Source organism: Streptomyces tsukubensis, assembly GCF_003932715.1.
Lineage (GTDB): Bacteria > Actinomycetota > Actinomycetes > Streptomycetales > Streptomycetaceae > Streptomyces > Streptomyces tsukubensis.
Window position 1 is genome coordinate 4659010 of sequence record NZ_CP020700.1, and the last position, 230686, is coordinate 4889695.

The following is a 230686-nucleotide window of genomic DNA, read 5'->3' on the forward strand; positions in this document are numbered from 1 at the left end:
ACGCCTGAGCTGACGGTTGTTGACGATGCGTCAACAGCCGCCGGAATCCCCGTACTCAGGGATGCGGTCAATCTTGTCATGGAGGCCGCGCGCTCCGGCAGGCGGGTCGTGCGAGCGGTGAGCGGCGATCCCGGTCTCGACGCCGACGCCGGTCACGAGATGCTGGCCTGCGCCGCGGAGGGCATTCCCTTCGAGGTGGTGCCCGGTATCGCGGCGGCGGTGGGCGTGCCCGCCTATGCCGGGGTGCCGCTGCGGGACGCGCAGGGCGCGGACGTCCGCTTCGTCGACGCCCGGACCGCGAGTGAGCGCTGCTGGTCGGAGGTGGGTGCGAGCGACGGTACGGTCGTGGTCTCCACCACGCTCGACGCGGTCGCCGCGGCGGCGGGTGAGCTGGTCGCGGCGGGCCGCAAGCCGGACACCCCGCTGACCGTCACGGTCGCCGGGACCACGACCCGGCAGCGGACCTGGACCGCGACGCTCGGCACGATCGCGCAGGTCTTCAAGCAGGGCAAGGTGCTGCCGTCTCCGGAGGGGCACCGCCCGGTGATAGCGGTGGTCGGTGAGCGCAGCGCGCCCGCGCAGCGCGATCAGCTCGCGTGGTTCGAGTCCAAGCCGCTGTTCGGCTGGAAGGTGCTCGTGCCGCGGACGAAGGAGCAGGCGGCTTCGCTGTCGGACCAGTTGCGTTCGTACGGTGCGGTGCCGCACGAGGTGCCGACGATCGCGGTCGAGCCGCCGCGTACCCCGCAGCAGATGGAGCGGGCGGTCAAGGGCCTGGTCACGGGCCGGTACGAGTGGATCGCCTTCACCTCGGTGAACGCGGTCAAGGCGGTCCGGGAGAAGTTCGAGGAGTACGGGCTCGACGCCCGCGCCTTCGCCGGGATCAAGGTCGCGGCGGTCGGTGAGCAGACCGCGAAGGCGCTGATCGACTTCGGCGTCAAGCCGGATCTGGTGCCGAGCGGCGAGCAGTCGGCCGCGGGGCTGCTGGAGGACTGGCCGCCGTACGACCCGGTCTTCGACCCGATCGACCGGGTGTTCCTGCCGCGTGCGGACATCGCGACCGAGACGCTGGTCGCGGGCCTGATCGAACTGGGCTGGGAGGTCGACGACGTCACGGCCTACCGGACGGTGCGGGCCTCGCCGCCGCCGGCGGAGACCCGCGAGGCGATCAAGGGCGGCGGTTTCGACGCGGTGCTGTTCACCTCGTCGTCGACCGTACGGAATCTGGTCGGGATCGCCGGGAAGCCGCACAACGTGACGGTGATCGCGTGTATCGGCCCGGCGACGGCGAAGACCGCGGAGGAGCACGGGCTGCGGGTGGACGTGCTGTCGCCGGAGCCTTCGGTGCACCGGCTGGCGGAGGCGCTGGCGGAGTTCGGCGCGGGGCGCCGGGCGGCCGCGGTCGAGGCGGGCGAGCATGTGACCCGGCCGAGTGAGCGGCGCCCGGGCGGCCGCAGGCGGCGGACGACGACCTGAGTGTGCGTACGGTGGGCCCGGTGGGGGCGGTCAGCCCCCCACCGGGCCTTTTCCGTGGTACGGGTTGAGGGTCGCGGGCGACCGGGGCCGGTGAAGCTCGGCTTCCGGTGTTCCGGGCCGGTGGTTACGGGTTCACCTCGACGGGCATGGGCGGGCCCGAGAACACGATCTTGGGATAGCCCTTGGCCTGGGCCGCGGCGCTGATCGCGTTGGCGATCTCCAGCGGGGTCAGCGTCGAGATGGGGGTGGTTGCGGTGTTGTCGAGCGTGAAGGTCAGGATCACGTACCCGTCGTTGCCGCCGGGGTAGTCGGCGGCTCCGCGGAAGGTGGTTCCCTCGGGGAAAACGGCCATGGTGGCCTCCGGTGTCCGAAGCGAGCGGTAAGAGCCGTACCCGGAAGCGGAACCGACTCGGTGTCAGCGGGTTCGGGGACGTAGCGACAGAGAAGCACGGACCCGAGCAGGGCTCCATCAAATCCGTTGCCGGAGGCAAAGGTCGGGTGGCAGCCTCCGGCCATGACGACCGACGCACCCGCCCCCGCCTCCGCCCGCGCCGCTCTGCTCGCGGGGCAGCTCGACATGGTCTGGGCCCTCTTCGAGTACCACCTTCCGGGTCTGGACTTCGACGACCACCTCTGGGAGCCCGCGCCCGGGGCGTGGAACGTGCGGCCCGACGGCGCGGGCCGCTGGGTGCCCGACTGGCAGGTGCCGGAGCCCGATCCCGTACCGACGACGTCCATCGGCTGGCTGTCGTGGCATATCGGCTACTGGTGGACGGTCACCCTCCGGCACTGCTTCGGGGACGGGGCCCCGGCCCGGGAGGAGATCTTCTGGCCCGGAGGCGCGGGTGCGACCGCCGACTGGCTGCGCGGTCTGAAGGACGAGTGGCGGGCCGAACTGCTGCGCCTCACCGACGAGGACCTGGACTCCACCGGGCGGACCGCCGGGCTGCCGCTCTTCGGGGACACCGTCCTCACGCTGGCCGAGACTGCTTCCTGGGTCAACTTCGAGCTGGCGAAGAACGTGTCCGAGATCGGGCTCACCGTGCGGCTGCGGAGGGCGTCCGCATAGGCCGGGGCACTGGTTTCGGCGCCGCAGGGGACGGGGCGTAGCGTGGGTGGTATGAGTACGTACGGTTCCTTTCCCGGTTCCCGGCCGAGGCGGCTGCGGACCAACCCCGTCCTGCGGCGCATGGTCGCCGAGACCCGGCTGCACCCCTCGGATCTGATCCTGCCGGCCTTCGTCCGCGAGGGGATCTCCGAGCCGGTGCCGATTTCCGCGATGCCGGGGGTCGTCCAGCACACCCGGGACACGCTGCGGAAGGCCGCCGTGGAGGCGTGCGCCGCCGGGGTCTCCGGGATCATGCTCTTCGGGGTGCCGGAGGATGCGAAGAAGGACGGCGCCGGGACGGCCGGGACCGATCCGGACGGCATCCTCCAGGTGGCGATCCGGGATGTGAAGGCCGAGGTCGGCGACGAGTTGGTGATCATGTCGGACCTCTGTCTCGACGAGTACACCGACCACGGGCACTGCGGTGTGCTGGACGCCGACGGCCGGGTGGACAACGACGCCACGCTGGAGCGGTACGCGGAGATGGCGCAGGTCCAGGCGGACGCGGGCGTCCATGTCGTCGGCCCGAGCGGGATGATGGACGGCCAGGTCGGTGTCGTCAGGGACGCGCTCGACACGATCGGCAAGGAGGACGTGTCGATCCTGGCGTACACGGTGAAGTACTCCTCGGCCTTCTACGGGCCCTTCCGGGAGGCCGTCGGCTCGTCGCTGCACGGGGACCGCAAGACGTACCAGCAGGATCCGGCGAACGTCCGGGAGTCGCTGCGCGAGCTGGCCCTCGACCTGGAGGAGGGCGCGGACATGGTGATGGTCAAGCCGGCCGGTCCGTACCTCGACGTGCTGGCGAAGATCGCGGACGCGGTGGACGTGCCGGTGGCCGCGTACCAGATCAGCGGGGAGTACGCGATGGTCGAGGCGGCCGCCGAGAAGGGGTGGATCGACCGGGACAAGGCGATCCTGGAGACGCTGACGGGTATCCGCAGGGCCGGGGCGAAGATGATCCTCACCTACTGGGCGACGGAGGTCGCGCGCGGGCTCTGACGGTCCGCTCCGCGGGGGCGGGGGCGCAACTTCCCTCGCCCCTTCGGCCGGGGACGCCGGGGCGCGGCCGGGCGGCGCATGCACGCCCGCCCCTTCGGCGGGGGAGCGTACACCGTGCGACGGGATTTCCGCACCGGCTCTTGACGTGCCCTCCGCGCCGCCCCGAGTCTGTGGCTCCCCGAACCGCTCCCAGAGCCGGAGGTTCCCATGACGGGCGGCGCCCCGACGGACGGTGTGCCCTGGTTCGACGTCAGGGATCCGGACTTCTCCATCACCTCCGCCGCGGTGCACGCGGCCCGCGAGAAGTCCTGGTACGCCCGGACCGACTACGGACTGGCGGTCCTGCGCCACGCGGAGACCGAGGAACTGCTCCAGCACCCCCTGCTCCGTCAGGGCAGCGTGTCGTGGCTCGCCCGCAACGGGGTGACCGAAGGGCCCCTGGCCGACTGGTGGGCGAGCTGGGTCCTCCACCAGGAGGGGGAGAAGCACCTCAGACTGCGGCGGCTGATGAACCCCGCCTTCACCGCCCGCTCGGCCGCGGCCCTGCTGCCCCGTTTCCGGGCCCTCGCCGGGGAGTTGACGGACGCCTTCGCGGACCGCGGCCACTGCGAGTTCGTCTCGGAGTTCGCGGAGCCCTACGCGGCCCGGGTGATCGCCGTACTCCTCGGTCTCCCGGAGCCGGAGTGGCCGGTCGTCGCCCGCGAGTCCGCGGTGCTGGGTCTCGCCCTGGGGGTGAACGTCCGCCGGGACCTCGACCGCATCGAGCGCGCGCTCGCCGCGCTGTACGCCTACGCCGACGAGCTGATCGCGGACCGGCGGCGCCGGGAGGGCGACGACTTCGTCTCCCGGCTGGTCCGGGCGAGCCGGGACAGCGACCGGCTCAGCGGCGCCGAACTCCGCGACGGTCTGGTGCTGCTGATCTTCGGCGGCTTCGACACCACCCGTAACCAACTCGGTCTGGCCCTGGAGACCTTCGCCCGCCATCCCGGCCAGTGGCGGCTCCTCGGGGAGCGGCCGGAACTGGGCGCCCGGGCGGTCGAGGAGGTCATGCGCGTCGATCCCACGGTGCGCTGGATCACCCGGGAGGCGCTGGAGGACTTCACCTTCCGGGGTCTGGACATCCCCGCCGGAACGACCGTCCAGATATGGAGCGAATCCGCCGGTACCGACCCCCGTGTCCACGGCGCGTACTCCTTCGACATCACCGCCGAGCGGGAACCGCACTTCGGTTTCGGCGGCGGAGTCCACCACTGCCTCGGCCACTTCGTCGCACGCGCCGATATGACCGAGGCGCTGCCGGTGCTCGCCCGGCGGCTGCGGGACCTCCGGATCGGTGAGGGCGCCGTCCGGCTGCCCGACTCCGGCAACACCGGCCCCGTACGCCTCCCGCTCCTCTTCACCCCCGCCCCCTGACCGGGGCGGGCCCCTCTCCCTGTCGCGCTACTCCTGTGAGGTCCCCTTGACCGTCCGCCCGCCGAGCAGCACCGCGCTCGACCGCCACCGCGAACAGAACACCGACCAGGAGGCCGTGGGCGCCTTACGGAAGCGGATCACCGAGGCCGGAGTGGAGTACATCTACTACCAGTCGGTGACCCTCAGCGGACGGGTGGTGGGCAAGGTCGTGCCCGCGGTCCATCTGCTCCGCAATCTGGAGAAGGGCGTCCAGCTCCACCGCTCCGTCGCCGCCGATATCCAGGCCGACCGGAACGGCACCCTCCTCGGCGGCGGCCCGCGGGCGGCGGAGTTCACCGCCCTGCCCGATCTCGACACCTTCGCCGTACTGCCCTGGGACACCGGTGTCGCCCGGTTCTTCTGCCGCACCTACGAGCCGGAGCACCAGCCGGAGTGCGGCGGGGAGCCCTTCGCCGCCGATGTGCGCGGCCGTCTCATCCGGCGCCACCGGGAGTTCACCGAGCGGACCGGACTCGTCCTCCGCTCCGGCTGCGAGCCCGAAGTCACCTGGACCGGGCCCGGTCTGGAGGTGTCCCACCGCCCGGACGGCTGCCCGGCCTACCAGGTCGATCTGCTGGAGCGCAGCAGGCCGATCTACCAGAAGGTGATGACCTACGGCCGGGCGATGGGCCTCGACATGATCGAAGGCGACTACGAGGACCCCGGACAGCTCGAACTGAACTGGATGTACGACCGGGCGGAACTGACCGCCGACCGGCTCATCACCTTCCGCCAGATCTGCCGCCAGGTCGCCCGCGAACTCGGTGTCACGGTCAGCTTCATGCCCAAACCCGCCACCGGCGTGATGGGCAACGGCTGCCACCACAACCTCAGCCTCTGGCGCGGCGACGACAACGTCCTGGCCGAACCCGGCCGCCGTGAACTGCATCTCTCCGAAACGGGACGGCACGCCCTCGGCGGCATCCTGGCCCATGCCGCGGGCTCCATGGCCGTCATGGGGTCCACCGTCAACTCGTACAAGCGGTACTGGGACGTGGGCCTCTTCGCCCCCGGGCAGATCGACTGGGGGATGGACGACAAGACCTGCACCGTACGCCTGTCCGCCAACGGCCGCCTGGAGCTGAAGCTCCCGGACGCCATGGTCAACCCGTATCTCTCCCATGCCGTGCTGCTCGCCGTCGTCTCCGACGGTCTGGAGAACCGGATCGACCCCGGACCGCCCCAGGGAGCCGGCGGCGAGGCCGGAGACCGGTTCCCCGCGCTGCCCGCGACCCTGGGCGAGGCGCTGGCCGCCTTCGCCGGGGACGCCGTGGTCAGGGGCGGGCTCGGTGCGGAGACCGCCGATCTCTACCTCGCGCTGAAGGGCGACGAGTGGGCCCGGTTCTGCGCTGCCGTCACCGACTGGGAGCACATGATGTACGCGGAGGGCACCCCCTGACCGGACCGAGGGCCGCCCCCCGTGACCGCTACCGCGTGATAACTGCGTACGCTGTACCCTCAACCTTTTGGAATCTGCGTACGGTGTACCTGGTCCGTGCGCGGTCGAGGTGACGGAGGTACGGATGACGATCCTGGTGACCGGTGCGACCGGAAACGTCGGACGTCTGGTGGCGCGCGAACTGGCCGGTCGCGGGGTGCCGGTACGGGCCCTGACCCGCGATCCGGCCAAGGCCTCGGCAGCTCCGGCGGGCTTTCCCGCGGGTGTCGAGTGGGCCGTGGGCGACCTGGCCCGGCCCGAGGGCCTGGCGGAGGCGCTGGCGGGGGTCGACCGGCTGCTGCTCTTCCCGTACCCCGATACCGCGGACGAGGTCGTCGCCCTGGCGAAGGCGGCCGGGGTGCGGCGGATCGTGGTGCTGTCGTCGGCGGCGGTGACCTCGGGCTACGACACCACGTTCCATCTGCCGGTGGAGCAGGCGGTCGAGGCGTCGGGCCTGGAGTGGACGTTCATCAGGCCCGGCGAGTTCGCCGTCAACAAGCTGGAGCTGTGGGGCCCTTCGATCCGGTCGGAGCGGACCGTCTACGACACCGACCCCGACTGGGTGGGCTCCCCGGTCCACGAGGCGGACATCGGCGACGCGATCGCCACCGCCCTGCTGGACGACGGCCATGCGGGCCGCGCGTACACCTTCAACGGCCCGGAGAGTCTGACCGTACGGGAGCAGGTCGCCGTCCTCGCCCGGGAACTGGGCGAGGAGGTCCGCGTCCAGGAGGTCACCCCGTTGGAGCTGCGGGAACGCTATCTGGCGCAGGGCGGTTTCGCGGCGGCATCGGCGGACTTCATGCTCGGCTTCGAGACGTACGACGGCGAGGTCGTGGAGGAGGCGGAGGAGTTCGACCTCTCCGAGGCGCTGGTGGAGGCCTCGGCGGAGATCGTCACGGGCCGGCCGGCCAGGACCTTCGCGGAGTGGGTACGGGAGCACGCGGAGGCGTTCAGGTAGAGGTGGAGCGCTCTCCGGTGGGGGTGCGGCGGGGTGCCCGTGCGCCACGGGCACCCCGTTGGCCCTACTTGGCGTACGGGACGTTGAGTGAGGGGTAGGTGAGGGCGGCGAATCCGGCGACCCGGAAGATTTCGTTGCCGGTGGCGGTGAGCCAGTTCATGAAGACGTCGTCCCTGGAGGGGCCGTTGGCGTACACGGCCGCGTCGCCGCCCGTCTGGAGCGCGTACCACTGATCCACGATCAGACAGTCCACTCCCCAGGTGCTCGGGTCGGCGGCGTTGCTGCCGGGGTCCCGGTTCACGACGGTGATGGCGTGTCCACGGGCGGTGACGCCGTTGGGGGTCATGCCGAACCACTCCACGGGCGTGTTCTTGGGCAGGGGCGTGTTCCTGCCCACCAGCATGGCGATGGTGGCGCAGGTGAAGCCTTCGCAGTACGAGTAGAAGGCGGCGCCCTTGGCTCTGTTCGCGCCCCATTCGAGATAGCCCGCGGTCACGTCCTCCAGCGTGTTCTGGTTGGGCTGGTACCGGGCGCCGACCCCGGTCGGCGGTGATGCCAGCCTGCGGAAGTCGGCCAGACCGAACTGGACCTTGGCCTCTTCCACGGCCAAGGAGCCGCTGCCGGTGGGCCGGCCTATGCCGGACGCGTTGATCTCCGGCCAGGCGTTGGCGACGAACACGCCCTGGGCCGCGGTGTTGGGGAAGTTCAGGGGGCCGAAGCCCTGGTTCGGGGCGAGGGCGGAACGGGAGATGCGCTGGTTGATCTGGTCGTTCAACGGCATCCGGAGGGTCTCCGATTCGTCGTACGCCCGCCCGGCCCGCCCGGACGGCGCGAAGTCCAACCCACTTTCGTCGACTCCGCACCGGTTCGGGCCCGGTTACCGGATGATCCGCCGCAACTCCGTCCCGGGGCGGCAGGGCCCGGGACGGACTGCGCGCACAGGATCCGTTTCCGGTGCTCCCGTCCGGTACGTGAAACGGCCCGGGCGCCCCGGAACGGCATCGGGCGCGGGGTGCGCCGCCGCACACCCCGCGCCCGTACGGTCAGCGGATCAGCAGTAGAGGTTGCTGCCGGTGGGCACGCCGAGGAGCTGGGTGAAGCGGGTGTAGTTGTTCACCCGGCTCTGCACCTGCGCAGGGTTGCCGCCGTTGCACTCCAGCGAGCCGTTGATGGACCGGATCGTCTGGCCGAACCCGGCGCCGTTCACCATCGCGGCGTGACCGGTCATCGTGCCCGGGCCGGACTGGGTGTTCCAGTACCAGAGGGCGGTCTTCCAGGCGACGGCCGCGTCGGTCTGGACGAGCGACGGGTTCTGGAGGAGGTTGATGCCGAGCGCGTCACCGGCGGCCTTGTAGTTGAAGTTCCAGCTCAGCTGGATGGGCCCGCGGCCGTAGTACGCGGCCTGACCGGCGGGGCAGCCGTAGGGCTGGTTGCGGTCGCAGTAGTGCGGGTAGTTCGCGGTGTTCTGCTCCACGATGTAGTAGAGCCCGCCGGTCTCGTGGCTGATGTTGGCGAGGAAGGCCGCGGCCTCCTGCTTCTTGAGCGTGTCACTGCCGGTGTTGGCGAAGGCCGGGTAGGCGCTGAGCGCGGCCGTCAGACCGGAGTAGGTGTAGAAGGGGTTCCGGTTCGGGAACATCTGGTTGAACTGGGCCTCGGTGACGACGAAGGGCCCGGGCTCACCGGGGTTCTCGTTGCCGGGGCTACAGGTGTGCGGGTTCCAGAACCAGGTGCTGACGGTCGGGTCGTAGCCGGGGTTCGCGTGCTCCGCGATGTAGTAGTTGCCGTCCCGGTACTTCACGATGGCGCCGACGTTGTAGTAGGTGCCCTGCTGCCAGTTGGGGGCGGTGGTACACGCGTCGGCAGCGGCTGTTGTCTTCGCCTTGGGGGTCGCGGCGGCCGCACTGTTCGGTACGAGTCCGATGGTGACCAGGCCCGCGGTGGCGGTGACGGCGACGACGAGCGCCTTGAGGCGGTCGCGGGTGCGTTGGGCAAGCACGAGTAGTCCTCCTCCGTGCTTCAACGGCCGGGCACGGAACGGAGCGTGGGGGCTCGTGGGGGTTCCGGTTCGGCCGTGGTGTGGGGGTAGTTTCCCCCTCACTGAACCGCTCGGGGCGGGCCCGCGTCAAGGTATAGACCAATCGAATGTCCCGCGGGGGAAGGTCAGTTGGACGCGTCCCGGGCGGTGGCGACGAAGGCTCTCCAGGTGGCGGGGGTGACGGTGAGAACGGGGCCGTCGGTGACCTTGGAGTCGCGGATGTGGATGGCGGAGGGCTCAGTGGCCACTTCGACGCAGACCTCGCCCGGCTCTTCGGTGCTGTAGCTGGACTTGAACCACTTGAGTGCCGCGCTCATTGCTCTCCCAGTAGACGATCCAACAGGTGTTTGGTTTCAACCAGGTTGAGGGCCTGCGTCCGCAGCATCGCATACTTCTGGGACAGGATGCTGATCTGATCCGGGCTGCGGAGGATCTGGCTCCGACCGTGCCCGTCGGCGTAGGCGAGCTGCTGATGTTCGGGGGTTTCGACTAAGACGAATGGGCCGCTGTGGCCCGCGTGTCCAGTAGTGCCGAGTGGCATGACCTGAATGCTGATACCCGGCAGGTCCGCGCAGGCCCGAATGTGACGCAGTGTCTCCGCGTGGACGCTGCTGCCCCCGAGCCTCTCCATGAGCACGACTTCGGTGAAGATGAAACTGATCGTGGTCGGGTTGTCCCGATGCAGGATGTCCTGGCGGCTGATGCGCCGGGCCACCAGCCTTTCGACCTCGTCTGTGGAGTAGGCGGGGACGCGACACAGGTAGACCGCACGGGCGTACTCGGGCGTCTGTAGCAGCCCTGGCAGTACTTGGTTCTCGTAGAACGAGAGGGCTAGCGCTTCCCTCTCCATGTCCAGATACTGTTCGGCGTGTGCCGGGATCATGTCGATCTCCGGCATGTTCTGCACTGCGACGACCAGCGCGCCTTTGGTGCCAAGAAGCTCGTCCAGTCTCTCGGCGTAGTCGAGCTTCAACGCCCGGCGACCCTGTTCGATCGACGCCACTGTCTCCAGGCTGATGCCGAGGTGCTCGGCGAGCTGCTCCTGCGTCAGGTGGGCGGCCTTGCGGAACAACGCCACTTGTTTGCCGACGAGCATGAGCGCGGACGCATTTCTCCGCTGCTGTTTCCTTGTGTACATACCTCATCAACTCCCCTACCCATGAGGGGAGTCACGCCCTGCGTACCCGTACAAATGAAATGTACGGGTGGACCCACTGCATTCCGGGGTCCACCGGCCGCCACGATCCCGCCATGAACGTGCTCTTCCCGCCCCCCTCCTTCCCCGTCCTCCGCGAGCGCTTCTACCCCCGCGCCCGCCAGACGGTCCCCGCCGCCCGGGAGTTCGTCCGCAGTGTCGTACGGGACTGGGTGCCGGCCGCCCGGCTCGACGACGTCCTTGTCTGTGTCAGCGAGCTGACCACCAATGCCGTACGGCACGGCGTACCGCCCGGCCGGGGCTACCGGATCCGGATCTGCCGCTTCCCGGACGGACTGCTGCGGATCGAAGTCCACGACAGCGGTGACGGCTTTGCGCTCCCTCCCGTCCCGGCGCCCGCCGGGGACGCCGACGAGGAGTCCGGGCGGGGGCTGCTGATCGTGGATGCCCTCGCGGACAAGTGGGGCGTCGGTGAGCGGCTGCCGGGGAAGGTCGTGTGGTGCGAGTTCGCCGCGGGTGTCAGCGGCGCGGGGTGAGCAGGTCGGGCAGGCGGGTGAGGCCGTCCGCGCCGTAGCCCTCCTCGACCGCGCGGTTGATCAGACGCTCCAGCGGCTGGAAGAACTCCGTCGGGATGCCCTCGTCGGAGAGGGTGTTCAGCAGGTTGGGCAGGGCGGCCTGGTTCACGGCGAGGCTTGAGACGTCGGTGAGGTGCTCGCCGGTGTCCAGGGCCTCCGCTTCGTCGGTGATGAACAGCGCCATGGCGTTGAGCCACTCCCGCAGGGGGTCCGCGAGGTCTTTCGCGGGGATGCCGGCCGCCTTGGCCAGGGCGAAGGCGTGCATGGTGCCGATGCCCATGCCGTACATGCCGATGAGGAGGGCGAAGTCGTACAGGGCGGCCCGCCCCGCGTCCTCACCGACGTAGCGTGCGCCGCCCAGCGCGCCGAAGGTGCCCTCGTACTCCTCGAACGCCTTCGGGTCGCCGCTGTAGAAGACGTACGCGTCCGGCCCGGCGATCATCTGCGGGCTCGCCATGATCCCGCCGTCCAGGTAGCGCGCACCGTGCCCGGCGGCCCAGGCGGCCAGTTCACGGCCCTGGGCGGGGGTCCCGTTGGTGAGGTTGGCGATCGTAAGGCCGCGGAGGCTCCCGGCAACGGGCTCCAGGATGCCGCGGACGTTGTCGTTGGTGGTCAGGCAGAGAACGAGGAGTTCGCTCGCGCCCACCGCCCCGGCGACGTCCGCGGCGGGCTCCGCGCCCTGGGCCACCAGCGGACCGGTCTTTGCGGCGGTGCGGTTCCAGACGGTCACCGGATGCCCGGCCTTCAGAAAGGCGGCGGCGAGGGCCGAGCCCATCATGCCGAGACCCAGGACGGAGACGGCGGGCTTGGCGACAGACATAAGGGTGCTCCCTGGGAAAGTGAGGTGGAGGGGGTTCCTGATCGGAGGACTCCATTCTCGAATTCCGGAAGGGCCTTCACAAGTACCGACTAATTAGTGGGCTACTTACCGAAAGGTGAGTAACGGGCCGCGGGAGCACCAGCCGAGAGGTCCGTTCAGTCCCGGGCGCCCTCCCCTTGGTCGGGGCCTGCGGTTACCGTCCGGGTGGACCCGTCGGCATCGGAGGACTGCACCGGGAGCCGTACCGCGATGAGATCACCGACGCCCGCGACCTCGTTCAGCGCGTCGGCCAGTGCCAGCATCACCCGCCGTACCGCTTCGATCTCCTTGCGCAGCTCGGCGGCCCGGTCCCAGCGGCGTTCGTGCGAGACGGGGTCGACGTGCTCGGAGCGGAGGTTCTCATGCGCCGCGAGGAGGGGGTGCCACTTGCTGAGCAGCGGGCGTACGCAGAGATTGAGCACGGTGACCGCGAGCGCCCCGAACGTCACCTGGCCCGCCGGGACCCGGGGTGCGACCGCCGGACCGTAACGGCGCAGGATGTCCCGTGTCGTACCGAAGACGGTGTACAGGGACGACAGCGCCTCCCGCAGCAGGCCTTCGTCCTCCTTGAGTTCGACGACGGAGATCCGGGTGGCCAGCTCGACGTACAGCTCCCAGGCCGCGTCGCGTTCGGCCTCATCCGGCTCCCAGACCCCTGATATCTCGCCCACCAGCGGGATCGCCAGCTTCACGCTGATCTGACGGGGTACGAAGGCGCTGCTCCGGCCCCCTCCGGTCCGCCTCTGCCTCTGACGCATATCCACAACCTTCCCTGCGGCCGAACATGGCATGTCACTCTATGAGTTGGTGCGAGTCGCACAAGTGCAGTCCATGCCGGGGGGATGGATGAAGAGGGACGGCTTCATTTCGTACAGCCACAAAAGGGACATCGAGCTGGCGCAGGCGTTACAGCGCGGGCTCCACCAGTTGGCCCGGCCGTGGACGAGACGGCCCGTCCTCAGTGTCTTCCGGGACACGACCAGCCTGTCCGCCAACCACGATCTGTGGTCGTCGATCCTCAAAGAGCTGGAGCAGACCCGGTACTTCATCTATCTGGCCTCACCGGAGGCCGCCCAGTCACGCTGGGTCCGCAAGGAGATCCAGTTCTGGCTGGACAACCGCCCACTGGACCGCTTCCTGATCGCGGTCAGCTCGGGGAAGGTGGTGTGGGACCAAGAGGCCGGGGACTTCGACTGGGAGCGGACGGACGCTCTGCCCGATCTGCTGCGGGGGCAGTTCACGACCGAACCCCTGTGGGTGGACCTGACCCGGATCCGGGAAGGCAGCAAATACTCCCTGCGGCAGGCGGAGTTCCGGGATGCGGTCGGGACCCTGGCCGCGCCGCTGCACGGAGTCGGCAAGGACGCGCTCGACAGCGAGGACATCCGGCAGCACCGTCTCTCGGCCCGACTGCGGCGTGGCGCGATCTCGGGTCTGGTGGTGCTGCTGGTCACGGCGCTGGCGGCGGGCGGTCTCGCGTTACAGCAGCGGAACGAGGCGCTGAACCGGGCGCGGACCTCGGCGTCACAGGCGCTGGCGGCGCGGGCGCTGGAGACGCTGGACGCGGATCCGCGGAAGGCGGCGCAGTTCGCGCTGTACGCGGAGAAGGTCAAGCCGACGGCTGATTCGGCGCAGGCACTGGCGGCGACCGTGGCGGCCAACAGCCATGTGGAGCGCCATCTGAAGCCCGGCTCCGACAAGGTGAGTGCATTCATCGGCTCGCGGTCCCGGCCGCCGGCCCAGGTCGCGATCAGCCGAGACGGCGGAATACTCGCCTACTACGCAGCCTCCGGCTCCGACCGGGTGCATATCTACGACATCCGGGCCGGACGGCAGCTGAAGACCCTCCCGGCGCGTTACAACGGGGCGGTCGGGGGGAGACTCGAACTCAGCTCGGACGGCGCCGTGCTGGCCGTGGAAGGAGTGCAACACCTGGTCGAAGTGTGGGATGTGCGGAAGGCCCGGCTGCTGCGTTCCAGAACGATGGGTAACCCGGAGGATCTCAGCAACGTCGAGACGAATCTGCGGGCGATGGCCCTCTCCTCGGACGGCCGTCGGCTCGCCACTGCGCAGGCCACTTCGGGTACGCGTGAACTCCACATCAGCATTCTGGACACAGTGACAGGGCAGGTCGTCCACGAGGATTCGACGGGTTCCGAGGGAGTGCACATCGGTCTTGCCTTTGTGAAGGACAGCCACCGGTTGCTTGCGCTCGACGCGCTGGAGGGTTCGACCCGCGTCCACGACCCGTTGCGCGGCACCTGGAGCACCGCCAGGAAACTGGACGGATACCCTGCGAAGCCCAGGGACGTCGATACGGAAGTGTCCTCCGGAGCCGAACAGGCCGCGCTCGTGTTCCCGGACGGGAGAACGCAGCTCTGGGACCTCGTCACCGGCAGACGGATCGCCTCTCTGGCGACGGACGGGCCCGACATCATGACCCTCCCGGATCCTGAAGTCCGTCTTCTCGCCGGGGCTCGGGGCGGAACGGTGACGATGTACGACCGGAAGCTGGGACAGGACCGGGTGCTCGGGGCCTTCAGCTTCCCGGTCCAGAATCTGGCGGTCTCCGGAGACGGCCGGTGGGTGGCTGCCGGGTCGGACGACGGCGCGATCTCCCTCTTCTCCACGGACGCCCGGCGTGCCGGTGCGGTGCTTCCGAACACGGACGGGCTGAAGGCCGGGGCACTGTCGTCGGACGGTCGGGTCGCCCTCCGCATCCTGCGCCGGCAGCCGGTGGATGTATGGACGGTCGGCAAGGGCGAAGGAGGGCTGAAGCGGGTCGTCCGGCTGCCGACGGTGTTCAACGACGAACGCCCGGACATCGGCGTGACGGTGACGTCCGACGGAGCCCGGCTGGCCTCACTGGAACGCGGAGAACTGCGGATGTGGGACACCCGCACGGGTCGGATGATCGGTGATCCCGTTGTGTACAGGCCCATGCTGGGGTCTCGCTTCGGCAGTCAGCTCTTCTTCCTGGCCGATGACGTCCATCTGGTGGGTGTCTGGGAGGAGGGCGTGCTGATCGTCGACTCGCGGACCGGAAAGGTCCGGCAGCAGTTGTACCGGAAAGCCGACGCCACCCAGTTGGTGGTCAGCGGCGACCGGGAGCACCTGGTGCTGCTGGACACATCGGCGGACGAGGTCTCGGTGTGGCGGTCGGCCGGTGAGGCGCGGCTGGAGAAGGTACGCACGGTGGGCGTCGACGGCGAGGCGGATGACGTGTCGTTGAGCCACAGTGGCAAGAAGGCCGCAGTGCTTGCCGGGGACGGCAGGATCTCCTTCATCGACACCCCCTCGGGGCGGATCACCGACGGTGCCGTGCTGTCGCAGTCCGGACGCGGATCGGTGGTCTTGAGCCGGGACGGCAGGATCGCCGCCCGGGCTTTCAGCTCCCGCGACGATGTGGGAGTGCGCTTCTGGGACACGGGCGGCGGAGATGCGCTGGGGACCTGGCCACTGAGGCTTGGCGCCACCGGGGCGGAGAAGGGACCACGGGCGGACCCGCTCCTCGGTGAAGAGGACGTGCAGATCGCCCCGTCCCCCGACGGAGGCTTCCTCACCCTGGGGATCGACGGCTCCCTGGTCCGGCGGACCCTGGACCCCGATGTCTGGCGCCGGGACCTGTGCTCTCTGGCCCCGGATCCGCTGCCGAAGGCCGAGTACGAACGGTATCTCGGTGATCTCTCGGTGGGCCGCCCCTGCCCGGCCTGAGGCGGTCCTCCCCGGCCGGCGGCATGGTCCCGTACCGGCTGGCGGGGGAACCCCGTCCGGCGCACCCTGGGAGGTGGACAAGGGTGGAGGTGGTCCGTCATGCGCGCACAGACGCTTGTCGGGTGGCATGTCGAGATGGAGTTCCGGGAAGACGGCGACCGGACGAAGGCCGCCGCGATGGTCCGGCTGTCCGACGGGACCGAGATCAGAGGGCACGGGAACGCCCAGCGGCATCCCACGGACGCGGAGCAGCTGCGGGTCGGGGAAGAGATCGCCGGGGCGCGGGCGCTGATGGAGATCGCGTCGCAGCTGTTGCAGAAGGCGCACCACGAGATCGACGAGGCGTCGGGGCGGACCTCGCATCCGCTGAACTGATCCGACCCGGCGTTGATCGTTTGTTTATCAGACATCGTTGTCGCGCTGTCACTCTCGGCGCATGCGACAACACAGACACAGACGTATACAGGGTGGGCTGCTGAGCGCGGCGCTGCTGGCCGGAGCCCTGGCGGCGGTACCCGCGCAGGCCGCGACCGCGCCGGATCCCGGGGCGGTGCGGGCTGCCTCCGTACCGACCGGGCAGGCCGTCCTGCTGCAGAACATCAGGAACGGTGCCCAGTTGGGGATCACGGCCACCGGGGGCGGCAATATCGCCGAGGCGCGGGCCCCTCAGGGGGACAACCACAACCAGGCGTGGGTACTGGAGCGGACGCCGGGTGGGACGTATCTGCTGCGCAACAGCGAGCTGCGGAACTTCTGCCTGGTCCGGGATCCGGAGCCACTGGCCGGGCTCTGCGACGAGCCCGGTGCCCCGTGGGACGTCCAGCGGATCGGTGACGGCGAGTACTGGATCAAGGAGCCGGGGGCCGACCGGTATCTGACCAGTTCGACGGAGATCAGCAAGAGTGAGAAGCAGGCCGATCTGAGGATGGGGACGGACGGGGACGACCGGGGGACCTGGTTCATGACCCCCGTCGACTGGCCCCGGCAGCCCATGCCGCCGCAGGACCGGCGGACGCTGGAGCACATGACGTATCTGACCGCCCACAACGCGATGATCAACAAGGAGGACGGGTACAGCACCGTCGCGCCCAATCAGCCGCATTCGATGGAACGTCAGCTCGCCGACGGAGTCAGGGCGCTGATGCCCGACGTCAACGCCCAGGTGGTCAACGGGGCCATTTGGCTCTGTCACGGCGGGAGCTGCGGCGGCGTTCCGAACCCGAACAACAACCTGGCGACGATGCTGGGGACGCTGAAGACCTTCCTCGACGCCAACCCCTCCGAGATCGTCTCCGTCTTCATCGAGGATCAGTCGAGCCTGAGCAACGAGGACTATGAGCGGTACGGGCTGAATCTCGTGCCGGGCGTGAAAGACCTGCTGTTCGTGCCCGACGACTCGGTGGTGCCCGACGGGCTGAAACAGGGCTGGGACGTCCATCGCAACGGCTGGCCGCTGCTCAAGGACATGATCGCCAAGAACAAGCGGCTGCTGATCTTCTCGGGGAACACGGGCCGGCAGTCCATCGGCTTCATGGCGGACCAGCGCTGGCGGGTCGAGAACCACTGGTCCATGGGCCTCGGTCTGGGCAACTCCGACTGGGCCTGTTTTTCGCGCTGGGGAAACAAGCCGCTCGGAGCCCGGCCCTCCGGGAAGTTCCGGCCGCTGTTCTTCATGAACCACTTCCGCGATGTGCCGATGGCGCCGACGTACACGACGGACAACGAGAAGATGAGGCAGCGGGCCGAGAACGTGTGCACCACGGCCGCCCGCCGCAAGCCGAACTTCGTCGCCGTCGACCAGTACAAGAGCGGCGATCTGTTCCCGCAGATCGCGCACATGAACACGTACTGGTACCAGGCGCAGGCCGCCCCCGGCTCCGGCGGCGGACAGCAGCCCGATCCGGGGACGCCCGCCGGTGACCCCTTTGACAACGGTGTCGACCGGCGCGGTCCCAAGCCCGCCGAGGGTGTTCCCCATCCGTCCTGCCGTCCCGAGGGGATGATCCCGACCGCCGGGGCGTCCGCCCGCTACTGCGACGTGTACGACAAGGAGGGGCGGGAGTGGCTCGGCGGCGCCGGGCACGACCGGCGGATCGTCGGCTACTTCAACGCCACCCGCAACGGCACCGACGGCCGCCCCCGCTATCTGGTGAAGAACATCCCCTGGAGCCGGGTCACCCATATCAACTACGCCTTCGCCCGGATCGAAGGGAACCGGATATCCGTCGGTGACGAGGGCGCGGCGAACAATCCTGCGACCCGGATGACGTGGCCCGGTGTGACCGGCGCGGAGATGGACCCGGGGCTGCCGTACCAGGGCCACTTCAACCAACTGGCCAAGTACAAGAAGCGGCATCCGCAGGTCAAGGCGCTGCTCGCGGTCGGCGGCTGGGCCGATACCAAGGGCTTCTACGCGATGGCCACCAACGCCGACGGTTCGGTGAACCAGGCCGGGATCGACGCCTTCGCGGACTCCGCCGTGGACTTCCTCGGCCGCTACGGGGCCGCGTTCGACGGTATCGACATCGACTACGAGTACCCGACGGCCATGCCCGACAGCGGGAACCCCGACGACTGGGGTGTTGCCAACCCCCGCCGCAAGGGACTCCAGGCCGGCTACAACGCGCTGATGAAGACCCTGCGGGAGAAGCTCGACCGGGCCGGTGAGTCCCGGGGCCGCTACTACCTGCTGACCTCCGCGGCCTCCGCGTCCGGGCATCTGGTGCGCGGCTACGACGCCGGACAGGCCCTCGGCTACCAGGACTACGTCAATGTCATGACGTACGACCTGCACGGCTCCTGGAACCAGTACGTCGGCCCGCAGGCGCCGCTCTACGACGACGGGCGCGACGGTGAACTCGCCGCGGCCGGGGTCTACGACTCCGTCGGCAAACCCGAGTACGGCAAGACCGGCTACTTCAACGTCGACTGGGCGTACCACTACTACCGGGGCGCCCTCCAGCCCGGCCGGATCAACCTCGGGATCCCGTACTACACGCGCGGCTGGCGCGATGTCCAGGGCGGCACCGACGGACTGTGGGGCACCGCCCCGCTGCCCGACCAGAGCGGCTGTCAGCCCGGCACCGGCACCCGCGGATTCTGCGGCAACGGAGCCGTCGGCATCGACAACCTCTGGCACGACACCAGCCGCGGACGGGAGGTCGCCGCGGGCTCCAACCCGCTCTGGCACGTCCGCAACCTCCAGAACGGCCGCGCCGGGGACTACCTGAGGGCCTACGGCCTCGACCCGGACGCCCCGCCGAACCGTCTCACCGGCAGCTACCAGCGCAAATACAGCAACGCGCTGGAGTCGATGTGGCTGTGGAACGCCGAGAAGAAGGTCTTCCTGACCGCCGAGGACGAGCAGAGCATCGACGCCAAGATCCGCTATGTGAAGGACAAGGGCATCGGCGGCGTCATGATGTGGGAACTCGCCGGTGACCTGGGCCGCGGCCCGGACGGCAGCTACGGCATGGGCCATGAGCTGACCAACCGGATCGACGACTCCCTGCGCGGCGCGGGCGGCTACGTCAAGGAGCGGACCGACGGCACCGTCCCGCCCGACCAGGTCGTCGACGTCGGCGTCGAGTTCGCGGACTTCCCGACCGCCGAGGCCGACCTCTGGCCCCAGCAGCCCAAACTGCGGATCACCAACCGCAGTACGAGGCCGCTGCCGTCCGGCACCGAAATCGCCTTCGACATCCCCACCAGCGCCCCGGCGCTGCTGAAGGACGACAACTGGCAGGAGCTGAAGGACGTGCTCAAGCCCGGTCACACCGGGCCCAACGCGGGCGGTCTGAAGGGCACCTTCCACCGGGTGACGCTGAAACTCGGCTACTGCGAGAGCGTTCCGGCGGGCGCCACCCGCGATATCGGCCTCAAGTACTTCCTGCCGGTGACCGGGCCCGCGAACATCACCCTGCGGTTCGGGGACGGGGTGTACGGCTCCACCCAGGACCGCCGCCGGGGCGCCACGACCACCCAACCCCCGGCGGGCAGCGGCAGCGGACCCGCCTGCCAGGCGGAGCCCTGGAGCGCCGACCGTACCTACAACCCCGCCTGGGCGCCGTTCGCGCTCTGGCGCACCGGCGACGGCTACAAAATCCAGGACGTCAACAGCTCGCTGGTCCTGGACCATCCGGGCAGCTGGACCACCACCCATCTCGTCGACTCCCAGGACGGCAACCGGAACCAGATCTGGAAGATCACCCCGGACGGCTCCACCGGCCGCTTCCGGATCACCTCCGACAGCGGTGGCCGGGACCAGTGCCTGGGCGCGGAGAACCGGCTCGCCGAACTGTCGGTGAAGAACTGCGACGGCAGCGCGGCACAGTCGTGGAGCTTCACCGACGACAAGGGCGCCCCGGTCGCGGGCATCCCGGCCGACGGAAAGGCACACGGGCTGCTCGCCGCACGAGGCCATGCCGCCGAACCGCGCAACAGCGGCACCACGGTCCGTACGAAGATGGTCGCGGGCGATCCGACGGGTGTGACCCGGACGGTCGTCTCGTACGGCGGCCACTGGTGGAAGGCCAAGTTCTGGACGAAGGGGAATGCGCCGAACGCGGCGGACGCCCGTAATCCGTGGACCAGGCTGGGGCCGGTGGGCTAGACAACCGGGCTATGAGAAGGGGGCGTCACCGCGGTGTGCGGTGACGCCCCTCTCGGCTGGAGGTGTCAGAGACGCTCGGGGGTACGGATCCCCAGCAGCGCCATGCCCTGCTGCAGCGTGCGGCCCGTCAGCTCCACCAGGAAGAGACGGTTCTCGACCAGCTCCGGGGCGTTCTCCGAGCTGAGGACCTGGCACTTGTCGTAGAACGTCGTGAGGTGGGACGCGAGCTGGTAGAGGTACGCGGCCAGCTTGTGCGGCTCGTACGTACCGGCGACCTCCGCGACCACCTCACCGAACAGGTCGACATGGAGCGCGAGGGCCCGCTCGGCCGGATGCAGCTCCAGCTCCGGGTGGGCGGCCGGCTTCGCGTCGCCCGCCTTGCGGAGGATGGACCGGATCCGGGCGTACGCGTACTGGAGGTAGACCGACGTGTCGCCGTTGAGCGACACCATCTGGTCCAGGTCGAACTTGTAGTCCCGGACCGCGGACGTCGACAGGTCGGCGTACTTGATGGCGCCGATGCCGACGTACCGGCCGTTCTCGACGATCTCCTCCTCGCCCAGGCCGACCTTCTCCGCCTTCTCCCGCACCACGGCCGTGGCCCGGTCGACGGCCTCGTCGAGCAGGTCGACCAGTTTGACCGTCTTGCCCTCACGGGTCTTGAACGGCTTGCCGTCGGCGCCCAGGACCGTACCGAAGGCGAGCTGGACGGCTCGGACCTCGTCCGTCAGCCAGCCGGCCCGGCGCGCCGTCTCGAAGACCATCTTGAAGTGCATCGACTGGCGGACGTCGACCACGTAGATCAGATTCCGGGCGCCCAGCTTGCCGACCCGGTCGCGGATCGCGGACAGATCGGTCGCCGCATAGCCGAAGCCGCCGTTGGACTTCTGGACGATCAGCGGGGTCGGCTCGCCGTCCGGGCCCTTGATGTCGTCGAAGAAGACACAGAGCGCGCCGTCGGAGCGGACCGCGACCCCGGACTCCTCCAGCAGCCGGCAGGTCTCGGCGAGCATGTCGTTGTAGCCGGACTCACCGACGATGTCCTCGTCCGCGATCTCCATGTCCAGCTTCTCGAAGACCGAGTTGAAGTAGATCTTCGACTCGTCGACGAACCGCTGCCACATGGCGAGCGTCGCCGGGTCACCGGACTGGAGGGCGACCACCCGGTCCCGGGAGCGGGCCTTGAACTCCTCGTCGGAGTCGAAGTGCGCCCGGGCCGCCTTGTAGAGGCGGTCGAGGGAGGACATGGCCTCCTCGCCGGAGACCTCGGAGCCCTCCCGGTGGTCCAGCTCGTGCGGGTGCTCCTCCAGATACTGGATGAGCATGCCGAACTGGGTGCCCCAGTCGCCGATGTGGTGGCGGCTGATCACCTTCTCGCCGGTGAACTCCAGGATGTTCACCATCGCGGCGCCGATGACGGCGGAGCGGAGGTGGCCGACGTGCATCTCCTTGGCGACGTTCGGCTGGGCCCAGTCGATCACGGTCGTGCCCGGGTCGGCCGTGAGCGCGACGCCGAGCCGGTCGTCGGCGGCGCGGGCCGCCAGCGTCCCGATGATCGCCGCGTCCGAGACCGTGATGTTCAGGAAGCCGGGGCCGGAGACCTCGACCTCCCGCAGCACCTCGTCACTCTCCGTACCCAGGGCGTCGACGACCTTGGCCGCCAGCTCCCGCGGATTGCCCTTGAGCTGCTTGGCGAGCGCCAGGATCCCGTTGGCCTGGAAATCGGCCCGGTCGCTTCGTCGCAGCAGCGGGTCGGCGGAACCGGCCTCCGGCAGGGCTGCCGAGAGGGCGTTCGCCAGACGCTGCTGCACGTTCGACGCGAGGGAAGGGACCGAGGCCATGAGCTTCCGTTTCTGGTGCTGGGGATCTGTGGCGTTCTGTGGTGCGGGGCCGCGTACGGAGACGGACCCCGGCAGCCCAGTGTCCCACGCGGCGGAGATCGTCCTCCCCCGGATAAACGGGGCGACGGGCGGTGGCTTCCGTCTGGGAGAATGGGTGGACCCGGTGTGGAGGCCGAGACGGGCGCCGCCGGGAAAGCCGACGTGGAAGAAGGGCGTAAGGACGTGCCGACCGTGGCTCAGAGCACTACCGAGACCGACTGGGTCTCCCGTTTCGCAGACGAGGTCATCGCGGATTCGGAGCGGCGTGCCCCGGGCAAACGAATCGTCGTCGCGTCCGGGATCTCCCCCTCCGGCCCGGTCCACCTGGGCAATCTGCGCGAGGTCATGACCCCGCACCTGGTCGCCGACGAGATCCGGCGCCGCGGGCACGAGGTCCGCCATCTGATCTCCTGGGACGACTACGACCGCTTCCGCAAGGTCCCCGCCGGGGTCGAGGGTGTCGACGAGTCCTGGGGCGAGCACATCGGCCGCCCGCTGACCTCGGTGCCCGCGCCCGAGGGATCGCCGTACCCGAACTGGGCCGAGCACTTCAAGGCCGCGCTGATCACCTCGCTGGACGAGCTGGGCGTGGTCTACGAGGGCATCAGCCAGACCGAGATGTACACCTCGGGCGCGTACCGCGAGCAGGTCCTGCTGGCGATGCGGCACCGGGCCGATATCGACGCGATCCTCGGCCGCTACCGCACCAAGAAGGGCGCGGGCGGCGCGAAGAAGTCGCAGAAGCCCGTCGACGAGGCCGAGCTGGATGCGGCGGAGGGCTCCGGCGCTGCGGCCGAGGACGACGGTACGGGTTCGGCCGGCTACTTCCCGTACAAGCCGTACTGCGGAAGCTGCAACCGTGACCTGACGGTCGTCACCGCCTACGACGACGACACCACCGAGCTGACGTACAACTGCACCGCCTGCGGTTTCACCGAGACGGTCCGGCTGTCCGAGTTCGACCGCGGCAAGCTGGTGTGGAAGGTCGACTGGCCGATGCGCTGGGCGTACGAGGGCGTGGTCTTCGAGCCGTCCGGCGTCGACCACAGCTCCCCGGGCTCCTCCTTCCAGGTGGGCGAGTTCATCTGCCCGCTGTTCGGCTGGGAGCGGCCGATCGGCCCGATGTACGCCTTCGTCGGCATCAGCGGCATGGCGAAGATGTCGTCCTCCAAGGGCGGGGTCCCCACCCCGGCGGACGCCCTGAAGATCATGGAGGCGCCGCTGCTGCGCTGGCTGTACGCGCGCCGCCGCCCCAACCAGTCGTTCAAGATCGCCTTCGACCAGGAGATCCAGCGGCTGTACGACGAATGGGACAAGCTCGCGGCCAAGGTCGCGGACGGCTCGGTGCTGCCCGCCGACGCGGCGGCGTACAGCCGGGCGGTACGCACCGCGGAGGGCGAGCTGCCGGCGACGCCGCGCCCGATGCCGTACCGCACCCTGGCGTCCGTCGTCGACATCACCGGCGGCCACGACGAGCAGACCATCCGCATCCTCAGCGAACTGGACCCGGCGAACCCGGTCGGCTCCCTGGACGAGGTGCGGCCGCGGCTCGACCGCGCCGAGAACTGGATCACGACCCAGGTCCCGGCGGACGCCCGTACCGTCGTCCGCGACACCCCGGACGCCGAACTGCTGTCCTCCCTGGACGCCGACGCCCGCCGCTCGCTGGAGCTGCTGGTGGAGGGGCTGGAGTCGCACTGGTCCCTGGAGGGGCTGACGACGCTGGTGTACGGCGTCCCGAAGGTGATGGCGGGCCTGGCGCCGGACGCCAAGCCGACGCCGGAGCTGAAGGTCGCGCAGCGGGAGTTCTTCGCGCTGCTGTACCGGCTGCTGGTGACGCGCGAGACGGGTCCGCGCCTGCCGACGCTGCTGCTGGCGGTGGGGGCGGAGCGGGTGCGGAAGCTGGTGACGGGGTAGTCGCTCGCGTTCCGAGCGGGACGGTGAGGGCCCGGGAGCGCTGCTCCCGGGCCCTCCGCCGTGTGGTGCGGGGGCGGCTATCCGAGGCGCTTCATCCGGTGCCAGCCGGCACCGATGACGGTCGCCGGACCGCCGCCGGTGGGCGTGCTCGCGTAGTAGCGGAGACCGCCGTCGGGGGTGGTGGCCCAGATATCCGGGACTCCGTTGTCGTCGACATCGGGGGTGCCCAGCATCATGGGGATGTTGGCGGCGGTCCAGCTGGTGCCGTACGTGGCGTCAGCCCCGTTCAGCGAGTTCGCGGCGCTCGACAGCGAACCGAGGTCGGTGCCGCCGCCAGAGGTCGGCTTGCCGTGCCGGATCATCAGCATCCCGTTGGTACTGGCGGCGAAGGACCGGTACACCAGGTCCGCGGCGCCGTCGCTGTTGAAGTCACCGACGTTGACGATGTCGCGTTCGGTCCAGTTCTCGGCGAAGCGGAACGCGGTGGTGAACGCGGATCCGGTGTAGCCGCCGAAGACCCAAAGGGCGTCGCCCGCAGTGACGAACAGCTCGGGACGCCGGTCGCCGCTGATATCGCCGACGGCGAGGATCTGGGTGAAGGCCGAAGGCGCGGGCACCGTGGCGTCCACGGTGATGTGGGCCTCGGTGCGCTTGGCGATGTCGACGCTGCCGTAGCCGTCGCCGCGGTAGATGTAGAGCTTGCCGTCGGGCATCCGGGCGACCAGGTCCTGGATGCCGTCGGCACCGGTGAAGTCGCCGTTGTGGCTGATCAGGGCCGGGTTGTTCCCGGTCGAATCCACCCAGTGGTAGCCGTAGTCCGCTTTGCCGTCCTCGTTCTCGTCCGTGTCGATCGGCTTGCCGTCGTCATGGGCCGCGGACATCGACGCGTCCATCTCGCCGCTCCGCTCGGAGGGGAAGAGACGCAGATCGCCGTGGCCGTCGATGGCGTACAGATCGGGGATCTTGTCGCCGGTGACATCGCCCGGGGAATCCGCCTTCTCGCCCGGTGTGACGTAGTGAAGATATTTGGACGCCGTCAGCGACATATTGCCCGCGGTGTCGGCAGCCTTTACATAGAGGACGTTCGGACCGGCGTTCGGCGGTTTGAGCATAATTCCGGCCGCGCCCTGGGCGACGGTGGCGCTGCGCTCGGCGACATAGGCCTCGCGGTTGAACGACCAGTAGAACTTGTCCGTCCCGGCGCCGCCGGTCGCGGCGGGCTTGATGACGAACTTGCCCGCGATACCGAACCGGATACTGCTCCATTTTCCGCCGGTCCCGTCGTCCTCCGGGAATTCGGTGGATTCGACGTCGGGGGAGCTGGGCGCGGCATCGTCGTAGACGAAACCGCAGGTGACGGTCCCGGGTGGGGCATAGGTGGAGGAGATGCCCGTGGCATCGACGGCTTTGACATGCCAGAAATAGGTTCTGCCGTTGACGAATCGGGACTTGTCGACGGGGATATCGGCCCGTCCCAGAGAAGTGGTCGTCCGGGCGGTGTCGACGATTTTGTTGGCGCTGTTGCCGGACATCCAGAGCTGGAAGTGGAGGGACCGGAGGTCGCCGTCGGGGTCGGAACTGGCCGCGGCGAAGGTCAGATTGCCCTTGCCGTAGGTGGTGTAGGGGCTGGTGGTGTCGCACGCCTTGTTGTTGACCGTGAGACCGGTGGGCTCCCTGGGCGGCCGGGTGTACTCCATTGTGAGCTGGGGTGCCGAAGCGCCCTCGGCGGCGAACTTCTTCCAGGAGCTGGCGGAGCCTTCGTTCCCCGCGCGCATGCCGATGACCAGCTTTGTCTCACCTGCGTTGGCTGCGACGCTCTGGGCGATCGCCCGGCCGTCGTAGGTGACATAGGCGTCCGGGCAGGAGGAGTTCCAGCCGTGGGCGAAGCTCTTGGAGCCGATCACCGATCTCGTGGCCGGCTGGTCGTTCCACGTGGTGGCGGGTGAGATGTCGTTGGTGTGGAGCAGTTCCATCTCGGTCGGGGTGCACGACCAGGAGTACGTCTCGCGGAAGCGGAACGAGGCGCTGGAGATGCTGGCGCCCTTGATGCTGCTCTTCCAGGTCAGCCGGTAGAAGGTGCGGGACAGGCCGCGGGTGGTGGACTCCCAGCCGACCCGGCCTTCGGTGGTGCCGGAGTTGAAGTTGGCGCCGTCCCAGAAGCTGGTGGACGGGTGCGTCTCGTACGCGGTGGTCCAGGCGGCGGACTTGCCGTACAGCGGTGGGTCGATGAAGACCGGGTAGACGGTGTCCTTGCCGGTCAGCAGCTTCCGGTCCGGAATGACGGAGAGGACGGCGGAGGTGGTGCCGCCGCCGGTGAGGGAGGCGTCGGCGGGGGCCCGCTTCCCGCCGATCTGCGGGCCGGCCAGTCCGGGCAGGGCCGCAGACTCCTTCGCTCCGGAGTCCTGAGGGGTCTCGCCCTGGGTGACGGCCGGTTTGCCGCCGGAGTCCCACATGAACGGGGTGGGCGAGCCGCCGACTTCCTTGCCGCTGGGGTCCTTCACGGAGAGGACGTCGATGCTGTTGTCGAGGGAGAACGTCAGCTCGGGCGAGGTCAGGCGGTACGAGATGGCGGCGAGGGCCGGATCGGCGGCGGCCTTGGCGTGGTGGACGATCAGGACGTGGGTGAAGCCGGTGTCCCGGGCGGTGAGCATCAGGTCGACACCGTCGAGTACGCCGCGGTAGAGCGCGCTCGCGCCGTTGATCTCGGGCTCGGGCAGCGGGCCCGGCCAGCCGACGGTCAGTTCGCGGTTCTCGGCGGTGAAGGTGACCAGGTCCGTGTAGTCGGTGGCCGGGGTGGCCGACGTCGGTGCGAGGGGAGTGCGGGCGTAGCTGCGGCTGCTCCGCCCGCCCTTCTTCTTCATGGTCTTGCCGCTGTGGAAGGTGACCGGGTTGACCGTGGCCTTCGGGCGCCAGCCGTCGTCGGCCTTCTTCAGGGTGGTGTCGATGGGCAGCCACTCGCCGTCGACCTGTGCCCGGACCGGCGCTGCCTGGGTGGTGAGCCGGAACTTCCCGTTCGGCAGGGCGTGCACGGTCGAGGTGGTGTCGCGCAGGGCGAGGACTTCGACCGGTTTTCCGGTACGGATCGCCTTCTCCCGCGCCGCCTTCTCGTCCAGCGGCTGCCCGCCCGCGCGGGCCTTGTCGGCCTTCTGTGCGGGCGAGCGTTCGGCTGGTGTCTTCCGCTCGCCGTCGGGCATCAGCAGCGTGACGCCGAGTGCCATGGCCAGTGCGGTCGCCACCCCTGCCGTCGTACGCCGGGGCAATCTCCGGATGAGTCGTGACCGTTCCACGGTGCTGGAATCCCTCCCCTGAACGGCGGTCGCCGGCCCGGACACGGCCGTCCGGGCGGCGAATGCCGTGACGATCCCTCGGAATCACCCCACCCGGGCAGGGACGGCGCAATACGGCCCCAGCCGGGAAAGAACGCCAGCCAGCATGACCCATGGGCTACCCGGTGTGTACGCCCGGTAATTATCACGCGGTAATGCACTTACTCGATCTTCATTCGCCTTGGGGAATCTTCGAGCGGCTTTGGAAGTTCTCCTTCCGGAACGTCGCTCGTTCCGGAATGCGGAGGAAATCGCTCTCGGCAGGCTTTTCGGCGGGATGTTCGTTGTGGTTTCTGTCGATACGCCTGACGCGTCCGAGGTTCGCTGCTTTGATCCCGCCCCTTCTTTAAGGCCTGAATTCGACCCCCTTCCCCCTTCGGGATCACAACACACCTCAATTCCTATGAGTGTTGTCACATGCCGTGTGCATCGGGTGATTGACGTGTGACGAATTGCTGGTCGAGGATGCGCCGGATGCCGACATGTCAGGGGCGGGTCAGCTCTCTTCGTGCTGCCCGGAAACCTGATTCCGGACCGTATGGGGGAGGGCGGCGGACACCGTGGGGAAATCGCTGTCGTGGAGTGGCCGGGGGAGACTGCCGGACACCAGAGCTGAGAGGAACCGCCGTCTGCGCCTGAGAGTGGGCGTGGTCGCGGTGGTGTCCATGGCCCTCACCGTGGGCCTGGTACCGGGTGCAAGTGCGCTTCCACCACCGGTCGACCGGTCCGGGGTGGTCCTGCCCGACATCCCGAAGCCGCCTCCGGTGCCGGGGGTGGACGGCGGGAATCTGGAACGGCTGACGACTGCGGAGATCCCGACGGAGCCGGAGTTCGAGCCGAAGAAGACGGCGGCTCCGGCGGCGGTCCCGCCGGCGGCGCGGACGCTGACCGCGCTGACGCCGGGGCAGACGGTGCAGATCGGCACCACCCCGCTGGAGGTGGGTGCGCCCGCGGGTGCGACGCCGGCCGAATCGGCCGCGTTGGAGGGGAACTGGCAGGTCGCACTTGCCGACCCGGCGCAGACCGAGGCACGGAACATCGAGGGCTTCGCCTTCACCGTGACCCCGCCCGCCTCGGCGACCGGCAATGCGGTGGTGGCGCTGGACTACACCGAGTTCTCCGAGCTGTACGGGGCGAACTGGGCCGACCGGCTGAACATCCTCCAGTTCCCCGGCTGCTTCCTCACGACTCCCGAGGTGGAGGCGTGTTCGGAGCCGGTCGAGGTCGACACGCGGAACGTGGTGAAGCCGAAGACCGGTGACGCGGCCGGTGACAACGTCATGGACGGCGAGCGGCAGATCGAAGCCACGGTCAACGTCGCCAGCCTGACCGACCCGGTGACTCCGCCGGTCCCGGTGGCCCGTGCCATGAGCGTAAAGGCCGCCGCGGCGCCGATGAGCGCCATGACCGCCGCCTCCGCAGGATCCTCGGTGCTGGTGGCGACGTCCGCAGGCAGTGGTGCAAAGGGCGACTTCTCCGCGACCCCGATCCCGAGCGCGGGCTCCTGGTCCGCGGGCAACGGCGCCGGAGCGTTCACGTACAACTACGACATGCAGGCCCCGTCGGTGCCGGCCGGCCCCTCGCCCACACTCGGATTCGGGTACAACTCACAGGCTGTGGACGGGGCGACCTCGTCGACGAACAACCAGCCCTCGTGGGTCGGTGACGGCTGGGACTACAACCCGGGCTCCATCACCCGGACCTACAAGTCCTGCCGCGACGACCGGACCGGCGGGAACAACGCCAACCGCAAGACGTCCGATATGTGCTGGGGCTCCTACAACGCCGTGCTGACCCTGGGCGGGTCCACGACGGAGCTGGTCCTGGACGACACCCACAAGGCCACTCCGTACTCGGACAAGTGGGTGACGGCCAACGGCGACGGGTCCAAGGTCGAACTGCTCACACGGCCTCTCCCGGACGGCATCGTGGAGAAGGCGAAGGAGCTCCGCGCCGCGAGCCCGGAGTACTGGAGGGTCACCACCCGCGACGGGACCGAGTACTACTTCGGCAAGCACAAGCTCCCCGGCTGGACCACCGGCAAGGAGACGACCAACTCCGTCCTCACCGTGCCGGTCTCCGGCAATCAGCCCGACGAGCCCTGCTACAAGGCGTCGTACGCCGAATCCTTCTGCTCCCAGGCCTGGCGCTGGAACCTCGACTACGTCGTCGACACCCGCGGCAACGCCATGTCGCTGTGGTGGAAGAAGGAGGTCAACCACTACGCCCAGAACTTCAAGTTCAAGAAGCCGGTCGACTACGACCGCGGCGGCTATCTGAGCCGTATCGACTACGGCCAGCGCGATAACGCGATCTACACCAGCGACCCCATCGCCCGTGTCGGCTTCGCCGTCGAGGAGCGGTGCTACGCGGAAGACGGCGTCAAGTGCACGGACGAGAACTTCGCCTCAGGCGACTGGGCGAAGAACCGGATCTGGTACGACACCCCGGCCGACCTGTACTGCTCCGGAGCCACCGGCAAGGAGTGCTACGTCCCGGTACCCAGCTTCTGGTCCCGTAAGCGCCTGGCGGCGGTCACGACGTACGCCCAGAGGGTGCAGAACTCGACCGGTCTGCACAAGGTCGACAACTGGAAGCTCGTCCAGTCGCTGCCGCACGAGAAGACCGATGAGGGCACGGCCCTCTGGCTGAACTCGGTGACCCGCACCGGGTACGGAGTGGGAGATTCCGAGGGCGTCCAGCTCAACCCCGTCACCTTCGTCGCCAACACCCAGTCCATGCCCAACCGGGTGAAGCAGGTCATCGACCCGGGGCCGCCGGAGAAGAAGGACAACAACCCGGTCTTCGACCGGCTCCGCATCGCACGGGTGGTCAACGAGTACGGCGGCGAGACCGTCGTCACCTACAAGCCCCCCACCGGTGCCTGCCAGAGCGGTAAGGACTTCCCCGCACCGCACACGAACACCGGACTCTGTTTCCCGGCGTACTGGCATCCGGACCCGGACAAGGCCGACGAGACCATCAGCTGGTTCAACAAGTACGTCATCTCCAAGGTCGAGGAGCTGCCCGGCGTCAAGGGCATCGAGCCGACGTCGACGACCTTCGAGTACGACGAGCTGAACGCCGCCGACCGCAAGGGGGCGGCCTGGGCGCTGAACCAGGGCGAGTTCTCGAAGAAGAAGACCCGGACGTACGACCATTGGCGCGGCTACGAGATCGTGCGCACGATCAGCGGCGCGGACTCCGCGCATCCGTACACCGGCACCGAGCGGTCGATGTCGGAGACCCGCTACTTCCGGGGCATGGACGGCGACAAACTGCCCGACGGCGGTAGCCGGAACGTCCTGGTCAAGGACAGCCGCGGCTTCGACATCGCTCCCGACCTCCTGCCCTACCAGGGCCGAGTGGCGGAAACGCTGACGTACACCAAGGTCGGCGGAGTGGTGCTCAACCGCGATGTCGACTACCCGTGGCACAAGGTGCTGGCCACTCGGGTGCGCGGCGACGGCATCCCGGCCCTCAAGGCCTACCGGGTCATGGAGAGCTACAGCATCAGCGTTTCGCTGGCGTCCGGCACCCGGGTGGACAGCAATCCGCATACCGACGACGACGACCGCACCTGGCGGACCGTGCGGACCTCCACCCAGTACGACGGGGTGTACGACCTCCCGGTCAGAATCGAGTCCCAGGGCGATACCGGCCGGACCGGTGACGAGACGTGCTCGTGGATGGAGTACGTGCACAATCCGGGCAAACATCTGATCGGCCTGTCTTCGCAGTCACTGACCACGGCAGGACTCTGCCCGGCCGCCGGTGTCGAGCCTCCTGCCTCGTCGTGGATCTCGGGCTCGCGTCTCACCTACGACGGAGTGGCGCACGGAGCCCAGCCCGTCAAGGGTCTCCCCACCACGACCTGGACGGTGCGGAAGGACGGCGGGGCCTGGGACGAGGACTCCAAAGTCAGCTATGACACCATGGGCCGGCCCATCAGTGCGACGGACGCCGCGGGGAGCGTTACCACCAGCGAGTACCTCCCGGCCACAGGCCAGGTCTACTCGGTCAAGACGAAGAACGCCGAGCAGCACACCTCCACGAGTCTGCTCGAACCCGGTCGGGGCACCGCGCTGAAGGTGACCGACCCCAACGGGCGGACCACCACCTTCGAGTACGACGGCCTCGGTCGGACCGTCGCGGCGTGGGGGCCGACACACGCCGCGAACGAACCGGCCGCGAAGTTCACCTACTACGCCAAGCCCGGCGACCCGGTCTCCGTACGGTCCGAGGTCCGCAAGGAAGACGCCGGATACGTCAGTTCCTACGTCTTCTACGACGGGCTCGGCCGCGAGCGGCAGAAACAGGAACCGGCCGTCGGCAAGGGCCGACTGGTCACGGACATCTTCTACGGGCCGAGCGGCACGATCAGCCGCACCAACAACGCCTACTACACCGGCGGCGACCCGCAGCCGGTGATGTACGAGCCGACCGACGCCTCCGACACCAAGATTCCCAACGCGACTCTCTACAAGTACGACGGTCTGGGGCGGGTGCTTCAGGAGACGCCGTACGAGGCAGGAGCGGAGAGGCCGGAGAAGGCGAGCCGCTCGGAGTACGGCTACGACTACTCGGTGGCCGTCGAGCCCAGCGGGGCCGCGTCCCAGCGGACGTACAGCGACGCCCTCGGCCGTACCGTGCGGGTGGACACCTTCACGGACCCGGCACGGACCGCGTTCCGTTCCACCGCGTTCGCCTACGACGCGCGTGGCGATATGACAACGGCGAAGGACCCCAAGGGGAACACCTGGTCCTGGACGTACGACGCGCGGGGCCGGATGGTGTCGTCGACCGACCCGGACACCGGCACCAGCACTACCGCGTACGACAACGCCAACCGGCCCGTGCTGTCCACGGACGCCCGGGGCGTGAAGGTCTGGTCGAAGTACGACGCGCTCGGCCGGCCCCTTGAGCAGCGGCTGGAGAACGCCACCGGCGCCCTGCTGGAGACCAGCACCTACGACACGGTCGCAGGCGCGGTCGGACTTCCGGCCAGCACCACCCGCTACACCGACAACCTGCCCTACACCAGCGAGATCACCGGCTACACCCCCGACTATCAGCCGACGGGGTCGAAACTGACCCTGCCGCCGTCCATCGCGTCCACGCACGGCTTGAAGCCCAGCTACTCCTACACCTTCGGTTACACCAAGGGCGGACAGCTCAGGGAGACCGGACTGCCGGAGGCCGGTGCCCTGGCCGCGGAGAAGATCATCACCCGTTTCAACAAGGACGGGCTTCCCACCTCCACCTCCGGCAAGGACTGGTACACCAGCGACGCCGAGTACAGCGTCTACGGCCAGGTGGTGCGCACGGTCAGCGGTGAGCATCCGAACCGGGTGTGGTCCAGCAATGTCTTCAACGAGAGCACCGGCGCGCTGGAGCAGAGCATCGTCGACCGGGAGTCGACGAGTGACACCTCGACCGTCCTCGGGAACCGGGTCAACGCCCGTTCGTACGAGTACGACCCCGCGGGCAACATCACGTCGATCGCGGACCGCTGGAACTCCGTCGTCGACCGGCAGTGCTTCACCTACGACACCATCGGCCAGCTCACCCAGGCCTGGACGGCGCCCAGCACCTGCCAGGCGCCCGGGAAGCAGGGGGCCGCACCCGAGTACCCGGACGGGACGAAGAACGTCACCGCCGCGAACGCGGGCTACTGGCAGTCGTACACCTACGACGAGCTGGGCCAGCGGACCAAGCTGGTCAAACACGACCCGGCCGGTGATGCCACCAAGAACGCCACGACCACGTATGCGTACGGGAAGACGGACGGCAGCCAGCCGCACACCCTGACCGGGACCTCCACCGTCTTCAAGAACGAGACCGGGGCGCAGATCACCAAGCCCTCGGTGCGCACCTACGACCAGTCCGGCAACATGACCGCCCGTACCGACGGCGGCGTCGGCCAGACGCTGACCTGGACCTGGGACGGAAAGCCCGAGAAGGTCACCGGATTCGGTGAGGGCTCCGGTGCCTGGGTCACCCGCGACAAAGCGTGCCTCGACCTCTCCGGCGGCCTGACCCTGGCCGGAACGCCGATCCAGCGGTTCACCTGCAACGGCACCAAGGCACAGAAGTTCCGCATCGACGCGACCGTGGCGGATCCGACCGTGGGCGCGCTGAAGGTCCTGGGCAAGTGTGTGGTGCCGGGAGCCGGCGGAACCGCCGCGGTGATCGCGGACTGCAACGGCACGGCCGCCCAGCAGTGGACGACGGTCGCGGCGGGGGAGAAGCTCAAGCACGTCGCCACCGGCACCTGCCTGACCGCACCCAATACGGCGAACGGCACTGATCTGGTGCTGGGCGCCTGCGACGACACCGAGACGGCCGTACCGACCCAGTCGTGGAAGCCGGCCGACGCGACCAGCTACATCTACGGTCCCGGCGGCGAACGACTGATGGCGATCACCGCGGGCGAGACCACGCTCTATCTCGGCGACACTACCGTTGCCACCAGCGGCGGCAAGCTCTCCTACACCGAGCGCTACTACGCCCAGCCCGGCGCACCGACCGTGATGCGCCACGCCCAGAGCAACGGCGCCAGTGAACTCTCCGCGCAGATCGCGGACCACAACGGCACACCGCACGCCAATGTGGCACTGGCGGCGGGGAACGCGGTCACCTTCGCCAAGAAGGACCCCTTCGGAGTCGACCGGACGGAGAGCCCCAACTGGAAGTCCCACAGGGGCTATCTGGGCGGTGACGACGACGCGTCGACGGGCCTGGTCCACCTGGGCGCCCGAGAGTACGAACCGGCGACGGGCCGCTTCATCTCGGCGGATCCGCTCCTGGACCTCGGCGACCCCATCCAGATCAACGCCTACACGTACAGCGAGAACAACCCGGTCACGTTCGCGGACCCGTCGGGGCTGAAGTCCGCGGATGTCGGCAGTGGCAGTAGCAGCACCTATGACGGCGACTCCGTCGGAGGGCCCTCCAAGGAGGAGCTGTACTGGGCCAACGACCAGATGAACCGGTCCCTGTCGAGTGTCGTCTGGGACGTCCTCTGGGATTTCCTCAAGGAACTCAGCAATGTCGGTGCCATCGTCTCCTGCTTCACTCGGGGAGATCTGTGGTCCTGCGGCAGCCTGTTGCTCGACGCCCTGCCGCTGATGAGGGCCCTGAAGATAGCCAAGAGTCTCTGGAAAGCAGTGAGCAGGCTGTTCGACGCGATCTCTGCTTTCAAGAAGGCCCAGGACAAGGCCCGCAAGGTCATCGAAGCGGCCCGCAAGGCCCAAGAGGCGGCACGGAAGGCGGCGGCGGCGAAGAAAGCCGCGGCTAAGAAGGCTGCTCAACTCGCGAAGAAGAAGGCCGAACAGGCAAAGCTGAGAGCGGAGAAAAAGGCGGCCCAGAAGGTCGGCAACCTGGTCCAGAAGGCGAGGAAGGCTGCGGCGAAGAAGTCCGAGAAGCCACTGAACCGGGCACGGAACGCAGCCAAAGAGGACACGCCCAGCAAGACCCGGGGCTCGGATTCCGGCCCTGGGTGCCGGACCACCGACAACAGCTTCACTCCGGGCACCCAGGTCCTGATGGCGGACGGTACGACCAAGCCGATCGAAGAGGTCAAGAACGGCGACAAGGTCGTCGCCACCGACCCGGAGACCGGTGAGACCGCGATCGAGACGGTCACCGCCGAAATCAAGGGCGAGGGCACCAAGAAGCTCGTCGAGGTGGTGATCGACACGGACGGCCGGAAGGGCACGGCCACGGCGACGGTCACGGCAACGGACGGACACCCGTTCTGGGTGCCGGAGTTGCAGGAGTGGATCGACGCCACGGACCTGGAGGCGGGCAACTGGCTGCGTACCGCGGTCGGCACGCTGGTCCAGATCACGGCGGTGGAGCGCCGGACCGAACAGGCTGTGGTTCATAACCTCACAGTCAGCGATCTGCACACCTACTATGCATTCGCAGGCAAAGCGTCCGTACTTGTACATAACTGCGGACCAAGTGCTACTCAGACCCGGACGTACGTTCCGGGGCGGCCCGGTACAGACGACGCCGTACAAGACCCCCTTCCTGCGAGCGCATTGTTGACCACTGGAGGCAATCTCCAGGACGGAAATTACACCTATGTGGTGATGCCAGGTGGTTCAGTGAGGGCGTTTCACGAAAAAATCTACGACGATGAGATTTGGGCGGGGCATACGAGTCTCGCTGGCGGAAAGCCTGTGGCGATGGCCGGTACATTTGATGTGCTGGACGGAGTAATGGTCAGGCTCGATAACTTCTCCGGCCACTACAGGCCGAATGGATCCGGGATGGAATCGATTGCACGAGACGCTCTGAACAGAAACGGCTTCGATGCGAGCGGAGCGGAGTGGGATCCCTTTAAATTCGGCTGACCTTTGCGCTCGTTCGCCGTACTTGCTCAAGCAAGGCGAGTGGGGCGGACGAGTGGCCGTTTCAGTTAGTGGGTATGTTCCGTCTTTAGGCTGCGGGCTGCGTCAATCAGTTTCTGGAATTTCTCATCAGTCAGTGAACTCGCGATTGCAATCAGTTCGCCAATTTCTGCCGATTTGCGATATGGTTCCGGGTGGCGCTCGGCCGGTCTGACTGCAAGGCCAGCCATGATAAGTAGATCGGTTTCGTCGATCTGCAGTACTGGTGCGATGTCTTTGACCAGTTCCGGTGATGGCAGAACGCGCCCGTGGAGCAATTGCAGGATGGTTGATTCGGCCCGCGCCGATGCTCGGCTGACAACTCGGGGTGACAGTCCACGGTTGTCCATCAGGCCCTGAAGGATATCTGCGAACCGTTGAGTCATCTGCACAGGCTACTGAGCCGGTCGAGCGTCTGCCAGGGCCTCGCGTTGCTCCACCCTTCGGCCTACCGCCCTCTCCACCCCACGCACGACGCGCCCCGCCCCCTCCCGCGCGACGCTGGAGTCATGAAGAACGTCGTGCTGGAGATCGTCGGGTGGTTTGTCCTGGTGCAGGGGGTCCTGGGGGCAGGCGGGCTGCTCTTCGGGGACGGGCCCTGGGGGGTTGTCCATCAGTACTGGGATCTGTCCGTCGCCGCGTACCTCGTGCTGCTGGCCGTGGGCATCGCGCTCGTCGCCGTCGTCGAGAAAGGCAAGGCCGCCCGGCGCAAGGGCTGAGCCCAGGAGCCCCCGGGCCCGGCTCAGGCGATGTGTTCCGCCTCCAGGTCCGCCTCCATGCGCTGGCGGAACGCGGGCATCGCCTGGCGGAGCAGGGCCGTGCTGCGCGGGTGCGTGATGCCGTGGACGTCCGCGAGGTGTATGGCCAGGACCTCGGCCTTCGGGTAGTCGGCCTGCTCGTGCGCGTAGGCGACAAAGACCGGGTACGCCGCCTCGTAGAACGCCTCGACGTCAGCGGTGTCCTCCTGGGACTCCGCCTCCGGCACGGGCGGGAGTTCCGATTCGTCGCGCTGCTCCGGGTCGCCCAGGATCCGGGTGCGGCCGCCGGGGCCCGCCGGGATGCGGATCGGCTCGGCCCCCTGCTGCTGCGGTACGGGGGGCTGGCCCTGGTAGGCGGGGTCGTAGCCGCCCTCGTAGTGCTCGTGGCGCGGGCTCTGCCGGAACCAGGGGCTGTTGGGGCCGTCGCCCTCCTCCGAGTACTCCTGGTACTCCTGGTAGCGCAGATACTCCTCGTACCGCTGGCGCTCGTACTCCTGGTACTCGCGGTACGCCGCCTCCGCCGCGTCGTCGGCCTCGGCCGCATAGCCGGGGCCCTCGGGCTCCTCCGCGGGCTCGGCATGCCCCGCCGGCTCCCCGCCCTCCCGCTCGCCGTCACGCGGCCGGGTGTGCCGTTCCTGGGGAGGGGCCGTCTTCTCCAGCACCACCGCCGGAGCGGCAGGGGCCGCCGGAAGTTCCGGCTGCTGGGGCGCGGGCGGCAGCAGCACCGGGTCCACCCCGGCCGCGGCCAGCCCCGCCGCCGCGGTGTCCGCCAGCGGTACGCCGTACTTCGCCAGCCGCAGCGGCATCAGCGACTCCACCGGCGCCTTGCGCCGCCAGTTCCGCCCGTACCGCGCCTGGAGCCGCGCCTGATAGATGAGACGTTCCTGCTCCAGCTTGATGACCTGCTCGTACGATCTCAGCTCCCACAGCTTCATCCGCCGCCACAGCTTGAACGTCGGCACCGGGGAGAGCAGCCAGCGGGTCAGCCGGACGCCTTCCATATGCTTGTCGGCGGTGATGTCGGCGATCCGGCCGATCGCGTGCCGGGCCGCCTCCACCGTCACCACGAACAGCACCGGGATCACGGCATGCATGCCGACACCGAGCGGATCCGGCCATGAGGCCGCACCGTTGAAGGCGATCGTCGCGACCGTCAGCAGCCACGCCGTCTGCCGCAGCAGCGGGAACGGGATCCGCATCCAGGTCAGCAGCAGGTCAAGGGCGAGCAGGACACAGATGCCCGCGTCGATTCCAATCGGGAAGACGAGGGCGAAATCACCGAAGCCCTTGCGTTCGGCGAGGTCGCGCACCGCCGCGTACGAACCGGCGAAACCGATCGCGGCGATGACCACCGCACCGGCCACGACCAGCCCGATGAGTATGCGGTGTGTGCGTGTCAGCTGCATCGCGGCCACCCGCGGTCTCCTTCCCGTGTGCCCATGACCCTTGGCCGGATCGGGTACTGGACAAGTGTTCCCGTTCGGGCCAGGGCACAGCGTGGCACATGACGGCGGAGCCCGCGTCCCTCGGGGGGAGACGCGGGCTCCGAAGCGCCCTGCGGGCGCGACGATATGGGTGCCGGTGCACGCTTCCGCGTGCCGCGGGAGGGTCAGTTGCCGCCGGTGGTCGCCTTCTTCGTCGCCCCGTCCGACGGCTTCGACGTCGACGCGGGCGGCCCGCCCGCCTTGTTCGCCGTGCCGACCGAGGCCACGGCCTCCTTCGCGGCCTTGGTGGCGTCCGCCGAGACCTCGCTGACCGACGGCGACTTGGCGCCCGCCATACCCGCGCCGTTGTAGGTGAGCGTCACGACGACATTGTCGATACGGGAGACGATCGTCGTGTACGAGAAGTCGGCGTCGACCTTGCGCAGGGTGTACGTCACGGCCGTGGCCTCGGTGCCGATTCCCGCCGCGGGCGCCGACTTCAGCGATTTGGCGTCCGCGACGGTCTTCGCCTTGGTGACTTCCTTGGCGTAGTTCTCCTTGGCGCGCTGCTCGCCGGTGGTCTTGAGCGCCTCCTCGGAGTCGTACCGCAGGAAGGAGACGTCCAGCCAGCGGTACTGCGTGCCCTTGAGGCCGTTGTCGTCGCTGCCCTTCCAGTGGCAGTTGGCCCGGGCCAGCAGATCGGCGGAGCGGCCCGCGGTGCCGGCCTTGGGGGAGGCGCCGGGCACCAGCTCCTTCACCGACTTCGAGGGCACGGCGCTGCAGGCGTTGGGCAGCTTCGCGAACTTCGCCTGGGCGACCGTCTCCGGCTTGCCCGGGTCCGCGCCGCTGCCGGAGCCGTCGCCCTCGCCCTCGGGGGCGGCCGACGCCGCATCCGACGCCTTGGCCTTGTCGGTCTCCTTCTTGCCGCCGTCGCCACCGCCGTCGCCGGAGTCCGACGAGCAGCCGGCGACGGCGAGCAGCAGCGGGAGGGCCGCGCAGGCGAGTATGCGGGTCAGTCGCGGAGCTGATCGGTGCATGGTTCCTTCAAGTCGTTGGTCGTACGGTCCGGCCCCGGCTCGGCTGCCGCCGGGCTCGGGCTTCCGGCTCTTCCTGCGTCGTCGGGCTTCCTGCGTCGTCCTGTGTCCGGCTGTGTCCGGTCTCCTGCCAGGCCACCGTACGCGGATCGGGGACCGGCGTGGGATGCCTGTGGACAACCGGGGTCCTGGCCGTAACGGGGCGGCGGAGCCGTCAGCTGCCGAACTTCCTGACCAGGCTCCGGGCCACACTCTGCGCCTTGTCCTGGAGTTCCTTGCCGTCCGGCGGCTCGGCAGCGACGCCGGACTGCTCCACGTAGACGACCGTGACGATGACGTTGGATGTGCGGAACACCACGCTCACGGTCCGGCGCTGGGCGGTGGAACCGGCCCCCGGGGTGCTGGTGACATCGTCGAGGAACGCGGCGTCGCCGAGTTCGTCCAGGACCCGGCGGCCGGGCGGCTCCTCGGCCTCCTGCTCGCCGCCGGTGCCGGTGCCGGTGCTCGCCGACGCCGATGTGGAGGCGGATGCGGAGGAGGTGGCCGAGGGCGGGCTCGCGGTCTGCGGTCCCGTACCGCTCGGGGCACCCGTACCCGTACCCGTGCCTTCCGATGTGCCCGGTTCCGCCAGCGGCACCCCCGCCGCGAGCTGCTTCCCCTCGAACACCTTCTGTGCCCGGTCGTCGTCGCTGACCGCCGACGCGTAGGACACGACCCGCTCGAAGTCGAGGCTGAAGGTCCGGGAGGAGTCGGGCGCCTTGGCCTCCCAGGAGCAGCCGACCCTGCGGTCGGTGTCGTAGGTGCTCATGGGTGTGCCCCGGAGGGCCTTGGCCTGCTGCTCCTCCGGCAGCTCGGTCAGCCCCGGCAGCAGGTCCTTGAGCGTGGAGCGCCCGACGGAACCGCACGGTTCGAGGAGGTTGCGGTACTTGCCGGGGGGCGCCGAAGCCGCCGTACCGGTGCCGGCCTTGGAGTTCACGGGGCCCGTGGTGCCCGTGCCCTCACCGGTGCAGCCGGTGGCGAGCGCCGCGAGGGCCGTGAGTCCGCCGACGGCCGCCGCCGTGCGGCCGGTGATGCCTGAGATGCCGGTGGTGCCGGTGGCATACGCCCTGCGTCGCACGGTCCCGGGCTCCCTTCGTACAGGAAAAACTGTTGCCGCCGAACAGCGGCCGGTGGACACAATGTCTATCGCACACGCGGTCGTGACGCCGCTCCGCTGGTTCTGCGCGGGCGTCGGCGCCGATTCCGCGTTTCACTGATCTTGAGGATATTCCGGGGGACGGGGAGAAGGGGGACACCCATGTCGTACACAGAGGTTCCGGGGGAGCAGGTTCCCATCCGGATGTGGACGGATCCGGCGGGCGTCGAGGACGTCGCCATGGCACAGCTCCGCAATGTCGCCACGCTGCCGTGGATCAAGGGGCTCGCGGTGATGCCGGACGTGCATTACGGCAAGGGCGCCACGGTCGGATCCGTGATCGCGATGAAGGACGCGGTCTGCCCGGCGGCGGTCGGCGTCGACATCGGCTGCGGAATGTCCGCGGTGAAGTCGTCCCTGACGGCGAACGACCTGCCCGGTGATCTCTCCGGGCTGCGGTCGCGCATCGAGCAGGCGATCCCCGTCGGCCGCGGGATGCACGGCGAGCCGGTGGACACGGGGCGGGTGTACGGATTCGGCGACACCGCCTCTCCGGAGGGCTGGAGCGATTTCTGGGACCGCTTCGACACCGTCGCCGACGCGGTGAAGTTCCGCCGCGGCCGGGCGCTCCAGCAGATGGGCACGCTCGGCTCGGGCAACCACTTCGTCGAGGTGTGCCTGGACGAGGACGGCGCGGTCTGGCTGATGCTGCACTCCGGCTCCCGCAATATCGGCAAGGAGCTGGCCGACCACCACATCGGCATCGCCCGCGGACTCGACCACAACCAGGGCCTGGTCGACGCCGATCTGGCGGTGTTCCTCGCCGAGACCCCGGAGATGGGCGCGTACCGGAACGACCTGTTCTGGGCGCAGGAGTACGCCAAGTACAACCGCGCGATCATGATGGGCCTGCTCCAGGAGGTCGTCCGCGGCCAGTTCCGGAAGGCGAAGGTCACCTTCGGCGAGGTCATCTCCTGCCACCACAACTACGTGGCGGAGGAGCGGTACGACGGAATGGACCTGCTGGTCACCCGGAAGGGCGCGATCCGCGCGGGCTCCGGCGACTACGGGATCATCCCCGGCTCCATGGGCACCGGCTCGTACATCGTGCGCGGTCTGGGCAATGAGAAGTCCTTCAACTCCGCTTCCCACGGCGCCGGCCGCCGGATGAGCCGCAACCAGGCGAAGAAGCGTTTCTCGACCCGGGATCTGGAGGACCAGACCCGGGGTGTGGAGTGTCGCAAGGACAGCGGTGTGGTCGACGAGATCCCCAGCGCGTACAAGCCCATCGAACAGGTCATCCAGGCCCAGACGGACCTGGTGGAGGTCGTGGCGAAGCTGAAGCAGGTCGTCTGCGTGAAGGGCTGAGGGGAGGCTGAGGGGGCGGGGCGGGGACCCGGCCCCTCAGCCGGTGCGCGGGTCACGCCTCCCGGTGGACCTTGGTGTTGGAGGCCTGGGCGCGGGGGCGGACGACCAGCAGGTCGATATTGACGTGGGAGGGGCGGGTGACCGTCCACACCACCGTGGCCGCGACGTCCTCGGCGGTCAGGGGGGACGCCACACCCTCGTAGACCCGGGCCGCCTTCTCCGTGTCGCCGCGGAAACGGGTCGTCGCGAACTCGTCCGTCTTCACCATGCCCGGCGCGATCTCGACGACCCGGACGGGGGTGCCGACGATCTCCAGCCGGAGCGTTTCGGCGATGACGTGCTCCGCGTGCTTGGCCGCGACATAGCCGCCGCCGCCCTCGTAGGCGCCGTGGGCCGCGGTGGAGGTGAGGACGACGACCGTGCCGTCGCCGCTCGCCGTGAGCGCGGGCAGCAGTGCCTGGGTGACGTTCAGTGTGCCCAGGACGTTGACCTCGTACATCCACCGCCAGTCGGCGGGGTCGCCGCTGGCCACGGGGTCCGCGCCGAGCGCCCCGCCCGCGTTGTTGACCAGCACGTCGCAGCGGTCGAGCCCGGCCGCGAAGGCGTCGACGGCGGCCCGGTCGGTGATGTCGAGCGGGTGGGCGGTGGCCAGGTGCCCGGCGGCGGTCAGCTCCGCCGCCAGCTCCGCGATCCGGTCCGCCCGGCGGGCCACGAGCACGGTGCGGAAGCCTTCGGCGGCGAGTCCGCGCGCGGTGGCGGCGCCGATGCCGCTGCTGGCTCCGGTGACCACGGCGACGGGCGCGCTCCGGTGTCCGGCGCCGGCCTGCGCTGCGGTTCTGGCGGGGGTCGTCGCGGGGGTCGTCTCTTCGGTGGTCACGGTGGCCTCCTCGGGCGGGCGACGGCCGTACGGGGGTACGGATGCGCGGGGGATGCGGGGATAAGGGGATAGAGGGGTACGGGGGGTACGGGGGAGCAGCGGGGGTACGGGGCGGGAGCGCCCGACTCGCACGGGCGCGGGCTCCCACGGGCGCCGGGCCCGGGCGGGCGCCGGGCCCGCGCGTCAGCCGTTGCCGCGCGGGGCGTACATGATCACCGCCATACCCGCCAGGCAGATCAGCGCGCCGGTCACGTCCCAGCGGTCGGGGCGGTAGCCATCGGCGACCATGCCCCAGGCGATCGAACCGGCGACGAAGACACCGCCGTACGCGGCCAGGATCCGGCCGAACTCGCCGTCCGGCTGGAGCGTGGCGACCAGGCCGTACGCGCCGAGCGCGATCACGCCCGCCCCGATCCAGATCCACCCGCGGTGCTCCCTGACGCCCTGCCAGACGAGCCACGCGCCACCGATCTCGAACAGGGCGGCCACGGCGAAGAGCAGGACGGAGCGGGCGACAAGCATGCGCACAGCCTGCCACGGGGGTCCGGGACGGGACGCGCCGAGGCCACGGCTAAAGCGGATATTCCCTGCCGAAAGGTATTTTTATCGGCATGGATGTGATGTCGAACGCCCGGCGGGCCGGGTCCCCGCCCCGGACGCCCTTCCGGTTCCGGTTCCCCTTCCGGCCGCGGTCAGGATCGCCGTCGCCGTCGCCGGCGCCGTCGTGGTCACGGTCGCAGCTCCGGCTGCCGCTCGCCGCAGCCACGGCACTGCTGCCACTGCTCCCGCTGCTGTCCGGCGCCGGTACCGCCGCCGCGGCCGCCACCGGCCCTGAGCCCGCAGAGACCGTCTCGGCCACACCCGTCGCCGACGTGGCCCACCACGGCTATGTCACGCTCACCGACGCCGGGCGGCTCGAAGTCACCGTGGAATCCCGCAGCCACGGGCCCGCGAGCCTGGCCGACGCCACGCTGAAGCTGTCCTTCTCCACCCCGCTCGCCCGCTCCCAGGCGCTGCCGGGGACCTGCGTCCGGAGCTCGGACCGGGTCGTGCTCTGCTCCACCGGTGCCCTCCGGGTCGGCGGTACGGTCCGCCGCACCGCGCTCGACCTGCGGACCTCCGGCACCCCCGACGAGGTGACGGTCAAGGTCGCCACTCACTGGAACGGCGGCGCGCACGACCGCGACCCCCGGAACAACCTCCACGAGATCCTCGCCCCTGCCACCGGCGACGCCTACGCGTTCTGAACCGGGCTGCACGAGTCTTCACGCAGATACCCACCCCGAATTGGGTACGCGTACTCACGCCCGCGGCCCGGCTCCTCCCGATGCTGGAACCATCAACCGACCTCGGGGGAGACCGATGAACGCCCAGAAGCTCTACCGCCTCGCCATCGCCAACGCCGCCTCCGCCGCCTATCTCGTGATCGTCGGCGGATCCGTCGTCGTCGCCACCGCGACCACGCTCTCCGTCTCGGACCCCGGAATGATCTGGGTGTGGCCCGCCCTGCTCACGGCCCCCACCAGCCTGCTCCTGATCCCGTCGGTCGGCTCCCTCGTACCGGACGGGAGCCTGCTCTTCTGGCCCGCCTACCTCGGCCTGGTCGCGGTCGGGGCCCTGGTCCAGTCCACCGCGCTGGGTGCCCTCTGGCACGGACTGCGCCGCGGCGCCCGCAGGCTGACGGCCTCCGCCTGACCCGGCCCGGCACCCCGGCCGGCCCGGGGTCCCGCCCCCGAGCGGACCCCGGCCCGGCACCGACCCCCGGCACCGACCCCCGGCACCGACCCCCGGCACCGACCCCCGGGCCCGGCCTACCGCGCCGCCCGCGGGCCGAACTCCGCCAGCGCGTCGTCGACGATGCGGACCAGCCGGGCGTGGTGGGCGCCCCGCCAGTAGACGCGGGAGCAGTCCGCGCACTGCGCGAAGACGTCGTACGTCCGCCGCGTGCCCTGCTCCAGTTGCTCCCGCACCGTCTCCTTGTCCGCCTCCACCAGTCGGCCGTTGCACGCCGTGCAGCGGGTCCAGGGCGCCAGCTCCGGGGCGAACCGCCCCAGCACATCGCGCACCTGCTCCTCCGGGCGGTCGCTGTAGACGTACGCCCCCGCCCAGATCTCCCGCCGCCGCAGCAGCCCCCGGTCCCGGGAGAGCAGGACCCGCCGCTCCCGTGCCGAGAGCGCCGCCAGCGCCGGATCTCCGATGTCCTCGCTTTCGTACGCCGCGTCCACGCCCAGCAGCCGCAGCCGCCGCGCCAGCGTGCCCAGATGGACGTCGAGCAGGAACCGCAGCGGTGCGCCCGGCACCTGCTGCGGCCGCTCATGGCCGAGGACCTCGACGCGTTCGCCCGCGCTCGGGATGTGCGAGACGGCGACCGTCCGGCCGTCGACCACGAGCCGTCCGGCCTCGGTGAGCGGAACGCCCAGCGACTCGATGACGTGCCCGAGGGTGGAGGAGCCGTCGGTCACCAGCTCCGCGGCCCCTTCCCGATGGGCCGACGGGACGAAGAGCCGCAGCTCGGGGGCGACACTGACGTGGATACGCGGTCCGTTCACCCGGTCAGCATGTCACCGGCGGCCGCACCGGGGCATCCGGATTCTCCGACCGCCCGGGCCCCGGCCCCGCCGCCTTCCGCACTCCGCGACGGCCCGCCTCACACCCCCGGCGGCCCGTCCTCCGGGCGCAGGTCCAGCCGCCATTCGTTGGATCTGACCGGATTGCCCGGCGGATACTCGAACCCGACTTCGCCCCGCAGCTCGAATCCCACCTTCCGGCAGACCGCGTTCGACGCGGCGTTCGTCACCTTCGGATACGCGAGCAGATAGCGGAACCGGCCCTCGGCCCGCGCGACCCCGGCCACCAGCCGCGTCGCCGCCGACGCCAGCCCGCGGCCCTGGAACGGCGTCAGGACCCCCCACCCGGCCTCGTAGGCCGCCTGGCCGTCCGAGGTCGCCGTCTGCTCCCAGAACCCGACCGTCCCCACCCGCTCGCCCGTCGCGGCCAGCACGATCGCGTACATCCGGCCCTTGCCCGAGGGGTTCGCGGACAGCGCCACATATCTGCGGTGCCGGGCCAGCACCTTCTCCTCGGTCTCCGGACCGCCCAGCTCCGTCATCAACTCCGGTGCGTTCGCCGCCCGGAGCAGCGCGAGATCCGACTCCGACCAGGGTTCGATCCGGACTGCCGCTCCTGTGGTCTCCATGACAGCCAGGCTAGAACGAGGGTCTGACAACGACCCCGACCTGCCCTTCCGCCCGGATCTGCCCGCTCACCCCGACCTGCCCTTTCACCTCCGCGCCCCCTTCCGCAGCACCTCGACGACGCTGCCGAAGCTGTCCTGCCCGTGCCCCTTCGCGTTCGCCTCCAGCATCAGCGTCTTCAGCAGCTCCGGCAGCCGGTTGTCCACACCCCGCGCCTCCGCCGCGTGCAACTGGTGCTCGACCACCGCGATCTGGACGTCGACGGTCGCGTCGTCACCCGGATACACGCCCTCGTCGACCTGGGCCGCGTACCGCCGGATGAAGTTGTTCACCGTCCCCAGCCAGCGGATCGCGACCTCGGTGAAGTCCACCGCCCGGGTCCCCTCGGCCCCGACCACCGCCGTGCCGTGCAGCCAGCCGGCCATCGTGGCCCACATCAGCCCCAGCAGATTCACGTCGTAGAGGGCCGCCAGACCGGGCTCGGTGCCGAGATGGAGCGGCTCGCCGAGGACGTCCAAGGCGGCGTGGTGCGCGTCGAAGACGGCCCGGTCGCCGCTGTACAGGAACATCACCTCGCGCGTGCCGACGCCCGGCGGGGTCGTCATGATCGCGCCGTCCAGATAGTCCACCCCGTGCCGGGCGGCCCACTCGGCGGCCTCCCCGGCCTGTTCGGGGGTTCCGGTCGTCAGATTGACCAGCGCCCGGCCCTTCAGCGCGTCGGGCTCCGGGTCGAGGATCCCGTACAACGCCGGATAGTCGAGGACGACCGAGAGCACCAGCGGGCTCGCGGCGACGGCCTCCGCCACCGACCCGGCGAGCACGGCACCCTGCTCGACCAGCGGCGCGGCCTTCCCGGGCGTCCGGTTCCAGACGGTCACCGGATGGCCCGCGGCCAGCAGCGCCCCGGCGATCGCGGCCCCCATCTGACCGAGGCCGAGGACGGTGACCGGCGGTCGTCCGCCGGGTCCGCCGGGCCCGGCGACTCCGTCGGCGGAAGTGGTGTTCGTGGTGGCAGACATGCCCGTATCCCTCTCTTAAAAGGGACTTGACCTGCGTATTCGGGCCAAGTCCTGATCGACTGAAGCCACTTTCGCGCGCTGGTGCCACCGCCGACAGTGGCAGTAGTGACGACTGTCACCAAAATCGTGCCACTCGCTCCGGGCGCCCGGCCGGGGGTATCGCCTAGCCTTCGAGAACATGAGTGCCGGAACCGTTGCCGTCGTCGTCCCCGAGGAGTTCGGCGTTCCTTCGTGGGAGCTGTACGAGCTGAGCATCCCGTGCACGGTCTTCGGGAAACCGCAGCCCGACCTCGCCGACCCCTGGTACGAATTCCGGCTCTGCGGCACCGGCGGGACCGACCCGGACGCGAACGGCCCCGCCGCCTTCCGGATCCGTACGGCCTACGGACTCGACGGCCTCGTCGGCGCGGACACCGTCATCGTCCCGTCCGTCCCCGACGCCTGCATGGACGGGGAGCAGCCCGTATCGCCCGCCCTGGTCGAGGCGCTGCGTGCGGCGCACGAGTCCGGGGCGCGGATGGTCTCCCTCTGCAACGGCGCGTTCGCGCTGGCCGCCGCCGGCCTGCTCGACGGGCGGCGCGCCACCTGCCACTGGCTGCACACCGCGCAGCTGGCCCGGCGCCACCCGAAGGTGACGGTCGACGATTCGGTGCTGTACGTGGACGACGGCGACGTCCTCACCAGCGCGGGCCTCGCCGCGGGCCTGGACCTCTGTCTGCATCTGGTCCGCCGCGACCTCGGCGCCCGGATCGCCAATCAGCTCGCCCGTCGGATGGTGGTCCCGGCCCATCGCCCCGGCGGCCAGGCGCAGTTCGTCGACCTGCCGCTGCCGCCGGAGGACGACGAGGGTCTGGCGCCGGTCCTCGCCTGGGTACGGGAGAACCTCGACCGCCCGCTGACGGTGGCGGACCTGGCGCGGCGCGCCGCCATGAGCCCCCGCACCTTCTACCGCCGCCTCCAGGCGGCCACGGGCACGACCCCGCTCCAGTGGCTGCTGGCCCAGCGGATCGGCCGGGCGCGGGTGCTGCTGGAGTCGACCGACCTGCCGGTGGAGAAGATCGGTGAACTGAGCGGACTGGGCACCGCGAACAACCTCCGCCACCACTTCCTGCGCCATGTCGGCATCACCCCGGGCGACTACCGCCGCGCCTTCCCGCGCACCCCGTCCCCCGCCTTCGTCCCGGCGTCCGCCCCGCCCGCGGCGCCGTAACGACACCGCGGTACGGACCTCGGGCGCGCGCCGGCCGGCTGCCCCCGGTCGATAAGTCGGACCGCGGTTCACCCGATAGGGGGAACCTGGCGGGCCTGTCCGGAGACCGGTCGTTTCGGGACAACACCGGATCAGTGGCCACCCATCGGCCCACGCTGCATGCGTAGTGGATGGCGATATGCCCGTTCGGGGCGCCACCGGCATACCGCATCAGGCACCCCTCCGCACCCTTCTTGTTAAAGTGACAGAAACTGAAGTACCGTGCAGCTTATGCAAGTTGAACCATGGTCACCCCCTCCAGTGCTGCTGACGGTCGATCTGGTGATCCTGACGCTGCGCAGGGGGCGAATGTGCATTCTGCTCGTGGAGCGCGGCGAAGATCCTTTTCAGGGCAGGCTCGCGCTGCCCGGTGGATTCCTCAATCACGCCGGAGAGGAGATCCTGGACGCCGCCCACCGCGAGTTGAGTGAGGAAACCGCTCTGACTGCCGGATGGGTACACCTTGAACAGCTGGCCACCTATGGCGACGCGGGTCGCGATCCGCGGGGGCGCGTCGTTTCCGTGGCCCACTTGGCGATCGCCCCGCGACTCCCCGAACCGGTCGCGGGAACGGATGCCGCGGATGCCGCCTGGGTTCCCGCGGAAGCCGTTCTCTCCGGCGAGGCGGAACTGGCCTTCGATCATCTGCGGATAGTGAGGGACGGAATCGAACGCGCGCGCACCAAGCTGGAATTCTCGGCTCTGGCCACGGCGTTCTGCGGAGAACTCTTCACCATAGTCGAATTGCAGCAGGTGTACGAGGCGGTCTGGGGCACCGAGCTCGACACCCGTAACTTCTACCGGAAAGTCCAGGCGGTCAAGGGATTCATCGTTCCGGCCGGATCGGAACGCAGGTCCACGGGCGGACGGCCCGCACGGCTGTACCGGGCAGGGCCGCAGACGGCCCTTTTTCCACCGCTGATCCGGCCTGTGCCGCCCACGGCGGAAGAGAACACGAGAGAGGAAGGGGATTAGATGTCGAACGACCTGGTGGTGATTCTCACCGCCCTCAATCTCGAATACCAGGCCGTGCGCCGGAAACTGGCCGGTCCGCAGGTGCACCGCCATGAGCGCGGCACGCGGTTCGAGGTGGGAACCGTGCAGGGCACTTCATGTCGTGTGGCGCTCGGTCTGACGAACAAGGGGAATCACTCCGCTGCGGTGATTGCCGAGCGCGCCGTACAGGAGTTCTCGCCGGTCGCCGTGTTGTTCGTCGGAGTCGCCGGTGCCCTGTGGGAGACCGCGAGGCTGGGCGACGTGGTGATGGCGACACACGTCTACGCCTACCACGGCGCGACCAGCGAGGACGACGGACTCAAATCCCGCCCCCGGGTCTGGGAGACGGCACACGGCATCAGCCAGATCGGCTCGCATCTGGCGCGCGTCAACGACTGGGCCGACGAAACGCCCGGTACCGGGCCCGTGCCGGAGGTGCGATTCGGCGCGATCGCCGCGGGCGAGATCGTGCAGAACTCGAAGATCTCGGCCGAGGCGCGGTGGATCCGGCAGAACTACAACGACGCCCTCGCCATCGAGATGGAAGCCGCCGGTGTGGCGCAAGCCGGTCATCTCAACGGGGCACCGGTGGGCATCATCCGGGGAATCAGCGACCGGGCCGACGGTACGAAGAACAGCGCGGACGACCGTAACTGGCAACCACGAGCCGCGGCCAACGCAGCGGCATTCGCCACCCGGCTGGCCGTGGAACTGGCCGGAGAACAGGAGCAGATCGCGATGGAACGGGCAGACAGGGCTCATCAGGCCGACGGCTTCAAGGACCATGTCAGCAACACCGCTCACAACAGCACGGTGGGCATCATGGCCGGCTCGGTCAAGGGAAGCAGCGTCCATATGGGCACGCACCCGAAGGTGACCGGTCCGGTGGACCTGGTCGCGGAGCTGGGCGTTTTCCGTGAGGACCTGAAGCGTCACCACGCCGGGGGAATGCTCGACGACGACACCTACCGGGAGTCCCTGGCCGAGCTGGATTTCGCGCGCCGGACGGCAAGGGAGAACAGCTCGGCATCGCCCAAGGCGGCGATGATGGCACTCAAGAGGTTACGCGGTCTGATCGCGGATTCTCCGGAACTGACGGCCAAGCTCGCGCCCCTGGTCGCCGCGGCGGGTGAGCTGTCATGAACGACGGCACCCACGGCCGTTACCACTCGGCCGCATTCGATTCCACCGTCGGAATCCAGGCCGAGGCCGTCCACAATTCCAACGTCTACTTCGTCCATCCGGATGCCTCACCGCAGGAGAAGTACCGGATCGGTGTGCGGTCCCTGGAGAACGGCATCCCCAGCCGCGCTCGCGAAATGATCGGTAAAGCGATCGAAGGCGACTACGACAGTGCGGAGGTCAGCTTCCACTGGGTGCTTGCCATGCTCAGCGGACGCGCTTATCACGACCTCAACACCGAAGAGCGTCAGCAACTGCACAGGGCTTTCGGACGCGTACCGGGCTACGCCGAGGGCGAGTGGAAAGACGCCCTGCGTGTCGCCTTCGAACTGCTGGAGATGCACAGCGTCGCAGAAGACGAAGCAGGGCGCGTACTGGACCGGCTGGCAGCCCTGTCACCCCGCCAGCACGATGCGCTCCTCCACCACCTCGACCTGGTACTGACCGGAGGACTGAAAGAGAGCCTGTGGGCCGGCTACCGCGATCGGGCCGAGGCGGACCGCTTCGGCAACAACCGGTCGCAACGGGTCTGGGCCTACTTCGAACCCGAGCCCATCGGCCCACGGGCTCTGATGCCCCGTCCGAGCACGGGCGCCCCCGCCCGGGCAAGGATCCGGGTCCGTACCGGCGTCTTCGCCGTCGCCACCGCGTTTCTCTCCGTCTCGGCACTGGTAGCGGATCCTGCCGCAGCCGCCGTCGAGTTACTGGTGCTCCTCGTCGCGGGTCCGACCGCGATTCACTTCGGCGGCCGATGGCACTACCAGGAACGTCGGCTGAGGGCCCGGCGCCAGAAGTTCCCGGTCCTGCCCGCGGGCCATCCCGCCGCTGCCGGGGACGGGTTCACCAACCGGGTCCGCCAGTCGTTCGACTCCTACTTCAGTAACCACGTGCCTCATGGAGTGGCCCCGCAGGAATGGTTCGGTCTCACCACTCACATCCGCAACGGTCTCGTAGCCGAGATCGCGCTCCTCTACCGCGAGAGCCGGATCGGCGTGGAACGGGTCAACTGGCTGATCCGCCATCTCGCCGAGGACGCCCGTGACCGTTACCAAAGGGGCACTCTGTTCGACGACCCCCTCCAGAATCGGACATCGGCCATGGTGAAGGCGGTGTCCGTGGTCGCGCTGGCCGCGCTCGGCATCGCGACGCTGTTCCTGCTCGACACCGTGACTTCAGGGGCCGGTGCCCTGCCCGCCCTGCTGGCCGCGGTCGCCGCCGTCTGGTCCGGGCACACGGCCAGCGCCTCGTGGCTGGAGGCCCGGAGCGAAGAGAACCGGCTGGCCGAGGAGACCCGGGAGTACGAGGAGCGGCTGGGCGCACGCCAAGCCGCCTACCAGAACTGGAAGTCGTTCCTGGACGCCACCCGGCCGAACGAACTGGAAATGGAGACCTGGCTCACCTGCGACAAGACGCTGTTCGTCGACGAAGCACTCCGCCACTACCAGCTCGGCTGGCGCGATCTGATCACCCACACCCTTCTGATGACTCCCGTACGCCCCTACAAGCGGGGACGGGTGAAGGGCGGCCCCTGGCGGTACTCGCGCTACAGCCTGCGGCTCTTCCTGGTCACCCAGGACGGCGTTCGTGAGGTCAGCGCGGAGTTCGAGATCTCCGAAGACAAGTGGGGAAACGGTCAGCGCAGCAACTACCGGTTCGATGCGCTGTCCTCCGTACAGGTCGCGGAGAACCCTCAAGTCGGCTACGACCTGGAGCTCATCCTCACCAACGGGCCCGCCAGGAACATCCGTGTCAAGGACGCCGACACCCATCAACTGGCCTCGGACGAGGACGCCGAGCAGATCGCCGAGATCAACCTCAGCTCGGCCGGCTTCACCCACACCTTCCGGCTGCTGGAAGGGCTCGCGGCGGACGGAAAGGGCTGGATCGAACGGAACAACCCCCGAAACCTGCCGTCCTTCCATGCCGCCGGCTGAATCCTCCGGTCGTTCGGGGCGGGCAGGGCCCGCCCTGTCCGCCCACGCATCAGCCGATCCGGGATCCGCGTCGAAGGAGGGCGATGGCCGACACCGAAGACATCACCGAGAGCAGACTGCTGCTGGCCGAGTACGAACGCATCAAGGAGGAGCAGAAGACCCGGATCGGGTTCCGTGACAACCTGCTCTACTTCACGCTCGCCGCATCCGTCGCGGTCCTGGCGATCACCGCCCGCAGCGGACAGGCCCAACTGCTGCTCGCCGTCCCCGCGATCTGCCTGGTCCTGGGCTGGACCTATCTGGTCAACGACGAGAAGATCTCGGCGGTCGGCTGCTATATCCGCGACCAGCTGGGACCGCGGCTGGCCGGGCTCAGCGGCGCCCACGGCACGGTGTTCGGCTGGGAGCTCTACCACCGCGACGATACGAGCCGCACGACGCGCAAACGCATACAGACCGCGGTGGATCTGTTCACGTACCTGGCCCTGCCCATGATCTGCGTGACCGCGTTCTGGTGCTCTTCCGCCGCCCGTCCCGCGCTCGTGGCCGTCTCCCTCGCGCAGACACTCACCCTGGCGGTACTGGGCTGGCAGTTCCTGCACTACGCGAGACGGTAGTACGGCTCCGCCGCCCCGCTCGACGTTCCCTGACGGGGCCGGGTTCCAGGCGCTCCCGGCACCACCCTCCGGCCGGTTCCGTGCCAGGCGGTGGCGGGCGGTGGCGGGCGGGGTTCTCGGCCGAGGGCCCCGCCCGCTACCGCCGAAACCCCGGCTCAGGGCCAGACGAGACAGTACGGCTGGTGCCCCGCCTCGTGCAGCCGGTGCGAGAAGTCCTGCCACTCGTGGAGCAGTTGGTAGACGTTGAACGCGTCCCGCGGGCCGCCGCGGTCGGGGACCGTGGACCAGATGAACGCCGCCGCGCCCACGGACTCCTCGCCGACGCCGCGCAGCGGGTCGACGACGGTCATGGGCAGCTTGACGACCGCGTAGTCGGGGTGGAGGACCACCAGCTCCAGCGGGGGGACCCGGTGCAGGGGCATGCCTTCTATGCCCGTCAGGACCATCGCGGCTATCGTCTCGGGTTTGATCTTGGAGAAGAGGCCGCCCATACCCAGCTCGTCGCCGCCGAGCTCCTCGGGGCGCATCGAGATCGGGACTCTCGCGGCCGTTGCGCCGTCGGGTGCGCCGAAGTACTTGTACGTCACTCCCACCCGGGCGCTCCTGCCTGACATGGCGCCCGCGTCGAAGGCGTTCGCACGTGCGTTCGCATCTGCGTGCGCGTCCGCGTGGGGGCCAGCGTGGGGGTCGCCCGCGCCACCGCGCCGGTGTCTTCCCCGTCCGGTGGGCTCAGGGCCCCGGTCGCCGGTCCCCTCGCCCAGTCCGCCACCGCGATACATATCTCCACCCGACCACTCGCCGGCCCCGCCGTGCAACCCGATCATCGTGACAGTTGCCTCCCCCGCGGGCTAACGGTGAAACACCTGTCCGCGAAGAACGGCAGGGGCCTCTGACACCATGGATTCCATGAGTCTTCCCTGTGTGGCCCCAGTTTCGCAGATGCGAGGAGGCTGACGCCGTTTCGTAATACGAGGAGTACGCCCTCCTCACTCAACCGTGGCCGAGATCAACCGTCCGACGGGTCTTCGGCCGCCCCCACCCTCGAATCGCAGATCAGGACAGAGTGGCCAAAGTGTCGTATCCATACGAAGCCCCAGTCTCCCAGGCGCTGTTCGACCGCGCCTCCGCCGTCACGCCCGGCGGCGTCAACTCTCCCGTGCGCGCCTTCCGTGCCGTGGGCGGTACGCCCCGGTTCATGGTGTCCGGCTCCGGCCCGTATCTGACCGACGCGGACGGCCGCGAGTACGTCGACCTCGTCTGTTCCTGGGGACCGATGATTCTCGGCCACTCCCGGCCCGAGGTCATCGCCGCCGTCCAGGAGGCGGTCGCCCGGGGTACCTCCTTCGGTACGCCCGGTGAGGGCGAGGTCGCCCTCGCCGAGGAGATCGTGGCCCGGATCGCCCCCGTCGAGCAGGTGCGGCTGGTCTCCTCCGGCACCGAGGCGACGATGTCCGCGATCCGGCTGGCCCGCGGTTTCACCGGCCGCGCCAAGGTGGTCAAGTTCGCGGGCTGCTACCACGGCCATGTGGACGCGCTGCTGGCCGCCGCCGGTTCCGGCGTGGCCACCTTCGGCCTCCCCGACACCCCGGGCGTCACCGGCGCCCAGGCGGGCGAGACCGTCGTCCTGCCCTACAACGACCTCGAAGCGGTCCGCGCGGCCTTCGCCGCCCACCCCGGCGAGATCGCCTGTGTGATCACCGAGGCGTCCCCGGGCAATATGGGCGTGGTCCCGCCGCTGCCCGGCTTCAACCAGGGGCTGAAGGACCTCTGCCGGGAGAACGGCGCGCTGTTCATCTCCGACGAGGTGATGACCGGCTTCCGTACCAGCAGGGCCGGCTGGTACGGCGTCGACGGCGTCGAACCGGACCTGATGACCTTCGGCAAGGTCATGGGCGGCGGCTTCCCGGCCGCGGCCTTCGGCGGCCGGGCCGATGTGATGGGCCACCTCGCCCCCGCCGGGCCCGTCTACCAGGCCGGCACCCTCTCCGGGAACCCGGTCGCCACCGCCGCCGGGCTCGCCCAGCTCAGGCTGCTCGACGAGGCGGCGTACGAGACGGTGGACGCGGTCTCCGCCGAGATCCGGACGCTGGTGAGCGACGCGCTGACCAAGGCGGGCGTGGTCCACCGGCTCCAGACCGCGAGCAACATGTTCTCGGTCTTCTTCACCGCCGACGAGGTCAACAACTACGACGACGCCAAGCGGCAGGAAGCCTTCCGCTTCAACGCCTTCTTCCACTCCATGCTCGCGAACGGCGTCTATCTGCCGCCGTCCGCCTTCGAGTCGTGGTTCGTCTCCACCGCGCACGACTCCCGGGCCGTCGAGCGGATCGCCGCCGCCCTGCCCGCCGCCGCACGCGCCGCGGCGGAGGCCACGGCATGAGCGCGGAGGTCACGGCCGGGGCGCAGGGAGCCGCGGACGGACAGCAGGACGGCAAGCCCGTCCGTACCGTCGTCCACGTCCTGAGGCACGGCGAGGTGCACAACCCCGACGGCGTGCTCTACGGCCGCCGCCCCGGCTACCACCTCTCCGAACTGGGCCGGCAGATGGCGGACAAGGTCGCCGAGTCCCTCGCGGGCCGCGATATCACCCATATCGTCTCCTCCCCGCTGGAGCGCGCCCGGGAGACCGCCGACCCGGTCGCCAAGACCCACGGCCTGGACATCGCCGTCGACGACCGGCTGATCGAGGCGGGCAACGTCTTCGAGGGCAAGACCTTCGGCGTCGGGGACGGCGCCCTGCGCAAGCCGGGCAACTGGCGGCACCTCACCAACCCCTTCCGCCCGTCCTGGGGCGAGCCGTACATCGAACAGGTCGTCCGGATGATGGGGGCCCTGGACACCGCCCGCGACGCGGCCCGGGGCCACGAGGCCGTCTGCGTCAGCCACCAGCTGCCGATCTGGATCGTCCGCAGCTTCGTGGAGCACCGCAGGCTCTGGCACGATCCGCGCCGCCGCCAGTGCACGCTCGCCTCGCTGACCTCGTTCACGTACGAAGGAGACAAAATCGTCTCCGTCGCCTATACGGAACCGGCGCTCGACCTGGTCCCGCCGCATCTGCGGGCCGGGGCGAAGCCCGTCAAGGGCAAGTCGAAGGCCTTCGGAGCCTGACGCATCCCGGCGGGCGGCGGCCCACCCCTCGGGTGGGCCGCCCCGCCCGGGGTGCCGCCCTGTCCGGAGCCCCGCCCTGGGTGCCGCCTGTCCGGATCGCCCTGTCCGGATCGCCCTGTCCGGATCGTCGTGCCCGGATCGTCGTGCCCGGATCGTCGTGCCCGGATCGTCGTGAGCCGCCCGGCGACGGAAATCCGGGGAAAAGGGTTCCCGATCAACCCCGACTGTTGATCCTCCGTCGAAGAATCGGGCCGAAAGTCCCGGGGCCGGAAGTGCGGAACGACCCGTACCTCCGGCCCCGCCGCATTTCCGGTCGCAATTCAGGAACCGGTCCACCGCTTCCGTCCTCTCCTTTCATGTTCGTGGAGAACACGGACGGACCGGAACAGGCGGGGATGATCGACATGCGTGACAACAACCGTGCGCCCATGAGTCGCAGGGGACTTCTGGGAGCGGGGATCACCGTCGCCGCCGCGGGCGGACTCGCGGGCTGCGGAATCCTCACCGGCGAAAACGGCGGAAGCGGCGGCACCGGCGAAGGGAAGAGCACAGGCGGAGCCTCCGCCGAGAGCGGTCGCCCGGCACCCGCTGATTCACCCTCCACCCGCCCCGCGAGGCCGATAGGCGACGGCTCCACCGCCGATACCGGCCCCCAGCCCAACCAGCCCCCGCCGCCGGTCAAACTGCTGCCGGGACAGGCCCCGCCGCAATTCGTGGTGTTCTCCTGGGACGGCGCGGGAGACGTCGGCGACGGACAGTTCCCCCGCTTTCTCAAGATCGCCGAAGAGTACGACGCGAAGATGACCTTCTTCCTCTCCGGCATATACCTCCTGCCGGAATCGAAGAAGGATCTCTACCGGCCGCCGAACAACGCCGTCGGCGCCTCCGACATCGGCTATCTCACCGACGCCCATATCAAGGACACCCTGAAGCTGCTGCGGCAGGCGTGGCTCGACGGCCATGAGATAGGCACCCACTTCAACGGCCATTTCTGCGGCGACGGCTCCCGCTCCGTGGCCCGCTGGACGCCCGCCGACTGGGAGAACGAGATCTCCCAGGCCATGGACTTCGTCACCAAGTGGCGCACCCACACCGGCTGGACCGATATCGCCCCGCTCCCCTTCGACTACCGCAAGGAACTCGTCGGCGGCCGCACCCCCTGTCTGCTGGGACAGGACAAGCTCCTGCCGACCGCGAAGAAGCTCGGCTGGCGGTACGACGCCAGCTCGCCCGGCGGCCGCCAGGTCTGGCCCGTCAAGCGCAAGGGCCTGTGGGACCTCCCGCTCCAGTCGCTGCCCTTCCCCGGCCGCGGCTTCGAGGTGCTCTCCATGGACTACAACTTCATGGTCAACCAGTCGGGCTTCTCCTCCAACGGCGTCACCGCCAAACGGCCGGGCTGGCGCAAGCAGGCCACCGGCGCCTATCTGAAGGGCTTCGAACGCGCCTACTACGGCAACCGCGCCCCCCTCTTCATCGGCAACCACTTCGAGCAGTGGAACGGCGGCATCTACATGGACGCCGTCGAGGGCGCCGTCAAGGGCATGGCCGGACGGAAGGACGTCCGCCTGGTCTCGTTCCGCCAGTTCTGCGACTGGCTGGACGTCCAGGACCCCGCCGTCCTCGCCAAGCTCCGCACCCTCGACGTCGGCCGGAAGCCCGAAGGCGGCTGGAACACTTTCCTTAAGGCCGCCTGACAAAGGGCGCTCTGTCCCCAATGGGGTGCTTGCGGGCATGGAGGGGGGCCGGAAAGATCGCCAAATCCCCCATGCGAAACTTTTCACATGAGCCATCGCCGTGCATATCGCGCTGCCCTGACAGCCGCCCTGGTCGCGGCCGGGGCGCTCACCCTGTCCGCCTGCACCGGCGGCGGCACCTCCGGCGGCGGAGGGCAGACCAACTTCGTCACCAACACCGGCGGCATCTCCACCGTCGCCAAGGCGGACCGCAAGCCGATCGGCGAGATCGCCGGGGAGACCCTCGAAGGCAAGCCGCTCGACGTCGCCGACCTCAAGGGCAAGATCGTCGTCCTCAATGTCTGGGGCTCCTGGTGCCCGCCCTGCCGGGCCGAGGCACCCGCCCTGGCCAAGGCCGCGACCGACACCAAGGCGGACGGCGTCGAATTCGTCGGGATCAACACCCGCGACCTCAACAAGAGCCCGGCCCTCGCGTTCGAGGAGGACTACAAGGTCCCCTACCCCAGCCTGTACGACCCCAAGGGCAAGCTGATCGCCACCGGCTTCCCCACGGGGACGCTCATGCCGAACGCCATCCCCTCCACGGTCGTCCTGGACCGGGACGGGAAGGTCGCGGCGCGCGTCCTCAAGGCGATCTCCGAGAAGGAGATCCGCTCCATGATCGACCCCCTGATCGCGGAGAAGTGACCCCGTGACGTACGTGGAGCCGGCGGTCGTCCTCGCGTCGACCGACATCAACACCACCGTGCTCGGCGGCACCCTGCTGCTCGCCGTGCCGCTCGCGGTCCTCGGCGGGCTGGTCTCGTTCTTCTCCCCGTGCGTCCTTCCGCTGGTCCCGGGCTACCTCTCGTACGTCACCGGGACCAGCGGCACCGATCTCGCCGACGCCCGCCGCGGCCGGATGCTCCTCGGCGCCTCCCTCTTCGTCCTCGGCTTCTCCGCCGTCTTCGTCTCGGGCGGCGCCCTCTTCGGCTACTTCGGCGCGACGCTCTTCGAACACCAGGAGACCCTCACCCGGGTCCTCGGTGTGGTGATGGTGCTGATGGGCGCCTTCTACCTGGGCGCGATGCCCTGGCTGACCCGTCGCGAATTCCGCTTCCACACCCGCCCGGCCACCGGTCTGGCGGGCGCCCCGATACTGGGCGCGCTGTTCGGCGTCGGCTGGACCCCCTGTATCGGCCCCACACTCTCGGCGGCCATGACACTCGCCGCCGAGCAGGGCAGCGCGGGCCGCGGCGCCGCGCTCACCTTCGCCTACTGCCTCGGCCTCGGGCTCCCCTTCATCCTCACGGCCCTCGCGTTCCGCAAGGCGCTCGGCGCGTTCGCCTGGGTGAAACAGCACTACGTCTGGGTCATGCGGATCGGCGGCATCATGATGATCGCGACCGGTGTGCTCATGCTGACCGGAGTCTGGGACCTCATGATGCAGCAGGTGCAGGTCTGGACGAGCGACTTCACGGTAGGGATCTGACCTCCATGAGCAACACGGACACCCAGGGCCGCGACCGGGCGGCGCAGCCGCCCGACGAGGACTCCCGGGAGGCGGCGGCCGGAGCCCAGCTCTCCACCGCGCCCCGCGAGGAACTGCTCGCGACCCTCAGCAGCGGCCCGTCCCTCGGTGTCATCGGCTGGGCCCGCTGGTTCTGGCGCCAGCTCACCTCCATGCGGGTCGCGCTGATCCTGCTCTTCCTGCTCTCCCTCGCCGCGATCCCGGGCTCCCTGATCCCGCAGCGGATGGTCGACGACCTCAAGGTGCAGACCTGGAAGGAGAACAACGAGTTCTGGGCCCCGGTCTTCGAGAAGCTCCAGCTCTTCGACGTCTACAGCTCGGTCTGGTTCTCCGCGATCTACATCCTGCTGTTCGTCTCCCTGATCGGCTGCATCGTGCCGCGGTCGTGGCAGTTCGTCGGCCAGCTCCGCGGCCGCCCCCCGGCCGCGCCCGGCCGGCTGACCCGGATGCCCGCGTACACGACATGGCGTACGGACGCCGAGCCCGAGCAGGTCCGCGAGGCCGCCCTCGCCCTCCTCAAGAAGCGCCGCTTCCGGGCCCGGATCGCGGGCGACGCGGTCGCCGCCGAGAAGGGCTATCTGCGCGAGGCGGGGAACCTGGTCTTCCACGTCGCCCTGATCGTGATGCTGCTGGCCTTCGCCGCCGGACAGCTGTTCAAGTCCGAGGGCGGAAAGCTGATCGTCGAGGGCGACGGCTTCGCGAACACGCTCACGCAGTACGACGACTTCCGCTCCGGCGCCCTGTACGACGCGGACAACCTCGACCGGTTCTGGTTCGACCTCAAGAGCTTCACCGCCACCTACGAGAAGAGCGGCCCGCAGAAGGGCACCGCCCGCACCTTCGAGGCGGCCATCCGCTGGGGCAAGCCCGGCGGCAAGGAGCAGGACGCGGTCATCGAGGTCAACAAGCCGCTGACCATCGACGGATCCAAGATCCACCTCCTCTCGCACGGCTACGCGCCCGTGATCACCGTCCGCGACGGCCGGGGCAAGGTCGTCCTCGACAAGGCCGCCGTCCCGCTGCTCCCGGTGGACGGCAACATCACCTCCAGCGGCGCCATCAAGGTGATGGACGGCTACCGCGACAAGAACGGCAAGAAGGACCAGCTCGGCTTCAAGGCGTGGTTCGTGCCGACCTTCGGCAGCAAGGAGGAGCACGGCGGCGGGACCTCGGCCGGCAACCCGATGTTCTCCACCTTCCCCGCCCTCGACTTCCCCGTCCTCGCGGTCAACGCCTACCGCGGCAGCCTGGGCGTGGACTCCGGTCTGCCGCAGAACGTCTACCAGCTCGACACGCGCAAGCTCGTCCAGTTCAAGGACGAGAAGGGCGAGATCCTCAAGGCCCTGCTGATGCCCGGCGAGTCGATGAAGCTCCCGGACGGCGCCGGTTCGATCACGTACGAGAGCACCGTCGAGTGGGCCAGCTTCCAGATCTCCGAGCGCCCCGGCAACGGCTGGGCGCTGGCGGGCGGTATCGCCGCGATCGCCGGTCTGGCCGCTTCCCTCTTCGTCCAGCGCCGCCGGGTGTGGGTGCGGGCGGTGACCGGCCGGGACGGGGTGACCGTCGTCGAGATGGCGGGCCTCGGCCGCAGCGAGTCGGCGAAGCTCCCGGAGGAGCTGGGCGATCTGGCGGCGCAGCTGCACGGACAGGCCCCGTCGGCGCCGGACCCGGAGCCCGGGGAGAATGACGCGGAGCCTTCGCCTCCCGCGAAGACCACCGACACCGGCAGCGGCGGCAGCGAAGTCTCCACCTCCACCGACCCTCACGATCCCGCAGTAACTTCCGAAGGGGCTGAGAAGTGAATCTCGCCGCCGCGACGAACGAGACCTTCGCCGAGTACAGCAACACGCTGATCTACTCCGCGATGGCCGTGTACACCCTCGCCTTCCTCGCGCACATCGCCGAGTGGATCTTCGGCAGCCGCAGCAAGGTCGGCCGTACCGCCGCCGCACTGACCGCGAACCGGCCCGCCGCCGCAGGGGCCGCGGCCCCCGCGGTCCAGGTCCGCGGCAAGGACGGCAGCACCGCCGTCCTGGACAAGCCGAAGGTCGTGACCCGCTCCGCCACGGGCAGCCGGGACGTCCCGGACGGCCCCGGCGCCGCGGGCGGTACGGAGAAGGGCGATCTGTACGGCCGGATCGCGATCTCCCTGACGGTCCTCGCCTGGGCCCTCCAGACCGCGGGCGTCGTCGCCCGTGCGATCTCGGTGCAGCGGGTGCCCTGGGGCAACATGTACGAGTTCTCCATCACCTTCGGCGCCGTCGCGGTCGGCACCTATCTCGCGTTCCTCGCGGCGAAGAAGAACGTCCGCTGGATGGGCCTTCTGCTCACCGGCACGATCCTGGCCGACCTCGGCCTGGCGACGACGGTCTTCTACACCGAGAGCGACCAGCTCGTCCCGGCCCTCGACTCGTACTGGCTGGTCATCCACGTCTCCACGGCCATCTTCTGCGGCGCGGTGTTCTACCTCGGCGCGGCGGGCTCGGTGGTCTACCTCTTCCGCGATTCGTACGAGGCGAAGCTGGCCCGCGGCGAGAAGCCGGGCGCCTTCGCCACCTCGGTACTGGACCGTATGCCGTCCGCGGCGACGCTCGACAAGTTCGCGTACCGGGTCAACGCGGCCGTCTTCCCGCTCTGGACCTTCACGATCATCGCGGGCGCGATCTGGGCGGGCGACGCCTGGGGCCGCTACTGGGGCTGGGACCCCAAGGAGGTCTGGTCCTTCATCACCTGGGTCGCGTACGCCTGCTACCTCCACGCGCGCGCCACGGCGGGCTGGAAGGGCCGCAAGGCCGCGGTGCTGGGCCTGATCGCCTTCGCCTGCTGGCTGTGGAACTACTACGGCGTCAATATGTTCGTGCAGGGACTGCACTCGTACGCGTAGACCCCCGCCGCCTTCCGGAAGCCCGTGCCGCGTTCACCGCGGCGCGGGCTTTCCGCGTCTCGTACGCACCCGTCCCGTACGCGCTCCCGATCTGGACGTTCCGTGAACCTGTCGTGACTATCGGTGAGAGAGTGCAACGAGGCACGTGTGCGCGGGAGGTGTCCGTCATGGCGGACGGAACGAACGGGTCGAACGAGCCCGAGGACCACCAGGAGTTCGAAGACGACGAACAGGACGCGGGCCCCTGCGGCCGGGAGCCCGAGGCGTCGGACAGCCTCAAGGTCTTCGGCGCGATCCTCAAAGCCTTCCGCAAGAGAGCGGGACTGTCCCAGACGGAGTTCGCCCCGATGGTGCGGTACTCGGTCCAGATGGTCGCCTCCATCGAACAGGGCCGCCGCTTCCCGCCGGCGGACTATGTCGAGCAGTCGGAGGAGATCCTGGACGCCTTCGGGGCGCTGGATGCCGGGGCGAAGCATCTGACGCGGCGGCGGGGGCTGGCGCAGTGGTTCCGTCAGTGGGCCGTGCTGGAGGAGGAGGCGATCAGCCTCTACACGTACGAGAACAGGCTGATCCCGGGCCTGCTCCAGAGTGAGCCCTACGCCCTGACGCTCTTCCGGAACCAGCTGCCGCCGCTCGGGGACGACAAGATCGAAGAACAGTGGGCGGCCCGAGCGGAACGCCAGCGACTACTGACCGACCGCCCCAACACCGCGTTCAGCTTCATCGTCGAAGAACAGGTCCTGCTGCGGGGTACGGGTGGCCCCGAGGTCACCCGGGGCCAGCTCGACCGTCTGCTGGAGGTCGCCCGGTACCGCAATGTGGAGCTGCAGATCATGCCGCTGGTACGGGAGAACCACGCCGGGCTGGACGGCCCGATCCGACTGCTGGAGACCCCGCAGAACCAGTGGTTCGCGTACTGCGAGGGACAGGAGAGCGGCCAATTCATTTCTGAATCGAAGGTCGTCAGCATGCTTCAGATGCGCTATGCCAGGATGCGCTCACAGGCCCTTAGTCTGGAAGACTCCGTTGGTCTGTTGAAGCGGATGCGAGGAGCGCTATGAGCACCGAAGAACTGGTCTGGTTCAAGAGCAGCTACAGCGGCGGATCAGGGGACGACTGCGTCGAGGTCGCCACCTGCCCCGGCACGGTCCACGTCCGCGACTCCAAGATCCAGGACGGCCCCCAGCTGTCCCTCCGCCCGACCGCCTGGAACGCCTTCCTCACCTACGCCGCCCGGCACTGACGACGTTGGCCGGTCCGCCCCCTGGACAACCCGGGGGGTGGAGCGGCCAATGGTGGTGGTGCACCACCTCGGGGAGGAGAACGGATGGAGCAGGCGAAGTCGCAGCTCGTTGCTCAGGCGGCAGAGATACAGGAGATCGACGTCGCGGACCTGGTCGACCCGTCCGCGATCGTGCAGTCCGAGGACGTCGAGCAGGAGGAGTGCTACACCTTCTGAGGCCGCGGCCGGGTGCCCTCATGGGCGCCCGGCCCAGAAGGAGTGACCGTGGTCGTCCATGTCTTCACCGGCCCCACCCTGCACCCCGGCGATCCCGCTCTCGCCGACTCCGGGTTCGTCCCACGACCGCCTATCGGGCACGGCGACCTCCTACACCCCGGGATCACGCCCGCTGACACGGTTCTGATCATCGACGGCGTCTTTCACCACGCTCCCGCCGTGCGGCACAAGGAGATCATCTGGACGCTGTCCCGAGGGGTTCGCGTCCTGGGCGCGGCGAGCATCGGGGCTCTGCGCGCCGCTGAACTGGCCGACTGCGGCATGGTCGGCGTGGGGGAGATCTACACCGCCTACGCCACCGGCCACCTCGTAGGAGACGACGAGGTGGCCGTCGCACAGGCCGCTGCTCCGGATCTGTCCGCGTACACCTGGCCCCTGGTCAACGTTCGGAAGGCGCTCCGCCTCGCGGTGAGTGAAGGCGTCATCGACCCGGAGGCGTCGGATCTGATACTCGCCGAGCTGAGAAAGGTCTTCTACGCCCACCGTTCCCTCCGCGTTCTGTTATCCGCCGGCCGGAGCTGCGGTGCACCGGCCTTCGGCTGGTGGCTGAAGGACCGGCTCCACGACGACCCCTACTTCGGCGATGTGAAACGTGCCGATGCCGTTCTGGCCCTGGAAACGGCTCTGACTCTCGACCGTGCGCCAAGTGCCGCACCCCCGACCGGTCTGGTCTGGAACACCCGGTGCTTTCGTCGGTGGCACAACGAGTTCACTGCGACACAGGTGGACGGCTTCGTCCTGAAGATCCGGCACCGAGTCGCCTACCAGCAGATCTTCGACCCCGGCTTCAAGAGCCTGTGGCACCGCTTTCTCCGCCGGGCGGAAGCTCATGAGCTTGCGCCCGCCCTGGCCTGCGTGGCAGTCCGCCCCGATCTCGACCTGGCGGACCGGGCAACGGTGGACCTGCTCCTGCGCCATGAGACCCGGGCCGACCGGACTGCCATCGTGCGATGCCTGAGGTCGAACGAGGAGAGGACCCGTACCCATCCCGGATTCTTCCCCGAAGCCATCAGGGGCGAGACTGCTCGCACTGTTCTGTCCGCCGTCTGGTCGGTCCCCGGGGAGTCACTCGAAGGCGAGTCCTGGGAGCGCGGATTCCAGGGCGAGCGGGAAGCCGTCGATGCCGTGAAGCCGTTTGTTCTGGGACTTCTCAGGAACAAAGAGCAGGTATGAGCCAGGTCTTCCCTCACGGAACCGTGCGGGCGCGGCCGCCGGAAGAGACCTGGCGGGCCCTCGAACCGGAATTACCCCTGCTTGGAATTACCCGGGTTGCCAGACTCACCGGCCTCGACCATCTGGGAATCCCCGTGTGGACGGCCATCCGGCCGAACTCCCACACGCTGGTCACCTCGCAAGGCAAAGGGGCGGACGACACTCTGGCCCGGATCTCCGCCGTCATGGAGGGAGCGGAACTGTGGCTCGTCGAACAGCCGCTTCCCGTTGCCGCGCGCGTCTCCCACCACCGTCTCCGTCCGCCCTACCCGATGTCCGCCCTGCCGGTGAAGACTCGCCATGAGGGGCTGCCGCAGCTTCCGCTCGACTGGACCGAAGGAAGAGGGCTGATCTCCGGGGCGAAGATTCCGGTGCCGGCCGATCTGGCCCGCCGCCGGGCCGAACACACTCCCGGGACATTCGACGTCTTCCACGTCACCAGTAATGGTCTGGCTACCGGAAACACCCGGGACGAGGCACTTCTCCACGCGCTCTACGAGCTGATCGAACGGGACACCCTGCACCGCGACCACCTCGGTGGCGGCGCGATGCGCGAACTGGTCGATCCCGCCACAGTCACGGACGCCTACTGCTCCGGTCTCATCGCACGCTTTCTGGACGCCGCCATGTTCCTGGAGATCGCGCTGGTGCGGAATGCGTACGGAATCCCGGTCTGTGCCGCCTATATCTGGGCGGAGGACTATCCCGTGGTCTTCGCCGGGTCGGGCTGCCACAGGGACCCGGGCATCGCGCTCTCCCGGGCCCTGACGGAAGCCGCTCAGTCCCGGCTCACATGCATCGCGGGCACCCGGGACGATCTGGGGTCGCACGAGAACGCCTTCGCCTCGGCACCATCGCGTCCCGATCCGGTAGGACCGTACAGCGGTGACTGGACACCGTTGACCGAGGCATGCGACGCGACGTTCGGGGAGTTCGCCACCGAGGTCGCTGCCGTCTCCGAGCGGGTGGCCGCGGTCACGGGCTACGAGCCGATTGCCGTCGACCTGCCCTGGCGGTCCTCCTTCGCCGGGGTGAAAGTCGTCGGCCCCGGACTGGAGATGCGGATGACACGGTCCGTTCCCCGCCCCGGCGTACGCCGTGGCTGACGACCGCGTCCCATACGGCGGGCCCTGCGGGGCCGCCGAGGCATACGACGCGTTCCACCGTGGCCGGGCGTCCACACCACTGGTTGCCCGGCTCTACGCCCTGGCTATGGGCGACGACCACCCCGCGGAAGTCCAGGCTTCCAGCTCCTGTGACTGGCCCCTCCTCGGGCTTCTGGTGGCCCGGCTCCGCCTCCGGCCCGGACAACGGCTCGTCGATCTGGGATGCGGCACCGGAGGCGTCGGTCTGTGGCTGGCCCGGGCCCACTCCGTACACCTGACCGGGATCGACATCTCGCCGGTGGCGATCGGACTGGCCGCAGCGCGCCGACCGTACTTCCTGCCCCCTGGTCGTGCCGACTTCCGTGTGGCAACCATGGAGCGGACCGGGCTGCCGGACGGCTGCGCGGACGGGATCGTCTGCATCGACACCCTCGGCAAGGCCCACAGCCCGATGCGGGCGCTGCTGGAGACCCGGCGGCTGCTGAAGCCCGGAGGCCGGATGGCGGTGACCACCGCGAGACGCCACTCGGCTCCTTCGCCCTGGGCCGAGCGGGCGGCCGCCGTGGGACTGGAACTCGTCGCAGAGGACGCCCGGCCCGACGAACCCGCCATGTGGCGTCGGCTCTACCGGCTCTGGACGGACCACGAGGAGGAACTCCGGCGGGATGTCGGCGACGCCCGGACGGACAGCATGATCCGCGAAGCCCGCAGAACGCTGCCGACCCTCGATGCCCGCCGCGCATTCCTCATCACCTTGAGGAGGGGGTCGGATCCCTCCGGGGAGCCGTACGCTACGGCCTGACAGCGCGATCCGCCCGCTGGGAAAGGACGTTCGTGGTGCCCACTCGTGTCGCCGTCTTCGGAGCTGGTTCCTGGGGCACGGCCTTTGCCGTGATCCTGGCCGACGCAGGGTGCGACGTCACACTCTGGGGGCGTCGGCCCGGACTCGTACAGGCGATCAATACGACCCACCGCAATCCCGACTATCTGCCGGACGCCGAGCTTCCGTACAGCATCAGGGCGACCACCGACGCGGCGGAGGCCGCGGACGGCGCCGGGATCGCGGTCCTCGCCGTTTCGGCCCAGCATCTTCGGAAGAGCCTGACGGCCTGGGCGCCGGTGCTCGCAGCTGACACGGTTCTGGTCTCCTTGATGAAGGGGGTCGAACTGGGCACCGACATGCTGATGAGCGATGTGATCGCAGACGTCACCCGCGCGGGGCCCGAGCGGATCGCGGTGGTGTCCGGGCCCAATCTGGCGGGAGAGATCGTGCGGCGTCAGCCCGCCGCGAGCGTGGTCGCCTGTGCCGATACGACGGTTGCCGAGCGGATCCAGCATGCCTGTCACACCCCGTACTTCCGCCCCTACACCAACACCGATGTCGTCGGCTGTGAACTCGGTGGTGCGGTGAAGAACGTGATCGCCCTCGCCGTGGGCATCGCGGACGGCATGGGGCTGGGAGACAACACCAAGGCCGCTCTGATGACTCGGGGGCTCGCCGAGACCGGCAGGCTGGGCGTGGCGATGGGTGCCAATCCCCAGACGCTCGCCGGGCTCGCGGGGATGGGGGATCTCATCGCGACCTGCTCGTCACCGCTGTCGCGCAATCACACGTTCGGTGCCAACCTCGGGAAGGGACTCACCGTCGCCGAGGCGGCGGCCGCGATGAAGCAGACGGCCGAGGGCGTGACGTCCTGCCGCTCGGTCCTCGACCTCGCCGAACGCCACGGGGTGGAGATGCCGATCGCCGAGACCGTCGTCCGGGTCATCCACGAAGGGGTCTCGCCGCAGGGGGCCGTCAAGGAGCTGATGTCGCGTTCGGCCAAGCCCGAGCTGCGCTGACGTCCCTACTTCTCGTCGTCCTTGGAGTCCTTGGGGTCCCTGGAGTCCTTCGGGTCCTTGGGGTTGTCCTTCCTGCCCTCGTCGTCCAGGGACTTCAGGAAGTCGGGGTTGTCGTCCGGGGCGACCCAGCCGCCGCCGCGGCGGCCGCCCGGGGAGAAGGCGCCACCGCCACCGCCGTAGGCGGCCGTACGGCGCGGGCGGCCCGCGACGAACCAGGCGATCGGGCCGAGGAGGACCTCGCCGAAGAGGAGGACGATGATCACCCAGGCGATCTTGGGGAGGTTGCGGACCTCCTTCTCCGGGGTGTTCAGCACGTCGATGAAGGCGTAGATCCACAGCGCCAGGACCAGCAGGAACGGCAGATACCGGAGCATGGGCGGACGGTCCTTCGGCGAGTGGCGGCGGGGCGCGGGCGGGCCCCGGTGACGTGGCCAGGGTAGCCGGTACCGGATACTGGGGCCCATGGCATATGAGGATCTTCGTTCCCTGCTCAGGGCCCTGGAGCGCGAGGGAGACCTCAAGCGCATCAAGGTCGAGGTCGACCCGCATCTGGAGGTCGGCGAGATCGTCGACCGGGTCAACAAGGCGGGCGGGCCCGCCCTGCTCTTCGAGAACGTGCGCGGTGCGTCGATGCCGCTGGCGATGAACGTCTTCGGGACGGACCGCCGGCTGCTGAAGGCGCTGGGGCTGAAGTCGTACTCCGAGATCTCCGACAAGATCGGCGGGCTGCTGAAGCCGGAGCTGCCGCACGGTTTCATCGGGGTGCGCGAGGCCTTTGGGAAGCTCGGTTCGATGATCCACGTACCGCCGAAGAAGGTGAAGGACGCGCCGGTGCACGAGGTCGTCCTCCAGGGCGACGACGTCGACCTCGACCTGCTGCCCGCGCTGTTCACCTGGCCCGAGGACGGCGGATCCTTCTTCAACCTGGGGCTCACGCACACCAAGGACCCGGAGACCGGGGTGCGGAACCTCGGGCTCTACCGACTCCAGCGGCACGACCGCCGGACCATCGGTATGCACTGGCAGATCCACAAGGACAGCGCCAACCACTACCAGGTCGCGGCCCGGCGGGGGGAGAAGCTGCCGGTCGCCATCGCCTTCGGCTGCCCGCCCGCCGTCACGTACGCCTCCACGGCGCCGCTGCCCGGCGATATCGACGAGTACCTCTTCGCCGGGTTCGTCCAGGGCAAGCGCATCGAGATGGTCGACTGCAAGACCGTGCCGCTCCAGGTGCCGGCACAAGCCGAAGTGGTCATCGAGGGCTGGCTGGAACCGGGGGAGATGCTCCCCGAGGGGCCGTTCGGCGACCACACCGGTTTCTACACTCCGCAGGAGCCGTTCCCCGCGCTGAAGATCGACTGCATCACCATGCGGAAGCGCCCGCTGATCCAGTCGATCGTGGTGGGGCGTCCGCCGACGGAGGACGGTCCGCTGGGCCGGGCCACCGAGCGGTTCTTCCTGCCGCTGCTGAAGATCATCGTCCCGGACATCGTCGACTACCACCTGCCCGAGGCCGGCGGCTTCCACAACTGCGCGATCGTGTCGATCGACAAGCGATACCCCAAGCACGCGCAGAAGGTCATGTCCGCGATCTGGGGCGCGCACATGATGTCCCTGACCAAGCTGATCATCGTGGTGGACAAGGACTGCGACGTCCACGACCTCCACGAAGTGGCCTGGCGGGCCTTCGGGAACACGGACTACGCCCGTGACCTGACCGTGGTGGAGGGCCCGGTCGACCATCTCGACCACGCCTCGTACCAGCAGTTCTGGGGCGGCAAGGCGGGCATCGACGCCACCGCGAAGTGGCCCGAGGAGGGCTACACCCGCGGCTGGCCGAACATGGTCGAGTCGGACCCCGACACCGCGGCGCTGGTGGACCGGCGCTGGAAGGAGTACGGCCTGTGACGGCGGCCGATCCCGCCGTCGGCGCCGGGGCGGGGGCCGCGGGCCCGGCGGGCGGCGGCAAGGTCAAGGCCTTCCTCAGGCTCGTGATGATCGAACACTCGGTCTTCGCGCTGCCCTTCGCCTATATCGCGTCCCTGACCGCGATGTACCAGGTGGACCGGAGCGTCCACTGGGTCGAACTGCTCGTGGTCACCGTGGCGATGGTCGGCATGCGGACCTTCGCCATGGCCTGCAACCGGATCATCGACCGCGAGATCGACGCCCGCAATCCGCGCACCGCGGGCCGGGAACTCGTCACGGGCGCGGTCAGCGTCCGGTCCGCCTGGACGGGCGCGCTGATCGCGCTGGCCGTCTTCCTCGCCGCGGCCGCCGTGCTGAACCCGCTCTGTCTGATGCTGGCCCCGCTCGCCGTCGTACCGATGGTCGTCTATCCGTACGGCAAGCGGTTCACCGACTTCCCGCACGCCATCCTCGCCGTGGCCCAGGCCATCGGGCCGATCGGCGCCTGGCTGGCGGTGACCGGCTCCTGGTCCTGGGACGCGGTGATCCTCGGGCTGGCGGTCGGCATCTGGATCGGCGGCTTCGACCTGATCTTCGCCACCCAGGACGTCACCGCGGACCGCGCGGAGGGCGTCCGCTCGGTCCCGGCCCGCTTCGGCGTCCCGGCCGCCCTCCACGGCGCCCGCCTCTGCCATCTGGTGACCATGGCCCTGCTGGTCTGGTACGCCCTGGCGACGGACGCGGGGGCGTTCTTCTGGGTGGGCCTGGCGATCGTGGCGGCGGCCTTCGTCTACGAGCACACGATCGTCCGCCCGCACGACCTGTCGCGGCTGAACCGGGCGTTCTTCACCGTCAATGGGTTCATCGGAATGACGCTTTTCGTGTGCGCCCTGGCGGATCTGGTGGTGCGCGGTCTGACGGTCTGATGAGCTTCCGGTCGGGCGTCGTGGCAGGACGTGGGAGGTCGCGGTGACGACATCGGAGGACGGCCGGTTGCGCTCGCAGCTCAGCCGGATGGAAGGCATGTTCCCCGGTTATCGGACCGAGATCGTCGAGGGCAACATCCTGCTGACTCCCCTGCGGCCGTTCCATCACGAGACGATCATGCGGGTCTGGGCGCAGCTGGAACGGCAGCTCGGGCCGGAGTGGGCCGCCATGAGCGATGTCGCCGTACCCTTCACCGACGAGAACGAGTTCTGTCCCGACCTCGCCGTCATCCCCGCCGAGGAACATCGGCGGAACCTGTCCTGGTACCCGGCCGACCTGGTGGAACTCGCCGTCGAAGTCGTCTCCCCGAGTAGTGTCCGCAACGACTACGAGGTCAAGGACCGCCGGTACGCCGCCCGCGGTGTTCCCCACTACCTGATCTTCGACCCGATGAGGGGCGAGGTCGGGATCCGCTGGAACCCGGGGCCCGAGGGATATCTCGGGCGGGACACCATCCCGTACGGGCAGCAGATCACCGTCGAGACCGGTATCGGAAAGCTCGTCCTCGACACCGCCGCGCTGCCCGTCGACCCCGGCGAGTAGCCCCCCGCCCGGCCGAAGCGTACGGGTACGTCCTGACACATCGGCTATGACGGGCGCCGGATAGGCTCCCCGTGTGGAGCCAGCACAAGTGCCAGCACGAGAAGAGCCGGGGGACGGCGGCCGGCGGCCGTGGGTCGTCGGGGTGTCGGGTGCGTCCGGGACGCCGTTCGCCGCCGCCGTGCTGCGGGGGCTGATCGACGCCGGTGAGGCCGTCGATCTGGTGGTGTCGCGCGCGTCGCGGCTCACCCTGCTCGACGAGACCGGGATCGCCTTCCGGGACGCCCACTGGCAGGACGATCTGCGGGAGTGGCTGGCCCGCGGCGCGGACGGGAAGCCGCGGACCTTTCCCGCGGCCGACCTCGCCGGTGTGCGCTACTGGAGCGCGGGCGATCTCGCGGCCGGGCCGTCCTCCGGGTCGTACCCCGTCAAGGGGATGCTGATCGTGCCCGCGTCCACGGCCGCCGTCGCCGGGGTGGCGCTCGGGCTCTCCAAGGACCTGCTCCAGCGGGTCGCGAGCGTGACGCTCAAGGAGCGCAGGCCGCTGGTGGTGGCCGTACGGGAGACGCCGCTCAACGGGCAGACCCTGCGGCACCTTGTCACCCTCGACGAGGCAGGGGCGGTCGTCCTGCCCGCATCGCCCGCCTTCTACGCCGGGGCGACCCATATCCAGGACCTGGTGGACTTCGTCGCCGGACGGGCCCTGGACGCGGTGGGCGTGCCGCACACGCTCTACCGGCGCTGGGCGGGCGAACTCGGGTCCGCCGCCCGCGCGGACCGGCCGGGGCCGCCCGCCTGAGCGCCCCGGTGTCGGCGCGGATCCGTACGCGGACCCGGGCACCCGGAGCGGCAGACCCGGACATCTTCAGGGATCGCAGGGGCAGCCCCCTGCGTGCCTTAGTTTCATTCTGATACTCGCTGGATTGCTGAATATATGGAAGGCACCAGGTTTATGGACGCGGTCGACAGGCAGCTCATCCAGGCCCTACGCGAGAACGGCAGGGCCTCCTACGCCGAGCTGGGACGGCTCGTGGGTCTCTCCGGGCCCAGCGTCACCGACCGGATCAACCGGTTGGAGGCGGCGGGTGTCATCACCGGCTACCGCGCCACGGTGGACGCCGCCTCCCTCGGCCTCGGCGTCACCGCGCTGATCGGCATCTCCCTCTCCGACGCCGCCGACCACGAGGACGTCGCCCGCAGGCTGCGCGACCTCGACGAGATCGAAGACTGCTGGTTCATCGCGGGCGACGACTCCTACATGCTGAAGGTCCGCGCCTCCGACGTCGACGGGCTGGAGAAGACCATCCGCCGGCTCAGCGGCACCCGGGGTGTCTCCCGCACCAGGACGACCATCGTCCTCTCCACCAAATGGGAGAACCGGGTCGGGGACCTGCCCGCCCGGGAGTGACCCCGCAGCAGGCCGCGGGACCGGCGCGGCGGGGGCACTCCCGCCGCCCGGGCGCGGGCCAAGTACCGTGGACGGGGCCCGATGGACGAGGCTCGACGGAAGAGAAAGTGGGAGGCGGGCGCATGGACGCTGGGCTCAAGCGCGAGCTGGAGGAGAAGGTCCTGGCCGGTGAGCGGCTGACCCGTGAGGACGGGATCGCGCTCTACGAATCGGACGACCTCGCCTGGCTCGGGGGCCTCGCGCACGAGGTCCGTACCCGCAAGAACGGTGACGTCGTCCACTTCAACGTCAACCGCCACCTCAATATGACGAACGTGTGCACCGCGTCCTGCGCGTACTGCTCGTTCCAGCGCAAGCCGGGCGAGAAGGACGCGTACACGATGCGCATCGAGGAAGCCGTCCGCCTCGCCAAGGCGATGGAGAACGAGAACCTCACCGAGCTGCACATCGTCAACGGGCTCCACCCCAACCTCCCCTGGCGCTACTACCCGCGCTCGCTGTCCGCGCTGAAGGAAGCGCTGCCGAACGTCTCCCTGAAGGCGTTCACCGCCACCGAGATCCACCACTTCGAGACCATCTCGGGGCTCTCCGCCTCCGAGATCCTCGACGAGCTGATCGAAGCCGGGCTGGAATCCCTCACCGGCGGCGGCGCGGAGATCTTCGACTGGGAGGTCCGGCAGCACATCGTCGACCACAAGACCCACTGGGAGGACTGGTCGCGCATCCACCGCCTGGCGCACAGCAAGGGTCTGAAGACCCCGTGCACCATGCTGTACGGACATATCGAAGAGCCCCGCCACCGCGTCGACCACGTGCTGCGGCTGCGCGAGCTCCAGGACGAGACCGGCGGCTTCCAGGTCTTCATCCCCCTCCGCTACCAGCACGACTTCGTCGATATGAAGGACGGCAAGGTCCGCAACCGCCTCCAGGCGCGGACCACGATGGCCACCGGCGCCGAGGCGCTGAAGACCTTCGCCGTCTCCCGGCTGCTCTTCGACAATGTGCCGCATGTGAAGGTGTTCTGGGTCATGCACGGAGTGCAGACCGCGCAGCTCGCGCTCCAGCACGGCGCCGACGACATGGACGGCTCGGTCGTCGAGTACAAGATCACCCATGACGCCGACAACTACGGCACGCCGAACAAGCTGACCCGTGACGATCTGCTGGAGCTGATCCGGGACGCCGGCTTCCGGCCGGTCGAGCGGAACACGCGGTACGAGGTCATCCGCGAGTACCCGGGTCCGGAGGCGGACCGCCGCGAGTCGCCGCAGCCGATGCGGGTCTGAAGGACGGCCCGCCGGTGACCCTCACCTACACCCTCGACCCGGTGGTCGACCGGGCGCTCCGCGACGGGGTGCTCGCGCTCTGGGCCGATGTCAGCAACGCGGGCGGCGCGGTCGGCTTCGTACCGCCCGTGACCGAGGACGACATACGGCCCGAGCTGGTACGCCACTTCGCCGGTATGGCGGAGGGGCGGATCCGGCTGCTCGTCGGGCGCGACGGCGACGGGCGGATCGCGGCCACCGCCTTCTTCGCCTTCAACGGCCACCGGCTGATGACGCACTGGGCATGGCTGTACACGGTCATGGTGCACCCCCGGCTCCAGGGGCGGGGCGTCGGCCGGGAGCTGATGGCGGCAGCGGAGGAAGCGGCGCGCGGTTTCGACGGTATCGACGCGATCCGGCTCGGCTGCCGGGGCGGGCTCGGTCTCGAAGACTTCTACGCCTCCTGCGGCTACAAGGAGGTCGGACGGGTCCCGGGCGCGATCCGGGTCGCGGACGGCGACGACCGCGACGACATCACGATGCTGCTGCCGCTGCGCTGAGCCCCGGGAGCCCGAGCGGGTCCGGAAGGCCTCGCAAGCCCACGCGGGTCCGGCGCGGACGGCCGCTCGGGCCGCTGTCCTGATCGAAATCGGTGCGTGCTTCACTGGGAGAGCACGTCCACACATGTCGCGTACGTGAACATCGCGTATGCGCGGAAGCAGGGAGAAGGGCACCGTGTCTGCGTCTGCCAAGTCCAGCGCCGCGATCAAGTACACCGGCCTCCGTCTCGCCGTCTTCGCGGGATGTTTCGTGCTCGTGGCCGTTCTGGTCCAGTTCGGGATCCTGCCCAAGGGGCTCGGCGACGCCAACTTCGTCTGGGTGGTGCTGCTCGCGCTGGTGCTCTCCGCGCCGCTCAGCTTCGTCTTGCTGCGGAAGCAGCGCGACGCGATGTCCGAGCAGATCGTCGACGGTGTGGACCGGGCGAAGGAGCGGCTGCACGCGAACCGCACGCGCGAGGACGGCATCGCCTGACGCTCCGCCGCGCGGCGGTTGCCGCCCTATAAAACGCGTGTATCGCGCGCATATCGGATGTGTCACACATCCCGGGTGAGGATCTTGATACCTTGCCCGGGATGTCCGTGTTTCTTGAGGTTTTAGTGGGTCGGCGCCTGCGATTGACCGGGGATTTCACCCCCGTACCCCCAAGCAGACCTTTGAGGACCTCAAAGGTGCGGTGTTAATGTGTTCCCCATGCAGACATCAGTGCGCCTCCGCCATGCCGCGAGCACCCCGCTCGTGGCGCGCCTGCATGTCGATCTCTGCCGCTGTACGTCCGCGGTCTGTCACCGCTCGCACTGACCCCGGCATCCCCTTTCAGCGGCAGCCCCGACCTGGCCCTTCTCGCGCACGGGCGCCGCCTTCCGCTCACCCCTTCCTCAGCCATCACTGGAGTGTGTCCGTGTCCGCGAACACGACGTCCCCCGCCGACCGGGAGCCCGAGGCGCCCGCCGCCGGCTCCCGACTGCCGAGAATCCCCTTCTGGGCCCAGATCGTCCTCGGTCTGGTGCTCGGTGTCCTGCTCGGGTGGCTCGCCCGCAGCCAGGACATCTCCTGGCTGAAGGACACGCTGGAGCAGATCGGCGGGATATTCGTCCGGCTGCTGAAGCTGGCCGTCGCACCGCTCGTCTTCTTCGCGATCCTGGTGTCGATCACCAACCTCCGCAAGGTCAACAACGCGGCCCGGCTGGCCTCCCGCACACTCCTCTGGTTCCTGATCACCTCGCTGATCGCGGTCGCCATCGGCATCACGATCGGCCTGGTCACCAACCCGGGCGAGGGCACCGGCCTGACGCCGAAGGACGGCAAGGCCCCGGAGAAGTCCGGTTCGTGGATCGACTTCCTGACCGGAATCATCCCGACGGACATCATCACGCCCTTCGCCGAGCTGAAGGTCCTCCAGATCGTCTTCCTCGCCGCCTTCGCGGGCATCGCCGCCCTGGCGCTGGGCGAGAAGGCCAAGCCGATCCTCACCCTCAGCGAATCCGTCCTGGAGCTGCTCCAGAAGGCGCTGTGGTGGGTCATCCGGCTCGCCCCGCTGGGCACCGTCGGTCTGATCGGCTACGCCATCGCGGACTACGGCTGGGATCTGATCAGCAAGTACGCGACCTTCACCGCCGACGTCTACATCGGCTGCATCCTGGTCCTCTTCGGCGTCTACCCGCTGCTGCTCGCGACCGTCGCCAAGGTCAACCCGGTCCAGTTCTTCAAGGGCGCCTGGCCCGCCATCCAGCTCGCCTTCGTCTCCCGCTCCTCGGTCGGCACCATGCCGGTCACCCAGCGGGTCACCGAGCGCCTGGGCGTTCCGAAGGAGTACGCCTCCTTCGCCGTCCCATTCGGCGCCACCACCAAGATGGACGGCTGCGCCGCGATCTACCCGGCGCTCGCCGCGATCTTCGTCGCGCAGATCTTCGACGTCCAGCTGGGTGTCCAGGACTATCTGCTGATCGCCTTCGTCTCCGTGGTCGGCTCCGCGGCCACCGCCGGTCTCACCGGCGCCACCGTGATGACCACGCTGACCCTCTCCACGCTGGGCCTCCCGCTGGAGGGCGTGGGCCTGCTGCTGGCGATCGACCCGATCCTCGACATGATCCGTACGGCCACGAACGTGGCGGGCCAGGCACTGGTCCCGGTGATCGTCGCCGCCCGGGAGAACATCCTCGACCTCGACCGGTACAACTCGGCCAGTGCGTCCCCGATCGACGAGATCGCGCCGTCCGACGCGGAGCGCAAGGTTTCGATTCCGGCCCCCGCCTGATCCCGGTACCGCCCCGCTTTCTGCCCGCCGGGCCCCCGCTCTCCCCCTCACGGAGAGCGGGGGCCCGGTGCTTTTCCGGGGGTGCGAACGGGGTCCTTTGGCTCATTGGTGACCTTGTGGCGGCCCGTAGGCTTACCGCTGAGTAGCGGGGGCTGGTCAGCGGGGCCGCCGGGCGGGGCGCCGGGGTGGAGGGGAGCGGGGCATGGCTGGGGGTGCGAGCGGCGGGGCCCGGGGCGGGACTCGCGGCAGGACCGGGGGAAGGCGGATGCCGCGGGCCGTACGCGAGCAGCAGATGATGGATGCGGCGGTACGGACCTTCGGGCAGCGCGGCTACCGTGCGGCGTCCATGGACGAGATCGCCGAGCTGGCAGGGGTCTCCAAACCGCTCGTCTATCTCTATCTGCACTCCAAGGAAGAGCTGTTCACGGCCTGTATCCGGCGTGAGGCCCAGGCGCTGCTCGCCGCGGTGGAGCGGGCGGTGGAGCCGGGTCTGTCCGCGGACCGGCAGCTGTGGGCGGGGCTCACGGCCTTCTTCGCGTACGCCGCCGAGCACCCCGACGCCTGGTCCGTACTGCACCGGCAGGCGCGGAGCCACGGCGAGCCCTTCGCGCTGGAGGTCGCCGCGATGCGCGACGAGATTGTCGCGTTCGTGGCGGTGCTGCTGGAGGCCGCCGCCCGGGAGGCGGGTTCGCCCGGACCGCCCGGGGAGCGCGATATCGCGGGGCTGGCGCAGGCGCTGGTGGGGGCGGCGGAGTCGCTCGCGGCCTGGGTCAACGAGAGCGGCACGGTCTCGGCGAAGGAGGCGGCGGCGACGCTGATGAACTTCGCGTGGGTCGGCTTGGGCGATCTGATCAAGGGCGAACGCTGGTCGCCCCACTGACGGATCCGTTACGGGCCGACTGGCCGACTGGCCGACTGGTCGACGGGAAGACGGGATGACGGGCGGGTGCGGCAGGGCCGCAGAGCCGCGGCTCCGTGGCCCGGGTCAGATCCGGCGGGCCTTCCGTCCGGCCCGGACTCGCCGCCGGACCGCGTTCCCCGCCTCCCCGATCGCCACGAACAGCGCAGCCGACCCGGCGCAGGGGAGCAGACCTGCGGGCCGGCCCAAGGCGTACCCGGCGATCCACAGGACAACGGTCAGCCCCGTCCACCACAGGAGCAGGGAGGGGGTGAGCAGCTCTTGTCGCCGGTCGTCGGTCATCTGCTTGCCTCCGGGCGTACGGTCCTCCCGGTCATCGTACGGCGGCCGACCATCGCCCATACCGAAGGCGCATAACCGGCAAAGGTGATCAAAGGCTAATAGGCTCCTCGTTTGTCATGCGGACGGCCCGCGGACGGCACGCCCGCGCCGACGGACGGAGACCGACAGATGGCGACCGACCAGCACCACGACCCCGGCGGAGCCTGCGGCGGCGGGCGCGCCGGATGACCGTCGTTCCGGAGCCGTCCGTCCTCACCGGGCCCGCCGCCGGGCCCCGGGCGGTCTACTCCGGCGGCCCCGCGGCACCCGAACGGACCCTGCTCGACATCCTCGCCGCCACGGCCCGCGCCCACCCCGGCGCGCTCGCCCTCGACGACGGCACGGGCACCCCGCTGACGTACCGCGCCCTGCTGGACGAGGTCGAAGCGGTACGCCGCGAACTCGCCGCCTGCGGAGTGGCCCGGGGCGCCCGGGTCGGCGTCCGCGTCCCCTCCGGCACGGCCGATCTGTACGTCTGCGTCCTGGGGGTCCTCGCGGCGGGCGCGGCCTATGTCCCGGTCGACGCGGACGACCCCGAGGAGCGGGCCCGGACCGTGTTCCGGGAGGCGGCGGTGGCGGGCGTGCTGGGCCCGGGCCGGGCCCTGGCGGGCCCGGGCGGCCGAAGCCCGAGACCACTCGACCCACCCGCCCCACCGGCTCCGCCGCGGCCCGGCGACGACGCCTGGGTGATCTTCACCTCCGGTTCGACGGGCAGGCCCAAGGGCGTCGCGGTCACGCACCGGGCCGCCGCCGCGTTCGTGGACGCCGAGGCGGGGCTCTTTCTGCGCGGGGCACCGCTCGGGCCCGGGGACCGGGTGCTCGCCGGGCTGTCGGTGGCCTTCGACGCGTCGTGCGAGGAGATGTGGCTGGCGTGGCGGCACGGCGCGTGTCTGGTGCCCGCGCCCCGGGCGCTCGTAAGGACCGGCGCCGACCTCGGGCCCTGGTTTGCCGAACGGGGGATCACCGCCGTCTCGACCGTGCCGACGCTCGCCGCGCTCTGGCCGCCGGACGCGCTGGACGGCGTACGGCTGCTGATCCTCGGCGGTGAGGCGTGCCCGGCCGAACTGGCCGGGCAGCTTGCGGTGCCCGGGCGGGAGGTGTGGAACACGTACGGCCCGACGGAGGCGACGGTCGTCTCCTGCGCGGCCCGGCTGACCGACGGCCGCGAGCCGGTACGGATCGGGCTCCCGCTGGCGGGCTGGGACCTGGCCGTGGTGGACCGGCGGGGCGAGCCGGTGGCGCCGGGGGAGAGCGGTGAGCTGGTGATCGGCGGCGCGGGGCTGGCGCGCTATCTGGACCCGGCGCGCGACACCACCGCCTACGCCCCGCTCCCCGCGACCGGCTGGCCCCGGGCCTACCGCTCCGGCGATCTGGTCCGGGCCGACCCCGAGGGGCTGGTCTTCCTGGGCCGCGCCGACGACCAGATCAAGATCGGCGGCCGCCGGATCGAACTGGGCGAGATCGACGCCGTGCTGCGGTCCCTCCCGGCCGTCACGGCCGCGGCGTCGGCCGTCCGCACGACCCCCGCGGGCACCCGGGTCCTGGTGGGCTACGTGGTCCCGGCGTCCCTGGCGGCCTCGGTGGTCTCGGCGGCCCCGGGTGCCCTGGCCGCCCCGGACGCCCCAGGGCGCACCGGCTCCCCCGGCCCCGGGACGCCCGCCGCCTGGCGCGGCGACGTACCGGACTCCGTCGCGCCCACCGCCGCGCGCGGCCACGCACCGGACCCCGGCCCGCCCGCCCCCACGGGCCCCGGATTCGACCGGGACGCCGCCGTCGCACGGCTGCGGCAGATGCTGCCCGCAGGCCTCGTGCCCCTGCTCGCCGTCGTCGCGGAGCTGCCCACGCGCACCTCCGGGAAGGTCGACCGGGACGCCCTGCCCTGGCCGCTGCCCACCGCGACCGGGCCGAAGCCCCCGGGGCCCGGCCTCACCCCCACCGAGGCGTGGCTCGCCGCACAGTGGGGCGAACTCCTCGGCGCGGCCCCCCACGACCCCGCCGCCGACTTCTTCGCGCACGGCGGCGGCAGCCTCGCCGCCGCGCGGCTCGTCTCACGGATCAGAGAGCGGTACGGCACCGGATCCGTCGGCGACATCTACCGCAACCCCGGCCTCGGCGCGCTCGCCCGCTTCCTCGACGCACCCGCCGGCGGCACAAGGCGCGACGAGCGCCCCGGCACCCGGACCGTGCCACCGGTCCCGCGCCGCGCCCGGGCCGTACAGCTCGCCGTCCTGCCGCTGCTGCTCAGCCTCGGCGGGCTCCGCTGGGCCGTCGTCGCCGCGGCCGCCGCGAACATCATCGGCGCCGGACCCGGGTTCTCCTGGTGGTGGATCGTCCCCGGCTGGCTGCTGCTCGCCGGGCCGCCCGGCCGGATCGCGATCGCCGCGGGCGGCGCCCGGCTGCTGCTGCGCGGGCTGCGCCCCGGCTCGTACCCCCGCGGCGGATCCGTCCATCTCAGGCTCTGGGCCGCCGAGCGGCTCGCCCAGCTCTGCGGCGCCGGACAGCTCGCGGGCTGCTGGCTGATCTACTACGCCCGCGCCCTCGGCGTCCGCGTCGGAGACGGCGTCGACCTGCACTCCCTGCCGCCCGTCACCGGACTGCTGCGGCTCGGCCGGGGCGCGGCCGTCGAACCCGAGGCCGATCTCGCCGGGCACTGGCTGGACGGCGACCGGCTGCACATCGGAGCGGTACGGATCGGGGCCGGCGCCGTCGTCGGGGCCCGCAGCACCCTCTTCCCCGGCGCCCGGATCGGCAAGCGCGCCGAGATCGCGCCCGGATCCGCGGTGACCGGCACCGTCCCGGCGGGGGAGCGGTGGTCCGGAGTGCCCGCAGCCCGCACCGGCCGGGCCCGCGGCCGCCGGTCGGCCGGGCCGCGCCCGCCGCGCCGGGCCCGCTGGACCGCCGTCTACGCGCTGACGTCCGTCCTCCTCGGACTGCTGCCCGCCGCCGCCGCGCTCCCCGCGCTGCTGGTGCTCCGGTACGGCATCGGGCTGGGAATCGGGCTCGCTGCCAGCATCGTCCTCGCGACCCTCACCGGCCTGGCCGTGTACGCCCTGCTGATCCTGGCGGGGGTACGGGCGCTGGGCGCCGGGCTCCGCGCGGGCAGCCACCCCGTCCACGGGCCCGCCGCCTGGCGCGCCTGGGCCGTGGAGCGGCTGATGGACACCGCCCGCGCCCAGCTCTTCCCGCTCTACGCCAGCCTCGCCACGCCCGGCTGGCTGCGGGCCCTCGGCATGAAGGTCGGCCGCGGTGTGGAGGCTTCCACCGTGCTGGCGCTGCCGGGGATGACGACGGTCGGCGACGGCGCGTTCCTCGCCGACGACACCATGATCGGCTCCTACGAACTGGGCGGCGGCCGGCTGCGGATCGCCGCCGCCCGGGTCGGCAAACGGGCCTTCCTCGGCAATTCGGGCATGGCGGCGGCGGGCAGCCGGGTGCCCAAGCGCGGTCTGGTCGGGGTGCTGTCGGCCGCGCCGAAACGGGCCGAGGCGGGCAGTTCCTGGCTGGGGATGCCCCCGATGAGGCTGCCGCGGACCCCGGAGGAGGGCGACCGGAGCCGTACCTACGCACCGCCCGTACGGCTGCGCTGGGCCCGGGCCGCCGTCGAACTCTGCCGGATCGTGCCGGTGCTCTGCTCGGCCGCGCTCGCCGTCGCGGGCGTGTTCGCGTTCGCGGCGCTCGCCGGGGCGTACGGGATTCCGGCCGCGGCCTTCCTCACCGGTCCGCTGCTGGCCGTCGGCGGGGTCCTGGCCTGCGTGGTCACGGCCGCCGCGAAATGGCTGCTGGTCGGCCGGTTCCGGGCGGGGGAGCATCCGCTGTGGTCGGGGTTCGTCTGGCGGGGCGAGCTGGCCGACACCTTCGTGGAGGTGCTGGCCGTGCCGTGGCTGATCGGCGCGGTGGGCGGCACCCCGCTGATGAACCTGTGGCTGCGGACCCTCGGCGCCCGGGTCGGCCGCGGCGCCTGGTGCGAGACGTACTGGCTGCCGGAAGCCGATCTGGTGGCTGTCGGCGCGGGCGCGAGCGTCAACCGGGGCTGTGTGCTCCAGACCCATCTCTTCCACGACCGGATCATGCGCCTCGGGCCGGTGGAGCTGGGCCCGGGGGCCACCCTCGGCCCGCACGCCATCGCCCTGCCCGGCGCGGTCGTCGGCGCGGGCGCGGTGGCGGGCCCGGCGTCCCTCGTGCTGCGCGGCGAACGGGTCCCGCCGGGCACCCGCTGGCTGGGCAATCCGATCGCGGCCTGGCCCGACCGCGCCCGGACCCGGCCGGGTGAGGGCCGTGAATGACCGGGAGCCTCCCGGGCGGGCCCCGCCCGGCAGCCCCCTGCACCGCAGCCGTCCCATCCGCACCCACCGAAGGCCCCGGCGTGAGCGACTCCTACCTCCCCCACCACGGCGACGACGGCTACCGCGTCACCGCCTACGACCTCGACCTCGAATACATCCCGCACACCGGCCGGCTCGCGGGCCGCGCCGGGATCACCGCCGTGGCCTGCCGCAATCTCCCCGTTCTCGCCCTCGACCTCGGCCCCTTCAAGATCCACAAGGTGCTCGTCGACGGCCGCCGCCCGGCCCGCTGGAGCCACCGGGCCGGAAAGCTGCGGATCACCCCTGACCGGCCGCTCCCGGCGGGCACCGCCTTCACCGCGGAGGTCCGCTACCAGGGCGTACCGCAGCCCGTCCGGACCCGGGAGTGGGGCGAACTGGGCTGGGAGCAGCTCGACGAGGGCGCCCTGGTGGCCTCCCAGCCGCACGGCGCGCCGTCCTGGTTCCCCTGCAACGACCGGCCCGACGACAAGGCCGCGTACCGGATCGCGATGACCGCGCCCACCCCGTACACCGTGGTCGCCAACGGGCGGCTGACCTCCCGCACCTCCGGCTCGTCCACGACGCGCTGGGTGTACGAGCAGACCGCGCCGATGGCGACCTATCTGGCGACGGTCCAGATCGGGCCGTACGAACGCGTACCGGTCCCCGGCTCGGACGTTCACCGCGTGCCGCAGTCCGCCGCCGTACCGCGGCCGCTGCTCACCCGGTTCGCCCATGACTTCGCCCGCCAGCACCGCATGATCGCCCTGTTCGAGGACCGCTTCGGCCCGTACCCCTTCGACGAGTACACGGTGGTGGTGACCGCGGACGACCTCGACGTCCCGGTGGAGGCGGAGGGGCTCGCCGTCTTCGGCGCCAACCATGTCGACGGTGCGCGCGGCAGCGAACGGCTGATCGCCCACGAACTGGCCCACCAGTGGTTCGGCAACAGCCTCACCGTCGCCGACTGGCGGCATATCTGGCTGAACGAGGGGTTTGCGAAGTACGCGGAGTGGCTCTGGTCCGAGGCGTCCGGCGGACCGTCCGCGGCGGTGATGGCGGCCCGCTCCCGGGCCGTGATCGCCCGGCTGCCGCAGGATCTGCGGCTCGCCGACCCGGGGCTCCGGCGGCTCTTCGACGACCGGGTCTACGAGCGGGGCGCGCTGACGCTGCACGCGCTGCGGACCGTGGTCGGGGACACGGCGTTCACGGCCCTGCTGCGGGAGTGGACGGCGGTCCACCGGCACGGGCTGGTGACGACGGAGGGCTTCATCGCCCTCGCGGAGCGTCACGCCGGGCCGGGGGTGCTGGACGGTCTGTTCCGGGAGTGGCTGTACGAGAAACGCCTGCCGGAGCTGCCGTCCACGGGACCCGAGCCGGGGCCCGTACCTGACCCCGCACGGCCGTCCCGGAGCAGGGTTCAGCCGACCGGGTGAAAATTCCGGAAAAATTTAACGGAACTTTCCATTCCGGAGCTTGGGAATTCTCCGGATATTCCCGGGCGGGGCCCGCCGCGGTGGGCCCGGCGGACCCCGCCCGGGAAAGGCAGAAGCCCCGTTCCTTGCGGACGGGGCTTCTTGGGTACTGCTTAAGTCGGACGCGATCGCCGACGCCCTGGCATTAGGCCGGGGTGACGTTCTCCGCCTGCGGGCCCTTCGGGCCCTGAGTGACGTCGAAGTTCACGACCTGGTTCTCCTCCAGGGAGCGGAAACCAGCCGCGTTGATCGCGGAGTAGTGGACGAAGACATCCGGGCCGCCGCCGTCCTGGGCGATGAAGCCGAAGCCCTTTTCAGCGTTGAACCACTTGACGGTTCCGGTAGCCATAAGCCCTCCTTGGGCCAAAGGGTTGCCCTGCTCCAGAACCTGCAAACAAGTCTGAAAACTACAAAAGCCTGCGGGTTACATGCTCCGCAGGCTCTGTACTGCAAGGGAAACCAAACTGCAACTTGCGTTGAGCGTAGCACGCAGGGTCCGGGCAGCGGTAGAGGTGAAGATCACGTCACCCGGACGCTTGAAACCGTCCTCCATTCGCTGACGCGCCCCAGCTCACAGGGGGGAGCCCGGGCGGCCCCGCACGGGGGCGCCCGGGGAGCACCGCGCAGTACCCGGTGGGCTCGCCCGGGCGCCCCGTCCGGCCGGTCCCCGGCCCCGGCGGCTAGCCTCACGTTGTGGACATCCCAGAGGACCGCCAGGAAGACCGGGGGCGCCAGGAGCGCCACGACCGCCGGGACCGCCCGGAAAGCGCGGGGGGCGCCGAAAACGCCGGTGCGGCCGGCTCCCCGGCGGCCGACCCTCTCGCCGCCGGCCGCGGCCGGGTCCGGCCGCGCGTGGGCCATATCCAGTTCCTCAACTGCCTGCCCCTCTACTGGGGGCTGGCCCGCACCGGAACGCTCATTGATTTCGATCTGACGAAGGACACCCCGGAGAAGCTCTCCGAACGCCTGGTGCGGGGCGAACTCGACATCGCGCCCATCACCCTCGTCGAGTTCCTGCGCCACTCCGACCGGCTCGTGGCATTTCCCGACATCGCGGTGGGCTGCGACGGGCCCGTGATGTCGTGCGTCATCGTCTCCCAGGTCGGGCTGGAACAACTCGACGGTGCCCGGGTCGCTCTCGGCTCCACCTCCCGGACCTCCGTCCGCCTGGCCCAGCTGCTGCTGGCGGAAAGGTTCGGCGTCGCCCCCGACTACTACACCTGCCCGCCCGATCTCGGGCTGATGATGCAGGAGGCGGAGGCCGCCGTCCTGATCGGCGACGCGGCGCTGCGGGCCTCCCTCCACGAAGCCCCCCGGCTCGGCCTCCAGGTCCACGATCTGGGGCTGATGTGGAAGGAGTGGACCGGACTGCCGTTCGTCTTCGCGGTCTGGGCGGCCCGCAAGGACTATCTGGCCCGGGAGCCGGAGGTCGTCCACGAGGTCCACCGGGCGTTCCTCGACTCCCGCGATCTGTCGCTCCAGGAGGTCGTCAAGGTCTCCGAACAGGTCGCCCGCTGGGAGGCTTTCGACGCGGAGCTGCTGGAACGGTATTTCCGGACCCTCGACTTCCGTTTCGGTCCCGACCAGTTGGCCGGGGTACGCGAGTTCGCCCGCCGCACCGGCCCGACGACCGGTTTCCCCGCCGATGTGACCGTCGAACTCCTCGGCGCGGCACAGAGGTAGCCCCCGGTCCCCGCCGCCCCGCATTGCCCGCCGGGCCGCCGCCTCCGTAAGTTGCACGGGTGAGGCGACGTACAGCCGTGACGGCGAGGCCCGGCCCGCCGCACCGGGGGAGTGGGGTTACGGATGCAGCCGCTGGGTCCCGACGAGCCGCGCGCCATCGGCCCGTACCGACTGGTCGGATCGCTGGGCGCGGGCGGAATGGGCCGCGTCTATCTGGGGCGCAGCGCGGGCGGCCGTACGGTCGCGGTCAAGATCGTCCATCCGTACGTCGCCCATGACGAGGCGTTCCGGGCCCGCTTCCGGCGCGAGGTGGCCGCCGCCCGGCGGGTCGGCGGCCGGTGGACCGCGCCCGTCCTCGACGCCGATCCGGACGCTGCCGTCCCCTGGGTCGCCACCGGTTTCTTCGCCGGTCCCGCGCTCTCGGCGGCGGTCGACGCACACGGCCCGCTGCCCGGAAGCACGGTACGGGCCCTGGGCGCCGGGCTTGCGCAGGCCCTGGCAGCCGTGCACGCCCTGGGGCTCGTCCACCGCGATGTGAAGCCCTCCAATGTGCTGCTCACCCTCGACGGGCCCAGGCTGATCGACTTCGGGATCGCCCGGGCCGTGGACGGCAGCTCCGGACTCACCTCGACCGGCGTCACCGTCGGCTCGCCCGGCTTCATGCCGCCCGAGGCGATCCTCGGCAAGGACGTCACGGGCGCCGCCGACGTCTTCTCCCTGGGCGCGGTGCTCGCCTACGCGGCGTCCGGGCAGACCGCCTTCCGGGGCGGGAGCACCGCGACCCTCCTCTACAAGGTGGTCCACGAGGAGCCCGAACTCGGTCCGATGGACGCCGGACTGCGCGAACTCGTGCTCCGCTGCCTGGAGAAGGAGCCGGGTGTCCGGCCCGGCCCCGATGAACTCCTCGGACTCCTTACGGCCCTGGACCCCGGCGGCCCGGCCGCCCTGCCCGGCCCGGGGTGGCTGCCGGGGCCGCTGGTGGAACAGGTCTCCCGGATGGCGGTGGGGCTGCTGGACCTGGAGACCGACGGGCGCGACGGGGCCGACGGGGGCGCGGCAGCCGCCGGACCCGGTGCCGGTGGGCCGCCGGACGGTTCCCACGGCTCCGGGCTGGTGCCGTTCACCGGTGCCGCCGCCGGGGAGTTCGGCCCGCCGACCCCACCGCCGGACGCCGGGCCCGGGCCCGGGCCCGTATCCGTACCGCCCGGGCCGGAGGCCGTACCGTCGACTCCGGACCCGCGGATGTCGTACGGCCGCGTCCCGTCGCCCGCCCGGCCCTCCGTCGCCGTCGCCGCATCCGTGAACACCACCGCCGATACCGCCGACGCCGTGCCCATTGGACCGCCACCCGCCCCGGACGCGGCCGGGCGGCGCCGCCGGCGCCGGATCTCCTGCTCCGTGACGCTGACCCTGGCCCTCGCCCTGGGCGGGCTGCTCCTCTGGACCGGTTCCCTCCGCGAACTGCTGCCCGGCGGAGGCGGCGGATCCGGCCTCGATGCGGCGGCGAAGCCGTCGAATTCGTCGGGCGGGGCCTCCCCCTCCGCGAGCGCCTCCGCCGCACCGCCGCAGCAGCCGTCCACGGTCCCGGCGGCGTTCCTCGGCACCTGGGAAGGGGAGATCACCCCGCAGTCCGCGGATCCCGGCAAGGCCACCGGAACCATCAGCACCGTCATCAGCAGCCGGGGCCGGATCGGACAGCAGATCGGCACGACCACCCAGAAGTTCCCGTCCGGCGAACTCGTCTGCGTCTACCACCTCACGGTCCAGGACATCAGCGGCGACCGGCTGGTCGCGGACGCCTCGGGCACCGAGGGCGAACGGTGCTGGGCGGGCACCCAGCGGTTCACCTACCGGCTCACCTCCGCTACCGGCGGGCCGCAGCTCGCCTTCAGCGGCACCGGCACGTCCGTGACCACCGAGGCCGTCCTCCGCCGCACGGACTGACCCGGCGGTCCCGCCGGGGCGGTCCGGGGCGCCTCCGCCCCCCTGGCGTAGGCTGGACCGGCCCGTCAAAGAGCCCGTACCCGATCCGGACCCGACCGGTCCGCCGCCGTACGAGCCCAGAAGAACCGCCGAAAGGTGACACCCGGTGACCGAGAAGGCCGACCTTCAGTCCGTGCTGGACCGTGCAGCCGACGGCGGGCGCATCACCCCCGAAGAGGCGCTCGACCTCTACCGCTCCGCGCCGCTGCACGCGCTCGGCCGGGCCGCCGACGCCGTACGCCGCCGCCGCTACGCCGGTACGGAGCACATCGCGACGTACATCATCGAGCGGAACATCAACTACACCAACGTCTGTGTCACGGCCTGCAAGTTCTGCGCCTTCTACGCGGCCCCCAAGGACGCCGCCAAGGGCTGGACCCGCGATCTCGACGACATCCTCCGCCGCTGCGCCGAGACCGTCGAACTCGGCGGCACCCAGATCATGTTCCAGGGCGGCCACCACCCCGACTACGGCGTCGAGTACTACGAGCAGCACTTCTCCGCCATCAAGCAGGCCTTCCCCCAGCTGGTCATCCACTCCCTCGGCGCCTCCGAAGTCGACCACATGGCCAGGATCTCCGGCGTCTCGGTGGAGGACGCGATCCGCCGGATCCACGAGGCCGGACTCGACTCCTTCGCGGGCGCGGGCGCCGAACTGCTGCCCGCCCGGCCGCGGCAGGCCATCGCACCGCTGAAGGAGTCCGGCGAACGCTGGCTGGAGATCATGGAGACCGCCCACGGTCTGGGCGTCGAATCCACCTCCACCATGCTGATGGGCACCGGCGAGACCAACGCCGAACGCATCGAACACCTGCGGATGATCCGGGACGTACAGGACCGGACCGGAGGTTTCCGGGCGTTCATCCCGTACACGTACCAGCCCGAGAACAACCGCCTCAAGGGCCGCACCCAGGCGACGATCTTCGAATATCTGCGGATGATCGCCATCGCCCGGCTCTTCATGGACAACATCGCCCATATCCAGGGCTCCTGGCTGACCACCGGCAAGGAGATCGGCCAGCTCTCCCTCCACTACGGCGCGGACGACCTCGGGTCGATCATGCTGGAGGAGAACGTCGTCTCCTCGGCCGGTGCCAAGCACCGCTCCAACCGCCAGGAGATCATCGACCTGATCCGCAAGTCGGGCCGGGTCCCGGCCCAGCGGGCCACGACCTACGAGCACCTCGTGATCCACGACGACCCGGCGAACGACCCGGTCGACGAGCGGGTGGTCTCCCATATCTCCTCCACCGCCATCGAAGGCGGTACGGCCCACCCCGAGCTGAAGCTCCTCCCCACCACCTCCTGACGGCGCCCGGCCCGTGCTGACGATCCACACCGCGGAGCTGCTGCTGCCCGGTGGCGGGCTGCCCGCCGTGCCCGGCGGCGCCGTCGCCGTCGCCGGTCGGGAGATCGCGGCCACCGGCGCCTACGAGGAGGTCGCCGCCGTCTGCCCCGGGGCCCGGGTCCGCCGCTGGCCGGGGGTGCTGACACCCGGACTCGTCCACCCGTACGGCGCCGAACTGCTGGACCGGGCCTACCACCCGGACCCTCGCGAAGCGGATGAACTGGGCACCGAACCCCTGACCGGGCCCGCGCTCGACGCCCTGGCCCTGGACGACACCCGGTGGGGTGCGAGCGCCCGGCGCGGGGCGCAGCGGCTGCTGGCCCACGGCGTCACGGCGATCGGCGGCACCCCGCGGCGGGCGGCCGTCGCGGATGCGGTGGCCCGTACCGGACTGACGGTCCTGCCCGCGGCCGGGACCGCCGCGCCCGCCGCCGACGGCTGGACCTTCCGGGCACCGGCGGGGGCGTACGCGGGTGTCCTCGACGCCCGGGGCGCGGGGCAGCGGGCGGACCTCGCGGTCTTCGACGGACCCGGGGAAGGCGCCCTGTGCCTGGCGACGGTCCTCGGGGGCCGGCTGGTCCACCGGAGGCGCTGAGGCAGATCCCGGCGCCGCGCACGGGACGGCTCGTACCCCGCCTCCCGGCCCCCCGCGGACCGCGCGGCAGAATGGGAGGCGTGAACCGAGCCTCCTTGGACAAGCAGCCGCACGAAGTCGCCTCCATGTTCGACAAGGTGGCGAAGAACTACGACCTCACCAACGACGTCATCTCGCTGGGCCAGGACCGCTACTGGCGCAAGCAGGTCGCCGCCGCGGTCGCTGCCCGCCCCGGCGAGAAGGTGCTCGACCTGGCGGCCGGCACGGGCACGTCCTCCCTGCCGTTCACCCGCGCCGGGGCGTTCGTCGTCCCCTGCGACTTCTCCCTCGGCATGCTCACCGAGGGCAAGAAGCGCAATCCCTGGCTTCCGCTGACGGCGGGCGACGCCACGAAGCTGCCGTTCCTGGACGACGTCTTCGACGCGGTGACGATCTCCTTCGGGCTCCGCAACGTCCAGGACACCGATGCCGCGCTGCGCGAGCTGTACCGGGTCACCAAGCCCGGCGGGCGGGTCGTGATCTGCGAGTTCTCCCATCCGACCTGGGCGCCGTTCCGGACGGTGTACGAGGAGTACCTGATGCGGGCGCTCCCGCCGCTGGCCCGCCAGGTCTGCTCGAACCCCGAGGCGTACGAATACCTCGCGGAGTCCATCCAGTCCTGGCCGGAGCAGCCCGAACTGGCGGCGCTGCTCCAGAAGGCGGGCTGGACGAAGGTGGCCTGGCGCAATCTGTCGGGCGGCATCGTGGCCCTGCACCGGGGCACCAAGAACTAGGTCCCGTCCGTGGGCGTCGGGGGCGGGGGAACTGCGCGACCCCGCCGCCCCCGCCCCTTCACGCCGCCGTGTCCGCCCCCAGCGCCCCCAGCTCCAGCCGGAACGTGTGCCCCCAGCGGTCCGTGTCCGGGACGGCGTACCGCTCCGCCTGCCGCATGCCCAGTCTGCGCGTCACCGCTATCGACCGCTCGTTGCGGTGGTCGACCATCGCCACGACGTCCGGCACGCCCGCCGCCCGTACCCGCTCCAGCGTGGTCCGTGCCGCCGCCGTCGCATAGCCCCGGCCCCAGGCCCGGCGCGCCAGCCGCCAGCCGATCTCGATCTCCCCGTACGGCCCGAAAGCCTGCTCGGGCCACGGCTGGGCACCGGTGAAACCGATCACCGCACCGTCCTCGTCAAGCACCGTCCACAGACAGAAGCCCCGTTCGGCGTCGTGCCGTCGCTGCCGCGCCGTCAGCTCCTCGTAGTACGACAGCTCGGCCGCCCGGCCGCCGTGGAACGCCATGACCTCGGGGTCGGCGAAGACCCGGTGCCACGCCACCGCGTCCTCGTCGGTGGGGACGCGCAGGCGGACGGCGGGGAGGAGGGTGCTCATGAGGGGGAGCCCTTCGGTCGGCTGATCGGTACGTCCACATAGACTGCCCATGTCCCGTGCCGTTCAGCACGCCCAATTCCGAGACTCGGGAGAGACCAGCCGTGACGCAGCCCCTCACCGAACACTCCGCGGATGTGATCGTCGTCGGGGCAGGCCCGGCCGGCGCGACGACCGCTTACTACCTGGCCAAGGCGGGACTGGACGTCCTCCTGCTGGAGAAGACGGCCTTTCCCCGCGAGAAGGTGTGCGGTGACGGACTGACCCCCCGCGCCACCAAGCAGCTCGTGGCCATGGGCATCGACATCTCCGAAGAGGCCGGCTGGCTGCGGAACAAGGGCCTGCGGATCATCGGCGGCGGGGTACGGCTCCAGCTCGACTGGCCCGAGCTGGCCTCGTACCCGGACTACGGACTCGTCCGCAAGCGCGACGACTTCGACGAGCAGCTCGCCCGGCAGGCGCAGAAGGCCGGCGCCCGGCTCTACGAGCGCTGCAACGTCGGCGCGCCGATCGTCGACGAGCGGACCCGCCGGATCACCGGCGTCCACGCCAAGCTCGGCGAGGAGAAGACCCCGGTCACCTTCCACGCCCCGCTCGTCGTCGCCGCCGACGGCAACTCCTCCCGGCTGTCGCTGGCGATGGGCCTGCACCGCCGCGAGGACCGCCCGATGGGCGTCGCCGTCCGCACCTACTTCACCTCCCCGCGCCACGACGACGACTACCTGGAGTCGTGGCTGGAGCTGTGGGACCGGCGCGGTCCCGGCGAGGACCGGCTGCTCCCCGGCTACGGGTGGATCTTCGGCATGGGCGACGGCACCTCCAACGTCGGCCTCGGCGTCCTCAACACCTCCGACTCCTTCAAGGAGCTGGACTGGCGCGAGGTCCTCAAGGCCTGGTGCGCCTCGATGCCCGAGGAGTGGGGCTACACCGAGGAGAACATGACGGGCCCGATCCGCGGCGCCGCCCTCCCCATGGCCTTCAACCGCCAGCCGCACTACACCCGCGGACTGCTCCTCGTCGGCGACGCGGGCGGGCTGGTGAACCCGTTCAACGGCGAGGGCATCGCCTACGCCATGGAGTCCGGGCAGATCGCCGCCGACGTGATCGTCCAGGCGACCGCACGCGCCACCCCCGCCCAGCGCGAACTGGCCCTGCACCGCTACCCCAAGATCCTCAAGGACACCTACGGCGGCTACTACACGCTGGGCCGCGCGTTCGTGAAGCTGATCGGCAACCCCACGATCATGAAGCTGGCGGCCCAGCGCGGGCTGACCCACCCCATGCTGATGCGTTTCACGCTGAAGATGCTGGCGAACCTCACCGACCCGACCGGCGGGGACGCCATGGACCGGATCATCAACGGCCTGTCGAAGGTGGCCCCGAAGGCCTGATCCCGGGCAGCCGGGGCCGGGCTTGACCTTCACACCGTGTGAAGGCGTGGACTGACGGAGTCACTCCACGAAACGAGGTCCGCCCATGGCGCCACAGATCCACTCGTACGCGGGCTCCGGCCCGTACTGCTACACCCACTCCCTCACCATGGCGGCGGGGGCCGGTACCGGTCGGCCCCTGCCCTCGCCCGCGGTCGTGGAGACCCTCACCGGCTCCGCCTTCGGCTTCCAGCTCATCGGCGGGACGCTGCCGCTGTTCGACCCGTACGCCTGGGACCCCGAACTCGGCCTCGACCAGGCCGTCGCCCTCCTCGGGCTGGACTGCGAACGGACCTCCGGCGGCACGGCGGAGGAGGCGCTGGAGCGGCTCCGGACGGCGGCCGTGCACGGGCCGGTGCTGGTGGGGCCGGTGGACATGGGGCTGCTGCTGTACCGGCCGGGGACGCCCGAACCGGGACAGGGTGACCATTATGTGGTGGTACTGGACATCGGCCCCGACGGGACCGTCCTGCTCCACGATCCCGAGGGCTTCCCCTACGCAACCCTCGGCGCCCCCGCCTTCCTGGCGGCCTGGCGGGCCGACGCGGTGCCGTACACCGACGAGCCGTACATCATGCGTACCGGCTTCGTCCGCGAACGCGAGGTCACCGGTGAGCAGGCGCTGCGGGACTCCCTGCCGCTCGCGGCGCGGTGGCTCGGCGGCCGGGACGATCTGCCCGTCCCGCCCGGGACGCTCGGCGCGGCGGCGGGGGTGGCGGGCTTCGCGGAGCTGGTGAAGGCCGGACTCGAACCCGGACTCCGCCTTCTGCTCCAGCATTTCGCGGTACGGGTCGGAGCGCGCCGGGCCTCCGACGCGGCCGACTGCCTGGCCCGCCTCGGGCTCACCGGGGCGGCCGGGACCGCCCGCGAGCAGGCGCGGCTGATCGGTGCGCTCCAGGGGCCGGTCGTGACCGGGGACGTCGCGGCGCTCTCGGCCGTACTGGAGCGGCTGGCCCCGACGTACGAGGAGTTGCGGGCGGCACTGGAACACGCGCGGTGAGAGCCCGGGGCGCGCGGTTCACGGGGACGCGCGCCCCGCGGGTCACCTTTCGATGCGGTCGCGGAAGTTGAAGCAGCCCTCCAGCTCCGCCGTCTGCAGCCCGCCCGCGACATCCACGGAGAGCACCGCGAACGCCATCCGGTGGCTGTCCCATTTATCCGTCACCCGGTCGATGGTCAGCCGCACCGGCACCCGGGTCTGGGCGACCTCCCGCCGCAGCGACAGCTTCAGCGAGGTGACCACGATGCGCTTACGGGCCTCCGGCAGAGCCACCTTGGGGAGGGTGGCGAGGGCCGGGACATGGTCGTTGGTGTAGGCGTAGAGCATCGACGCGAGGGTGTGGTACGAGACGATCTGCGCCAGGATCGACCCGTGCAGCACCGGCCGGTACGGCGCCCGGTCGCTGACGTCCGACGCCAGATCGACGTCGAACACCCCGTGGTACGCGTCTCCGTCGTAGCTCATATCGGTGGCGGCCCACGGGGTGTGGCACCAGGCGGCGGCGAGGTCGTCGTTGATCTCCAGAAAACTCGGCAGGGCACGCACGGCGGTCACCTCTCGGAGGGTGTGACTGACGACGGTCGGATCGCTGGTCTACCCAGCGGAAGCGGGGACGGACCGGACGCGCCGGGCGAACCACCCGATCCGGGGAGCGCACGGGGCAAGCAGGGTCATACGGCGCCCCGTTCGGTGCCCGGCGCGCCCCACCGCCTCCGATGCCCGGAGCGCCGGCCCGTGGTGGGCGGGTGGGCGGGTGCGCCGGACGGCCGTTACTGACCAAAAGGTAATCAACCCACAAATAAGTGAGTACTTGTCCGGTGCGCGGCGGTGGCCGGAGGATGGCGGCAGGCCCTCTGCGGCACCCCCCTCCCCCTCTCCCCGGAACCGGAGTTCCTTCCGCATGCCCGTCACCCCCGCTGCCACCCCCGTCACCCCCGTCACCGTCGTCGGCCTCGGCTCCATGGGCAGCGCCCTCGCCGCCGCCTTCCTCGCCGCCGGACATCCCGTCACCGTCTGGAACCGCAGCCCCGCCAAGGCCGGACCACTCGTCGAACAGGGCGCGGTCCACGAGCCCGATATCGCCGCCGCGGTCGCCGCGAGCCCGCTGGTGGTCGCCTGCCTCAGCCGGTACGACACCACCCGGGCGGCGCTCGCCCCCGCCGGGGGCGCGCTCCGCGGCCGTACCCTCGCCACCCTCAACAGCGGCTCCCCGGAGGGGGCACGGGCCATGGCCGAGTGGGCGCGGTCCCTGGGCGCACGGTTCCTCGACGGAGCCGTGAAGAACGTCCCCCAGGCAGTCGGCGCCCCGGATACCCAGCTCGTGTACGCGGGCGACCGCTCGGTCTTCGAGGAGTACGAGCCCGTGCTGCGGGTCCTCGGCGGTGACACGATCCACCTCGGTGAGGAGAGCGATCTCGCCGCCCTCTACGAGGTGGCCGTCGGTGCCACCCTGCTTCCCGCGCTGATCGGCTTCTTCCACGGTGCCGCCCTCGTCACCGACCGGGGCAGGACGGCCGCCTCGATGGTCCCGTACAGCGTGAAGTGGTTGGAAATGATTGCTTCGATCCTCCCGGCCCTCGCGGACGAGATCGACAGCGGTGACTACGCGCGCCCGTTCTCGTCGATCGGGGTCTTCCGCGACGGCATGGACGACGACCTGGCGACAGCGAGGACGGCAGGGCTGGACGGCGACTGGCTGGACTCCCTGTACGGAGTGGTGCGCCGCGCGGTCGCCGAAGGCCGCGAAGGCCAGAGCGTATCGGCCCTGACCGAGGTGCTGCGCAGGCCCGGGAGCTGACAGGAGGTGCGGCCTAGGCTGGCGTGATGAACCCCGACCCCTCCGCAGCCCCGCCGGGCTCCGCGCTTCCCCCGCCGCCGGACGTGGCGCCCTATCTCACCAGGCTGTTCTCCCTCGAAGGCCGCACCGCACTCGTCACCGGCGGCAGTTCCGGAATCGGCCGGGCGATCGCGGAGGCACTCGCCCGGGCCGGGGCGAGCGTCGTCGTCGTGGCACGGCGTGAGGCGGAACTGGCCGCCACCGCCGATGCGCTGACGGCGCTGGGCTGCCGGGCCGCGTGGGTGAGCGCCGACCTCGGTGACCGGGAGGCCCTGCGCAGCGCGGTGGAGGAGGCAGCGGCCGTCTTCGGCGAACCGGACATCCTGGTCAATGCCGCCGGAATCAACCTCCGTCCGCCGATGGGTGAGCTCACCGACGAGGAGTGGGACACCACCATGGCGGTCAATCTGGCCGCGCCTTTTCTCCTCGGTCGGCGCTTCGGCCCGGCAATGGCGGAGCGCGGCCACGGCCGGATCATCCACATCAGCTCGCAGCAGGCGCATCGCGCCTTCGTCCGGAGCGGGGCCTACGGGGTCTCCAAGGGCGGGCTGGAGTCGCTGGCCCGTTCCCAGGCGGAGGAGTGGTCCCCGTACGGCGTCACGGTCAACACCCTGGTGCCCGGCTTCGTCCTGACCCCGCTGAACGCCCGGCTCGCCACCGATCCGGAACAGGTCGCCCGGCTCGCCGCCCGCACGATGACCGGACGCAACGGGCTCGCGGAGGACTTCGCGGGGGCCGCCGTCTTCCTGGCGAGCGGCGCCTCCGCCTATCTCACCGGGCAGTCGGTCTTCGTGGACGGCGGTCTGTCCGTCCACTGAGGGCGCACGGAGACGGCCGGGGTCCGCGGCTCGCCCCATAGCGGGGGAGCCACGGAACCCGGTACGTCACCGGAGGGTGTGCGACGGCTCAGAGCACCCGGACCGCACCGGTCGCCGGGTAGCCCGACAGATCCTGGATGACGACGCCCTTGCGCGGGTTGGCCGCGTCGAGGTACTTGCCGTCACCGATGTAGACACCGGTGTGGTACGCGTTGCCCTTGGCGCCCCAGTAGAGGATGTCGCCGACCTTGAGGTTGCCGGTGCCGACCTCGGTACCGGCCCTGGACTGGTCCGCCGCGATGCGCGGCAGCTCGATGTTCGCCTGGCGGAACGCGGCCCGCACCAGGCTGGAGCAGTCCCAGGAGTTGGGCCCGGTGGCGCCGAGCACATAGGCGTCGCCGACCTGCGCCTTGAGGAAGCTGATGACGGCGCCGACGGAGCCCGAGGCCTTCGTGGAGGAGTTCGAGGCCGAGGGCGCCTTCTCGCCGGACGCGGAGAGGGACGTACGGGCGGCGTCACGCGAGGCCCGCTCCTCGTCGGCGCGCTTCTTGGCCTCGGCCTTCTCGGCCTCCGCCTTGCGCAGGGCCTCGGCCTTGGCCGTCTTCGCAGCCTTGGAGGCCGCGGCGGCAGCCGATTCCTCGCTGGACTGCAACTGCTGGTCGAGTGCCACCTGCTGGGTGGTCGCGGTGGACTGCTCGACGACGTGGGAGAGGGACGATGCCACGTCGAAGGCGGGCATCTCCATGGTCTCGGTCACCGGGTCGGCGTGGGCCGTCCCGGCCGCACCGGCCACGGCGATGGTGCTGAGGACGCCACCGGCAACCCCCGCCCGGAGCGCGACGACGGGGGCGCTGCGCTGGCGGGGCTTGCGGTGGCTGGGTATGTGAGCGGTGTGGGGCATGGGTACACCGTTATCAGTCGTACATACTTCCCATCAAGAAACGTGGGCTGCGACACAGTTGTGGGCGGAATCCGTCAAGACGCTCTCCGCTGCGGCCCATTGACGCCTTAACGGTCAATACGGACATTCGCCCTCCCGTCCGTGAGCATGTGGTTTCTATGAATAGTCCGAATTGCCTGCCGCCTAGCATCTTGGCGCCCCGATGGCCAAGCCCGCTTTTCCGGCGAGAGGTTGGGTGTGGCGCAGGTCACAGACCGATCAGTTCCGGCCGTCGCCGGTCTGTCGTTGGCCGGGGGGTGGCCGGGGGTAGTCGGGGGCGGGCCGTGAGGGGCGGAGGCTCCGCCCCTCACTCCGTCGGCTTTGCCGACAGGAGTTCGTGAACCCGCGCACGCATCCGCGCCGCGGCTACGCGCCGTGACCGCCCGGCGCCGCGGCGGGCCCGGGTGAAGGTCAGGAGGGTGGCGTACCCCTGCTGCCGCCGCCCGGTCGCGCGCCGGATCCCGCGCCGGATCCGAGCCGTCCACTTCTGTCCGTGACGGTCCCCTCCCGAGTGAGGCGGTACCGATGTGCCGCCTTTTATCACCCGAAGCGGTCCATCGCCAATTTGCCCGAATGGCCGCGTGCTTGATAGAGGGTCACCGCTCTCACCAGCAGGAACGGCAGTCTATGTGACGCGTCGTGATGCTCCGCGCGCTTCCCGTATGAAGATCGGCCCCCGCCTGCGCACAAGATCGCCCTCCGGGTGGTGGAGATCACAAAGTCGATGAGTGACCCCGTGTCGCAGATCACAGACCGACAGGCATAAGATGCGGGGCAGCCGGGCTTGTGAACTGCCTCACATGTACGCGATCTTCGAGGCGGTCAGCAGCCGAACGGCCCGGTGCGGTCCACGGTCAGCGACGACTGGAAGGAGCGAGGAGGGTGAATGCCTACGTGCCCATCCTTGTACTCGGCGCCCTCGGGGCAGGGTTTGCGATCTTCTCCGTGGTCATGGCCACGCTGATCGGCCCCAAGCGCTACAACAGGGCGAAGCTCGAAGCCTATGAGTGCGGTATCGAGCCGACCCCCACACCGGCGGGCGGCGGCCGCTTTCCGATCAAGTACTACCTGACGGCGATGCTCTTCATCATCTTCGACATCGAGATCGTCTTCCTCTATCCCTGGGCCGTCAGCTTCGACGCCCTCGGTCTGTTCGGTCTCGTCGAGATGCTGCTCTTCGTGCTCACCGTCTTCGTCGCCTACGCCTATGTCTGGCGTCGCGGCGGACTGGAATGGGACTAGGGGCTAAGGGGCACCCATGGGACTCGAAGAGAAGCTGCCGAGCGGCTTTCTGCTGACGACCGTCGAACAGGCCGCGGGCTGGGTGCGCAAGGCATCCGTCTTCCCGGCCACGTTCGGACTGGCCTGCTGCGCCATCGAGATGATGACCACCGGCGCCGGCCGCTACGACCTCGCGCGCTTCGGCATGGAGGTCTTCCGCGGCTCGCCTCGCCAGGCCGATCTGATGATCGTGGCGGGCCGGGTGAGCCAGAAGATGGCGCCCGTACTGCGCCAGGTCTACGACCAGATGCCCAACCCCAAGTGGGTCATCTCCATGGGTGTCTGCGCCTCGTCGGGCGGGATGTTCAACAACTACGCGATCGTGCAGGGCGTCGACCACATCGTCCCCGTCGACATCTATCTGCCCGGCTGCCCGCCGCGCCCCGAGATGCTGATCGACGCGATCCTCAAGCTCCACCAGAAGATCCAGACCTCCAAGCTCGGGGTCAACGCGGAGGAAGCGGCCCGCGAAGCGGAGGAAGCGGCGCTCAAGGCGGTCCCGACGATCGAAATGAAGGGGCTCCTGCGTTGACTGACGTACCCAATCCCGAGAAGGAGCTCAGCGAGCAGAACCTTCCCGGACAGCGTGGTGAACACGGCGAGGAGATCCGCGTCCAGCGCGGCATGTTCGGCGCCAACAACGGCGGTGACACCTCCGGATACGGCGGACTGATCCGTTCCGTACGGCTGCCGGGGCCGACCGCCCGCCCCTACGGCGGCTACTTCGACGAGGTCGCCGACGAACTCGAAGGCGCCCTCGAAGAGCAGGGCATCGTCCCCGAGAACGCCATCGAGAAGACCGTCGTCGACCGGGACGAGCTGACCTTCCACATCGCCCGGGAGCATCTGCTCGCCGTCGCCCGCACCCTGCGCGACGACCCCGCCCTCCGGTTCGAGCTGTGCACGGGGGTGAGCGGAGTGCACTACCCGGACGACAAGGGACGGGAACTGCACGCCGTCTACCACCTGCGGTCGCTCACCCACGGCCGGCTGATCCGGGTCGAGGTGTCCGCGCCGGACGCCGATCCGCACGTCCCGTCCCTGGTCGCCGTCTATCCGACGAACGACTGGCACGAGCGCGAGACCTACGACTTCTTCGGGCTGATCTTCGACGGCCATCCCGCCCTCGCCCGGATCATGATGCCGGACGACTGGCAGGGCTACCCGCAGCGCAAGGACTATCCGCTCGGCGGCATCGCCGTCGAGTACAAGGGCGCCCAGATCCCGGCTCCTGACCAGCGGAGGTCGTACTCGTGAGCACATCCTCAGCCGCCTCGTCCGCCGCGCGCGAGACCACCGAGGGTCCGGTCTACACCGTCACCGGCGGCGACTGGGACGAGGTCGTCGAGACCGCGGCCAAGGCCGACGACGAGCGGATCGTCGTCAATATGGGCCCGCAGCACCCCTCCACCCACGGAGTGCTCCGGCTGATCCTGGAGATCGACGGCGAGACCGTCACCGAAGCCCGCTGCGGTATCGGCTACCTCCACACCGGTATCGAGAAGAACCTCGAATTCCGCACCTGGACGCAGGGCACCACGTTCGTCACGCGCATGGACTATCTGACGCCGTTCTTCAACGAGGCGGCGTACTGCCTGGCCGTGGAGAAGCTGCTCGGCATCGAGGACCAGATCCCCGAGCGCGCCGATGTCATCCGGGTCCTGCTGATGGAGCTGAACCGGATCTCCTCCCATCTGGTGTGCATCGCCACCGGCGGGATGGAGCTGGGCGCCACCACGATCATGATCTACGGGTTCCGGGACCGCGAACTGGTCCTCGACCTCTACGAGCTGATCACCGGCCTGCGGATGAACCACGCCTATATCCGCCCCGGCGGACTCGCCCAGGATCTGCCGCCCGGCGCGGTCGACCAGCTGCGCGAGTTCGTGAAGACCATGAAGAAGAACCTGCCGCAGTACGACGCGCTCGCCACCGGCAACCCCATCTTCAAGGCCCGGATGCAGGACGTCGGCCATCTCGACCTCACCGGCTGTATGGCCCTCGGCGCCACCGGGCCGATCCTGCGCGCCGCCGGGCTCGCCCACGATCTGCGCAAGACCGACCCCTACTGCGGCTACGAGACCTACGAGTTCGACGTCCCGACCGCCGACACCTGCGACTCCTACGGCCGCTTTCTGATCCGGCTGGAAGAGATGCGCCAGTCGCTGCGGATCGTCGAGCAGTGCATCGACCGGCTCGCCCCCGGCCCGGTCATGGTCGCGGACAAGAAGATCGCCTGGCCCGCGCAGCTCGCCCTGGGCCCCGACGGTCTCGGCAACTCCCTCGACCACATCAAGAACATCATGGGCACCTCCATGGAGGCCCTGATCCACCACTTCAAGCTGGTCACCGAGGGCTTCCGGGTCCCGCCCGGCCAGGTGTACGCGGCGGTGGAGTCCCCCAAGGGCGAACTCGGCGCCCATGTCGTCTCCGACGGCGGCACCCGCCCCTACCGGGTCCACTTCCGCGATCCGTCCTTCACCAACCTTCAGTCCATGGCGGCGATGTGCGAGGGCGGCCAGGTCGCCGACGTCATCGTCGCCGTCGCGTCCATCGACCCCGTGATGGGAGGCGTCGACCGATGACGGCCCAGTCGTCGAACCCGGGGGTGCAGCTCGGGATGCCCCAGCTCCCCGCACCCGACTACCCGGCCGAGGTCCGCACCCGGCTGGAGACGGACGCGCAGGAGATCATCGCCCGCTATCCCGACTCCCGCTCGGCCCTGCTGCCCCTGCTCCATCTGGTGCAGTCCGAGGAGGGGTACGTCAGCCGGACCGGGATGCGGTTCTGCGCCGACATCCTCGACCTCACCACCGCCGAGGTCACCGCGGTCGCCACCTTCTACTCCATGTACCGCCGCCGGCCCTCCGGCGACTACCAGGTCGGCGTCTGCACCAACACGCTCTGCGCGGTCATGGGCGGCGACGCCATCTTCGAAACGCTCAAGGAGCACCTGGGCGTCGGCAACAACGAGACCACCGACGACGGCGCGGTCACGCTGGAGCACATCGAGTGCAACGCGGCCTGCGACTTCGCCCCCGTCGTGATGGTCAACTGGGAGTTCTTCGACAACCAGACCCCCGAGTCCGCCAAACAGCTCGTCGACGACCTGCGCGCCGGACTCACCGTCGAACCCACCCGCGGCGCCCCGCTCTGCTCCTTCAAGGACACCGCGCGGATCCTCGCCGGCTTCCCCGACGAGCGCCCCGGAGCGGTCGAGGCCACCGGCGGCGCCGGACCCGCCTCCCTGATCGGGCTCCGGCTCGCCAAGGGCGAGGGGCTGCCCGCCAAGGTGGTCGGCCCCCGGCCCGGTGGCACCGATCCGTCCGCCTCCGGCCCGGCACAGCCCCCCGCCGGACCGGCCACCGAGGAGGGGGAGTGATGACCTTGTCCACCGAATACGGAGACCGAGACCAGGCCGGAGCCGGAACCGGCGGCGAGAGCAGCCCGGAGAAGCTCCTCGCCCCCGTCCTCTCCGCCTTCTGGGACGACGCCCGCTCCTGGACGCTGGACACCTACCGGCGGCACGAGGGCTACGAGGGACTGCGCAAGGCCCTCGCGATGACACCCGACGAAGTCATCGCCTACGTCAAGGACTCGGGCCTCCGCGGCCGCGGCGGCGCCGGCTTCCCCACCGGAATGAAGTGGCAGTTCATTCCGCAGGGCGACGGCAAGCCCCACTATCTTGTTGTCAACGCCGACGAATCGGAGCCCGGGACCTGCAAGGACATCCCGCTCCTCTTCGCGAACCCGCATTCCCTCATCGAGGGGATGATCATCGCCTGCTACGCGATCCGCTCGAACCACGCCTTCATCTATCTCCGCGGCGAGGTCGTGCCCGTACTCCGCCGGCTCCACGAAGCGGTACGGGAGGCGTACGAAGCGGGCTACCTCGGCAGGAACGTCCTCGGCAGCGGACTCGACCTCGACATCACGGTGCACGCGGGTGCGGGCGCGTACATCTGCGGTGAGGAGACCGCACTGCTGGACTCCCTGGAGGGACGGCGCGGCCAGCCCCGGCTGCGGCCCCCCTTCCCCGCGGTCGCCGGACTGTACGCATGCCCCACTGTCGTCAACAACGTCGAGTCCATCGCATCGGTTCCCGCGATCCTCAACCGGGGCAAGGACTGGTTCCGTTCGATGGGCAGCGAGAAGTCCGCGGGCTTCACGCTCTACTCCCTCAGCGGCCATGTCGCCAACCCCGGCCAGTACGAGGCCCCCCTCGGGATCACCCTGCGCCAGCTCCTCGACATGAGCGGCGGGATGCGCCCCGGCCACCGGCTGAAGTTCTGGACCCCCGGCGGCTCCTCCACCCCCCTGCTGACCGAGGCCCATCTCGACGTACCCCTCGACTACGAGGGCGTCGGCGCCGCCGGGTCCATGCTCGGCACCAAGGCCCTCCAGTGCTTCGACGAGACCACCTGCGTCGTCCGCGCCGTCACCCGCTGGACCGAGTTCTACGCCCACGAGTCCTGCGGCAAGTGCACCCCCTGCCGCGAAGGCACCTACTGGCTGGTCCAGCTGATGCGCGATATCGAGGCGGGCCAGGGCGTCGCCGCCGACCTCGACAAGCTCAACGACATCGCCGACAACATCAACGGCAAGTCGTTCTGCGCCCTCGGCGACGGCGCCGCGTCCCCGATCTTCTCGTCGCTCCAGTACTTCCGCGAGGAGTACGAGCGGCACCTCGACGGCCGCGGCTGCCCGTTCGACCCCCGCAAGTCGACCGTCTGGGCCGACCGGAACCCCACCACCACGGAGGTGAACGCATGACGGTGACCACCAGCGCTCCCTCCGGGGGCGACCAGGTCCCGGTGCCGCCCGAGGACCTCGTGACGCTGAGCATCGACGGCACCGAGATCAGCGTCCCCAAGGGGACCCTGGTCATCCGCGCCGCCGAACTCCTCGGCATCGAGATCCCCCGCTTCTGCGACCACCCCCTCCTCGACCCGGCCGGCGCCTGCCGCCAGTGCATCGTCGAGGTCGAGGGCCAGCGCAAGCCGATGGCGTCCTGCACCATCACCTGTACCGACGGCATGGTCGTCCGCTCGCAGCTCACCTCGCCCGTCGCCGAGAAGGCGCAGAAGGGCGTGATGGAGCTGCTGCTGATCAACCATCCGCTGGACTGCCCGGTCTGCGACAAGGGTGGCGAGTGCCCGCTCCAGAACCAGGCCATGTCCCACGGCGACACCGACTCCCGCTTCGACGGAAAGAAGCGGACGTACGAGAAGCCGGTCGCGATCTCCACCCAGGTGCTGCTGGACCGGGAGCGGTGCGTGCTCTGCGCCCGCTGCACCCGCTTCTCCAACCAGATCGCCGGCGACCCGATGATCGAACTCATCGAGCGCGGCGCGCTCCAGCAGGTCGGCACCGGCGAGGGCGACCCCTTCGAGTCGTACTTCTCCGGAAACACCATCCAGATCTGCCCGGTCGGCGCGCTCACCTCCGCCGCGTACCGCTTCCGCTCCCGCCCCTTCGACCTGGTCTCCTCGCCGAGCGTCTGCGAGCACTGCGCCGGCGGCTGCGCCACCCGCACCGACCACCGGCGCGGCAAGGTGATGCGCAGGCTGGCCGCCGACGACCCCGAGGTCAACGAGGAGTGGATCTGCGACAAGGGGAGGTTCGGCTTCCGGTACGCCCAGCGGCCGGACCGGCTCACCACCCCGCTGGTCCGCGGCGACGACGGCGAACTCGCGCCCGCGAGCTGGCCGGAGGCGCTGGCCGCGGCCGCCGCGGGACTGGCCGCCGCCCGCGGCCGGGCCGGAGTCCTCACCGGCGGCCGGCTGACCGTCGAGGACTCCTACGCGTACGCCAAGTTCGCCCGGGTCGCCCTCGACACCAACGACATCGACTTCCGGGCCCGCGTCCACTCCTCCGAGGAGGCCGACTTCCTGGCCGCCCGGGTCGCCGGTCGCGGCCGTGACCTCGACGGCAGCGGAGTCACCTACTCCGTACTGGAGCAGGCACCCGCCGTCCTCCTCGTCGGCTTCGAGTCCGAGGAGGAGGCCCCCGGCGTCTTCCTCAGGCTCCGCAAGGCCCACCGCACCCGCGGACAGCGGACCTATGCGCTGGCCACCCACGCCACCCGCGGGCTGACGAAGGCGGGCGGCACCCTGCTGTCCGCCGCGCCCGGCACCGAGACCGAATGGCTGGACGCGCTCAGCGGCAGCGTCGGACTCGAAGGCGACGGCGAACGGGCCGCCGCCGACCTCCGCCGCGACGGCGCCGTGATCGTCGTCGGTGAACGGCTCGCGGGCGTCCCCGGCGGGCTGACCGCCGCGGTCCGCACCGCCACCGCCACCGGCGCCCGGCTGGTGTGGATCCCGCGCCGGGCCGGGGAGCGCGGCGCGGTGGAGGCGGGCGCGATCCCGTCCCTGCTGCCCGGCGGCCGCCCGGCCACCGATCCGCGGGCCCGCGAGGAGACCGCCGAGGCCTGGCGGGTACGGGAACTCCCGCACGGCTACGGCCGCGACACCGGCCAGATCATCGAGGCCGCGGCCACCGGTGAAATCGCCGCACTCGTCGTCGCCGGAGTCGAGGCCGCCGATCTGCCCGACCCGGCCCGCGCCCGCACGGCCCTGGACGCCGTCGGCTTCCTGGTCTCCCTGGAGCAGCGGCCCACCGAGATCACCCGGCGGGCGGACGTCGTCCTCCCCATTGCCGCGGTCGCCGAGAAGGCGGGCACCTTCCTCAACTGGGAGGGCCGGGCCCGGCTCTTCGAGGCGGCCCTCAAGCCCGAGCAGATGACCCGCAGCCTCGCGCCCGGCGACGCCCGGGTGCTGCACATGCTCGCCGACGCCATGGACATCCACTTCGCCCTGCCCGATCTGAAGGCAGTACGGAACGAGATGGACCGGCTCGGCGCCTGGACCGGCCCCCGGGCCGGCGAGCCCATGGAGGCCTCCCAGCCCGTACCGCGTGCCGGCGAGGGCGAAGCGGTACTCGCCGGGCACCGGCTCCTGCTCGACCAGGGCCTGCTCCAGCAGGGCGACGAGGCGCTCGCGGGCACCCGGCACGCCGCCGTCGCCCGGCTCTCGGCCGCCACCGCCGCCGAGACCGGGGTCAAGGACGGCGACGAGCTGACCGTCACCGGACCCGCCGGTTCCGTCACCCTGCCCCTCGAAGTGACCGAGATGCCCGACCGGGTGGTGTGGCTGCCGCTGAACTCCACCGGCGGCGGCGTCGCCTCCGACACCGGGGTGCTGCCGGGCCGCCTGGTCAGGATCGGCCCCGCCGCCGCGGCGGCGACGGATGCGCCGGAGGTGCGCTCATGACCGGCCCGACGCTGAACGTCATCGCGGCCGAGGACCTGTCGATGTTCGGGCGCGACCCCTGGTGGCTGATCGTCATCAAGGCCGTGTTCTGCTTCGCGTTCCTGATGCTGACCGTGCTGTTCTCCATCGTCTGGGAACGCAAGGTCGTCGCCTGGATGCAGCTCCGCATCGGCCCCAACCGGCACGGCCCCTGGGGCATGCTCCAGTCCCTCGCCGACGGCATCAAGCTGATGCTGAAGGAAGACGTCATCGTCAAGCGCGCGGACAAGGTCGTCTACGTCCTCGCGCCGATCATCGCCGCCATCCCGGCGTTCATGGCGATCGCCGTCATCCCCTTCGGACCCTCGGGCAACGAGGTCTCCATCTTCGGGCAGCGCACCACGATGCAGCTGACCGACCTGCCGATCGCGATGCTGTACGTCCTCGCCATCGCCTCGGTCGGGATCTACGGCATCGTCCTCGCGGGCTGGTCCTCCGGCTCCACCTATCCGCTGCTCGGCGGGCTCCGCTCCTGCGCGCAGATGATCTCGTACGAGATCGCGATGGGCGCCGCCTTCGCCTCCGTGTTCCTCTACTCCGGGTCGATGTCGACATCGGCGATCGTCGAGGCACAGGCGGACCGCTGGTTCATCGTCCTGCTGCCCGTCTCGTTCATCATCTACGTCGTCACCATGGTCGGAGAGACCAACCGGGCGCCGTTCGACATGCCGGAGTCCGAGGGCGACCTGGTCGGCGGCTTCAACACCGAGTACAGCTCCATCAAGTTCGCGATGTTCATGCTGGCGGAGTACGTCAACATGGTCACCGTCTCCGCCGTGTCCGTCACCCTCTTCCTCGGCGGCTGGCGCGCCCCCTACCCGATCTCCACCTTCTGGGAGGGCGCGAACCACGGCTGGTGGCCGCTGCTCTGGTTCGTCATCAAGGTGCAGCTGCTGCTCTTCTTCTTCATCTGGCTGCGCGGCACGCTGCCACGGGTCCGCTACGACCAGCTGATGAAGCTGGGCTGGAAGGTCCTCATCCCGGTCTCGGTGGTCTGGCTGATGCTGGTCGCCACCGTGCGCGCACTGCGGAACGAGGACTACGACTTCCAGCAGATCCTGCTCTACGTGGGCGGCGCGATCATCGCCGTACTGCTGCTCTCTTTCCTCGCGGACATGTTCCGCGGCGGGAAGGAACGGCAGGCCGAGGCCGCGGCGGCGAAGGAGCCGCCGGTGCCCTTCGACCCGATGGCGGGCGGCTATCCCGTACCGCCGCTGCCCGGACAGAGCCTGCCGCCGGTGCCGCGAAGGCGGCCGAGGCGGGAGCGCGAACTCATTGTCAGTGGCGGGGTCAATACTGTGAGTGACGGTCCGGACGGCGGACAGGCGCATGACGGAAAGGAGGCCGACGGTGTCTGAACGAGCGGAGAACTCCCCGGGTTCGGAGCTGCCGGAACTGCCGGAAGGGACAACGGGCGCTCCGGGACCCTCGGACCCCGGCCAGGAAACGGGCGAGAAGTTCCTGAATCCGGTCGCCGGCTTCGGCGTGACCTTCAAGGCCATGTTCAAGAAGCGGCTGACCGAGCAGTATCCGGAGCAGCAGAAGGTCACCGCGCCGCGCTTCCACGGCCGGCACCAGCTGAACCGCCATCCGGACGGCCTGGAGAAGTGCATCGGCTGCGAGCTGTGCGCGTGGGCCTGTCCCGCCGACGCCATCTACGTCGAGGGCGCGGACAACACGGACGAGGAGCGTTACTCCCCGGGCGAGCGCTACGGCCGCGTCTACCAGATCAACTACGCCCGCTGCATCCTCTGCGGGCTCTGCATCGAGGCCTGCCCGACCCGGGCGCTGACGATGACGAACGACTTCGAACTGGCCGACAGCTCCCGCGAGAACCTCATCTACACCAAGGAGCAGCTGCTCGCCGGTCTGGACGACCGCATGGTCGACACCCCCCACGCCATCTACCCCGGTATGGACGAGCAGGACTACTACCGGGGGCTGGTCACCGAGGCCGCCCCCGGGACGGTCCCCCAGGTCGCCGTCTCCAAGGGGGAGAAGGGCGAGGAGGTGGACGCATGACCGGCCTGCGTACGACCGGGCTCGACCCCGCCGGTCTGACCTCCCTGGCCGCGGCGTCGACCACCTCGACCGGCGAAGCCGTCCAGTTCTGGATCCTCGGCACGGTCGCCGTCATCGGCGCCCTCTGCACGATCCTGATGCGGCGGGCCGTGCACAGCGCGCTCTGCCTCGCGGCGACCATGATCATCCTCGCGGTGTTCTACCTCGCCAACGGCGCCTACTTCCTGGGCGTCGTCCAGATCGTGGTCTACACGGGCGCGATCATGATGCTGTTCCTCTTCGTCGTGATGCTCGTCGGCGTCACCGCCGCGGACTCCCTGAAGGAGACCCTGAAGGGGCAGCGCTGGCTGGCCGCGCTCTGCGGACTCGGCTTCGGCGTTCTGCTGATCGCCGGTATCGGCAACGCCTCGCTGCAGACCTTCAACGGCCTGGGCGCGGCGAACGCCGCCCACGGCGGCAATGTCGAGGGCCTGGCCGCCCTGCTGTTCACCAAGTACGTCTTCGCGTTCGAGATCACCGGTGCCCTGCTGATCACGGCCGCCGTCGGTGCCATGGTGCTCACGCACCGGGAGCGCACCGAGCGCGCCCTGACCCAGCGGGAGCTGGCCGAGCAGCGGGTCCGCGAGGGCAAGCACCTGCCGCCGCTGCCCGCCCCCGGTGTCTACGCCCGGCACAACGCCGTGGACATCGCCGCCCTGCTGCCCGACGGCACCCCGTCCGAGCTCTCCGTCAGCCGCACCCTGCGCGAGCGCGGCCAGATCCGCGATGTGTCCGCCGAGGCGATGGCCGATCTGAAGGCGCTGGAGCAGCGTTCGGAGGAGCGGCTCGGCCGGGAGCCCGGCAATGTCGCCGTCGCCGGCCGCGAGTCCGCGGCCGGGCAGGGCGCCGCCCGGGACTCCGACACCGACACCGACGGACGCGACCGGGACGAAGAGGAGGCCAGTCGGTGAATCCGGTCAACTACCTCTACCTCGCCGCCCTGCTGTTCACCATCGGCGCGGCCGGGGTCCTGATCAGGCGGAACGCCATCGTGGTGTTCATGTGCATCGAGCTGATGCTCAACGCCTGCAATCTCTCGCTGGTCGCGTTCTCCCGGATGCACGGCAATCTCGACGGCCAGATCATCGCCTTCTTCACGATGGTCGTCGCCGCCGCGGAAGTCGTGGTGGGGCTCGCGATCATCGTGTCGCTGTTCCGTTCCCGCCACTCGGCCTCGGTCGACGACGCCAGCCTGATGAAGCTGTGAGGGGCTGAATCGTGGAGAACCTGATTGCGCTGCTCATCGCGGCGCCCCTGTTCGGAGCGGCGGTGCTGCTCTGCGGCGGCCGCCGGCTCGACCGGGTCGGCCACTGGATCGGTACGGTGCTGTCGGCCGCGTCCTTCGGGGTCGGCGCGGTGCTCTTCGCCGAGATGCTCGGCCGCCCCACGGACGACCGGCTGCTGCACCAGAAGCTGTTCAGCTGGATCCCGGTCGAGGGTTTCCAGGCGGACATCGCCTTCCAGCTCGACCAGCTGTCGATGACCTTCGTGCTGCTGATCACCGGTGTGGGCACGCTGATCCACATCTACTCCATCGGCTATATGGAGCACGACGAGCGCCGGCGCCGCTTCTTCGGCTATCTGAACCTCTTCCTGGCGGCGATGCTGCTGCTGGTGCTCGCCGACAACTACCTGCTGCTGTACTTCGGCTGGGAGGGCGTCGGCCTCGCCTCGTACCTCCTGATCGGCTTCTGGCAGCACAAGCCCAGCGCGGCGACCGCGGCGAAGAAGGCCTTCCTGGTCAACCGGGTCGGTGACATCGGCCTCTCCATCGCCATCATGCTGATGTTCACCACCTTCGGCACCTTCGCCTTCACCCCGGTGCTGGCCTCGGCCGACGAGGCGAGCTCCGCGACCCTGACCGGCATCGGGCTGATGCTGCTGCTCGCCGCCTGCGGCAAGTCGGCGCAGGTGCCGCTGCAGTCGTGGCTCGGGGACGCGATGGAGGGCCCGACCCCGGTCTCGGCCCTGATCCACGCGGCGACCATGGTGACCGCGGGCGTCTATCTGATCGTCCGCTCCGGCACGATCTTCAACGCCTCGCCGGACGCCCAGCTCGTCGTGGTCATCGTCGGTGCCGTCACCCTGCTCTTCGGTGCGATCGTCGGTTGCGCCAAGGACGACATCAAGAAGGCCCTCGCCGGATCGACGATGTCGCAGATCGGCTACATGATCCTGGCCGCCGGACTGGGCCCGATCGGCTATGTCTTCGCCATCATGCACCTGGTCACCCACGGCTTCTTCAAGGCCGGGCTCTTCCTCGGCGCGGGCTCCGTGATGCACGGCATGAACGACGAAGTCGACATGCGGAAGTACGGCGGCCTGCGGAAGTACATGCCGGTCACCTTCGTCACCTTCGGCCTCGGCTATCTCGCCATCATCGGCTTCCCCGGTCTGTCCGGCTTCTTCTCCAAGGACATGATCATCGAAGCGGCGTTCGCCAAGGGCGGCACCGAGGGCTGGATCCTCGGTGGCGTCACCCTGCTCGGCGCGGCCATCACCGCCTTCTACATGACCCGGGTGATGCTGCTGACCTTCTTCGGCGAGAAGCGCTGGCAGCCCGACGCCAAGGGCGAACTGCCCCATCCGCACGAGTCCCCGAAGAGCATGACGATCCCCATGATCGTGCTGGCCTTCGGCTCGGTGTTCGCCGGCGGCTTCTTCAGCATCGGTGACCGCTTCGTGCACTGGCTGGCCCCGGTCACCGGCGAAAGCCACGGCAATCCGCCGGTCAGCGCCCTCACCGTCACCATCTCCACGGTCGTGGTGATGGTCGTCGGCGTCGGCATCGCCTGGGGGATGTACGGACGGCGGCCGGTGCCGGTCACCGCTCCCCGCGGCTCGCTGCTCACCCGGGCCGCCCGCCGCGATCTCCTCCAGGACGACTTCAACCACGTGGTCCTGGTCCGCGGCGGCGAGCACCTCACCCGTTCCCTGGTCTATGTCGACCACACCCTGGTGGACGGCGTCGTCAACGGCACGGCGGCGTCCGTCGGCGGACTCTCCGGCCGGCTGCGCAAGCTCCAGAACGGCTACGTCCGCTCGTACGCCGTCTCGATGTTCGGAGGTACGGCGGTGCTGATCGCCGCGACCCTGCTGATGAGGGCGGTGTAACTGCGATGTCCTTCCCGCTCCTTACGGCGACGGCGGTGGTCCCGGCAGTCGGGGCGATCGTCACCGCCGCGGTGCCCGCGGCGCGCAAGGAGGCAGCCAAGTATCTGGCGCTGCTGTTCTCCCTAGCGACGCTGGCGCTGGCGGCGATCGTCCTGGTCCGGTTCGAACCGGGCGGGGCGCGCTATCAGCTGACCGAGTCCCACAGCTGGATCGCCGACTTCGGCGTCCGCTACGAACTGGGTGTCGACGGCATCGGGGTCGTGCTGATCGCGCTGACCGCGCTGCTGATCCCCTTCATCATCGTGGCCGGCTGGAACGACGCCGACCCGGTGGAGACCGGCAACTCCCGCTGGCGGCCGACGCAGGGCTTCTTCGCCCTGATTCTGATGGTCGAGGCGATGGTGATCCTCTCCTTCGAGGCCACCGACGTCTTCCTCTTCTACATCCTCTTCGAGGCCATGCTCATCCCGATGTACTTCCTCATCGGAGGCTTCGGGGACCGGGCGCACCAGGGCACCGACGAGAACGCGGCCGCCCAGCGGTCGTACGCGGCGGTCAAGTTCCTGCTGTACAACCTGGTCGGCGGGCTGATCATGCTGGCCGCGGTGATCGGGCTCTACGTGGTCGCCGGGAGCTTCTCGCTCTCGGAGATCGCCGAGGCCCGGGCCAGTGGCCAGCTCGATATGGCCACCAACACCGAGCGGCTGCTGTTCCTCGGCTTCTTCTTCGCCTTCGCCATCAAGGCGCCGCTCTGGCCGCTGCACACCTGGCTGCCCAATGCGATGGGCGAGTCCACCGCACCCGTCGCCGTACTGATCACCGCGGTCGTCGACAAGGTCGGCACCTTCGCGATGCTCCGCTTCTGTCTCCAGCTCTTCCCGGAGGCCTCGAAGTGGGCCACCCCGGTGATCGTGGTGCTGGCGCTGATCAGCATCGTGTACGGGGCGCTGCTCGCGGTCGGCCAGCGCGATATCAAGCGGCTGGTGGCCTATGCCTCCATCTCGCACTTCGGCTTCATCGTCCTGGGCATCTTCGCGATGACCTCCCAGGGCCAGTCCGGAGCCACGCTCTACATGGTCAACCACGGCATCTCGACGGCCGCCCTGATGCTGGTCGCCGGATTCCTGATCTCCCGGCGGGGTTCGCGGCTCATCGCGGACTACGGCGGAGTGCAGAAGGTGGCGCCCGTACTCGCGGGCACCTTCCTGATCGGCGGGCTCGCGACCCTGTCCCTGCCGGGACTCGCGCCGTTCGTCTCCGAGTTCCTGGTGCTCGTCGGAACGTTCTCGCGCTATCCGGTCGCGGGGATCGTCGCCACCTCCGGCATCGTGCTGGCCGCGCTCTACGTCCTCGTCCTCTACCAGCGGACGATGACCGGCCCGGTCAAGGAGGAAGTCAGGAACATGCCCGATCTGCGGCCGCGTGAACTGGCGGTCATCACCCCGCTGATCGTGCTGCTGCTCATCCTCGGTGTCTACCCGAAGCCGTTGACGGAGATCGTCGACCCGGCGGTGGAGCACACCCTGTCCGACGTACAGCAGAAGGACCCCCGGCCGGAGGTGGAGGCCAAGTGAGCCAGACAGCTGTCCACACCCTGTGGACGACGGCGGCCGAGCCGATCGACAAGATCACAGCCCCCGATATCGAATACGGCCAGCTCGCGCCGGTCCTGATCGTCGTCGGTGCGGCGGTCGTGGGACTCCTCCTGGAGGCGTTCCTGCCGCGCAGGGCGCGCTACTACGCGCAGGTGGCGCTGGCCTCGGTGGCGCTTCTCTCCGCCTTCGCCGCCGTCATCGCCCTCGCCGAGGGCGGCTACGGCACCTCGAAGGTGAACATCGCCGCCATGGGCGCGATCGCGATCGACGGCCCGACGCTCTTCCTCCAGGGCACGATCCTGCTGGTCTCGCTGGTCGCGGTCTTCACCTTCGCGGAGCGCAAACTGGACCCCCGGGCCCACGGCAGCGAAGTGGACTCCTTCGTCGCGCAGGCCGCTGCCGTCCCCGGCAGCGAGAGCGAGAAGGCGGCGGTCCGGGCCGGTTTCACCACCACCGAGGTCTATCCGCTGGCGCTGTTCGCGGTCGCGGGCATGCTGGTCTTCCCGGCCGCCAACGATCTGCTGACGCTCTTCATCGCGCTGGAGGTCTTCTCCCTCCCGCTCTATCTGCTCTGCGCGCTCGCCCGGCGCAAGCGGTTGATGTCGCAGGAAGCCGCCGTCAAGTACTTCCTGCTCGGTGCGTTCTCCTCGGCGTTCCTGCTCTTCGGCATCGCCCTGCTCTACGGGTACGCGGGCTCCGTCTCGTACGCGAAGATCGCCGATGTCGTCGACGGCAGCGTCCGCACGATCGACCCGGCGCTCGCCAACACCATGGGCAACGACGCGCTGCTGCTGATCGGTTCGGCGCTGATCCTGATGGGTCTGCTCTTCAAGGTCGGCGCGGTCCCCTTCCATATGTGGACCCCGGACGTCTACCAGGGCGCCCCCACCCCCGTCACCGGCTTCATGGCCGCGGCGACCAAGGTGGCCGCCTTCGGCGCCCTGCTCCGCCTGATGTACGTGGTGCTGCCGGGCCTGAAGTGGGACTGGCGGCCGCTGCTGTGGGGCGTGGCGATCCTGACCATGCTGGCGGGCGCGATCATCGCCATCACCCAGACGGACATCAAGCGGCTGCTGGCGTACTCCTCCATCGCCCACGCCGGATTCATCATGGCCGGTGTCGTCGCGGTGTCGCCGGACGGAGTCTCGTCCGTCCTCTTCTATCTGGGCGCCTACTCCTTTGTGACGCTCGGCGCCTTTGCGGTCGTCACCCTGGTCCGCGATGCGGGCGGCGAGGCCACGCACCTCTCCCAATGGGCCGGTCTCGGCCGGCGCTCACCCCTGGTGGCGGCGGTCTTCGCGGTCTTCCTGCTGGCCTTCGCCGGAATCCCGCTCACCTCCGGCTTCTCCGGCAAGTTCGCCGTGTTCAAGGCGGCGGCGGAGAGCGGCGCCGGGTGGCTGGTCGTGGTCGGTGTGATCTCGTCCGCGATCGCCGCGTTCTTCTACATCAGGGTCATCGTGCTGATGTTCTTCAGCGAACCCCAGCCGAACGGCCCCACGGTCGCGGTCCCCTCGGGCCTGACGGTCGGCGCCATCGGTATCGGCGTGGTGGTCACCCTGGTCCTGGGCGTCGCCCCGCAGTACTTCCTGAACCTGGCGAGCCAGGCGGGCGTCTTCGTCCGCTGACGCAGCCCGCTGCCCGGTGCATACGCCCGGGGCCGGACTCCTCGACGAGGAGCCCGGCCCCGGGCGTCGCTGCGTGCGGCTCAACCGGAGTTGACCCCAGGAGGTCAGCCGCCCGGGGACGGGCTGATGCGGCCCGTGACCTCGCCCAGGCCGACGCGGGTGCCGTCCGGGCCCGGGGACCAGGCGGTCAGGGTGACCGTGTCGCCGTCCTCCAGGAAGGTGCGGGTGCCGGAGGGGAGGGCGAGGGGGTCGCGGCCGTTCCAGGTCAGTTCCAGGAGGGAGCCGCGCTGGTGCAGCTCCGGGCCGCTGACCGTGCCGGAGGCGAACAGGTCGCCCGTGCGCAGGGAGGCGCCGTTGACCGTCATATGGGCCAGCTGCTGGGCCGCCGTCCAGTACATGCCGGCGAACGGCGGTTCCGCGATCACATGCCCGTTGACCGCCACGGAGATCCGGATGTCGAAGCCGCCCGGCTCCTCATCCGCGGAGTCGTCGAGGTACGGCAGAGGCGGGACGTCCCGGGCGGGCGGGGCGGTGCGGGCCGCGTCCAGGGCCTCCAGCGGGGTGACCCAGGCCGAGACCGACGTGGCGAACGACTTCCCGAGGAACGGGCCCAGGGGCACGTACTCCCAGGCCTGGATGTCCCGCGCCGACCAGTCGTTGAGCAGTGAGAGGCCGAACACGTGCTCGCGGAAGTCGGCGAGCGGCACCGGGCTGCCCTGTGCGGTCGGGGTGCCGACCAGGAAGGCGACCTCCGCCTCGATGTCGAGCTTCACGGACGGCCCGAAGACGGGCGCCGGATCGGCGGGCGCCTTGCGCTGCCCCCGGGGCCGTACGACCTCCGTACCCGAGACCACCACCGTGCCCGCCCGGCCGTGGTAACCGATCGGGAGGTGCTTCCAGTTGGGGGTCAGCGGTTCGCTGTCGGGGCGGAACATCCGGCCCACGTTGGTGGCGTGGTGCTCGCTGGCGTAGAAGTCGACGTAGTCCGCGACCTCGTACGGAAGGTGGAGCGTGACATCGTCCAGCGGGTGGAGCAGCGGCTCCACATCGGCCCGGTGGGCGGGGACCGTCACCCAGGCGGTCAGGGCCCGCCGGACATCGCGCCACGCGGTACGGCCGGCCGCGAGCAGGGGGTTGAGGGTGGGGCGGTCGAGGAGCGCGGCATAGGGGGAGCCGAGGGCGAGAGCGGCCGCTCCCGCGTCGAGCACGTACCCCCCGATCCGGACGCCGATCCGTCGGCGCTCCGGTTCGGCGGGCGTGGTGAAGACGCCGTAGGGGAGGTTGTGCGGACCGAAGGGATCGCCCTCGGCCAGGTCGAGCGGGCTCTGCTCGGACACGGTGCCTGCCTCGCTTTCCATGCTGCTCTCGGCGTTCGCGGATTCGCGATTGCGGGTCACACGTTACGTGGGGGACGCACGGGACCGGCAGGGCCCGTTCACCCCGTCATTCGAGGGAAACGTTTCACCCAGGTGCGGTGGAAAACGACTTCCCCTGGTGACGGCCCGCCGCCGCGGTGTTCCCGGCAGATCACCTCGTCCTCGGCGACGAAGTCCGCGGCGTCGCAGAAGAGGACCGAGCGGGCTTCGACGGTGATGTCCCAGCCCTGTTCCGGACGGTGGAAGCGGAGCGTCCGGGCGGTTTCGGCGCGGGCGGACAGCGGATCGTCCGACCGGACCGACCGGATCTCCCGGGCGTCCTCGAAGACCTCCAGACCGTCCGGGTACACCCGGCTCGCACCCTCCGCGCCCCAGGGGCGGGGATCGGATTCGAGCCGCCATTCGTCCGTGCCCAGGTCCCTGGTCAGGGTGCGCTCCGGGCGGCGTTCGGCGGGGGCGGTGAGCGGGGCGGGCGAGATCACGCCGAGGGGTTCGACGTGTTCTGCCGGGTCCGGGGGCCGGGCCGCCGCATCCGGGGCGTCCTCGTGGACCGGGAGGTCGAGCCGGGAGCCCTCCGGGTGCAGGACGAACCCCGCATCGGAACCGGGCGCGGGCCAGACCCAGGGCCAGTAGGCGGAGGAGACCGCGAGCCGCAGCCGGTGCCCGGGCGGCAGCGCGTACCCGGTGGCGGCGAGCGCGAACGACACAAACTCGGTGCCGCCCGGGGTCCAGGCGCGGGCCCGTTCGGGGCCGTGGCGGGCCGCCGGGTTCAGCACGCCCCGGGTGATCAGCGCGGACGAACCATCGGGCGCGAGATCGCACAGCCGTACGGCGATCTGCCCGTTCGGGACGTCCATTCGCAGCCGCAGCGTCACCCGGGGGCGGCCCAGGACGGTGACGCCGTCACCCGGGACGGGGAATTCGAAGCACACGGAGCGCGCGTCCTCCTCGCGCTGATCGGGCGGCAGATCCGCCCTCCGGCCGGTCTCCGAGAGGGGGCGGCCCGCGTCGGCGCCGGTGTGCTGGGGGGAGATGACGGGCACGGGTGCGCCCCGGAGGGCGTACGGCACGATCCGGACGGCCGCGGAGAGCGGGCCGGGTACCGCGAACCAGCCGCCGGAGGGTCCGTCTTCCGCGGCACCGGGGCCGATCGGCCGGACGAGCAGCGCGGGCCCGGTGTCGTACCCGCTGCCGGAACCCGTGCCCGTATCCCGCAGATACCGCTCCCACCAGCGCAGCGTCTCGTGGAGGAAGCCGATCGCCGGGCCCGGACCCGGCTCGTCCGGATAGTGGTGGGCCCAGGGGCCGATCAGCCCGCGCACCCGGTCGGCGGGCAGGGTTTCCAGCAGCCGGAGCACGGTGTCGCGGAAGGGGGAGTACCAGCCGCTCACGGCCAGCACCGCGGCCCGTACCGCACCGGTCGCGGGCCCGGCACCGGGACCAGGCCCGGGTCCCGCCGCGGGCGGTGACCAGGTGTTCCAGTGGTCGTCGCGGAGCTGGTGCGCCAAGGCGCCGTACAGCGGCGGCTCCACCGCGGCCGTCCGCGCCGCCCACCGCTCGCGCCAGTGGTCGCCCGCGTACAGCGGATCGGGAGGTGCGCAGAGCGCTGCCAGCAGGGCCGTGGAACGGGCGGTCAGGGCGTCGGCCGCGATCGCGCCGCCGGTCAGGGCGCCGTCCTCGCGATAGGGGTCGAGGCTCGCGTCGACCGCGACGACGGCCCGGAGCGGTCCGGGTGCGAGCGCGGCGGTCCGAAGGGCGATCCCGGCACCGGGACCGAGACCGAACATGCCGATCCGGCCGTCGCTCCAGGGCAGGCCGACCAGCTGCTCGACGACCTCCGCGGCATCGGCGGCATCGGCCGCCGCGGCCCGGGCGAGGGAGTGCCCGGAACCGCCCCAGAGGCCCGTCGGCAGGCCCTCGCCCGAGCCGTGGCCGCGGGCGTCGACGCGTACGGAGGCATAGCCGTGCGCCGCGTAGAAGGGGTGGCGGCGGGCGTCCCGGGCCGCGGTGGCATCGGTGAGGCGTTCGGGCGCGTATTCGAGGAGTACGGGGACGGGTCCGCCGGTCTGCGGGCGCCAGACCCGGGCATGGAGGCCGGTGCCGTCGTGGAGGGTGATGCGGAGGTCGTCGCGGCGGACGTCGTACGGCCCCGGACCGGCGCCGGGCGCGGTACGGCCGGGTGGTGCGGGGGTGTACGGTCCGGGGGCGTACGTGGAGTGGGTGCGTGTGGGGTGGGTACGCGTGGGGTCGTTGTGCGGGGTGTGGTCGTACGGTTCGGAGTACCGGCTCATGGCGGGGCCTCGGTGCGCTGGTACGGCGTGGCCCCGGCGGCGGTCCGGGGCCGTGGGACAGGCCTCGGGGCGGGGCAGCGCGACCCGTTCCGGCGGTGCCCCCGGGACCGGCCCGGAGCCGTTCACCGGTACGTTCACGGCTGCCGTCGCCGATACCGCCGAAAGGGCTCACCTCTGGTCGTATCTACTGATCACGAACATACCGGCGGCGGCGGGAAGGCGCCCACGGTGATCCAAACACGACCGGATACGCTGACTTGAGTGAATCCGGAGACACATCGACAATCCGTGTGATTATCAGCAGACAGGAGACCCCTCGTGACCGTCGTCGGGCCGTTCGGGCTGAGCGTGCGGGACCAGGCTCTTGAGGCCGATGTCCAGAACGGACTGTCGGCCGTGGAATCGGGTCTGCTCGAAGCCACCAAGAGTGAGGTGCCCTTCATCACGGAGGCGGCACAGCACCTGGTGCGGGCCGGGGGCAAGCGGTTCCGGCCGCTGCTGGTGATGCTGGCGGCCCAGTTCGGTGACCCGCACGCGCCCGGAGTCGTACCCTCCGCCGTGGTCGTCGAGCTGACCCATCTGGCGACGCTCTACCACGACGACGTGATGGACGAGGCGGACGTCCGGCGCGGGGTGCCCAGCGCCAACGCCCGCTGGGGCAACTCCGTGGCCGTGCTGACCGGTGACTTCCTCTTCGCGCGGGCCTCCCACATCCTCGCCGATCTCGGCCCCGAGGCCGTCCGGATCCAGGCCGAGGCGTTCGAGCGGCTGGTCACGGGCCAGATCCTGGAGACCGCGGGTCCCCGCGACGGCCGTGATCCGGTCGACCACTACCTCGACGTCATCGGCGGGAAGACGGGATCCCTGATCGCGGTCTCCGGCCGGTTCGGCGCGATGATGTCCGGCGCGGACGAGGGCGTCACGGACATCCTCACGCAGTACGGGGAGCGGCTCGGCGTCGCCTTCCAGCTCGCCGACGACGTCCTCGACATCGCCAGCGACTCCCACGAGTCCGGCAAGACGCCCGGCACGGATCTGCGCGAGGGCATCCCCACGCTGCCGGTGCTCCATCTGCGGGCCCGGGCCGCGGCCGAGGGGCGGCCGGAGGACCTCGAACTGGTCGCGCTTCTCGACGGCGATTTGACGGACGACGCCCGGCACGCGCAGGTGCTGGCGGGGCTGCGGGCGCACCCCGCGCTGGAACGCGCCCGGAGGGACACCGTCCGGTACGCGGAGGAGGCACGCGCCATGCTGGCGCCGCTGCCGGAGTGCTATGCGAAGGCCGCGCTGGAAGAGCTGTGCGACGCGGTGGTGCACCGCGCGGGCTGACGCGCGGGGCTGAGGGCCGGGTGGGCGCGGCCCGTAAGGCAGGGCCCGTGAGCCCGAGGGCCGGGTGGGCATGCTCCGTCCGGCAGGGGCCCACGAGCCCGAGGCCGGGTGGGCGCGACCCGTCCGGCAGGGGCCCACGAGCCCGAGGCGCCGGGTGGGCGCGACCCGGGAAAACGGCGGTCTGCCGTTCCGCCGTCCGGGCGGTCAGACTGAATCCATGACCTCCACGAGGACCTCTCCCACGGCGGACCCGGCCACCGACCGACTGCTCGCCCGCTTCACCGAGGAACTGCGGTCCGTGGTGCAGCCGGTCGCGGTCTGGGCCCACGGTTCGGTCGCGGCCGGCACGGACTACCGCCCCGGCCGCTCCGACCTCGACCTGATCGCGGTCGTCGAACGGCCGTGCACCCGGCAGGAGGAGCGGAAGCTCACCGCGTTCCACCGGGGCCTGGAGACCGCGGGACCGCTCGCCGAGAAGCTGCACTGCAGCTATGTCCCGGCCGCCGAGCTGGGCGATCCCCGCTGCTCCCACCTGACCTGGGCCCATCGGGAGCTCTTCCGCCGGCCCGTCACCCCGGTGACCCGGAGCGAACTCCACCGCTTCGGGCTGGTGCTGGCCGGGCGGCCGGTGGGCGAGCTGCTCCCGGAGGTGACGGAGGGGCAGCTCCGGGAGTACATCGTGCGCGACCTCAAGGACTACTGGCTGCCGCACCTCGACGACGAGAAGCTGTTCCACGCCGACGTCTGGGTCGACTTCGGGATGCTGACCCTCGCCCGGGCCGTCGTGACCCTCCGGGACGGCCGGCTGATCACCAAGGCGGAAGCGCTCGGTGTGCTGGCCCGGCTGGGCGCCCCGGCCGCCGTGGTGGCGGACGTACGGCAGCGGCGGTACGCGGACGAACCGGTCCGGGCCTCGGACGAATGGCGGGCCCGGCGGGCTGAGCTGGCACTGGAGTTCCTGCGCCCCCGGGTCCGCCGGATAGCCGCCGGCCACGGCTGCGTCTGAGGGAAGGGCTGAGCGAAGGCCTGAGGGAAGGTCTCAGGGAAGGTCTGAGGGAAACCTCGGGGAAGGACCACTGAACGGGGGAGACCGGGGCGGCCGCCGTCATCCCTCAGCAGTACTCCCAATTGCTCCCGCGGATTGACGCCCCGGCGCCGGTGATTTGGTCAGATGGAACCACTGCTCGACACGTGACCACGTGACCACGGAGGTACGCCACACCATGGCACCGAACGACGACAGCGCACAGAACGGCCGGGAGACCGGGGAGCCCGGCACCCGCCGCCGCCGCGCGGCGCGTTACGCCCTTCCGGTGGCGGTCGCCGGAGTCGCGGCGGCGACCATAGGGCTGGTCCCGGCCCTCGCCGCTTCCGGCGACCCGGACCTGCCGAAGATCAGCGCCCAGGAGCTGATCGAGAAGATCGCGGCTTCCGACACCCAGCAGTTGTCGGGCTCCGTGAAGATCAGCACGAATCTGGGGCTCCCCGGTATCGCCGAGGCCGCGGGCTCCTTCCTCTCGGGCGGCGGAAGCGGCGGCGGCCCGGGCGGCGGTCCCGGCGGCAGGGGCGGCGCCGAGGGCTCGTCGGCGGCCCCGGACGCCAAGCTGGCGCAGCTCGCGACCGGTTCGCACATCCTGCGGGTGGCGATCGACGGCCCCGAGCGCCAGAAGGTGTCGATCGTCGAGAAGACCTCCGAGTACAGCCTGATCCGCAACGGCGACGAGGTGTGGGGCTACGACAGTGCCTCGAACGAGGTCTTCCACCACAAGGGCGCCGGGCGCGGTGCCGGTAAGGCCGGGAGCGGTACGGAGAAGCGGGCCGGCGCGCCGAAGGAGCTGCCGACGCCCAAGGTGCTCGCCGAGGAGGTGCTGAAGGCCGCCGAGGGGACCACGTCCGTCACGGTCGACGGTACGGCCAAGGTGGCCGGACGCTCGGCGTACCAGCTCGTCGTCGAGCCGAAGCAGAGCGGTTCCACGATCGGCTCGGTCAGGATCGCGGTCGACTCGAAGACGGGGACGCCGCTGAAGTTCAGCGTCATCCCGGCCGCCGGGGGCAAGGCCGCGGTCGACATCGGCTTCACCAAGGTCGACTTCTCCGCGCCCGCCGCATCGACCTTCGACTTCGACCCGCCCAAGGGCGCGAAGGTGAAGGACGCGGAGGACCTGCGGAAGGAGGCCGAGAAGGCGGGCAAGGCCGCGGAGAAGAACGGCCACGGCTTCGGCGGTCCCGGCGGTCCCGGTGGCTTCGGCGGGCTCGGTGACCTCGGTGGGTCCGGTGGCGCGAAGGTGATCGGCGAGGGCTGGACCGCCATCGCGAAGATCGGCACCCCGGGCAGTGGGGACAAGAACGCGCCCAAGGGCGGCGCGCTGCCGCCGGAGGCCGACAAGTTCCTCGGCTCCTTCGGGGACTCGGTGAGCGGGAAGTTCGGCTCGGGCACGGTCTTCAAGACCCGCCTGGTGAACGCGCTGATGACGGACGACGGCACGGTGTACGTGGGTGCCGTCACCAAGGACGCGCTGGTGAAGGCCGCGAACGCCGACCGGTAGAGAACGAACGGCTTCAGGAGGGACGGGTCGTCCGGCCCCGGTGCGGAACCGTGCCGGGGCCGCGGCGCGCTCCGTCCCCGTACCACCCGGTGTCCGGGCGTACGGTGGGCGGGACGGGCCGCCCGGCCGGACACGGCCGACACGGTGGGGCCCGGAAGCGGCAGGGACGACGGCTGCACGACGGCGGACGACGGCTCAGCGACGGCGGAGTCGACGGAGACGACGGGGGAGCGGAATGACAGCGGTCATCGAGACACAGGGGCTCACCAAGCGCTATCGGGGCGGGCAGCTCGCCGTCGACGGGCTGGACCTGGCCGTGCCCGCCGGCAGTGTCTTCGGCTTCCTCGGCCCGAACGGCTCGGGCAAGACCACGACCATCCGGATGCTGATGGGCCTGATCGAACCGACCGCGGGCCGGGCCACGGTGCTCGGTGAGCCGATGCCGAAGGCGGGCCGTACCGTCCTGCCGCAGGTCGGCGCGTTGATCGAGGGCCCGGCGCTCTACGGCTTCCTCAGCGGCCGGGAGAATCTGCTGCGGTTCGACGCCGCGGACCCCACCGCCGACCCCCGCACCCGGCGCGCCCGGGTCGTCGAAGCGCTGGACCGGGTGGGCCTGGCACCTGCCGCGGAGAAGAAGGCCAAGGCGTACTCCCTCGGGATGAAACAGCGCCTCGGGCTGGCCGCAGCCCTGCTGCGCCCCCGGCGGCTGCTCGTTCTCGACGAACCGACCAACGGACTCGACCCCCAGGGCATGCGGGAGATCCGGGCCCTGGTCCGGGAGCTGGCCGACGACGGTACGACCGTCTTCCTCTCCTCCCATCTCCTCGACGAGATCGAACAGGTCTGCACCCATGCGGCGGTGATGGCCCGCGGCAGACTGCTGACCCAGGGCTCCGTGGCGGAGCTGGCGGCGCGGGCCAGGGGGCGGCTGGTCGTGCTGACGCCCGACACCGACGAGACCGTGCGGGTGCTCAAGGAGCGCGGGATCACCGGGGTCGCCGTCGATCCCGGCGGCGGCCGGGTCGGCGGAGATCCGCCGGGCCCCGGCACCGAACTCGCGGAACTGACCGCGGCGCTGGTCGCGGCGGGGGTGCGGGTGCGCGGTTTCGGGGTGGAGCGGGCTTCGCTGGAGGACGCGTTCGTGGCGCTGACGGGGGAGGGATTCGATGTCGCGGGCTGAGGCCGGCAGGGAAGCCGTGGGACCGGCGGAGACCGGGGCGGCGGGGGCGGCGAAGACGGCCGGGGCTGCCGGGGTATCGGGTGCGGCGGTGGGCGTGCTGTGGACGCTCGGCCTGTTCCGCTCGGAGCTGCTGGTCACCCTGCGCCGCTGGCGCACGATCGCCCTGCTCGGGGTGCTCGCCGCCGTACCGGTGCTCATCGGCATCGCCGTACGGATCGAAACCGGCGGCGACGGCGGGAGCGCGGGCGGCGGCGGGGGCGGCGAGGCGGGGCCCGCCTTTATCTCCCAGGTCACCAACAACGGCCTGTTCCTCGTCTTCGCCGCACTGGCCGCGACCCTGCCGGTGTTCCTCCCGATGGCGGTCGGGGTCGTCGCGGGCGATGCCGTCGCGGGGGAGTCCGCCGCCGGCACCCTGCGCTATCTGCTGGTCGCCCCCGCCGGACGGACCCGTCTGCTGCTCGCCAAGTTCACGACGGCCCTGGTGTTCTGTCTGCTGGCGACCCTGGTCGTGGCCGCCTCCGCACTGGTGGTCGGGGCAGTTCTGTTCCCGCTCGGGGACGTCACCACGATCTCGGGGACGCGGATCTCGTTCGGGGAGGGACTGGTCCGGGCCGGAGCGGTGGCCCTGGTCGTCGCCCTGTCGCTGGCGGGGGTCGCCGCGCTCGGAATCTTCGTCTCCACCCTGACCGGCAGCGGGATCGCGGCCATGGCCACGACCGTCGGCCTGGTGATCACCGTACAGATCCTCGGTTCGATCCCGCAGCTGGACGCGATCCACCCGTATCTGTTCCCGAACTACTGGCTGTCGTTCTCGGATCTGCTGCGCGATCCGGTCCACTGGACCGAGATCCGGAAGAACCTCGGGCTCCAGGCGCTGTACGCCGCCGTGTTCGGATCGGCGGCCTGGGCGCGGTTCACCACCAAGGACATCAGCGCCTGACACCCCCGTTCCGGTCCGGGCCGGTCTGCTTCGGGCCGGTCAGCTTCGGGTCCCGGTCCGGACATGGCCGCATGCGCGCGCCGAGTGGGCACACGCATGCGGCCTGTGGGGGGTGGCGGGTTCCGGAGCGGCCCCTACCGGGCCGCGGCCGGGGCCCTGGTCAGAAGGTCAGCTTCCAGCTGTTGATATAGCCGGTGTCCTGCGGGCCGACATCCTGGACGCGCAGCTTCCAGGCACCGTTGGCCGCCTCGGCGGAGGCGTTGACGGTGTACGTCGCGATGACGTTGTCGGCGGAGTCGTTGCTGCTGGAGTTCTTCAGCCGGTACGCCGTCCCGTCCGGGGCCAGCAGGTCGATCACCAGGTCACCGCGGTAGGTGTGCCGGATGTCGACGCCGACGGAGAGCGTGGGCGGGGCGTTGCCGGTCCGGCCGGAGACGGTGACCGTCGAGGTGACGGCCGCGCCGTTGTCCGGGACGGAGACATCGGCGGTGTTCTCGTAGACGTCGCCGGGCGGGACGACCACTCCGGTGCCCAGGGTCCAGATCGCATGGGCGACGGCGTCGCTGTTGCGGTCCAGGGCGGTGTCGCTGATGTTCGCCGTGGTGTCGCAGGAGGAGTGGTAGCAGCGGTCGAAGGCCTGGCCCGCGGTGCCGCCCCACTTCTGGACCTGGGCGGCGGTCTTCGTCCGGCCCGCTCCGGTGAACAGTCCGCCGACGCGGATGCCGACGTTCTTGAAGGAGGCGTGGTCGGAGCGGCCGTCGCCCTCGGTCTCGATTTCGGTGGCGACGCCCAGCCCGCCGAAGTAGTCCTTGAAGACCTTCTCCAACTCGACGTCGTCGTCGTAGACGAAGTAACCGGGGTTCGGGGACCCGATCATGTCGAAGTTGAGATAGGAGGAGATCCTGGAGCGGTCGGCGGCCGGGAGGTTGTTGACGTAGTAGCGGGAGCCGACCAGTCCGACCTCCTCCGCGCCCCACCAGCCGAACCGCAGATGCTTGGTGGGCTGGAGACCGGCGCGGGAGACCGCAAGGGCCGTTTCGAGTACGGCGGCGGAGCCGGAGCCGTTGTCGTTGATCCCGGCGCCCGTGGTCACGGAGTCCAGATGCGCCCCCGCCATGAGGACCTGGTTGGTGTCTCCGCCGGGCCAGTCGGCTATCAGGTTGTAGCCGGTGGCACCGCCCGAGGTGAACTGCTGGATGGTGGTGGTGTATCCCGCGGCGTCCAGCTTGGCCTTCACGTAGTCCAGGGAGGCGCGGTAGCCGGGGCGGCCGTGGGCGCGGTTGCCGCCGTTCGCCGCGGCGATCGACTGGAACTGGGTGAGGTGGCCCTTCACATTGGCGAGGGGTATATCGGGCGGGGCGAGCGCGGTCGCTGTGGTGGTGGGGGTGGTGGGGGCTGCGGTGGTGGCCGGTGCCGTGGCCGCCGGGGAGGCGGCGGCGAGCAGTCCGGCCAGGGCTATCGCGGCCCCGGCGAGGGTACGTCCGGGTCTGCCGGGCAGGCTGGGGACGGCAATTCTCATGTGGGGGCTCCGGAGCTTCCGTACGGGGACAGGACGGAACGAACGAGCCGCACCGGAGTGGCGGATTCCGGGGCGTTGGAGCGGGTGGTGCGCGGTGCTCAGAGTCCGGGAGAGCCCGATGGACCGTCAAGGGCGGAAACCGGTCAGTCGTGTTCGTATACAGAACATCGGTGATCCCTGGGCGATCGGATTCCTCTGCGATTCGCTCATGGGCGATCGCCCTGATCCGCTCGCGGTACGGGGGCGGGCGGGGCCGCTCCACGGAGGGCCTGTGCCTCTCGGGGGTGCCCTGTGCCTCGTCGTACGGGGCGGCTGTCGCCGTCCGGGCCGTACGGGCCGTGCGGGGCGTAGGAGTCGTCCGGATGGCGGACGGCAGTGAAATCCCGCCAGACGTCCCGTACCGGCGGCACCGCGGCGACCGGGAGCGGTTCCGGCCGGCGGGCGGAAGGCGATGGGACGGAAGGCGACGGGACGGAAGGCGACGGGGGCGGACGGCGGTGGGGCGGAAGGCGGTCGAACGGGCGGGGCGGGGAACGGCGCCGGGGAGAGCGCCGGTCCTGGTACGCCCGCTCCCCGGCCGCACACGCTTGTCGCGGGGCCGGGGCAGCGGCGTCGTGGAGCGGTGGCCGCGTCGGCGGCGGCTCCTGAGCCGGCTCAGCCGCGGAGGATGCGGCCGTCCTTGTCGGTGCGGTCGCTGCTGGTGAGGAAGAGGATGCCGTCGATCAGCGCCCAGACGCCCAGGCCACCGCAGGTGAGGAGCTGGGCGACGCCCATACCGACGTTGCCGACGTAGAAGCGGCCGACACCGAAGCCGCCGAGCAGGATCTGGAGGACACCCGCGACGATCTTCGACTTGTCGGAGTAGGGGCGGCCGTGCTGGTCGTAGCCGTACGGGGCGTCCGGAGTGGGGACGGTCATGGGAATCTCCTGGATGAGCGGAAGAACGAAATCCGGAATGGAACATTCCGGCCCAGGGGAGCGGAAAGTGCCGCAAAAGAACCCATGCGAAATGCCCCCCTGTGTCAGGGCAGGTTAAAGGAGACGTAAGTGCGGATGCAGACCGGGTCGAACAATCGTGCCCGTTCTGTGATCAACCATGTGTGTACGGAGTGCGTCGTACCACGCCCTTGCGGCCCTCGCGACCGTGAACGGCGGCGCCCGCCGGATCAGACGGTGTTACGGACCACGGTCCATGCCACGGCGGTCGTCAGGACCAGGACCTGCGCCCGCCCGCTCAGCCGGAACCGCCAGCGGTGTCCGCGCAGCCCCTCGAACGCCCACTTGCCCAACAGTGCGAGCGCGAACGGTGCGACGAGGAGCAGCAGCCGGTTGTCGGCCCAGGCGGCGGTGATATCACCGTGCATCAGGTCGTACACCATGCGTGTACCGCCGCAGGCGGGGCAGAGCAGCCCGGTCGCCAGCCGGAACGGACAGCGGGGCAGCCACTGCCCGGGCTCGTGCGGATTGGTTCCGTAGAGATAGGCGGCGCCCGCGGCCCCGGCGGCGAGCAGCGCCAGCGGGGCCGCCGCCGGATGGCGCAGGACGCGCAGCACCGCTCTCGGGCCGTGGTCGCTTCCGTCCGTGTCGCTCCTCGGGCCGTGGTCGCTTCCGTCCGTGTCGCTCCTCGGGCCGTGGTCGCTCCCGGCCCCGTCGCCTCTCCGGCCGTGGTCGCTTCCCGCGCCGCTCGGTGTCTCATCGCCTGCTGAAGACCGCACGGTCAATCTCTCCGGGTTCCGCGCGGTGCCTGCGGGGCGGCCGGTGCCGTCCGGGGCGGTTCCGCCGCCTGCGCCTCACGGGCGTCGTACGTCTCCCGGGCCGCCGCGATCTCGTTCTGATGTTCCTCGGTCCAGGTCACGAGCGACCGGATCGTGGTGTGCAGCGTGCAGCCGAGCGCCGTGAGGGCGTACTCGACGCGCGGCGGTACGACCGGATGGACCGTACGGCGGACCAGCCCGTCCCGCTCCAACTGGCGCAGGGTCACCGTCAGCATCCGCTGGCTGATCCCGTCGATCTCGCGGCGCAGCTCGCTGAAGCGCACGACCCGGCTGTCGAGCAGCGCGATGACCAGCAGCGACCACTTGTCGGCGACGCGGTCCAGGATCTGCCGGACCTCGCAGTCCCCGCGTGTGTCCCACTGGAAGGGATCCGGATCGCCGTCGTCGTCGAACTCGGTCACTCCCAGGTAACCAGGTGACGTCAAAGTGCCTCCTTCCGCAGGCCGCCATGGTGCCGGAAGATCGGTGTGGTTACAAGAGGGAACTGACCCTCGTGCCGGTAACTGCCCCCCTCTGTTCTCCTCCGTCTTCGCCCCGGCGGCACCGCCGTCTCCTCGGCATGCCCCGATGCGCCCAGCCGCCCCTTCCGGAGCAGCCCATGTCCTCGTCCCCTCCCGCCGATCCCGTCGTTCCCGCCGATCCCCTCGCGCCTGTCGCGCCTGTCTCCCTCACCGCGGATACGTCCTCGGCGGCCCGGTCCCCGGCCATGTCCGGACGGGCCCGGGTGCTGCTGTTCGTCCTCTGCGGCACGGTCTTCCTGGAGGGCATCGACGTCGCGATGCTCGCCGTCGCCGTGCCCGTGATCCGCGCCGACCTCGGACTGTCCACCAGTACGGCCGCCTGGGTGGTCAGCGGTTACGTCCTCGGATACGCGGGCTTCACCCTCCTCGGCGGACGCGCCGCCGACCTGCTCGGCCGGCGCCGGATGTTCCTGCTCTGGCTCACCGTCTTCATCGCCTTCTCCGGGCTCGGCGGCTTCGGCACCGAAGGCTGGATGCTGATCGTGTCCCGCTTCGTCACCGGCGTCGCGGCCGCGTTCCTCACCCCCGCCTCCCTCTCGGTCATCACCACCTCCTACGAGGAGGGCCCGCAGCGCAACAAGGCGCTGATGATCTACGCGTCGACCTCGGGGGCCGGGTTCGCGCTCGGTCTGGTCATCGGCGGGCTGCTCACCGAAGTGGGCTGGCGCTGGGTCTTCTTCGCGCCCGTCGCCCTCGCCGCACTGATGCTGGCCGCCGCGGTCAGACTGCTGCCCGCAGACACCGCACCGCCGCGTACGGCCGGATTCGACGTCCCCGGCGCCGTCTCCGCGGCCGCCGCGATGCTGCTGCTCGTCTACGGGGTCGTCCGCCTCGAACACGGCCTGGCGGACTGGGGTCTCACCCTCGCCGCCGTGGGCGCCGGGGCCCTTCTGGTGGCGCTGTTCGTCAGGATCGAACGCCGGGCCGCCGAACCGCTCGTCCGGCTCGGCATCCTGCGCAATATTCCGGTCGTCCGCGCCGACGCCGGAATGCTCCTCTTCTTCGGGGCGTTCTTCGGCTTCCAGTTCATGGCCACCCTCTACTTCCAGGAACTGCGGGGCTGGTCGTCGCTGAAGACCTCGATCGCGCTGCTGGCCATGTGCATCGAAGTGTTCATCGCCCCGACGATCACCCCGCGGCTGGTGAACCGGTACGGCACGGGCCGGGTGGTCTTCGGGGGCTTCCTGGCCGCGATCGGCGCCTACGCCCTCTTCCTGCCGGTCACCGAGGACTGGGCGTACGCCGCCATGCTGCCGTCGTTCCTGCTCACCGGGATCTCCTTCAGCCTCGGGTACGGCCCGCTCACCATCGCCGCCACCGACGGTGTCGACGCCGGGGAGCAGGGGCTGGCCGGGGGGCTGCTCCAGACCGCGATGCAGTTCGGCGGGGCGGTCGGCATCTCCGCGGTCACCGCCGTCTACGGTCTGGCCGGAGGCGACGCCGGGATCGAGGCGTTCCGGGCGGCGCTGGTCGTACCGCTGGTGATGGCGGTGCTGGGAGCGCTGCTGGCGGCCACCGGGCTGCGGGGCGGCGGGGCGCGGGCCAAGGCGTGAACGCAGGGGAGGCCGCAGCGCGGACCGTCCCACCACGCTGCGATGAATGTCACGTCTGTACCTTCTTGTCCGGCGCTTACGGTGGGACGATGGACCATCCCTCCTCCTCGCCCGGCCCGGGACCGGCCGCCGACTGCCCGCTGGTGGGCGTCGTGGCGTCCTATCTGCCCCGGCTGGCCGAGTTCGCCTTCGACCCGGGGCTCGTCGCCGCCGTCGATCAGCATGCCGCGAGCGTGCGGGACGCGCTGGTGCCCCGGCAGCGGAGCGGCAGGAGCGTGCGGGGCGCCGGGTCCGCTACCCGTACCGGATGGGCCGCTTCCGAGGCCGTACGGAGAGAGGACCTCGCCGACTACGTCCTCGGGTTCACGGACTGGCTCACGGAGACGGAGTGGACCGAGCCGGTCGGGCACGACTTCGCGTCGCTGCGGCTCACCGCGATCTGCTGGCTGGTGCGCGAGCACGATCTGCTGTCCCGGTGAGCCGCGGCGCGTACATCGGGCCGAACGGGCCCTTCCCCACATCGGGCCGGACGGGCCTTCGGCCTGGATCAGGCCGAACGGGCCTTCGGCTACATCGGGTCGAACGGGCCCTCGTCGTCCCGGCGGCCCGTTCCGCCGGAACCCTGCCGTCCCGTCGTGCCCGGGGTCGTACGCGCCCCCGGCGCGGGCTGCCCGGACGCCGCGTCCGCCCGGCCCTGCTGATAGGCGCTGATGCTGTTGGCCGCGCCGGAGGACTCCGCCTCGGCCCGCGAGAGCCAGTTCTCCCAGCGTGAGCGCATCGGCCCGATGAGCCCGCCGCCGACACCGACGATCAGGATGCCCGCGACCGTACCGAGTACGGCGAGCAGCAGCGGGCCCGTGATCGCGGTGGCGATCCCCGCCTGGCCCAGTGCGGCGATCGCGCCGAGAGCCACGATGAACGCCCAGGCGACGGTCGCCAGGACCTTGCCGTACGAGGTGCCGCTGAGCGCGTCGTTGATGATGTCGCGCACCGCGCGGGCGATGGCCATCGCCACCACCACGATCACCAGCGCCACGATGGCCTTCGGCAGCCAGGCGACCACGGCGTTGATCATCACGCTGATGGGGTTGGGGCCGAAGACCCCGAACGCCAGCTGAAGCACGATCAGCAGCAGCCCGTAATAGATGATCTTGGTGAGGATGCCGGTGGCGTCATAGGAGGAGTTGCGCAGCGCATGGGCCGCGCCGCTGCGCTCGGCGAGCTTCTCCGAGCCCACCTTGCGCAGCAGCTTGTCCACCACCCGGGCGATCAGTTTGGCGATGAACCAGCCGATGAGCAGTACTGCGAGGAAGCCGATGAGCTTGGGTATGAATCTGGCCACCGCGTTCCAGGCCTCGGAGAAGCCCGCGCCGAAATCGACGGAAAGGGCCAGGGGCTGGTGCTGGGACATGTCCGCACGCTCCGTCCGCTGACGGCCCCGGCCGGCCCGGGACGCCTTCCTCCGGTCGTAACACCGGAGGCGGGCAGCGGCCCGGGGCGGACGGGCGGGGTGGGCCGCTCGGGTGACGGATTGGGCCACTGCGGTGGGGCCCGGAGGGCTCCGGCTCCGGGCGGGGCGGGCGTGCCGGGCCGGATGGTCTCAGGCGGTGGATCCGGTACGCGGAGGGCTCGCCGCGCCCGCTGCTGCGGCAGCACCGTTCGAGGGGTCCGTGGCGCCCGCTGCTGCGGCAGCCGTGGCGGCGAGGGCGGCCCCGGCCGGCTGCGCCCCGGTCCGCTGTTCCTCCGCCCGCAGCTGCTCCGCCCGGGCCCGTGTGCGCCGGGCCGTCCGCAGGGCGTCCCAGGTCAGTACGGTCAGCGCCAGCCACACCAGCGTGAACCCGGCCCAGCGCTCCGCGGGCATCGACTCGCGGAAGTACAGCACTCCCAGCAGGAACTGGATGATCGGGCCCAGATACTGGAGCATCCCCAGCGTCGACAGCGGGACCCGGATCGCCGCCGCGCCGAAGCAGATCAGCGGTACGGCGGTCACCAGGCCGGTCGCGGCGAGCAGCAGCGCGTGCCTGGTGCCCTCGTGCCCGAAGGCCAGGCCGCCCTGCGTCGCCAGCCAGATCAGATAGCCCAGGGCGGGGACGAAGAGGATGGCGGTCTCCGCGGCCAGCGACTCCAGCCCGCCGATGTTGATCTTCTTCTTCGCCAGTCCGTAGATCGCGAAGGAGAAGGCCAGGACGAGGGAGACCCACGGCGGCTGCCCGTAGCCGATCGCCAGGACCAGGACCGCTGCGACACCGATGCCGACCGCCGCCCACTGCACCGGACGGAGCTGTTCCTTCAGCAGCAGGACGCCCATCGCGATGGTGACGAGCGGATTGATGAAGTAGCCCAGGGACGCCTCGACCACCCGGTCCGCGTTCACCGCCCAGATGAAGACGCCCCAGTTGACGGAGATGACCACCGCGGCCACGGAGACGAACCCGAGCTTGCGGCGGTCGCGCAGCAGCTCGCGTATCCACTGCCACCGTTTCAGGGCGAGCAGCGCCAGTGCCACGACGACCAGCGACCAGGTCATCCGGTGGGCGAGGATCTCGGTGGCACCCGCAGGTTTCAGCAGCGGCCAGAAGAGCGGGACCAGGCCCCACATGCCGTAGGCGCCGATCCCGTACAACAGCCCTGCTCGGTGCTCGCCGTCCGCTGACACTGAGACCTCCCGCCCCCGCCGCGCGGTACGCGCCCCTGTGCGTCGCCCGTGCGCCTGTCCGCATACTGCCGACGACGACGGTACGCGCACCCGGCCCGAGCTGTCATGCCCGTATCGGCATACGGTCATGACCGGAGCGCGGCGTTCAGGGCCCGGGGCGGACCGTCACCGTCGGCCCGCGCGGAGCATCGCCGTCGGAGCCCGATCGGGGCCCGGTCGGAGCCCGGCGGCCGCCGGGCAGGGGAGAACGGAAACCGCCCCCGGCCGCGGGTGGGCGGCAGGGGGCGGCTCCTTCGGACCGAACGGGCCCGGTGGACCGGCGCGGCGGATCAGCCGACGACGGTCCAGGTGTCGTTGCCCGCAAGCAGCGAGGCCAGATCGCCCTTGCCCCGCTGCTCGACGGCCTGGTCGAGCTGGTCCGCCATCAGCGTGTCGTACACCGGTCGCCGGACCGAGCGCAGCACACCGATCGGGGTGTGGTGGAGGGTGTCCGCATCCGCCAGCCGGGAGAGCGCGAAGGCCGTGGTCGGCGAGGCGCTGTGCGCGTCGTGGACCAGGATCCGGGACTCGTTCTCCGGGGTGACCTCGACGACTTCCAGGTCACCCGTCGTCTGGTTCCGGACGACGCCCTTGGCGCCGTCGGCGCCGAAGCGGATCGGCTCTCCGTGCTCCAGCCGGATCACCGCCTCCTCGGCCTGCTGCTTGTCCTTGAGGACTTCGAAGGCACCGTCGTTGAAGATATTGCAGTTCTGGTAGATCTCGACCAGCGCCGTGCCCTCGTGGTCGGCGGCGGCACGCAGCACCGAGGTGAGGTGCTTGCGGTCGGAGTCGACCGTCCGGGCGACGAAGGTGGCCTCCGCGCCCAGCGCCAGCGACACCGGGTTGAAGGGGGCGTCCAGGGAGCCCATCGGGGTCGACTTGGTGATCTTGCCGACCTCGGAGGTGGGGCTGTACTGGCCCTTGGTCAGTCCGTAGATCCGGTTGTTGAAGAGGAGGATCTTCAGATTGACGTTCCGCCGGAGGGCGTGGATGAGGTGGTTGCCGCCGATGGAGAGCGCGTCGCCGTCACCGGTGACCACCCAGACGCTCAGATCGCGGCGGGACGAGGAGAGCCCGGTCGCGATGGCCGGCGCCCGGCCGTGGATGGAGTGCATCCCGTAGGTGTTCATGTAGTACGGGAAACGGGAGGAGCAGCCGATCCCGGAGACGAAGACGATGTTCTCCTTGGCGAGACCGAGCTCGGGCATGAAGCCCTGGACGGCCGCCAGGATCGCGTAGTCACCGCAGCCGGGGCACCAGCGGACTTCCTGGTCCGACTTGAAGTCCTTCATGGACTGCTTGGCCTCGGCCTTGGGCACCAGGGAGAGCAGACCGGAAGCGGCGCCGGTCCCGGGGGGCACGGCACCCGCGGCGGCCGGAGCCGCCGGCGCGGTCGCGGGATGCGCGGCGGTCTCAGTCATCAATGGCCTCCTTGAGAACCGTGGCCAGCTGCTCGGCCTTGAACGGCATGCCGTTGACCTGGTTGAAGCTGTGCGCGTCGACGAGGTACTTCGCCCGGATCAGGGTGGCGAGCTGCCCCAGGTTCATCTCCGGCACCACCACCTTGCGGTAACGCCCGAGCACCTCGCCCAGGTTCCCCGGGAAGGGGTTCAGATGACGCAGATGGGCCTGGGCGATCGGCTCGCCCGCGGCCCGCAGCCGTCGGACCGCGGCGGTGATCGGGCCGTACGTCGAGCCCCAGCCGAGCACCAGGGTGGTCGCGCCGTCCGGGTCGTCGACCTCCAGATCGGGCACGGCGACTCCGTCGATCTTGGCCTGGCGGGTGCGGACCATGAAGTCGTGGTTGGCCGGGTCGTACGAGATATTGCCCGTGCCGTCCTGCTTCTCGATGCCGCCGATCCGGTGTTCGAGGCCCGGGGTGCCTGGCACGGCCCAGGGGCGGGCCAGCGTCTCGGGGTCCCGCTTGTAGGGCCAGAAGACCTCGGTGCCGTCGGCGAGTTCGTGGTTGGGGCCGGTCGCGAAGCGGACCCGCAGATCGGGCAGCTCGTCCGGCTCCGGGACCCGCCACGGCTCGGAGCCGTTGGCCAGATAGCCGTCCGAGAGCAGGAAGACCGGGGTCCGGTACGCGAGGGCGATCCGGGCGGCGTCGATGGCCGCGTCGAAGCAGTCGGCGGGCGTGCGGGGGGCGACCACCGGCACCGGCGCCTCGCCGTTCCGCCCGTACATCGCCTGGAGCAGATCCGCCTGCTCGGTCTTGGTGGGCAGACCGGTGGAGGGACCGCCGCGCTGGATGTCCACGATCAGCAGCGGCAGCTCCAGGGAGACCGCCAGGCCGATCGTCTCGGACTTCAGCGCCACACCGGGCCCGGAGGTCGTCGTCACCGCCAGCGAACCGCCGAACGCGGCACCGAGCGCCGCGCCGATCCCGGCGATCTCGTCCTCCGCCTGGAAGGTCCGCACACCGAAGTTCTTGTGCTTGGACAGCTCGTGGAGGATGTCGGAGGCCGGAGTGATCGGGTAGGAGCCCAGGTAGAGCGGCAGATCCGCCTGCCGGGCGGCGGCGATCAGTCCCAGTGAGAGGGCGAGGTTGCCGGAGATGTTCCGGTAGGTGCCGGTGGGGAAGGCCTTGGTGGCGGGCGCCACCTCGTAGGAGACGGCGAAGTCCTCCGTCGTCTCGCCGAAGTTCCAGCCGGCCCGGAAGGCGGCGATATTGGCCTCGGCGATCTGCGGCTTCTTGGCGAACTTGGTCCGCAGGAAGCTCTCCGTGCCCTCGGTGGGGCGGTGGTACATCCAGCTCAGCAGCCCCAGCGCGAACATGTTCTTGCTGCGCTCGGCCTCCTTGCGGGAGAGCCCGAAGTCCTTCAGCGCCTCGATGGTCAGCGTCGTCAGCGGCACCGGGTGGACGTTGTAGGCGTCGAGGGTGCCGTCCTCCAGTGGGGAGGCCTCGTAGCCGACCTTGGCCATCGCCCGCTTGGCGAACTCGTCCGTGTTGACGATGATCTCGCCACCGCGCGGCACATCGGCGAGGTTCGCCTTGAGCGCGGCCGGGTTCATCGCGACCAGCACATTGGGCGCGTCGCCGGGGGTGAGGATGTCGTGGTCGGCGAAGTGCAGCTGGAAGCTGGAGACGCCGGGCAGGGTTCCGGCAGGGGCACGGATCTCGGCCGGGAAGTTCGGCAGCGTGGAGAGGTCGTTCCCGAAGGAAGCGGTCTCGGAGGTGAAACGGTCTCCCGTGAGCTGCATACCGTCACCGGAGTCGCCCGCGAACCGGATGATCACCCGGTCCAGCTTGCGGACCTCCTTCACCGGCGCCACGCCTTCACCGCCGGCCGGAGCGGAGCCCGCTCCGGCCGCGGAGGCGCGTGGTCCACCGACAACCGCCTCGGTGGCGTCTCCGGCCCCGCTGACCCCGTCGGCCTCGTCGGCATGCTCGGCTGGGCTACTGACCTGGCTGGTCACTGAACTGGACCTCCCTTGAGGCGGCTGCTGGGGCCGGCCGTCCCACTGGCCGTTCCACGAGCAACCCTACGTCGGTAAGGGTCACCTTCCCCGTGCCGCTCATATGCTGGACTGGAATGTGAGACGCCTCTTTGTCCTGGTCTGTCATACTTCACCCCGCCTCGGGGGTTGGCCGGGCTGGACACTCCCGGCTCGTACTTTGGTAGTAGGACCCGTCCCGCCATGCGGTATCTGACGGGCCCTCAGCCCGCTAGGAATTGAGATAGGTGAGTACGGCCAGCACTCGGCGGTGATCCCCGTCACTGGGGGAGAGCCCGAGCTTCTGGAAGATGTTGCTCACGTGCTTCTCGACCGCACCCTCGCTCACCACCAGCTGCTTCGCGATCGCCGAGTTCGTCCGCCCCTCGGCCATCAGACCGAGGACCTCCCGCTCCCGCGGTGTCAGTCTGACCAGCACGTCCTGCTTACGGCTGCGGCCCAGCAGCTGGGCCACGACCTCGGGGTCCAGCGCGGTCCCCCCGCCGGCCACCCGCACCACCGCGTCCACGAACTCGCGGACCTCGGCGACCCGGTCCTTCAGCAGATAGCCCACGCCCCGGCTGCTGCCCGCCAGCAGCTCCGTCGCGTACCGCTCCTCCACATACTGGGAGAGGACGAGGACCCCTATGCCCGGATGGTCACGGCGCAGCCGCACCGCCGCCCGGACCCCCTCGTCCGTATGCGTCGGCGGCATCCGCACATCGGCCACCACCACGTCCGGCAGCGTCCCCGCAGCGGCAAGATCGCCCACCGTCTTGACCAGCGCGTCACCGTCGCCCACCCCGGCGACCACGTCATGGCCGCGGTCGGTCAGCAGCCTCGTCAGCCCTTCGCGGAGCAGTACCGAATCCTCGGCGATGACCACCCGCACCCTGTTGTCTTCCACCACAGCCCCGTTCCCCCACACGTTCGATCCGTCCCGGCCCGTCTGCTTGCGACCACCAGCATCCCAGTATCGGGACGGACCCGGGAAAGCCTGTGGATAACTCACCGGCTCAGGGGGAACCGGGGGCCGGAGAGGAACGGTGTAGGGGGCAAGGGGCGCAGTGCCCCGGGGCGAGTACCTGCGCTTGGCGGGGGAAGGGGGCGGGTGCCCTACGGGACCGTACGCCGGAGAGCCGGTGCATTACCGTGCGACGGCCGCACGGTAATGCACCGGCTCAAGGGCCGCGCCGCCCGAGGCGATGCCCGGCTGTCCCGGCGGCCGGACACCGGTCCTGCACGGCCGGGCGTCACCCCCGCCAGGGCAGCTCCGCGGTCACCGTGGTCGGCCCGCCGACCGGGGAGTCGACCGCGAGAACGCCGTCCACCGAATCCAGCCGCTCCGCCAGCCCCGCGAGCCCACTGCCCGCGGTCACATCGGCACCGCCCTGCCCGTCGTCGCCGACCTGAATCATGAGCCGGTTCTCCGACCGCCACACCTCGACGGTCGCCTTGCGGGCCCGGGAGTGCTTGCTGACGTTCTGCAGCAGCTCCGAGACGGTGAAGTAGGCGATGCCTTCGATCGCCGCGGCCGGCCGCGAGTCCAGATCCACATCCACCGACACCGGGACGGTGCAGCGGGAGGCGACGGAGGAGAGCGCGGCGTCGAGTCCGCGATCGGTGAGAACGGCCGGGTGGATACCGCGGGCCAGATCGCGCAGCTCCTGAAGGGCGATCTTGACCTCGCCGTGGGCCTCGTCGACCATCGCCGCCGCGGCGTCCGGGTCCTCCAGCAGCTTCTCCTTCGCCAGCCCGAGGTCCATGGCGAGGGCCACCAGCCTGGCCTGGGCGCCGTCGTGCAGATCACGCTCTATTCGGCGCAGGTCCGCGGCGGCGGTGTCGACCACGATCCCCCGGTCCGACTCCAGCTCCACCACCCGCTCCGCCAGCTTCGACGGCCCCAGCAGCCCCGAGACCATGATCCGGTCCACGTAGGCGAAGCCCCGGATCAGCCACGCCGTGACCAGCACCGTCGCCAGACCGGCCACCGAGGTCGCGGCCATCTCGAACGGCGTGTCCAGGAACAGCTCCGTGTCCTTGCCGTCGCCGTAGATCATGATGCCCGGCTGGTCCCAGTAGGTCGGGAACATCCACCGCCACAGCGGATACAGCAGCAGCGACCAGCCCGTGAGCCATGCCGTCAGCACGACCGTGAAGGACGTCACCGCCCACGGGAAGTGCAGCAGCGAGTAGAGCAGATGCCGCCAGGACGACCCGCTCTTGAGCACCGCGCCGATCCACGACATCAGCCCGTTGCTACGGGGCCGCAGGGGCTCCGGCGAGTCCACGTCGAGATCGAGCAGCAGCCGCGCCCGGCTCCGCTCCAGGGCCCCGAAGGCCCGGCAGCCCGCGAGCGCGGCCGCCAGCACGGGAACCCCGACGAAGGTGATCAGCAGCCCGGCGCTCAGCGAGACCGTCGTCACCGCGAAGGTGAAGAAGATGATGCTGACCGGCAGGCTCAGCATCACGTACCAGAACTCGCGCCACGTCCGCCCCTCGAACGGCGCGCGCAGCGCCGACGGCACGATACGACGGCGCTCGACGTGCCCTTCGTACCGCTGCATTCGATCTTCCGTTGCCATCGGGTTCGTTCCTTCTGCGAGGCGGGCTCCGGTCATGCACCCAGGATGCTTCTCCGCCGGACCTGCCCACCATGGTGTTCGGGGGCCTCTTCAAAGGGGGGTTATCCCCACCCTGCCACCGGACCGGCCCTATCCCCGCCCACCCGACGCCCTGCCGGTGCCACCCGCGGCCGGCATCGCGTCCCGGTCGCGCCACGGGATCTCCACCGTCACCGTCGTCGGACCGCCCACCGGGGACTCCAGCACGAACAGCCCGTCCACCGCCCCCAGCCGCTCCGCGAGCCCCGCCATGCCCGTCCCCCCGTCCAGCCGGGCACCGCCCTTCCCGTCATCCGTGACCTGGAGCATCATCCGCCCCTCCACTCGCCATACATCGACCCCCGCCTGCCGTGCCCCGGAGTGCTTGCTGACGTTCTGCAGCAGCTCCGAGACGGTGAAGTAGGCGATTCCTTCGATCGCCGCCGCGGGCCGCTCCGCAAGCTCGACCGAGACCGACACCGGGACGGTGCAGCGGGAGGCGACGGAGGAGAGCGCGGCGTCGAGTCCGCGGTCGGTGAGGACGGCCGGGTGGATGCCGCGGGCCAGATCGCGCAGCTCCTGGAGGGCGAGTTTGACCTCGCCGTGGGCCTCGTCGACCATCACCGCCGCGGCGTCCGGGTCCTCCAGCAGCTTCTCCTTCGCCAGCCCCAGCCCCATCGCGAGTGCCACCAGCCTGGCCTGGGCGCCGTCGTGCAGATCGCGTTCGATCCGGCGCAGGTCCGCGGCGGCGGTGTCGACCACGATCCCCCGGTCCGACTCCAGCTCGGCGATCCGCCGCTCCAGCTCGTCGGAGGGCGAGAGCAGCCCCCGTACCATCACGCGGTCGGCGTTCCCCATCCCGCGGGCGAGATGGCCGAGCGCGGGCCAGAGCAGGACGACCCCCAGCAGCGTGATCACGAACGTCACCACGCCCCAGGGCAGCCGTATCAGGCAGTACAGCACCGCGCGCCAGCCGACCGGATCCTTCAGGGCCGCCCACAGCCGGCCGAAGAACCCGTCGTCCGGGTGCGCGCCGCGCAGCGGGCTGGGCTCGTCGACCCGTACCCCCAGCAGACGGCGCGCCCTCGCCCGCTCCGATCTGCCGATCAGCCGCGCCCCGGCCAGCCCCGTCGCCAGCACCGGGAGTCCGATCACGGTCAGGGAGAGTGCCGTGCCCACCAGGATCGTGACGATCACGTAAACGAAATGCAGCAGCGACAGCGGCAGATTGGCGAGGAGATGGACGACCTCCTTCCAGGTGCGCGCGTCATAGGCGAAGCCCGGGGACGGCAGCCGCTCCGGGCCGTGCCCGGGCCCGTCCTGCGACCACCTGTCCTGCGGCCTGTCCTTCGGTCCGTCCTTCGACCTGTCCTGCGGGCCGGACGAAGCGGGCCGGGCCCTGCGGCCCCACCCACGGGCGGCCACCGGGCGCCCCTTTTCGGGGCGGGGCGCGAAATCGCCGGAAGACCCCTGCTCAGGGCCTCCGGCCGGGTGGGATGCGAGATGTCCGGCAGTCATACCCGTCAGCCTGCCCGGCCGGGCAGCCCGGCGCCATGAGGGTAGGTCGCCGGATACCGGTAGGGATAACCCCACCCTTGGCCGACGCGACTGCTTACGTTGCTTTTAACAGGGCCTAGACTCCCGTGCGTACGGAACGTGGTTTCCGCGTGCTTTCACAGTGGACGAGGTCAGGGAGCGAGGGCAGAGGTGCCGGAACCGACCGTGGCCGGACTCGCGGCGGAGCGGGCCGACGACTACTTCGCCGGTTACTCGGTAGTCGGGTTGCTCGCGCTGATCGGCGTGATCTTCGTGGCCGTTGCCTTCGGCGCGGGACGCCTGCTGCGGCCCGTCGTCCCGACTCCGGAGAAACTGCTCACCTACGAATGCGGAGTCGACCCCGTCGGCGAGGGCTGGGCCCACACCCAGGTCCGCTACTACGTCTACGCGTTCCTCTATGTGATCTTCGCCGTCGATTCGATCTTCCTGTTCCCCTGGGCCACGGTCTTCGCCGCGGCGGGGTACGGCGCGACGACCCTCGTGGAAATGTTCATCTTCCTCGGCTTCCTTGCCGTGGGCCTGCTGTACGCATGGAAGAAGGGCGTCCTGACATGGACGTGACCCCGCCCCCCTCCGGTGCACCGGAACCCTCCGGAACACCGGAAACCTCCGGAACACCGGGATCAACGGGCACACCGGGATCCTCCGGCACACCGGAATCCTCGGGTCCGTCGGAACTCCCCGGTCCGCCGGAGCCTTCCGGCGACCGGCCGGATCCGGTCCTCCTCCCGGAGCCCAAGCGGCTGGGGGTCCTCTCCCGTCTCGCCCCGGAACCGATGAAGGTCGTCCTGAACTGGGGCCGCCGCTACAGCCTCTGGGTCTTCAACTTCGGGCTCGCCTGCTGCGCGATCGAGTTCATCGCCGCGTCGATGTCCCGCCACGACTTCATCCGGCTCGGTGTGATCCCCTTCGCACCCGGCCCCCGCCAGGCCGATCTGATGATCGTCTCGGGCACGGTGACGGACAAGATGGCCCCGGCCGTGAAGCGGCTGTACGAGCAGATGCCCGAGCCCAAGTACGTCATCTCCTTCGGCGCCTGCTCCAACTGCGGCGGCCCGTACTGGGACTCGTACGCGGTCACCAAGGGCGTCGACCAGATCATCCCCGTCGATGTGTACGTGCCCGGCTGCCCGCCGCGGCCCGAGGCGCTGCTCCAGGGCATCCTGAAGCTCCAGGAGAAGATCGCCCAGGAGTCGCTCGGCGAGCGGTACGCCGAGAAGGGCCCGGCCCGGCCCTCCGCGGCCCAACTGGGCAGCACGCTGGTCGCCCCGCCCGCGCCGGGTGCACCGTCCGTGCCCGGTGCAGCGGAAGGCGGTGCCTCGTGACCGCCGCATACGACCGCCTCCCCGACGCGGCCGCCGTGACGGAGCTGTTCGGGCCCGAGGCCACCGCCGAATCCGCGTACGACCTGCTCACCGTCGACGTACCGGCCGCATCGTGGCTCGACGCCCTCGAAACCGCCCGCTCCACCCTGGGCTGCACGTACTTCGACTGGCTGAGCGCCGTCGACGAGCCCGGCACCGGCTTCCGGGTCTGCGCGCACGTCGCGGCCCTCCCGGAGGCGCCCGGCGGCCGGGTCCGGCGGTTGCTGCTGCGCACGACGGTCCCGCACGAGGATCCCGTACTGCCCTCCGCCGTGGGGGTGTACGCGGGCACGGAATGGCACGAGCGCGAGACGCACGAGATGTTCGGCGTCGGCTTCACCGGCCATCCGCACCTCGCCCCGCTGCTGCTGCCCGACGGCTTCGAAGGCCATCCGCTGCGCAAGGACTTCGTCCTCGCGGCCCGGGTCGTCAAGGCCTGGCCGGGTGCCAAGGAGCCGGGCGAGTCCGGAGCCGGGCACGGCGGCCCCAAGCGGCGGCAGATGCTGCCGCCGGGCGTCCCCGACCCCAATGAGTGGGGCCCGCTCAAGGGCCAGTTGCCCCCGGCCCCGGCCCGCCCCGCCCGTACACCCCGTACGGCGGCGGCAGCCGGTGACCGGCCCGTACGGCGCACCCGCACGGCCGGTGAGGGCTCGGCGAGCCAGGCACCGGGCGCGGCCGAGGGCCCGGCGGTCCCGCGCCGTGCGCGCAGTGCGAGTGAGGGCTCCGCAAGCCGGCCCACGCCGCCGGAGGCGTCCGCTCCGGAGACCGCGTCCCGCCCGCCGCGCCGGTCGCGCAGCGCGAGCGACGGCTCCGTCAGCCAGTCCCCGGACGGCGGTACGGAAGCCTCCGCTGCCACCGGCGACGGCACCGGCGACAGCGGTACGGACGCCACCGCACCCCCCTCCGCCGGACCCACGGACCCCGCCCCGGCCCCCGGTACCGGCCCCGACCGGACCACGGAGGACACCAGTACGGAGCAGGCCCGCCGCCCCCGTGCCACGGACGCCCCCTGGCACCACGCACGCCCCGCCTTCGACGACACCGCGGCCGCGGACGCCCCGGAACCCGGCGCCCGTACGACTCCGGAACCAAAGCCGAAACCGGAACCGAAACCGGAACCGAAACCGGAACCGGAACCAAAGCCGGAAACGGAACCGGAATTCGGGCCGGGCGCCGCAGCGGCGACGGAAGCCGCCCCGCCCGCCGGATCCGGCACGGGCCCCGAGACCCCGGCACCCGAACCGCAGGACGGGCCCACCGGCGAAGCGCCCGGCACCGGAAGCGCCGACGACGCGCCCCGTGCCGAACCGCGGCCCCCCGCGGCCCCGGAAGCTCCCCGTACCCCCTCCCGTAAACCCACTCCACCGCACCGGACCGCACCCGACGAGGGCGACGGGCCCGACGACACCGCCGGAGGCGACCCCGCGTGAACGACGCCCTCGACGTCGCCGTCCGCCTGCTGGTCGTCTTCGTCGTCTTTCTGACCTTCCCGCTGATCATCGGACAGACCGAGCACAAGGTCATGGCGCATATGCAGGGCCGTCTCGGTCCCATGTACGCCGGTGGCTTCCACGGCTGGGCCCAGCTCGTCGCCGACGGCGTGAAGTTCGCGCAGAAGGAGGACGTGGTCCCGGCCGGTGCCGACCGCCGGATCTTCCAGCTCGCGCCCGCCGTCGCCCTGCTGCCCTACCTCCTCGTCCTCGTCGCGATCCCGATCGGCCCCGGCGAAGGCGCGGTCGGCCAGGTCGTCGACGCGGGCATCTTCTTCGTCCTCGCGATCATGGGCGTCGGGGTCCTCGGGTCGCTGATGGCGGGCTGGGCCTCGGCCAATAAGTTCTCCCTCCTCGGCGGGCTGCGCACCGCCGCCCAGCTGCTCGCCTACGAACTGCCGATGCTGCTCGCGGCAGCGTCCGTCGCCATGGCGGCGGGCACGGTCTCCCTCCCCGGCATCCTGGACGCCTTCGAGTGGTGGTGGCTGCCCTGGCAGATCATGGGCGCCGTCGTCTTCTTCGTCGCCGGTCTCGCCGAACTCCAGCGCCCTCCCTTCGATATGCCGGTCGCCGACTCGGAGATCATCTTCGGGGCGTACACCGAGTACACCGGGCTGCGGTTCGCACTCTTCCTCCTCGCCGAGTACGCGGGGATCGTGGTGCTCTGCGGACTGACCACCGTCCTCTTCCTCGGCGGCTGGCACGGCCCGATGGGCGCCGACGGACTCGGCTGGGTCTGGACCCTGCTCAAGACCGCGGTCCTGGCGTTCGTCGTGATCTGGCTCCGGGTGTCCTATCCCCGGATGCGGGAGGACCAGCTCCAGCGGCTCGCCTGGACCGTCCTCGTCCCCCTCGCCCTCGCCCAGATCGCCCTCACGGGCATCGTGAAGGTGGTGATCTGACCGTGCCCCCGATCCCCGGCTCGGGCCTGGCCAAGGGCCTCGCCGTGACCCTGCGCACGATGATGCGGAAGTCCGTCACCGCGCAGTATCCGGAAGTCCAGCCCGATCTGCCGCCCCGTACCCGCGGTGTGATCGGCCTGTTCGAGGAGAACTGCACGGTCTGCATGCTGTGCGCCCGGGAGTGCCCCGACTGGTGCATCTACATCGACTCCCACAAGGAGACGATCCCGGCGGCCGCGCCCGGCGGCCGTGAGCGCAGCCGCAACGTCCTCGACCGCTTCGCCATCGACTTCTCCCTCTGCATGTACTGCGGTATCTGCATCGAGGTGTGTCCTTTCGACGCGCTGTTCTGGTCGCCGGAGTTCGAGTACGCGGAGACCGACATCCGCGAACTCACCCACGAGCGCGACAAGCTCCGCGAGTGGATGTGGACGGTGCCGGCGCCGCCTGCCCTCGACCCTGCGGCCGAGGAGCCCAAGGAGATCGCGGCGGCCCGTAAGACGGTCGAGAAGCAGGCCGCTTCCCGCGCGCAGGAGACCACCACTCCCGGCCCCGCTCCCGAAACCGGCCCCGGCCCCGGCCGCGGCGAAACCGGCCCCGACCGTCCCACCGGCCCCGACCGCCCCGCCGGTCCCGGATCCGCCGGACCGGCCACCGCGCCGCCCGGCGAAGGAGGCACGGAATGATCCCGCTCGCCGCCGCCGCACCCCAGGGCTTCCTCTCGCCCACCGGCGTCGAGATCGCCTTCCTCCTCGTCGGTCTGGTGACCCTCGGCGCCGCCGTCATGACCGTCACCACCCGCCAACTGATCCACGCCGCCCTCTGGCTCGTCGTCGCCCTCGGCGGCCTCGCCATCGAGTACCTGCTGCTGACGGCCGAGTTCATCGCCTGGGTGCAGGTCCTCATCTACGTCGGTTCCGTCGTCGTCCTCCTCCTCTTCGGACTGATGCTCACCAAGGCCCCGATCGGGCGCTCCCCGGACGCCGACTCGGGCAACCGGGCAGTGGCCGTCGGCGTCGCCGGAATCGCTGCGGTCGCCCTGGTCTGGGTGGTCGTGGACGCCTTCCGCACCACGTGGATCGACCTCGACGGCCCCGCCCAGGGCTCCACGGCGACTGCGGGCGAGATCCTCTTCCGGCACTGGGTGCTCCCCTTCGAAGCCCTGTCCGTCCTGCTCCTCGCGGCCCTCGTCGGCGCGATCGTCCTGTCCCGCAGGCACAGCGACGACACCACCAACACCGGCGGCACCGGCACCAGCACCGGCACCGGCAACACGGGCGGCACCAGCGCCACCGGCCCCACCCGCGCTGCGAGGGACACCGCTCCCGGCCCCAAGTCCCCGCCCGCGGCCGGGACCCCGCGCCGCCGCGCCGACGGATCCGCCACCGGCCCGGTGACCGAGGGGGAGAACTGATGCATCTCGCCTACCCCGCCGTGCTCTCCGTCCTCCTCTTCTGCATCGGCATCTACGGCGTCCTCGCCCGCCGCAACGCGATCCTCGTCCTGATGTCCGTCGAGCTGATGCTCAACGCCGTCAACCTCAACCTGGTCGCCTTCGACGTCTGGCTCCGCGACACCCTCCACTCCGGTCAGGCCCTCGCCCTCTTCACCATCGCCATCGCGGCCGCCGAGATCGGCATCGGCCTGGCGATCGTGCTGATGGTCTACCGCAACCGCGGCTCGTCCGACATCGACCGGCTCCGCGACACCGCCGAGCACCCCGACGGCCCCGACGATTCCGGGTACGACCCCGACCATCCCGACGCGGCCGCCGCCGCCGATGTCCCGGCGACGCAGAAGGCCGAGGCCACCGCGTGACCACCATCGCCCTCGCCGTCCTCGTCCCCCTTCTGCCCTTCCTCGGGGCCGTCGCCGGATTGCTGCTCGGACGCACCGCCCCCGGCTTCGTCCGCCCGCTGGCCGTGCTGCCGACTCTGGCCGCGGCAGCCCTCGCGGCCGTCGTCGCCGTCCGGCAGGGCGGCGGGGAACCGATCTCCGCGGCGACCCGGCTCACCCCCACCGGCTCCGTCCCCATCGACCTCGCCCTCTACCTCGACGGCTTCGCGGTCCTCGTCGCCGTCCTCGTCGGGGTCGTGGCGTCCTGCGTGCAGATCTACTCGACCGCCTATCTGCGCGACGACCCCCGCTACCCCTCCTACGCCGCGCTGGTCTCCCTCTTCACCTCCGCGATGCTGCTCGTCGTCTACTCCGGCGACCTGATGGTGCTCCTGGTCGGCTGGGAGATCATGGGCATCTGCTCGTACTTCCTCGTCGGCCACTACTGGGAGACACCCGAAGCACGGGCCGCGTCCCTGAAGGCCTTCCTGGTCACCAAGCTCGGCGACGTCCCCTTCCTGATCGGTCTGTTCGCCCTCGCCACCGACGCGGGCACCTTCCGGATCACCGGCATCCTGGACACCGTCGCCACCGGCGGCCTGGACCACCCCACCCTGGTGGCGCTGCTGCTCCTCGCCGGCGTCGCGGGCAAGTCCGCGCAGTTCCCCCTGCACGTCTGGCTGCCCGACGCGATGGCGGGCCCGACCCCCGTCTCCGCACTGATCCACGCCGCGACGATGGTCGCCGCCGGTATCTACTTCATCGCCCGGCTCCTCCCCGTCTTCGCCGCCTCCGCCGCCGCGCTCACCGTGCTGGCCGTCATGGCCGCCGTCACCATGGTCGGCTCCGGTCTGGCCGCCCTCGCACAGGACGACATCAAACGCGTCCTCGCCTACTCGACCATCGGCCAGCTCGGATACATGGCGGGCGCCCTCGCCGTCGGCGACCGCGGCGCCGCCGTCTTCCACCTCCTGTCCCACGGCGCTTTCAAGGCACTGCTGTTCCTCGCCGCCGGAGTGGTCATCCACGCCGCCGGCACCAACTCCCTGGCCGCGATGTCCCGGACGAGCGGCCTGCCCCGGCGCGCCCCGGACGCCTACTGGACGATGACCGTCGCCCTCCTCGCGCTCGCCGCCATCCCTCCCTTCGCGGGCTTCTTCTCCAAGGAAGCCGTCCTCGTCGCCGCCGAGCACACCGCGCTCGGCGAATCGGGCACCGCGCCCGGTGCCGCGGGCTGGACCGTCCTGATCGCCGGACTGGTAACCGCCCTCCTCACCGCCGCCTACGCGACCCGGCTCTGGCTACTGGCCTTCCGCGGCCACGGCCCCGAAGCCCCCGACCACGGCCGGGAACCCCTCGCCATGACCTCCGTCCTCTGGCTGCTCGCGATCCCCTCCCTCGGATTCGGCATCACCTTCGGCTGGTTCGACGGCTGGTTCGACGACCAGGGGCTGGCCCCCACGGTGACCACCGCCGTCCTCGGCACCGGCACCGCCCTCATCGGCGGACTGCTCACCTACGCCGCCTGGCGCTCCCTGCGCTCCCGCGCCGAGGCCCTCCCGGACCGGACGACCGCCGCCGCCCACGCGGCCCACCCCGACGCCCCGCCGTCGGCCGTCGAAGCCGAGACCATCGCCGCCCACGCCCCGGCCTACGGCTCCGTCGCCGCCGCCCCCGACCCGGCGGACCCCGGCCGGCTCCTGCTCGGCCCGCTCCACCGCCATGCGGCCACCGGCTTCCACCTCGACGCCGTCTACCACAGGCTGTTCGTCCGCCCCGTCCTCGCCGGCGCGGAGCTGGTCCGCTTCCTCGACCGCGAGGTGATCGACACCTACGTCCGCGGTACGGCCCTCGGCGCGAACGGCCTCGGACGGCTCGTCCGCCGCGCCCAGACCGGCAACGTCCAGACCTATGTGAGCTGGCTGCTCGCCGGCAGCGCCGCCCTGGTGATCGCCGTTGTCGTCCTCTCCACCACGAACGCGGGGTCCTGAGCCGTGATTGATATCAGCGAATCCGTGATGCAGGCCCTTCTCGCGTTCATCGTCGCCGTCCCCCTCATCGGCGCCGCCGCGGCCCTGCTGCCCGCCCCGCCGGGCCTGCGCGGCCGCAGCCCCGAACAGGCCGTGCTCCGCCACGGCGTCACCGTCACCGGAGCCGTCCTCCTCGCCGCCGTGGTCCTCGCCGCAGGCTTCGACCACGACCAGCCGTCGAGGATGCAGGCGACCACGGACATCAGCTGGATCCCCGCCCTCGGCGTACGCATCCACCTCGGTGTCGACGGCATCTCCCTGCCCCTTCTGCTCCTGACCGCGTTGCTGACCTTCCTCTGCGCGCTCTACACGTACTTCAAGCCGCCCTCCGGGCCCTCCCCCAAGGCGTTCGTAGCGCTGCTGCTCGTCCTCGAAACGGGCACCCTCGCCACCTTCGCAGTGCTCGACCTGCTGCTGTTCTTCCTGGCCTTCGAGACGGTGCTCATCCCGATGTACTTCCTCATCGCCCGCTGGGGCGGCGAGGAGCGGCGGACCGCCGCCTGGAAGTTCATCCTCTTCACGCTGCTCGGCTCGGTCGTCATGCTGCTCGGCTTCCTGCTGATCGGCCTGAAGGCCGACACCTTCGACATGGTGGCACTCGCCACTGACAACGGCCGTGGACTCAGTACGTCCACGCAGGTCATCGCGGTTCTGGCGATCGGCATCGGCCTCGCCGTGAAGACCCCGATGTGGCCGCTGCACAGCTGGCTGCCCGCCGCCCACACCGCCGCCCCGACCGTCGGCTCCGTCCTCCTCGCCGGAGTCATGCTGAAGATGGGCACGTACGGATTCGTCCGGATCGTGCTCCCGACCGCGCCCGACGGCATGCGGACCTTCGCGCCCTATCTCGCCGCCTTCGCCGCCGTCGGCATCGTCTACGGATCCCTCGCCTGCCTCGCCCTCGCCCGCAACGGCGCCTCCGGCGACCTCAAGCGGCTGATCGCCTACTCGTCCGTCGGCCACATGGGCTTCGTCCTCCTCGGCATCGCCACCATGACCCCGACCGGCGTGAACGGCGCCCTCTTCGCCAACATCGCCCACGGCCTCATCACCGGCCTGCTGTTCTTCCTGGTCGGAGCGGTCAAGGACCGGTACGGCACCGCCGACCTCGACACCCTCGCCGGAGCCACCGGCGCCGCGCTCTACGGCCGCACCCCCCGCCTCGGCGCCCTCCTCGCCTTCGCCGCCGTCGCCTCCCTCGGACTCCCCGGCCTGGCCGGATTCTGGGGCGAGATGCTGGCGCTCTTCGGCGCCTTCGACCCGGCGGAAGGCCTCAACCGCCCCGCCTTCCTCACCTTCATGGTGATCGGCGGCTTCGGCACCCTCCTCACCGCCGCGTACCTCCTGATCGTCGTCCGCCGCGTCTGCATGGGCGTCCCCGCCCCCGCCGGACCGGACACCCGGGCCGTACCGGACGTCCACGGCTACGAGCTCGCCGCGTGGACCCCGCTCGTCGCCCTCACCGTCCTCGCCGGACTCTGGCCCGCGGTCCTCCTCGGCCTCACCGACCCGGCCGTGCAGAAGCTCCTCTCGGGAGGCTCGTCGTGACCCTCGCCATCCCCATCGCCGCGGACGCCGGGGTCGCCAGCCTCGTCCAGAACGTCGACTGGGTCACCATCGCGCCACCGGTCATCGCGGCCGTCACCGGCCTGCTGATCCTCGTCGCCGACCTCTTCGTCCCCGCACACCGCAAGGGCCTCCTCGGCCTCGGCGCCGTCGCGGGCCTGCTCGCCGCGATCGCCGCCCTCGCCCCCCTGCGCAGCGGCGACAGCCGGACGTTCTGCCTCACCACGTCCACCGCCACCTGCAGCTACGTCGCCGACCGCTTCACCCTGGCCATCCAGTTGCTGGTCCTCGGCGGCGCTCTGCTGACCGCACTGCTCTCCCTCCGCGAGACCCGCCACCGGCTCCCCGCGGGCGAGTTCTGGTTCCTGCTGCTGTCCTCCGCGGCCGGAGCCGCCCTGCTGCCCGCCTCCCGCGACCTCGCCACTCTTGTTGTCGCCCTCGAAGTGGCCTCCCTGCCCGCCTTCGCCCTCGTCGGACTGCGCCGCGGGGACCGCCGCTCCAGCGAGGCGGCCCTGAAGTTCTTCCTGACCTCGGTCACCGCGACCGCCGTGACCCTCCTCGGCGTCAGCTTCGTCTATGCGTCGGCGGGCAGCCTCCACCTCACCCGGATCGCGACCGCGAACGTCCCCGGCGAACTGGACACCCTGGCCAGGACCGGCGTCGCCCTCACCCTCATCGGCTTCGCCTTCAAGACCGCCGCCGTCCCCTTCCACTTCTGGGTCCCCGACACCTACGTCGGCGCACCCCTGCCCGTCGCCGCCTATCTGTCGGTCGTCGGCAAGGCGGTCGGCTTCTCCGGGCTGATCCTCGTCGCCGTGATCGCCTTCCCCGGATACGCCGACGTCTGGGGCCCGGCGATCGCCGTACTCGCCGCCCTCACCATGACCGCGGGCAACGTCGCGGCCCTGCGCCAGCGCGCCGACCGCCCCCTCAGCGCCGTACGCCTGCTGGCCTGGTCCTCCGTCGCCCAGGCAGGCTTCCTCCTGGTCCCCGTCGCCGCGGCCGGATACTCCAGCGACGACCAGATCGGCTCCACCGTCGCGTACGCCCTGATGTACGCGGTCGTGAACCTCGGCGCCTTCGCCGTCGTCGCGCTCGTCGCCCGCACCCACCGGCTCAACCGGATCTCCGACTACCGAGGGCTGTACGCCACCCATCCGCTCACCGCCCTGACCATGGGCTTCTTCCTGCTGTGCCTGGCCGGGCTGCCGCCGGGCATCATCGGCCTCTTCGCGAAGGTGACGGTGTTCTCCTCGGCCGTGGACGCCGGTCTGGGCTGGCTGGCCGTCCTCATGGGCATCAACGTCGCCCTCGGCCTCGTCTACTACCTGCGGTGGACCGCGATCCTCTTCCGCACCCCCGAACCCGCCCCCGCCCCGGCCACGGCCCCCGGAACCGCAGCTACCGCGACCGCCGCCGTGCCCGCACCCTTCGCCGTCGCCCTCGCCCTGACGGCCACCGCCGGAATCCTGCTCTCCGGCTATCCCCAGCTCGTCCTCCGGTTCGCGGCGACCGGACTCTTCTGAGCGGCACGGCCGCCGCCGCTCACCCGATCGGACCGCCCCGGTGCCCGGGCGGCCGGGGAACTCGCCCCCTTCGCCTGGCGTTGACCAGTACAGAAGGGTCCACTGGAGGGTGGAGCACCACCAGTAAGGGGTTCCCCTGCCGCACCATCTGGAGGGCGTACCGTGCACCGCCGGCACAACGGGCTGAAGACCGCCGTACTCCTCGGGGGACTGTCCGCACTCATTCTCGTCATCGGCAGTTTCTTCGGCCGTACGGGACTGATCGTCGCGCTCTTCGTGGCGCTCGCCACCAACGCGTACGCCTACTGGAACAGCGACAAGCTGGCCCTGCGCGCCATGCGCGCCCGCCCCGTCAGCGAATTCGAGGCCCCCGCGCTCTACCGCATGGTCCGCGAACTCTCGACGGCCGCCCGCCAGCCCATGCCCCGTCTGTACATTTCCCCCACCCAGGCACCGAACGCCTTCGCGACCGGCCGCAATCCGCGCAACGCCGCCGTCTGCTGTACGGAAGGCATCCTCCGGATCCTCGACGAACGCGAGCTGCGCGGCGTCATCGGCCACGAGCTCAGCCATGTCTACAACCGCGACATCCTGATCTCCTCGGTCGCCGGAGCCCTCGCCTCCGTCGTGATGTTCCTGGTGAACTTCGCCTGGCTGATCCCCGTCGGCCGCTCCGACGACGACGGCCCCGGACTGCTCGGCATGCTGCTGATCATGATCCTCGGCCCGGTGGCGGCCGCCATCATCCAGCTCGCCGTCAGCCGTTCCCGGGAGTACGAGGCCGATGCCTCGGGCGCCCGGCTCACCGGCGACCCGCTCGCCCTCGCCAGCGCCCTGCGCAAGCTGGACGCCGGGACCAAGCAGCTTCCGCTGCCGCCCGAGCCCCGGCTGGAGACGGCGAGCCACATGATGATCGCCAATCCTTTCCGCCCGGGCCGGGGCGCCAAGCTCTTCTCCACGCATCCGCCCATGGCCGAGCGCATCGCCCGACTCGAAGAGATGGCAGGTAGGCAGCCATGAAGACCGTCCTCAACATCATCTGGCTCATACTCTGCGGCTTCTGGATGTTCCTCGGCTATCTGCTCGCGGGCGTCCTGCTCTGCATCACGATCATCGGCATCCCCTTCGGCATCGCCGCCTTCAGAATCGGCGTCTACGCCCTCTGGCCCTTCGGCCACACCGTCGTCGACCGCCCCGACGCGGGTGCCCCCTCGTGCATCGGCAACGTCCTCTGGCTGGTCCTGGCCGGCTGGTGGCTGGCCCTCGGCCATATCGTCACCGGCGTCGTCCTCTGCCTGACCATCATCGGTATCCCGCTGGGTCTGGCGAACTTCAAGCTGATCCCGGTCTCGCTGATGCCGCTCGGCAAGGAGATCGTCCCCTCCGACCAGCCCTTCGCCGTCCGCTGACGCCCGGGCGCCCACCGCCCGCCACCGGTCCCGGTGTGCGCGCCGCACCCGTTCGATCCCGTCTTCCTCACTCGAACGGGTGTATTCACCCGAGTGCGGGATAGAAGCCGGTCAGGAACACGTTGACCAGGGTGTAACAGACGCGTCCCACTCGACCGACCGCTCGCAACCCCCCGCCGGCCATCCGGCGTCATCGCCTGCGAGAGACCGCGGAAACCGCGCCGCCACTACAGGGGCGCGCCATATGGACGGAAGGAAGTTCACAGCATGAGCGTTCTCGGCTGGATCGTCCTCGGGCTGCTCGCCGGAGCCATAGCCAAACTGCTGCTGCCGGGCCGCGACCCGGGCGGCCTGATCATCACGACCCTCCTCGGGGTCGTCGGCGCTTCGCTGGGCGGCTGGATCTCTGCCGAGTTCTTCGACCGGTCCATCAGCAAGCAGTTCTTCGACGGGCCGACCTGGATAGCCGCGATAGGCGGCTCCCTGGTGCTGCTCATCGGATACCGGCTGCTCTTCGGCCACTCCCGCTCCCGCTGACCTGCCCCTCGCCGGCCGACCGCCCTTCCACCGGGGTCAGTCGGCCACCGACAGGCCCGTCTCGCGCAGGGTGATGTTCAGCCGTCCCGTCCGCAGCCCGCACCGGGGATCGGCCGTCCCGGGATACACCTTCGGCACCCCGTGGTACGCAAACCGAGAAGGCCCGCCGAAGACGAACAGGTCCCCGGACGCCAACTCCACATCGGTATAGGGCCTTCCCCGGGTCTCGCTATTGCCCAGCCGGAAGACACAGCGGTCCCCGATGCTCAGAGAGACCACCGGAGCCCCCGACCGCTCCTCCTTGTCCTGATGCATCCCCATCCGGGCGGCGCCGTCGTAGAAGTTGATGAGCGCCGTGTCCGGGGTATAGCCCGCGCCTCCCGCGCCGGTGGCGGCTTCTGACGGTCCACCACCACCCGCCCCGATACCGTGCGCCGCCGCCAGCGCCGAACGGCCCCACTCCACCAGCCAGTCCGGGAGATCGGCGACCCGAGCGCCGTTCACATCATCGGCGGTGCGGCTGTATCGGTACGGCTGCCAGTGCCAGCCGAGACATACCGTCCGCACCGACATCACACCGCCACCGGGAAGCACGGTCCGGCGCAGCGGCACCGGGCCGCGAGCCCACCCCCGGCAGGCCTCGACCAGCTCCCGCTGCCGCTCCACCGACAGCCAGCCCGGCACATGCACCGCGCCGGGTGCGATCACCGCCGGTTCCCTCGGAAAGAGCTCCCCGGCCCCTTCCCCCGCGCCCGGCTGCGCGGGGGTCCCCCCGACGCCCCGGATTCCCCCGGACCGCGCGCTCATGACACCGGCGCGCCCTCAAGCACCAGGAGGTGTTCCTTGCGCTCCAGCCCCGCCGCGTACCCCCGCAGCCCGCCGTCCGCCCCGACGATCCGGTGACAGGGCCTGACCACCAGCAGCGGATTGCGCCCGATGGCGGTGCCCACCGCGCGTACGGCCGCGCCCGAGGCCCCGATCCGCCGGGCGATCTCCCCATAGGTGGTGGTTGTTCCATGCGGAACGGCGTCGACCGCCCGCCAGACCCGCCGCTGGAAGTCGGTGCCTTCGTCGGCGTACTCCACGGCGAAGCGGGTCAGCCTGCCGTCGAAGTACGCGGCCAGCTGTGCGGCGATCTCCGTAAAGGCAGCGGGCTCATGGCGCCAGCCCTCCTGCACGGTCGCGGCGCCCTTCTGCCCGGGCAGCGAGAGCGAGACCAGCGCGGTCCCGCCGGGAGCGGTGGCCGACTCCACGCCGACCAGCAACAACTCCCCGAGCGGGCTGCCGAGACTCGCCCAGAGCCTGGGTGCTGCCGTGCCGGTGGACGGGGACGGTGCGGCGGGGGTCGCCGTGGTGATGGCCATGGCTCGGTCCTCTCCTCGGAGCGCCGATGACTGCTGTACGCCTTCGAGTCTGCGCCCTGTGAGCGACCGGTGCTGGCGGGAATCGGACATCACGCCCCACCTCCGCGGAGCGCCGGTCTCGCACCTCGGTGAGTCCGCCCGTGCGTCTGCCGGCCGTCCCGGTACGGCGGGGCAGACGGCGCTCGGCCGTGTGCCCCGGCCGGTCGGTTCAGCGGTAGTTGACGAACTGGAGCGCGAAGTCGAAGTCCTGGCCCTTCAGCAGCGCGATCACGGCCTGGAGGTCGTCCCGGCTCTTGGAGCTGACCCGCAGCTCCTCGCCCTGCACCTGCGCCTTGACGCCCTTGGGACCCTCATCGCGGATGATCTTCGCGACCTTCTTGGCGTTCTCCTGGCTGATCCCCTCCTCGATGGAGGCGAAGATCTTGTACTCCTTGCCCGAGAGCTGCGGCTCGCCGGCGTCCAGGGCCTTCAGCGAGATACCCCGCTTGATCAGCTTCGACTGGAACACGTCGAGGATCGCGGAGACCCGCTCCTCCGAGTTCGCCTGCATCAGGATCTTCTCGCCCGACCAGGAGATGGAAGCTCCGACGTTCTTGAAGTCGTAGCGCTGGGAGATCTCCTTGGCGGCCTGGTTGAGGGCGTTGTCGACCTCCTGCCGCTCGACCTTCGAGACGATGTCGAAACTGGAGTCGGCCATGTGCTGTGGCTCCTTGTATCGAGATGCGGAATCACGCGGCCCGGCTCCCGGACCACGCGGGCAAGCCTACGGGCTGCCCCCGCCCCGAGGGCTGATCAATCCGGTGGCGGAGCACCCCCGCACATCGGGTATCGTTTACGTCGTCGCCACGGAACACTGCACGACACGCAGTGTCCGACGACCCCCCAGGGGCCGGGCGATTTCCCATGGCGGTGTGCCCGAGTGGCCAATGGGAGCGGACTGTAAATCCGTCGGCTTAGCCTACCCAGGTTCGAATCCTGGCGCCGCCACGTGAAAGAAACGGCCCTTGGCCTGCGGAAACGCAGGCCAAGGGCCGTCTTCGTGTCAAGGTATATCCAAGGGGCACTGTCTCGCTCTGTCTCTCCCCGCCCCACCTTCTACCAGCCTGTCTGGACGGAGCGTGGACGGGAATCGAGGGTCTCACCTGCGACTTTGGACGGTCCCCTGGTTCAGGCGCGCAGAGATCTTCGCGTTCGCCGCATCGTCCCCGCCCTTGAGGAACTTCGCGTACACGCGGAAGAGGACAGCCACCGAGTGCCCGGCCCGCTGCGCGACGATCAGCGGGTCCACACCCGAGCTGAGCCACGTCGAGACCGCGGCGTGGCGAAGATCATAAGGACGCTTCGCCCGCTTCGTCTCCTGCTCCGCCGGACTCAGCACATCCCCGCGGGCACCGGCCCACACCTCCCCGTACCCGCTCTCCTGAACCATCCCACCGCGGGCGGTCCGGAAGAGCCGGCCGTCCGCGTGCGTCCCGTACACCGTGAGGTGCCACCGGAGCATCGCGACCAGCTCAGGGGGAATCGGCACGCGCCGCACCGTTGCCCGCGGCCGGTGCTTCAGCCCCCGCCGGTCATGAGCCTCGCCCGTGTCCGTCCACGAGCTGCCCGACCGGGCCCGGCTCTCCCGGAGCCGCAGCAGGCCCCAGCCCCGCCGGGGCAGCTCGCAGTCCTGAACCCGGAGCCCCACCAGCTCACCGGGCCGGGCCGCCGCGTAGTAGATGCACCCGAAGAACGCGGCCAGGTGCCGGCCGCGGGCACCCTGCTCCCGAACGGCGGCCAAGAGCGCCGCGGCCTCCCGCGGGTCCGGCACGGCCTCGGGGTCGACCTCCTCGTCGACCCGCTCCGGAGCCTTCCACCGGACGGCCCGCATCGGGTTCTCCTCCAGCAGCTCGCACTCCACGGCCAGACCGAGCGACTGGTGGAAGATGGCCCGCTTCCGCGCGATGACGGACCCCGACGACGTCTTCCCGTCCAGCCGCCGGGCGCATGCGTCCAGAGCCCGGCGCACCAGCGCCCGGTCCGACAGGGCAGACGTCTGGACGGACTTCCGCTCCACCCACGCGAGGAGCGCGGCCACGTCGTCCGGAGTCTCCTCCTTCCACCGGTTCACATTGAAGCCCCAGGTGTAGAGAGCCCGGCGCACGGCCTTGTGGTCGGCCATGCCCTTGCTGTCCTTCACCAGGGCCAGCGTCACGGTGGCCATCGCCTCGGCGAGGTTCCGCCGCGTGGAGGCGGGGGAGTGCGGCCACTTCATCTCCACATAGTTCCTGGCGTGCTGGTACCAGGAGATGTCCTTGGCCCGCTGGACCAAGGACTTCGGCAGGCCGCTGTCCGCATCCCACGGTTCCCCGTTCCGGGTCGCGGTGATGAACTGCGCCCGGCGGCTCTCGGCCAGCCCGAGCGTCAGGAAGGACTCCGCGTGGGGAGTGGTGCCGACCTGCCACCGGAGCTGGTACGGCTTGCGGTAGGGCCGCTTGCGAATCTTCCAGATCCGGACGGTGTAGGACCAGTTGGTCACGCAGTCTCCAGCTCGTTCTTGAAGGCGTCCAGCACACTGCGACGGATCCGCAGGTGCCCGTTCGGAAGGCGGTTCACCTCGGGGGCGTAGCCCCGGTTGCGCCAGCGGTACCAGGTAGCCCGGGTGATGCCGATCTCGATGAGAGCGTCACTCAGGGGCACCAGTTCGTCGGTCGGCCGTCGGCGGCCTCGGGCAGCAGACATCGACTCCCCTCCTCCGGGAAGCTCGCGCCACATTGCTCTGAGTCGCGACTCATCGCGACTCAGAGCGGGTGGGGCAGGGCTTGAGTCGCGATGAGTCACGACTCAGAAGAATGTGGTTCGGACTGGGTGAGCGTGATCCCGTGGTACGTCGCGACCTGTCGGCCGTAGTCATCACGGGGGCGGGTGCGGTTGAGCTGGGGGACGACGGAGAGTAGGTTCCGCCCGAAGACCTGCTTGGTTCCGGCCCGGACGCCGTTGTCTTCGGCCCAGTCGCGCCAGACGGACCACAGGGCGTCCACGGGGACGCTGCACGCGGGCCCGGTCGTGCAGCGTTCGCGGACGAATGCGCTGGTGGGGGATGCGGTGTCCCGCATGGTGGTGACCGCGTCCCGGCTGGACGCGGGTTCCGTGATCCGACCCGCTCGCTGGAGGCGCGCCAGTCCTTCCAGCGCCCAGTTGAGAATGCCGGGCATCTCGGCAATCAGCCGGTCGGTGAGGGTGGGATCTTCCTTCCCCAGCCACGAAACACGCGTGCTGAGCAGCACGAACCGGTTGGCGATGACACCCGAGGAGTCACCGAAATGCGGCAGCTCGTTGGAGAGGATCATCAGCCGGGAAGGCAGCTTGCCGGTCCACTGCTCCCGGTACTTCCGATCCACGTCGATCGTGTCCTCGCCCGAGATCGTCAACAGCCGTTCCACTACCTGACTGTTGTCGTTGCCGGACAGACGGGCGTCGGAGATGATCGCCAGGGACTTCCCGATCAGCGTGGCCAGGCCGAAGTTCGAGCCGAGGCCGGCCAGGGTCGGCCCGGCAAGGTTCTTCTTGCCGACGAGCCCTTTCAGCACCCGTGCGATCGTGCCCTTACCGGACCGGGACGGGCCGACCATGAGCAGGATCTTCTGAAGGTCGGTACGGCCCGAGAGGACGTAGCCGAACCACTCCTGGAGGGCAGCGACGGAGTCGGTGTCGTCCGGCCAGACCTCGGAGAGGAAGCGCTCCCAGCCGGGCGCCGCGGCGGTGGGGTCGTAGGCGAACGGGATGGACACGATGTTGAAGAACCCCGGTGTGTGCGGCAGGAGCGCACGGTCACGGATCCTGAGCAGCCCGTTCTCGCAGGCCACGATCGGCCCGCCGCGCTGCTCGTCGGCATCCGCGGCGTCGAGCCACGAAGGCGCGTCGGTCTCGGTCGGCAGTAGCGTGATGGAGCCGAGAGCGTCGAGCAGGTTGCTGATCTTCGGCTTCGTCGGAGCCCAGTCGCGTTCCTCGGTTTCGCCGTCCTTGCCGGGAACCCGGTAGACGGCGTGCTCAAGCCGCTCGTACATGGCCTTGCGCACCTGAGCTTCGTCGGTCTCCCGCCAGCAGGTGCCGCTCCAGCGCATCCAGGACGCACGCCACCGCCGGTACACGAGCTGCCCGTCATCGGTCTGCCAGTCGGGCAGGAGACGGCGAGCGACGGCCATCGGGTGCGAGGGCGCGGGCAGTTCCTCGCCCTCAGGGGCCAGGTACGGGTCAGGACGAACAGCAGAACGGACGCCCTGACGGGCGACGCCTTCCGGCGCGCTACGGCTGTCTGAGCCCGCGGCCGGTTCGGCGGAGCTGGGCATGGCGGGGGGATGGGAAGAGACCACCCCCGCGCCGGTGCCGGTGCTGGTCACACAGCCACCCCGGGTACGGCAAGGCCGTTACTGACGGCGCGCTGGGCGTATCCGTGCGGCACGCCGACGGAGACAGCGGCTGCAACGACCTGGGCGGCGATGACGTCGAGCCCGCAGGGGCCGGGGCATCGGGAGTGCTGCGCGGCCAGGAATCGGGCAACGCCGAACGCCTTGCTGCCGGCGCCGGTTTCCGTGCAGGCGCGGACCATGGCCAGACCCTTTTCAAGGCCGGTGCGGATGTACCGGGCGGTGTGGCGGCAGCCGGTCGCAGCAGGCGCCTCCCAGACGGCCCGCGACGGCAGTTCGACCGGGCCGCGCGCCGGGGTGGTCTCTTCCCTCACAGCCAAGCCGCGGACGACGTCCGGCAGGGCGGTCATGGTGCCATGGCCCGGGCCGCGCCAGCGGGCGTACTGCATCAGGCTCTTGATGTCCACAGCGGCGCGAACTCCGTTGGCGGAGCGCGTGGTGCCCCGGTAGATCCAGTGTTCCCCGCGGGTGGTGACCACGGTCCTGGTGGTGGGGAGGGCCCGGCGGGCCCAGGTGACGGCGGCCGGGTTGTCCAGGTCCACCACGGTGAGCCCGGCGCCGCCCGGGTGGTAGGCGACGGAGGTCGCGTGGCGCCAGTCCGCGGCCCACTGTGGGGAGGTGAGGGTGTCCGGGTCTGTCGTGGCAGCGGCCCAGGCGTGGCACGGCAGCGGGCAGCGGCAGGGACCGGGTACCCGCATGTGCGGGCGGCCCCCGCAGGCCGTGTCCCGGCACTCCGGGCAGTTGGCGGGCGGTCGCTTCTCCCGCAGCGGGAGCACGGGCAACCCGCGGTGGGCCAGGTCGAGGGCGACCTGTAGCAGGGGCGGGCGGTCATGGGTCATGCTGGAGCTCCAGTTCTCATGCTGGAGCCGGGGCGGCCGCACATCTTTGTCGAGACGGGGCGGTCGCCCCGGCGCGTGTGCGGGGGCGGGTTAGGTCGTGATGCGGATGACGGCTGCGGTGGCGTCGTCGCGGTAGCCCGTGGCGTCGGCGCGGGCGGCGGCGACGATGACGTCGGCGAGGGCCTGCGGGTCGGTTTCGTGGGCCCGGACCAGCGCTTCGAGCCTGGCGTGCGGCATCTGGCCGTGGACGCCGTCGGAGGTCAGGACGACCAGGTCATCGGTGATCTGGCAGAGGGGCACGGTCGCGATGGAAGACCGGCCGAGCGCTGCCCGGGCGTAGTCGTCCAGTACCAGCGCTGCCGTTTCCGTGGGGACTGTCTCGTCCGGGCGGCCGTCGCGGTGAAGGGTCACGGCGGTGCCGCCCCATTTCCGCAGCCAGGTGCCCATGGTCTGGTCGGTCGACCGCTGGACGAGGTGTTCGCCGGTCCATCCGTAGATCCGGGCGTCGCCGGTCCACGCGATCAGCGTCGTCCCGGTCCGCTCGTCCGTCACAGCGGCCACGGCTACGCCGTCGTCCACCTGCTCCGTGGGGGGTGCGGCGGCCATTTCGGCTGCGGCGAGGATGCCGAGCATCGGCCCGCGCCGGGCGCCGATGCGGGCGATGACCTCGGCGGCGATGGTCGAGAAGCGGACCACGTCGTCGGTGTTGCCGATGCCGTCCACGAGCGCGGCGGCGACCATCGGTGTACCCGAGAGCCGGTGAACCATGACGGCGTCGGCGTTGTGGGGGCGAGTGCCCTTCCGGGTCGCGGTGGCGGTGATCACGGTCATTCGGTGTCTCCTCCGGAAGCGCTCGGGGCGCACGTGCAGTCGGGGAACTCGCTGCTGCCGTCGGCTCCGCAGCCGCAGCAGTGGTCGTAGGGGTAGGGCTCGGTGTCGTCGGTGGGTTCGCACCGCTCGCAGTCGTTCATGGGGTTCCTCAGTGGTGGATGGTGCCGTTGGCTTTGCCGAAGATTCCGGTGGCGGTGATCTGCTGGTGGATGTGAGTGGTGGTGCCTCCCCCACCGCCGCTGGTGCGGCGGGTGCCTCGGGCGATGACGGGGACGGCGACCGTGGCTGCGACGAGGAGGGCGGCGGCGGACCAGAGGGCGTGGGTCATGGCGATGAGTCCCGGGGCTGCGTAGGAGAGTCCGACCCCGGCGGCGCCGATGCCGCCTCCGAGGGTGGGTGCGAGAAGAGCGGTCGTGCGGGCCCATGCCGGGATCGGCTGCGGAGCGGTAACCGGAACCGGCTGCGGGGGCGCGGCGTGGGTGTAGGCGAGCGTGCGGGCGCCGTCGGGGAGGGTGACGAGGGCGACGCCGGGGGGAAGCGGGAGGGGTTGGATCGGGCCTTGTCGGATGGTGTGCGGGGGCAGGGTGGTGATCTTGTACGGGGTGGGTTCGTGCACAACGTGGTCCTTTCAGCGGTCCGGGCAGTGCCCCGGTGGGTGGAGTGCTGCCCGGTGGTCTGCTTGTCGTGTTGCTTGTCGTGTTGCTTGTCGCCTGGTTGTCGTGCGGCTTGTCGCTTGTCTTGTCTTGTCGCTTGTCGCCTTGCAGGTCAGGGACCGGTTTTGGGGCTCACGCGGCCGCCTGGGGCTGTTCTCGGGCGGGTGGGTGGTGGGGCGACAGGTGGTCAGGTTCCGGGGGTGTGGCGGTGGTGGACGTAGCGGGTTTTGGTGCCGGTTCCGATGCGGACGGCGGTGCCGTCTTCGGCCCAGGCGCGGAGCCAGCCGACGATGGTCTGGCGTGTGGTTCCGTGCTCGGGGGGCAGGGCGCGGGTGATCGCGGAGGCGCCGGTTCCCTCGGGCCCGGCGGCGAGGAGGATTGCCAGGACTGCGTCCCGGGCGGATGTGTCCTCCCCGCCTTCGGCGCCGCTGTTGCGGAGTGCTGAGAGGTTCAGTCCTTGCCCGTTGTCCGGCCGTGTGCTCGGTCGGCCGGGGGCGGGGGTGTCGAGTTGGGCGACGATGTCGCGGAACTGGCGGGTGATGTCGTCCGGCTCGGGGGCGGGCTGCTGCTCGGTGCGGAGGGCGGTGAGGTTCAGCCCGGCCGCCGGAGCAGGGGCGGTGCCGGGTTGGGGGGTGTGGTCGCGGATCCAGGCGGTGCGCCCGTGGTCCCAGCGGCGGGCGTAGTCGGCCCCGGCGGCCTTGGCGGAGAGGGTGTCGAGGGTGGGGTGGCGGTCGCTGGTGGTGTGGACGATGTCCCGGATCTGGTTGGGCAGGATCCGCCAGGACTTGAAGAGAGCGGCGGGGCTTTCGGGGGTGGCCATGAACCCGGCGCCCTTGTAAGGGGCCTGGTCGACGCGCAGGCCGCGGGAGCCGGGGAACTGTTTGGCCAGGTCCATGCCTTCTTTCTCGCCGCCGGTGAGCGCGACGCGGACCTTGGCTTCGCGGCGGATCATGAGGTTCCCGAGCACGCTGCCGGTGGCACCGAGGGCGGTCAGGACGGTGCGGATGCCCATGGCGCGGGCGATGCGGATGACTTCGAGGATCTTCTCGGCGAGGCTGCGCAGTGCGCGGTCCGGGGAGGCGAGGATCTCGGCGCCCTCGTCGATCACGATCATGATCTGGGGGATGCGGTCGCTGATGGGAAGCAGGTCGGTGTTCGCCTGTGTCATCAGGTCCTGGTAGGCGGTCTTGCGGTGCTTGGCGATCCGCACGGCGGCGGTCAGCATGAGCATGGCTTCGTCGTAGTCGGCGGCGAGCCAGTCGACCCCCGGGCGCACCACCGTGCCACCCGACCCACCGCCGTCGAGGGCGGGGCGGACCCAGGGCAGGCCCGCGCTCCCGGCGTTGAGGTCGATGACCCAGGTCAGGACGTCGGTGGTGCGGGCGAACCCGGCGAGGATCGTGTGGGCCATGTTCGTCTTGCCCGAACCGGTCGGACCGACCACCAGCGCGCACTGTTCGCGCAGGTAGGCCAGCACTTCGCGGCCGTCGGTCCGCACGCCCCAGGGGATTCCGGTGTGGAGGGACAAGGGGCTGTAGTCGGTGGGGTAGGTGATCTCCCCTGCGAGGACGTTCACTGTGGTGACGTCGATGAGGACGCGGCCCTGGTCGATCCCGGCGGTGGCGGTGGCGGTGCAGCCGTGGGGCAGGCGGGCGTCCGCGGAGAGCTGGGGCGCGTACTGGGCGATCCGCTCGTACGTTGTCCCGCCCGGCGGGAGTTCGGCGTCGATGGTGAACCCTGTGTTCGTGGGCCACTGCTCGATGGCGAGGATCCGCACGCTGATCCCGCACACGCGGTGGATGCGGTCGGCCCACTCGGCCGCGATCGCCCGGCGTTCGGCGGACAGTTCACGGGCGACCTGCCGTTCCGCAGCCGCGATCGCTTCCAGCTCCCGGGCCTCTTCCCGCAGGAGGGTGGCGCGGGCGGAGGTTCCGATACCGGCCCCGAGGGCGGCCAGCGACCCGAGCGCGGCCCAGGTGAGCGGGCCGGTGGTGATGGCCCAGGTGGTCCACCCGGCACCCAGCAGCCAGGACGCGGCTCGCATGGCGACGGTGCGGGCGGATAGCCGGTCACGGAGGCTGGTGATGGTGTGACCGATCGCTCCGGCCGTGCCGATGGTGAGGGCCCAGCCGGGGGGCATGCCGGTGGCGGCCCCGGTCGTGGCCACGGCCAGACACCCGCTCGTCGCGGACAGGGCGCCGGTCACGGGTCCGTGCCCGGCCGTCCAGTCCCACACCGGCCCCGGAGCCTTCCCCTTCGGCTTCTTTGTTTTGGCGGTGGTGGTGGTCATGGTCAGACGTTCCAGCCCTTCTCGGCTTGGGTCCCGTTGCGGGGGTCCTCGTGGCGGGCGATGTCCTGTTCGTGGGCCTGCCGGAACTGCGGTCCCATGTCGTCGGCGACCGCGACGGCGGACATCAGCGCGCCGAACATGTCGCTGAAGGAGTCGGCAACGGCCTTCTCCAGGGGAAACTCGCTGTCGGCGCGCTCAGCGAGGATGCGCATCACGTTCGCCACCGACGTCAGAGCGGCGGGCAGGCCTTCGACCATGGCCAGGATCTCCATGGCGCTCTCGGGCTCGTAGCTGTGAGCAGCCGTTTCCATCTCGGCCGCGTACTCCTCGAACCGGAAACCAGACACGCTGTTGTTCCCTTCGCTTGTGGTGGTGGGTGCTGCGGGGACCGGCCCGGCCGGGCGCTCCGCCCGGTCCCCGACCTCCTCATCGGCCGCCTCAGCAACTGCTTCCTCTTCTTCCTGCGCGGCCCGGATCCCGGCATCCCGCGCAGCCCGCTCCTCCACAGCACCCCGCATCAAAGCGGCGTACAGACGCCGCCCCGGGTACTGCATCCACTCCCAGCCCAGCCACCGACCCACCGGGGTGGACACCCAACCGACCACCCCCACAACCGCGGCCAGCACACCGGCCAGCAGCCGCCGCCGCTGCAACCGCACCGCAGAACGCACCAGCGCCCGGCGCGCCCGCTGACGCACCGCCGCTCGCCGCACACCTTCGCGGCCCGCCGCGACCTGTCGCGCCGCCGCACTGTCCCGCACCCTGCGGGCCCGCTCCACGGCCGCCCGCCGCATCCCACTCAGTCGGCCGGCACCCCGGGCCAACGCCCTACCTGGGCCCGTGCCGGGCCCGGCGACGGTGCGGTTCTGCTGCCGCGCGGCCCGCCGCGCATCCGCGACCGACCGACGCGCCTGGGTGACCGCATCCCGACGCTGCGACCGCGACGGAGCATCCCGCCGGGCCGACTCCCGCAACGCCCTGACCTGCCCCGCCCGGCCTCGGACAGCTCCTGCGCGGTCCTGCCCTGCGCCCCGGCTGCGGTGCTTTCCCGGTGTGCGGACCGTGCCCGCACGCGAGGCAGACCCTGCTCCGCGTCGGCCAGTCCGCAGCCCGATCGACCGGTTAGCGGCGGGGGAAGGTTTCCTGCCGCTGCTACCCGTGGGCTTCTTCTGAGACGGCACCCGGCCGCCCGTAGACGATCGGCCCGTCCGCTCGGTGGCAGGTCCGCCGGTGCGGGAGCCGCGCGCGGAACTGGCCGCTTTCGTCTTCTTCCGCGCGTTCTGGCGGCGGGTGCGGGAAGCGGCGGCTGCACCGAGAACGACCGCCCCTGTAGCCGCGGCCACGGCCGCGGCAGGCCCACCGGCCAGTGCCACGGCGGAGAACAGCGAGGCACCGGCATTGGCCCCGGTCACGGCCAGCGGGACCACGGGCCACCCGCCGGGCGTGTGCCCAACCCCGGGCGGCGGGGCAGACGCCGCAGGTGCGGGCGCTGGAGTCGATACGGGAATGGCCGGCGGGGCCTCCGGGCCCGCTACCGGAACGATGGTGGTATCCGTCATGCTGGCTCCCTCCCAAGGGAGAAAGAGGGCCCGACCGGGACTGTGGAAGGAAGCGGCCGGGCCCTCGTGAACGACAGGTCAAAGCACACGGGCCGTCACCGGCCCTCCAGCTCCGTCTTTCGGGCCGCGCGGATGATGTCGGCGTGATCGAACGCCAACTCCGGCAGATCAGTGAGCGGCCACCAGCGGGCAGCGCGGGCGTCGTCCCCGGCCTGGGCCGTCGTGCCCTGCGGCACCGTGGCGAGGTAGGCGATCGTGACGTACCTGCCGCGCGGATCCCGGCCCGGTTGGTCCCAGACATCAATCCGCGTCAGGTCACCGGCGGCCACCCGCACCCCGGTCTCCTCGGCCAGCTCCCGTACAGCCGCCTCCAGCGAGGTCTCACCCGGATCCACATGCCCACCGGGCAAAGCCCAGCAGCCCTCGAAAGGGGCCCAGCCGCGCTCAATCAGCAGTACGCGCCCTGCGGAGTCGAAGACGACAACATCCGCAGTGAGGCGAGCGGAGTCGGTGACGGCCTGGGCGAGCGCGGTGCGCAGCTCCTCCACGCAGGTCTCTGCCCGGATCGCGGAGTCGGTGGCGAGCTGGTGCCCCTGCTGGTGCTGCTCGCTTTCTGTACGGGCGGCCGTGGTCTCACTCTGCGCTGCGGTCAGTTCGTCTCGCAGGGCGCGCAGGGTACGGGTGCGTACAAGGGCGATCATGACGACGCTCCTTCGAGGGCGACGCCGGAGTGGGCGTCGCGCTGTTCCTGGTAGCGGGCGGTGACCCAGCCGGTGGACCAGCCGCACAGCTCGGCGGCGGCCCGTACGGGCAGGCCCTCGCCGCATGCGGCGGCGACGATCCGCCGGGCCTGGGGCTCGGGGAGCTTCTCGTTCACCGGGCCGCCGGACAGCAGCTCGGTGCGTTCACGGCGTTCGCGCTCGGCCGCTTCCTGCTGCTGCCGGCGGGCCGCCTGCTCGCGCGCCAGACGCTCCGCCGTACGGCGCTGTTCAGCCTCGCGTTCACGCTGTTCACGCTCGCGCTGCTGCTGTTCACGCTCGTGTTCACGGCGTTCACGATCCGCCGCTTCCTGCCGCTGTCTGGCCTCTCGCTCAGCATGTTCGGTACGGCGGGCGGCGTCCTCCCGTTCGGTCTGCTCACGGGCGAGGCGGGCCTCGTGTTCACGCTGTTCACGCGCCAGAGCGGCCGTGTGCTCGCGCTCCTCCCGGGCCCGCCGGTCCGCCGCTTCCCGCCGCTCGGCAGCGGCCCGCTCCCGCGCTTCGCGCTCGGTACGTTCCTCGGCCTCCAGCCGCGCCACAGCGGCGGTGATGGCGCGCCGGTAGGCGAGTCCGGTCTCAGCGGTGACGATGAGGAGGAGGGGCGCGACCGCGTGAACGGCGACTCCGACCAGGTCTTTCTTCAGCGCGGAGTCCGCCGTATTCAGGGCCAGGGTCATGCAGCCGGTCATCCACCGCAGCACTACCGGCCACCGCCCGCTCTCACCACCGAGCCGGGCCAGAACGGAGTCCAGACGGATCACGATTACCACCGCCGCATCCACCACCAGCGGCAGGATCGGCGCCGTCCAACGCCACTCCCGGGGAGTGTGGGCAGCCATCAGCGGAGTCACCGTGAGGACCGAATACAGCATCGCCCCGCACACGATCAGCCACGTCCCGACGTTGAGAGCCCGCTCCGCTGAACGGATCTGAACACCGTTCACGCCGGGGCCCCCGCCCCCAGGCCGACCGGCTCCGGATACAGGACCGGCGCGAAGCCGACCAGACGAATCTCGGCACCGGCGAACGCTCCGTGAACAATCAGCACCCCGATGCTCCCGCTGCTCTGAACGCGGTGAACAACGCCCTCGGCGGGGAGCTTCAACACCTCGCGCCAGACCTCGAATGCGGCGAAGCCGTCCCCGTGGAACAACAGCTCCAGCCGATCCGGGTAGACCGGCGTCACACTCACACTCGGCGCAGGCAGATACGCGAACTCGCTGCCGATCAGCCGCAGCGCCCTCAACGGGACGGACAGATCCGTCAGGGGAAGCGTGCTCACGCCGCACCCCCCAAGATGCGGGCCGCGTTGGTGCGGTTCGCCAGATTCCGGCGCACGACCAGCACACGGCGCCGCTCGCGACGGACACGCTGCTCGTCCAACTCGGTCGTCGTCCGGTCCAGCACCGCGATCCGGGCATCCAGCTCATCCACCTCGGCGAGGATGAGCGGCATCTCCGCGTCGATCGCGTCCAACTCGGCCGCCGTCGGCTCCAGCCACGGAGCGAAAGCGATCGCCGCTTCTGCGAGCGTCAGCTCAGGGACAATACCCATGGGTCGTTGCTCTCCTTGTCTGGTGGAACGGCCCAAACCCAGCGCCCCCGGAGTTGCCGCTCCGGGGGCGCACGCCGTTCGGAAAATGGGACGGATGGAGTGCCCCGGCCAGGAGTCGAACCCGGCCTGCGACCATCAGGGCGGTACAGCAATCGGTCAGCTCACCGGCGGCGCGGCCCCGGCCGCCTCCCGCGTACTCACCGGACCACGCCCGGCTGCGCCCAGGCGCCGCACTTGCGGCACATCAGCTGCGAACCATCCCGGACCATCGGCCGGCCGCAGCACGTCACAGCGACCCTCCGGGGATCCGGCGGGGCAAAGGCGGGACATCCGGGTGAGGACGCGGACTCTCCGAATCCCCCGGATGATCCGCCCGCACATCTGCCAAACTGCACACCACAGGTGACCTCCTCCAAGGTGCCTGTAAGCGCCGTCCGGGGGGCAACCTGGACGGCGCACTTCGTGGGGCTTCCTGCCGCCCCACGCCGACGACCATCCCGATCGGTGTGAACCGCGTGATGGTGACGACGTGCAGCTCAGGACTGCCACGCGGACCTTGAGCCGCGCCGCCGACCTTTTGCGGGAGGTCGTGGCCCGTCGTACGCGTTTCTGGATCTGCGCCTCATCCCGCTCGCCCGAGGAATCGCAACTCGGGTCTCTTCGCGCGGCGTGCCTGCCCTCGGGGCAGATCCGGTCTTTTGAGTCGGTCGTCCCTTGGGACACCCCGACTGGTCTCCACTGGCCTCGGCCGGAATCATCACGGCCGTCTGCGGTGGATCACGCTGTGGAGTTGTGTAGGGCCCGGCTCACTGCTCTCCGGGCATTGCGGAGCAGCCCAAAGAAGGCCCCTCCAGGGCCGCTGTCCTAGGACTGCGACCTCATGAGGAGACTGTGGCCCACAGTCCCAGGACTGTCAACAGTCCTGGGACTGTGTTTGACTTAAGCGTCGAAAGGAGCCGGGATGTCGCCGAAGTGGCGAGAGCTGGCGGACAGGCTGGCCGGGGAAATTCGGAGCGGCGAGTACGCCCCGGGTGATCAGCTCCCGCACATCAGGGATCTCGTCGAGGCTGGCGAGGGCTCCAAAACCACGGTTCACCAGGCGTACAAGGCTCTCGAAGCTGAGGGTCTGGTGACCTCATCGCGGGGGCACGGCACTGTCGTACGGCAGCAAGCGCCGCTCAAGCGGCTGGGTATCGCGCGGTACGACAAAGCCAAATGGCGTGACAGCGACGAAGTGGCTTTCATTGCAGATCGCGTTGCTTCGGGGCGCGCGTACAAGCGTGGCGAGCAGACACAGACCATCAGCCTCGTTGAGGCGCCGGCCGAAGTCGCTGCCGCACACGGGTTGCCGGTCGGGGCGGAGGTGTACGCGCGTGCCCGGCTCGTGAAGGAGGGGCAGCAGCCGACGCACACCCTGACCAGCTACTACCGCCCCGAGCATGTTGAGGGCACTCGGTTGGTAGATCCCACCCCGGGCCCGGCGGGACGGGGTGGAGGTTTTCGGGTGCTGTATGACGCCGGGTACGAGATCGACCACATGAAGGAAGAGTTGTTCGCCCGTGTCCCCACGCCCGACGAGGTCGCGCTGTTGCTGCTGCCACCGGGGGAGCCGGTCGTCGAGCTGCACCGGACGACCTACACCGCCGACGGTACGGTGGTCGAATTCGCGATCGGCGTGCATGCCGCGACGCGGTTCGCGTGGGCGTACGACTTCAAGGTGCCTGACTCCGCTGCCCAAGAACCCGAGGAAGGAAGCCCCCGTGCCAAGTGAGGGAAAGCCCCAGCTCATCGACACAGCGGACATCGCGACTCCGGCTGATGTTCCTTCCGTAGACCCGTGGCTGCTACTGGAGCGGCGCGAGCGGCACACCGAGCGTCTCGCCGAGGCGCCCAGCGCCACGGCGGACGTCTTCGCTGCCTTGGCGCTCGGCACGGCGGTGCGCCGGATCCTTGACGAACAGGAACAGCAACTGGTGCGGGAGGGGCTGAGGCGGGGAGCGACCTGGGGGCAGTTGGGGGCGGCGATCGGGGTGGCCGGCCCTGAGGTGCGAGCCGCCTTCATGGCATGGGCCGAGCGACTTCCGGAGGCAGAGGCTGCTGAGGCGCTGAGCCTTGCCTCGCACGGGTTGGTGCAGTGATCTCTGCTCGGGCGAGGGAGGACGCACTTCTCATCTGGGACTACCACCAGATGGGCCACGTGCTCCGCCCCTGCTCGGTTGCCATCGGCTTGGGAAGCCATGACCTCGGTGTGGCCGATGAGGCTGTGCGTCTGTACGAGCGAGGCATGGCGCCGCTGCTCGTCTTCACGGGAGCAACCAGCCCCACCACGGCGGCGCGTATGCCGCGGGGCGAAGCTGTCCACTACCGAGACCGCGCTCTTGAGCTTGGTGTGCCCGACTCCTCCGTGCTGGTCGAACCACGGGCGCGCAACTCTGGAGAGAACATCCGATTCTCAAAGGCTTTGCTGGAAGACAACGGTGTTGACGTGTCATCCGTGCTGCTGGTCAGCAAGCCGTACGAAGAGCGGCGCGCGTATGCCACGGCGCGCCAGCTCTGGCCCGAGGTGGACGTCGTCAGCGCGTCCGCGCCGATGGTCTTCGAGGACTACCTTGCCTCCATCGGGGATGAGCGCCTGGTTATCGACATGCTCGTGGGAGCCCTTCAGAGGTTGCTGATCTACCCCGATCAGGGGTTCATGATCAGGCAGGAAGTGCCTGACATCGTGATGCAGGCGTACGAGCGGCTGCGTGGTGATGGTTTCACGAGCCGGATCGTCCCTGGGTGACTTGGTGCTGGGAGCAAGCGTGCGGGCCAACCCCGCGTGCGCGGGGACCACAGACTCTCCGGCCCGTACCGTCCGGCGATCTCGGGATCAACCCCGCGTACGCGGGGACCACGTCGTGAGGATCCCCTGCATCTCCGTGGTGCCGGGACCAACCCCGCGGGCGCGGGGACCACCTCATCAAGAACCGCGGGTACAGGCGCATAGCGGGACCAACCCCGCAGGCGCGGGGACCACCGGCGCCGTGGTCTCCTACGGACATGGTGACGGGGACCAACCCCGCAGGCGCGGGGACCACCACATAGAGCAACCTCCCGCAGGGGGGTGCCGGGGACCAACCCCGCAGGCGCGGGGACCACCCCACGAGGTCGAACACGTACTCGCCAACGATGGGACCAACCCCGCAGGCGCGGGGACCACAGGAGCTGACCAGGGACGTTAGTTGGCGCGACCCTGGATTTTACCCACTTTGCCAAGAACGGACATTTCTCCCTCTCGTGAAGCCTGCGGTCCAGAGCGCGACCGAGAGCATGATCAGGACGACGTGTGGACGGAGCAGGAACCGGAGCACCGGGTGCCCGGGAAAGTGCCTGCTCAAGGGAGCCTTGCGAGTGCAGGCGCCAGAGGTCTGTAAATCCGTCGGCTTAGCCTACCCAGGTTCGAATCCTGGCGCCGCCACGTGAAGAAGGACCCCCGTCCAGTGACTGGACGGGGGTCCTTCGCGTTCTCCCGGACGCCGGACGCCGGACGCCGGACGCCGGACCTCGCCCCCGACCCCGACCCGTGCCGGAGGCCAAGAGATCGGGCCGGGTGCCGGGGTCAGTCGGCGAGGCGGAAGGCGAGTTGGATCTGCCACTTGTTCATATCCGGTTCCACCCGGGGGTCGGTGAGATAGGACTCCAGACGGCAGCCCCAGCGCTCCGCACCGTCGGCCAGCGGGGTCATGTCCCAGGTCAGGCCCTCGTGGTCGGCCCAGGTGCGCAGGGCCGTGATGGTGTCGAAGAGGCCGTCCGGGTGTCCGGTGCGGACGACGGTGGCGTACCGCCCGGCCGGGAGGTATCCCGCCCGGATGTCCCCTTCGGGGTTCACCGGTGCCGTCAGGGGGATCCCGGCCTCGACATCGGACTCACCGGCCATGTCGACCGTACGGAAGCGGAAGAAGGGCGCGCCCGCGAACTCCGCCCCCTGCGCGGCAGCCCAGCCGATCAGCTCTCCGAGGCGGTCTGCGATCACCGCGAAGTGATCCATACGGACCGATCCCCGGATGCAGACGTAGAACTGCTCCGGACGGTCGACGATTTCGGGCCGGAACCCGGGGGCGGCGGTGCTGCTGTCGGAGTTCATGAGGGGTGGACCTTCCGGAGGCCGCGGACTCATCGCCCGCGGCCGTGGACAGGACGGAACCAGGACGGGACCAGGACGGGACCAGGACGGAACCGCGCGGGGTTCAGTTGCCGGCGATATCGCGTACGGCTACGGAGACCGGCACCGAGCCGCTGATCAGCTCCAGGGTCAGCCCGGCCGTCGCCGGGGTGTCGAGCAGTTCGGAGAGGACCGCCGCCACATCGTCCCGCGGCACCGGGCCCCGCCCCGTCGATGCCGCCAGCCGGACCAGGCCGGTCCCGGCGTCGTCGGTCAGAGCCCCGGGGCGCAGGATCGTCCAGTCGAGACCGGACCTGGCCCGGATGTCGTCGTCGGCCGCCCCCTTCGCCCGCAGATAGGCGTCGAACTGGCCGTCGCCCTCGTGCCGGGCATCGGCCCCCATGGACGAGACCACCACATAGCGGCGTACCCCGGCCCGCTCGGCCGCGTCCGCGAAGAGCACGGCGGCACCGCGGTCGACGGTGTCCTTGCGGGGGATTCCGCTGCCCGGCCCGGCGCCCGCCGCGAACACCGCGGCATCGGCGCCCCGCAGCACCTCGGCGACCTCGTCGACCCCGGCCGATTCCAGGTCCAGGACGACGGGTTCGGCACCGGCGTCCCGTAGTGCAGCGGCCTGTTCCGGTGAGCGGATGACGCCCACCACCTCGTGTCCGCCCGCCGAGAGCAGCCGCTCCAGCCGCAGGGCGATCTGACCGTGTCCTCCAGCGATCACAATGCGCATGCCACGACCGTACGCCGGAAGCTCCCGCCCCGCCCGGTCGCGCCCATTCCGTCACCGGCCCGTGTGACACCACAGCGGCCCCGACCCCACCCCGCCCGCAGCCCGCGCACCGTCTCGGACCGGCCCCCGACCGCCCCGTACCCGATCAGCCGTCCCCGCGGGCTACGGGCGGCCCTGGCGCGGCAGTTCCAGGGCGACCGCGACCGCCGAGTCGCAGTACTCGCGGACAGCGCTGGTACGGGCCACCACCCGGCCCCGGTGGATCACGATCCTGCTGTACGCCAGCGACAGCACGCCCGCGATCCGCTCCCCGCGCACCGCCAGCAGCTCCGCCGGGAACCCCGCCTCCACCCGTACCTCCGGCAGGCCCATCGCCTCCCGCGCGGCCGCGGCCACCGTCGCGTACGCGTCCTCCGCCCGCAGCCCGTCCCGGGACGCCAGCAGATAGGCGGCCTCCAGCGGATCGCCCCGCCCCACCGGGTTCGACACGTCCCGCAGCGCCCCGCTGCCCGCGGCCACCCGCACTCCGGCAGCCCGCAGCAGCCGCACGGGCGCGCTGCCCCGCTGCTCCATCGCCCCGCAGCCGCCCTGCGGCAGACAGACCACGGTGATCCCGGCCGCGGCCAGCTGGTCGGCGGCCCGGGCGGCGACCTCGTGCGGCAGCAGGGCGAGCCCGGCGCAGGGGCCGATCGTCACTCCGGGCCGTACCCCGCCCGCCATCGCCGCCAGCCGCGCCAGCCGGGCCGGATCGTCGCCGCGGGTGTGCAGATCGACCGGACAGCCGTGTTCGGCGGCGACCTCCAGCAGCGCCTCCACATAGCCCGCCGGGTCCGGGTCGGCGTCCGGGCAGCCGCCCACCACCGCGGCGCCCATCTTGAGCGCGTCCCGGAGCATCACCAGCCCGTCCGCGCCCGCAAGCCCGGTCAGCAGCCGGGGTACGGCCACCGCCGTCAGATCGGTCAGCCCGCGCAGCGAACGGCGCGCCTGGAGCACGGCCTCCAGCGGTCCGAGCCCCTGCACGTCCCCGATCCGGACGTGGGAGCGCAGCGCCGTCGCCCCGTGGCCGAGCTGGAGCAGCGCGGCCTCGGTGGCCCGTCGCTGGACGTCGTCGGGTTCGTACGACACGGGGCCGGGCGAATCGGCGGTCAGCGCGGTGTCGCCGTGGCCGTGGGGCTCGGCGGGCGCGGGCAGCAGCAGATAGCCGCCGAGGTCGACCCGGGCGCAGTGCGGGGAGAGGCTGCCCGCCGTGCCGACCGCCTCGATCCGCCCGCCGCTGAGCCGGACGTCGACCGTGCGGCCGTCCGTCAGCCTGGCGCCGCAGAGCAGCAGCGCGGAGGAGTCGGCGGTCGCGCCGTCGGGAGGCCGTGGCTGGCTGTCGGGCATGGCGCTCCTGTGCAGTGCAGGTGAAGTCGGGCGCCGGGGATCTCTTATGGATCGCCTGCGGATCGGGCCGACCGCATGAGCTGACAAAGCGGGACGGGCTGAGCGGGCTGGGCAAGGGGGAGGGGGGAAGAGCACGCAGTGCGGTTCGAGCCTAGGGGCGGCGGGGGCCCGCTTCGAGGAGGAGCGGAATAGTCGTACCGGCGTGGCCACGTGTGGCGTACGGGACGGATGGCGCGACACGCGGGGCCGGAGTGGCTGCGCGGCGGCCTGCGGGGCCCCGGAAAGCACTGTCGGCGCGGACCGGGTCCGGCGTGCTCGGCCGGCCGTCCTATCGGTGCGGAGCCCGCCGTGGGCGGGCGACGGCAGGACAGACACGCTCCGGCGGATCCCCGTGGCGAGCTCGCGCCGGCGGTCGGCGCATGATCGGTGATCGACGCGGCGCCGGGGTGGCGAAACGGATTTGGGCGAACGGCGACCGACCGTGTAATGTCTTCATCGCTCGCCCCAATAGCTCAGTCGGTAGAGCGTCTCCATGGTAAGGAGAAGGTCTACGGTTCGATTCCGTATTGGGGCTCTGATGTCGGAGATCCCCGCCCCTTCGGGGGTGGGGAAATCCGGTATCGCAGCGGTGTAGCTCAGTCGGTAGAGCAAGCGGCTCATAATCGCTGTGTCACCGGTTCAAGTCCGGTCACCGCTACACACGGTAGCCGATTGCGGGGTCGGTCCTTCGATCGGCTACCCTTTCATGCGTTCGTCATAATTTCCCGTCCGTCCAAGGAGCACTCACGTGGCTGCCACCGACGTCCGCCCGAAGATCACGCTGGCCTGCGTGGAGTGCAAGGAGCGGAACTACATCACCAAGAAGAACCGGCGTAACAACCCGGACCGTCTGGAGATGAAGAAGCACTGCCCGCGCTGCAAGGCGCACACTGCGCACCGCGAAACGCGCTGAACCAGGCTCGTACACGAGGCCGTCCCCGTACCGGGGGCGGCCTCGCGTCGTTTGATCATCGCGTGCCGGAGCTGCGTGCCGGAGCTGCGGGCCGGAGAATCATGTGCCGGAGCAGTACGTGCCGGAGCGGCATGGACCGGAGAAGTACGGGCCGGAGAAGTGCCGCCGCCGACGCGTGTACCCCGAAACAGAGCGGTGTGTGGGGAACGCCACGTTGCCGGTACGGCACGGATCACGGCACGCGATCATGGGACCACCGGCGGCCGACTGCCGTGGCCGACGGCTACACGATCATTCGCGGCAGACCATTTCAGGAGGGAGAGCCAGCCGATGGCGCTCGACCAGTCCTTCGTGGGGCGGAGTTATCCGCCCACCCCGCCCTATGAGGTCGGCCGGGAAAAGATCCGCGAATTCGCGGACGCGGTCGGGGACGCCAATCCCGCGTACACGGACCCGGAGGCCGCGAAGGCTCTCGGCCACGACGATGTGATCGCCCCGCCGACCTTCGCCTTCGCGATCACCTACCGGGCCGCGGGCGAGGTGCTGCGCGATCCGCAGCTCGGTCTCGACTACAGCCGCGTGGTGCACGGCGCGCAGCGCTTCGCGTACACCAGGCCGGTACGGGCCGGGGACCGGCTCTCCGTGGTCTCCACCATCGAGAGCATCAAGTCCATGGCGGGCAACGACGTGCTCGACATCCGGGGCGAGGTGCACGACGAGTCCGGTGAGCACGTGGTGACCGCGTGGACCAAGCTGGTGGCGCGCGGCGCCGAGGAGGCGTGATGGCGGCGAAGATCTCCTTTGCGGACGTCGAGGTCGGGACCGAACTGCCGGCCGGGTCGTTCCCGGTGGACCGGGCGGTGCTCGTCCGGTACGCGGGCGCGTCCGGCGACTTCAACCCGATCCACTGGAACGAGGAGTTCGCCCGCGAGGTCGGGCTGCCGAACGTGATCGCCCATGGCATGTTCACCATGGCCGAGGCGATCCGGGTGGTCACGGACTGGGTCGGTGACCCCGGGGCCGTTGTGGACTACTCGGTCCGGTTCACCAAGCCGGTCGTCGTGCCCAACGACGAGAAGGGTGCGCTCGTCGAGGTGAGCGGGAAGGTCGCGGCCCTGCTGGAGGAGAACACCGTCCGGGTGGATCTCACCGCGGTCAGCGACGGGAACAAGGTGCTGGGCATGGCCCGCGCGGTGGTCAGGCTGGCCTGAGCCCTCGCCCGCCCCGAACGGGGCGGAGACGGCACGGCATGCACAAGGGGCGCCCTCCCCGAGGGGGCGCCCCTTCCGCATGTGGTGCCGATGCGCCCCCGTCCCCTCGGGACACGGGTCGGCACCCGAGGGTTGACGAGTTAGTAATTGGTTACTAACTTACTCTCATGGTCAGGATGAGCGCGGAGGAACGGCGCGAGAGTGTCGTCCGGGCGGCGATCTCGGAGTTCGCCGTCGGCGGGTACAACGGCACGTCGACCGAGGCGATCGCCCGGCGCGTCGGGGTCTCCCAGCCGTATCTCTTCCGGCTGTACAAGAACAAGCGGGAGCTGTTCCTCGCCGCGACCCGCCGCTGTATGGAAGACATGGTCGCGGTCTTCGCCGGCGCCCTGGAGAAGTCGCCCGACGGAGACCCCGAGACCGTGATGGCCACCGCGTACTTCCAGCTGATCGGGGACCGCGAGAAGCTGCTGATGCAGATGCAGGTCTATGTGGCGGTGGCCACCGCCGAGGCTGCGGGGGACGCCGAGTTCGGCGAGACGGTACGGCGGAACTGGCTGGAGATCTGGGATCTGGCGAGCAGCGCCCTGGGCGGCGACCGAGAGCGCGTCGGCCGTTTCATGAGCTACGGGATGCTGATCAACACCCTGGTGTCCCTGGGCTTCCCCGACGACCACCGCGTCTGGCAGAGCTGCTTCGATATGACGCCCGGCTCCGCCGCGGAGTAACGGCGCCGAAAGCGCCCGGGCCTTCCCCGCGCGGCCCCGCGCGGCTTTGTACGGCCCTGTACGGCTCCGCCCGTGCGGCATCCCGGTACGCATGTCCCGGGTCGCCGCACACCGGAAAAAGTTAGTGATCCATTACTAAATAATTTGTCCTTCGAAGAAAACTGGGGGAGACATGGAGCACACGGCACACCGGAAACCGCGGAAGCGGGACAACCACCCGGAAACGACGGCGGACGCCCGCCGCGGCGGCGTGGGCTGGACCCTGCTCATCACCTGCGTCGCCGGATTCATGGCCTCGCTGGACAACCTCGTCGTCACCACGGCCCTGCCCGCCATCCGCTCCGACCTCGGCGGGGGACTCGCCGAGCTGGAATGGACGGTGAGTGCCTACACCCTCACCTTCGCCGTCCTGCTGCTCTTCGGCGCCGCACTAGGCGACCGCTTCGGCCGCCGCCGGCTCTTCATGGTCGGCCTCGGCATCTTCACCGCCGCTTCGGCCGCCGCCGCGCTGGCCCCCGGAATAGACGGACTGATCGCCGCCCGGGCCCTCCAGGGCGTCGGCGGGGCGATCATGATGCCCCTCACCATGACCCTGCTGACCGTCGCGGTCCCGGCCGCCCGGCGCGGCGCCATGCTCGGCATCTTCGGCGCCGCCAACGGACTCGCCGTCGCCGGCGGGCCCCTCGTCGGCGGTGCGCTCACCGAACACCTGTCCTGGCAGTGGATCTTCTGGCTGAACGTGCCCGTCGGCGTCCTGCTCCTGGTCCTCGCCCGGCTGCGGCTGGCCGAGTCGTACGCTCCGGATGCCCGGCTCGACGTCCCCGGCACACTCCTCGCCAGCGGTGGCCTCTTCGGCATCGTCTACGGACTGATCAACGGCCATGTCGACGGCTGGACCAGCGCATCCGTCCTGGGCTCCCTGACCGCAGGGGTGCTGCTCCTCGCCGCCTTCGTACGGCACGGAATGGTCGCCGCCCGCCCCCTGCTCCCCATGCGCCTCTTCCGTGACCGCGGCTTCGCCGGGATCAACGCGGCGTCCGCACTGATGTTCCTGGGGATGTTCGGCTCCATCTTCCTGCTCAGCCAGTTCCTCCAGGGAGTCGTCGGCTACTCGCCGACCGAAGCCGGGCTCCGGATGCTGCCGTGGACCGCGATGCCGCTGCTCGTCGCGCCCCTCGCCGGACTGCTCTCCGACCGGATCGGCGGCCGGCCCGTCGTCGCCGCAGGACTCGCCCTCCAGGCCCTCGGGCTCGCGCTGTACGCCCTGGTCCTGGAGCCCGGGGTGAGCTACCCCGCCCAACTGCCCGCGCTGATCGTCAGCGGAGTCGGCATGGCCCTCTTCTTCGCGCCCGCCGCGAGCGTGGTGATGTCCAGCGTCCGCCCCGGCGAGCAGGGCATGGCATCCGGCGCGAACAACGCGCTGCGGGAGGTCGGCGGCGCGCTCGGGATCGCCGCCCTGGGCGCGGTGTTCGCCGCCCGCGGCGGCTACGGATCCCCGCAGATGTTCGCGGACGGAACCGTCCCGGCGCTGTGGATCGGCGCGGCAGCGGTGGCCGTGGCGGCGGCCGCCGCCCTGCTGATCCCGGGCCGCCGGGGCATCGCCGCCGAGCGGGAGCCCGTACAGGAGGCAGACAGCCGGCCCCAGGAACAGGAGCGGGAGCGGGCCGGAGTCTGACCCCGGACCCGGTATCCGACCCGGGCCCGGACCCGGGGCGCGGACCACACCGGTCCGCGCCCCGGCTCCCGCACCGCCCCCACCGCGCCCCGCCTCCCCCGTACCGCACCGGGATGCACCGCCCCCCGGCCCCCGTTCCGTACCCTTGTCCGCGTGCAGGAACTTCACGACGCCCCCCTCGCCCCCCTGACCACCTTCCGGCTCGGCGGCCCCGCCACCCGGCTCCTCACGGCGACCACCGACGACGAGGTCGTCGCCGCGGTCCGCGAGGCGGACGAGACCGGGACACCACTGCTCCTCATCGGCGGCGGCAGCAATCTGGTCATCGGCGACAAGGGCTTCGACGGCACCGCCCTGCGGATCGCCACCACCGGCTTCCGGCTCGACGGCACCCGCCTCGAACTCGCGGCGGGCGAGGTGTGGACCGACGCCGTCGCCCGGACCGTGGCCGCCGGACTCGCCGGCGTCGAATGCCTCGCGGGCATCCCGGGCTCCGCCGGCGCCACGCCCGTCCAGAACGTCGGCGCGTACGGCCAGGAGGTCTCCAGCACCATCACCGAGGTCGTCGCGTACGACCGGCACCGCGGCGAGACCGTCACCCTCACCAACGCCGAGTGCGCCTTCTCGTACCGCCACAGCCTCTTCAAGGAGCACCCCGACCGCTATGTCGTGCTCCGGGTCCGCTTCCTGCTGGAGGACGCGGAGGGGCTCTCCGCGCCCGTCCGGTACGCGGAGACCGCACGCGCCCTCGGTGTCGAGGCCGGCGACCGGGCGGAGCTGGGCGCGGTCCGCGCCACCGTCCTCGCGCTCCGCGGCGGCAAGGGCATGGTCCTCGACGAGGACGACCACGACACCTGGTCCGCCGGATCCTTCTTCACCAACCCGATCCTCGACGACACCGCGTACGAGGCCTTCCTCGGCCGGGTCAGGGAGCGGCTGGGCGACGATGCCGTCGCGCCCGCGTACCCGGCGGGGGAGGGCCGTACCAAGACCTCCGCGGCCTGGCTGATCGACCGCGCGGGCTTCACCAAGGGGTACGGCAGCGGCCCGGCCCGGATCTCCACCAAGCACACCCTGGCCCTGACCAACCGCGGCGGTGCCACCACGGAGGACCTGCTGGCCCTCGCCCGCGAGGTCGTGGAGGGCGTCCGCGAGGCATTCGGCGTCACCCTCGTCAACGAACCGGTCACGGTCGGCGTCGACCTCTGAGCCTGTCCGCCGGACGCTTACACGACCTAGGGACCGGCCAGCCAGGCGTCCACCCCGGCCAGCAGCTCCCCGCGCAGCGGCTCCGGCGCCGCCGACGCCTCGATGGACTGCCGGGCCAGGGCCGCCAGCTCGGGGTCGGTGAACCCGTGGTAGCGCCGCGCCACCTCGTACTGCGCCGCCAGCCGGGAGCCGAAGAGCAGCGGGTCGTCCGCGCCCAGCGCCAGCGGTACGCCCGCCTCGAACAAGGTCCGCAGCGGTACGTCCTCGTGCTTGTCGTAGACGCCGAGCGCCACGTTCGACGTGGGGCAGACCTCGCAGGCCACCCCGCGGTCCGCGAGTCTCCGCAGCAACTCGGGGTCCTCCGCAGCGCGCACCCCGTGACCGATCCGGGAGGCCCGCAGATCGTCCAGACAGTCGCGTACGGAGGACGGGCCCGCCAGCTCGCCGCCGTGCGGCGCCGCCAGCAGCCCGCCCTCCCGGGCGATCGCGAAGGCGCGGTCGAAATCGCGGGCCATGCCCCGGCGCTCGTCGTTGGAGAGCCCGAAGCCGACGATGCCCCGGTCCGCGTACCGTACGGCCAGCCGGGCCAGGGTCCGGGCGTCCAGCGGGTGCTTCATCCGGTTCGCGGCCACCAGGACCCGCATTCCGAGCCCGGTCTCCCGGCTCGCCGAGTCCACCGCGTCCAGGATGATCTCCAGCGCCGGGATCAGCCCGCCCAGCATCGGTGCGTACGAGGTGGGGTCGACCTGTATTTCCAGCCAGCCCGAACCGTCGCGGACGTCCTCCTCGGCCGCCTCGCGCACCAGCCGCCGGATGTCCTCGGGAGTACGCAGGCACGAACGGGCGATGTCGTACAGCCGCTGGAAACGGAACCAGCCGCGCTCGTCGGTGGCCCGGAGCTTCGGGGGCTCGCCGCCGGTCAGCGCGTCGGGCAGATGGACGCCGTACTTGTCGGCCAGTTCCAGCAGGGTAGAGGGCCGCATCGAGCCCGTGAAGTGGAGATGCAGATGGGCCTTGGGGAGCAGACCGACGTCACGTACACGTTCCATCCTCGGATCCTGCCGCAAGCGCGGCCGCTCGGCAGCCCTATTCCCTGATCGGGCGCTTGCCCGAACGAAAAAACGGCCCCCGGCCCGGGGATCCGGGCCGAGGGCCGTCCGTACGGCCGCGGGGCGGGTCAGGCCTTGGCCTCCGCGAGCAGCTTCTGGATCCGGGACACGCCCTCCACCAGGTCGTCGTCGCCCAGGGCGTACGACAGCCGCAGATAACCGGGGGTGCCGAAGGCCTCACCCGGGACGACAGCGACCTCGACCTCGTCCAGGATCAGCGCCGCCAGCTCCACGGAGCTCGCCGGGCGCTTGCCCCGGATCTCCTTGCCGAGCAGGTCCTTCACCGAGGGGTAGACGTAGAACGCGCCCTCCGGCTCCGGGCAGACCACGCCGTCGATCTCGTTCAGCATCCGCACGATGGTGCGGCGGCGGCGGTCGAAGGCGGTCCGCATCTCGGCGACCGCGTCCAGATCACCGGAGACCGCGGCCAGCGCGGCGACCTGGGCCACGTTGGACACGTTCGACGTCGCGTGCGACTGGAGGTTCGTCGCGGCCTTGATCACGTCCTTGGGGCCGACGATCCACCCCACGCGCCAGCCGGTCATGGCGTACGTCTTCGCCACCCCGTTCACCACCAGGCAGCGCTCGCGGATACCGGGCACCACGGCGGGCAGCGAGGTGAACGAGGCGTCGCCGTACACCAGGTGCTCGTAGATCTCGTCCGTCAGCACCCACAGGCCGTGCTCCTCGGCCCAGCGGCCGATCGCCTCGGTGTCCTCACGGCTGTAGACCGCGCCGGTGGGGTTGGACGGGGAGACGAAGACGATGACCTTCGTCCGCTCGGTACGGGCGGCTTCGAGCTGCTCGACGGAGACCCGGTAGCCGGTCGTCTCGTCGGCCACGACCTCGACCGGGACACCGCCCGCGAGCCGGATCGACTCCGGGTACGTGGTCCAGTACGGGGCCGGGACGATGACCTCGTCACCCGGGTCCAGGACGGCCGCGAACGCCTCGTAGATCGCCTGCTTCCCGCCGTTGGTCACCAGGATCTGGGCCGGGTCGACCTCGTAGCCGGAGTCCCGCAGCGTCTTCGCGGCGATGGCCTTCTTCAGCTCCGGAAGACCGCCGGCCGGGGTGTAGCGGTGGTACTTCGGGGTCCGGCAGGCCTCGACGGCCGCCTCGACGATGTAGTCGGGCGTCGGGAAGTCGGGCTCGCCCGCGCCGAAGCCGATCACCGGGCGCCCGGCGGCCTTGAGGGCCTTCGCCTTGGCGTCGACGGCGAGGGTCGCGGACTCGGAGATCGCGCCGATGCGCGCGGAGACCCGGCGCTCGGTGGGAGAGGTTGCAGCGCTCATACGTCCATGGTCCCAGACGCAGAATCGGTGCTGCACATCCGTTTCGCACCCCGGACGGCGGGGTGCGGGGCGGGGTCGGGAACAGTCGGCCGGGTCCGGCCCGGGGCCTGCGAAGAAACGATCAACCGGAGCTTTGCAGGTGGGCGACAAGAACCGCTGGGGCGTTGTCTGTTCGACGTCGGCCCCGCGACCACGTACACTCACTCGTCGTTGGCCCCTCACGGACGGCTTCACCGGAACTTCCCGGGATGCTGTACGTTGGGGAAGTCACAAAGGGTCGTAGCTCAATTGGTAGAGCACTGGTCTCCAAAACCAGCGGTTGGGGGTTCAAGTCCCTCCGGCCCTGCTACACACACACCTTCGCCAGGATGTGTGCGCATGTACGCAGATTCATTGAACCGCCGTGCGGCTCCACCGGGCGCGGCACGGCCACGACCCGGGAATCAGGTGAGAGAAAGTGACGGACGCCGTGGGCTCCATCGACACGCCTGATGCCGAAGACGCGACTTCTCAGGAGAAGCCGCGCAAGGGCGGCAAGCGCGGCAAGAAGGGCCCTCTCGGCCGTCTCGCGCTCTTCTACCGGCAGATCGTCGCCGAGCTCCGCAAGGTCGTCTGGCCCACGCGCGGTCAGCTGACGACGTACACGACCGTGGTCATCATCTTCGTCGTCATCATGATCGGCCTCGTGACCGTGATTGACTATGGGTTCCAGGAAGCCGTTTCGTACGTCTTCGGCTGATCCCGCGAATAAGGGCGGCGTCACCGGGTGCGTACCGGGGCGGCGTCCTTTCCGCATGTTCCACCCATCTGTATCCAGGAAGAAGCAGCCACCGTGTCTGACCCGAACCTGAACGAGGCCGTCGAGCCGGACGACGCGAGCTTCGAGTCCGTGGAGTCCGCCGAGGACGAGCTCGACATCGTTGAGGCTGCGGACTCCGTGGACCCGGACGAGGCGGAAGCTGCGGACGAGGCCGCCGGCGAGCCGGCCGAGGACGCCGCGCTGCACGTCGAGGCCGCCGAGTCCGCCGAAGACACTGCTGACATCGACGACGCTGACGACGCTGACGACACCGAGGCCGCAGACGACGCTGCCGAGGCGGAAGCGGACGAGGTCGAGGGCGACGAGGCCGAAGCGGTCGACGAGGCCGACGAGGTCGAGGCCGAGGAGCCGGTCGACCCGATCGCCGCCCTCCGCGAGGAGCTGCGCCTTCTGCCGGGCGAGTGGTACGTGATCCACACCTACGCCGGGTACGAGAAGCGGGTCAAGGCCAACCTGGAGCAGCGCGCCGTCTCGCTGAACGTCGAGGAGTTCATCTACCAGGCCGAAGTGCCCGAGGAAGAGATCGTCCAGATCAAGAACGGCGAGCGCAAGAACGTCCGCCAGAACAAGCTTCCCGGCTACGTCCTGGTCCGGATGGACCTCACCAACGAGTCCTGGGGCGTCGTCCGGAACACTCCGGGCGTCACCGGCTTCGTGGGCAACGCCTACGACCCGTACCCGCTGACCCTGGACGAGATCGTGAAGATGCTCGCTCCGGAGGCGGAGGAGAAGGCCGCCCGCGAGGCCGCCGAGGCCAAGGGCGAGCCGGTGCCGTCCCGCAAGGTCGAGGTCCAGGTGCTGGACTTCGAGGTCGGCGACTCCGTCACCGTCACGGACGGCCCGTTCGCGACCCTCCAGGCGACGATCAACGAGATCAACGCCGACTCGAAGAAGGTCAAGGGCCTGGTCGAGATCTTCGGCCGGGAGACCCCGGTCGAGCTGAGCTTCGACCAGATCCAGAAGAACTGACACAGAGCTTCCGGCCAGGTCAGGACCGCCCTTCGCGGCGGTCCTGACCTGTCGGTTTTTAACCGTCCGGCTATACCCGTTATCGTTGGGCGGTATGCCTCCATCCGGATGATCGGGTGGAGTGCTGAAAACTCTCACTAGGACCCGGAGAGAGCAATGCCTCCCAAGAAGAAGAAGGTCACGGGGCTTATCAAGCTCCAGATCCAGGCCGGCGCGGCCAACCCGGCTCCGCCGGTCGGCCCGGCCCTGGGTCAGCACGGCGTCAACATCATGGAGTTCTGCAAGGCCTACAACGCCGCGACCGAGTCGCAGCGTGGCATGGTCGTGCCGGTGGAGATCACGGTCTACGAGGACCGTTCCTTCACCTTCATCACCAAGACTCCGCCGGCCGCCAAGCTGATCCTCAAGGCCGCTGGTGTGGACAAGGGCTCCGGCGAGCCGCACAAGACCAAGGTCGCCAAGCTCACGCGCGACCAGGTCCGCGAGATCGCCACGACCAAGATGCCCGACCTGAACGCGAACGACCTGGACGCCGCGGAGAAGATCATCGCGGGTACGGCTCGTTCCATGGGCATCACGGTCGAGGGCTGACGACCGGGCGGTACACCGCCCCGGGACGTTACCCCGGGAAGGCTTCGGCAGAACGCCGTGGCCGCCCCCTGACCTTCGGTGGTAGGGCCAAGCGCTGGCCCGCACCACGACTCCACACCTGAAACACAACAGGAGCAGAAGTGAAGCGCAGCAAGATTTTCCGCGCCGCGGACGCCAAGATCGACCGGGAGCGCCTGTACGCGCCCCTGGAGGCCGTCCGTCTCGCCAAGGACACCTCGTCCACCAAGTTCGACGGCACCGTCGAGGTTGCCCTGCGTCTGGGTGTCGACCCGCGCAAGGCCGACCAGATGGTCCGTGGCACCGTGAACCTTCCGCACGGCACCGGCAAGACCGCCCGGGTCCTGGTCTTCGCGACCGGTGACCGTGCCGAGGCCGCGATTGCCGCGGGCGCCGACATCGTCGGCTCCGACGAGCTCATCGACGAGGTGGCGAAGGGCCGTCTGGACTTCGACGCCGTCGTCGCCACCCCGGACCTCATGGGCAAGGTCGGCCGCCTCGGCCGGGTGCTCGGTCCGCGTGGTCTGATGCCGAACCCGAAGACCGGCACCGTCACCCCCGATGTCGCGAAGGCCGTGACCGACATCAAGGGCGGCAAGATCGAGTTCCGCGTCGACAAGCACGCGAACCTCCACTTCATCATCGGCAAGGTGTCGTTCGACGAGACCAAGCTGGTGGAGAACTACGCCGCGGCGCTGGAGGAGATCCTCCGTCTGAAGCCGTCCGCCGCGAAGGGCCGCTACATCAAGAAGGCGACCCTGACCACGACGATGGGCCCCGGCATCCCGCTGGACTCCAACCGCACCCGCAACCTCCTCGTCGAGGAGGACCCGGCCGCCGTCTGATCCGACGGCAGTCGCGGGTTCGCGCAGGGTTGACACCGGTCCCCGTGCCTCTTCGGAGGCACGGGGACCGGTGCGTTCCCGGGCTGTTGCCGTATCCGGATATAGGTGTCGGTGCCATGGGTTACGGTTCGAAGAGTTCACCGAGCAGACAACAAGAGGAACAAGGGCGGGTCATGAACAAGTCCATACGGAGGCGTGCGGGCCTCTCCCTGACGGCCGTTGCCGTGGTCGCCGCGGTGTCGGCGTGCGGCGGCGAGGACGCGAAGAACGGCGCCGAGACCAAGCTGCAGTCCGGTGCCGAGGTGACCAAGGTCCTCAAGGCCGCGTACCAGAAGACCGAAGAGGCGAAGTCGGCCAAGGTCGAGATGGTGGCGACCATGCCGGATTCGGCGGCGTTCGGCGGCGGCGGCGAGATGAAGCTCTCCGGTGTCATGGGCTGGGACCCCATGATGATGGACATGACCATGTCCGGCGGCGGTCTGAAGATGACCCCGGGCGCCCCCGAGCAGGTCCGCATGGTGTGGCTGGACAACGCCATGTACATGGACACCGGTGCCGCGGCCGCCAAGGAGATGGACGGCAAGCGCTGGCTGAAGATCGACCTGAAGTCGCTGGCCGAGCAGTCCGGCAGTGCGGCCCTCCAGAAGCAGCTGACCGGCAGCCTGGACAGCATGGATCAGAGCCCCGCCGAGCAGATCGCGATGCTGCTGGAGTCCAAGAGCATCAAGCACGTCGGCGCGGCGAAGGTGGACGGCGTCGACACCCAGCACTACAAGGGCACGATCTCCCTGGAGGAGATGCTGGAGAAGAACGACTCCCTCGTCCTCGGCGAGAAGGAGCGGGCCCAGCTGCTCAAGGGGCTGAAGGGCACGGGCATCTCCTCGTACTCCACCCAGCTCTGGGTGAACAAGGACGGCCTGCCGGTGAAGACGGACCTCTCCATGAAGACCCCGGAGGGCGTGGTCACCATGGTGACGAACTACTCCGACTACGGCGCCAAGGCCTCCGTGAAGGCCCCGCCGGCCGCCGAGACCTTCGACTTCGGCCGGATCATGGAGAAGCTGGGCGAAGGGATGAAGGGCCTGGGCGTCTGACCGCTCGCCCTCCGGCCCCGCAGTGGCCTGTGTCGTCTCCCGTCCGGTGTCCGGACGGGAGACGATTTGCTTCCGGACAAACCCGTCGCGTACGCTTCCCGAGAAGCCAAAGACCGCTGGTTGTTGCCGCGTGCTCGTAAGAGGATGCGGCGGCCGAAGGATCCGCTAGCTGCGGACGACCTGCGCAGGTGACTGTGGAGAAGCTCCCGGATCCGTCCGGTCGAGCTACGCCCCGTGCGCCTGCGCCGGGGCGTTTCGTTTTGCCCAGTTCCTCCTTCGGGTCCGCGCGGTCCTCATCACCCGGAAGGAGGCCGACGCTCATGGCAAGGCCCGACAAGGCTGCCGCGGTAGCCGAGCTCGCGGATCAGTTCCGCGGTTCGAATGCCGCTGTGCTGACCGAGTACCGGGGTCTCACCGTGGCTCAGCTCAAGCAGCTGCGCCGTTCGCTCGGTGAGAACGCCCAGTACGCCGTGGTGAAGAACACGCTGACCAAGATTGCGGCCAACGAGGCCGGGATCTCCTCGCTCGACGACCTGTTCAACGGTCCGACGGCGGTTGCCTTCATCACCGGTGACCCGGTGGAGTCGGCGAAGGGTCTTCGTGACTTCGCCAAGGACAACCCGAATCTGATCATCAAGGGCGGTGTCCTTGATGGCAAGGCGCTGTCCGCCGATGAGATCAAGAAGCTCGCGGACCTTGAGTCCCGCGAGGTTCTGCTCGCCAAGCTGGCGGGCGCCATGAAGGGCAAGCAGACTCAGGCTGCCGTGCTCTTCCAGGCGCTCCCGTCGAAGCTCGTCCGCACCGTGGACGCGCTCCGTGCCAAGCGCGACGAGCAGGGCGGTGCCGAGTAACTCGGCTCGCGCATTGACCACCGCGCCGTGCGGGGGGTCGCAGCGGGCCGAACGTACGCCCGCCTCTATGTACATCCGGCACCAGCCGAATTAGTGGAAGGACGCCATCATGGCGAAGCTCAGCCAGGAAGACCTGCTCGCGCAGTTCGACGAGATGACCCTCATTGAGCTCTCCGAGTTCGTGAAGGCCTTCGAGGAGCGCTTCGACGTCACCGCCGCCGCCGCCGCGCCGGTCGTCGTCGCGGGTGGCGCTGCCGGTGGCGACGCCGCCGCCGTCGAGGAGCAGGACGAGTTCGACGTCATCCTGACGGGTGCCGGCGAGAAGAAGATCCAGGTCATCAAGGTCGTGCGTGAGCTGACCTCCCTGGGTCTGAAGGAGGCCAAGGACCTCGTGGACGGCACCCCGAAGCCGGTCCTTGAGAAGGTCGCCAAGGACGTCGCCGAGAAGGCCGCCGAGTCCCTCAAGGCCGCGGGCGCGGCTGTCGAGGTCAAGTGACCCTCCAGCCGTAGCAGCCGCTCCGAACGGCGTTCCGACGCCGTGAGGACACTGTGAGGCTCGTCTCGTCTTCCGTCAGGACGTAACGGGACACCGCCGAAGGGCGATCACCCAACCGGGTGGTCGCCCTTTGTCGTACCGTGACGGCCGGCCCGTGGCGGCTTGCACCGGGGGCGGCGGCGAGTATGGTGATCATCTCCGTGCACCGCGCCGGCCCGGGACCCGGGTGAGGGCGGCGTCGCACGGTGGCGGAGGGTGCGCCGTGTGTCCGGGCAGTGACGGTTCCGGCCGCAGGTCCGGGGCAGGGGGCCTTGACGAACCGCACGCAGCGCGCAATTCTCAGGACGCGTCGTCACAACCGATCCGGATCCGAGGCATGGATCGGTGAACGAGTGGGAAGTATTGACGTGCGCCTCCCGGGCGCGAGGGCGTAGCGGAGATGAGAACAACGAGGGCAAGCGAGGGTCTCGAAAGCCCGCACTGGACATCAGTGTGCCAAGTGGCTACACTGACCCTTTGCGCTGCCTGTTAACTGCCTCCTGCCCGTCACCAGGGGCATCCCCTCGCATGAGCACAGTGGGCCGAGCCTCCCCTGACCTGGGGTTTCTCAGTCCTTGTCCGGCTTGGGACCGGTACGCGCGTAGTGAGTCCGAGCCCTCGGAAGGACCCCCTCTTGGCCGCCTCGCGCAACGCCTCGACCGCGAATACGAACAACGGCGCCAGCACCGCCCCGCTGCGCATCTCCTTTGCAAAGATCAAAGAGCCCCTTGAGGTTCCGAACCTCCTCGCGCTCCAGACCGAGAGCTTCGACTGGCTGCTCGGCAATGCCGCGTGGAAGGCTCGGGTCGAGGCGGCCCTGGACAGCGGACAGGACGTCCCCACGAAGTCCGGTCTGGAGGAGATCTTCGAGGAGATCTCCCCGATCGAGGACTTCAGCGGGTCGATGTCGCTGACTTTCCGCGACCACCGCTTCGAGCCTCCGAAGAACTCGATCGACGAGTGCAAGGACCGCGACTTCACCTACGCCGCGCCGCTCTTCGTCACGGCGGAGTTCACCAACAACGAGACCGGCGAGATCAAGTCGCAGACGGTCTTCATGGGTGACTTCCCGCTGATGACCAACAAGGGCACCTTCGTGATCAACGGCACCGAGCGTGTCGTCGTATCGCAGCTGGTGCGCTCGCCCGGTGTCTACTTCGACTCCTCCATCGACAAGACGTCCGACAAGGACATCTTCACCGCCAAGATCATCCCGTCCCGGGGTGCCTGGCTGGAGATGGAGATCGACAAGCGCGACATGGTCGGTGTCCGTATCGACCGCAAGCGCAAGCAGTCCGTCACCGTCCTGCTGAAGGCGCTCGGCTGGACCACCGAGCAGATCCTGCAGGAGTTCGGCGAGTACGAGTCCATGCGCGCCACCCTGGAGAAGGACCACACCCAGGGCCAGGACGACGCGCTGCTCGACATCTACCGCAAGCTGCGTCCGGGCGAGCCGCCCACGCGTGAGGCCGCCCAGACGCTGCTGGAGAACCTCTACTTCAACCCCAAGCGCTACGACCTGGCCAAGGTCGGCCGCTACAAGGTCAACAAGAAGCTGGGCGCGGACGAGCCGCTGAACGCCGGCGTCCTGACCACCGACGACGTCATCGCCACCATCAAGTACCTGGTGAAGCTGCACGCCGGCGAGGTCGAGACGATCGGCGAGAACGGCAGTGAGATCGTCGTCGAGACCGACGACATCGACCACTTCGGCAACCGCCGTCTCCGCAATGTCGGCGAGCTGATCCAGAACCAGGTCCGTACGGGTCTCGCCCGTATGGAGCGGGTCGTGCGCGAGCGCATGACCACCCAGGACGTCGAGGCGATCACGCCGCAGACCCTGATCAACATCCGGCCGGTCGTCGCTTCCATCAAGGAGTTCTTCGGCACCAGCCAGCTGTCGCAGTTCATGGACCAGAACAACCCGCTGTCGGGGCTCACCCACAAGCGCCGTCTGTCGGCGCTCGGCCCCGGTGGTCTCTCCCGTGAGCGGGCCGGCTTCGAGGTCCGTGACGTGCACCCCTCGCACTACGGCCGCATGTGCCCCATCGAGACGCCCGAAGGCCCGAACATCGGTCTGATCGGCTCGCTCGCCTCGTACGGCCGGGTCAACGCGTTCGGTTTCGTCGAGACCCCGTACCGCAAGGTCGTCGACGGCCAGGTCACCGACGAGGTCGACTACCTGACCGCCGACGAGGAGGACCGCTTCGTCATCGCCCAGGCGAACGCCACGCTCAACGACGAGCTGCGGTTCGCCGAGGCCCGGGTGCTGGTCCGCCGCCGTGGCGGCGAGGTCGACTACGTCCCGCCGGCCGAGGTCGACTACATGGACGTCTCGCCGCGCCAGATGGTGTCGGTCGCGACCGCCATGATCCCCTTCCTGGAGCACGACGACGCCAACCGTGCCCTCATGGGCGCGAACATGATGCGCCAGGCCGTTCCGCTGATCACGGCCGAAGCGCCGCTGGTCGGTACCGGCATGGAGTACCGCTGCGCCGTCGACGCCGGTGACGTCATCAAGGCCGAGAAGGACGGTGTGGTCCAGGAGGTCTCCGCGGACTACATCACCGTCGGCAACGACGACGGCACCTACACCACCTACCGGGTGGCCAAGTTCTCCCGCTCCAACCAGGGCACCTCGGTCAACCAGAAGGTCATCGTCGCCGAGGGCGACCGGGTCGTGGAGAGCCAGGTCCTGGCCGACGGCCCGGCCACCGAGAACGGCGAGATGGCGCTCGGCAAGAACCTGCTCGTCGCGTTCATGCCGTGGGAGGGCCACAACTACGAGGACGCGATCATCCTGTCGCAGCGCCTCGTCCAGGACGACGTCCTCTCCTCGATTCACATCGAGGAGCACGAGGTCGACGCCCGTGACACCAAGCTCGGCCCCGAGGAGATCACCCGGGACATCCCGAACGTCTCCGAGGAGGTCCTCGCGGACCTCGACGAGCGCGGCATCATCCGGATCGGTGCCGAGGTCATCGCCGGTGACATCCTCGTCGGCAAGGTCACCCCGAAGGGCGAGACCGAGCTGACCCCCGAGGAGCGGCTGCTCCGCGCGATCTTCGGTGAGAAGGCGCGCGAGGTCCGCGACACCTCGCTGAAGGTGCCGCACGGCGAGACCGGCAAGGTCATCGGCGTCCGCGTCTTCGACCGCGAGGAGGGCGACGAGCTGCCGCCCGGCGTCAACCAGCTGGTCCGGGTCTACGTCGCCCAGAAGCGCAAGATCACCGACGGTGACAAGCTGGCCGGCCGCCACGGCAACAAGGGTGTCATCTCCAAGATCCTGCCGATCGAGGACATGCCGTTCCTGGAGGACGGCACCCCGGTCGACATCATCCTCAACCCGCTCGGCGTCCCGTCCCGGATGAACCCGGGACAGGTCCTCGAAATCCACCTGGGCTGGCTGGCCAGCCAGGGCTGGAAGGTCGAGGGCAACGAGGAGTGGATGGAGCGGCTGAAGGCGATCGGCGCGGACGACGTCCGCCCGGGCACCAATGTCGCGACCCCGGTCTTCGACGGCGCCCGCGAGGACGAGATCGCCGGTCTCTTCGAGTCGACGATCCCCAACCGCGACGGAGACCGCATGGTCCTGCCGTCCGGTAAGGCGCGGATGTTCGACGGCCGCTCCGGCGAGCCGTTCCCGGACCCGATCTCGGTCGGGTACATGTACATCCTCAAGCTCCACCACCTGGTCGACGACAAGCTGCACGCCCGGTCGACCGGTCCGTACTCGATGATCACCCAGCAGCCGCTGGGTGGTAAGGCCCAGTTCGGTGGCCAGCGATTCGGTGAGATGGAGGTGTGGGCGCTGGAGGCTTACGGCGCCGCTTACGCCCTCCAGGAGCTGCTGACCATCAAGTCCGACGACGTCACCGGCCGAGTCAAGGTCTACGAGGCGATCGTCAAGGGCGAGAACATTCCCGAGCCCGGCATCCCCGAGTCCTTCAAGGTGCTCATCAAGGAGATGCAGTCCCTGTGCCTCAACGTGGAGGTGCTGTCCTCGGACGGTATGTCCATCGAGATGCGCGACACCGACGAGGACGTCTTCCGTGCCGCGGAAGAGCTCGGCATCGACCTGTCCCGGCGCGAGCCGAGCAGCGTCGAAGAGGTCTGACGGGTGTCCGGCCGGGATCGCCTCCGTGGTGATCCCGGCCGCTGCCCCGGACCCCGTACAGACCACCTTGAGACACAACCCTGAGAGGGATTGACGCATAGTGCTCGACGTCAACTTCTTCGACGAGCTTCGGATCGGCCTGGCCACCGCTGACGACATCCGCCAGTGGTCGCACGGCGAGGTCAAGAAGCCCGAGACGATCAACTACCGCACGCTCAAGCCCGAAAAGGACGGACTCTTCTGCGAGAAGATCTTCGGTCCGACCCGGGACTGGGAGTGCTACTGCGGCAAGTACAAGCGCGTCCGCTTCAAGGGCATCATCTGTGAGCGCTGCGGCGTCGAGGTGACCCGCGCCAAGGTGCGCCGCGAGCGGATGGGCCACATCGAGCTGGCCGCCCCCGTGACCCACATCTGGTACTTCAAGGGCGTTCCGTCGCGCCTCGGATACCTGCTGGACCTCGCGCCGAAGGACCTGGAGAAGGTCATCTACTTCGCCGCGTACATGATCACGTTCGTGGACGAGGAGCGCCGCACCCGCGATCTGCCCTCGCTGGAGGCCCATGTCTCCGTCGAGCGCCAGCAGATCGAGAACCGCCGCGACGCCGACCTCGAAGCCCGCGCCAAGAAGCTCGAAACCGACCTGGGCGAGCTGGAGGCCGAGGGCGCCAAGGCCGATGTGCGCCGCAAGGTGCGCGAGGGCGCCGAGCGTGAGATGAAGCAGCTGCGCGACCGCGCCCAGCGCGAGATCGACCGGCTCGACGAGGTGTGGAACCGCTTCAAGAACCTCAAGGTCCAGGACCTGGAGGGCGACGAGCTGCTCTACCGCGAGCTGCGCGACCGCTTCGGCACCTACTTCGACGGTTCGATGGGCGCCGCCGCGCTCCAGAAGCGTCTGGAGTCCTTCGACCTCGACGAAGAGGCCGAGCGCCTCCGCGAGATCATCCGGACCGGCAAGGGCCAGAAGAAGACCCGTGCGCTCAAGCGCCTCAAGGTCGTCTCCGCGTTCCTCCAGACCAGCAACAGCCCCAAGGGCATGGTGCTGGACTGCGTTCCGGTCATCCCGCCGGACCTGCGTCCGATGGTGCAGCTCGACGGTGGCCGCTTCGCGACCTCCGACCTCAACGACCTGTACCGCCGCGTCATCAACCGCAACAACCGTCTGAAGCGTCTGCTCGACCTCGGTGCCCCCGAGATCATCGTGAACAACGAGAAGCGGATGCTCCAGGAGGCCGTCGACGCGCTGTTCGACAACGGCCGCCGCGGCCGCCCGGTCACGGGCCCCGGCAACCGCCCCCTGAAGTCCCTCAGCGACATGCTGAAGGGCAAGCAGGGCCGCTTCCGCCAGAACCTGCTCGGCAAGCGCGTGGACTACTCCGCGCGTTCCGTGATCGTCGTCGGTCCGCAGCTCAAGCTGCACCAGTGCGGTCTGCCGAAGGCCATGGCGCTGGAGCTCTTCAAGCCGTTCGTGATGAAGCGCCTGGTCGACCTGAACCACGCGCAGAACATCAAGTCGGCCAAGCGCATGGTCGAGCGCGGCCGCACCGTGGTGTACGACGTCCTCGAAGAGGTCATCGCCGAGCACCCGGTGCTGCTGAACCGTGCGCCCACGCTGCACCGCCTCGGCATCCAGGCCTTCGAGCCGCAGCTGGTCGAGGGCAAGGCCATCCAGATCCACCCGCTCGTCTGCACCGCGTTCAACGCGGACTTCGACGGTGACCAGATGGCCGTCCACCTGCCGCTGTCGGCGGAGGCCCAGGCCGAGGCCCGCATCCTGATGCTGTCCTCGAACAACATCCTCAAGCCGGCCGACGGCCGTCCCGTCACCATGCCCACCCAGGACATGGTGCTCGGCCTCTTCTTCCTCACCACGGACGAGGAGGAGCGCGAGGTCCGCGGCGAGGGCCGGTCCTTCGGCTCGACCGCCGAAGCGATCATGGCGTTCGACGCCCGTGAGCTGTCCCTCCAGGCCAAGGTCGACATCCGCTTCCCGGTGGGCACCATCCCGCCGCGCGGCTGGACGCCTCCGGCCGACGAGGACAACGAGGGCTACGGCACCTCGTGGCAGCAGGGCGACAGCTTCCGGCTGAAGACGACGCTGGGCCGTGCGCTCTTCAACGAGCTGCTGCCCGAGGACTACCCCTTCGTCGACTACTCCGTCGGCAAGAAGCAGCTCTCCGAGATCGTCAACGACCTCGCCGAGCGCTACCCCAAGGTCATCGTGGCGGCGACGCTCGACAACCTGAAGGCGGCCGGCTTCTACTGGGCGACCCGTTCCGGCGTCACCGTCGCCGTGACGGACATCGTGGTCCCGGAGGCGAAGAAGGAGATCGTCGCCTCCTACGAGGCCAAGGACGAGCGGATCCAGAAGCAGTACGAGCGCGGCCTGATCACCAAGCAGGAGCGCACGAACGAGCTGATCGACAACTGGACCCGCGCGACCAACGAGGTCGCCGACGCGATGAACGCGAACTTCCCGAAGACCAACCCCATCTTCATGATGGTGGACTCGGGTGCTCGTGGAAACATGATGCAGATGCGTCAGATCGCCGGTATGCGTGGTCTGGTGTCCAACGCCAAGAACGAGACGATTCCGCGTCCCATCAAGGCGTCGTTCCGCGAGGGCCTGTCCGTGCTGGAGTACTTCATCTCCACGCACGGTGCCCGTAAGGGTCTCGCCGACACCGCCCTGCGTACCGCCGACTCGGGTTACCTGACCCGTCGTCTGGTGGACGTCTCGCAGGACGTGATCATCCGCGAGGAGGACTGCGGCACCGAGCGCGGTCTGAAGCTGCGGATCGCCGACCGCGGCGCCGACGGTGTGCTGCGGAAGACGGACAACGTCGAGACGTCGGTCTACGCCCGGATGCTCGCCGAGGACGTCGTCATCGACGGCCGGGTCATCGCGCCCGCCAATGTCGACCTGGGCGATGTGCTCATCGACGCGCTGGTCGGCGCGGGCGTGGAGGAGGTCAAGACCCGCTCGGTCCTGACCTGTGAGTCCGCGGTCGGTACCTGTGCCTTCTGCTACGGCCGTTCGCTGGCCACCGGCAAGCTGGTCGACATCGGTGAGGCGGTCGGCATCATCGCCGCCCAGTCCATCGGTGAGCCCGGTACCCAGCTGACGATGCGTACCTTCCACACCGGTGGTGTGGCCGGTGACGACATCACCCAGGGTCTGCCGCGTGTCGTCGAGCTCTTCGAGGCCCGTACGCCCAAGGGTGTCGCCCCGATCTCGGAGGCGGCCGGCCGCGTCCGGATCGAGGAGACCGAGAAGACCAAGAAGATCGTCGTCACCCCGGACGACGGCAGCGACGAGACGGCCTTCCCGATCTCGAAGCGTGCCAAGGTCCTGGTCCACGAGGGCGACCACGTGGAGGTCGGGCAGCCGCTGACCTTCGGTGCGACCAACCCGCACGACGTGCTGCGGATCCTCGGCCAGCGGGCCGTCCAGGTCCACCTGGTCGGCGAGGTCCAGAAGGTCTACAACTCGCAGGGCGTGTCGATCCACGACAAGCACATCGAGATCATCATCCGGCAGATGCTGCGCCGGGTGACGATCATCGAGTCCGGCGACGCGGAGCTGCTGCCGGGCGAGCTGGTGGAGCGGTCGAAGTTCGAGACCGAGAACCGTCGTGTGGTCACCGAGGGCGGTCACCCCGCCTCCGGCCGTCCGCAGCTGATGGGTATCACCAAGGCCTCGCTGGCCACCGAGTCGTGGCTGTCGGCGGCATCCTTCCAGGAGACGACCCGGGTGCTCACCGACGCGGCGATCAACGCCAAGTCGGACTCCCTGATCGGCCTCAAGGAGAACGTCATCATCGGTAAGCTCATCCCGGCCGGTACGGGTCTGTCCCGCTACCGCAACATCCGGGTCGAGCCCACCGAAGAGGCCAAGGCCGCGATGTACTCGGCCGTCGGCTACGACGACATCGACTACTCGCCGTTCGGCACCGGCTCCGGCCAGGCCGTTCCGCTGGAGGACTACGACTACGGTCCGTACAACCAGTGAGTAGCCGCGGTGGCCCGGCCCTGACCGGCTGAGCCACCGCGTCCACCAACGAGTCGAAGGGCGGTCACCCCGTGCGGGGTGACCGCCCTTCGCGCTCTCCGGGGTCAGTGGCCGGTGAGCTGCCAGACCGCGAGGGCCAGACCGCTGCTCGCGGTCAGCGCGGCGATGCTGGCGAGGGGCCAGCGGGCGCGCTCCAGGGAGTCCAGCCGGGACTCCATATCGGCCAGCTGTTTGTCGGTCTGGTCGCTGCGCTGGACGAGCAGCGCGAGGGAGCCGTCGACCCGGGCGAAACCGGCTTCCAGGGTGCCGCGGAGCCGTTCCAGCTCCACGGCGACGCCGATACCGGCGCCCGACGGGGAATCGGGATCAGCTCCGGCCATCTGCGGCGCCCTCCGGAGCGTGCTCGGAGCGGTACCCGCCGAGCCGGGCGGGAAGCAGCCGTTGTACGGATGGGAGCGCCATGATCCTGGCCAGCGCGCCCGATACGGCCAGGGCGACGGCCACCCAGGGCAGGGTGGCGGGCAGCCCCGACGCGTCGACGATCGCGGGCAGAGCGACGGCGATACCGACCGCGGTCTGGAGGACCGTACGGGCGGTCCGCCGGGCGGCTTCGGACATTCCGCCTCCTTGAGGTGCGGGGGCCACCCGCCGGGGTGGCCCGGGTCTTACGGGGTGTGGGGGACCTTCAGGGCGTTCCAGGAGGCGGCTCCGGGCCAGCCGTCCGCGTCGGCGCCCCGGAATCCGAGCTTCCGTTGCCAGCGGGCGTACGAGCGGCGGTCCGCCTCGCTCCAGCGGGGGCCGGGGCCGACCGCGTACTCCCCGCAGCCCTCGGCCAGCAGCCTCCGCCCCATCGCGGTGATCACGGGCGAGCTGGGGGCGGCCTTGAAGAAGGCCGTACCGGGGAAGGGGTGGTGGCGGGGGCCGCCGGGTTTCGCGGGCCCGGTGGGCTTCGCCCCGAGCCTTCGCGCGATCCGGTCGCGCATCGACGGCATGGTGAAGCCGCGGGGGTCGATCTTCCGGTTCGTCCACTCCAGATGGCCGATCACGCTTTTCGCCGTCCAGCCGTGGGCGCGGCAGAGCGCGGCGGACGCCCGTTCGATGGCGTCGAGCTGGGCGGCGGGCCAGGGGTCCTCGCCGTCGCCGCGGTTGACGCATTCGAAGCCGTAGAAGTGGATGTTTCCGTCCACGGCGCCGGAGCTGCCCTGGTGGTGTGCCGGGGGCGGCGGGCGGGTGCCGTAGCTCTCGTCCGCGACGGCCCGCAGGACGCGGGGATCGCCGCCGCCCGCGTGGTTGGCGCGGCCGTTGCCGACCAGATGGACGCTGCCGTCCTTGGCGATCACGGCGTGGCAGAGGGGGCCGGGCAGTGTGGCGTGGCCCCGGAAGCAGAGGTCGACCGAGGCTTCGGTGCCGGAGGTGACGGTGTGGTGGACCATCACTCCGTGCACCGGGCCGAAGGCGCCGGCGTGGTCGCGGTGGTTGCCGCGCCAGCCGGGGCGTTCGACGACGTTCAGGCCCTCGGCGCGCAGCGCGGCGACCAGGCGGTCCGCGGTCAGCGGGGTGGCCATGGGGTGTCCTTACGTACGGTACGGGCGGGAGCCGGGCCCGGCGTCGGGTTCGGCGGCCCGCGGTGGCGGGGGAGCGGGACAGGGCGAAGGGGCGGGCGGGAGCCGCAGCTCGCCGCCGGGTGCGGCGACGGCCTGGTCCTCTGGCGCGGGTGGCGTTGCGGAGGCGGCGGTCATGACTGGCGGCCCTCCGCGTAGAGCACGCCCACGGCCGCCTTGCCGCTGCCCGCTGCGACGCGTCCTTCGACGTACAGACTGCTCCAGTCGTACGCGGCTCCGCCGTGCACGGCGGTCACCTCCTCGGTGATGGCGGCGCCGGTCGCCGTGACGACCGGGCCGAGCTGGACCGTCGTCCCGTCGGCCGCCAGATAGCGGACCCGGGCCTCGACGGTGGTGCCGGGGTCGGCCTGTACCCAGACCCCGATGGCGATCCGCGGGTGCTGGAGGTACATGCCGCCCTGGAGGACCCGGGTCCATGCGGCCGTGGTGACGGCGGTCGGCGCCGGGTAGAGCGGGATCGGGATGTACGGGCGGGCCAGCCCGCCGCCGGAGGCGTCGTCGCCGAGGACGACGTTCCCGGCCCGGTCCCGGGCGCTCAGTGTCTGGCGGCCGTCCCCGGCGCCGTACACACCAAGGGCGAGGGTGCCGTCCTCGCGGCGGATGAGCACGCCCTGCTGCTGGCTGCCGTCCTGGTTGACGCCGATGGAGCCCAGCGCGGCCAGTTCGGCGTCGGTGGCGTCGCGGACGCTGATCCGGCCGGCGTCGGCGACGGTCAGCGGGTTGGTGACCAACGTCAGCGCGGGCCGGGTGCCCGCCGCCAGCGACACCCGGTCCAGCCGGCGCCGCAGCTCGTGGATCAGATCGATGAGATCTTCGGGGAGCATGGGCATCAGCGGCGCTCCAGAAAGAGTTCGGCGGTTTCGGGGCGCCCCCGCTGCGGCGGGGTGATCTTGATCCCGACCACCCGGAACCGCCCCTCGAAGCCGTCGGGATGCCATTCGTCGGTGATCCGCAGCCGGACCGTCCGGCCCAGCAGTCGCGGCGGCAGCGGGAGACGGTCGTCGAGGCGGACGGTGATCTCGGGGATGACGACGGTGCCCCTGGCCCGGCGGAGCAGCATCACGGCGTGCCGCTCCAGTCGCCAGGGCCAGAGGACTTGCGGAAGATCGGCGCTGAGGTCGATCTGGGGCCAGCCCTCGGCGATCAGCTCACGGTCCGCGACCACCCGCGAGACGATCTGACGGCCTTCCTGGCTCGCGTTCCGCTCGATGGTGCCGCCCCGGACCCGGGCATGGGTGCCGCCGCGGGTGGCGTCCCGGGGAAAGGAGTAACCGAGGATCGAACCGGGCCGGTCGAGTACGAGGTCCTCCCCGCCCTGTTCCAGCTGGGGGGTGCCCAGCCGGAGCCGCTTCGTCCGTACCCCGGTGTCTGGGTTCCGGCTGACCTCGATGTACTGCTCGAAGCCGTTCTCGGAGTCGGCGATCTCCCGCAGCGCGTCGTCGACGACGATCTCGTCGGTGGCCCGCCAGGAGACCTCCAGCATCTGCCCGGACATCTCCTCGCCCACGACGACACCGATATCGCCGCCCTCGGAGTCCTGCATATAGGTCCACAGATCACGGGCGAAGGCGAGTTCGTCCTGCTCGCCGACGGAGACGAAGTCCCGGCGGATGCGCCGCCGGGCGGCGTAGGAGTCGAAGGTCGCGGCCTGGATCGTGAGGGACATCGCCCCCTTGTCGTCGGAGGTCAGCGTTGTCGTCCAGAGGATCCCGCCCCACCACAGATCCCCGCCGCGCTCCAGATAGACCGCGGTCCGGCCCTCCTGGAGGGCCTGGGCGCGGGCCGCCGTCGCGGCGTCGGGGATGGGGAGGGTGCCGGTGAGGGATCCCGTACGGCCGATGTAGTCGTCGACCTGGACGTCCCGCAGCGGGAGGGAGTCGAGGACCCGGTCGGTCCGCAGATCGCAGAACAGCACCCGGTAGGGGCTGACGGCCGTCACGCGGGGGCCGCCGCTTCGTAGGTGCCGCTGCCGACGATGTGGTCCTGGAGCTTCCAGTTCCACGGGAAGGCCGCGTCGATGATGCCGGGCTTCCCGGTGGTGCCGCCGCGCTGCTTGCCGGAGCTCATCTCGATCTCGAAGTAGGTGGTGCTGGTCAGCCGGATCCGGCCGACCGCGCGGTCCGGCTCGGTCGGGAGCTGGTCCTCTGTGTGCTGGAGTTCGACGAAGCCGGCGCTGTGGGCGGCCCTGGCCGCGGGCACCGGCAGGCTGAAGCGCCAGTTGGGGTTACCCGTGCGGAAGTTGGTGGTGGTGCCGAAGACCACCCGGAAGTTGAAGTGGACCATCGGGCCGTCCTGGACGTAGCGGCAGTCCACGGTCGCGTTGCCGAGCGACGGGTTGGTACCGCTCGAAGCGGTCCAGATCGGCGTCCAGGACCGCCAGACCGGCGGCTGCGGGTAGGGCTGCCAGACGCCGTTGGTGCCGCCCGTCCACCGCTCCAGACGGTCGCCGTTGTCGCGGTACTGGCCCTTGTACAGGCCGTCGAAGCCGCCGGTGGGCACGATGCCGCCGAGCGCCGCGGTCGGGTAGCGGCGGTTCTCGACCGTCCCCCAGTTGATCGAAGCGGCGTTCCGGCCGACCGTGACGACGAAGAGCGGGAGCGAGTTGGCCGGGGCGGACGGCGGCTGCGGATCGGTGACGGCGGTCGCCCCCTGGACCACCCTGATCACGGCCTGGGTGGCCCCCGAGGCGTCGTACGGGGCGTCCTCGACGGTCAGGTAGATCAGGTCCTTGCGGCTGCCGTCCGCGCTGCCCGGCGCGAGGGTGACGATCTCCGGATCGGTGATGGCGATCATGTAGGCACCCTGGCGGGCCGACGTCTGGATGACGGCCCGGCCCGTCATGATCCGGCACTGGAGGGCATTGACCCCTTCCAGTTCGAGCCCGCCGGGGATGACTCCGCCGCGGGAGGAGAGCGATCCGGTGGGGGTCAGTACGAGGGAGGTGGCGAGGCGGGTGTCCTCCTGGGTCTGGCCGGTGGGGGCGTGCCAAACGGTGCGAATGGTCATGGGGTGCTCCTCTGCGGGTCGTGGTGGTCGGTGCGATGGGCCGCGGGGGTCACCATTCGGCGCTGCGCCAGCGCACGGCGAGGGTCGCGGCCTCGGTCGAGGAACGCGGCCGGTAGGTCACCTCGTTGGTGCCGGGCTCCAGCGTGAACAGCTCCTCGGGGCTGCTGTCGGCCGCGGCGGTGTGGCGCCGGGACGCGGTGTCGTTGAGGGTCACGGCACCGCTGGAGGTGTCGACGGTCAGGACGTCGTCGACGCCCAGGTTGAGGCGGTAGTGCAGCTTCCGGCCGGTCCTGCGGTTGGTGATCACGGGGTCGGAGCAGGGGCCCCGCAGGGTGATGACGGGGTGGCTGGGCGCGCTGCCGTCGTTGACGACCGTGAGATCGCCGGTGACGGACGCCGCGCCCCAGGCGAGGGGCCAGGTCAGCGGCCAGCCCAGGCCCGTCACCGGCTGGGGCGCCCCGGTGGTCAGGGAGCGGGCCTCGACGGTGTAGCGGCGGGGGTCGGTGGCCACCCACTGGACGGTGACCCGGCCGACGCCCTGGGAGAGCAGATTGCGGTCGGCGGGCAGCACGCGCTGGCTGATTCTGGCCCGTACGGCGAGGGTCTCGCCGTGGATCCGTACCGCCAGCCACTGCTCGGCGTGGCGGAGCCCGAAGGCGCGGCGCAGGGTGCGCAGGGTGTCGACCGGGTCGGTGCCGGGCGCGGGCAGCAGCCAGATCTGGCCGCCGACGCGGCGGGGGCGGGCGTACTGCGTGCCGGGCCAGGAGCCGTGGGTGGTGGGGCGGTCGGCGTCGGTGGTGTCGGCGTCCGGGAGATCCTCCCAGCCGGTCAGTCCCTGGCGGTCGATCTCGTACGGGGTGCCGGGGCCGAGCAGCAGATCGCCCCACTGGATCTGCCCGTCGAGGCTGATCAGTGAGGCGGGGGCGGAGTCGGTGCCGATATCGGGGTTGAGGGGCGGGGCGGGTGTGGCCATGGGGCCGTCACCTCCGGTGCGAAGTCTGTGGGCGGCGCGGGGTGTGGCACGGCCGGCGCCGGGGGTTGCCCGTAAGGCGGGACGGGGCGGGGGCTACGCGGCGCGGGCGAGGAACAGCAGTTCGTCGGCGATCTCGTACGCACCGGCGCCGGCCGGCTCATGGAAGCTCTCCACGCGGCGGGGCCGCCGTACTCCCCGCCTGTCGCGGCCGTTCGGTTCCGCCGCCCGCAGTCCGGCGACATCGCCGAGCGGGGTGATGGAGCCGGGGAGGGCGCCGTGCGGGGGGCTGACGAGGCCGCCTTCGGCGAGGAAGCTGGTGATCTTCTTGCCGATGGCCTTGGGGTCGAAGAGCTTCTTGAAGTCGATATTCTCCCAGGCGTCGATCAGCCATTCGGCGAATTTGCCCGGGATCTGAAGGATTCCGCCGATGGTCCCCAGACCGTTGCGGACCGCGTCGGCGATGCCCTGCAGGGTGTCGACGGTGGCGTCCCGCACCTTGCCGAACTCCGGCGGGATCTTGTCCTCCAGCCATTCGGCGACCGGTTTGACGACGGCCTTGATGCCGTCCCAGGGGTCTCTGAACAGCTTGATGAGTCCGTTGGTCGCGTCCCGGATGCCGTCGCGGGCGGCGGCGAACTTGTCTTTGACGGTTGTCTTGACGGAGGCCAGAGGCTCCACGATCCGCTTACGGACGAATTCGATTCCGTCGGCGACCGCGGTCCGGGCCTTGCTGATGATCGGGAGGACGTTCTTCTTGATCCACTCGAAGCCCTCGCGGAGCTTGCCGAAGCCCTTTTTGATCAGGCGCTGTCCGGCTTCCGAGTTGAGGGCGAAGTCGATGATCAAGTCGATGATGATGACGACGGCGATGGCCGCGCCGCCGAATGGATTGGACTGCATGGCGATGGAGATCCCGACCATGGCCACGGCGCCCGCGGCCAGCCCGACACCCAGCCCGGTGAGCAGGGGGGACATCACACTCATGACCGAGCCGAGCGGATCGACGATCTTCCCGAAGCCGCCGCCGCTGTCGGCCAGGCGCTTCGCCGCCCGGCCGGACGACTTGGATCTCTCTCGGCTGTTCTTGAGCTGATCGGCCGCGATGCCGGAGTTCCGGCCGACGGCCTTGACCGGGGCGATGGAGGGAGTGGCCCGGGACTTGAGATCGGTCACCGCCGTCCCCGCGTTCCGGGCCGCGGTCCAGACCTTGTCGGCCGCGCCCTTGACCCCGCCGATGCGCTGGACAGCGGTCCGAACGGCGCCGACGGACTGGTTGTGCCAGTTCCGCAGGGTGTTCATCGGCGCGTTGACCCCGGCGAGCGGGTGGCCCGCCCGGGGGGAGGCGATCGCACTCATCCGCGGGCCTTCGCCAGGAACATCAGCGCCTTCGCCGTCGACCGCGGGTCACTGGTGGGCGCCGCGTGGTAGTGCTCGATATAGAACCCGGCCCCTGCGCCCGCCTGGGCGCGGGCACTCAGCGCGGTATGCCGCAGCAGCCGGTTCAGCTTGGACAGCGGCAGTACGGCTTCGGCCTCACCGGCCTCGGCGATGATCGCCGGTACACCGCCGGCGCGGGGCGCCACCACACCGCCCTCGGCCAGCCTGGGGATGCTGGGGATGTCCGGGATCCCCTTGCCGCCGATGCCCGGAACCCAGTCGGGGACCTTGAAGTCAAAGGAATTGACCTTGCCGATGGCGCTGTTGACGATGTCGATGACACCGTTGATCGGGCCCTTGACCGCGTCCTTGATCTTGCCGAAGGTCTTGCTCGCGGTGTCCTTGAGGCCTTCCCACTTGTTCTCCAGCTCGTCCTTGACATGCTTGAAGACCTTGGGGACCTTCCCGATGAACTCGCTGACGGGCTTGATATGCCCCTGGATCTTGTCCCAGATCTCCTTGACCTTGTCCCGGGCCGTGTTGAGGGGGTCCTCGATGCGCTTCTTGACGTTCTCGAAGCCGTCTTTGACGGATTTCCTGATCTTGCCGACGATGTCCGAGACCTTGTCCCGGGCCTTGTCGAACGTATCCTTGATGCGTTTGCCGAAGTCCTTGATGATCGGACCGACTTTTTTCCACACATCGTCGATGACCTTCTTGACTGCTTCGAAGGCCTTCTTGAGGATCTTCCGCATGCCCTCCGACTCGGTCGCCATCTGGACGACCTTCTCGATGAGCGGCATAAAGAGTTCCAGCAGGCGGGTGAAGATATTGCCCTTCATGGACTTGTTGAGCCCGTCCATGCCCTTCTTGGCGTTGTCCGCCCCGCCCTTGAACTTGCCGATGTTGGTGCCGCCGGTCTGACCCGACTTCCCGGCCTTGGCGACGGACTTCTCGGCGCTGTCGGCCCGGTCCTTGAGGGTCTTCAGCTCCGACGCGGCGTTCTTGGCGGCGTCCCGGAGCTTCTTGACCCCGCCTTCGCTGTTCTGTGCACCGGTTTTGAGGTTTCCGGCGGCGCGGTTGGCGTCGTCGGACTTCGTTTTGAAGTCCTTGAGCGCTGTGTTGGACTTGTTGAGCGCTCTTACCAGAGACATAGAGGTCTCCTCTTTTCTCCTGATGTCGCGCGGCCCGGCGTGGTACGCCGCGGCTGACGGCGCATCCGGCGGGCGCGAGTCCGGCCGGTCATTCGCCGAGGGCCTGTGACAGGGCGGTCACCTGCCGCTGGAGGCTGTCGAGCGAGGGCGTGGCCGTCGTGTTGTTGGTCACGGCCGTCCGGCTGTTCTTGAGCCGGTCCTCGATCTTGTCGACCCGGCCGACGAGCTTCGCCATGTCCCGGTTGGCGCGGTCCATGGGCGTCTGCCACGACTCGTCGTCGTCGGGGGCGGCGGTGGCATCCCGGAAACGCTGCCACCGGGAGCGCGGGGGGGTCGCCGGATCGGCGGGAGGCGGGGTGGTGGGAGGCGGGCGGCGAGAGCCGTCCTCGCCGGCCGGTGGGGGGGTGCTTCCGGGCGTACCGTCGCCGTCGCCCCCGTTGTCCTCGTCCTGCGGCGCGGGGGTAGTTCCCTCGTCCTCCCCGTTCGCGGGGTCCGCCGCGGAGTTCCTGTTCCGCAACCTCCTGACGAAGTTGTCGCCCTGCCACCACCTCTTGCTCGCGTTGGCGGGCCTGAGGATGGCATTCCGCTGAAACCAGTTATTGCCCTGCGCTGTGAAGTCCCCCGGGATGATCTCCAGCTTGAAGAGCGCGAGTCCGATGATGGGGGCGAGATACATCTCCGGGTTCTTCCACGGCTCCGCCTGGACCTCGAACTTGAGTTCCTGCTGCTGCTCCACCCACTTCTGGGTGGCGAACGGTTCTTCCTTCGTGCTGTCCTTGTCGAGGGCCTTCCGGATCTCCTCAATCGTCAGACAGGTTTTGGCTTCTGTCTTTTCAGTTTTCGGTGGCGGTTTGGGTTCGGATTTGGCGCCGGCGGGCTGGGCGCCGGATTCGCTGTTTCCCTCCGGAGGCGGGAGTGCGTTCGGTTCTGGCATGGCTGCTCCTGTACGGGTCAGCTGAAGAATCTGGCCAGCTCGGTGGGGCTGGGCGGGACCACGCCGGTGGTGTTCGCCGTGGCGTCCGCGGGCGGGCGGAGTGCCGCGTCAGCGCCGCCCTCGTCGCCCCGCCCGCCGGGCCGGGCCACGGGCTCAGGGGGCTCCGGCGGGTCATCGGAGTTGACGCAGGTGAACATCCAGTTGGCGATCGCCAGCTGGTCCACCGCCGCCGCCAGGAGGTAGTCCGTCACGGACCAGTCCGCCACCTCGCCGTTGATCGCCCGGTTGACGGCGCTCTCCCGCGGCAGGTGCTGGACGAGCGCCAGCAGCCGTCGGGACGAGAGCTCACCGCGGTGCCAGTCGAGCAGGTCGAGGTGGTAGTAGCGCAGCAGATCGGCTTCGAGTGCCTCGGCGTGTTCTTCGACGAACTCGACGAGGCTCAGTCTTCCCCCAGGCCGAGCCCGGTCTCCTTGCCGTACGCGTTGAGGACCGCCGCGATGTCCTGCAAGGTGATCTCGTGCTTGGCGAACCGGGCGAACTGCTCCTTGCCCATCAGCAGCGACAGCAGCCCGTCGACGTCGTTGTCGTCCAGCTTCTGCATCGCCTTGGCGGTGGCCCGGGTCAGCTCGGTGGGCAGATCGAAGGTCTCGTCGTCGATCCCGAAGGACCAGGTGCGGCCGGTGGCCTCCTGGCGCTGGGCGCGGGCGGCGTTGACGTCGAAGTTGGCCATCTGGGTTCCTCCTGAAGGAAGTAAGGGTGGGGAAACGCTCCTTGCCGGGCGGGGCCGGTCCGTCGAACGGACCGGCCCCGCCCGGTGCAGGGGTGTTACGGGGTGACGGGCGCCGCCGCGTACGCCGGGTCCTTCATGTAGAAGGTGGCCAGCGGGGCGGTCGCGCCCTGGGACAGCGCGGTGAAGGTGACCCCGAGCGACGCGGCCGACTTACGGGCCAGCTTCACGTCGTCGGCGGCGGTCACCTGGCCGCGGGGGATGACGAACCGGTAGGTGATGTCCTTGCCGTCGGTGAACTCCAGGCCGAGGGCCCGCTCGTCGAACGTCGGGCCGTCCGGGATGTCCAGGCTGAAGACCCCGGTGTTGGTGCCGACCGGCTTGACGTCGCCCTTCGAGCCGCCGATGAAGAACGGCAGGGTGTTCTCGTTGAACTGGAGCATCGCGAACTTCAGGGTGAGGTCGCGGTCCGAGTAGACGAAGCGGGCCGGGCTGATGGCCTGCCAGGTCTCCACCGGGTCCAGCTTGTCCTTCTTGGCGAAGGTGACACCGTCGGTCGTGGTGTAGCCGAGGTCCGTCCAGGCGTTGCTCCAGTCGCCCGCGGGGTTGGCGGAGAAGGTGGTCGGCGCGGCCGCGCCGACCGCGCCGACGAGGACGCGGCCGGTGCCTGCGACGCGGATCTCGGACGAGTTGTTCGACATGAACACTCCTTGTGTGTGATGGGTGCCCGGGCCTTGGCGGTCCGGGCGGGGTGCCGCGGATACGGCACAGGCCCCGCCCGGAGGGGGCGAGGCCTGGTCTGTGGGTGGGGGGAGGGGAGGGTCAGTTGGTGCGTACGGTCATGCGCAGTACGCACTGGTAGCGGTTGGCCCCCGCGTACACGAAGTCCGGCTGCCACCGCGGCCCGTCGGCCTCGCTCACATCGGTGATGACCGAGGTGCCCAGGGCCAGTCCGCGGGAGCGGAGCAGGACGGCACGTGCCGCGTTGGTCAGGACGTGCGCGGACGTCTTGTCCGGCCCGTAGACCTCCAGTTCGATCAGCGGCTGGTCGACATGGAGGTCCTCGACCCAGGCGCCGCCCCGCCGGGAGACGATGACGGCCCGCTGGGTGCCGTTGAATCCGGCGGGCGGGGTCTCGTCGACGACCGCGCCGCCCAGCTCGGGCCGGTTGCGCAGCAGGTCGACGACGATGGCCTCGATATCGGGGAAGGTGCTCGGGACGGGTGTGCTCATGACGGTTTCACTCCTGTTCGTACGAGCGGGTGCGGTGCGCACGGTGCGCGGGCGGGTGGGCACCGCCGCGTGCCCTGCGCTGTGCGGGCGTGGGTTGCGCCACCGTGCGGGTACGGCGTGCGGGTGGGCGCCACCGCCCGCGTCCGGTGTCCGTTCGGCGTGCGTACGGCCATTCCGGCGGCCCGTCCCGGCGGGAACCGGCGGAGAACGGCGGCGGAGCCGTGCCCGGGAGGGAGATCCGGAGGGATGCGGGCACAGCTCCGCCGCTGCACCCATGGTGATCGACTGCGCGCGAGCGCGCAACCAAATCGTGCGGGCGCGCACAAGAAGAGGCGGCCACCCCGTGGTGGGGTGGCCGCCTCTTTATCCTTCCGGCCGGGCCGTCAGCGGCGTCTGGTGGCGCGTTCCGCCGCGAAGACGTCCTCCAGGCGGTAGAGCCCGGCGCGGCCCCGGCGGCCCGCCGGGGCCAGATGACCCAGCTGGACCCATTTGCGGATGGTCGCCGGAACGACTCCGGCCTCCGCCGCGGCCAGCGCGCCGGTGATCAGCGGCCCCACTGCCGGAGCGCGCCGGCCCGCCGGGCCCCCGGCCCGTACCGCCGCGGTCATCGGCGGGCCCCTTCCGCCGCCGCGTCCATCGCCGCGGAGACCGTCCGCCAGCCCGTGCCCGGCGGGGTTCCGGGCGGTGGGCCGCCGGCCGACTCGTGCCAGGTGTGGCGGTGCGCCGGATCCGTACCGCAGGGGCACTCCTCCGCCCCGCAGCGGCAGCCCGGGTTCACACAGAGCACCGCGCGGCGGTCCGGGAAGGCCCGCAGCGACACCGAATCGCACCAGGGGCAGCGTCCGCCGACCCGGACCACCGGCTCCGGGTCCCCGAGCGCCCGGCCGCACCGGCCGGTCATCCGCCGGGCCTCGTCGCGTACGTGCTCCGCGAGATCGGGGTGGGCATCGAGCTCGTCCAGCAGCGAGGCGATCCGGGCCAGCCGCTGCGGCACCCGGGCATGGCGGGGGCGCCCGAGCCGGAGCCGGTCGTGCACCGCCTCGTCCAGTTCGACGACGCCGTCGGTGATATCGCGTACGGCGTCCGAGACGTGCAGCCGCAGCGGGGCGGACGGCCCGCCGGACGGGCGGCGCCCGGCGCCCGGCACGGTCGGCGGGCGTCTGCCGGGCGCCAGTTCGGTCAGCAGCTCCGGGAACCGGCGGTGGAGCGTCTCGATGTAGACGGCTGCGTCCTGCGTGACCGTGTTCAACGGTGCCTCCTGCTCATGGACTTCGACGGGCGACCCCTCCGGCGGGCCGGCGGGGTGCGTACCGCACGCCCCGCAGGGGATGCCGTGGATGCGTTGACTTCGGGTACGTCTGGGTAAGGAGAAGTGAATGCGCGTTTCACGCCGGCCGCGCCAGTCCGCCGGAAGCGTCGCCTCCCAAGGCAACGTGCGACGGCGCAACATAATGGCCGTGGAGCCGCACCAGCCGTCCGTTGCGCCAGAGGCGCCCGGCGCTGACGCCGTCGAAGTAGCTTTCGGCCGGGGCGACCGACTCTTCGCAGCGCCGGGCGACCGGACAGCGCCGACAGGCTTCCAGCGCAGGTCGGGCCTCTGCTTCCCGGCGCGCGAAGATGATCTGCGGCGGCAGTCCGGCGCAGGCGGCCGCGGTGCGCCACCGCGGCGAGGCAGGCGATTCGGACACGGTCATACGACGCCTCCAGGCGTGCGACGGAAGTGTTGCGACTTCGCACGGTGACATGTTGCGCGTGCGCCCGCAACTAACTTCGGCGTCAGTTGGTCCGTCAGGCCCGGCGGCTTGGGGCGTGGGAGTGCGCAATCACGTAATTCCTTGCGCGCAAGCGCGATAGTCTGAGGGTCGCTTCGGAGGGAGGCGACCCGAATATGACAGCCAGTGGCCTGGAACAGTTCGCCACCTGGATCGAAGACCTCATCCGCCGCCGTGGATACGACATCGACAGCCCGCGCGGCGGAGGCAAATCGCGGCTGGCCGACGAAGCCGGGGTGCACCGCGCCGCGATCACCCGGCTGCTCCAGCGGCAGTCCATGCCGGACCTGGAGACGACCCGCCGCCTCGCCCATGTGCTCGATGTGCCCGTACGGGACATGCTCATCCGCTCGGGCCGGCTCACCGAGGACGATCTTCCGCTTCCGCAGACCCCGGAGGCGGGGGCCGCGGCGGTGCCGGGGGAGCGCCGACTGACGCTGGAGGAGGCTGCCGCGGGGCTGGGCGTGCCCGCCGATCAGCGGGAGATGTTCATCCGGGTGGCGGGCCAGTTCCTGCCCCCCGAACCGGCGCGGCGGCGCGCGCCGATCGCCAAGGACTGAGGCGAGGGCCGGCCCGGGGGCGGGACCCGCTCGGGGGCGGACGCTCGCCGGTACTGGCCGGGCTCTCCGGCCGTGAAGTGACGGCCGACCGCAGCCGGCCGGCTGCCGTCCACTGCCTCCCCGGCCCGGTGCAGGGCCTTGCCGGTACGGGGCCCGTGCGGGCCCGGCGCGTCTCGGGACCGGCCCCGAAGGACTGGGGCGAGGGCCCGCCCAGGGGCCGGGCCCCGCTCCTGGGTGGTCGCTCGCCCGTACCGGCCGGGGCTCCGCCGTGCGGGACCCGCTCGGCCCGGCAGGTCCCCGAGGGCGGCCCGTGTCCCGGGTCGTGTCCGCGAAGCAGCGCCGTCGGGACCTGGGGCTCCCCCGGGGGGCGTGCCGCCGCAAGGCGAGGGGCTCCCCGGTGCCGGGTCGTGTCCGGGTGTACGGAGTACCCCGGCCCGGGGTACTCCGTACTCCGGCTCCACTCTGCCCGCACCCGTCACCGGCCCGCCGTGGGCCGGCGTGCCGCCGCAAGGCGAGGGGCTCTCCGGCGCCGGGTCGTGTCCGGGCGTACGGAGTCCCCGGGCCGGGTCTCCGCGGGCCCGGCCCGGGGCGCCCCGCCCCCTCGCCCCGTACGACCTGCCCGCCTCCACCCGGCCTCCACGGCCGGGCCGCCCGGTGGCGGAAGGCCGGGCTCCGGGGCTTCCCCGTCCGGTCGAAACCGGCTGTCAGTAAGCTGTCACCACCTGTTCCCCCGCATTTACGCAGGCCGGACACCCGTACGACGCGGGACCGGGCACGGGGGCGTCTCCCGGGGCGTTCTCGTCGTACGGCACACGAGCAGGCGGTCAGTGGACGACGGGGGTGGGGGCGGGCATGTCCGAGCGCGAGCGGTCGGCGGGGCGGGCGGCAGCGACCGCGGCATCCGCACCGTCCTCCTCCCGGCTCCCCGGCACCCCGTCCGACGGCGATCTCCCCGGACTGCTCGAACTGGTCGGACACCTGCTGGAAGCCCACTCCCCGGACCGGATAGCCGTGCTGCTGCGCGAGGAGCTCGACCGCAGGGAGGTCGAGGCGTACGCGATGGGCTGGCGGGACGCCGCCGCCGAGTACGCCCCCGCCCTGGAGGAGGCGCTCGCCGCGGCCGCCACGCGCCCGCTGAGGCTCGTCGACCGCACCCCGGGACAGGCCGCCGTCATCCCCTTCCCCCAGGACTTCCAGAGCCCGTCGGGGCGCAGCACCGGACACGGGGGACACGGGGGGCACGGGGGACCCGTTGATACGGGGGAGGGCCGGGCCGCGGAACGGGAGCGCGCCGGGGGGCGGACGCCCCGGGCGCACCGGTCCCGTACCGGGGTGCCGGACGGAGACGGCGAGGAGGCCGGGGACACCGGGCAGGCCGGGCAGGCCAGGCGCGGCGGGGAAGCGGAGGGCGGGCCCGAGGGGGGCGCGGCCGCGCAGCCCCGCCCCCAGCCCGGCTTCGCCGCGAAGAGCCGCAAATCGAAGGTTCCGACCATTCCCCCGCTCGGGACGGTCCGCCGCCCGCCGCGGGAACCCGAACCGCCCGCCGAAACGCCCCCCGGGGACCCTCCCGCCGGTGATCCGGACCACCCCGGGCCCTGAGGGCCGTCCCGTACGGTGGTGGTCCCGGCCCTTCCGGGCCCTCCGGCTTCCCGGGCCCGGCCCCGGCCCCGGCCCCGTACCACCCGGCGATCGGCCCGGAGGGGGAGTTCCGCGGCGTCCCGCGAGGTCCGGACCGCGTGGGCATTTGTTTTGACCCAGGTCCGTGCGATAGGTACGCTCAGACCTTGTGCCTGGGGTGTGCCTGGGCTCCTGTGCGTGTCCTCAACCGCATGCGAGCCCCTAGAACGGCCACCGCAATCTGCGCCCTCTCCGCTCTGCGGAGGAGCCCCGCAGCTTCGACACACCCGACCGCGTGGGTCGGTGACGTTCCAGGTTAGTTTCACGATCGGCACACAGAAACCGGAGAAGTAGTGCCTACGATCCAGCAGTTGGTCCGCAAGGGCCGGCAGGACAAGGTCGAGAAGAACAAGACGCCCGCACTGGAGGGTTCGCCCCAGCGCCGCGGCGTCTGCACGCGTGTGTTCACGACCACCCCGAAGAAGCCGAACTCGGCGCTCCGTAAGGTCGCGCGTGTGCGTCTGACCTCTGGCATCGAGGTCACGGCCTACATCCCGGGTGAGGGACACAACCTGCAGGAGCACTCCATCGTGCTCGTGCGTGGTGGCCGTGTGAAGGACCTGCCGGGTGTTCGCTACAAGATCATCCGCGGTTCTCTCGACACCCAGGGTGTCAAGAACCGCAAGCAGGCCCGCAGCCGCTACGGCGCCAAGAAGGAGAAGTAAGAATGCCTCGTAAGGGCCCCGCCCCGAAGCGCCCGGTCATCATCGACCCGGTCTACGGCTCTCCTCTGGTGACGTCGCTCATCAACAAGATCCTGCTGAACGGCAAGCGCTCCACCGCCGAGCGGATCGTCTACGGCGCCATGGAGGGTCTCCGCGAGAAGACCGGCGCCGACCCGGTCATCACGCTGAAGCGTGCGCTGGAGAACGTCAAGCCGTCCCTTGAGGTCAAGTCCCGCCGTGTCGGTGGTGCGACCTACCAGGTGCCGATTGAGGTCAAGCCCGGCCGCGCCTCCACCCTCGCGCTGCGCTGGGTCGTGGGTTACTCCCGCGCCCGCCGCGAGAAGACCATGACCGAGCGCCTCATGAACGAGCTGCTGGACGCCTCGAACGGCCTCGGCGCTTCGGTCAAGAAGCGTGAGGACACGCACAAGATGGCCGAGTCCAACAAGGCCTTCGCGCACTACCGCTGGTAGTCGCTACCCCCATCGAGACCGAGAGAAGACTGAGCCATATGGCCACCACTTCGCTTGACCTGGCCAAGGTCCGCAATATTGGGATCATGGCCCACATCGACGCGGGCAAGACGACGACCACCGAGCGCATCCTGTTTTACACCGGTGTGAGCTACAAGATCGGTGAGGTCCACGACGGCGCTGCCACGATGGACTGGATGGAGCAGGAGCAGGAGCGCGGCATCACCATCACGTCCGCCGCGACGACCTGCCACTGGCCGCTCGAAGACGTCGATCACACGATCAACATCATCGACACCCCGGGCCACGTCGACTTCACCGTCGAGGTGGAGCGTTCGCTCCGCGTCCTCGACGGCGCCGTGACCGTCTTCGACGGTGTCGCCGGTGTCGAGCCGCAGTCCGAGACCGTCTGGCGTCAGGCGGACCGCTACGGCGTGCCGCGTATCTGCTTCGTCAACAAGCTCGACCGCACCGGTGCCGAGTTCCACCGCTGCGTCGACATGATCAGCGACCGCCTGGGCGCGACGCCGATCGTGATGCAGCTCCCGATCGGTGCCGAGGCCGACTTCAAGGGCGTCGTCGACCTGGTCACCATGAAGGCGTTCGTCTGGTCCGCCGAGGCGACCAAGGGCGAGATGTACGACATCGTCGACATCCCGGCCACCCACACCGAGGCTGCCGAGGAGTACCGCGGCAAGCTTCTGGAGACCGTGGCCGAGAACGACGACGAGCTGATGGAGCTGTACCTGAACGGCGAAGAGCCGTCGGTGGAGCAGCTCTACGCGGCGATCCGTCGTATCACCATCGCCTCCGGCAAGTCGAAGGACACCACGGTCACCCCGGTGTTCTGCGGCACCGCGTTCAAGAACAAGGGCGTCCAGCCCCTGCTCGACGCGGTCGTGCGCTACCTCCCCTCCCCCCTGGACGTCGAGGCCATCGAGGGCCACGACGTGAAGGACGCGGAGCTGGTCGTCAAGCGCAAGCCGTCCGACGACGAGCCGCTGTCGGCGCTGGCGTTCAAGATCATGAGCGACCCGCACCTCGGCAAGCTCACGTTCGTGCGCGTCTACTCCGGCCGTCTGGAGTCCGGCACCGCCGTGCTGAACTCCGTGAAGGGCCGCAAGGAGCGCATCGGCAAGATCTACCGTATGCACGCCAACAAGCGTGAGGAGATCGAGTCGGTGGGCGCCGGCGACATCGTCGCCGTCATGGGCCTGAAGCAGACCACCACCGGTGAGACGCTCGCGGACGAGAAGAACCCGGTGATCCTGGAGTCCATGGACTTCCCGGCGCCGGTCATCGAGGTCGCGATCGAGCCCAAGTCCAAGGGTGACCAGGAGAAGCTGGGTGTTGCCATCCAGCGTCTCGCGGAGGAGGACCCCTCCTTCCAGGTCCACACCAACGAGGAGACCGGCCAGACCGTCATCGGCGGTATGGGCGAGCTTCACCTCGAAGTGCTGGTCGACCGCATGCGCCGCGAGTTCAAGGTCGAGGCCAACGTCGGCAAGCCGCAGGTCGCGTACCGCGAGACGATCCGCAAGGCCGTCGAGCGCGTGGACTACACCCACAAGAAGCAGACCGGTGGTACCGGTCAGTTCGCCAAGGTGCAGATCGCGATCGAGCCGATCGAGGGCGGCGACGCCTCGTACGAGTTCGTGAACAAGGTCACCGGTGGCCGCATCCCCAAGGAGTACATCCCCTCGGTGGACGCGGGTGCGCAGGAGGCCATGCAGTTCGGCATCCTGGCGGGCTACGAGATGACGGGTGTTCGCATCACCCTTCTCGACGGCGCCTACCACGAGGTCGACTCCTCCGAGCTCGCCTTCAAGATCGCCGGTTCGCAGGCCTTCAAGGAGGCCGCGCGCAAGGCAAGCCCCGTGCTTCTTGAGCCGATGATGGCCGTCGAGGTCACCACGCCCGAGGACTACATGGGCGATGTCATCGGTGACATCAACTCCCGCCGTGGCCAGATCCAGGCCATGGAGGAGCGGGCCGGTGCCCGGGTCGTCAAGGGCCTGGTGCCGCTCTCGGAGATGTTCGGCTACGTCGGCGACCTCCGCAGCAAGACGTCGGGTCGCGCGAGCTACTCGATGCAGTTCGACTCCTACGCCGAGGTTCCCCGGAACGTCGCCGAGGAGATCATCGCGAAGGCCAAGGGCGAGTAACTCACCCGAGTTCACGCTTTAGGCTTGTTCCCGGAGCTCTTGGGGCATTTCCTGCCGGATCGGCGGGAAGTGCCCCGGGCCCCGGTATCCCAGCAAAGATCACCTGGCGCCGATGAGTAAGGCGTACAGAACCACTCCACAGGAGGACCCCAGTGGCGAAGGCGAAGTTCGAGCGGACTAAGCCGCACGTCAACATCGGCACCATCGGTCACATCGACCACGGTAAGACGACCCTTACGGCCGCCATTACCAAGGTGCTGCACGACAAGTACCCGGACCTGAACGAGGCCTCGGCCTTCGACCAGATCGACAAGGCGCCCGAAGAGCGTCAGCGCGGTATCACCATCTCCATCGCGCACGTCGAGTACCAGACGGAGTCGCGTCACTACGCGCACGTCGACTGCCCGGGTCACGCGGACTACATCAAGAACATGATCACCGGTGCGGCGCAGATGGACGGCGCCATCCTCGTGGTCGCCGCCACCGACGGCCCGATGCCGCAGACCAAGGAGCACGTGCTCCTGGCCCGCCAGGTCGGCGTTCCGTACATCGTCGTTGCCCTGAACAAGGCCGACATGGTGGACGACGAGGAGATCCTGGAGCTCGTCGAGCTTGAGGTTCGTGAGCTCCTCTCCGAGTACGAGTTCCCGGGCGACGACCTGCCGGTCGTCAAGGTCTCGGCGCTCAAGGCGCTTGAGGGCGACAAGGAGTGGGGCGAGTCCGTCCTCAACCTGATGGCCGCCGTCGACGAGGCGATCCCGCAGCCCGAGCGTGACGTCGACAAGCCGTTCCTGATGCCGATCGAGGACGTCTTCACGATCACCGGTCGTGGCACCGTCGTCACCGGTCGTATCGAGCGTGGTGTCCTCAAGGTCAACGAGACCGTCGACATCGTCGGCATCAAGACCGAGAAGACCACCACCACGGTCACCGGCATCGAGATGTTCCGCAAGCTGCTCGACGAGGGCCAGGCCGGTGAGAACGTCGGTCTGCTCCTCCGTGGCATCAAGCGCGAGGACGTCGAGCGCGGCCAGGTCATCATCAAGCCCGGTTCGGTCACGCCGCACACCGAGTTCGAGGCCCAGGCCTACATCCTGTCGAAGGACGAGGGTGGCCGTCACACCCCGTTCTTCAACAACTACCGCCCGCAGTTCTACTTCCGTACCACGGACGTGACCGGCGTCGTGACCCTCCCCGAGGGCACCGAGATGGTCATGCCGGGCGACAACACCACCATGACCGTCGAGCTGATCCAGCCCGTCGCCATGGAGGAGGGCCTCAAGTTCGCCATCCGTGAGGGTGGCCGGACCGTCGGCGCCGGCCAGGTCATCAAGATCACGAAGTAAGTGATCCGACCTGGTAGCTCCTGATACGAGCTCCATAGGAGAGGCCCCGCACCGAAAGGTGCGGGGCCTCTTCGCTGTGCGGCGGGCGGTGGGGTTTCCGGGCCGGGGCTGCCCGGCCGGAGCGGGCGGGGTGCCTTCGGCGCGGGATGTGCGCGTACGGTACGGGCGGGCCCGGCGCCGCGCCCGGGACCCGCCCTCCGCTCGGGCTTCGCCTCAGCGGGCTCTGACGGGGACCGTCGCCGTGCCCACCGGGCGCATCACCCAGGGCTGGGCCGCCGCGTCCATCCCGACCGCCGCCACCGACGAGCCCGCCACGACCAGGCACGGGGAGTCGAGGGAGCCCGGCCGCCGGACCCCGCCGGCCCGGCCGACGAGCTGGACCCGTCCCGTACGGTCCCGTCCCACCAGGACCGGGGCTCCCGCGACCGATACGGCGCCCACGGGCCCGTACCCGTCCATACCGGCCGTCGTCCGCACCGGGGCGGCCGCCGGGGCTCCGGCCTCGTCGTGCCCGGCGTCCTCGGCCCCGCCAGGCCCGTCGAGGGTCACGGAGATCAGCCGGGCGGAGGCGGGCCTGCGGTAGTACAGCTCGACCCGGCCCGCGGGCAGCGGTACGGCGGTCACCTCGTCGCCCGGCGTCGGCAGCGCACCGCCGCTCCCGGCCCGGAAGGTGACCGGAGCGCCGGGCTCGTCCTGCGTCCAGTGGTGCACCCCGCGCCGGGCCGCGGCGAAGACGTGCACCCGGCCCTTGCTGTCCGCGATCGCCGACAGACCGTCCTGGACGTCCGATCCGCCGAGGTCGTGCCAGCCGCCCCAGGAGCCGTCGGCCGCCCGGATCCGGCTGCTGATCCCCTTGTCCGCGTTCCGTACGAACAGATGTACCCGCCCGTCGCCCCCGGTCACCGCCACCGGAATGCCGATGCGACGGCTCCGGTCGTCGGTGTGCTCCGGATTGCCGAGCCCGTTCCAGGCGCGGAAACCGCCGCCGCGCACGGTCTGCTCCAGCAGGACGATCTCCCGCCGGTTCTCCGCGCCCCGGCCCCCGATCGCCGCGAACCGCAGCCCGAACAGCAGCAGCCGCCCGTCGGGGAGGGCGGTCTGCCCGAGTACGGGCGCCAGCGGACCCCCGCCGAGGTCGGTGGGCTCGGTCCACCGCCGGCTGCCCGGCGCCGTCTCGCGCCAGCGCACCGCGCGCAGCCCGAGGACGCCGTACGCCGTGAGCCGCCCGTCCTTCTCGGCGACCGCGACCGGGCGCGGGCCCGGATAGCGGTGGTGGGTGGAGCGGACCCAGCCCTTCTTGTTGCGCAGCGGCCGTACGCCGCCGACGGCGTAGTCGCCGCAGCCGGACGGATTCCCGCACGCCCACTCCGGGTCGCCGCCGTACGGGACGAGGTGGGACGCCTTGGTCTTCAGCACCTGCGGCGGCAGGTTCTTCGGCCAGTGCCGGTTGTAGTAGCCGCGGAAGGACGTCGCCACGAAGCCGGGCACCCGGCCGCCGTCGCCGGTCGCGTCCCGCACCCAGCGGATCATCGCCGCCCAGCTGAAGCAGGCGGTGGCGGTGTGGTCGCCGTGGTCGGAGTAGCCGGGCTGCTCCGAATCCTTCTTACGGGTCCGCTCGTCGCTGTGCTGGATGTCCGGGTCCGGGTCCAGGGTCTGGACGACCGTCGGCCGGTACTGCTCCATCAGCCCGACGAGGACGTCGATCAGCCCGTCGTAGGTGTACGGGGAGCTGCGGCGCAGCGGCGAGTCCGCGGGCACCACGCTCTGCACGCCGATCCCGCCGCGGTCCTTCCACAGCCCGGGCAGCGCGTTGCGGCGCCGCCGGGTGTGCATCGGCAGATTGAGGAAGATCAGCTCGACGCGGCGGTCGCCGTTGGTGAGGGTGTTGATCTCGGCCTGCCGGTCGCCGCGCAGCGCGGCCACGCCCTTGGTCCACGGGGTGAACTTGTCGAGTCCGAGCAGGGTGGCGTACGCCTGCCGCAGGCCCTGGTGGCGGGCGGAGGCGTAGGCGGGGCGGTCGGGGACGGGCGGGGCGGCGGAGCCCGGTATCAGGTTCCGTCCGTTGTGCTCGCCCGCGGTGACGTACACGCAGACCAGCGGCACACCCGCGTCCAGCATCTGCTGGGTGTCCGGGTTCATGAAGTACAGGTCGTCGTCGGGGTGGGCGAGGATCTGCATCAGCTGGGCCCGGCGGCTGCCCGCTATGGGCATCCCGGGCGCGGGGTCCGCGGTCGGTACGGAGGTCCGGCCCGGCGGCATCGAACAGCCCGCGGCACCCGCCCCGATCCCGATGAGCACCGACAGGGCGGCGACCACCGTACGGCGCCGGGGGCGACGCGCCCCGCCGTCCCCGCCCGGGTCCGGGGCGTCACCGGGACGCACCGGGGCAGGGGTGATTGCTGCGTGCATGTTGTTCTGCTCCGTCCGCTCCCCGGCAGCGGGCAGGCTGCCCCCGTGGGCGTGCTGAATACCGTTCCGGTGATGTGTTCGATCTGGCGAAAGGGCTGGTCGGACCGCTCCCGCGATCATCTAGACGGATAATCGTGAGTTGAGGTTGCCCCTGCTCGCGGCAATCCGCGACTTTTGCTGCGCCGGGGGTGTCATGGGGTGTACGGCCCCGGCGGAAGGCCCTCGCACACTCCCCCGCACACTCCCCCGCACACGACAACGCCGCACCGGCCCGGAGCCGGTGCGGCGCTGTGATGCAGAGGGGGTCAGTCCTGGGGCTCGTACTCCTCGATGAACAGCTCCTCGGCGCTGGTGACCGTGAGCACCCGGTCCCACCAGACGTCGAGCACATCCAGGTCGGAGCAGTCGGCGATCCGCTCGCGGTGGTCGTCGGCGACGGGGAGGCCGCGCTTCTCCAGCACGCTGAGGATCAGCCGGGACCGCTCTTCCGCCTGACCCGCGGCGACGCCCTTCAGGAACGACTTCTCCAGCATGGTTCCCCGGCCGGGGAAGTACGTGCCTACGGCCATCAGATTCCTCCAGTGAGCTCCGGCCGGGGTGTCCCCCAGGCCGATTTCCAGCAGTTCGGTGAAGTAGTCACCGGATTCGCCGTCGGCGGCGGCGGATCCGAGCGCGGAGGCCAGCGCCTCCAGTATGGCGTTGGACTCCGGGTGGGTGGTATGGGTCATCGCGGAGAGGGTGGCGAGCGCGAGGTGCTTTCTCGCCTCCTGCGCGCTGGTGATCACCGGCAGGTTCTCCGGGCCGAGGACCATGGGGCGGGTGCTGAGCGCGGTCCACCCCTCCACCCCGGTGGTGAAGGGCCCGGCGGCCCACCGTGCCGTGGCCCGGTCCCGGCAGACGACCAGCAGCAGGGCCGGCATCCGGTGCTTGGCCGCGAGGTAGGCGAGGTAGTACGTCCAGCTCGCGGCCTTCTCCGGATCGCGCCGGCTCTGTGCCTCGACGGCCAGCAGAAAACGCTCGCCGTCGGAGGACTCGACCCGCAGCAGACTGTCGACCCGGCGTTCGAGCGGCCGGATCTCGGTGACATCGCCCGTGAGCACCTCGACGGAGGTTTTCTCGGGCAGGGGGACGCTCAGGGCCCGGAAGACCGGGGCGAGCAGTTCGGGTCGCTCCTGGAAGATCCGGTGTGCGGCCTCGTGGGAGGAAGTGACCATGGCGGGGACGCTAGGGCCGACCGGATCGTATATTCATGTCAATCACTGCATCTTCATGCGAACGGGTGATCGCTGGCCGCACGGTTGACGGAGCCGTCGGCAGTGGACCACGGGGACTCCAGCGACGCCAGGACGCCGAAGTGGTCCGAGGGGTACAGACCGTCGGAGTCCGGGACGGTGCCGGTCAGCACCGCACGGACGGTCCGGTGGCGGCCCCGCAGGAGGACGCGGTCGATCCGGCCCGGCAGCCCGGTCAGCGAGCCGACGGCCGCCAGCGGATTGACCCGCGGGTCGAAGGTCGGAGCATCCGGGTCGCCCCCGTCACGAGCCCGGGCCTCCGGCCAGGCGTCGCGCATCGCCAAGGCGTCGGCGGGCAGCGCGGTGACGTCGTTGAAGTCGCCCGCCAGGACCACATCGCCCGGGACGGCCGCGAGCGCCTCGGAGACCGCGCCCAGCTCCGCGCGCCGCCGGGCCGCGGCACCGGGGGAGTGGTCGCTGGTCAGATGGGTGGTGGCGACGGTCACCGGGCCGTCCGCGGTCTCCACGACCATCGCGAGCAGGGCCTTGTGCGTGCCCAGGACGTGCCGGGCGGTCTCGTACACCGGCAGCCGGCTCAGCAGCGCCAGCCCGTACGCGGAAGCCTCCCGGCACCCCGGCGCGATCGCCCAGCCGCCGTCCCGCAGCAGGTCGTACAGCGGCCGTTCCACCTCCTGGAGCGCGATCACATCCGCATCGGCGGCCCGCAGGGCGGCCACGAGCAGGGGGCGGCGGCGGGCGGTGGCGATGCGCTCGGCGTCGTACCGTTCCCACAGGGTGTTCCAGGTCAGCACCCGCAGCCCGGAACGGGCCACAGGCACCGCGGCGGGCGATCCGGTGACCGTGACGGGCTCGAACAGCGGCGGCAGCAGCCGCCGCGGCACCCGGGCCCGCCCGGCGTCCGTCCCGTCCAGCAGGTCCGCGCCGCTCGCCCGGTCCCAGACGCGTTCCCCGTCGGCCTCGAAGTACAGGATCCGGTGCCAGGGGACGTCCCCGCCGGGTACGAAGGAGGTCAGCGGGGTCCGCTTCGGCCCGGTGCCGCGCTGGGCGATCCCGACGACGAAGCGTGCCGGGTCGAAACGGGTGTCCCACCGGAGCCGGTGGTAGATGTGCTCACTGGTCCGCATCCGCGCCCCCGGGTCCGTAGCCGTCGGTGTCCTCGACCGTGCCCGTCGCGCCGATGTACCGGGTCCGGTGGGCCTCACCGGGGTACGGGGGTGTGAACCGGCGCAGTTGGCGCTCCAGCACCGCGGGCGGGACCGGATGCTCCCGGACCCCGTTCCGCCGGACCAGCTCCGTGCCGTCGACGAGGACGACCGCATGGGTGATCAGCGCACTCCGCCGGGTCGCGACGGCGTGCACCGGGGCCCGCTGCCGCCGGTCCAGGGACGTCGCGTCCCAGACCACGGTGCCGCCCTCCGCGAGGGCCCGGTCCAGCCGGTCGAGCCCGCGCCGCAGGATCGCGCCGTTCGACCGCTGGTCGGTCCGGGAGCCGGCCTCCTCGCGCAGTGCGTCCAGGGAGATCCGCCGGTCGGCGCGGACCGTCCGGGCGTAGGTGCTCTTGCCGCTCCCGGACGGGCCCACCAGCTGGACCAGCTCGGGGAAGCGGCCGTCGCGCCGGCGCCAGGTCGCCGCCTCCGCGTCCCAGGCGCCCGAGATCCGGCCGTCGGCGTACGCCTCCCGGGCCTCCGCGCGGCAGCGGTCACCGGCCCCGGGCGGCAGTCCGTCGAAACGCCACGACTCCCACGGCGCGGGCGTTTCGAACAGCCCGGCGTCCTCCGCGTACAGCGCCGACCAGGCGGTCTGCTCCCGGGCCTCCTCGGTCGGTGCCAGGGCGGCGGCGACCGTATGCAGGACGCGGGGGTCCGCCGCGTACGCCATCCGGATCAGACCGCCGCGGCGCTCCCCGTCCGGGAACGGGCGATACAGCCTCGGGAAGAGCCCCACCAGATCGGCCGTGCGGCGGGCGGTACGCATGCCCACCGCCGGGGCCAGCCGCCCGGCCAGCCCGCCGCGCGGCCGGGCGTGCAGCAGCAGCCCGAGGGCGGCGGTGAGCCGTTCCTCCCCGAGCAGCCCGAGCCCTTCCGCGGCGGCGGGATCACCGAGCGGGTACGGGGGCTCGGCCCCGAGGCCCGCGGCCGCCGCCAGCTCCGCCGCCCCCACGGCGGCCCCGGAGCGGACGTCCCACAGCGCCGCCCCCGGGGACCGGCCGTTCGGGACGACGGCGGAGTGCATCCAGTGGCGGCCGGTCCTGACATGCCGGGGCCGCACCCATTTGGCGACCCGGGTGCCGAAGTCCGCGGTGCCGAAGCCGTCGGCGGTACGGACCACGTAGCCCTCCTGCCGCCGGGTGTCGATCCGCAGCCCGCGCAGCGCCCGCTCGTCGTACACGCCGCGCCACAGGACGGGCGGTACGGGGATCCCGAGGCCGCGCAGGAAGGCGGCCGTCCGGTCCCACGGCAGACAGCGGCCGCGGTCGTCCCAGACGGAGAAGCCGTAGAAGTAGCCGTCGAGGGCGTCGTACGCGAGGGAGTGCCGGGCGTACACGTTCTCGCCGCAGATCCGCCACCCCGCCGGAATCGCCCCGCCCACCCGCCCCTGGAGGGCCTTCGCCCAGGTCCGGGAGGGATGGTGGCCCGAGTCGAGGGAACGGGCGTGGAGTCCGTCCGCGTACAGCGTGGTGTTCTCGCCGTCGAGCTTCTCGGTGACGACGATCTCCCGCCCGGCGAACGCGGCCGGACCGGTGATCCGTACATCGTCCGGGGTCGCCCCGGGTGACCAGGGCAGATGCGGGGTCCGTGGATAGTGCGTACGCATGAGGAGCCCCCCGGCCGGTGATCAGGAGCCGCCCACTGTAGAAACGGGGGCCGCCGCTCCACGAGCGAATTAGCCCCTGTCCGCTCTCCACCGGTCCGGCCGGCCCTTCGGGCCCTCGGCGGAGGCGTGGATTCCGGGAGTCTTCGGGGCTCGCCCGGGTGCGCCGAGGTTTGACAAGGGAAGCCCCCGGGGTACGCTTTCCGGCTCGATTGGCCAGGTCGCCGACCCGTGTGGCAGACTGTCCGGGTTGCTCGGTTGAGTGCCGATGCTGCGCGCCTCCCGCCGGGAGGACCGGAAGCGAGTCCCACAGTACTCGTCGTCCCAACTGCCCCGAAGGCCGTCAGGCCCCAGGGCAGCGCTGGGACGGACGTACGGGAATCTTCCGGGAAGTGTCAGCGGGGTACCGACCAGGCACCCGGTGGGTGGTTCTCCCCCGGCGCGCGGGCCAGGCCCGCACCCCCTTGGTTGGGATGTCCTGCGGACATCTGCGTAGAGGGAGTGCGACACGCCCGACCGCGTGGGTCGGAGAGAACCGCATCAGCCCTCCGGGTTCCAGAGCGTTTACACAAGAGACAGGACTACTGAGTAGCCATGGCGGGACAGAAGATCCGCATTCGGCTCAAGGCCTACGACCACGAAGTCATCGACTCCTCGGCGAAGAAGATCGTCGAGACGGTGACGCGTACTGGTGCGTCGGTCGCGGGCCCGGTGCCGCTGCCCACTGAGAAGAACGTGTACTGCGTCATCAAGTCGCCGCACAAGTACAAGGACTCGCGCGAGCACTTCGAGATGCGTACGCACAAGCGCCTGATCGACATCCTCGACCCGACGCCCAAGACCGTTGACTCGCTGATGCGCCTGGACCTTCCGGCCGGCGTTGACATCGAGATCAAGCTCTGAGAGGCGCGGAAGAGATGGCAAAGCAGATCAAGGGCGTCCTGGGCGAGAAGCTCGGCATGACCCAGGTCTGGGACGACAACAACCGTGTCGTCCCGGTGACCGTCGTCAAGGCCGGGCCGTGTGTCGTGACCCAGGTCCGTACCAATGACCGCGACGGCTACGAGTCGGTCCAGATCGCCTTCGGCGAGATCGACCCGCGCAAGGTGAACAAGCCCCTCAAGGGCCACTTCGCCAAGGCCGACGTGACCCCCCGCCGCCACCTGGTGGAGCTCCGTACCTCCGACGCCGCCGAGTACACGCTCGGCCAGGAGATCACGGCCGAGGTCTTCGAGTCCGGCGTCAAGGTCGACGTCACGGGCAAGAGCAAGGGCAAGGGCTTCGCCGGTGTCATGAAGCGTCACAACTTCAAGGGCCTCGGCGCCGGTCACGGCACCCAGCGCAAGCACCGCTCGCCCGGTTCCATCGGTGGCTGCGCCACCCCGGGCCGTGTGTTCAAGGGCCTCCGCATGGCGGGCCGCATGGGCAACGAGCGGGTCACCACCCAGAACCTGACCGTTCACGCCGTTGACGCGGAGAAGGGCCTGCTGCTCATCAAGGGCGCGGTTCCTGGTCCGAACGGCGGCCTCGTCCTGGTCCGCACCGCGGCCAAGGGGGCCTAAGGGACTATGAGCACCATTGACATTCTGTCGCCCGCGGGCGACAAGACCGGGACCGTCGAGCTCCCGGCCGAGATCTTCGACGCCAAGGTCAGCATCCCGCTGATCCACCAGGTCGTCGTTGCGCAGCTCGCCGCTGCCCGCCAGGGCACGCACAAGGTGAAGACGCGTGGCGAGGTCCGTGGTGGTGGCAAGAAGCCGTACCGCCAGAAGGGCACCGGCCGCGCCCGTCAGGGTTCGACCCGCGCCCCGCAGTTCGCCGGCGGTGGCGTCGTCCACGGCCCCGTGCCGCGTGACTACTCGCAGCGGACCCCCAAGAAGATGAAGGCCGCCGCCCTCCGCGGTGCCCTCTCCGACCGGGCCCGCCACTCCCGCATTCACGTCGTCTCCGGCGTGATCGAGGGTGAGATCTCCACCAAGGCCGCCAAGACGCTGTTCGGCAAGATCTCGGAGCGCAAGAACCTGCTCCTGGTCGCCGACCGCTCCGACGAGGCCGCGTGGCTGTCCGCCCGCAACCTGCCCCAGGTGCACATCCTGGAGCCGGGCCAGCTGAACACGTACGACGTGCTCGTCTCCGACGACGTGGTCTTCACTCAGGCCGCTTTCGAGTCCTTCGTGTCCGGGCCCGCCAAGGCCGTCGAGACCGAAGGGAGCGACGCCTGATGTCCGAGAACACCACGGCTGTCGTCACCAGCAAGACCTTCACGGACCCGCGCGACCTCCTGGTCAAGCCGGTTGTCTCCGAGAAGAGCTACGCGCTGCTGGACGAGAACAAGTACACGTTCGTCGTCGACCCGCGCGCCAACAAGACCCAGATCAAGCAGGCCGTCGAGGCGGTCTTCTCGGTCAAGGTCACCGGGGTCAACACGATCAACCGCCAGGGCAAGCGCAAGCGCACCCGCACCGGTTTCGGCAAGCGCGCCAACACGAAGCGCGCCATCGTGACCCTCGCCGAGGGCGACCGTATCGACATCTTCGGCGGTCCGACCTCCTGACGGAGGTTGGAGCGTCTGGATAGTCCGGATTCTTCCGAGGACTGAGAGACAATGGGTATCCGCAAGTACAAGCCGACGACCCCGGGCCGTCGTGGCTCCAGCGTCGCCGACTTCGTCGAGATCACGCGGTCCACGCCGGAGAAGTCGCTGGTCCGCCCCCTGCACAGCAAGGGCGGCCGTAACAACACCGGTCGTGTGACCGTCCGCCACCAGGGCGGTGGCCACAAGCGCGCCTACCGAGTGATCGACTTCCGTCGTCACGACAAGGACGGCGTGCCGGCGAAGGTCGCGCACATCGAGTACGACCCGAACCGCACCGCGCGCATCGCGCTGCTCCACTACGCGGACGGCGAGAAGCGCTACATCATCGCCCCCCGTGGCCTGAACCAGGGCGACCGGATCGAGAACGGTCCGGGCGCCGACATCAAGCCCGGCAACAACCTGGCGCTGCGCAACATCCCGGTCGGTACGACCATCCACGCCATCGAGCTGCGGCCCGGCGGCGGTGCGAAGTTCGCCCGTTCCGCGGGTGCCTCCGTGCAGCTGCTGGCGAAGGAGGGCCCGATGGCCCACCTGCGCATGCCGTCCGGTGAAATCCGCCTGGTCGACGTCCGCTGCCGCGCCACGATCGGCGAGGTCGGCAACGCCGAGCAGTCGAACATCAACTGGGGCAAGGCCGGCCGTATGCGCTGGAAGGGCGTCCGCCCGACCGTCCGCGGTGTCGCGATGAACCCGGTTGACCACCCGCACGGTGGTGGTGAGGGCAAGACCTCCGGTGGACGCCACCCGGTCAGCCCGTGGGGTCAGAAGGAGGGTCGTACTCGTTCTCCCAAGAAGGCGAGCAACAAGTACATCGTCCGCCGCCGCAAGACGAACAAGAAGCGCTAGGAGCGGGTTTAGATGCCGCGCAGTCTCAAGAAGGGGCCCTTCGTCGACGACCACCTGATCAAGAAGGTGGACGTCCAGAACGAAGCAGGCACCAAGAACGTCATCAAGACCTGGTCCCGTCGCTCGATGATCGTCCCGGCCATGCTGGGCCACACGATCGCGGTGCACAACGGCAAGACCCACATCCCGGTGTTCGTCACCGAGTCGATGGTCGGCCACAAGCTCGGCGAGTTCTCGCCGACGCGCACCTTCCGCGGCCACGTCAAGGACGACCGGAAGTCGAAGCGCCGCTAACGCGGGGTGTGAACGACTATGACGAACGTGTCAGACACTGAAGGGACAACCATGGAAGCCAGGGCCCAGGCGCGGTACATCCGCGTCACGCCCATGAAGGCCCGCCGCGTGGTGGACCTCATCCGTGGCATGGACGCCACGGAGGCTCAGGCGGTCCTGCGTTTCGCCCCGCAGGCCGCGAGCGAGCCCGTCGGCAAGGTGCTGGACAGCGCCATCGCCAACGCCGCGCACAACTACGACCACCCCGACGCCTCTTCGCTGTTCATCAGCGAGGCGTACGTGGACGAAGGCCCGACCCTGAAGCGGTTCCGTCCGCGCGCCCAGGGCCGCGCCTACCGGATCCGTAAGCGGACCAGCCACATCACCGTGGTCGTCAGCAGCAAGGAAGGAACCCGGTAATGGGCCAGAAGGTTAACCCGCATGGGTTCCGGCTCGGCATCACCACGGACTTCAAGTCCCGCTGGTACGCCGACAAGCTGTACAAGGACTACGTCAAGGAAGACGTCGCCATCCGCCGGATGATGACGTCCGGCATGGAGCGCGCCGGCATCTCCAAGGTCGAGATCGAGCGCACCCGTGACCGTGTGCGGGTGGACATCCACACCGCACGTCCGGGCATCGTCATCGGCCGCCGCGGCGCCGAGGCCGACCGCATCCGCGGCGACCTGGAGAAGCTCACCGGCAAGCAGGTGCAGCTGAACATCCTTGAGGTCAAGAACCCCGAGGTGGACGCGCAGCTCGTGGCCCAGGCCGTGGCCGAGCAGCTCTCCTCCCGTGTGTCCTTCCGCCGCGCCATGCGGAAGAGCATGCAGTCCGCCATGAAGGCGGGCGCCAAGGGCATCAAGATCCAGTGCGGTGGCCGCCTCGGCGGCGCCGAGATGTCCCGCTCGGAGTTCTACCGCGAGGGCCGTGTGCCGCTGCACACGCTCCGTGCGAACGTCGAGTACGGCTTCTTCGAGGCCAAGACCACCTTCGGCCGTATCGGCGTGAAGGTCTGGATCTACAAGGGCGACGTCAAGAACATCGCCGAGGTCCGCGCCGAGAACGCCGCTGCCCGCGCCGGCAACCGCCCGGCTCGTGGCGGCGCCGACCGCCCGGCCGGCCGTGGTGGCCGTGGTGGCGAGCGTGGCGGCCGCGGCCGCAAGCCGCAGCAGAACGCCGCTGCCGAGGCCCCCAAGGCCGACGCCGCTGCCGCTGCTCCGGCTGCTGAGAGCACCGGAACGGAGGCCTGACCGCCATGCTGATCCCCCGTAGGGTCAAGCACCGCAAGCAGCACCACCCGAAGCGCAGCGGTATGTCCAAGGGTGGTACGACGGTTGCGTTCGGCGAGTACGGCATCCAGGCCCTCACGCCGGCGTACGTGACCAACCGCCAGATCGAGGCGGCTCGTATCGCGATGACCCGCCACATCAAGCGTGGCGGCAAGGTCTGGATCAACATCTACCCGGACCGCCCGCTGACGAAGAAGCCCGCCGAGACCCGCATGGGTTCCGGTAAGGGTTCCCCCGAGTGGTGGATCGCGAACGTCAAGCCCGGACGGGTGATGTTCGAGCTGTCCTACCCGAACGAGAAGATTGCTCGTGAGGCGCTTACCCGCGCTGCTCACAAGCTTCCGATGAAGTGCCGCATCGTTCGGCGCGAGGCAGGTGAGGCGTGATGTCGGCCGGAACCAAGGCGTCCGAGCTGCGCGAGCTGGGCAACGAGGAGCTGGTGAACAAGCTCCGCGAGGCCAAGGAAGAGCTGTTCAACCTCCGCTTCCAGGCGGCGACGGGTCAGCTTGAGAACCACGGTCGGCTGAAGGCCGTCCGAAAGGACATCGCGCGGATCTACACCCTGATGCGCGAGCGTGAGCTGGGCATCGAAACGGTGGAGAGCGCCTGATGAGCGAGAACAACGTGACTGAGAACGAGCGCAACGCGCGGAAGACCCGTGAGGGTCTGGTCGTCAGCGACAAGATGGACAAGACCGTCGTCGTCGCCGTCGAGGACCGCGTCAAGCACGCTCTGTACGGCAAGGTCATCCGCCGTACGAACAAGCTCAAGGCCCACGACGAGCAGAACGCTGCCGGCGTCGGCGACCGCGTCCTCCTGATGGAGACCCGGAAGCTGTCCGCCACCAAGCACTGGCGCGTCGTCGAGATCCTCGAAAAGGCCAAGTAATCGCCCGAGGGCTTTCCCTCGGGTCAGTTCCGCCAGGCTCCGGGGGCCGCTCTGAACAGCGGCCCCCGGGGAACCGGCAGACAAACAGGAGATAAGACGTGATCCAGCAGGAGTCGCGGCTGCGTGTCGCCGACAACACTGGTGCCAAGGAGATCCTTTGCATCCGTGTTCTCGGTGGTTCGGGCCGCCGCTACGCGGGCATCGGTGACGTCATCGTCGCCACCGTCAAGGACGCGATCCCCGGTGGCAACGTGAAGAAGGGTGACGTCGTCAAGGCGGTCATCGTTCGCACCGTCAAGGAGCGCCGCCGCCAGGACGGCTCGTACATCCGCTTCGACGAGAACGCCGCCGTCATTCTGAAGAACGACGGCGACCCTCGCGGCACCCGTATCTTCGGCCCGGTGGGCCGTGAGCTGCGCGAGAAGAAGTTCATGAAGATCATCTCGCTCGCGCCGGAGGTGCTGTAAGCATGAAGATCAAGAAGGGCGACCTGGTCCAGGTCATCACCGGTAAGGACAAGGGCAAGCAGGGCAAGGTCATCGCGGCCTTCCCCCGCGAGGACCGTGTTCTGGTCGAGGGTGTCAACCGGGTCAAGAAGCACACCAAGGCGAACCAGCCCGGCCGCGCTTCGCAGGCCGGCGGGATCGTGACGACCGAGGCCCCCGTCCACGTGAGCAACGTTCAGCTCGTCGTGGAGAAGGACGGCAAGAAGGTCGTGACCCGCGTCGGTTACCGCTTCGACGACGAGGGCAACAAGATCCGCGTTGCCAAGCGGACGGGTGAGGACATCTGATGGCTACCACCACCACTCCGCGTCTCAAGACGAAGTACCGCGAGGAAATCAAGGGCAAGCTGCTTGAGGAGTTCTCGTACGAGAACGTCATGCAGGTTCCCGGCCTCGTCAAGATCGTGGTCAACATGGGTGTGGGCGACGCCGCCCGCGACTCCAAGCTGATCGACGGTGCCGTCAAGGACCTCACCACGATCACGGGCCAGAAGCCGGCCGTGACCAAGGCCCGGAAGTCCATCGCGCAGTTCAAGCTGCGCGAGGGTCAGCCGATCGGTGCCCACGTCACGCTCCGTGGCGACCGCATGTGGGAGTTCCTGGACCGCACCCTGTCGCTGGCGCTGCCGCGCATCCGCGACTTCCGTGGCCTGTCGCCGAAGCAGTTCGACGGCCGCGGCAACTACACCTTCGGTCTCACGGAGCAGGTCATGTTCCACGAGATCGACCAGGACAAGATCGACCGCGTCCGGGGTATGGACATCACCGTGGTCACCACGGCGACCAACGACGACGAGGGCCGCGCCCTCCTTCGTCACCTCGGCTTCCCCTTCAAGGAGGCGTGAGCGAGATGGCGAAGAAGGCTCTTATTGCCAAGGCCGCCCGCAAGCCCAAGTTCGGTGTGCGCGCGTACACCCGCTGCCAGCGCTGTGGACGTCCGCACTCCGTGTACCGCAAGTTCGGCCTCTGCCGCGTGTGCCTTCGTGAGATGGCTCACCGTGGCGAGCTGCCGGGCGTGACCAAGAGCTCCTGGTAGTTCCCGCTTTTCGGGAATGACCGGAGTCTCTCGGTAAGCAAAGGGTTGGTGGGAGCCCATCCCTCCATGGCTTAGGCTAGGAGGGTTGGGCGCCTGCCGCCCGTACGACTTACTACGCCGTAGGTCCCCGCGCCGCACCCGTCCCGCCCCTGTGTGGGGAGAGGGATGGCGCATACAGGAAACCCCGGCGAGAGAGGCCGAAGGCCAATTCATGACCATGACTGATCCCATCGCAGACATGCTGACGCGTCTGCGGAATGCGAACTCGGCGTACCACGACTCCGTGACGATGCCGCACAGCAAGATCAAGTCGCACATCGCGGAGATCCTCCAGCAGGAGGGCTTCATCACGGGCTGGAAGGTCGAGGACGCCGAGGTCGGCAAGAACCTCGTCCTGGAGCTCAAGTTCGGCCCGAACCGTGAGCGCTCCATCGCGGGCATCAAGCGGATCTCGAAGCCGGGTCTCCGTGTGTACGCGAAGTCCACCAACCTGCCCAAGGTTCTGGGCGGTCTCGGCGTGGCGATCATCTCCACGTCGCACGGCCTCCTGACCGGCCAGCAGGCGCAGAAGAAGGGCGTGGGTGGGGAAGTCCTCGCCTACGTCTGGTAGTTCGGGAACGGAGGAAAAGCAATGTCGCGTATCGGCAAGCTCCCCATCCAGGTTCCCGCCGGTGTGGACGTCACCATCGAGGGCCGCACGGTCGCGGTGAAGGGGCCCAAGGGCACCCTCACGCACACCATTGCGGCACCCATCGAGATCGCGAAGGGTGAGGACGGCGTTCTGGCCGTCACCCGCCCCAACGACGAGCGTCAGAACAAGGCCCTTCACGGCCTGTCCCGCACGCTGGTGGCGAACATGATCACCGGTGTGACCCAGGGATACACCAAGGCGCTCGAAATCAGCGGTGTCGGTTACCGCGTGGCCGCGAAGGGCTCCAACCTGGAGTTCCAGCTCGGCTACAGCCACCCGATCCTGGTGGAGGCCCCCGAGGGGATCTCCTTCAAGGTCGAGTCGCCGACCAAGTTCTCGGTCGAGGGCATCGACAAGCAGAAGGTCGGCGAGGTCGCCGCTAACATCCGCAAGCTGCGCAAGCCCGACCCGTACAAGGCCAAGGGCGTCAAGTACGCGGGCGAGGTCATCCGCCGCAAGGTCGGAAAGGCGGGTAAGTAAGCCATGGCATACGGTGTGAAGATCGCCAAGGGTGACGCGTACAAGCGCGCCGCCATCAAGCGCCGCCACATCCGCGTCCGCAAGCGCATCTCCGGTACGCCGGAGCGGCCGCGCCTGGTCGTGACGCGTTCCAACCGCCACATCGTGGCGCAGGTCATCGACGACCTCGCGGGCCACACGCTCGCGTCGGCGTCGACCCTGGACACCTCGATCCGCGGCGGCGAGGGCGACAAGAGCGCCCTGGCCAAGCAGGTCGGCGCCCTGGTCGCCGAGCGCGCCAAGGCTGCCGGTGTCGAGGCCGTCGTGTTCGACCGCGGTGGCAACCAGTACGCCGGGCGGATTGCCGCTCTGGCCGACGCCGCCCGCGAGGCCGGGCTGAAGTTCTGAGCCCCGGTTCCGGAGCTAGCGGACGTAACAGAGAGAGGTAATTCCAATGGCTGGACCCCAGCGCCGCGGAAGCGGTGCCGGTGGCGGCGAGCGGCGGGACCGGAAGGGTCGCGACGGTGGCGCAGCTGCCGCCGAGAAGACCGCGTACGTCGAGCGTGTCGTCGCGATCAACCGCGTCGCCAAGGTTGTGAAGGGTGGTCGTCGCTTCAGCTTCACCGCGCTGGTCGTGGTGGGCGACGGTGACGGCACCGTGGGTGTCGGTTACGGCAAGGCCAAGGAGGTGCCGGCCGCCATCGCCAAGGGTGTTGAGGAGGCCAAGAAGCACTTCTTCAAGGTCCCCCGTATCCAGGGCACCATCCCCCACCCCATCCAGGGCGAGAAGGCTGCGGGCGTCGTCCTGCTGAAGCCTGCTTCCCCCGGTACGGGTGTTATCGCCGGTGGTCCGGTGCGCGCCGTCCTGGAGTGCGCCGGAGTTCACGACATCCTGTCGAAGTCGCTCGGCTCCGACAACGCGATCAACATCGTGCACGCGACCGTGGCGGCCCTCAAGGGCCTGCAGCGTCCCGAGGAGATCGCGGCCCGCCGCGGTCTGCCCCTTGAGGACGTCGCCCCCGCGGCTCTCCTGCGTGCACGTGCGGGAGCGGGTGCGTAATGGCCCGCCTCAAGATCACGCAGACGAAGTCGTACATCGGCAGCAAGCAGAACCACCGCGACACCCTGCGTTCGCTCGGGCTGAAGAAGCTCAACGACGTGGTTGTCAAGGAGGACCGCCCCGAGTTCCGCGGCATGGTGCACACCGTCCGCCACCTCGTGACGGTCGAGGAGGTCGACTGATATGGCGGAGCAGAACCCGCTGAAGGTCCACAACCTCCGTCCCGCCCCGGGCGCCAAGACCGCGAAGACTCGTGTCGGTCGTGGTGAGGCGTCCAAGGGTAAGACGGCCGGTCGTGGTACCAAGGGCACCAAGGCCCGCTACCAGGTTCCGGAGCGCTTCGAGGGTGGGCAGATGCCCCTCCACATGCGCCTTCCGAAGCTGAAGGGCTTCAAGAACCCGTTCCGCACCGAGTACCAGGTCGTGAACCTCGACAAGCTGGCCGCGCTCTACCCGCAGGGTGGCGAGGTCACGGTTGCCGATCTGGTCGCCAAGGGCGCCGTTCGCAAGAACCAGCTCGTCAAGGTGCTCGGCCAGGGCGAGATCTCCGTGGCGCTGCAGGTGACGGTCGACGCCGTCTCCGGCTCCGCCAAGGAGAAGATCACCGCTGCCGGCGGTTCCGTCACCGAACTGGTCTGAGACCTGTTCCGTGGCTGAAGACTGAATCATCGACCGGGGATGCCTCCCAAAAGGGGCATCCCCGGTTGGTCGTTCCTAGGGTGGCGCCCTCGCCGGTAAGGTGGCGGCGTCACACTGCTGTGAAGAAATCCGCACGGTCGGCTTCCCACCGGGAACCTGGCCGCGCGGATCGCTGTTAGTCAACTGACAAGTATCCGTCGATCCTCAAGAC

At 70.2% G+C, this 230686-nt stretch carries 216 protein-coding genes, 4 tRNA genes and 1 CRISPR repeat array (1 of these 221 cut by a window edge); of the genes, 140 read left to right on the forward strand and 80 right to left on the reverse strand.

What is annotated here, in order from left to right; genetic code table 11:
* Positions 1-1473: the 3' portion of a bifunctional uroporphyrinogen-III C-methyltransferase/uroporphyrinogen-III synthase gene (locus tag B7R87_RS19095; protein ID WP_006347429.1), read on the forward strand. Its footprint begins 192 nt before the window's first position; only the last 1473 of its 1665 coding nucleotides appear in the window; its start codon lies off the left edge, out of view; the stop codon is at positions 1471-1473.
* A gap of 124 nt (positions 1474-1597) precedes the next feature.
* Here the strand turns inward: B7R87_RS19095 and B7R87_RS19100 are convergent, their stop codons facing one another.
* Positions 1598-1825, reverse strand: coding sequence for a hypothetical protein (locus B7R87_RS19100; RefSeq protein WP_006347428.1), 228 nt, complete (start codon positions 1823-1825; stop codon positions 1598-1600).
* Positions 1826-1987: 162 nt separating this feature from the next.
* Between B7R87_RS19100 and B7R87_RS19105 the strand changes: the two genes are divergently transcribed.
* The 5 genes from B7R87_RS19105 to B7R87_RS19125 all read left to right on the forward strand — a co-directional run bounded on the left by B7R87_RS19105 (position 1988) and on the right by B7R87_RS19125 (position 7434).
* A complete protein-coding gene (locus B7R87_RS19105; protein WP_006347427.1) occupies positions 1988-2542 on the forward strand; it encodes a DinB family protein in 555 nt (184 codons plus the stop codon).
* Positions 2543-2593: 51 nt separating this feature from the next.
* Entirely contained in the window at positions 2594-3583 is a 990-nt protein-coding gene (hemB, locus tag B7R87_RS19110; protein ID WP_006347426.1) for a porphobilinogen synthase, read from the forward strand.
* A 207-nt stretch (positions 3584-3790) separates the two neighbouring features.
* Positions 3791-4996 (forward strand): cytochrome P450, encoded by a 1206-nt coding sequence (locus tag B7R87_RS19115; protein WP_006347425.1) that lies wholly within the window; start codon positions 3791-3793, stop codon positions 4994-4996.
* Between the two features lie 46 nt (positions 4997-5042).
* A complete protein-coding gene (locus B7R87_RS19120; RefSeq protein WP_006347424.1) occupies positions 5043-6434 on the forward strand; it encodes a glutamine synthetase family protein in 1392 nt (463 codons plus the stop codon).
* Positions 6435-6558: 124 nt separating this feature from the next.
* Positions 6559-7434, forward strand: a complete 876-nt coding sequence (locus B7R87_RS19125; protein ID WP_006347423.1) for an NAD(P)H-binding protein — start codon at positions 6559-6561, stop codon at positions 7432-7434.
* A gap of 64 nt (positions 7435-7498) precedes the next feature.
* Here the strand turns inward: B7R87_RS19125 and B7R87_RS19130 are convergent, their stop codons facing one another.
* The 4 genes from B7R87_RS19130 to B7R87_RS19145 form a co-directional block, all read right to left on the reverse strand.
* The gene (locus tag B7R87_RS19130) at positions 7499-8275 is read right to left on the reverse strand and encodes a hypothetical protein (protein ID WP_006347422.1); all 777 of its coding nucleotides are present in this window, start codon (positions 8273-8275) and stop codon (positions 7499-7501) included.
* A 210-nt stretch (positions 8276-8485) separates the two neighbouring features.
* On the reverse strand, positions 8486-9430 hold the full coding sequence (locus tag B7R87_RS19135) for a chitinase (RefSeq protein WP_006347421.1): 945 nt from the start codon (positions 9428-9430) through the stop codon (positions 8486-8488).
* A gap of 164 nt (positions 9431-9594) precedes the next feature.
* On the reverse strand, positions 9595-9786 hold the full coding sequence (locus B7R87_RS19140) for a DUF397 domain-containing protein (protein ID WP_006347420.1): 192 nt from the start codon (positions 9784-9786) through the stop codon (positions 9595-9597).
* A complete protein-coding gene (locus B7R87_RS19145) occupies positions 9783-10565 on the reverse strand; it encodes a helix-turn-helix domain-containing protein (protein ID WP_006347419.1) in 783 nt (260 codons plus the stop codon). Before B7R87_RS19145 ends, B7R87_RS19140 begins: the two co-directional genes overlap by 4 nt.
* A gap of 155 nt (positions 10566-10720) precedes the next feature.
* Here B7R87_RS19145 and B7R87_RS19150 point away from each other — a divergent pair, with 155 nt between their 5' ends.
* Positions 10721-11161: an ATP-binding protein gene (locus B7R87_RS19150; RefSeq protein ID WP_045852914.1), complete on the forward strand. Its 441-nt coding sequence runs from the start codon at positions 10721-10723 to the stop codon at positions 11159-11161.
* Here B7R87_RS19150 and B7R87_RS19155 read toward each other — a convergent pair.
* Both B7R87_RS19155 and B7R87_RS19160 read right to left on the reverse strand, forming a co-directional pair.
* A complete protein-coding gene (locus B7R87_RS19155) occupies positions 11145-12020 on the reverse strand; it encodes an NAD(P)-dependent oxidoreductase (RefSeq protein WP_006347417.1) in 876 nt (291 codons plus the stop codon). The two genes, B7R87_RS19150 and B7R87_RS19155, sit on opposite strands and share 17 nt — an antisense overlap.
* A gap of 155 nt (positions 12021-12175) precedes the next feature.
* A complete protein-coding gene (locus B7R87_RS19160; RefSeq protein ID WP_006347416.1) occupies positions 12176-12817 on the reverse strand; it encodes a hypothetical protein in 642 nt (213 codons plus the stop codon).
* A gap of 88 nt (positions 12818-12905) precedes the next feature.
* On the opposite strand from B7R87_RS19160, the gene B7R87_RS19165 reads away from it, so the two are divergent.
* The 3 genes from B7R87_RS19165 (at position 12906) to B7R87_RS19175 (ending at position 20385) form a co-directional block, all read left to right on the forward strand.
* Positions 12906-15773 (forward strand): TIR domain-containing protein, encoded by a 2868-nt coding sequence (locus B7R87_RS19165; protein ID WP_006347415.1) that lies wholly within the window; start codon positions 12906-12908, stop codon positions 15771-15773.
* Between the two features lie 99 nt (positions 15774-15872).
* Complete coding sequence (locus B7R87_RS19170; RefSeq protein ID WP_006347414.1) at positions 15873-16148, forward strand: DUF1876 domain-containing protein; 276 nt, start codon at positions 15873-15875, stop codon at positions 16146-16148.
* A 61-nt stretch (positions 16149-16209) separates the two neighbouring features.
* The gene (locus tag B7R87_RS19175) at positions 16210-20385 is read left to right on the forward strand and encodes a glycosyl hydrolase family 18 protein (RefSeq protein WP_052704616.1); all 4176 of its coding nucleotides are present in this window, start codon (positions 16210-16212) and stop codon (positions 20383-20385) included.
* 65 nt (positions 20386-20450) lie between these two features.
* Here the strand turns inward: B7R87_RS19175 and argS are convergent, their stop codons facing one another.
* Positions 20451-22226: an arginine--tRNA ligase gene (gene argS / locus B7R87_RS19180; protein ID WP_006347412.1), complete on the reverse strand. Its 1776-nt coding sequence runs from the start codon at positions 22224-22226 to the stop codon at positions 20451-20453.
* Positions 22227-22448: 222 nt separating this feature from the next.
* On the opposite strand from argS, the gene lysS reads away from it, so the two are divergent.
* On the forward strand, positions 22449-24182 hold the full coding sequence (gene lysS, locus B7R87_RS19185; protein ID WP_040915009.1) for a lysine--tRNA ligase: 1734 nt from the start codon (positions 22449-22451) through the stop codon (positions 24180-24182).
* A 77-nt stretch (positions 24183-24259) separates the two neighbouring features.
* On the opposite strand, the gene B7R87_RS19190 is transcribed toward lysS, so the two are convergent.
* Positions 24260-27418, reverse strand: coding sequence for a VCBS repeat-containing protein (locus tag B7R87_RS19190; RefSeq protein ID WP_006347410.1), 3159 nt, complete (start codon positions 27416-27418; stop codon positions 24260-24262).
* Between the two features lie 755 nt (positions 27419-28173).
* On the opposite strand from B7R87_RS19190, the gene B7R87_RS19195 reads away from it, so the two are divergent.
* Entirely contained in the window at positions 28174-35871 is a 7698-nt protein-coding gene (locus tag B7R87_RS19195; protein ID WP_040915006.1) for a polymorphic toxin-type HINT domain-containing protein, read from the forward strand.
* 65 nt (positions 35872-35936) lie between these two features.
* Here the strand turns inward: B7R87_RS19195 and B7R87_RS19200 are convergent, their stop codons facing one another.
* Positions 35937-36293, reverse strand: a complete 357-nt coding sequence (locus B7R87_RS19200; protein WP_107069936.1) for a helix-turn-helix domain-containing protein — start codon at positions 36291-36293, stop codon at positions 35937-35939.
* 123 nt (positions 36294-36416) lie between these two features.
* Here B7R87_RS19200 and B7R87_RS19205 point away from each other — a divergent pair, with 123 nt between their 5' ends.
* Complete coding sequence (locus B7R87_RS19205; protein ID WP_006347408.1) at positions 36417-36626, forward strand: hypothetical protein; 210 nt, start codon at positions 36417-36419, stop codon at positions 36624-36626.
* A gap of 23 nt (positions 36627-36649) precedes the next feature.
* Here the strand turns inward: B7R87_RS19205 and B7R87_RS19210 are convergent, their stop codons facing one another.
* From B7R87_RS19210 to B7R87_RS19220, 3 genes are all read right to left on the reverse strand, one after another.
* On the reverse strand, positions 36650-38080 hold the full coding sequence (locus B7R87_RS19210) for a DUF2637 domain-containing protein (protein WP_006347407.1): 1431 nt from the start codon (positions 38078-38080) through the stop codon (positions 36650-36652).
* Positions 38081-38274: 194 nt separating this feature from the next.
* Positions 38275-39126, reverse strand: a complete 852-nt coding sequence (locus tag B7R87_RS19215; RefSeq protein WP_006347406.1) for a hypothetical protein — start codon at positions 39124-39126, stop codon at positions 38275-38277.
* Between the two features lie 211 nt (positions 39127-39337).
* Positions 39338-40240, reverse strand: coding sequence for a hypothetical protein (locus tag B7R87_RS19220; RefSeq protein ID WP_006347405.1), 903 nt, complete (start codon positions 40238-40240; stop codon positions 39338-39340).
* A gap of 180 nt (positions 40241-40420) precedes the next feature.
* Here B7R87_RS19220 and B7R87_RS19225 point away from each other — a divergent pair, with 180 nt between their 5' ends.
* Positions 40421-41626: an RtcB family protein gene (locus B7R87_RS19225; protein ID WP_006347404.1), complete on the forward strand. Its 1206-nt coding sequence runs from the start codon at positions 40421-40423 to the stop codon at positions 41624-41626.
* A 52-nt stretch (positions 41627-41678) separates the two neighbouring features.
* Here the strand turns inward: B7R87_RS19225 and B7R87_RS19230 are convergent, their stop codons facing one another.
* Positions 41679-42416 (reverse strand): SDR family NAD(P)-dependent oxidoreductase, encoded by a 738-nt coding sequence (locus tag B7R87_RS19230; RefSeq protein WP_233169066.1) that lies wholly within the window; start codon positions 42414-42416, stop codon positions 41679-41681.
* Between the two features lie 270 nt (positions 42417-42686).
* Positions 42687-43025 carry a YnfA family protein gene (locus B7R87_RS19235; RefSeq protein WP_006347402.1) on the reverse strand — a complete coding sequence of 113 codons (339 nt, stop codon included), beginning with the start codon at positions 43023-43025 and terminating at the stop codon, positions 42687-42689.
* 89 nt (positions 43026-43114) lie between these two features.
* Here B7R87_RS19235 and B7R87_RS19240 point away from each other — a divergent pair, with 89 nt between their 5' ends.
* The gene (locus B7R87_RS19240; protein ID WP_006347401.1) at positions 43115-43750 is read left to right on the forward strand and encodes a hypothetical protein; all 636 of its coding nucleotides are present in this window, start codon (positions 43115-43117) and stop codon (positions 43748-43750) included.
* A gap of 115 nt (positions 43751-43865) precedes the next feature.
* On the forward strand, positions 43866-44198 hold the full coding sequence (locus tag B7R87_RS19245; protein ID WP_006347400.1) for an SCO4225 family membrane protein: 333 nt from the start codon (positions 43866-43868) through the stop codon (positions 44196-44198).
* A gap of 116 nt (positions 44199-44314) precedes the next feature.
* Here the strand turns inward: B7R87_RS19245 and B7R87_RS19250 are convergent, their stop codons facing one another.
* The 3 genes from B7R87_RS19250 to B7R87_RS19260 form a co-directional block, all read right to left on the reverse strand.
* Complete coding sequence (locus tag B7R87_RS19250) at positions 44315-45052, reverse strand: Mut7-C RNAse domain-containing protein (RefSeq protein ID WP_006347399.1); 738 nt, start codon at positions 45050-45052, stop codon at positions 44315-44317.
* A 98-nt stretch (positions 45053-45150) separates the two neighbouring features.
* The gene (locus B7R87_RS19255) at positions 45151-45699 is read right to left on the reverse strand and encodes a GNAT family N-acetyltransferase (protein WP_006347398.1); all 549 of its coding nucleotides are present in this window, start codon (positions 45697-45699) and stop codon (positions 45151-45153) included.
* Between the two features lie 84 nt (positions 45700-45783).
* Complete coding sequence (locus tag B7R87_RS19260; protein ID WP_006347397.1) at positions 45784-46716, reverse strand: NAD(P)-dependent oxidoreductase; 933 nt, start codon at positions 46714-46716, stop codon at positions 45784-45786.
* 178 nt (positions 46717-46894) lie between these two features.
* Between B7R87_RS19260 and B7R87_RS19265 the strand changes: the two genes are divergently transcribed.
* The 5 genes from B7R87_RS19265 (at position 46895) to B7R87_RS19285 (ending at position 52694) form a co-directional block, all read left to right on the forward strand.
* Positions 46895-47926 carry a helix-turn-helix domain-containing protein gene (locus tag B7R87_RS19265; protein WP_006347396.1) on the forward strand — a complete coding sequence of 344 codons (1032 nt, stop codon included), beginning with the start codon at positions 46895-46897 and terminating at the stop codon, positions 47924-47926.
* A gap of 270 nt (positions 47927-48196) precedes the next feature.
* Positions 48197-48940: an NUDIX hydrolase gene (locus tag B7R87_RS19270; protein ID WP_078902190.1), complete on the forward strand. Its 744-nt coding sequence runs from the start codon at positions 48197-48199 to the stop codon at positions 48938-48940.
* A complete protein-coding gene (locus B7R87_RS19275) occupies positions 48941-50104 on the forward strand; it encodes a 5'-methylthioadenosine/S-adenosylhomocysteine nucleosidase family protein (protein ID WP_006347393.1) in 1164 nt (387 codons plus the stop codon).
* Positions 50101-52077 (forward strand): hypothetical protein, encoded by a 1977-nt coding sequence (locus B7R87_RS19280; protein ID WP_006347392.1) that lies wholly within the window; start codon positions 50101-50103, stop codon positions 52075-52077. Before B7R87_RS19275 ends, B7R87_RS19280 begins: the two co-directional genes overlap by 4 nt.
* A gap of 83 nt (positions 52078-52160) precedes the next feature.
* A complete protein-coding gene (locus B7R87_RS19285; protein ID WP_006347391.1) occupies positions 52161-52694 on the forward strand; it encodes a hypothetical protein in 534 nt (177 codons plus the stop codon).
* 155 nt (positions 52695-52849) lie between these two features.
* Here B7R87_RS19285 and B7R87_RS19290 read toward each other — a convergent pair whose 3' ends face one another.
* Complete coding sequence (locus B7R87_RS19290) at positions 52850-53473, reverse strand: hypothetical protein (RefSeq protein ID WP_078902189.1); 624 nt, start codon at positions 53471-53473, stop codon at positions 52850-52852.
* 284 nt (positions 53474-53757) lie between these two features.
* Between B7R87_RS19290 and hemL the strand changes: the two genes are divergently transcribed.
* The 14 genes from hemL (at position 53758) to B7R87_RS19355 (ending at position 67569) form a co-directional block, all read left to right on the forward strand.
* On the forward strand, positions 53758-55074 hold the full coding sequence (gene hemL / locus B7R87_RS19295) for a glutamate-1-semialdehyde 2,1-aminomutase (RefSeq protein WP_040914967.1): 1317 nt from the start codon (positions 53758-53760) through the stop codon (positions 55072-55074).
* Positions 55071-55802: a histidine phosphatase family protein gene (locus tag B7R87_RS19300; protein ID WP_006347388.1), complete on the forward strand. Its 732-nt coding sequence runs from the start codon at positions 55071-55073 to the stop codon at positions 55800-55802. The genes hemL and B7R87_RS19300 overlap by 4 nt, the downstream gene beginning before the upstream one ends.
* A 404-nt stretch (positions 55803-56206) precedes the next feature.
* Positions 56207-57496, forward strand: coding sequence for a polysaccharide deacetylase family protein (locus B7R87_RS19305; protein ID WP_040914983.1), 1290 nt, complete (start codon positions 56207-56209; stop codon positions 57494-57496).
* 87 nt (positions 57497-57583) lie between these two features.
* A complete protein-coding gene (locus B7R87_RS19310) occupies positions 57584-58183 on the forward strand; it encodes a TlpA family protein disulfide reductase (protein WP_006347386.1) in 600 nt (199 codons plus the stop codon).
* Positions 58184-58196: 13 nt separating this feature from the next.
* Positions 58197-58967 carry a cytochrome c biogenesis CcdA family protein gene (locus tag B7R87_RS19315; RefSeq protein ID WP_040914981.1) on the forward strand — a complete coding sequence of 257 codons (771 nt, stop codon included), beginning with the start codon at positions 58197-58199 and terminating at the stop codon, positions 58965-58967.
* A gap of 5 nt (positions 58968-58972) precedes the next feature.
* Positions 58973-60808, forward strand: a complete 1836-nt coding sequence (gene resB, locus B7R87_RS19320) for a cytochrome c biogenesis protein ResB (RefSeq protein ID WP_006347384.1) — start codon at positions 58973-58975, stop codon at positions 60806-60808.
* On the forward strand, positions 60805-61890 hold the full coding sequence (ccsB, locus tag B7R87_RS19325) for a c-type cytochrome biogenesis protein CcsB (protein ID WP_006347383.1): 1086 nt from the start codon (positions 60805-60807) through the stop codon (positions 61888-61890). Before resB ends, ccsB begins: the two co-directional genes overlap by 4 nt.
* Positions 61891-62057: 167 nt before the next feature.
* A complete protein-coding gene (locus tag B7R87_RS19330) occupies positions 62058-62951 on the forward strand; it encodes a helix-turn-helix domain-containing protein (RefSeq protein WP_078902188.1) in 894 nt (297 codons plus the stop codon).
* Entirely contained in the window at positions 62948-63133 is a 186-nt protein-coding gene (locus tag B7R87_RS19335) for a DUF397 domain-containing protein (RefSeq protein ID WP_006347381.1), read from the forward strand. Before B7R87_RS19330 ends, B7R87_RS19335 begins: the two co-directional genes overlap by 4 nt.
* Positions 63134-63217: 84 nt before the next feature.
* Positions 63218-63349 (forward strand): hypothetical protein, encoded by a 132-nt coding sequence (locus B7R87_RS34150; RefSeq protein ID WP_269847460.1) that lies wholly within the window; start codon positions 63218-63220, stop codon positions 63347-63349.
* A 48-nt stretch (positions 63350-63397) separates the two neighbouring features.
* Positions 63398-64582, forward strand: coding sequence for a TfuA-like protein (locus B7R87_RS19340; protein WP_006347380.1), 1185 nt, complete (start codon positions 63398-63400; stop codon positions 64580-64582).
* Positions 64579-65727 carry a YcaO-like family protein gene (locus B7R87_RS19345; RefSeq protein WP_006347379.1) on the forward strand — a complete coding sequence of 383 codons (1149 nt, stop codon included), beginning with the start codon at positions 64579-64581 and terminating at the stop codon, positions 65725-65727. Before B7R87_RS19340 ends, B7R87_RS19345 begins: the two co-directional genes overlap by 4 nt.
* A complete protein-coding gene (locus B7R87_RS19350) occupies positions 65720-66529 on the forward strand; it encodes a class I SAM-dependent methyltransferase (RefSeq protein WP_045852909.1) in 810 nt (269 codons plus the stop codon). The genes B7R87_RS19345 and B7R87_RS19350 overlap by 8 nt, the downstream gene beginning before the upstream one ends.
* Before the next feature lie 32 nt (positions 66530-66561).
* A complete protein-coding gene (locus B7R87_RS19355) occupies positions 66562-67569 on the forward strand; it encodes an NAD(P)H-dependent glycerol-3-phosphate dehydrogenase (protein WP_006347377.1) in 1008 nt (335 codons plus the stop codon).
* Between the two features lie 5 nt (positions 67570-67574).
* Here the strand turns inward: B7R87_RS19355 and B7R87_RS19360 are convergent, their stop codons facing one another.
* Positions 67575-67943 (reverse strand): PLD nuclease N-terminal domain-containing protein, encoded by a 369-nt coding sequence (locus tag B7R87_RS19360; RefSeq protein ID WP_006347376.1) that lies wholly within the window; start codon positions 67941-67943, stop codon positions 67575-67577.
* A gap of 88 nt (positions 67944-68031) precedes the next feature.
* Here B7R87_RS19360 and B7R87_RS19365 point away from each other — a divergent pair, with 88 nt between their 5' ends.
* The 11 genes from B7R87_RS19365 (at position 68032) to B7R87_RS19410 (ending at position 77372) form a co-directional block, all read left to right on the forward strand.
* On the forward strand, positions 68032-69477 hold the full coding sequence (locus B7R87_RS19365) for a menaquinone biosynthesis decarboxylase (protein WP_006347375.1): 1446 nt from the start codon (positions 68032-68034) through the stop codon (positions 69475-69477).
* The gene (mqnP, locus tag B7R87_RS19370; protein WP_006347374.1) at positions 69474-70403 is read left to right on the forward strand and encodes a menaquinone biosynthesis prenyltransferase MqnP; all 930 of its coding nucleotides are present in this window, start codon (positions 69474-69476) and stop codon (positions 70401-70403) included. The genes B7R87_RS19365 and mqnP overlap by 4 nt, the downstream gene beginning before the upstream one ends.
* Before the next feature lie 43 nt (positions 70404-70446).
* Complete coding sequence (locus tag B7R87_RS19375) at positions 70447-71007, forward strand: Uma2 family endonuclease (protein ID WP_040914966.1); 561 nt, start codon at positions 70447-70449, stop codon at positions 71005-71007.
* 88 nt (positions 71008-71095) lie between these two features.
* On the forward strand, positions 71096-71803 hold the full coding sequence (locus tag B7R87_RS19380; protein WP_040914965.1) for a UbiX family flavin prenyltransferase: 708 nt from the start codon (positions 71096-71098) through the stop codon (positions 71801-71803).
* A 153-nt stretch (positions 71804-71956) separates the two neighbouring features.
* Positions 71957-72412 carry an Lrp/AsnC family transcriptional regulator gene (locus tag B7R87_RS19385; RefSeq protein ID WP_006347371.1) on the forward strand — a complete coding sequence of 152 codons (456 nt, stop codon included), beginning with the start codon at positions 71957-71959 and terminating at the stop codon, positions 72410-72412.
* A gap of 122 nt (positions 72413-72534) precedes the next feature.
* The gene (mqnE, locus tag B7R87_RS19390; RefSeq protein WP_006347370.1) at positions 72535-73698 is read left to right on the forward strand and encodes an aminofutalosine synthase MqnE; all 1164 of its coding nucleotides are present in this window, start codon (positions 72535-72537) and stop codon (positions 73696-73698) included.
* 14 nt (positions 73699-73712) lie between these two features.
* On the forward strand, positions 73713-74237 hold the full coding sequence (locus B7R87_RS19395; protein WP_006347369.1) for a GNAT family N-acetyltransferase: 525 nt from the start codon (positions 73713-73715) through the stop codon (positions 74235-74237).
* A 148-nt stretch (positions 74238-74385) separates the two neighbouring features.
* Entirely contained in the window at positions 74386-74709 is a 324-nt protein-coding gene (locus tag B7R87_RS19400; protein ID WP_006347368.1) for a DUF4229 domain-containing protein, read from the forward strand.
* Between the two features lie 219 nt (positions 74710-74928).
* On the forward strand, positions 74929-75036 hold the full coding sequence (locus B7R87_RS34285; protein ID WP_332903355.1) for a putative leader peptide: 108 nt from the start codon (positions 74929-74931) through the stop codon (positions 75034-75036).
* Between the two features lie 100 nt (positions 75037-75136).
* The gene (locus B7R87_RS19405) at positions 75137-76492 is read left to right on the forward strand and encodes a dicarboxylate/amino acid:cation symporter (RefSeq protein ID WP_006347367.1); all 1356 of its coding nucleotides are present in this window, start codon (positions 75137-75139) and stop codon (positions 76490-76492) included.
* 265 nt (positions 76493-76757) lie between these two features.
* Entirely contained in the window at positions 76758-77372 is a 615-nt protein-coding gene (locus B7R87_RS19410) for a TetR/AcrR family transcriptional regulator (RefSeq protein WP_006347366.1), read from the forward strand.
* Positions 77373-77477: 105 nt separating this feature from the next.
* Here the strand turns inward: B7R87_RS19410 and B7R87_RS19415 are convergent, their stop codons facing one another.
* Positions 77478-77693: a hypothetical protein gene (locus B7R87_RS19415; RefSeq protein WP_006347365.1), complete on the reverse strand. Its 216-nt coding sequence runs from the start codon at positions 77691-77693 to the stop codon at positions 77478-77480.
* A gap of 224 nt (positions 77694-77917) precedes the next feature.
* Here B7R87_RS19415 and B7R87_RS33670 point away from each other — a divergent pair, with 224 nt between their 5' ends.
* Together B7R87_RS33670 and B7R87_RS19425 are read left to right on the forward strand one after the other, a co-directional pair.
* Positions 77918-82015, forward strand: coding sequence for a Pls/PosA family non-ribosomal peptide synthetase (locus B7R87_RS33670; protein WP_130584914.1), 4098 nt, complete (start codon positions 77918-77920; stop codon positions 82013-82015).
* Between the two features lie 80 nt (positions 82016-82095).
* Positions 82096-83472 carry a M1 family metallopeptidase gene (locus B7R87_RS19425; protein WP_006347361.1) on the forward strand — a complete coding sequence of 459 codons (1377 nt, stop codon included), beginning with the start codon at positions 82096-82098 and terminating at the stop codon, positions 83470-83472.
* 184 nt (positions 83473-83656) lie between these two features.
* Here the strand turns inward: B7R87_RS19425 and B7R87_RS19430 are convergent, their stop codons facing one another.
* Positions 83657-83860 (reverse strand): cold-shock protein, encoded by a 204-nt coding sequence (locus tag B7R87_RS19430; RefSeq protein WP_006347360.1) that lies wholly within the window; start codon positions 83858-83860, stop codon positions 83657-83659.
* Positions 83861-84363: 503 nt separating this feature from the next.
* Here B7R87_RS19430 and B7R87_RS19435 point away from each other — a divergent pair.
* The 5 genes from B7R87_RS19435 (at position 84364) to B7R87_RS19455 (ending at position 89893) form a co-directional block, all read left to right on the forward strand.
* Positions 84364-85194: a menaquinone biosynthetic enzyme MqnA/MqnD family protein gene (locus tag B7R87_RS19435; RefSeq protein WP_006347359.1), complete on the forward strand. Its 831-nt coding sequence runs from the start codon at positions 84364-84366 to the stop codon at positions 85192-85194.
* 123 nt (positions 85195-85317) lie between these two features.
* On the forward strand, positions 85318-87138 hold the full coding sequence (locus tag B7R87_RS34155; protein WP_130584913.1) for a serine/threonine-protein kinase: 1821 nt from the start codon (positions 85318-85320) through the stop codon (positions 87136-87138).
* A gap of 145 nt (positions 87139-87283) precedes the next feature.
* Positions 87284-88486, forward strand: a complete 1203-nt coding sequence (mqnC, locus tag B7R87_RS19445; protein ID WP_006347356.1) for a cyclic dehypoxanthinyl futalosine synthase — start codon at positions 87284-87286, stop codon at positions 88484-88486.
* A gap of 13 nt (positions 88487-88499) precedes the next feature.
* Positions 88500-89120 (forward strand): hypothetical protein, encoded by a 621-nt coding sequence (locus B7R87_RS19450; protein ID WP_130584912.1) that lies wholly within the window; start codon positions 88500-88502, stop codon positions 89118-89120.
* An 80-nt stretch (positions 89121-89200) separates the two neighbouring features.
* Complete coding sequence (locus B7R87_RS19455) at positions 89201-89893, forward strand: demethylmenaquinone methyltransferase (RefSeq protein WP_006347354.1); 693 nt, start codon at positions 89201-89203, stop codon at positions 89891-89893.
* A 58-nt stretch (positions 89894-89951) separates the two neighbouring features.
* On the opposite strand, the gene B7R87_RS19460 is transcribed toward B7R87_RS19455, so the two are convergent.
* Positions 89952-90488 carry a GNAT family N-acetyltransferase gene (locus B7R87_RS19460; protein WP_006347353.1) on the reverse strand — a complete coding sequence of 179 codons (537 nt, stop codon included), beginning with the start codon at positions 90486-90488 and terminating at the stop codon, positions 89952-89954.
* A gap of 101 nt (positions 90489-90589) precedes the next feature.
* Between B7R87_RS19460 and B7R87_RS19465 the strand changes: the two genes are divergently transcribed.
* The gene (locus B7R87_RS19465) at positions 90590-91876 is read left to right on the forward strand and encodes a geranylgeranyl reductase family protein (protein WP_006347352.1); all 1287 of its coding nucleotides are present in this window, start codon (positions 90590-90592) and stop codon (positions 91874-91876) included.
* 85 nt (positions 91877-91961) lie between these two features.
* Positions 91962-92915: a hypothetical protein gene (locus B7R87_RS19470; RefSeq protein WP_006347351.1), complete on the forward strand. Its 954-nt coding sequence runs from the start codon at positions 91962-91964 to the stop codon at positions 92913-92915.
* A gap of 42 nt (positions 92916-92957) precedes the next feature.
* Here B7R87_RS19470 and B7R87_RS19475 read toward each other — a convergent pair whose 3' ends face one another.
* Positions 92958-93470, reverse strand: a complete 513-nt coding sequence (locus tag B7R87_RS19475) for a hypothetical protein (protein WP_130584911.1) — start codon at positions 93468-93470, stop codon at positions 92958-92960.
* A 346-nt stretch (positions 93471-93816) separates the two neighbouring features.
* Here B7R87_RS19475 and B7R87_RS19480 point away from each other — a divergent pair, with 346 nt between their 5' ends.
* Both B7R87_RS19480 and B7R87_RS19485 read left to right on the forward strand, forming a co-directional pair.
* Positions 93817-94713 (forward strand): NAD(P)-dependent oxidoreductase, encoded by an 897-nt coding sequence (locus B7R87_RS19480; protein ID WP_006347349.1) that lies wholly within the window; start codon positions 93817-93819, stop codon positions 94711-94713.
* A 26-nt stretch (positions 94714-94739) separates the two neighbouring features.
* Complete coding sequence (locus tag B7R87_RS19485; protein ID WP_006347348.1) at positions 94740-95570, forward strand: SDR family NAD(P)-dependent oxidoreductase; 831 nt, start codon at positions 94740-94742, stop codon at positions 95568-95570.
* Positions 95571-95658: 88 nt separating this feature from the next.
* Here the strand turns inward: B7R87_RS19485 and B7R87_RS19490 are convergent, their stop codons facing one another.
* The gene (locus B7R87_RS19490) at positions 95659-96471 is read right to left on the reverse strand and encodes a C40 family peptidase (protein WP_006347347.1); all 813 of its coding nucleotides are present in this window, start codon (positions 96469-96471) and stop codon (positions 95659-95661) included.
* Between the two features lie 921 nt (positions 96472-97392).
* Between B7R87_RS19490 and B7R87_RS19495 the strand changes: the two genes are divergently transcribed.
* From B7R87_RS19495 to nuoN, 14 genes are read left to right on the forward strand one after another with little or no spacing between them, the layout of a single operon-like run.
* Positions 97393-97752: an NADH-quinone oxidoreductase subunit A gene (locus B7R87_RS19495; protein ID WP_006347346.1), complete on the forward strand. Its 360-nt coding sequence runs from the start codon at positions 97393-97395 to the stop codon at positions 97750-97752.
* Positions 97753-97768: 16 nt separating this feature from the next.
* Positions 97769-98323, forward strand: coding sequence for a NuoB/complex I 20 kDa subunit family protein (locus B7R87_RS19500; protein WP_006347345.1), 555 nt, complete (start codon positions 97769-97771; stop codon positions 98321-98323).
* Positions 98320-99048 carry an NADH-quinone oxidoreductase subunit C gene (locus B7R87_RS19505; protein WP_006347344.1) on the forward strand — a complete coding sequence of 243 codons (729 nt, stop codon included), beginning with the start codon at positions 98320-98322 and terminating at the stop codon, positions 99046-99048. The genes B7R87_RS19500 and B7R87_RS19505 overlap by 4 nt, the downstream gene beginning before the upstream one ends.
* Positions 99045-100376, forward strand: a complete 1332-nt coding sequence (locus B7R87_RS19510; RefSeq protein WP_006347343.1) for an NADH-quinone oxidoreductase subunit D — start codon at positions 99045-99047, stop codon at positions 100374-100376. The genes B7R87_RS19505 and B7R87_RS19510 overlap by 4 nt, the downstream gene beginning before the upstream one ends.
* Positions 100373-101173 (forward strand): NADH-quinone oxidoreductase subunit NuoE, encoded by an 801-nt coding sequence (gene nuoE / locus B7R87_RS19515; RefSeq protein WP_006347342.1) that lies wholly within the window; start codon positions 100373-100375, stop codon positions 101171-101173. Before B7R87_RS19510 ends, nuoE begins: the two co-directional genes overlap by 4 nt.
* Positions 101173-102564 carry an NADH-quinone oxidoreductase subunit NuoF gene (gene nuoF, locus B7R87_RS19520; protein ID WP_006347341.1) on the forward strand — a complete coding sequence of 464 codons (1392 nt, stop codon included), beginning with the start codon at positions 101173-101175 and terminating at the stop codon, positions 102562-102564. The genes nuoE and nuoF overlap by 1 nt, the downstream gene beginning before the upstream one ends.
* A complete protein-coding gene (locus tag B7R87_RS19525) occupies positions 102561-105065 on the forward strand; it encodes an NADH-quinone oxidoreductase subunit G (RefSeq protein WP_130584910.1) in 2505 nt (834 codons plus the stop codon). The genes nuoF and B7R87_RS19525 overlap by 4 nt, the downstream gene beginning before the upstream one ends.
* Positions 105062-106462: an NADH-quinone oxidoreductase subunit NuoH gene (nuoH, locus tag B7R87_RS19530; protein ID WP_006347338.1), complete on the forward strand. Its 1401-nt coding sequence runs from the start codon at positions 105062-105064 to the stop codon at positions 106460-106462. The genes B7R87_RS19525 and nuoH overlap by 4 nt, the downstream gene beginning before the upstream one ends.
* Entirely contained in the window at positions 106434-107126 is a 693-nt protein-coding gene (gene nuoI / locus B7R87_RS19535; RefSeq protein ID WP_238166210.1) for an NADH-quinone oxidoreductase subunit NuoI, read from the forward strand. The genes nuoH and nuoI overlap by 29 nt, the downstream gene beginning before the upstream one ends.
* A gap of 35 nt (positions 107127-107161) precedes the next feature.
* Positions 107162-108076, forward strand: coding sequence for an NADH-quinone oxidoreductase subunit J (locus B7R87_RS19540; RefSeq protein ID WP_040914937.1), 915 nt, complete (start codon positions 107162-107164; stop codon positions 108074-108076).
* Positions 108073-108372: an NADH-quinone oxidoreductase subunit NuoK gene (gene nuoK / locus B7R87_RS19545; protein WP_006347335.1), complete on the forward strand. Its 300-nt coding sequence runs from the start codon at positions 108073-108075 to the stop codon at positions 108370-108372. Before B7R87_RS19540 ends, nuoK (B7R87_RS19545) begins: the two co-directional genes overlap by 4 nt.
* Positions 108373-108383: 11 nt before the next feature.
* Positions 108384-110279: an NADH-quinone oxidoreductase subunit L gene (gene nuoL / locus B7R87_RS19550; RefSeq protein ID WP_006347334.1), complete on the forward strand. Its 1896-nt coding sequence runs from the start codon at positions 108384-108386 to the stop codon at positions 110277-110279.
* 5 nt (positions 110280-110284) lie between these two features.
* A complete protein-coding gene (locus tag B7R87_RS19555) occupies positions 110285-111853 on the forward strand; it encodes an NADH-quinone oxidoreductase subunit M (RefSeq protein ID WP_006347333.1) in 1569 nt (522 codons plus the stop codon).
* Complete coding sequence (gene nuoN / locus B7R87_RS19560; protein ID WP_006347332.1) at positions 111850-113499, forward strand: NADH-quinone oxidoreductase subunit NuoN; 1650 nt, start codon at positions 111850-111852, stop codon at positions 113497-113499. Before B7R87_RS19555 ends, nuoN begins: the two co-directional genes overlap by 4 nt.
* 104 nt (positions 113500-113603) lie before the next feature.
* Here nuoN and fahA read toward each other — a convergent pair whose 3' ends face one another.
* Both fahA and B7R87_RS19570 read right to left on the reverse strand, forming a co-directional pair.
* A complete protein-coding gene (fahA, locus tag B7R87_RS19565) occupies positions 113604-114857 on the reverse strand; it encodes a fumarylacetoacetase (RefSeq protein ID WP_187144546.1) in 1254 nt (417 codons plus the stop codon).
* Between the two features lie 77 nt (positions 114858-114934).
* Entirely contained in the window at positions 114935-117166 is a 2232-nt protein-coding gene (locus tag B7R87_RS19570; protein ID WP_006347330.1) for a CocE/NonD family hydrolase, read from the reverse strand.
* A 318-nt stretch (positions 117167-117484) separates the two neighbouring features.
* On the opposite strand from B7R87_RS19570, the gene B7R87_RS19575 reads away from it, so the two are divergent.
* From B7R87_RS19575 to B7R87_RS19595, 5 genes are all read left to right on the forward strand, one after another.
* Complete coding sequence (locus B7R87_RS19575) at positions 117485-118495, forward strand: polyprenyl synthetase family protein (protein WP_006347329.1); 1011 nt, start codon at positions 117485-117487, stop codon at positions 118493-118495.
* 217 nt (positions 118496-118712) lie between these two features.
* Positions 118713-119501: a nucleotidyltransferase domain-containing protein gene (locus B7R87_RS19580; RefSeq protein WP_006347328.1), complete on the forward strand. Its 789-nt coding sequence runs from the start codon at positions 118713-118715 to the stop codon at positions 119499-119501.
* Between the two features lie 217 nt (positions 119502-119718).
* Positions 119719-121041 (forward strand): LolA family protein, encoded by a 1323-nt coding sequence (locus B7R87_RS19585; protein ID WP_006347327.1) that lies wholly within the window; start codon positions 119719-119721, stop codon positions 121039-121041.
* 235 nt (positions 121042-121276) lie between these two features.
* Positions 121277-122221, forward strand: a complete 945-nt coding sequence (locus tag B7R87_RS19590) for an ABC transporter ATP-binding protein (RefSeq protein ID WP_006347326.1) — start codon at positions 121277-121279, stop codon at positions 122219-122221.
* Complete coding sequence (locus B7R87_RS19595; RefSeq protein ID WP_006347325.1) at positions 122208-123161, forward strand: ABC transporter permease; 954 nt, start codon at positions 122208-122210, stop codon at positions 123159-123161. Before B7R87_RS19590 ends, B7R87_RS19595 begins: the two co-directional genes overlap by 14 nt.
* 160 nt (positions 123162-123321) lie before the next feature.
* On the opposite strand, the gene B7R87_RS19600 is transcribed toward B7R87_RS19595, so the two are convergent.
* From B7R87_RS19600 to B7R87_RS19615, 4 genes are all read right to left on the reverse strand, one after another.
* On the reverse strand, positions 123322-124680 hold the full coding sequence (locus B7R87_RS19600) for a M28 family metallopeptidase (protein WP_006347324.1): 1359 nt from the start codon (positions 124678-124680) through the stop codon (positions 123322-123324).
* Positions 124681-125334: 654 nt separating this feature from the next.
* The gene (locus B7R87_RS19605) at positions 125335-125598 is read right to left on the reverse strand and encodes a TM2 domain-containing protein (protein ID WP_006347323.1); all 264 of its coding nucleotides are present in this window, start codon (positions 125596-125598) and stop codon (positions 125335-125337) included.
* Between the two features lie 248 nt (positions 125599-125846).
* A complete protein-coding gene (locus tag B7R87_RS19610) occupies positions 125847-126233 on the reverse strand; it encodes a DUF2752 domain-containing protein (protein ID WP_006347322.1) in 387 nt (128 codons plus the stop codon).
* Between the two features lie 164 nt (positions 126234-126397).
* The gene (locus B7R87_RS19615; protein WP_045852903.1) at positions 126398-126880 is read right to left on the reverse strand and encodes a winged helix-turn-helix transcriptional regulator; all 483 of its coding nucleotides are present in this window, start codon (positions 126878-126880) and stop codon (positions 126398-126400) included.
* 281 nt (positions 126881-127161) lie between these two features.
* Between B7R87_RS19615 and B7R87_RS19620 the strand changes: the two genes are divergently transcribed.
* A complete protein-coding gene (locus tag B7R87_RS19620) occupies positions 127162-128529 on the forward strand; it encodes an MFS transporter (RefSeq protein WP_040914925.1) in 1368 nt (455 codons plus the stop codon).
* Positions 128530-128618: 89 nt separating this feature from the next.
* Positions 128619-129008 carry a DUF6401 family natural product biosynthesis protein gene (locus tag B7R87_RS19625; protein WP_006347319.1) on the forward strand — a complete coding sequence of 130 codons (390 nt, stop codon included), beginning with the start codon at positions 128619-128621 and terminating at the stop codon, positions 129006-129008.
* A gap of 89 nt (positions 129009-129097) precedes the next feature.
* Here B7R87_RS19625 and B7R87_RS19630 read toward each other — a convergent pair whose 3' ends face one another.
* The 7 genes from B7R87_RS19630 to B7R87_RS19660 all read right to left on the reverse strand — a co-directional run bounded on the left by B7R87_RS19630 (position 129098) and on the right by B7R87_RS19660 (position 138690).
* Complete coding sequence (locus B7R87_RS19630; RefSeq protein ID WP_006347318.1) at positions 129098-129940, reverse strand: mechanosensitive ion channel family protein; 843 nt, start codon at positions 129938-129940, stop codon at positions 129098-129100.
* Positions 129941-130129: 189 nt separating this feature from the next.
* Entirely contained in the window at positions 130130-131185 is a 1056-nt protein-coding gene (rarD, locus tag B7R87_RS19635) for an EamA family transporter RarD (protein WP_040914918.1), read from the reverse strand.
* A 329-nt stretch (positions 131186-131514) separates the two neighbouring features.
* The gene (locus B7R87_RS19640; protein WP_006347316.1) at positions 131515-132645 is read right to left on the reverse strand and encodes a 2-oxoacid:ferredoxin oxidoreductase subunit beta; all 1131 of its coding nucleotides are present in this window, start codon (positions 132643-132645) and stop codon (positions 131515-131517) included.
* A complete protein-coding gene (locus B7R87_RS19645) occupies positions 132638-134644 on the reverse strand; it encodes a 2-oxoacid:acceptor oxidoreductase subunit alpha (RefSeq protein ID WP_006347315.1) in 2007 nt (668 codons plus the stop codon). The genes B7R87_RS19640 and B7R87_RS19645 overlap by 8 nt, the downstream gene beginning before the upstream one ends.
* Positions 134645-134894: 250 nt before the next feature.
* On the reverse strand, positions 134895-135554 hold the full coding sequence (locus B7R87_RS19650) for a response regulator transcription factor (RefSeq protein ID WP_006347314.1): 660 nt from the start codon (positions 135552-135554) through the stop codon (positions 134895-134897).
* Positions 135555-135915: 361 nt separating this feature from the next.
* Positions 135916-137247, reverse strand: a complete 1332-nt coding sequence (locus tag B7R87_RS19655; protein WP_040914915.1) for a sensor histidine kinase — start codon at positions 137245-137247, stop codon at positions 135916-135918.
* Positions 137248-137376: 129 nt separating this feature from the next.
* Positions 137377-138690 (reverse strand): sensor histidine kinase, encoded by a 1314-nt coding sequence (locus B7R87_RS19660; RefSeq protein WP_006347312.1) that lies wholly within the window; start codon positions 138688-138690, stop codon positions 137377-137379.
* A gap of 282 nt (positions 138691-138972) precedes the next feature.
* Between B7R87_RS19660 and B7R87_RS19665 the strand changes: the two genes are divergently transcribed.
* The 13 genes from B7R87_RS19665 (at position 138973) to B7R87_RS19725 (ending at position 151482) form a co-directional block, all read left to right on the forward strand.
* The gene (locus B7R87_RS19665) at positions 138973-139383 is read left to right on the forward strand and encodes an NADH-quinone oxidoreductase subunit A (protein WP_006347311.1); all 411 of its coding nucleotides are present in this window, start codon (positions 138973-138975) and stop codon (positions 139381-139383) included.
* Positions 139374-140147, forward strand: coding sequence for an NADH-quinone oxidoreductase subunit B (nuoB, locus tag B7R87_RS19670; protein WP_006347310.1), 774 nt, complete (start codon positions 139374-139376; stop codon positions 140145-140147). Before B7R87_RS19665 ends, nuoB begins: the two co-directional genes overlap by 10 nt.
* On the forward strand, positions 140144-141616 hold the full coding sequence (locus B7R87_RS33680; RefSeq protein ID WP_233168882.1) for an NADH-quinone oxidoreductase subunit C: 1473 nt from the start codon (positions 140144-140146) through the stop codon (positions 141614-141616). Before nuoB ends, B7R87_RS33680 begins: the two co-directional genes overlap by 4 nt.
* Positions 141613-142578, forward strand: coding sequence for a complex I subunit 1/NuoH family protein (locus B7R87_RS19680; RefSeq protein ID WP_006347308.1), 966 nt, complete (start codon positions 141613-141615; stop codon positions 142576-142578). Before B7R87_RS33680 ends, B7R87_RS19680 begins: the two co-directional genes overlap by 4 nt.
* Before the next feature lie 2 nt (positions 142579-142580).
* Positions 142581-143264, forward strand: a complete 684-nt coding sequence (locus tag B7R87_RS19685; RefSeq protein WP_006347307.1) for a NuoI/complex I 23 kDa subunit family protein — start codon at positions 142581-142583, stop codon at positions 143262-143264.
* Complete coding sequence (locus B7R87_RS19690) at positions 143261-143992, forward strand: NADH-quinone oxidoreductase subunit J family protein (protein ID WP_006347306.1); 732 nt, start codon at positions 143261-143263, stop codon at positions 143990-143992. The genes B7R87_RS19685 and B7R87_RS19690 overlap by 4 nt, the downstream gene beginning before the upstream one ends.
* Positions 143992-144396 (forward strand): NADH-quinone oxidoreductase subunit NuoK, encoded by a 405-nt coding sequence (gene nuoK, locus B7R87_RS19695; protein ID WP_006347305.1) that lies wholly within the window; start codon positions 143992-143994, stop codon positions 144394-144396. Before B7R87_RS19690 ends, nuoK (B7R87_RS19695) begins: the two co-directional genes overlap by 1 nt.
* The gene (locus tag B7R87_RS19700) at positions 144393-146405 is read left to right on the forward strand and encodes an NADH-quinone oxidoreductase subunit 5 family protein (protein WP_130584909.1); all 2013 of its coding nucleotides are present in this window, start codon (positions 144393-144395) and stop codon (positions 146403-146405) included. Before nuoK (B7R87_RS19695) ends, B7R87_RS19700 begins: the two co-directional genes overlap by 4 nt.
* Before the next feature lie 3 nt (positions 146406-146408).
* Positions 146409-147992, forward strand: coding sequence for a complex I subunit 4 family protein (locus tag B7R87_RS19705; RefSeq protein WP_006347302.1), 1584 nt, complete (start codon positions 146409-146411; stop codon positions 147990-147992).
* Positions 147989-149536, forward strand: coding sequence for an NADH-quinone oxidoreductase subunit N (locus tag B7R87_RS19710; RefSeq protein ID WP_006347301.1), 1548 nt, complete (start codon positions 147989-147991; stop codon positions 149534-149536). Before B7R87_RS19705 ends, B7R87_RS19710 begins: the two co-directional genes overlap by 4 nt.
* A gap of 162 nt (positions 149537-149698) precedes the next feature.
* Positions 149699-150556, forward strand: coding sequence for a zinc metalloprotease HtpX (htpX, locus tag B7R87_RS19715; RefSeq protein WP_006347300.1), 858 nt, complete (start codon positions 149699-149701; stop codon positions 150554-150556).
* Complete coding sequence (locus B7R87_RS19720) at positions 150553-150945, forward strand: YccF domain-containing protein (RefSeq protein WP_006347299.1); 393 nt, start codon at positions 150553-150555, stop codon at positions 150943-150945. Before htpX ends, B7R87_RS19720 begins: the two co-directional genes overlap by 4 nt.
* Before the next feature lie 267 nt (positions 150946-151212).
* Complete coding sequence (locus B7R87_RS19725) at positions 151213-151482, forward strand: GlsB/YeaQ/YmgE family stress response membrane protein (RefSeq protein ID WP_006347298.1); 270 nt, start codon at positions 151213-151215, stop codon at positions 151480-151482.
* 36 nt (positions 151483-151518) lie between these two features.
* On the opposite strand, the gene B7R87_RS19730 is transcribed toward B7R87_RS19725, so the two are convergent.
* From B7R87_RS19730 to B7R87_RS19740, 3 genes are all read right to left on the reverse strand, one after another.
* Entirely contained in the window at positions 151519-152289 is a 771-nt protein-coding gene (locus B7R87_RS19730; RefSeq protein ID WP_040914900.1) for an alpha-ketoglutarate-dependent dioxygenase AlkB family protein, read from the reverse strand.
* Positions 152286-152846, reverse strand: a complete 561-nt coding sequence (locus B7R87_RS19735) for a methylated-DNA--[protein]-cysteine S-methyltransferase (RefSeq protein ID WP_006347296.1) — start codon at positions 152844-152846, stop codon at positions 152286-152288. Before B7R87_RS19735 ends, B7R87_RS19730 begins: the two co-directional genes overlap by 4 nt.
* Positions 152847-153054: 208 nt before the next feature.
* The gene (locus tag B7R87_RS19740) at positions 153055-153543 is read right to left on the reverse strand and encodes a YajQ family cyclic di-GMP-binding protein (protein ID WP_006347295.1); all 489 of its coding nucleotides are present in this window, start codon (positions 153541-153543) and stop codon (positions 153055-153057) included.
* A gap of 208 nt (positions 153544-153751) precedes the next feature.
* On the opposite strand from B7R87_RS19740, the gene B7R87_RS19745 reads away from it, so the two are divergent.
* Positions 153752-153833, forward strand: a tRNA-Tyr gene (locus B7R87_RS19745).
* A gap of 151 nt (positions 153834-153984) precedes the next feature.
* Here B7R87_RS19745 and B7R87_RS19750 read toward each other — a convergent pair.
* The 13 genes from B7R87_RS19750 to B7R87_RS19810 all read right to left on the reverse strand — a co-directional run bounded on the left by B7R87_RS19750 (position 153985) and on the right by B7R87_RS19810 (position 165736).
* A complete protein-coding gene (locus B7R87_RS19750) occupies positions 153985-155364 on the reverse strand; it encodes a tyrosine-type recombinase/integrase (protein WP_006347294.1) in 1380 nt (459 codons plus the stop codon).
* Complete coding sequence (locus B7R87_RS19755) at positions 155361-155567, reverse strand: helix-turn-helix transcriptional regulator (RefSeq protein ID WP_040914899.1); 207 nt, start codon at positions 155565-155567, stop codon at positions 155361-155363. The genes B7R87_RS19750 and B7R87_RS19755 overlap by 4 nt, the downstream gene beginning before the upstream one ends.
* 95 nt (positions 155568-155662) lie before the next feature.
* The gene (locus B7R87_RS19760) at positions 155663-157174 is read right to left on the reverse strand and encodes a DNA primase family protein (protein ID WP_233168883.1); all 1512 of its coding nucleotides are present in this window, start codon (positions 157172-157174) and stop codon (positions 155663-155665) included.
* 47 nt (positions 157175-157221) lie between these two features.
* Positions 157222-158091 (reverse strand): bifunctional DNA primase/polymerase, encoded by an 870-nt coding sequence (locus B7R87_RS19765; RefSeq protein WP_040914898.1) that lies wholly within the window; start codon positions 158089-158091, stop codon positions 157222-157224.
* 90 nt (positions 158092-158181) lie between these two features.
* Positions 158182-158922, reverse strand: a complete 741-nt coding sequence (locus B7R87_RS19770; RefSeq protein ID WP_006347290.1) for a PP2C family protein-serine/threonine phosphatase — start codon at positions 158920-158922, stop codon at positions 158182-158184.
* Positions 158919-159062, reverse strand: coding sequence for a hypothetical protein (locus B7R87_RS19775; RefSeq protein WP_157997792.1), 144 nt, complete (start codon positions 159060-159062; stop codon positions 158919-158921). Before B7R87_RS19775 ends, B7R87_RS19770 begins: the two co-directional genes overlap by 4 nt.
* A gap of 8 nt (positions 159063-159070) precedes the next feature.
* Entirely contained in the window at positions 159071-159538 is a 468-nt protein-coding gene (locus B7R87_RS19780; protein WP_006347289.1) for a hypothetical protein, read from the reverse strand.
* Between the two features lie 224 nt (positions 159539-159762).
* Positions 159763-161865, reverse strand: coding sequence for a hypothetical protein (locus B7R87_RS19785; RefSeq protein ID WP_006347288.1), 2103 nt, complete (start codon positions 161863-161865; stop codon positions 159763-159765).
* A gap of 2 nt (positions 161866-161867) precedes the next feature.
* A complete protein-coding gene (locus tag B7R87_RS33685) occupies positions 161868-162563 on the reverse strand; it encodes a hypothetical protein (RefSeq protein ID WP_233168884.1) in 696 nt (231 codons plus the stop codon).
* Positions 162564-163519: 956 nt separating this feature from the next.
* A complete protein-coding gene (locus B7R87_RS33690) occupies positions 163520-163963 on the reverse strand; it encodes an NUDIX domain-containing protein (protein WP_040914902.1) in 444 nt (147 codons plus the stop codon).
* A gap of 158 nt (positions 163964-164121) precedes the next feature.
* On the reverse strand, positions 164122-165126 hold the full coding sequence (locus B7R87_RS19800) for a hypothetical protein (protein WP_006347285.1): 1005 nt from the start codon (positions 165124-165126) through the stop codon (positions 164122-164124).
* Positions 165123-165464, reverse strand: a complete 342-nt coding sequence (locus tag B7R87_RS19805) for a hypothetical protein (RefSeq protein WP_006347284.1) — start codon at positions 165462-165464, stop codon at positions 165123-165125. The genes B7R87_RS19800 and B7R87_RS19805 overlap by 4 nt, the downstream gene beginning before the upstream one ends.
* Positions 165461-165736: a DUF6284 family protein gene (locus B7R87_RS19810; RefSeq protein ID WP_006347283.1), complete on the reverse strand. Its 276-nt coding sequence runs from the start codon at positions 165734-165736 to the stop codon at positions 165461-165463. Before B7R87_RS19810 ends, B7R87_RS19805 begins: the two co-directional genes overlap by 4 nt.
* Before the next feature lie 961 nt (positions 165737-166697).
* On the opposite strand from B7R87_RS19810, the gene B7R87_RS19815 reads away from it, so the two are divergent.
* Genes B7R87_RS19815 through B7R87_RS19825 form a run of 3 tightly spaced genes read left to right on the forward strand, consistent with a single transcriptional unit; the run spans position 166698 to position 168521 of the window.
* Positions 166698-167507, forward strand: coding sequence for a GntR family transcriptional regulator (locus tag B7R87_RS19815; RefSeq protein ID WP_006347282.1), 810 nt, complete (start codon positions 166698-166700; stop codon positions 167505-167507).
* Complete coding sequence (locus tag B7R87_RS19820) at positions 167497-167874, forward strand: hypothetical protein (RefSeq protein ID WP_006347281.1); 378 nt, start codon at positions 167497-167499, stop codon at positions 167872-167874. The genes B7R87_RS19815 and B7R87_RS19820 overlap by 11 nt, the downstream gene beginning before the upstream one ends.
* Positions 167871-168521, forward strand: coding sequence for a YdcF family protein (locus tag B7R87_RS19825; RefSeq protein WP_006347280.1), 651 nt, complete (start codon positions 167871-167873; stop codon positions 168519-168521). Before B7R87_RS19820 ends, B7R87_RS19825 begins: the two co-directional genes overlap by 4 nt.
* Positions 168522-168543: 22 nt before the next feature.
* Positions 168544-168938: direct repeats of the CRISPR family, unit length 29 nt; unit sequence GGGACCAACCCCGCAGGCGCGGGGACCAC.
* A gap of 399 nt (positions 168939-169337) precedes the next feature.
* Here B7R87_RS19825 and B7R87_RS19830 read toward each other — a convergent pair.
* The 3 genes from B7R87_RS19830 to B7R87_RS19840 form a co-directional block, all read right to left on the reverse strand.
* On the reverse strand, positions 169338-169862 hold the full coding sequence (locus tag B7R87_RS19830) for a GyrI-like domain-containing protein (protein WP_006347279.1): 525 nt from the start codon (positions 169860-169862) through the stop codon (positions 169338-169340).
* A gap of 103 nt (positions 169863-169965) precedes the next feature.
* Positions 169966-170622, reverse strand: a complete 657-nt coding sequence (locus B7R87_RS19835; RefSeq protein WP_006347278.1) for an SDR family oxidoreductase — start codon at positions 170620-170622, stop codon at positions 169966-169968.
* Between the two features lie 162 nt (positions 170623-170784).
* Positions 170785-172005 (reverse strand): amidohydrolase family protein, encoded by a 1221-nt coding sequence (locus B7R87_RS19840; protein ID WP_130584908.1) that lies wholly within the window; start codon positions 172003-172005, stop codon positions 170785-170787.
* 501 nt (positions 172006-172506) lie between these two features.
* Between B7R87_RS19840 and B7R87_RS19845 the strand changes: the two genes are divergently transcribed.
* From B7R87_RS19845 to B7R87_RS19880, 8 genes are all read left to right on the forward strand, one after another.
* Positions 172507-172579: transfer RNA gene (locus B7R87_RS19845), tRNA-Thr, on the forward strand.
* A 50-nt stretch (positions 172580-172629) separates the two neighbouring features.
* Positions 172630-172702 (forward strand) — tRNA-Met (locus B7R87_RS19850).
* A 90-nt stretch (positions 172703-172792) separates the two neighbouring features.
* Positions 172793-172957 carry a 50S ribosomal protein L33 gene (gene rpmG / locus B7R87_RS19855; RefSeq protein WP_006347275.1) on the forward strand — a complete coding sequence of 55 codons (165 nt, stop codon included), beginning with the start codon at positions 172793-172795 and terminating at the stop codon, positions 172955-172957.
* A gap of 330 nt (positions 172958-173287) precedes the next feature.
* A complete protein-coding gene (locus B7R87_RS19860; RefSeq protein WP_006347274.1) occupies positions 173288-173740 on the forward strand; it encodes a MaoC family dehydratase N-terminal domain-containing protein in 453 nt (150 codons plus the stop codon).
* Positions 173740-174168: a MaoC family dehydratase gene (locus B7R87_RS19865; protein ID WP_006347273.1), complete on the forward strand. Its 429-nt coding sequence runs from the start codon at positions 173740-173742 to the stop codon at positions 174166-174168. Before B7R87_RS19860 ends, B7R87_RS19865 begins: the two co-directional genes overlap by 1 nt.
* A 167-nt stretch (positions 174169-174335) precedes the next feature.
* The gene (locus B7R87_RS19870; RefSeq protein ID WP_006347272.1) at positions 174336-174896 is read left to right on the forward strand and encodes a TetR/AcrR family transcriptional regulator; all 561 of its coding nucleotides are present in this window, start codon (positions 174336-174338) and stop codon (positions 174894-174896) included.
* A 172-nt stretch (positions 174897-175068) separates the two neighbouring features.
* The gene (locus B7R87_RS19875; protein WP_006347271.1) at positions 175069-176571 is read left to right on the forward strand and encodes an MFS transporter; all 1503 of its coding nucleotides are present in this window, start codon (positions 175069-175071) and stop codon (positions 176569-176571) included.
* Positions 176572-176724: 153 nt separating this feature from the next.
* The gene (locus B7R87_RS19880; protein WP_006347270.1) at positions 176725-177780 is read left to right on the forward strand and encodes a UDP-N-acetylmuramate dehydrogenase; all 1056 of its coding nucleotides are present in this window, start codon (positions 176725-176727) and stop codon (positions 177778-177780) included.
* Between the two features lie 26 nt (positions 177781-177806).
* Here B7R87_RS19880 and B7R87_RS19885 read toward each other — a convergent pair whose 3' ends face one another.
* Together B7R87_RS19885 and B7R87_RS19890 are read right to left on the reverse strand one after the other, a co-directional pair.
* Positions 177807-178829, reverse strand: a complete 1023-nt coding sequence (locus B7R87_RS19885; protein WP_006347269.1) for an adenosine deaminase — start codon at positions 178827-178829, stop codon at positions 177807-177809.
* A gap of 128 nt (positions 178830-178957) precedes the next feature.
* On the reverse strand, positions 178958-180184 hold the full coding sequence (locus tag B7R87_RS19890) for a pyridoxal phosphate-dependent aminotransferase (RefSeq protein ID WP_006347268.1): 1227 nt from the start codon (positions 180182-180184) through the stop codon (positions 178958-178960).
* A gap of 273 nt (positions 180185-180457) precedes the next feature.
* Between B7R87_RS19890 and B7R87_RS19895 the strand changes: the two genes are divergently transcribed.
* The 10 genes from B7R87_RS19895 to B7R87_RS19940 all read left to right on the forward strand — a co-directional run bounded on the left by B7R87_RS19895 (position 180458) and on the right by B7R87_RS19940 (position 194033).
* A tRNA-Trp gene (locus B7R87_RS19895) sits at positions 180458-180530 on the forward strand.
* Between the two features lie 111 nt (positions 180531-180641).
* Positions 180642-180923 carry a preprotein translocase subunit SecE gene (secE, locus tag B7R87_RS19900; protein WP_006347267.1) on the forward strand — a complete coding sequence of 94 codons (282 nt, stop codon included), beginning with the start codon at positions 180642-180644 and terminating at the stop codon, positions 180921-180923.
* A gap of 93 nt (positions 180924-181016) precedes the next feature.
* A complete protein-coding gene (gene nusG / locus B7R87_RS19905; RefSeq protein ID WP_006347266.1) occupies positions 181017-181973 on the forward strand; it encodes a transcription termination/antitermination protein NusG in 957 nt (318 codons plus the stop codon).
* 156 nt (positions 181974-182129) lie between these two features.
* The gene (gene rplK / locus B7R87_RS19910; protein ID WP_006347265.1) at positions 182130-182564 is read left to right on the forward strand and encodes a 50S ribosomal protein L11; all 435 of its coding nucleotides are present in this window, start codon (positions 182130-182132) and stop codon (positions 182562-182564) included.
* A 140-nt stretch (positions 182565-182704) separates the two neighbouring features.
* On the forward strand, positions 182705-183427 hold the full coding sequence (rplA, locus tag B7R87_RS19915) for a 50S ribosomal protein L1 (protein WP_006347264.1): 723 nt from the start codon (positions 182705-182707) through the stop codon (positions 183425-183427).
* Between the two features lie 173 nt (positions 183428-183600).
* Positions 183601-184521 (forward strand): hypothetical protein, encoded by a 921-nt coding sequence (locus B7R87_RS19920; protein WP_006347263.1) that lies wholly within the window; start codon positions 183601-183603, stop codon positions 184519-184521.
* Between the two features lie 320 nt (positions 184522-184841).
* A complete protein-coding gene (gene rplJ, locus B7R87_RS19925; RefSeq protein WP_006347262.1) occupies positions 184842-185372 on the forward strand; it encodes a 50S ribosomal protein L10 in 531 nt (176 codons plus the stop codon).
* Positions 185373-185481: 109 nt separating this feature from the next.
* Entirely contained in the window at positions 185482-185868 is a 387-nt protein-coding gene (rplL, locus tag B7R87_RS19930; RefSeq protein ID WP_006347261.1) for a 50S ribosomal protein L7/L12, read from the forward strand.
* A 673-nt stretch (positions 185869-186541) separates the two neighbouring features.
* Complete coding sequence (gene rpoB / locus B7R87_RS19935) at positions 186542-190024, forward strand: DNA-directed RNA polymerase subunit beta (RefSeq protein WP_006347260.1); 3483 nt, start codon at positions 186542-186544, stop codon at positions 190022-190024.
* Between the two features lie 100 nt (positions 190025-190124).
* Positions 190125-194033: a DNA-directed RNA polymerase subunit beta' gene (locus B7R87_RS19940; RefSeq protein ID WP_006347259.1), complete on the forward strand. Its 3909-nt coding sequence runs from the start codon at positions 190125-190127 to the stop codon at positions 194031-194033.
* A gap of 104 nt (positions 194034-194137) precedes the next feature.
* Here B7R87_RS19940 and B7R87_RS19945 read toward each other — a convergent pair whose 3' ends face one another.
* From B7R87_RS19945 to B7R87_RS20025, 17 genes are all read right to left on the reverse strand, one after another.
* On the reverse strand, positions 194138-194413 hold the full coding sequence (locus B7R87_RS19945) for a hypothetical protein (RefSeq protein WP_006347258.1): 276 nt from the start codon (positions 194411-194413) through the stop codon (positions 194138-194140).
* Positions 194400-194651, reverse strand: a complete 252-nt coding sequence (locus tag B7R87_RS19950; RefSeq protein ID WP_006347257.1) for a hypothetical protein — start codon at positions 194649-194651, stop codon at positions 194400-194402. The genes B7R87_RS19945 and B7R87_RS19950 overlap by 14 nt, the downstream gene beginning before the upstream one ends.
* A gap of 47 nt (positions 194652-194698) precedes the next feature.
* Positions 194699-195598 (reverse strand): peptidoglycan-binding protein, encoded by a 900-nt coding sequence (locus tag B7R87_RS19955; RefSeq protein WP_006347256.1) that lies wholly within the window; start codon positions 195596-195598, stop codon positions 194699-194701.
* Positions 195599-195768: 170 nt separating this feature from the next.
* Entirely contained in the window at positions 195769-196485 is a 717-nt protein-coding gene (locus B7R87_RS19960) for a hypothetical protein (RefSeq protein ID WP_006347255.1), read from the reverse strand.
* Positions 196485-197594, reverse strand: coding sequence for a hypothetical protein (locus B7R87_RS19965; protein WP_006347254.1), 1110 nt, complete (start codon positions 197592-197594; stop codon positions 196485-196487). Before B7R87_RS19965 ends, B7R87_RS19960 begins: the two co-directional genes overlap by 1 nt.
* Entirely contained in the window at positions 197591-198661 is a 1071-nt protein-coding gene (locus B7R87_RS19970; protein WP_006347253.1) for a hypothetical protein, read from the reverse strand. The genes B7R87_RS19965 and B7R87_RS19970 overlap by 4 nt, the downstream gene beginning before the upstream one ends.
* A gap of 49 nt (positions 198662-198710) precedes the next feature.
* Complete coding sequence (locus B7R87_RS19975) at positions 198711-199634, reverse strand: phage distal tail protein (RefSeq protein ID WP_006347252.1); 924 nt, start codon at positions 199632-199634, stop codon at positions 198711-198713.
* A gap of 93 nt (positions 199635-199727) precedes the next feature.
* Positions 199728-200990, reverse strand: a complete 1263-nt coding sequence (locus B7R87_RS19980; RefSeq protein ID WP_006347251.1) for a hypothetical protein — start codon at positions 200988-200990, stop codon at positions 199728-199730.
* Positions 200987-202165, reverse strand: coding sequence for a hypothetical protein (locus B7R87_RS19985; protein WP_006347250.1), 1179 nt, complete (start codon positions 202163-202165; stop codon positions 200987-200989). Before B7R87_RS19985 ends, B7R87_RS19980 begins: the two co-directional genes overlap by 4 nt.
* A gap of 88 nt (positions 202166-202253) precedes the next feature.
* Positions 202254-203099 (reverse strand): hypothetical protein, encoded by an 846-nt coding sequence (locus B7R87_RS19990; RefSeq protein WP_006347249.1) that lies wholly within the window; start codon positions 203097-203099, stop codon positions 202254-202256.
* A gap of 17 nt (positions 203100-203116) precedes the next feature.
* A complete protein-coding gene (locus tag B7R87_RS34410; protein WP_391116020.1) occupies positions 203117-203350 on the reverse strand; it encodes a hypothetical protein in 234 nt (77 codons plus the stop codon).
* Positions 203351-203538: 188 nt separating this feature from the next.
* Entirely contained in the window at positions 203539-203829 is a 291-nt protein-coding gene (locus tag B7R87_RS20000; protein WP_006347247.1) for a hypothetical protein, read from the reverse strand.
* Between the two features lie 95 nt (positions 203830-203924).
* On the reverse strand, positions 203925-204527 hold the full coding sequence (locus B7R87_RS20005; RefSeq protein WP_006347246.1) for a phage tail tube protein: 603 nt from the start codon (positions 204525-204527) through the stop codon (positions 203925-203927).
* 121 nt (positions 204528-204648) lie between these two features.
* Complete coding sequence (locus B7R87_RS20010) at positions 204649-205059, reverse strand: hypothetical protein (RefSeq protein ID WP_006347245.1); 411 nt, start codon at positions 205057-205059, stop codon at positions 204649-204651.
* 383 nt (positions 205060-205442) lie between these two features.
* Positions 205443-205667: a hypothetical protein gene (locus B7R87_RS20015; RefSeq protein ID WP_130584907.1), complete on the reverse strand. Its 225-nt coding sequence runs from the start codon at positions 205665-205667 to the stop codon at positions 205443-205445.
* Complete coding sequence (locus tag B7R87_RS20020) at positions 205664-206308, reverse strand: hypothetical protein (protein ID WP_130584906.1); 645 nt, start codon at positions 206306-206308, stop codon at positions 205664-205666. Before B7R87_RS20020 ends, B7R87_RS20015 begins: the two co-directional genes overlap by 4 nt.
* Positions 206309-206444: 136 nt before the next feature.
* On the reverse strand, positions 206445-206753 hold the full coding sequence (locus B7R87_RS20025) for a WhiB family transcriptional regulator (protein WP_078902181.1): 309 nt from the start codon (positions 206751-206753) through the stop codon (positions 206445-206447).
* A 194-nt stretch (positions 206754-206947) separates the two neighbouring features.
* Here B7R87_RS20025 and B7R87_RS20030 point away from each other — a divergent pair, with 194 nt between their 5' ends.
* From B7R87_RS20030 to tuf, 6 genes are all read left to right on the forward strand, one after another.
* Positions 206948-207391, forward strand: coding sequence for a helix-turn-helix domain-containing protein (locus B7R87_RS20030; RefSeq protein ID WP_006347242.1), 444 nt, complete (start codon positions 206948-206950; stop codon positions 207389-207391).
* Positions 207392-208243: 852 nt separating this feature from the next.
* Positions 208244-208990, forward strand: a complete 747-nt coding sequence (locus B7R87_RS20035; protein ID WP_130584905.1) for a hypothetical protein — start codon at positions 208244-208246, stop codon at positions 208988-208990.
* Positions 208991-209361: 371 nt separating this feature from the next.
* Entirely contained in the window at positions 209362-209733 is a 372-nt protein-coding gene (rpsL, locus tag B7R87_RS20040) for a 30S ribosomal protein S12 (protein ID WP_003948652.1), read from the forward strand.
* A 2-nt stretch (positions 209734-209735) separates the two neighbouring features.
* On the forward strand, positions 209736-210206 hold the full coding sequence (gene rpsG / locus B7R87_RS20045; RefSeq protein ID WP_006347241.1) for a 30S ribosomal protein S7: 471 nt from the start codon (positions 209736-209738) through the stop codon (positions 210204-210206).
* 38 nt (positions 210207-210244) lie between these two features.
* Positions 210245-212371, forward strand: coding sequence for an elongation factor G (gene fusA, locus B7R87_RS20050; RefSeq protein WP_006347240.1), 2127 nt, complete (start codon positions 210245-210247; stop codon positions 212369-212371).
* A 152-nt stretch (positions 212372-212523) separates the two neighbouring features.
* Complete coding sequence (tuf, locus tag B7R87_RS20055; RefSeq protein WP_006347239.1) at positions 212524-213717, forward strand: elongation factor Tu; 1194 nt, start codon at positions 212524-212526, stop codon at positions 213715-213717.
* A 213-nt stretch (positions 213718-213930) separates the two neighbouring features.
* On the opposite strand, the gene B7R87_RS20060 is transcribed toward tuf, so the two are convergent.
* The 4 genes from B7R87_RS20060 to B7R87_RS20075 form a co-directional block, all read right to left on the reverse strand.
* Positions 213931-216126: a PIG-L family deacetylase gene (locus tag B7R87_RS20060; protein WP_078902180.1), complete on the reverse strand. Its 2196-nt coding sequence runs from the start codon at positions 216124-216126 to the stop codon at positions 213931-213933.
* 305 nt (positions 216127-216431) lie between these two features.
* Positions 216432-217340, reverse strand: coding sequence for a hypothetical protein (locus B7R87_RS20065; RefSeq protein ID WP_006347237.1), 909 nt, complete (start codon positions 217338-217340; stop codon positions 216432-216434).
* Between the two features lie 53 nt (positions 217341-217393).
* Positions 217394-218503 (reverse strand): RNA repair domain-containing protein, encoded by a 1110-nt coding sequence (locus tag B7R87_RS20070; protein WP_006347236.1) that lies wholly within the window; start codon positions 218501-218503, stop codon positions 217394-217396.
* Positions 218490-220193, reverse strand: coding sequence for an RNA ligase family protein (locus tag B7R87_RS20075; RefSeq protein WP_130584904.1), 1704 nt, complete (start codon positions 220191-220193; stop codon positions 218490-218492). The genes B7R87_RS20070 and B7R87_RS20075 overlap by 14 nt, the downstream gene beginning before the upstream one ends.
* 591 nt (positions 220194-220784) lie before the next feature.
* Between B7R87_RS20075 and rpsJ the strand changes: the two genes are divergently transcribed.
* The 21 genes from rpsJ to rplO all read left to right on the forward strand — a co-directional run bounded on the left by rpsJ (position 220785) and on the right by rplO (position 230475).
* Positions 220785-221093, forward strand: coding sequence for a 30S ribosomal protein S10 (gene rpsJ / locus B7R87_RS20080; protein ID WP_003948644.1), 309 nt, complete (start codon positions 220785-220787; stop codon positions 221091-221093).
* Between the two features lie 14 nt (positions 221094-221107).
* Positions 221108-221752 (forward strand): 50S ribosomal protein L3, encoded by a 645-nt coding sequence (rplC, locus tag B7R87_RS20085; RefSeq protein ID WP_006347233.1) that lies wholly within the window; start codon positions 221108-221110, stop codon positions 221750-221752.
* A 6-nt stretch (positions 221753-221758) separates the two neighbouring features.
* Complete coding sequence (gene rplD / locus B7R87_RS20090) at positions 221759-222412, forward strand: 50S ribosomal protein L4 (RefSeq protein ID WP_006347232.1); 654 nt, start codon at positions 221759-221761, stop codon at positions 222410-222412.
* The gene (gene rplW, locus B7R87_RS20095) at positions 222412-222744 is read left to right on the forward strand and encodes a 50S ribosomal protein L23 (protein ID WP_006347231.1); all 333 of its coding nucleotides are present in this window, start codon (positions 222412-222414) and stop codon (positions 222742-222744) included. Before rplD ends, rplW begins: the two co-directional genes overlap by 1 nt.
* Positions 222745-222795: 51 nt before the next feature.
* Positions 222796-223632 (forward strand): 50S ribosomal protein L2, encoded by an 837-nt coding sequence (gene rplB, locus B7R87_RS20100; protein WP_006347230.1) that lies wholly within the window; start codon positions 222796-222798, stop codon positions 223630-223632.
* A 12-nt stretch (positions 223633-223644) separates the two neighbouring features.
* Positions 223645-223926, forward strand: coding sequence for a 30S ribosomal protein S19 (rpsS, locus tag B7R87_RS20105; protein ID WP_003948639.1), 282 nt, complete (start codon positions 223645-223647; stop codon positions 223924-223926).
* Positions 223927-223977: 51 nt separating this feature from the next.
* Complete coding sequence (gene rplV, locus B7R87_RS20110) at positions 223978-224325, forward strand: 50S ribosomal protein L22 (protein ID WP_006347229.1); 348 nt, start codon at positions 223978-223980, stop codon at positions 224323-224325.
* A complete protein-coding gene (gene rpsC / locus B7R87_RS20115) occupies positions 224325-225158 on the forward strand; it encodes a 30S ribosomal protein S3 (protein ID WP_130584903.1) in 834 nt (277 codons plus the stop codon). Before rplV ends, rpsC begins: the two co-directional genes overlap by 1 nt.
* Positions 225159-225163: 5 nt before the next feature.
* Positions 225164-225583 (forward strand): 50S ribosomal protein L16, encoded by a 420-nt coding sequence (gene rplP, locus B7R87_RS20120; RefSeq protein WP_006347227.1) that lies wholly within the window; start codon positions 225164-225166, stop codon positions 225581-225583.
* Positions 225583-225807 carry a 50S ribosomal protein L29 gene (rpmC, locus tag B7R87_RS20125; protein WP_006347226.1) on the forward strand — a complete coding sequence of 75 codons (225 nt, stop codon included), beginning with the start codon at positions 225583-225585 and terminating at the stop codon, positions 225805-225807. The genes rplP and rpmC overlap by 1 nt, the downstream gene beginning before the upstream one ends.
* Positions 225807-226085, forward strand: a complete 279-nt coding sequence (rpsQ, locus tag B7R87_RS20130) for a 30S ribosomal protein S17 (RefSeq protein ID WP_006347225.1) — start codon at positions 225807-225809, stop codon at positions 226083-226085. The genes rpmC and rpsQ overlap by 1 nt, the downstream gene beginning before the upstream one ends.
* Positions 226086-226183: 98 nt before the next feature.
* Positions 226184-226552: a 50S ribosomal protein L14 gene (rplN, locus tag B7R87_RS20135; RefSeq protein WP_003956455.1), complete on the forward strand. Its 369-nt coding sequence runs from the start codon at positions 226184-226186 to the stop codon at positions 226550-226552.
* 2 nt (positions 226553-226554) lie between these two features.
* Entirely contained in the window at positions 226555-226878 is a 324-nt protein-coding gene (gene rplX / locus B7R87_RS20140) for a 50S ribosomal protein L24 (RefSeq protein WP_006347224.1), read from the forward strand.
* On the forward strand, positions 226878-227435 hold the full coding sequence (gene rplE / locus B7R87_RS20145) for a 50S ribosomal protein L5 (RefSeq protein WP_006347223.1): 558 nt from the start codon (positions 226878-226880) through the stop codon (positions 227433-227435). The genes rplX and rplE overlap by 1 nt, the downstream gene beginning before the upstream one ends.
* Positions 227436-227440: 5 nt before the next feature.
* A complete protein-coding gene (locus B7R87_RS20150; protein ID WP_003956452.1) occupies positions 227441-227626 on the forward strand; it encodes a type Z 30S ribosomal protein S14 in 186 nt (61 codons plus the stop codon).
* A gap of 211 nt (positions 227627-227837) precedes the next feature.
* On the forward strand, positions 227838-228236 hold the full coding sequence (gene rpsH / locus B7R87_RS20160; protein ID WP_006347222.1) for a 30S ribosomal protein S8: 399 nt from the start codon (positions 227838-227840) through the stop codon (positions 228234-228236).
* Positions 228237-228257: 21 nt separating this feature from the next.
* Positions 228258-228797, forward strand: a complete 540-nt coding sequence (gene rplF / locus B7R87_RS20165) for a 50S ribosomal protein L6 (RefSeq protein ID WP_006347221.1) — start codon at positions 228258-228260, stop codon at positions 228795-228797.
* A gap of 3 nt (positions 228798-228800) precedes the next feature.
* On the forward strand, positions 228801-229184 hold the full coding sequence (gene rplR, locus B7R87_RS20170) for a 50S ribosomal protein L18 (RefSeq protein WP_006347220.1): 384 nt from the start codon (positions 228801-228803) through the stop codon (positions 229182-229184).
* Positions 229185-229230: 46 nt separating this feature from the next.
* Positions 229231-229836: a 30S ribosomal protein S5 gene (gene rpsE, locus B7R87_RS20175; protein ID WP_005313527.1), complete on the forward strand. Its 606-nt coding sequence runs from the start codon at positions 229231-229233 to the stop codon at positions 229834-229836.
* On the forward strand, positions 229836-230018 hold the full coding sequence (gene rpmD / locus B7R87_RS20180) for a 50S ribosomal protein L30 (RefSeq protein ID WP_006347219.1): 183 nt from the start codon (positions 229836-229838) through the stop codon (positions 230016-230018). Before rpsE ends, rpmD begins: the two co-directional genes overlap by 1 nt.
* Before the next feature lies 1 nt (position 230019).
* Entirely contained in the window at positions 230020-230475 is a 456-nt protein-coding gene (gene rplO / locus B7R87_RS20185) for a 50S ribosomal protein L15 (protein ID WP_006347218.1), read from the forward strand.
* Positions 230476-230686: the final 211 nt, after the last annotated feature.

Bases quoted from the DNA above. Each gene is read 5' to 3' on its own strand.
- B7R87_RS19270 (WP_078902190.1), top strand. From the start codon at position 48,197: ATGCAAGTTGAACCATGGTCACCCCCTCCAGTGCTGCTGACGGTCGAT.
- B7R87_RS20060 (WP_078902180.1), bottom strand. From the start codon at position 216,126: ATGCACGCAGCAATCACCCCTGCCCCGGTGCGTCCCGGTGACGCCCCG.
- rplF (WP_006347221.1), top strand. From the start codon at position 228,258: ATGTCGCGTATCGGCAAGCTCCCCATCCAGGTTCCCGCCGGTGTGGAC.
- B7R87_RS19950 (WP_006347257.1), bottom strand. From the start codon at position 194,651: ATGTCCGAAGCCGCCCGGCGGACCGCCCGTACGGTCCTCCAGACCGCG.
- B7R87_RS19200 (WP_107069936.1), bottom strand. From the start codon at position 36,293: ATGACTCAACGGTTCGCAGATATCCTTCAGGGCCTGATGGACAACCGT.
- B7R87_RS19640 (WP_006347316.1), bottom strand. From the start codon at position 132,645: ATGACTGAGACCGCCGCGCATCCCGCGACCGCGCCGGCGGCTCCGGCC.
- B7R87_RS19195 (WP_040915006.1), top strand. From the start codon at position 28,174: ATGGCCCTCACCGTGGGCCTGGTACCGGGTGCAAGTGCGCTTCCACCA.
- B7R87_RS19165 (WP_006347415.1), top strand. From the start codon at position 12,906: ATGAAGAGGGACGGCTTCATTTCGTACAGCCACAAAAGGGACATCGAG.
- B7R87_RS19235 (WP_006347402.1), bottom strand. From the start codon at position 43,025: ATGCTTGTCGCCCGCTCCGTCCTGCTCTTCGCCGTGGCCGCCCTGTTC.
- B7R87_RS19160 (WP_006347416.1), bottom strand. From the start codon at position 12,817: ATGCGTCAGAGGCAGAGGCGGACCGGAGGGGGCCGGAGCAGCGCCTTC.
- B7R87_RS19525 (WP_130584910.1), top strand. From the start codon at position 102,561: ATGACGGTGACCACCAGCGCTCCCTCCGGGGGCGACCAGGTCCCGGTG.
- B7R87_RS19810 (WP_006347283.1), bottom strand. From the start codon at position 165,736: ATGGGTATTGTCCCTGAGCTGACGCTCGCAGAAGCGGCGATCGCTTTC.
- B7R87_RS19875 (WP_006347271.1), top strand. From the start codon at position 175,069: ATGGAGCACACGGCACACCGGAAACCGCGGAAGCGGGACAACCACCCG.
- B7R87_RS19280 (WP_006347392.1), top strand. From the start codon at position 50,101: ATGAACGACGGCACCCACGGCCGTTACCACTCGGCCGCATTCGATTCC.
- nuoK (WP_006347305.1), top strand. From the start codon at position 143,992: ATGCATCTCGCCTACCCCGCCGTGCTCTCCGTCCTCCTCTTCTGCATC.
- argS (WP_006347412.1), bottom strand. From the start codon at position 22,226: ATGGCCTCGGTCCCTTCCCTCGCGTCGAACGTGCAGCAGCGTCTGGCG.
- B7R87_RS19215 (WP_006347406.1), bottom strand. From the start codon at position 39,126: ATGCACCGATCAGCTCCGCGACTGACCCGCATACTCGCCTGCGCGGCC.
- rpsQ (WP_006347225.1), top strand. From the start codon at position 225,807: ATGAGCGAGAACAACGTGACTGAGAACGAGCGCAACGCGCGGAAGACC.
- B7R87_RS20015 (WP_130584907.1), bottom strand. From the start codon at position 205,667: ATGACCGCGGCGGTACGGGCCGGGGGCCCGGCGGGCCGGCGCGCTCCG.
- B7R87_RS19460 (WP_006347353.1), bottom strand. From the start codon at position 90,488: ATGAGCACCCTCCTCCCCGCCGTCCGCCTGCGCGTCCCCACCGACGAG.
- B7R87_RS20070 (WP_006347236.1), bottom strand. From the start codon at position 218,503: ATGCGGACCAGTGAGCACATCTACCACCGGCTCCGGTGGGACACCCGT.
- B7R87_RS19970 (WP_006347253.1), bottom strand. From the start codon at position 198,661: ATGACCATTCGCACCGTTTGGCACGCCCCCACCGGCCAGACCCAGGAG.
- B7R87_RS19830 (WP_006347279.1), bottom strand. From the start codon at position 169,862: ATGAACTCCGACAGCAGCACCGCCGCCCCCGGGTTCCGGCCCGAAATC.
- B7R87_RS19430 (WP_006347360.1), bottom strand. From the start codon at position 83,860: ATGGCTACCGGAACCGTCAAGTGGTTCAACGCTGAAAAGGGCTTCGGC.
- B7R87_RS19245 (WP_006347400.1), top strand. From the start codon at position 43,866: ATGAACGCCCAGAAGCTCTACCGCCTCGCCATCGCCAACGCCGCCTCC.
- rplK (WP_006347265.1), top strand. From the start codon at position 182,130: ATGCCTCCCAAGAAGAAGAAGGTCACGGGGCTTATCAAGCTCCAGATC.
- rplR (WP_006347220.1), top strand. From the start codon at position 228,801: ATGGCATACGGTGTGAAGATCGCCAAGGGTGACGCGTACAAGCGCGCC.
- rplW (WP_006347231.1), top strand. From the start codon at position 222,412: ATGTCCGAGAACACCACGGCTGTCGTCACCAGCAAGACCTTCACGGAC.
- B7R87_RS19770 (WP_006347290.1), bottom strand. From the start codon at position 158,922: ATGACCGTGATCACCGCCACCGCGACCCGGAAGGGCACTCGCCCCCAC.
- B7R87_RS19365 (WP_006347375.1), top strand. From the start codon at position 68,032: ATGGCATATGAGGATCTTCGTTCCCTGCTCAGGGCCCTGGAGCGCGAG.
- rplO (WP_006347218.1), top strand. From the start codon at position 230,020: ATGGCGGAGCAGAACCCGCTGAAGGTCCACAACCTCCGTCCCGCCCCG.
- B7R87_RS19730 (WP_040914900.1), bottom strand. From the start codon at position 152,289: ATGAGCGCGCGGTCCGGGGGAATCCGGGGCGTCGGGGGGACCCCCGCG.
- B7R87_RS19415 (WP_006347365.1), bottom strand. From the start codon at position 77,693: ATGACCGACGACCGGCGACAAGAGCTGCTCACCCCCTCCCTGCTCCTG.
- B7R87_RS20000 (WP_006347247.1), bottom strand. From the start codon at position 203,829: ATGGCCAACTTCGACGTCAACGCCGCCCGCGCCCAGCGCCAGGAGGCC.
- rpsH (WP_006347222.1), top strand. From the start codon at position 227,838: ATGACCATGACTGATCCCATCGCAGACATGCTGACGCGTCTGCGGAAT.
- B7R87_RS19655 (WP_040914915.1), bottom strand. From the start codon at position 137,247: ATGGCAACGGAAGATCGAATGCAGCGGTACGAAGGGCACGTCGAGCGC.
- B7R87_RS19590 (WP_006347326.1), top strand. From the start codon at position 121,277: ATGACAGCGGTCATCGAGACACAGGGGCTCACCAAGCGCTATCGGGGC.
- B7R87_RS19310 (WP_006347386.1), top strand. From the start codon at position 57,584: ATGAGCCATCGCCGTGCATATCGCGCTGCCCTGACAGCCGCCCTGGTC.
- rpsS (WP_003948639.1), top strand. From the start codon at position 223,645: ATGCCGCGCAGTCTCAAGAAGGGGCCCTTCGTCGACGACCACCTGATC.
- B7R87_RS34150 (WP_269847460.1), top strand. From the start codon at position 63,218: ATGGAGCAGGCGAAGTCGCAGCTCGTTGCTCAGGCGGCAGAGATACAG.
- B7R87_RS19580 (WP_006347328.1), top strand. From the start codon at position 118,713: ATGACCTCCACGAGGACCTCTCCCACGGCGGACCCGGCCACCGACCGA.
- B7R87_RS19555 (WP_006347333.1), top strand. From the start codon at position 110,285: ATGTCCTTCCCGCTCCTTACGGCGACGGCGGTGGTCCCGGCAGTCGGG.
- B7R87_RS19485 (WP_006347348.1), top strand. From the start codon at position 94,740: ATGAACCCCGACCCCTCCGCAGCCCCGCCGGGCTCCGCGCTTCCCCCG.
- B7R87_RS19585 (WP_006347327.1), top strand. From the start codon at position 119,719: ATGGCACCGAACGACGACAGCGCACAGAACGGCCGGGAGACCGGGGAG.
- B7R87_RS20065 (WP_006347237.1), bottom strand. From the start codon at position 217,340: ATGGTCACTTCCTCCCACGAGGCCGCACACCGGATCTTCCAGGAGCGA.
- rplC (WP_006347233.1), top strand. From the start codon at position 221,108: ATGGCAAAGCAGATCAAGGGCGTCCTGGGCGAGAAGCTCGGCATGACC.
- B7R87_RS19975 (WP_006347252.1), bottom strand. From the start codon at position 199,634: ATGGCCACACCCGCCCCGCCCCTCAACCCCGATATCGGCACCGACTCC.
- B7R87_RS19385 (WP_006347371.1), top strand. From the start codon at position 71,957: ATGGACGCGGTCGACAGGCAGCTCATCCAGGCCCTACGCGAGAACGGC.
- nuoE (WP_006347342.1), top strand. From the start codon at position 100,373: ATGACGGCCCAGTCGTCGAACCCGGGGGTGCAGCTCGGGATGCCCCAG.
- B7R87_RS33670 (WP_130584914.1), top strand. From the start codon at position 77,918: ATGACCGTCGTTCCGGAGCCGTCCGTCCTCACCGGGCCCGCCGCCGGG.
- B7R87_RS19815 (WP_006347282.1), top strand. From the start codon at position 166,698: ATGTCGCCGAAGTGGCGAGAGCTGGCGGACAGGCTGGCCGGGGAAATT.
- B7R87_RS19260 (WP_006347397.1), bottom strand. From the start codon at position 46,716: ATGTCTGCCACCACGAACACCACTTCCGCCGACGGAGTCGCCGGGCCC.
- B7R87_RS19145 (WP_006347419.1), bottom strand. From the start codon at position 10,565: ATGCTCGTCGGCAAACAAGTGGCGTTGTTCCGCAAGGCCGCCCACCTG.
- rpmD (WP_006347219.1), top strand. From the start codon at position 229,836: ATGGCCCGCCTCAAGATCACGCAGACGAAGTCGTACATCGGCAGCAAG.
- B7R87_RS19410 (WP_006347366.1), top strand. From the start codon at position 76,758: ATGCCGCGGGCCGTACGCGAGCAGCAGATGATGGATGCGGCGGTACGG.
- B7R87_RS19225 (WP_006347404.1), top strand. From the start codon at position 40,421: ATGTCGTACACAGAGGTTCCGGGGGAGCAGGTTCCCATCCGGATGTGG.
- B7R87_RS19125 (WP_006347423.1), top strand. From the start codon at position 6,559: ATGACGATCCTGGTGACCGGTGCGACCGGAAACGTCGGACGTCTGGTG.
- B7R87_RS19840 (WP_130584908.1), bottom strand. From the start codon at position 172,005: ATGCCCGACAGCCAGCCACGGCCTCCCGACGGCGCGACCGCCGACTCC.
- B7R87_RS19105 (WP_006347427.1), top strand. From the start codon at position 1,988: ATGACGACCGACGCACCCGCCCCCGCCTCCGCCCGCGCCGCTCTGCTC.
- B7R87_RS19155 (WP_006347417.1), bottom strand. From the start codon at position 12,020: ATGTCTGTCGCCAAGCCCGCCGTCTCCGTCCTGGGTCTCGGCATGATG.
- B7R87_RS19690 (WP_006347306.1), top strand. From the start codon at position 143,261: ATGATCCCGCTCGCCGCCGCCGCACCCCAGGGCTTCCTCTCGCCCACC.
- nuoF (WP_006347341.1), top strand. From the start codon at position 101,173: ATGACCTTGTCCACCGAATACGGAGACCGAGACCAGGCCGGAGCCGGA.
- B7R87_RS19605 (WP_006347323.1), bottom strand. From the start codon at position 125,598: ATGACCGTCCCCACTCCGGACGCCCCGTACGGCTACGACCAGCACGGC.
- B7R87_RS34285 (WP_332903355.1), top strand. From the start codon at position 74,929: ATGCAGACATCAGTGCGCCTCCGCCATGCCGCGAGCACCCCGCTCGTG.
- B7R87_RS34155 (WP_130584913.1), top strand. From the start codon at position 85,318: ATGCAGCCGCTGGGTCCCGACGAGCCGCGCGCCATCGGCCCGTACCGA.
- nuoB (WP_006347310.1), top strand. From the start codon at position 139,374: ATGGACGTGACCCCGCCCCCCTCCGGTGCACCGGAACCCTCCGGAACA.
- B7R87_RS19205 (WP_006347408.1), top strand. From the start codon at position 36,417: ATGAAGAACGTCGTGCTGGAGATCGTCGGGTGGTTTGTCCTGGTGCAG.
- nuoH (WP_006347338.1), top strand. From the start codon at position 105,062: ATGACCGGCCCGACGCTGAACGTCATCGCGGCCGAGGACCTGTCGATG.
- B7R87_RS20030 (WP_006347242.1), top strand. From the start codon at position 206,948: ATGACAGCCAGTGGCCTGGAACAGTTCGCCACCTGGATCGAAGACCTC.
- rplB (WP_006347230.1), top strand. From the start codon at position 222,796: ATGGGTATCCGCAAGTACAAGCCGACGACCCCGGGCCGTCGTGGCTCC.
- B7R87_RS19275 (WP_006347393.1), top strand. From the start codon at position 48,941: ATGTCGAACGACCTGGTGGTGATTCTCACCGCCCTCAATCTCGAATAC.
- B7R87_RS20005 (WP_006347246.1), bottom strand. From the start codon at position 204,527: ATGTCGAACAACTCGTCCGAGATCCGCGTCGCAGGCACCGGCCGCGTC.
- B7R87_RS20025 (WP_078902181.1), bottom strand. From the start codon at position 206,753: ATGACCGTGTCCGAATCGCCTGCCTCGCCGCGGTGGCGCACCGCGGCC.
- B7R87_RS19100 (WP_006347428.1), bottom strand. From the start codon at position 1,825: ATGGCCGTTTTCCCCGAGGGAACCACCTTCCGCGGAGCCGCCGACTAC.
- rplP (WP_006347227.1), top strand. From the start codon at position 225,164: ATGCTGATCCCCCGTAGGGTCAAGCACCGCAAGCAGCACCACCCGAAG.
- B7R87_RS19595 (WP_006347325.1), top strand. From the start codon at position 122,208: ATGTCGCGGGCTGAGGCCGGCAGGGAAGCCGTGGGACCGGCGGAGACC.
- B7R87_RS19150 (WP_045852914.1), top strand. From the start codon at position 10,721: ATGAACGTGCTCTTCCCGCCCCCCTCCTTCCCCGTCCTCCGCGAGCGC.
- fusA (WP_006347240.1), top strand. From the start codon at position 210,245: ATGGCCACCACTTCGCTTGACCTGGCCAAGGTCCGCAATATTGGGATC.
- B7R87_RS19330 (WP_078902188.1), top strand. From the start codon at position 62,058: ATGGCGGACGGAACGAACGGGTCGAACGAGCCCGAGGACCACCAGGAG.
- B7R87_RS19740 (WP_006347295.1), bottom strand. From the start codon at position 153,543: ATGGCCGACTCCAGTTTCGACATCGTCTCGAAGGTCGAGCGGCAGGAG.
- B7R87_RS19860 (WP_006347274.1), top strand. From the start codon at position 173,288: ATGGCGCTCGACCAGTCCTTCGTGGGGCGGAGTTATCCGCCCACCCCG.
- B7R87_RS19835 (WP_006347278.1), bottom strand. From the start codon at position 170,622: ATGCGCATTGTGATCGCTGGAGGACACGGTCAGATCGCCCTGCGGCTG.
- B7R87_RS19470 (WP_006347351.1), top strand. From the start codon at position 91,962: ATGGCGCCACAGATCCACTCGTACGCGGGCTCCGGCCCGTACTGCTAC.
- rpsJ (WP_003948644.1), top strand. From the start codon at position 220,785: ATGGCGGGACAGAAGATCCGCATTCGGCTCAAGGCCTACGACCACGAA.
- rpsE (WP_005313527.1), top strand. From the start codon at position 229,231: ATGGCTGGACCCCAGCGCCGCGGAAGCGGTGCCGGTGGCGGCGAGCGG.
- B7R87_RS19735 (WP_006347296.1), bottom strand. From the start codon at position 152,846: ATGGCCATCACCACGGCGACCCCCGCCGCACCGTCCCCGTCCACCGGC.
- B7R87_RS19305 (WP_040914983.1), top strand. From the start codon at position 56,207: ATGCGTGACAACAACCGTGCGCCCATGAGTCGCAGGGGACTTCTGGGA.
- B7R87_RS19785 (WP_006347288.1), bottom strand. From the start codon at position 161,865: ATGACCACCACCACCGCCAAAACAAAGAAGCCGAAGGGGAAGGCTCCG.
- B7R87_RS19765 (WP_040914898.1), bottom strand. From the start codon at position 158,091: ATGACCCATGACCGCCCGCCCCTGCTACAGGTCGCCCTCGACCTGGCC.
- B7R87_RS19760 (WP_233168883.1), bottom strand. From the start codon at position 157,174: ATGCCCAGCTCCGCCGAACCGGCCGCGGGCTCAGACAGCCGTAGCGCG.
- B7R87_RS19175 (WP_052704616.1), top strand. From the start codon at position 16,210: ATGCGACAACACAGACACAGACGTATACAGGGTGGGCTGCTGAGCGCG.
- B7R87_RS19255 (WP_006347398.1), bottom strand. From the start codon at position 45,699: ATGGAGACCACAGGAGCGGCAGTCCGGATCGAACCCTGGTCGGAGTCG.
- B7R87_RS19625 (WP_006347319.1), top strand. From the start codon at position 128,619: ATGGACCATCCCTCCTCCTCGCCCGGCCCGGGACCGGCCGCCGACTGC.
- rpmC (WP_006347226.1), top strand. From the start codon at position 225,583: ATGTCGGCCGGAACCAAGGCGTCCGAGCTGCGCGAGCTGGGCAACGAG.
- rplD (WP_006347232.1), top strand. From the start codon at position 221,759: ATGAGCACCATTGACATTCTGTCGCCCGCGGGCGACAAGACCGGGACC.
- rplJ (WP_006347262.1), top strand. From the start codon at position 184,842: ATGGCAAGGCCCGACAAGGCTGCCGCGGTAGCCGAGCTCGCGGATCAG.
- B7R87_RS19870 (WP_006347272.1), top strand. From the start codon at position 174,336: ATGGTCAGGATGAGCGCGGAGGAACGGCGCGAGAGTGTCGTCCGGGCG.
- B7R87_RS19630 (WP_006347318.1), bottom strand. From the start codon at position 129,940: ATGTCCCAGCACCAGCCCCTGGCCCTTTCCGTCGATTTCGGCGCGGGC.
- B7R87_RS19725 (WP_006347298.1), top strand. From the start codon at position 151,213: ATGAGCGTTCTCGGCTGGATCGTCCTCGGGCTGCTCGCCGGAGCCATA.
- B7R87_RS19980 (WP_006347251.1), bottom strand. From the start codon at position 200,990: ATGAGTGCGATCGCCTCCCCCCGGGCGGGCCACCCGCTCGCCGGGGTC.
- nuoI (WP_238166210.1), top strand. From the start codon at position 106,434: ATGACGGAAAGGAGGCCGACGGTGTCTGAACGAGCGGAGAACTCCCCG.
- hemB (WP_006347426.1), top strand. From the start codon at position 2,594: ATGAGTACGTACGGTTCCTTTCCCGGTTCCCGGCCGAGGCGGCTGCGG.
- B7R87_RS19490 (WP_006347347.1), bottom strand. From the start codon at position 96,471: ATGCCCCACACCGCTCACATACCCAGCCACCGCAAGCCCCGCCAGCGC.
- rplV (WP_006347229.1), top strand. From the start codon at position 223,978: ATGGAAGCCAGGGCCCAGGCGCGGTACATCCGCGTCACGCCCATGAAG.
- B7R87_RS19920 (WP_006347263.1), top strand. From the start codon at position 183,601: ATGAACAAGTCCATACGGAGGCGTGCGGGCCTCTCCCTGACGGCCGTT.
- mqnE (WP_006347370.1), top strand. From the start codon at position 72,535: ATGGACGCTGGGCTCAAGCGCGAGCTGGAGGAGAAGGTCCTGGCCGGT.
- B7R87_RS20035 (WP_130584905.1), top strand. From the start codon at position 208,244: ATGTCCGAGCGCGAGCGGTCGGCGGGGCGGGCGGCAGCGACCGCGGCA.
- B7R87_RS19345 (WP_006347379.1), top strand. From the start codon at position 64,579: ATGAGCCAGGTCTTCCCTCACGGAACCGTGCGGGCGCGGCCGCCGGAA.
- B7R87_RS19960 (WP_006347255.1), bottom strand. From the start codon at position 196,485: ATGCCCATGCTCCCCGAAGATCTCATCGATCTGATCCACGAGCTGCGG.
- rplE (WP_006347223.1), top strand. From the start codon at position 226,878: ATGGCTACCACCACCACTCCGCGTCTCAAGACGAAGTACCGCGAGGAA.
- B7R87_RS19570 (WP_006347330.1), bottom strand. From the start codon at position 117,166: ATGAGCCGGTACTCCGAACCGTACGACCACACCCCGCACAACGACCCC.
- B7R87_RS19865 (WP_006347273.1), top strand. From the start codon at position 173,740: ATGGCGGCGAAGATCTCCTTTGCGGACGTCGAGGTCGGGACCGAACTG.
- B7R87_RS19170 (WP_006347414.1), top strand. From the start codon at position 15,873: ATGCGCGCACAGACGCTTGTCGGGTGGCATGTCGAGATGGAGTTCCGG.
- B7R87_RS19290 (WP_078902189.1), bottom strand. From the start codon at position 53,473: ATGTATCGCGGTGGCGGACTGGGCGAGGGGACCGGCGACCGGGGCCCT.
- B7R87_RS19755 (WP_040914899.1), bottom strand. From the start codon at position 155,567: ATGTCTGCTGCCCGAGGCCGCCGACGGCCGACCGACGAACTGGTGCCC.
- B7R87_RS19990 (WP_006347249.1), bottom strand. From the start codon at position 203,099: ATGCCAGAACCGAACGCACTCCCGCCTCCGGAGGGAAACAGCGAATCC.
- rplX (WP_006347224.1), top strand. From the start codon at position 226,555: ATGAAGATCAAGAAGGGCGACCTGGTCCAGGTCATCACCGGTAAGGAC.
- B7R87_RS20075 (WP_130584904.1), bottom strand. From the start codon at position 220,193: ATGCGTACGCACTATCCACGGACCCCGCATCTGCCCTGGTCACCCGGG.
- B7R87_RS19945 (WP_006347258.1), bottom strand. From the start codon at position 194,413: ATGGCCGGAGCTGATCCCGATTCCCCGTCGGGCGCCGGTATCGGCGTC.
- B7R87_RS19480 (WP_006347349.1), top strand. From the start codon at position 93,817: ATGCCCGTCACCCCCGCTGCCACCCCCGTCACCCCCGTCACCGTCGTC.
- B7R87_RS19115 (WP_006347425.1), top strand. From the start codon at position 3,791: ATGACGGGCGGCGCCCCGACGGACGGTGTGCCCTGGTTCGACGTCAGG.
- B7R87_RS19955 (WP_006347256.1), bottom strand. From the start codon at position 195,598: ATGGCCACCCCGCTGACCGCGGACCGCCTGGTCGCCGCGCTGCGCGCC.
- B7R87_RS19300 (WP_006347388.1), top strand. From the start codon at position 55,071: ATGAGCGCGGAGGTCACGGCCGGGGCGCAGGGAGCCGCGGACGGACAG.
- B7R87_RS19720 (WP_006347299.1), top strand. From the start codon at position 150,553: ATGAAGACCGTCCTCAACATCATCTGGCTCATACTCTGCGGCTTCTGG.
- B7R87_RS19335 (WP_006347381.1), top strand. From the start codon at position 62,948: ATGAGCACCGAAGAACTGGTCTGGTTCAAGAGCAGCTACAGCGGCGGA.
- rpsC (WP_130584903.1), top strand. From the start codon at position 224,325: ATGGGCCAGAAGGTTAACCCGCATGGGTTCCGGCTCGGCATCACCACG.
- B7R87_RS19240 (WP_006347401.1), top strand. From the start codon at position 43,115: ATGGATGTGATGTCGAACGCCCGGCGGGCCGGGTCCCCGCCCCGGACG.
- B7R87_RS19885 (WP_006347269.1), bottom strand. From the start codon at position 178,829: ATGGAACGTGTACGTGACGTCGGTCTGCTCCCCAAGGCCCATCTGCAT.
- B7R87_RS19620 (WP_040914925.1), top strand. From the start codon at position 127,162: ATGTCCGGACGGGCCCGGGTGCTGCTGTTCGTCCTCTGCGGCACGGTC.
- B7R87_RS19400 (WP_006347368.1), top strand. From the start codon at position 74,386: ATGCGCGGAAGCAGGGAGAAGGGCACCGTGTCTGCGTCTGCCAAGTCC.
- B7R87_RS19265 (WP_006347396.1), top strand. From the start codon at position 46,895: ATGAGTGCCGGAACCGTTGCCGTCGTCGTCCCCGAGGAGTTCGGCGTT.
- rpsG (WP_006347241.1), top strand. From the start codon at position 209,736: ATGCCTCGTAAGGGCCCCGCCCCGAAGCGCCCGGTCATCATCGACCCG.
- B7R87_RS20010 (WP_006347245.1), bottom strand. From the start codon at position 205,059: ATGAGCACACCCGTCCCGAGCACCTTCCCCGATATCGAGGCCATCGTC.
- B7R87_RS19890 (WP_006347268.1), bottom strand. From the start codon at position 180,184: ATGAGCGCTGCAACCTCTCCCACCGAGCGCCGGGTCTCCGCGCGCATC.
- B7R87_RS19775 (WP_157997792.1), bottom strand. From the start codon at position 159,062: ATGAACGACTGCGAGCGGTGCGAACCCACCGACGACACCGAGCCCTAC.
- resB (WP_006347384.1), top strand. From the start codon at position 58,973: ATGAGCAACACGGACACCCAGGGCCGCGACCGGGCGGCGCAGCCGCCC.
- fahA (WP_187144546.1), bottom strand. From the start codon at position 114,857: ATGGAAAGCGAGGCAGGCACCGTGTCCGAGCAGAGCCCGCTCGACCTG.
- B7R87_RS20150 (WP_003956452.1), top strand. From the start codon at position 227,441: ATGGCGAAGAAGGCTCTTATTGCCAAGGCCGCCCGCAAGCCCAAGTTC.
- B7R87_RS19140 (WP_006347420.1), bottom strand. From the start codon at position 9,786: ATGAGCGCGGCACTCAAGTGGTTCAAGTCCAGCTACAGCACCGAAGAG.
- rplL (WP_006347261.1), top strand. From the start codon at position 185,482: ATGGCGAAGCTCAGCCAGGAAGACCTGCTCGCGCAGTTCGACGAGATG.
- B7R87_RS19985 (WP_006347250.1), bottom strand. From the start codon at position 202,165: ATGTCTCTGGTAAGAGCGCTCAACAAGTCCAACACAGCGCTCAAGGAC.
- B7R87_RS19500 (WP_006347345.1), top strand. From the start codon at position 97,769: ATGGGACTCGAAGAGAAGCTGCCGAGCGGCTTTCTGCTGACGACCGTC.
- B7R87_RS19360 (WP_006347376.1), bottom strand. From the start codon at position 67,943: ATGCTCCGGTATCTGCCGTTCCTGCTGGTCCTGGCGCTGTGGATCTAC.
- B7R87_RS19600 (WP_006347324.1), bottom strand. From the start codon at position 124,680: ATGAGAATTGCCGTCCCCAGCCTGCCCGGCAGACCCGGACGTACCCTC.
- B7R87_RS19285 (WP_006347391.1), top strand. From the start codon at position 52,161: ATGGCCGACACCGAAGACATCACCGAGAGCAGACTGCTGCTGGCCGAG.